Source organism: Blautia sp. Marseille-P3087, assembly GCF_900120195.1.
In the GTDB taxonomy this organism is placed as follows: Bacteria; Bacillota; Clostridia; order Lachnospirales; family Lachnospiraceae; genus Blautia_A.
The window spans coordinates 1-230,686 of the sequence record NZ_LT635539.1; the positions used below are offsets into that span (position 1 = coordinate 1).

189 protein-coding genes, 6 tRNA genes, 2 other RNA genes, 2 pseudogenes and 2 other annotated features (1 of these 201 cut by a window edge) are annotated in these 230,686 nt (G+C 43.2%); of the genes and pseudogenes, 178 read left to right on the top strand and 21 right to left on the bottom strand.

Annotated elements, in window-relative coordinates; all coding sequences use genetic code 11:
• Positions 1–130: 130 nt before the first annotated feature.
• Together BQ7344_RS00050 and BQ7344_RS00055 are read left to right on the top strand one after the other, a co-directional pair.
• Positions 131–201 (top strand) — tRNA-Trp (locus tag BQ7344_RS00050).
• A 251-nt stretch (positions 202–452) separates the two neighbouring features.
• A complete protein-coding gene (locus BQ7344_RS00055; RefSeq protein WP_072520882.1) occupies positions 453–1,898 on the top strand; it encodes an alanine/glycine:cation symporter family protein in 1,446 nt (481 codons plus the stop codon).
• A gap of 337 nt (positions 1,899–2,235) precedes the next feature.
• Here the strand turns inward: BQ7344_RS00055 and BQ7344_RS00060 are convergent, their stop codons facing one another.
• Positions 2,236–3,204, bottom strand: coding sequence for a P1 family peptidase (locus tag BQ7344_RS00060; protein WP_072520883.1), 969 nt, complete (start codon positions 3,202–3,204; stop codon positions 2,236–2,238).
• Positions 3,205–3,411: 207 nt separating this feature from the next.
• Between BQ7344_RS00060 and BQ7344_RS00065 the strand changes: the two genes are divergently transcribed.
• Positions 3,412–4,071 (top strand): trimeric intracellular cation channel family protein, encoded by a 660-nt coding sequence (locus BQ7344_RS00065; protein WP_072520884.1) that lies wholly within the window; start codon positions 3,412–3,414, stop codon positions 4,069–4,071.
• A 99-nt stretch (positions 4,072–4,170) separates the two neighbouring features.
• On the opposite strand, the gene BQ7344_RS00070 is transcribed toward BQ7344_RS00065, so the two are convergent.
• Positions 4,171–5,913, bottom strand: coding sequence for an ammonium transporter (locus BQ7344_RS00070; RefSeq protein WP_072520885.1), 1,743 nt, complete (start codon positions 5,911–5,913; stop codon positions 4,171–4,173).
• Between the two features lie 229 nt (positions 5,914–6,142).
• Positions 6,143–8,254 (bottom strand): glutamine synthetase III family protein, encoded by a 2,112-nt coding sequence (locus BQ7344_RS00075; RefSeq protein ID WP_072520886.1) that lies wholly within the window; start codon positions 8,252–8,254, stop codon positions 6,143–6,145.
• Between the two features lie 290 nt (positions 8,255–8,544).
• On the opposite strand from BQ7344_RS00075, the gene purF reads away from it, so the two are divergent.
• From purF to BQ7344_RS00310, 47 genes are all read left to right on the top strand, one after another.
• On the top strand, positions 8,545–9,954 hold the full coding sequence (gene purF / locus BQ7344_RS00080) for an amidophosphoribosyltransferase (protein ID WP_072520887.1): 1,410 nt from the start codon (positions 8,545–8,547) through the stop codon (positions 9,952–9,954).
• 169 nt (positions 9,955–10,123) lie between these two features.
• The gene (locus BQ7344_RS00085) at positions 10,124–11,761 is read left to right on the top strand and encodes a CTP synthase (protein WP_072520888.1); all 1,638 of its coding nucleotides are present in this window, start codon (positions 10,124–10,126) and stop codon (positions 11,759–11,761) included.
• Positions 11,762–11,777: 16 nt separating this feature from the next.
• Positions 11,778–16,325, top strand: a complete 4,548-nt coding sequence (gene gltB, locus BQ7344_RS00090) for a glutamate synthase large subunit (RefSeq protein WP_072520889.1) — start codon at positions 11,778–11,780, stop codon at positions 16,323–16,325.
• 15 nt (positions 16,326–16,340) lie between these two features.
• On the top strand, positions 16,341–17,825 hold the full coding sequence (locus BQ7344_RS00095; RefSeq protein ID WP_072520890.1) for a glutamate synthase subunit beta: 1,485 nt from the start codon (positions 16,341–16,343) through the stop codon (positions 17,823–17,825).
• Between the two features lie 167 nt (positions 17,826–17,992).
• Positions 17,993–18,796 (top strand): class C sortase, encoded by an 804-nt coding sequence (locus tag BQ7344_RS00100; RefSeq protein ID WP_083585444.1) that lies wholly within the window; start codon positions 17,993–17,995, stop codon positions 18,794–18,796.
• On the top strand, positions 18,783–19,763 hold the full coding sequence (locus BQ7344_RS00105; protein ID WP_072520892.1) for a prealbumin-like fold domain-containing protein: 981 nt from the start codon (positions 18,783–18,785) through the stop codon (positions 19,761–19,763). Before BQ7344_RS00100 ends, BQ7344_RS00105 begins: the two co-directional genes overlap by 14 nt.
• Before the next feature lie 40 nt (positions 19,764–19,803).
• Entirely contained in the window at positions 19,804–21,327 is a 1,524-nt protein-coding gene (locus BQ7344_RS00110; protein WP_072520893.1) for a response regulator transcription factor, read from the top strand.
• A gap of 98 nt (positions 21,328–21,425) precedes the next feature.
• On the top strand, positions 21,426–27,266 hold the full coding sequence (locus BQ7344_RS00115; RefSeq protein WP_072520894.1) for a SpaA isopeptide-forming pilin-related protein: 5,841 nt from the start codon (positions 21,426–21,428) through the stop codon (positions 27,264–27,266).
• Positions 27,267–27,401: 135 nt separating this feature from the next.
• Positions 27,402–29,384, top strand: coding sequence for a SpaH/EbpB family LPXTG-anchored major pilin (locus tag BQ7344_RS00120; protein WP_159431337.1), 1,983 nt, complete (start codon positions 27,402–27,404; stop codon positions 29,382–29,384).
• A gap of 267 nt (positions 29,385–29,651) precedes the next feature.
• A complete protein-coding gene (locus BQ7344_RS00125; RefSeq protein WP_072520896.1) occupies positions 29,652–30,509 on the top strand; it encodes a class C sortase in 858 nt (285 codons plus the stop codon).
• 65 nt (positions 30,510–30,574) lie between these two features.
• The gene (locus tag BQ7344_RS00130) at positions 30,575–31,513 is read left to right on the top strand and encodes an AAA family ATPase (protein WP_072520897.1); all 939 of its coding nucleotides are present in this window, start codon (positions 30,575–30,577) and stop codon (positions 31,511–31,513) included.
• Positions 31,514–31,516: 3 nt separating this feature from the next.
• The gene (locus BQ7344_RS00135) at positions 31,517–32,527 is read left to right on the top strand and encodes a DUF58 domain-containing protein (RefSeq protein ID WP_072520898.1); all 1,011 of its coding nucleotides are present in this window, start codon (positions 31,517–31,519) and stop codon (positions 32,525–32,527) included.
• The gene (locus BQ7344_RS00140; RefSeq protein ID WP_072520899.1) at positions 32,524–34,929 is read left to right on the top strand and encodes a transglutaminase domain-containing protein; all 2,406 of its coding nucleotides are present in this window, start codon (positions 32,524–32,526) and stop codon (positions 34,927–34,929) included. Before BQ7344_RS00135 ends, BQ7344_RS00140 begins: the two co-directional genes overlap by 4 nt.
• Before the next feature lie 122 nt (positions 34,930–35,051).
• On the top strand, positions 35,052–36,359 hold the full coding sequence (gene glnA, locus BQ7344_RS00145; protein WP_072520900.1) for a type I glutamate--ammonia ligase: 1,308 nt from the start codon (positions 35,052–35,054) through the stop codon (positions 36,357–36,359).
• 62 nt (positions 36,360–36,421) lie between these two features.
• Positions 36,422–36,970 (top strand): ANTAR domain-containing response regulator, encoded by a 549-nt coding sequence (locus BQ7344_RS00150; RefSeq protein WP_015543115.1) that lies wholly within the window; start codon positions 36,422–36,424, stop codon positions 36,968–36,970.
• 84 nt (positions 36,971–37,054) lie between these two features.
• On the top strand, positions 37,055–38,386 hold the full coding sequence (aspS, locus tag BQ7344_RS00155) for an aspartate--tRNA(Asn) ligase (RefSeq protein ID WP_072520901.1): 1,332 nt from the start codon (positions 37,055–37,057) through the stop codon (positions 38,384–38,386).
• Between the two features lie 20 nt (positions 38,387–38,406).
• Positions 38,407–38,700: an Asp-tRNA(Asn)/Glu-tRNA(Gln) amidotransferase subunit GatC gene (gatC, locus tag BQ7344_RS00160; protein ID WP_015543113.1), complete on the top strand. Its 294-nt coding sequence runs from the start codon at positions 38,407–38,409 to the stop codon at positions 38,698–38,700.
• Positions 38,701–38,730: 30 nt separating this feature from the next.
• Positions 38,731–40,206, top strand: coding sequence for an Asp-tRNA(Asn)/Glu-tRNA(Gln) amidotransferase subunit GatA (gatA, locus tag BQ7344_RS00165; protein WP_072520902.1), 1,476 nt, complete (start codon positions 38,731–38,733; stop codon positions 40,204–40,206).
• Positions 40,203–41,648 carry an Asp-tRNA(Asn)/Glu-tRNA(Gln) amidotransferase subunit GatB gene (gene gatB / locus BQ7344_RS00170; protein WP_072520903.1) on the top strand — a complete coding sequence of 482 codons (1,446 nt, stop codon included), beginning with the start codon at positions 40,203–40,205 and terminating at the stop codon, positions 41,646–41,648. The genes gatA and gatB overlap by 4 nt, the downstream gene beginning before the upstream one ends.
• A gap of 20 nt (positions 41,649–41,668) precedes the next feature.
• On the top strand, positions 41,669–42,883 hold the full coding sequence (locus BQ7344_RS00175; RefSeq protein WP_072520904.1) for an LL-diaminopimelate aminotransferase: 1,215 nt from the start codon (positions 41,669–41,671) through the stop codon (positions 42,881–42,883).
• A gap of 212 nt (positions 42,884–43,095) precedes the next feature.
• Positions 43,096–44,364 carry a M18 family aminopeptidase gene (locus BQ7344_RS00180; RefSeq protein WP_072520905.1) on the top strand — a complete coding sequence of 423 codons (1,269 nt, stop codon included), beginning with the start codon at positions 43,096–43,098 and terminating at the stop codon, positions 44,362–44,364.
• Between the two features lie 37 nt (positions 44,365–44,401).
• Positions 44,402–45,211: a Cof-type HAD-IIB family hydrolase gene (locus BQ7344_RS00185; RefSeq protein WP_072520906.1), complete on the top strand. Its 810-nt coding sequence runs from the start codon at positions 44,402–44,404 to the stop codon at positions 45,209–45,211.
• Positions 45,212–45,222: 11 nt separating this feature from the next.
• Positions 45,223–46,275 (top strand): tyrosine-protein phosphatase, encoded by a 1,053-nt coding sequence (locus tag BQ7344_RS00190; RefSeq protein ID WP_072520907.1) that lies wholly within the window; start codon positions 45,223–45,225, stop codon positions 46,273–46,275.
• A 177-nt stretch (positions 46,276–46,452) separates the two neighbouring features.
• Entirely contained in the window at positions 46,453–46,950 is a 498-nt protein-coding gene (gene ilvN / locus BQ7344_RS00195) for an acetolactate synthase small subunit (RefSeq protein ID WP_072520908.1), read from the top strand.
• 99 nt (positions 46,951–47,049) lie between these two features.
• Complete coding sequence (gene ilvC / locus BQ7344_RS00200; protein ID WP_015543106.1) at positions 47,050–48,069, top strand: ketol-acid reductoisomerase; 1,020 nt, start codon at positions 47,050–47,052, stop codon at positions 48,067–48,069.
• 216 nt (positions 48,070–48,285) lie between these two features.
• Positions 48,286–48,771 carry a signal peptidase I gene (locus tag BQ7344_RS00205; RefSeq protein ID WP_072520909.1) on the top strand — a complete coding sequence of 162 codons (486 nt, stop codon included), beginning with the start codon at positions 48,286–48,288 and terminating at the stop codon, positions 48,769–48,771.
• Complete coding sequence (locus tag BQ7344_RS00210; RefSeq protein WP_072520910.1) at positions 48,768–49,409, top strand: TasA family protein; 642 nt, start codon at positions 48,768–48,770, stop codon at positions 49,407–49,409. Before BQ7344_RS00205 ends, BQ7344_RS00210 begins: the two co-directional genes overlap by 4 nt.
• Positions 49,410–49,427: 18 nt before the next feature.
• Positions 49,428–49,985, top strand: coding sequence for a hypothetical protein (locus BQ7344_RS00215; RefSeq protein WP_072520911.1), 558 nt, complete (start codon positions 49,428–49,430; stop codon positions 49,983–49,985).
• Complete coding sequence (locus BQ7344_RS00220) at positions 49,939–51,231, top strand: hypothetical protein (protein ID WP_235816007.1); 1,293 nt, start codon at positions 49,939–49,941, stop codon at positions 51,229–51,231. The genes BQ7344_RS00215 and BQ7344_RS00220 overlap by 47 nt, the downstream gene beginning before the upstream one ends.
• Positions 51,228–53,405 carry an isopeptide-forming domain-containing fimbrial protein gene (locus tag BQ7344_RS00225; protein ID WP_072520913.1) on the top strand — a complete coding sequence of 726 codons (2,178 nt, stop codon included), beginning with the start codon at positions 51,228–51,230 and terminating at the stop codon, positions 53,403–53,405. The genes BQ7344_RS00220 and BQ7344_RS00225 overlap by 4 nt, the downstream gene beginning before the upstream one ends.
• 68 nt (positions 53,406–53,473) lie before the next feature.
• Positions 53,474–53,547: transfer RNA gene (locus BQ7344_RS00230), tRNA-Pro, on the top strand.
• 183 nt (positions 53,548–53,730) lie between these two features.
• Positions 53,731–54,360, top strand: coding sequence for a hypothetical protein (locus tag BQ7344_RS00235; protein WP_072520914.1), 630 nt, complete (start codon positions 53,731–53,733; stop codon positions 54,358–54,360).
• Between the two features lie 18 nt (positions 54,361–54,378).
• The gene (locus BQ7344_RS00240) at positions 54,379–55,104 is read left to right on the top strand and encodes a transglutaminase domain-containing protein (protein WP_072520915.1); all 726 of its coding nucleotides are present in this window, start codon (positions 54,379–54,381) and stop codon (positions 55,102–55,104) included.
• Between the two features lie 23 nt (positions 55,105–55,127).
• Positions 55,128–55,931 carry a hypothetical protein gene (locus BQ7344_RS00245; protein WP_072520916.1) on the top strand — a complete coding sequence of 268 codons (804 nt, stop codon included), beginning with the start codon at positions 55,128–55,130 and terminating at the stop codon, positions 55,929–55,931.
• 76 nt (positions 55,932–56,007) lie between these two features.
• Positions 56,008–57,519: an MBOAT family O-acyltransferase gene (locus tag BQ7344_RS00250; protein WP_072520917.1), complete on the top strand. Its 1,512-nt coding sequence runs from the start codon at positions 56,008–56,010 to the stop codon at positions 57,517–57,519.
• Positions 57,506–58,486, top strand: coding sequence for a hypothetical protein (locus BQ7344_RS00255; RefSeq protein ID WP_072520918.1), 981 nt, complete (start codon positions 57,506–57,508; stop codon positions 58,484–58,486). Before BQ7344_RS00250 ends, BQ7344_RS00255 begins: the two co-directional genes overlap by 14 nt.
• Positions 58,487–58,508: 22 nt before the next feature.
• Positions 58,509–60,029 carry an amino acid adenylation domain-containing protein gene (locus BQ7344_RS00260; protein ID WP_072520919.1) on the top strand — a complete coding sequence of 507 codons (1,521 nt, stop codon included), beginning with the start codon at positions 58,509–58,511 and terminating at the stop codon, positions 60,027–60,029.
• Positions 60,029–61,228 (top strand): diaminopimelate decarboxylase family protein, encoded by a 1,200-nt coding sequence (locus tag BQ7344_RS00265; protein WP_083585446.1) that lies wholly within the window; start codon positions 60,029–60,031, stop codon positions 61,226–61,228. The genes BQ7344_RS00260 and BQ7344_RS00265 overlap by 1 nt, the downstream gene beginning before the upstream one ends.
• Before the next feature lie 13 nt (positions 61,229–61,241).
• Positions 61,242–61,466 carry an acyl carrier protein gene (locus BQ7344_RS00270; protein WP_072520920.1) on the top strand — a complete coding sequence of 75 codons (225 nt, stop codon included), beginning with the start codon at positions 61,242–61,244 and terminating at the stop codon, positions 61,464–61,466.
• 150 nt (positions 61,467–61,616) lie between these two features.
• Positions 61,617–61,870: a binding site (T-box leader), on the top strand.
• A 73-nt stretch (positions 61,871–61,943) separates the two neighbouring features.
• Complete coding sequence (locus tag BQ7344_RS00275) at positions 61,944–63,599, top strand: 2-isopropylmalate synthase (protein ID WP_072520921.1); 1,656 nt, start codon at positions 61,944–61,946, stop codon at positions 63,597–63,599.
• A gap of 205 nt (positions 63,600–63,804) precedes the next feature.
• The gene (locus BQ7344_RS00280; protein ID WP_072520922.1) at positions 63,805–64,623 is read left to right on the top strand and encodes an FAD binding domain-containing protein; all 819 of its coding nucleotides are present in this window, start codon (positions 63,805–63,807) and stop codon (positions 64,621–64,623) included.
• The gene (locus BQ7344_RS00285) at positions 64,613–65,080 is read left to right on the top strand and encodes a (2Fe-2S)-binding protein (RefSeq protein ID WP_072520923.1); all 468 of its coding nucleotides are present in this window, start codon (positions 64,613–64,615) and stop codon (positions 65,078–65,080) included. The genes BQ7344_RS00280 and BQ7344_RS00285 overlap by 11 nt, the downstream gene beginning before the upstream one ends.
• Position 65,081: 1 nt before the next feature.
• Positions 65,082–67,379 (top strand): xanthine dehydrogenase family protein molybdopterin-binding subunit, encoded by a 2,298-nt coding sequence (locus BQ7344_RS00290; protein WP_072520924.1) that lies wholly within the window; start codon positions 65,082–65,084, stop codon positions 67,377–67,379.
• 1 nt (position 67,380) lies between these two features.
• Positions 67,381–68,424 (top strand): DUF6077 domain-containing protein, encoded by a 1,044-nt coding sequence (locus tag BQ7344_RS00295; protein ID WP_072520925.1) that lies wholly within the window; start codon positions 67,381–67,383, stop codon positions 68,422–68,424.
• Between the two features lie 16 nt (positions 68,425–68,440).
• Positions 68,441–69,241, top strand: a complete 801-nt coding sequence (locus BQ7344_RS00300) for a hypothetical protein (RefSeq protein ID WP_072520926.1) — start codon at positions 68,441–68,443, stop codon at positions 69,239–69,241.
• An 84-nt stretch (positions 69,242–69,325) separates the two neighbouring features.
• Positions 69,326–69,397 (top strand) — tRNA-Arg (locus BQ7344_RS00305).
• Between the two features lie 54 nt (positions 69,398–69,451).
• Positions 69,452–70,369, top strand: a complete 918-nt coding sequence (locus BQ7344_RS00310; protein WP_235816008.1) for an SH3 domain-containing protein — start codon at positions 69,452–69,454, stop codon at positions 70,367–70,369.
• A 43-nt stretch (positions 70,370–70,412) separates the two neighbouring features.
• On the opposite strand, the gene BQ7344_RS00315 is transcribed toward BQ7344_RS00310, so the two are convergent.
• Positions 70,413–70,967, bottom strand: coding sequence for an N-acetylmuramoyl-L-alanine amidase family protein (locus BQ7344_RS00315; protein WP_072520927.1), 555 nt, complete (start codon positions 70,965–70,967; stop codon positions 70,413–70,415).
• A 134-nt stretch (positions 70,968–71,101) separates the two neighbouring features.
• Here BQ7344_RS00315 and BQ7344_RS00320 point away from each other — a divergent pair.
• The 19 genes and pseudogenes from BQ7344_RS00320 to ybaK form a co-directional block, all read left to right on the top strand.
• Positions 71,102–71,779: pseudogene (locus tag BQ7344_RS00320) on the top strand (pseudouridine synthase); the annotation flags it as partial.
• Positions 71,780–71,867: 88 nt separating this feature from the next.
• Entirely contained in the window at positions 71,868–73,844 is a 1,977-nt protein-coding gene (gene ligA / locus BQ7344_RS00325) for an NAD-dependent DNA ligase LigA (protein ID WP_072520929.1), read from the top strand.
• 29 nt (positions 73,845–73,873) lie between these two features.
• Positions 73,874–74,815 (top strand): homoserine O-acetyltransferase MetA, encoded by a 942-nt coding sequence (metA, locus tag BQ7344_RS00330; RefSeq protein ID WP_072520930.1) that lies wholly within the window; start codon positions 73,874–73,876, stop codon positions 74,813–74,815.
• Positions 74,816–75,308: 493 nt separating this feature from the next.
• The gene (locus BQ7344_RS00335) at positions 75,309–76,241 is read left to right on the top strand and encodes an AEC family transporter (RefSeq protein ID WP_072520931.1); all 933 of its coding nucleotides are present in this window, start codon (positions 75,309–75,311) and stop codon (positions 76,239–76,241) included.
• Between the two features lie 9 nt (positions 76,242–76,250).
• Positions 76,251–77,462 (top strand): PucR family transcriptional regulator, encoded by a 1,212-nt coding sequence (locus BQ7344_RS00340; protein ID WP_072520932.1) that lies wholly within the window; start codon positions 76,251–76,253, stop codon positions 77,460–77,462.
• A 198-nt stretch (positions 77,463–77,660) separates the two neighbouring features.
• Positions 77,661–79,337, top strand: a complete 1,677-nt coding sequence (locus BQ7344_RS00345; protein WP_072520933.1) for an OPT/YSL family transporter — start codon at positions 77,661–77,663, stop codon at positions 79,335–79,337.
• A 21-nt stretch (positions 79,338–79,358) separates the two neighbouring features.
• Positions 79,359–80,441 (top strand): DUF917 domain-containing protein, encoded by a 1,083-nt coding sequence (locus BQ7344_RS00350; protein WP_072520934.1) that lies wholly within the window; start codon positions 79,359–79,361, stop codon positions 80,439–80,441.
• Between the two features lie 17 nt (positions 80,442–80,458).
• Positions 80,459–81,397, top strand: a complete 939-nt coding sequence (locus BQ7344_RS00355; RefSeq protein ID WP_072520935.1) for a DUF1177 domain-containing protein — start codon at positions 80,459–80,461, stop codon at positions 81,395–81,397.
• Positions 81,398–81,409: 12 nt separating this feature from the next.
• Positions 81,410–82,084: an AroM family protein gene (locus tag BQ7344_RS00360; protein WP_072520936.1), complete on the top strand. Its 675-nt coding sequence runs from the start codon at positions 81,410–81,412 to the stop codon at positions 82,082–82,084.
• 117 nt (positions 82,085–82,201) lie between these two features.
• Positions 82,202–83,146: an aminopeptidase gene (locus tag BQ7344_RS00365; RefSeq protein ID WP_072520937.1), complete on the top strand. Its 945-nt coding sequence runs from the start codon at positions 82,202–82,204 to the stop codon at positions 83,144–83,146.
• 28 nt (positions 83,147–83,174) lie between these two features.
• A complete protein-coding gene (locus BQ7344_RS00370) occupies positions 83,175–83,828 on the top strand; it encodes an aspartate/glutamate racemase family protein (protein WP_072520938.1) in 654 nt (217 codons plus the stop codon).
• Positions 83,829–83,880: 52 nt separating this feature from the next.
• Positions 83,881–84,420: a nitroreductase family protein gene (locus tag BQ7344_RS00375; RefSeq protein WP_072520939.1), complete on the top strand. Its 540-nt coding sequence runs from the start codon at positions 83,881–83,883 to the stop codon at positions 84,418–84,420.
• A complete protein-coding gene (locus BQ7344_RS00380; protein ID WP_072520940.1) occupies positions 84,413–84,679 on the top strand; it encodes a DUF6092 family protein in 267 nt (88 codons plus the stop codon). The genes BQ7344_RS00375 and BQ7344_RS00380 overlap by 8 nt, the downstream gene beginning before the upstream one ends.
• A 135-nt stretch (positions 84,680–84,814) precedes the next feature.
• A complete protein-coding gene (locus BQ7344_RS00385) occupies positions 84,815–86,347 on the top strand; it encodes a Na+/H+ antiporter NhaC family protein (RefSeq protein WP_072520941.1) in 1,533 nt (510 codons plus the stop codon).
• The gene (locus tag BQ7344_RS00390; protein WP_072520942.1) at positions 86,340–86,942 is read left to right on the top strand and encodes a C39 family peptidase; all 603 of its coding nucleotides are present in this window, start codon (positions 86,340–86,342) and stop codon (positions 86,940–86,942) included. Before BQ7344_RS00385 ends, BQ7344_RS00390 begins: the two co-directional genes overlap by 8 nt.
• 103 nt (positions 86,943–87,045) lie before the next feature.
• Positions 87,046–87,633 carry a zinc dependent phospholipase C family protein gene (locus BQ7344_RS00395; protein WP_072520943.1) on the top strand — a complete coding sequence of 196 codons (588 nt, stop codon included), beginning with the start codon at positions 87,046–87,048 and terminating at the stop codon, positions 87,631–87,633.
• Positions 87,634–87,840: 207 nt separating this feature from the next.
• Complete coding sequence (locus BQ7344_RS00400; protein ID WP_235816009.1) at positions 87,841–89,865, top strand: C40 family peptidase; 2,025 nt, start codon at positions 87,841–87,843, stop codon at positions 89,863–89,865.
• An 86-nt stretch (positions 89,866–89,951) separates the two neighbouring features.
• Positions 89,952–90,830: a TM7S3/TM198-like domain-containing protein gene (locus tag BQ7344_RS00405; RefSeq protein ID WP_072520945.1), complete on the top strand. Its 879-nt coding sequence runs from the start codon at positions 89,952–89,954 to the stop codon at positions 90,828–90,830.
• A 19-nt stretch (positions 90,831–90,849) separates the two neighbouring features.
• Entirely contained in the window at positions 90,850–91,332 is a 483-nt protein-coding gene (ybaK, locus tag BQ7344_RS00410; RefSeq protein WP_072520946.1) for a Cys-tRNA(Pro) deacylase, read from the top strand.
• 91 nt (positions 91,333–91,423) lie between these two features.
• Here ybaK and BQ7344_RS00415 read toward each other — a convergent pair whose 3' ends face one another.
• Positions 91,424–93,064, bottom strand: coding sequence for an ABC-F family ATP-binding cassette domain-containing protein (locus BQ7344_RS00415; RefSeq protein WP_072520947.1), 1,641 nt, complete (start codon positions 93,062–93,064; stop codon positions 91,424–91,426).
• Between the two features lie 325 nt (positions 93,065–93,389).
• Between BQ7344_RS00415 and nifJ the strand changes: the two genes are divergently transcribed.
• The 18 genes from nifJ (at position 93,390) to yqeC (ending at position 117,070) form a co-directional block, all read left to right on the top strand.
• Complete coding sequence (gene nifJ, locus BQ7344_RS00420) at positions 93,390–96,926, top strand: pyruvate:ferredoxin (flavodoxin) oxidoreductase (RefSeq protein ID WP_072520948.1); 3,537 nt, start codon at positions 93,390–93,392, stop codon at positions 96,924–96,926.
• A gap of 127 nt (positions 96,927–97,053) precedes the next feature.
• Positions 97,054–99,822: a YfhO family protein gene (locus BQ7344_RS00425; protein WP_072520949.1), complete on the top strand. Its 2,769-nt coding sequence runs from the start codon at positions 97,054–97,056 to the stop codon at positions 99,820–99,822.
• The gene (locus tag BQ7344_RS00430) at positions 99,819–100,775 is read left to right on the top strand and encodes a glycosyltransferase family 2 protein (RefSeq protein ID WP_072520950.1); all 957 of its coding nucleotides are present in this window, start codon (positions 99,819–99,821) and stop codon (positions 100,773–100,775) included. The genes BQ7344_RS00425 and BQ7344_RS00430 overlap by 4 nt, the downstream gene beginning before the upstream one ends.
• Before the next feature lie 12 nt (positions 100,776–100,787).
• Positions 100,788–101,207: a GtrA family protein gene (locus tag BQ7344_RS00435; RefSeq protein WP_015543063.1), complete on the top strand. Its 420-nt coding sequence runs from the start codon at positions 100,788–100,790 to the stop codon at positions 101,205–101,207.
• 39 nt (positions 101,208–101,246) lie between these two features.
• Entirely contained in the window at positions 101,247–102,299 is a 1,053-nt protein-coding gene (cobT, locus tag BQ7344_RS00440; protein ID WP_072520951.1) for a nicotinate-nucleotide--dimethylbenzimidazole phosphoribosyltransferase, read from the top strand.
• 2 nt (positions 102,300–102,301) lie between these two features.
• A complete protein-coding gene (locus BQ7344_RS00445; protein ID WP_072520952.1) occupies positions 102,302–102,856 on the top strand; it encodes a bifunctional adenosylcobinamide kinase/adenosylcobinamide-phosphate guanylyltransferase in 555 nt (184 codons plus the stop codon).
• Positions 102,853–103,635: an adenosylcobinamide-GDP ribazoletransferase gene (gene cobS / locus BQ7344_RS00450; protein ID WP_072520953.1), complete on the top strand. Its 783-nt coding sequence runs from the start codon at positions 102,853–102,855 to the stop codon at positions 103,633–103,635. The genes BQ7344_RS00445 and cobS overlap by 4 nt, the downstream gene beginning before the upstream one ends.
• A gap of 10 nt (positions 103,636–103,645) precedes the next feature.
• Positions 103,646–104,026 (top strand): bifunctional adenosylcobinamide kinase/adenosylcobinamide-phosphate guanylyltransferase, encoded by a 381-nt coding sequence (locus BQ7344_RS00455; RefSeq protein WP_072520954.1) that lies wholly within the window; start codon positions 103,646–103,648, stop codon positions 104,024–104,026.
• Positions 104,019–104,612 (top strand): histidine phosphatase family protein, encoded by a 594-nt coding sequence (locus BQ7344_RS00460; protein ID WP_072520955.1) that lies wholly within the window; start codon positions 104,019–104,021, stop codon positions 104,610–104,612. Before BQ7344_RS00455 ends, BQ7344_RS00460 begins: the two co-directional genes overlap by 8 nt.
• 230 nt (positions 104,613–104,842) lie before the next feature.
• The gene (gene ssnA / locus BQ7344_RS00465; RefSeq protein ID WP_072520956.1) at positions 104,843–106,174 is read left to right on the top strand and encodes a putative aminohydrolase SsnA; all 1,332 of its coding nucleotides are present in this window, start codon (positions 104,843–104,845) and stop codon (positions 106,172–106,174) included.
• Positions 106,175–106,226: 52 nt separating this feature from the next.
• The gene (locus BQ7344_RS00470; RefSeq protein ID WP_072520957.1) at positions 106,227–107,981 is read left to right on the top strand and encodes a selenate reductase; all 1,755 of its coding nucleotides are present in this window, start codon (positions 106,227–106,229) and stop codon (positions 107,979–107,981) included.
• A gap of 65 nt (positions 107,982–108,046) precedes the next feature.
• On the top strand, positions 108,047–110,629 hold the full coding sequence (gene xdh, locus BQ7344_RS00475) for a selenium-dependent xanthine dehydrogenase (protein WP_072520958.1): 2,583 nt from the start codon (positions 108,047–108,049) through the stop codon (positions 110,627–110,629).
• Position 110,630: 1 nt separating this feature from the next.
• Positions 110,631–111,122: a 4Fe-4S binding protein gene (locus BQ7344_RS00480; RefSeq protein WP_072520959.1), complete on the top strand. Its 492-nt coding sequence runs from the start codon at positions 110,631–110,633 to the stop codon at positions 111,120–111,122.
• Between the two features lie 80 nt (positions 111,123–111,202).
• Positions 111,203–113,479, top strand: a complete 2,277-nt coding sequence (xdhA, locus tag BQ7344_RS00485) for a xanthine dehydrogenase subunit XdhA (RefSeq protein WP_072520960.1) — start codon at positions 111,203–111,205, stop codon at positions 113,477–113,479.
• 15 nt (positions 113,480–113,494) lie between these two features.
• Positions 113,495–114,397: a xanthine dehydrogenase subunit XdhB gene (gene xdhB / locus BQ7344_RS00490; protein WP_072520961.1), complete on the top strand. Its 903-nt coding sequence runs from the start codon at positions 113,495–113,497 to the stop codon at positions 114,395–114,397.
• The gene (xdhC, locus tag BQ7344_RS00495) at positions 114,394–114,882 is read left to right on the top strand and encodes a xanthine dehydrogenase subunit XdhC (protein WP_072520962.1); all 489 of its coding nucleotides are present in this window, start codon (positions 114,394–114,396) and stop codon (positions 114,880–114,882) included. Before xdhB ends, xdhC begins: the two co-directional genes overlap by 4 nt.
• A gap of 38 nt (positions 114,883–114,920) precedes the next feature.
• A complete protein-coding gene (gene yqeB, locus BQ7344_RS00500) occupies positions 114,921–115,724 on the top strand; it encodes a selenium-dependent molybdenum cofactor biosynthesis protein YqeB (protein ID WP_072520963.1) in 804 nt (267 codons plus the stop codon).
• Positions 115,721–117,070, top strand: a complete 1,350-nt coding sequence (gene yqeC, locus BQ7344_RS15800; RefSeq protein ID WP_083585447.1) for a selenium cofactor biosynthesis protein YqeC — start codon at positions 115,721–115,723, stop codon at positions 117,068–117,070. Before yqeB ends, yqeC begins: the two co-directional genes overlap by 4 nt.
• 155 nt (positions 117,071–117,225) lie before the next feature.
• Here yqeC and BQ7344_RS00515 read toward each other — a convergent pair whose 3' ends face one another.
• Positions 117,226–117,537 carry a BMC domain-containing protein gene (locus BQ7344_RS00515; RefSeq protein WP_072520964.1) on the bottom strand — a complete coding sequence of 104 codons (312 nt, stop codon included), beginning with the start codon at positions 117,535–117,537 and terminating at the stop codon, positions 117,226–117,228.
• Between the two features lie 45 nt (positions 117,538–117,582).
• Positions 117,583–117,882 (bottom strand): BMC domain-containing protein, encoded by a 300-nt coding sequence (locus BQ7344_RS00520; RefSeq protein ID WP_015543048.1) that lies wholly within the window; start codon positions 117,880–117,882, stop codon positions 117,583–117,585.
• Between the two features lie 304 nt (positions 117,883–118,186).
• Between BQ7344_RS00520 and BQ7344_RS00525 the strand changes: the two genes are divergently transcribed.
• Positions 118,187–119,548: an MATE family efflux transporter gene (locus BQ7344_RS00525; protein ID WP_072520965.1), complete on the top strand. Its 1,362-nt coding sequence runs from the start codon at positions 118,187–118,189 to the stop codon at positions 119,546–119,548.
• Positions 119,549–119,622: 74 nt separating this feature from the next.
• On the opposite strand, the gene arcC is transcribed toward BQ7344_RS00525, so the two are convergent.
• Genes arcC through dpaL form a run of 4 tightly spaced genes read right to left on the bottom strand, consistent with a single transcriptional unit; the run spans position 119,623 to position 124,381 of the window.
• Entirely contained in the window at positions 119,623–120,567 is a 945-nt protein-coding gene (arcC, locus tag BQ7344_RS00530; RefSeq protein WP_072520966.1) for a carbamate kinase, read from the bottom strand.
• 23 nt (positions 120,568–120,590) lie between these two features.
• A complete protein-coding gene (ygeW, locus tag BQ7344_RS00535) occupies positions 120,591–121,784 on the bottom strand; it encodes a knotted carbamoyltransferase YgeW (RefSeq protein ID WP_072520967.1) in 1,194 nt (397 codons plus the stop codon).
• A 31-nt stretch (positions 121,785–121,815) separates the two neighbouring features.
• The gene (locus BQ7344_RS00540; RefSeq protein ID WP_072520968.1) at positions 121,816–123,126 is read right to left on the bottom strand and encodes a YgeY family selenium metabolism-linked hydrolase; all 1,311 of its coding nucleotides are present in this window, start codon (positions 123,124–123,126) and stop codon (positions 121,816–121,818) included.
• 25 nt (positions 123,127–123,151) lie between these two features.
• Positions 123,152–124,381: a diaminopropionate ammonia-lyase gene (gene dpaL / locus BQ7344_RS00545; RefSeq protein ID WP_072520969.1), complete on the bottom strand. Its 1,230-nt coding sequence runs from the start codon at positions 124,379–124,381 to the stop codon at positions 123,152–123,154.
• A gap of 234 nt (positions 124,382–124,615) precedes the next feature.
• Here dpaL and BQ7344_RS00550 point away from each other — a divergent pair, with 234 nt between their 5' ends.
• The 6 genes from BQ7344_RS00550 to BQ7344_RS00575 all read left to right on the top strand — a co-directional run bounded on the left by BQ7344_RS00550 (position 124,616) and on the right by BQ7344_RS00575 (position 131,821).
• Positions 124,616–125,860, top strand: a complete 1,245-nt coding sequence (locus tag BQ7344_RS00550) for a DUF1015 domain-containing protein (RefSeq protein WP_072520970.1) — start codon at positions 124,616–124,618, stop codon at positions 125,858–125,860.
• Between the two features lie 24 nt (positions 125,861–125,884).
• Positions 125,885–127,090: an SPFH domain-containing protein gene (locus BQ7344_RS00555; RefSeq protein WP_072520971.1), complete on the top strand. Its 1,206-nt coding sequence runs from the start codon at positions 125,885–125,887 to the stop codon at positions 127,088–127,090.
• Positions 127,091–127,111: 21 nt separating this feature from the next.
• Positions 127,112–128,209, top strand: a complete 1,098-nt coding sequence (locus BQ7344_RS00560; protein ID WP_072520972.1) for a TFIIB-type zinc ribbon-containing protein — start codon at positions 127,112–127,114, stop codon at positions 128,207–128,209.
• The gene (locus BQ7344_RS00565; protein WP_072520973.1) at positions 128,210–129,088 is read left to right on the top strand and encodes a TPM domain-containing protein; all 879 of its coding nucleotides are present in this window, start codon (positions 128,210–128,212) and stop codon (positions 129,086–129,088) included.
• Positions 129,089–129,397: 309 nt separating this feature from the next.
• Entirely contained in the window at positions 129,398–130,798 is a 1,401-nt protein-coding gene (locus BQ7344_RS00570) for a sodium:proton antiporter (protein WP_200793055.1), read from the top strand.
• Between the two features lie 12 nt (positions 130,799–130,810).
• The gene (locus tag BQ7344_RS00575) at positions 130,811–131,821 is read left to right on the top strand and encodes a cytidylate kinase-like family protein (protein WP_072520975.1); all 1,011 of its coding nucleotides are present in this window, start codon (positions 130,811–130,813) and stop codon (positions 131,819–131,821) included.
• Between the two features lie 85 nt (positions 131,822–131,906).
• On the opposite strand, the gene BQ7344_RS00580 is transcribed toward BQ7344_RS00575, so the two are convergent.
• Positions 131,907–132,554, bottom strand: coding sequence for a helix-turn-helix transcriptional regulator (locus BQ7344_RS00580; RefSeq protein WP_072520976.1), 648 nt, complete (start codon positions 132,552–132,554; stop codon positions 131,907–131,909).
• Positions 132,555–132,778: 224 nt separating this feature from the next.
• Between BQ7344_RS00580 and hydA the strand changes: the two genes are divergently transcribed.
• The 3 genes from hydA to BQ7344_RS00595 all read left to right on the top strand — a co-directional run bounded on the left by hydA (position 132,779) and on the right by BQ7344_RS00595 (position 135,795).
• Positions 132,779–134,152 carry a dihydropyrimidinase gene (gene hydA / locus BQ7344_RS00585; RefSeq protein WP_072520977.1) on the top strand — a complete coding sequence of 458 codons (1,374 nt, stop codon included), beginning with the start codon at positions 132,779–132,781 and terminating at the stop codon, positions 134,150–134,152.
• 17 nt (positions 134,153–134,169) lie between these two features.
• The gene (hydE, locus tag BQ7344_RS00590; RefSeq protein WP_072520978.1) at positions 134,170–135,216 is read left to right on the top strand and encodes a [FeFe] hydrogenase H-cluster radical SAM maturase HydE; all 1,047 of its coding nucleotides are present in this window, start codon (positions 134,170–134,172) and stop codon (positions 135,214–135,216) included.
• Positions 135,217–135,333: 117 nt separating this feature from the next.
• Complete coding sequence (locus tag BQ7344_RS00595) at positions 135,334–135,795, top strand: SH3 domain-containing protein (protein ID WP_072520979.1); 462 nt, start codon at positions 135,334–135,336, stop codon at positions 135,793–135,795.
• A gap of 97 nt (positions 135,796–135,892) precedes the next feature.
• On the opposite strand, the gene BQ7344_RS00600 is transcribed toward BQ7344_RS00595, so the two are convergent.
• Entirely contained in the window at positions 135,893–136,372 is a 480-nt protein-coding gene (locus tag BQ7344_RS00600; RefSeq protein WP_072520980.1) for an S-ribosylhomocysteine lyase, read from the bottom strand.
• 175 nt (positions 136,373–136,547) lie between these two features.
• Here BQ7344_RS00600 and BQ7344_RS00605 point away from each other — a divergent pair, with 175 nt between their 5' ends.
• The gene (locus BQ7344_RS00605; RefSeq protein ID WP_072520981.1) at positions 136,548–137,360 is read left to right on the top strand and encodes a peptidylprolyl isomerase; all 813 of its coding nucleotides are present in this window, start codon (positions 136,548–136,550) and stop codon (positions 137,358–137,360) included.
• Positions 137,361–137,471: 111 nt separating this feature from the next.
• Here the strand turns inward: BQ7344_RS00605 and BQ7344_RS00610 are convergent, their stop codons facing one another.
• Positions 137,472–138,035, bottom strand: a complete 564-nt coding sequence (locus tag BQ7344_RS00610) for a tRNA 5-(aminomethyl)-2-thiouridylate-methyltransferase MnmM (RefSeq protein ID WP_072520982.1) — start codon at positions 138,033–138,035, stop codon at positions 137,472–137,474.
• A 171-nt stretch (positions 138,036–138,206) separates the two neighbouring features.
• Between BQ7344_RS00610 and coaBC the strand changes: the two genes are divergently transcribed.
• The 3 genes from coaBC to BQ7344_RS00625 all read left to right on the top strand — a co-directional run bounded on the left by coaBC (position 138,207) and on the right by BQ7344_RS00625 (position 140,961).
• The gene (gene coaBC / locus BQ7344_RS00615; RefSeq protein WP_072520983.1) at positions 138,207–139,412 is read left to right on the top strand and encodes a bifunctional phosphopantothenoylcysteine decarboxylase/phosphopantothenate--cysteine ligase CoaBC; all 1,206 of its coding nucleotides are present in this window, start codon (positions 138,207–138,209) and stop codon (positions 139,410–139,412) included.
• A gap of 95 nt (positions 139,413–139,507) precedes the next feature.
• Positions 139,508–140,146: an ECF transporter S component gene (locus BQ7344_RS00620; RefSeq protein WP_015543031.1), complete on the top strand. Its 639-nt coding sequence runs from the start codon at positions 139,508–139,510 to the stop codon at positions 140,144–140,146.
• A 50-nt stretch (positions 140,147–140,196) separates the two neighbouring features.
• A complete protein-coding gene (locus BQ7344_RS00625) occupies positions 140,197–140,961 on the top strand; it encodes a type III pantothenate kinase (RefSeq protein ID WP_015543030.1) in 765 nt (254 codons plus the stop codon).
• 2 nt (positions 140,962–140,963) lie between these two features.
• Here BQ7344_RS00625 and BQ7344_RS00630 read toward each other — a convergent pair whose 3' ends face one another.
• The gene (locus tag BQ7344_RS00630; RefSeq protein WP_072520984.1) at positions 140,964–141,845 is read right to left on the bottom strand and encodes an RluA family pseudouridine synthase; all 882 of its coding nucleotides are present in this window, start codon (positions 141,843–141,845) and stop codon (positions 140,964–140,966) included.
• Between the two features lie 194 nt (positions 141,846–142,039).
• Between BQ7344_RS00630 and gnpA the strand changes: the two genes are divergently transcribed.
• From gnpA to BQ7344_RS00680, 9 genes are all read left to right on the top strand, one after another.
• Positions 142,040–144,211 carry a 1,3-beta-galactosyl-N-acetylhexosamine phosphorylase gene (gnpA, locus tag BQ7344_RS00635; protein WP_072520985.1) on the top strand — a complete coding sequence of 724 codons (2,172 nt, stop codon included), beginning with the start codon at positions 142,040–142,042 and terminating at the stop codon, positions 144,209–144,211.
• 2 nt (positions 144,212–144,213) lie between these two features.
• Positions 144,214–145,266, top strand: coding sequence for a PIG-L family deacetylase (locus BQ7344_RS15805; protein WP_159431338.1), 1,053 nt, complete (start codon positions 144,214–144,216; stop codon positions 145,264–145,266).
• Positions 145,267–145,338: 72 nt separating this feature from the next.
• Positions 145,339–146,334, top strand: a complete 996-nt coding sequence (locus tag BQ7344_RS00645) for an acyltransferase family protein (RefSeq protein WP_072520986.1) — start codon at positions 145,339–145,341, stop codon at positions 146,332–146,334.
• Between the two features lie 171 nt (positions 146,335–146,505).
• On the top strand, positions 146,506–148,644 hold the full coding sequence (locus BQ7344_RS15810; RefSeq protein WP_083585449.1) for a glycosyltransferase: 2,139 nt from the start codon (positions 146,506–146,508) through the stop codon (positions 148,642–148,644).
• A 137-nt stretch (positions 148,645–148,781) separates the two neighbouring features.
• Positions 148,782–149,906, top strand: a complete 1,125-nt coding sequence (glf, locus tag BQ7344_RS00660; RefSeq protein ID WP_072520987.1) for a UDP-galactopyranose mutase — start codon at positions 148,782–148,784, stop codon at positions 149,904–149,906.
• A gap of 42 nt (positions 149,907–149,948) precedes the next feature.
• Positions 149,949–151,331 carry an InlB B-repeat-containing protein gene (locus BQ7344_RS00665; RefSeq protein ID WP_072520988.1) on the top strand — a complete coding sequence of 461 codons (1,383 nt, stop codon included), beginning with the start codon at positions 149,949–149,951 and terminating at the stop codon, positions 151,329–151,331.
• 26 nt (positions 151,332–151,357) lie between these two features.
• On the top strand, positions 151,358–151,771 hold the full coding sequence (gene tagD / locus BQ7344_RS00670) for a glycerol-3-phosphate cytidylyltransferase (RefSeq protein WP_072520989.1): 414 nt from the start codon (positions 151,358–151,360) through the stop codon (positions 151,769–151,771).
• A 103-nt stretch (positions 151,772–151,874) separates the two neighbouring features.
• Complete coding sequence (locus tag BQ7344_RS00675) at positions 151,875–153,242, top strand: MBOAT family O-acyltransferase (RefSeq protein ID WP_330392791.1); 1,368 nt, start codon at positions 151,875–151,877, stop codon at positions 153,240–153,242.
• Between the two features lie 9 nt (positions 153,243–153,251).
• Positions 153,252–154,319 (top strand): hypothetical protein, encoded by a 1,068-nt coding sequence (locus BQ7344_RS00680; RefSeq protein WP_072520991.1) that lies wholly within the window; start codon positions 153,252–153,254, stop codon positions 154,317–154,319.
• Here BQ7344_RS00680 and BQ7344_RS00685 read toward each other — a convergent pair.
• The gene (locus tag BQ7344_RS00685; RefSeq protein WP_072520992.1) at positions 154,289–155,110 is read right to left on the bottom strand and encodes a polysaccharide deacetylase family protein; all 822 of its coding nucleotides are present in this window, start codon (positions 155,108–155,110) and stop codon (positions 154,289–154,291) included. The genes BQ7344_RS00680 and BQ7344_RS00685 overlap by 31 nt on opposite strands.
• Before the next feature lie 510 nt (positions 155,111–155,620).
• Between BQ7344_RS00685 and eno the strand changes: the two genes are divergently transcribed.
• The 23 genes from eno (at position 155,621) to rnpB (ending at position 178,544) form a co-directional block, all read left to right on the top strand.
• On the top strand, positions 155,621–156,970 hold the full coding sequence (gene eno, locus BQ7344_RS00690) for a phosphopyruvate hydratase (RefSeq protein ID WP_072520993.1): 1,350 nt from the start codon (positions 155,621–155,623) through the stop codon (positions 156,968–156,970).
• A gap of 69 nt (positions 156,971–157,039) precedes the next feature.
• Positions 157,040–157,279, top strand: a complete 240-nt coding sequence (gene secG, locus BQ7344_RS00695; protein WP_072520994.1) for a preprotein translocase subunit SecG — start codon at positions 157,040–157,042, stop codon at positions 157,277–157,279.
• Between the two features lie 70 nt (positions 157,280–157,349).
• The gene (gene rnr / locus BQ7344_RS00700) at positions 157,350–159,398 is read left to right on the top strand and encodes a ribonuclease R (protein WP_083585450.1); all 2,049 of its coding nucleotides are present in this window, start codon (positions 157,350–157,352) and stop codon (positions 159,396–159,398) included.
• 22 nt (positions 159,399–159,420) lie between these two features.
• The gene (smpB, locus tag BQ7344_RS00705) at positions 159,421–159,888 is read left to right on the top strand and encodes an SsrA-binding protein SmpB (RefSeq protein ID WP_072520995.1); all 468 of its coding nucleotides are present in this window, start codon (positions 159,421–159,423) and stop codon (positions 159,886–159,888) included.
• Between the two features lie 118 nt (positions 159,889–160,006).
• On the top strand, positions 160,007–160,963 hold the full coding sequence (locus tag BQ7344_RS00710; RefSeq protein ID WP_072520996.1) for a hypothetical protein: 957 nt from the start codon (positions 160,007–160,009) through the stop codon (positions 160,961–160,963).
• 45 nt (positions 160,964–161,008) lie between these two features.
• On the top strand, positions 161,009–161,704 hold the full coding sequence (gene pyrH, locus BQ7344_RS00715) for a UMP kinase (RefSeq protein ID WP_072520997.1): 696 nt from the start codon (positions 161,009–161,011) through the stop codon (positions 161,702–161,704).
• A 49-nt stretch (positions 161,705–161,753) separates the two neighbouring features.
• Complete coding sequence (frr, locus tag BQ7344_RS00720) at positions 161,754–162,305, top strand: ribosome recycling factor (protein ID WP_072520998.1); 552 nt, start codon at positions 161,754–161,756, stop codon at positions 162,303–162,305.
• An 89-nt stretch (positions 162,306–162,394) separates the two neighbouring features.
• A complete protein-coding gene (locus BQ7344_RS00725; protein ID WP_072520999.1) occupies positions 162,395–163,102 on the top strand; it encodes an isoprenyl transferase in 708 nt (235 codons plus the stop codon).
• A 2-nt stretch (positions 163,103–163,104) separates the two neighbouring features.
• Positions 163,105–163,899 carry a phosphatidate cytidylyltransferase gene (locus tag BQ7344_RS00730; RefSeq protein ID WP_072521000.1) on the top strand — a complete coding sequence of 265 codons (795 nt, stop codon included), beginning with the start codon at positions 163,105–163,107 and terminating at the stop codon, positions 163,897–163,899.
• Positions 163,900–163,919: 20 nt separating this feature from the next.
• Positions 163,920–165,062: a 1-deoxy-D-xylulose-5-phosphate reductoisomerase gene (gene dxr, locus BQ7344_RS00735; protein WP_072521001.1), complete on the top strand. Its 1,143-nt coding sequence runs from the start codon at positions 163,920–163,922 to the stop codon at positions 165,060–165,062.
• A gap of 1 nt (position 165,063) precedes the next feature.
• Complete coding sequence (gene rseP, locus BQ7344_RS00740) at positions 165,064–166,353, top strand: RIP metalloprotease RseP (RefSeq protein WP_072521002.1); 1,290 nt, start codon at positions 165,064–165,066, stop codon at positions 166,351–166,353.
• A gap of 104 nt (positions 166,354–166,457) precedes the next feature.
• Entirely contained in the window at positions 166,458–167,690 is a 1,233-nt protein-coding gene (locus BQ7344_RS00745) for a glycosyltransferase family 2 protein (RefSeq protein ID WP_072521003.1), read from the top strand.
• 33 nt (positions 167,691–167,723) lie between these two features.
• The gene (locus BQ7344_RS00750) at positions 167,724–168,992 is read left to right on the top strand and encodes a peptidoglycan-binding protein (protein WP_072521004.1); all 1,269 of its coding nucleotides are present in this window, start codon (positions 167,724–167,726) and stop codon (positions 168,990–168,992) included.
• 104 nt (positions 168,993–169,096) lie between these two features.
• A tRNA-Leu gene (locus tag BQ7344_RS00755) sits at positions 169,097–169,181 on the top strand.
• Between the two features lie 84 nt (positions 169,182–169,265).
• Positions 169,266–169,350, top strand: a tRNA-Leu gene (locus BQ7344_RS00760).
• Positions 169,351–169,554: 204 nt separating this feature from the next.
• Complete coding sequence (locus tag BQ7344_RS00765; protein WP_072521005.1) at positions 169,555–170,562, top strand: deoxyguanosinetriphosphate triphosphohydrolase; 1,008 nt, start codon at positions 169,555–169,557, stop codon at positions 170,560–170,562.
• Between the two features lie 19 nt (positions 170,563–170,581).
• A complete protein-coding gene (gene dnaG / locus BQ7344_RS00770; protein WP_072521006.1) occupies positions 170,582–172,384 on the top strand; it encodes a DNA primase in 1,803 nt (600 codons plus the stop codon).
• 39 nt (positions 172,385–172,423) lie between these two features.
• Complete coding sequence (rpoD, locus tag BQ7344_RS00775; protein ID WP_015542998.1) at positions 172,424–173,554, top strand: RNA polymerase sigma factor RpoD; 1,131 nt, start codon at positions 172,424–172,426, stop codon at positions 173,552–173,554.
• Positions 173,554–174,270 carry a tRNA (adenine(22)-N(1))-methyltransferase gene (locus BQ7344_RS00780; RefSeq protein WP_083585452.1) on the top strand — a complete coding sequence of 239 codons (717 nt, stop codon included), beginning with the start codon at positions 173,554–173,556 and terminating at the stop codon, positions 174,268–174,270. Before rpoD ends, BQ7344_RS00780 begins: the two co-directional genes overlap by 1 nt.
• Positions 174,260–175,042 carry a Nif3-like dinuclear metal center hexameric protein gene (locus tag BQ7344_RS00785; protein WP_072521007.1) on the top strand — a complete coding sequence of 261 codons (783 nt, stop codon included), beginning with the start codon at positions 174,260–174,262 and terminating at the stop codon, positions 175,040–175,042. The genes BQ7344_RS00780 and BQ7344_RS00785 overlap by 11 nt, the downstream gene beginning before the upstream one ends.
• Before the next feature lie 35 nt (positions 175,043–175,077).
• Entirely contained in the window at positions 175,078–176,745 is a 1,668-nt protein-coding gene (locus BQ7344_RS00790; protein WP_072521008.1) for a nucleoside kinase, read from the top strand.
• A 445-nt stretch (positions 176,746–177,190) separates the two neighbouring features.
• Entirely contained in the window at positions 177,191–178,144 is a 954-nt protein-coding gene (locus BQ7344_RS16365) for an Ig-like domain-containing protein (protein WP_083585453.1), read from the top strand.
• Between the two features lie 49 nt (positions 178,145–178,193).
• Positions 178,194–178,544: RNase P RNA component class A (gene rnpB / locus BQ7344_RS00800), an RNA gene on the top strand.
• 42 nt (positions 178,545–178,586) lie between these two features.
• On the opposite strand, the gene BQ7344_RS00805 is transcribed toward rnpB, so the two are convergent.
• From BQ7344_RS00805 to BQ7344_RS00815, 3 genes are all read right to left on the bottom strand, one after another.
• Positions 178,587–179,024, bottom strand: coding sequence for an aspartate carbamoyltransferase regulatory subunit (locus BQ7344_RS00805; protein ID WP_022214906.1), 438 nt, complete (start codon positions 179,022–179,024; stop codon positions 178,587–178,589).
• The gene (pyrB, locus tag BQ7344_RS00810) at positions 179,024–179,944 is read right to left on the bottom strand and encodes an aspartate carbamoyltransferase (protein ID WP_072521009.1); all 921 of its coding nucleotides are present in this window, start codon (positions 179,942–179,944) and stop codon (positions 179,024–179,026) included. The genes BQ7344_RS00805 and pyrB overlap by 1 nt, the downstream gene beginning before the upstream one ends.
• 75 nt (positions 179,945–180,019) lie before the next feature.
• Positions 180,020–180,415: a putative ABC transporter permease gene (locus BQ7344_RS00815; RefSeq protein ID WP_072521010.1), complete on the bottom strand. Its 396-nt coding sequence runs from the start codon at positions 180,413–180,415 to the stop codon at positions 180,020–180,022.
• Between the two features lie 129 nt (positions 180,416–180,544).
• On the opposite strand from BQ7344_RS00815, the gene BQ7344_RS00820 reads away from it, so the two are divergent.
• The 22 genes from BQ7344_RS00820 (at position 180,545) to BQ7344_RS00925 (ending at position 205,921) form a co-directional block, all read left to right on the top strand.
• Positions 180,545–181,843, top strand: coding sequence for a bifunctional folylpolyglutamate synthase/dihydrofolate synthase (locus tag BQ7344_RS00820; protein ID WP_072521011.1), 1,299 nt, complete (start codon positions 180,545–180,547; stop codon positions 181,841–181,843).
• On the top strand, positions 181,840–182,991 hold the full coding sequence (gene pheA / locus BQ7344_RS00825) for a prephenate dehydratase (protein WP_072521012.1): 1,152 nt from the start codon (positions 181,840–181,842) through the stop codon (positions 182,989–182,991). The genes BQ7344_RS00820 and pheA overlap by 4 nt, the downstream gene beginning before the upstream one ends.
• 1 nt (position 182,992) lies before the next feature.
• A complete protein-coding gene (locus BQ7344_RS00830) occupies positions 182,993–184,309 on the top strand; it encodes an ATP-binding protein (protein ID WP_072521013.1) in 1,317 nt (438 codons plus the stop codon).
• Between the two features lie 23 nt (positions 184,310–184,332).
• Positions 184,333–185,868, top strand: a complete 1,536-nt coding sequence (locus BQ7344_RS00835; protein WP_072521014.1) for a Ppx/GppA phosphatase family protein — start codon at positions 184,333–184,335, stop codon at positions 185,866–185,868.
• 19 nt (positions 185,869–185,887) lie between these two features.
• Positions 185,888–188,038: an RNA degradosome polyphosphate kinase gene (locus BQ7344_RS00840; protein ID WP_072521015.1), complete on the top strand. Its 2,151-nt coding sequence runs from the start codon at positions 185,888–185,890 to the stop codon at positions 188,036–188,038.
• A 22-nt stretch (positions 188,039–188,060) separates the two neighbouring features.
• On the top strand, positions 188,061–189,197 hold the full coding sequence (locus BQ7344_RS00845; protein WP_072521016.1) for a PTS sugar transporter subunit IIC: 1,137 nt from the start codon (positions 188,061–188,063) through the stop codon (positions 189,195–189,197).
• Between the two features lie 104 nt (positions 189,198–189,301).
• Positions 189,302–189,373: transfer RNA gene (locus BQ7344_RS00850), tRNA-Glu, on the top strand.
• A gap of 157 nt (positions 189,374–189,530) precedes the next feature.
• Positions 189,531–191,456: a DNA gyrase/topoisomerase IV subunit B gene (locus BQ7344_RS00855; protein WP_072521017.1), complete on the top strand. Its 1,926-nt coding sequence runs from the start codon at positions 189,531–189,533 to the stop codon at positions 191,454–191,456.
• A 14-nt stretch (positions 191,457–191,470) separates the two neighbouring features.
• Positions 191,471–193,717, top strand: coding sequence for a DNA gyrase/topoisomerase IV subunit A (locus tag BQ7344_RS00860; RefSeq protein WP_072521018.1), 2,247 nt, complete (start codon positions 191,471–191,473; stop codon positions 193,715–193,717).
• A 128-nt stretch (positions 193,718–193,845) separates the two neighbouring features.
• Complete coding sequence (rimP, locus tag BQ7344_RS00865) at positions 193,846–194,310, top strand: ribosome maturation factor RimP (protein ID WP_072521019.1); 465 nt, start codon at positions 193,846–193,848, stop codon at positions 194,308–194,310.
• Positions 194,311–194,356: 46 nt separating this feature from the next.
• Positions 194,357–195,526: a transcription termination factor NusA gene (gene nusA, locus BQ7344_RS00870; protein WP_072521020.1), complete on the top strand. Its 1,170-nt coding sequence runs from the start codon at positions 194,357–194,359 to the stop codon at positions 195,524–195,526.
• 3 nt (positions 195,527–195,529) lie between these two features.
• On the top strand, positions 195,530–195,811 hold the full coding sequence (rnpM, locus tag BQ7344_RS00875) for an RNase P modulator RnpM (RefSeq protein ID WP_072521021.1): 282 nt from the start codon (positions 195,530–195,532) through the stop codon (positions 195,809–195,811).
• Entirely contained in the window at positions 195,795–196,112 is a 318-nt protein-coding gene (locus BQ7344_RS00880; protein ID WP_072521022.1) for a L7Ae/L30e/S12e/Gadd45 family ribosomal protein, read from the top strand. Before rnpM ends, BQ7344_RS00880 begins: the two co-directional genes overlap by 17 nt.
• 138 nt (positions 196,113–196,250) lie before the next feature.
• Positions 196,251–198,938 carry a translation initiation factor IF-2 gene (infB, locus tag BQ7344_RS00885; RefSeq protein ID WP_235816141.1) on the top strand — a complete coding sequence of 896 codons (2,688 nt, stop codon included), beginning with the start codon at positions 196,251–196,253 and terminating at the stop codon, positions 198,936–198,938.
• A gap of 13 nt (positions 198,939–198,951) precedes the next feature.
• Positions 198,952–199,335, top strand: coding sequence for a 30S ribosome-binding factor RbfA (gene rbfA / locus BQ7344_RS00890; protein ID WP_072521023.1), 384 nt, complete (start codon positions 198,952–198,954; stop codon positions 199,333–199,335).
• Between the two features lie 11 nt (positions 199,336–199,346).
• Entirely contained in the window at positions 199,347–200,309 is a 963-nt protein-coding gene (locus BQ7344_RS00895) for a DHH family phosphoesterase (RefSeq protein WP_072521024.1), read from the top strand.
• On the top strand, positions 200,309–201,193 hold the full coding sequence (truB, locus tag BQ7344_RS00900) for a tRNA pseudouridine(55) synthase TruB (RefSeq protein ID WP_072521025.1): 885 nt from the start codon (positions 200,309–200,311) through the stop codon (positions 201,191–201,193). Before BQ7344_RS00895 ends, truB begins: the two co-directional genes overlap by 1 nt.
• Before the next feature lie 19 nt (positions 201,194–201,212).
• Positions 201,213–202,145, top strand: coding sequence for a bifunctional riboflavin kinase/FAD synthetase (locus tag BQ7344_RS00905; RefSeq protein WP_015542978.1), 933 nt, complete (start codon positions 201,213–201,215; stop codon positions 202,143–202,145).
• A gap of 136 nt (positions 202,146–202,281) precedes the next feature.
• A complete protein-coding gene (gene rpsO, locus BQ7344_RS00910) occupies positions 202,282–202,548 on the top strand; it encodes a 30S ribosomal protein S15 (protein WP_015542977.1) in 267 nt (88 codons plus the stop codon).
• A gap of 201 nt (positions 202,549–202,749) precedes the next feature.
• Positions 202,750–204,843, top strand: a complete 2,094-nt coding sequence (locus BQ7344_RS00915; protein ID WP_072521026.1) for a polyribonucleotide nucleotidyltransferase — start codon at positions 202,750–202,752, stop codon at positions 204,841–204,843.
• 2 nt (positions 204,844–204,845) lie between these two features.
• Positions 204,846–205,340, top strand: a complete 495-nt coding sequence (gene nrdG / locus BQ7344_RS00920; protein WP_072521027.1) for an anaerobic ribonucleoside-triphosphate reductase activating protein — start codon at positions 204,846–204,848, stop codon at positions 205,338–205,340.
• Between the two features lie 62 nt (positions 205,341–205,402).
• Entirely contained in the window at positions 205,403–205,921 is a 519-nt protein-coding gene (locus tag BQ7344_RS00925) for a dCTP deaminase/dUTPase family protein (RefSeq protein ID WP_015542974.1), read from the top strand.
• Between the two features lie 60 nt (positions 205,922–205,981).
• Here BQ7344_RS00925 and BQ7344_RS00930 read toward each other — a convergent pair whose 3' ends face one another.
• Complete coding sequence (locus BQ7344_RS00930) at positions 205,982–206,356, bottom strand: DUF1292 domain-containing protein (RefSeq protein WP_072521028.1); 375 nt, start codon at positions 206,354–206,356, stop codon at positions 205,982–205,984.
• Between the two features lie 200 nt (positions 206,357–206,556).
• On the opposite strand from BQ7344_RS00930, the gene BQ7344_RS00935 reads away from it, so the two are divergent.
• The 7 genes from BQ7344_RS00935 (at position 206,557) to BQ7344_RS00965 (ending at position 212,998) form a co-directional block, all read left to right on the top strand.
• On the top strand, positions 206,557–207,318 hold the full coding sequence (locus BQ7344_RS00935; protein WP_072521029.1) for an exodeoxyribonuclease III: 762 nt from the start codon (positions 206,557–206,559) through the stop codon (positions 207,316–207,318).
• A gap of 38 nt (positions 207,319–207,356) precedes the next feature.
• Positions 207,357–209,243 (top strand): Type II secretory pathway, pullulanase PulA and related glycosidase, encoded by a 1,887-nt coding sequence (locus BQ7344_RS00940; protein WP_083585454.1) that lies wholly within the window; start codon positions 207,357–207,359, stop codon positions 209,241–209,243.
• Complete coding sequence (locus tag BQ7344_RS00945) at positions 209,203–209,757, top strand: DUF5662 family protein (protein ID WP_072521030.1); 555 nt, start codon at positions 209,203–209,205, stop codon at positions 209,755–209,757. The genes BQ7344_RS00940 and BQ7344_RS00945 overlap by 41 nt, the downstream gene beginning before the upstream one ends.
• 158 nt (positions 209,758–209,915) lie before the next feature.
• Positions 209,916–210,296, top strand: coding sequence for a GntR family transcriptional regulator (locus tag BQ7344_RS00950; RefSeq protein ID WP_015542969.1), 381 nt, complete (start codon positions 209,916–209,918; stop codon positions 210,294–210,296).
• Positions 210,290–211,141: an ABC transporter ATP-binding protein gene (locus BQ7344_RS00955; RefSeq protein ID WP_072521031.1), complete on the top strand. Its 852-nt coding sequence runs from the start codon at positions 210,290–210,292 to the stop codon at positions 211,139–211,141. The genes BQ7344_RS00950 and BQ7344_RS00955 overlap by 7 nt, the downstream gene beginning before the upstream one ends.
• Entirely contained in the window at positions 211,138–211,785 is a 648-nt protein-coding gene (locus tag BQ7344_RS00960) for an ABC-2 transporter permease (protein WP_072521032.1), read from the top strand. The genes BQ7344_RS00955 and BQ7344_RS00960 overlap by 4 nt, the downstream gene beginning before the upstream one ends.
• A gap of 115 nt (positions 211,786–211,900) precedes the next feature.
• Positions 211,901–212,998: a DUF362 domain-containing protein gene (locus BQ7344_RS00965; protein ID WP_072521033.1), complete on the top strand. Its 1,098-nt coding sequence runs from the start codon at positions 211,901–211,903 to the stop codon at positions 212,996–212,998.
• Between the two features lie 481 nt (positions 212,999–213,479).
• Here BQ7344_RS00965 and BQ7344_RS00970 read toward each other — a convergent pair whose 3' ends face one another.
• Positions 213,480–214,076 carry a cytidylate kinase-like family protein gene (locus BQ7344_RS00970; protein WP_072521034.1) on the bottom strand — a complete coding sequence of 199 codons (597 nt, stop codon included), beginning with the start codon at positions 214,074–214,076 and terminating at the stop codon, positions 213,480–213,482.
• 334 nt (positions 214,077–214,410) lie between these two features.
• On the opposite strand from BQ7344_RS00970, the pseudogene BQ7344_RS16900 reads away from it, so the two are divergent.
• The 16 genes and pseudogenes from BQ7344_RS16900 to BQ7344_RS01045 form a co-directional block, all read left to right on the top strand.
• Positions 214,411–214,512: pseudogene (locus BQ7344_RS16900) on the top strand (ABC transporter permease); the annotation flags it as partial.
• A gap of 264 nt (positions 214,513–214,776) precedes the next feature.
• The gene (locus BQ7344_RS00975) at positions 214,777–215,622 is read left to right on the top strand and encodes a cell wall hydrolase (RefSeq protein ID WP_072521035.1); all 846 of its coding nucleotides are present in this window, start codon (positions 214,777–214,779) and stop codon (positions 215,620–215,622) included.
• 186 nt (positions 215,623–215,808) lie between these two features.
• Entirely contained in the window at positions 215,809–217,299 is a 1,491-nt protein-coding gene (gene thrC, locus BQ7344_RS00980; RefSeq protein ID WP_072521036.1) for a threonine synthase, read from the top strand.
• Positions 217,300–217,419: 120 nt separating this feature from the next.
• A non-coding RNA gene (gene ssrS, locus BQ7344_RS00985) (6S RNA) lies at positions 217,420–217,597 on the top strand.
• A gap of 75 nt (positions 217,598–217,672) precedes the next feature.
• Complete coding sequence (locus BQ7344_RS00990; protein WP_083585455.1) at positions 217,673–218,728, top strand: aldose epimerase family protein; 1,056 nt, start codon at positions 217,673–217,675, stop codon at positions 218,726–218,728.
• A gap of 72 nt (positions 218,729–218,800) precedes the next feature.
• A complete protein-coding gene (locus BQ7344_RS00995; RefSeq protein WP_072521037.1) occupies positions 218,801–219,937 on the top strand; it encodes a SpoIID/LytB domain-containing protein in 1,137 nt (378 codons plus the stop codon).
• Between the two features lie 60 nt (positions 219,938–219,997).
• Positions 219,998–220,900, top strand: coding sequence for a YihY/virulence factor BrkB family protein (locus BQ7344_RS01000; protein ID WP_072521038.1), 903 nt, complete (start codon positions 219,998–220,000; stop codon positions 220,898–220,900).
• A gap of 4 nt (positions 220,901–220,904) precedes the next feature.
• Positions 220,905–221,128: a binding site (T-box leader), on the top strand.
• A 48-nt stretch (positions 221,129–221,176) separates the two neighbouring features.
• Positions 221,177–222,196, top strand: coding sequence for a phenylalanine--tRNA ligase subunit alpha (gene pheS, locus BQ7344_RS01005; protein ID WP_072523307.1), 1,020 nt, complete (start codon positions 221,177–221,179; stop codon positions 222,194–222,196).
• Positions 222,197–222,251: 55 nt separating this feature from the next.
• Complete coding sequence (gene pheT, locus BQ7344_RS01010; RefSeq protein WP_072521039.1) at positions 222,252–224,669, top strand: phenylalanine--tRNA ligase subunit beta; 2,418 nt, start codon at positions 222,252–222,254, stop codon at positions 224,667–224,669.
• Positions 224,669–225,283 carry a histidine phosphatase family protein gene (locus BQ7344_RS01015; protein ID WP_083585456.1) on the top strand — a complete coding sequence of 205 codons (615 nt, stop codon included), beginning with the start codon at positions 224,669–224,671 and terminating at the stop codon, positions 225,281–225,283. Before pheT ends, BQ7344_RS01015 begins: the two co-directional genes overlap by 1 nt.
• A gap of 205 nt (positions 225,284–225,488) precedes the next feature.
• Positions 225,489–227,120 (top strand): MotA/TolQ/ExbB proton channel family protein, encoded by a 1,632-nt coding sequence (locus BQ7344_RS01020; protein ID WP_072521041.1) that lies wholly within the window; start codon positions 225,489–225,491, stop codon positions 227,118–227,120.
• A gap of 12 nt (positions 227,121–227,132) precedes the next feature.
• A complete protein-coding gene (locus tag BQ7344_RS01025) occupies positions 227,133–228,128 on the top strand; it encodes an OmpA family protein (RefSeq protein ID WP_072521042.1) in 996 nt (331 codons plus the stop codon).
• 116 nt (positions 228,129–228,244) lie between these two features.
• Complete coding sequence (rplS, locus tag BQ7344_RS01030) at positions 228,245–228,592, top strand: 50S ribosomal protein L19 (RefSeq protein ID WP_015542902.1); 348 nt, start codon at positions 228,245–228,247, stop codon at positions 228,590–228,592.
• A gap of 130 nt (positions 228,593–228,722) precedes the next feature.
• The gene (gene lepB / locus BQ7344_RS01035) at positions 228,723–229,316 is read left to right on the top strand and encodes a signal peptidase I (RefSeq protein WP_072521043.1); all 594 of its coding nucleotides are present in this window, start codon (positions 228,723–228,725) and stop codon (positions 229,314–229,316) included.
• Between the two features lie 7 nt (positions 229,317–229,323).
• On the top strand, positions 229,324–230,178 hold the full coding sequence (ylqF, locus tag BQ7344_RS01040; protein ID WP_072521044.1) for a ribosome biogenesis GTPase YlqF: 855 nt from the start codon (positions 229,324–229,326) through the stop codon (positions 230,176–230,178).
• Positions 230,178–230,686: the 5' portion of a ribonuclease HII gene (locus BQ7344_RS01045; protein WP_072521045.1), read on the top strand. Its footprint extends 247 nt past the window's final position; the window shows 509 of its 756 coding nt (coding positions 1–509); it begins with the start codon at positions 230,178–230,180; its stop codon lies beyond the right edge, outside the window. The genes ylqF and BQ7344_RS01045 overlap by 1 nt, the downstream gene beginning before the upstream one ends.

The window sequence follows — 230,686 nt, forward strand, 5'->3', positions numbered from 1 at the left end:
ATGGACTGGACATTTGCGAGCAAATGACACCGAATGACGAAGTCATGAGGTGACCGATTTCGAGCGAACGCATGGTCATGATCTGGTTGCAAATGTCAACATGTATGTGGTTTTGAAGATACGATAACGTAGGGGATTGGTCAAATGGTATGATAGGGGTCTCCAAAACCTTTGGTGGGAGTTCGATTCTCTCATCCCCTGTTTTTAGTGAGTCGGGAAGTCTTTTAAATTAAGGCTTTCCGGCTTTTTGTGTTTCATACAAAATATAGAATTCAGGAGCACCGGAGAGGACACCAAATTGACACTTTTTATTGCTTTTTATTGAAATAAAGCGTATTATAGATTTAATGAGTTAACAGCTCTCCACGATAACACGATAAAGTGTGCGTACCATGGGGAGCTTTTTATTTTTTTGACTATCAGATAAAAAGAAAATCAGAAAAGAGGAATGTATGGAAAAATTTTCAGTATTTGTGAATAACGTAGACTCGTTAGTATGGAGCATGGTACTTGTTGTATTATGTCTTGGTGTGGGATTGTATCTTTCAATCAGACTGAGATTCCCACAGATTCGACTGATGAAAGAAATGATTCATCTTTTAATGGATAAAGAAGAAAGTGAAAGCGGAATCACTCCGTTTCAGGCATTTGCGACAACGGTAGGTGCCCGTGTTGGAATGGGAAATATTGCTGGTGTTGCTTCTGCAATTTTTTACGGAGGTCCGGGTTCTGTATTCTGGATGTGGATGATCGCGGCAATCGGAGCGGCTTCTGCATTTGTAGAATCTGCGCTGGGACAGGCTTACAAGGTCAAAAATCCGGATGGAGAATTTTCAGGAGGTCCGGCATATTACATAGAAAAAGGGTTAAAATGCAAACCGTATGCGATCCTTTTTGCAATTGTTGCATTTCTGGGACCTGGATTTCTCATGCCGGGTGTGCAGATTAACTCACTTGTAACAGTTTTTGAAGAAGCATTTTCTGTAAATAAAATTCTTGTCGGTGCTATCTGTTGTGTAATCCTCGGTATTGTTGTTTATGGAAGTATTAAAAGAATCGCACAGATTGCGGAATTACTTGCGCCGGCGATGTGTGCGGTATATATTCTTGCGGCAGTCATTATTCTGGGACTCAATATTACCAAACTTCCGGGAATCCTGAAGATGATCATTCAGTCTGCATTCGGAGTGCATGCATTGCTGGGAGGTATTGTTGGTTCTGCAGTTTCATGGGGCGTCAAACGAGGTATTTATTCCAATGAAGCCGGAATGGGATGTGGTGCGATAGTTTCTGCAGCAGCAGAATGTTCACATCCTGCAAAACAGGGACTGATCCAGTCATTTTCCATTTATGTGGATACATTATTTATCGGAACAGCAACAGCAATGATCGTTCTTTTGACAGGTACATTTGATGTAACTGATGCAGCCGGAAATCTTCTGATCAGTCAGACCGGCGGGCTGGAATCCGGAATCAAATGGACACAGCACGCATTGATAAGTACTTTTGGAACGTGGAGTGGAAAGGCACTTGCCATTATCATTGTTTTGTTTGTATTTACGTCTATGACGGGATATTGTTATCAGGCAGAATCCAATATCCGTTATCTGACAGGTAACAGCAAAAAGGCAGTTGCAATCGCCAGAGCAGTGTTCCTTGCAGCATCTTTCCTTGGGGCAATTGTAAATGCAGATGCTGTATGGGCAATGGGTGATATCGGATACGGACTTATGGCATGGGCAAATATCATTGCAATCGCATTTCTTGCACCAAAAGCGGTAGAAATCCTGCGAGATTACGAAAAACAAAAGAAAAGCGCTAAGAATCCGGTGTTTGATCCGGCAAAATTTGGTATCAAAGATGAGACCGGAGCGTGGAACCGAAAAAAAGATAGTTGACCTTGTGTCAGCTATCTTTTTGGTTATGAATAGATTTAGAAATTCAGATTCTACGGAATCCGCATGTGCAAGAAGTTCTTCTGCACTTTTATAAAAAAGCTCTCCCTCCGGAGTGAGGGTCAGTTTGTTATTATTTCGAAAAAATAGATTGACGCCAAATTCTTCCTCGTTGCGACAGGAGGATGGGAAAAAATAAAAGGAATCTGGGATCGAACACAATACAAAAAGAAAGATCAATAAAACAAACAGACCCTATCTGGAAAAAAGATTTCATTAAATAATTTAATTCCTCAAAAGCAATTTCTATACACACGTACTTAGTAAGTAACCCCAAATTTTATACGAAACTGAGATCTTTATAAGCAGGAAAACCATAAGCTGATTCGCTATTTCTGATTGCACAGAGAATTGCTTCTGCCATCACATCTGCAGCAAGTGTTCCGACCATATCACAGTCAGCAGGTATGTTTCCGACAGAAAGTGCGTAAATACTGTCTCCGTCAGCTGAGGTATGTACAGGACGGATCGAACGTGCATAGCCATTGTGTGTCATGCCGGCAATTTTACAGAGCTGGCTTTTGGTGAAGGCGGCATTGGTGATGATCGCACCGATTGTGGTATTTTCCACAAATTTATTTTCGTGGATGTCATATGACCGGTAAAGAAACTGTGCAGAATCAGCAAAAGATTTCCGGTCATCAGAGAGCATGCCGGCGATGATCTGACCATTGTGATGATCATAAATATCCCCCAGGGCATTGACGGCGACGATAGCGCCGATCTTTAATTCTCCAATCTGTACTGCATAACTTCCGATGCCGGATTTCATGCAGTGTTCCATGCCATTTAATTTGCCAATGGTTGCACCGGTTCCGACACCAAAGCAGCCATCCTGGTAATTATTCTGCCAGGCACCGACACAGGCTTCGTATCCCATGGCTTTATCCGGACGGGTATATGGATCAGCAACAGTCAGATCAAAAATATCTGACTGACATACGAGAGGAACTTTCGCGATGCCGACATCGAGCCCGATTCCTTTTTCTTCCAGAAACTGCATAACACCGCCGGCAGCATCAAGTCCGAAAGCACTTCCACCGCCGAGCAGGACTGCGTGAATCCGATCGGCAGCAGCAAGAGGTTTCAACAGCTCGCTTTCACGGGAAGCCGGTCCGCCTCCACGTACATCGAGTCCTGCGCACATGCCGGTTTCGCTTATAATGACGGTACAGCCTGTTCCGGCCGAGGTGTTTTGGGCATTACCAATGCGGATATTGTCAAAATCTTTTATGGAAATTATTTTCATTGTATGCCTCCTTGAGTTAATTATAATTATACTAACAAAGAACTATTTTAAAGTCAAACAGAATGGAGGAACAAAAAAGTTGCAGCAGAGTGAAAAGAAGGAAAGCGTTTTGCGATATCTGATTGCAAGAACTCTCTCAGACAGTTATAATGAACATCAGGACTTCTAATAAGAAGATAATGATGGGGGAAGTGGAGAGGGAAAATTATGGATTATCAGCAGCTTATTACATTTATCATGGAAATGCTCGGAACAGTGGCGTTTGCAGCGTCCGGAGCTATGGTAGCGGTAGATCGTGCCATGGATATTTTCGGTGTGATCGTGCTCGGAGTTACGACAGCTGTCGGCGGTGGGGCGATACGTGATGTGATTCTTGGAATCGTACCACCTGCAATGTTCAGAAATCCGATTTATACACTGGTGGCAACGATCACATCCTGTGTAGTCTTTCTGATTTTATATTTAAAGAAAGAGCTTTTACAGGGGCACAATCGTGAGACTTATGACAAAGTCATGCTTGTGATGGACTCGATCGGACTTGGGATATTTACGGTAGTAGGTGTAAACACCGGAATTTCACATGGATATGTGGATTATATGTTTCTGCTTGTGTTTCTTGGGACGATTACCGGCGTTGGTGGTGGATTACTGAGAGATATTATGGCAGGAGTACCACCATACATTCTTGTGCGCCATATTTATGCATGTGCATCAATCGTAGGAGCAATCGTCTGTGTGGTTCTGTACCGTCATTTTGGTGCGGTTGCATCTATGGTAGGAGCATCGGCAGTCGTAGTTCTGATCCGGTATCTGGCCGCACATTACCGCTGGAATCTTCCGAAACTTGCACGTGAAGAAGAGAATTGAATATTGTTGCAGACAAAGAAGCAGCCCTTCTCCGAATCGGAGAGGAGCTGCTTTTGTTCATTTTACTTATAGAGGAAATTTTAAGGGTTTACCGGAAGTTTATTCCAGAGGCTGTGTGTCCTGGAGTGCCTCAAATCCTTCTTCACCGGTACGGATCTTGACAACATTTTCGATATCGTATACAAATACTTTACCGTCACCGTACTGACCGGTATGAAGAACTCTCTTGGCAGTTTCGATAACTGTTTTGACCGGTACCAGGCTGACAACGATCTCAATCTTGATCTTAGGCAGCAGGTTCATATCCATCTCAACACCACGGTAGTAGGAGCGGGCACCTTTTTGTACACCACATCCCATAACGTTTGTAATGGTGATACCGGTAACACCGATTTCATTCATTGCATGCATGAAGTCTTCAAGTTTACTCTGACGTGTGATAATAACTACTTTTGTCAGCTTGTGTACGCCTTCTTTTGGAAGTTCCGGAATTGTGTTAACAACTTCAGCCGGAGCTACATTTGCAGAAACATTTGCAGAGGCTGCTTTCTTGGCAACGCCCATAGGAGTAGGAACAGTCATGGTGTCATGTACAACAAATCCGTCATAAGCACTTGTAAGACCATGTTCTTTGGAATCCAGACCTTCGATTTCTTCTTCGGCGGATACACGAAGGCCGATGGTATGTTTGATCGCCTGGAAAATAATTGTCATAGTAACAGCAACCCATGCGATTGTGATGAGCATACCGACGAGCTGTACGCCGAATCCATGGAAACCGCCGCCAACCAGAAGACCTTTCCAGCCTGTGCCAGCTCCGTCAGAGAAAAGACCAACTGCAAGGGTACCAAAAGCACCGTTTAATCCGTGGACACCGACTGCACCAACCGGATCATCTACTTTAAGTACTTTGTCAATAAATTCAATACCGAATACAACTACAAAACCAGAGATAATACCAATGATAGCAGCAGATACTGGAGATACGGTATCACATCCGGCTGTAATAGCAACAAGACCTGCAAGAGATCCGTTCAGAGACATGGAAACATCAGGTTTTTTGTATCTTACCCATGTGATGAGCATAACGGCAACTGTCGCAACAGCAGCAGCAAGGTTGGTAGTTACAAAAATCTTACCTGCACTTACGATAGCATCGCCTTCCATGCTGACAGTAGATGCACCGTTGAATCCGAACCAGCAGAACCAGAGGATGAATACACCTAAAGCACCGATGGTAAGGTTGTGTCCCGGGATGGCTTTTGATTTGCCGCTCTTAGAGTATTTTCCGATACGAGGTCCGAGGATGAGAGCACCGACAAATGCGGCAACACCACCGACCATATGTACTGCACAGGAACCAGCAAAATCATGGAATCCCATCTGGCTGATAAAACCACCACCCCAGATCCAGTGTCCGGATACCGGATAAACGATCAGGCTGATCAGAAAACTGTAGATACAGTAGGATGAGAACTTTGTACGCTCTGCCATAGCTCCGGATACGATCGTAGCGGATGTTGCGCAGAAGACTGTCTGGAAGATCAGGAATGCCCAGAACGGAACACCGTCAGGGAGCATTGCGGAACCATAATTAGCTTCGGTAGCAATGCCACCGATCTTTCCGAAGAATCCGTTTCCGGCTCCGAACATGATTCCGAATCCGACGATCCAGAATGTAGGAGTACCGATACAAAAGTCCATCAGGTTTTTCATAATAATGTTACCGGCGTTTTTGGCTCTGGTAAAACCAGTCTCAACCATTGCAAAACCGGCCTGCATAAAGAAGACAAGTGCGGCACCTAAAAGTACCCATATTGTGTTTACTGCTGAATAATCCATAAAGTTACCTCTCTTTCCCTAAAAAGTTGAATAAGTTAATGGTTACAAAATTGAAAAGGCACGGGAATGATGTTATATCATTCTCCGCGCCTTTACGAATCAAATATATATGTAAAACAGGGGGTGTCGTATCGTGTGATTAATGGATGAGGAAATCGATAATGAATTATGAAGTAGTTCATGTTCATAGTGACATCCCCTGATTTTACCATTGTGAAATTGTTTTTCCTCAGTCAGAGATAGAAAACAGAAGTTTTCCGTATGTTGGATATGGAAGGATGGAATCCGGGATCAGAACTTCGGCTGCATCAGCGGAAGCACGAACCTTTTCCATATCAGAAAGGACAACACTCTGATAAAGTTTAGCACTCTTAAGAAGATCTTTGCCGGCTTCATATTCAGCCATAGCAGTATCTTTTTTCAGGGTTTCGAGATCTTTTGTCATGGTCTCGGAAAGTTCTGTCAGCTGTGTAAGAAGAGAAGCCTCTGCGGATACGGAAATATCCGGAACAACTGATTTCTTAAGTGCTGCGGTCTGTGCAATTTTTTCCATGTATGTAGTAATGCTCGGAAGAAGATCTTTCTGAATGATCTCAGCTAAAGTACCTGCTTCAATGTGAAGCGTTTTCACATAGTTGTCGAGCTTGATCTCGTAACGTGAATGAAGCTCTGCATCGGTGAATATATGATGACTGGTAAGCAGTTTTGCATTTTTTTCATCGATGAGATGCGGCAGTGCATCCGGTGTGGAAACCAGATTATAGAGACCACGTTTTTCTGCTTCTTCAATCCATTCATCTGTGTAGCCGTTTCCGTTGAAGATAACTCGTTTGTGATCAATGATCGTCTTTTTCAGCAGTTCATGAACAGCGGTATCCATATTTTCAGCCGGAACATCTTTCAGTTCCTCATAGAACTGATGAAGTACCTCTGCAACAGCAGTGTTGAGGATGATGTTCGGGTTGGCTACAGAAGAAGAGGAGCCAAGCATACGGAATTCAAACTTATTTCCGGTAAATGCAAACGGTGAAGTACGGTTTCTGTCTGTGTTATCTTTTACGAAGTGAGGAAGTACTTTTGCACCGATATCCATCTGAACAGCACCGTGTCCTGCAAAGAACTCATCGTTTTCGATTGCCTTGAGCACTTCGGTAAGTTCATCACCGAGGAAGATGGATACTACAGCCGGCGGAGCCTCGTTTGCACCGAGACGGTGGTCGTTTCCGGCACTTGCAACAGAAATACGAAGCAGATCAGCGTAGTCATCAACTGCTTTGATAACAGCTACAAGGAATACAAGGAACTGTGTATTTTCGGCAGGTGTTTTGCCAGGATCCAGAAGGTTGACTCCGGTGTCTGTGCTCATGGACCAGTTGTTGTGTTTACCACTGCCGTTGATTCCTTCGAATGGTTTTTCATGAAGCAGGCAGACCATGTTGTGTTTTGCTGCAACTTTTTTCATGATTTCCATGGTCAGCTGGTTGTGATCGACAGCAACGTTTGTTGTATCAAATACAGGAGCAAGCTCATGCTGTGCAGGAGCAACTTCATTATGTTTTGTCTTTGCCGGAATACCGAGCTTCCAGAGCTCTTCGTCCAGATCATGCATGTAAGCTGCAACACGTGGCTTCAGAGTTCCGAAATAATGATCTTCCATTTCCTGTCCTTTAGGAGCCGGAGCACCGACCAGTGTACGTCCGCAGAAGATCAGGTCCTTTCTCTTATTATAAAGATCTTTGTCTACAAGGAAATATTCCTGTTCCGGACCTACGGTTGTGTTGATGTGTTTGACTTCTGTATTGCCAAGAAGACGAAGAATCTTAACAGCTTCTTTATTTAAGGTATCCATGGAACGAAGAAGAGGAGTTTTCTTATCCAGTGCTTCGCCGCTGTAAGAACAGAAAGCTGTCGGGATATAAAGTGTACGGTCTTTAATGAATGCCGGTGAAGTAGGATCCCATGCTGTATAACCTCTTGCTTCGAAGGTGGCGCGAAGACCGCCTGACGGGAAACTGGATGCATCCGGTTCACCTTTTACAAGTTCCTTGCCGGAGAAGTCCATAATAACCTGACCGTCAACAGTAGGAGAAATGAAACTGTCATGTTTCTCTGCTGTAAAGTTGGTCATTGGCTGGAACCAGTGAGTATAATGGGTAGCACCGTGTTCCAGTGCCCATTCTTTCATGGCAACTGCTACAGAGTTGGCAACATCAAGCTCCAGATGTGTACCGTTCTCGATTGTTTTCTTCAGCGCCTTGTACATATCTTTCGGTAATTTCTCACGCATGATCTTGTCGTTAAAAACAAGACTGCCATAAATTTCAGGAATGCTATGTCCCATAGTAAAGTCTCCTTTCGATTTTCGATTCCATTAATCGTTATGATCTTAGTGATAAACAAAAAAGGCGCCTTGGAATCTAATCCAAAGCGCCGTTGCTTATGTGATGTAGTATACACAAAAAAAAACTCTTGTCAACATTTTTTGTGAAAAAAATTTCAAATTTTTTGTTTGGTCAGATGAATTTATTTGTATGGCTTTTTGCAGGGACAAGGGTTGACAAAAGTCGATCTTCTATTATAATTTCAGGTAGATTCACAGGTAAATTTCATAGATAATGGGAGGAAATTCTGATGGCAGGAATTAAGGAAGCCTGTGGTGTATTTGGTATTTATGATCTGGATGGAGGTAATGTTGTTCCATCCATTTATTATGGCCTTACATCACTTCAGCATCGTGGACAGGAGTCTTGCGGACTTGCAGTTTCCAAAACGAACGGAGAGCGCGGTAATGTTCAGTTTCATAAGGATCTCGGACTGGTAAGTGAAGTTCTCCGTGAAGATACCATACGGAATATGGAGGGGGATCTCGGGATCGGACATGTACGTTATTCCACGACCGGTGCATCTGTTGCGGAGAATGCACAGCCGCTGGTTTTGTCTTATATTAAGGGGACACTCGCACTTGCACATAATGGTAACCTGATCAATACCCCTGAATTGAAATGGGAACTGATTCAGAACGGAGCGATTTTCCATACGACGACAGACTCAGAGGTTATTGCATTCCATGTGGCAAGAGAAAGGGTACATTCCAAAACTGTTCAGGAAGCAGTTCTGAAAACCGCCCGCAAGTTAAAGGGAGGCTATGCGCTTGTAATCATGAGCCCGAGAAAACTGATCGGTGTCCGTGATCCGCTTGGATTGAAACCGCTTTGCCTTGGTAAGCGTGACAATACATATGTGCTTGCTTCTGAAAGCTGTGCACTTACTTCTGTAGGTGCTGAATTCGTCAGAGACATTGAACCGGGTGAGATGATCACGATTTCAAAGAACGGAATCGAATCCAACAAAGAACTGAGTACCGGCAAACATGCCCATTGTGTATTTGAATATATTTATTTTGCAAGACTGGACAGTATGATGGATGGGGTAAAGATTTATGATGCACGTATCCGTGGCGGAAAATCCCTTGCAAAATCCTATCCGGTAGATGCGGATCTGGTTACAGGTGTTCCGGAATCCGGTATTCCGGCAGCGAAAGGTTATTCAGAAGAATCAGGAATCCCGTTTGGATTTGCATTTTATAAGAACAGCTATATCGGAAGAACATTTATCAAACCGACACAGAAAGAGCGTGAGTCCAGTGTCCATCTGAAACTGAGTGTACTGGATTCAGCAGTTAAAGGTAAACGTATCGTACTGGTAGACGATTCCATCGTGCGGGGAACTACGATCGCAAATCTGATCCGTATGCTGAAGAAGGCCGGCGCGCTGGAGGTTCATGTAAGGATCAGTTCACCACCGTTCCTGCATCCATGTTATTTCGGAACAGATGTACCGTCCAATGATCAGCTGATCGCAAGCAATCACAGTGCACAGGAAATCTGTGAGATGATCGGGGCAGATTCTCTTGGATATATGCAGAGTGAATATCTTGAGGGAATGGCAGGCAACCTTCCGTTATGTAAAGCCTGCTTCGATGGTAAGTATCCGATGGATGTGGAAGCAGAACTCAACAAAAAAATCGACTGTGGATGTTGATATTTTTACAAAAATACATATTTACAAACGAAAAAAAATAAGGTATAGTAAATTTCATATTTTAGGATCTTATTCTGACAAAGGCGTCAGGAGCGATTGAGGATAGTCCCTTATGCGCTTCTGGCGCCTTTTTTAATTTTAAGATACAGGATAGAGGAGGAAATCGGTAATGGCAGTAAAATATGTTTTTGTAACAGGTGGTGTAGTATCCGGACTTGGTAAAGGTATTACGGCAGCGTCTCTCGGAAGACTTCTGAAAGCGCGCGGATATCAGGTGACTATGCAGAAGTTTGATCCTTATATCAATATTGACCCGGGTACAATGAATCCGATCCAGCATGGAGAAGTTTTTGTTACGGACGATGGTACAGAGACGGACCTGGATCTGGGGCATTATGAAAGATTTATTGATGAAAGCCTCGACAAAAATTCCAATGTAACGACCGGTAAGGTTTACTGGTCTGTATTACAGAAGGAACGTCACGGAGATTTCGGCGGAGGAACCGTGCAGGTTATCCCTCATATTACAAATGAGATTAAGAGCCGTTTCTATCGTGCAAAATCACAGGATGAAGAAAAAATTGCAATTATTGAAGTTGGTGGAACCGTCGGAGATATTGAAAGCCAGCCGTTTCTGGAATCTATCCGTCAGTTTCAGCATGATGTAGGACATGACAATGCAATTTTGGTTCATGTAACACTGATTCCATATCTGAAAGCCTCGGAAGAAATGAAGACCAAACCGACACAGGCGAGTGTTAAAGAACTTCAGGGAATGGGAATACAGCCGGATGTACTGGTATGCAGAAGCGAACATCCGTTGACTGATGAAATCAAAGGAAAGATCGCTTTGTTCTGCAACGTACCGGTCAGCCATGTACTGCAGAATCTGGATGTGGAATATCTGTATGAAGCACCGCTTGCCATGGAACGTGAGAAACTGGCAGATGTAGTACTGGAATCCTTAAGACTTGAAAATCGCAAACCGGACTTAAGTGAGTGGATTCAGATGGTCAATGACCTCAGAAATCCGGAAAGCGTTGTAAATATTGCAATGGTAGGAAAATATACACAGCTTCATGATGCTTATTTAAGTGTGGTAGAAGCTCTGAAACATGGTGGTATTTCCTGTAAAGCAAAGGTTGAGATCACCTGGATTGATTCTGAAGAACTGAATGAGAAAAATCTGGATCAGACACTTCATAAAGTAGACGGTATTCTTGTTCCGGGGGGATTTGGAAACAGAGGAACCGAAGGTATGATTCTTGCAGCACAGTATGCACGTGTACACAAGATTCCATATCTGGGTATCTGCCTCGGCATGCAGATGGCAATTGTGGAATTTGCCCGTCACGTGCTCGGATATGAAGATGCCAACAGTATCGAACTGGATCCGTCAACAAAGCATCCGGTAATTGCATTGATGCCGGATCAGGAGAGCGTGGAAGATCTGGGAGGTACTTTAAGACTCGGAAGCTATCCATGCGTACTTGCAGACAGCTCCAAAGCACTGGAATTGTTTGGAAAGAAAGAAATTCAGGAGCGTCACAGACATCGTTACGAAGTCAACAATGCATATCGTGAAGAATTTGCCACAAAAGGTATGACGATTGCAGGTACTTCTCCTGACGGACACATCGTAGAGATGATCGAGATCAAGGATCATCCGTTTTACGAAGGAACACAGGGACATCCGGAATTCAAATCCAGACCGAACCATGCGCATCCGCTGTTTCGTGGATTTGTAAAGGCAGCAGATGATTATGCAAAACTGAAAAAAAGCCGGCAGGCGAAAAATCAGGAATAAGAAAGGATTAGTGAATATGCAGGAAGTAAGCAGAGAAAATCATGGTCTGTACCGCAGTGAATTTGAACACGACAACTGCGGTATCGGTGCTGTTGTAAATATAAAAGGTAAAAAAACTCATGATACAGTTGCCAATGCTCTCAGGATTGTAGAACGTTTGGAGCATCGTGCCGGTAAAGATGCAGAGGGAAAGACCGGTGATGGTGTTGGTATCCTTCTGCAGATTTCACATAAATTTTTCAAAAAAGCCTGTAAGAAAGAAGGATTTGAGATCGGTGATGAGAGAGAATACGGAATTGCCCAGTTCTTTTTCCCACAACATGAGATCAAACGTGCACAGGCGAAAAAGATGTTTGAGATCATTGTGGAAAAAGAAGGACTGGAACTTCTCGGATGGAGAACCGTGCCGGTAATTCCGGAGGTTCTCGGTCATAAAGCAAGAGAATGTATGCCATACATCATGCAGGCATTTATCAAAAAGCCGGAAGAAGTAGAAAAAGGGCTGCCGTTTGACAGAATGCTGTATATTGCACGCCGCGAGTTTGAACAGAGTAATGATAATACTTATGTTGTGTCTATGAGCAGCCGTACGATCGTATATAAAGGTATGTTTCTTGTAGGACAGCTTCGCACATTCTTTGCAGATCTTCAAAGTCCGGATTATGAATCTGCGATCGCCATGGTACATTCCAGATTCAGTACAAACACCAATCCGAGCTGGGAGAGAGCACATCCGAATCGCTTTATGGTACACAATGGTGAGATTAATACCATCCGTGGAAATGCGGATAAAATGCTTGCACGAGAGGAAAATATGGAATCGCCTTATCTGAAAGGTCAGCTTCATAAAGTGCTTCCGGTAGTAAACCGCAATGGTTCTGACTCTGCAATGCTGGATAATACACTGGAATTTCTGGTTATGAGTGGTATGGAGCTTCCGCTTGCAGTCATGATCACGATTCCGGAACCATGGGCATATAACGATACGATTTCGCAGGAAAAGAGAGACTTTTATCAGTATTATGCAACAATGATGGAACCATGGGATGGGCCTGCGTCCATTCTGTTTTCTGATGGTGATGTGATGGGAGCAGTCCTTGACCGTAATGGTCTGCGTCCGTCCAGATATTATATTACTTCTGATGGTTATATGATCCTTTCTTCTGAAGTTGGTGTCATGCCGGTACCGGAAGACAAGATCGTATTAAAAGAGCGTCTGCATCCGGGCAAAATGCTGCTTGTGGATACCATTCAGGGAAAAGTTATTGATGATGATGAACTGAAAGAAAAATATGCAACCATGCAGCCATATGGTGAGTGGCTGAACAGCAATCTGGTACAGCTTAAAGATATTAAGATCCCGAACATCCGTATGGAAGAATATACAGATGAACAGCGTGCGCGTCTGCAGAAAGCATTCGGCTATACGTATGAACAATATCGTACTTCTATCCGCAACATGGCGCTGAACGGAGCTGAGAGTATCGGTGCAATGGGTGTGGATACACCACTTGCTGTACTGTCTGATCAGGACCGCCCGTTATTTGATTATTTTAAACAGCTTTTTGCACAGGTTACAAACCCGCCAATCGATGCGATCCGTGAAGAAATTGTTACTTCTACCAGTGTATATGTCGGTAAAGACGGAAACCTTCTGGTACAGCAGCCGGAGAACTGTCATGTACTGAAGATCGTTCATCCGATACTGACAAATACCGATATGCTGAAAATCAAGAATATGCAACATGAGGGATTTAAAGTAGCGGTAGTTTCAACTCTTTATTATAAGAGTACAAAACTGGAACGTGCGATTGACCGCCTGTTTGTAGAAGTAGATAAAGCATACCGTGATGGTGCAAATATTCTGGTGCTTTCAGACAGAGGTGTGGATGAAAACCATATGCCGATCCCGTCATTACTTGCAGTATCCGCGGTACATCAGCATCTGGTAAAGACAAAGAAGAGTACATCTCTTGCTATCATACTAGAATCCGGGGAACCAAGAGAAGTACATCATTTTGCAACACTGCTCGGCTATGGCGCAAGTGCTGTTAACCCTTATCTTGCTCTGGAAACCATCCGTGAGCTGATTGACAATCATATGCTGGATAAAGATTATTATGCAGCAGTAGAAGACTATAACCATGCGGTATTAAGCGGTATTGTCAAGATTGCGTCCAAAATGGGTATTTCCACGATCCAGTCTTATCAGGGTTCCCAGATCTTTGAGGCAATCGGTATTTCTCAGGAAGTGATCGACAAATACTTTACAGGAACTGTAAGCCGTGTAGGTGGAATTACACTGGAAGACATTGAAGATAATGTAGAAAAACTGCATTCCGAGGCATTTGATCCGTTAGGCCTTGATACAGACCTTACACTGGACAGTGTCGGCGCACATAAAATGAGAAGTCAGGGAGAGGAACATCGTTACAACCCACAGACGATCCATCTTCTGCAGGAGTCTACGTGGACAGGAAGCTACGATCTTTTCAAACAATATACAGCGCTGGCAGATAAAGAAAGCCATGGTGCACTCAGAGGTCTTCTGGAGTTTAATTATCCGGAAAAGGCAATCCCGATCGAAGAAGTCGAGAGTGTGGATGAAATCGTAAAACGATTCAAGACAGGTGCAATGTCCTATGGATCTATTTCTCAGGAAGCACATGAGACACTTGCAATTGCGATGAATCATCTGCATGGTAAATCCAATACAGGTGAAGGTGGAGAGAGTGCAGAACGTATTGCTTCTGCCGGAAGCAAGAATGACCGCTGTTCCGCAATCAAACAGGTTGCCAGTGGCCGATTTGGTGTAACAAGCCGTTATCTTGTATCGGCAAGAGAAATCCAGATCAAGATGGCGCAGGGCGCAAAACCCGGAGAGGGAGGACATCTTCCTGCAAAGAAGGTATATCCGTGGATTGCCAAAACACGTCATTCCACACCGGGTGTTTCTCTGATCTCACCGCCGCCGCATCATGATATTTATTCCATCGAGGATCTGGCGCAGCTGATCTACGATTTAAAGAATTCAAATGTATATGCAGATATTTCTGTCAAACTGGTTTCAGAGGCTGGCGTCGGTACTGTCGCAGCAGGTGTTGCAAAAGCCGGTGCACAGACAGTCCTGATTTCCGGATATGACGGTGGAACAGGTGCCGCACCGAGAAGTTCTATCCACAATGCAGGACTTCCGTGGGAACTCGGCCTTGCAGAGACACATCAGACACTTCTTATGAACGGACTGCGTAACCGTGTTCGTATTGAGACAGACGGTAAACTGATGAGTGGCCGTGATGTTGCAATTGCAGCACTTCTCGGTGCAGAAGAATTCGGCTTTGCGACAGCTCCGCTTGTAACTATGGGCTGCGTAATGATGCGTGTATGTAATCTGGACACATGTCCGGTAGGGGTTGCAACACAAAATCCGGAGCTTCGTAAACGCTTCCGCGGAAAACCGGAATATGTAGAAAACTTTATGAGATTTATTGCTCAGGAACTGAGAGAATATATGGCACGTCTTGGTGTTCATACAGTAGATGAAATGGTTGGACGTACAGATCTCCTAAAACAGTCTCCGGATGCAGTCGAACCACATAAAGGAAAACTGGATTTAAGTGCGATTTTGAATAATCCATATGCCGGAAATGGTCAGAAAGTGACCTTTGACCCGAAAGCAGTATATAATTTTGAACTGGAGAAGACACTCGATGAAAAAATTCTTCTTAAGAAATGTGCAAAGGCAATCTCAAAAGGAGAACACGTGGAATTAAGTGTGGATGTTACCAATACAGACCGTACTTTCGGTACGATCCTTGGTGCGGAGATCACCAGACAGACCGGAACAGGGCTGCCGGATGATACAGTAGTGATCAACTGCCACGGAGCAGGTGGACAGAGCTTTGGTGCATTTATTCCGAAAGGTCTTACATTGAATCTGACCGGTGACAGCAACGACTACTTCGGAAAAGGACTTTCCGGTGGTAAGCTGATCGTTAGAGTCCCGGAAAAAGCTACATACAAACCAGAAGAAAATATCATCATCGGTAACGTTGCTCTGTATGGTGCAACCAGTGGCTATGCGTTTATCAATGGTGTTGCCGGTGAACGTTTTGCAGTTCGTAACTCCGGTGCCTATGCTGTTGTAGAAGGTGTCGGTGAACATGGATGTGAGTACATGACAGGTGGTCGTGTTGTTGTTCTCGGGAGAACCGGAAAGAACTTTGCAGCAGGTATGAGCGGCGGTATTGCATATGTTCTGGATGTGGAGAACAAGCTGTATAAGAACATCAACAAAGCAATGATCTCTATTGAGAAAGTGGAAAATAAATATGACAAAAAAGAACTTCGTGATCTGATCGAAGCCCATGTTGCGGCTACAGGTTCCGAATTAGGTGCAAAAGTGCTTGCCGACTTTGACTATTATCTGCCTCACTTTAAGAAACTGATTCCAAATGAGTACAAGAAGATGATCACACTCAGTGCAAAACTGGAAGAAAAAGGTCTGACAAGTGAACAGGCGCAGATGGAAGCATTTTATGAAAGCATCGGAGCAAAGCATTAAGGAGGATGAGGAAACATGGGAAAGCCAACAGGATTTTTAGAATATAAAAGAGAGACAGCCAAAGTGCTGCCTCCAAAAGTCCGGATCGCCAACTTCAATGAATTCCGGACTCCGATCAGCAAAGAAAAACAGACCATTCAGGGCGCACGCTGTATGGCATGCGGAGTTCCTTTCTGTCAGTCAGGAATGATGCTTAACGGAATGGCTTCCGGATGTCCGCTGCACAATCTTGTGCCGGAAACAAATGATCTGGTTTATACAGGTAATTGGAAACAGGCATACTTAAGACTTTCCAAGACACACAGTTTTCCGGAGTTTACCTCCAGAGTATGTCCGGCACTCTGTGAAGCAGCCTGTACCTGCAATCTGGACAGCGAACCAGTATCCACAAAAGAAAATGAAAGAGCAATTATTGAGACTGCATGGCAGGAAGGATGGGTAAAACCACAGATTCCGCGTGTGCGTACCGGTAAAACAATTGCTGTTGTCGGAAGCGGACCTTCCGGTCTGGCAGCAGCACAGCAGTTAAACAGACGTGGACACAGCGTTACCGTTTATGAAAGAAGCGACCGCCCGGGCGGACTTCTCCGTTATGGCATTCCGAATATGAAACTGGAGAAATCAGTCGTAGACAGACGAATCCATTTAATGGAAGAAGAGGGTGTTAAGTTTGTATTAAATACAAATGTAGGAAAAGACATTACAGCAGAAGAACTTCTTAAGAAATATGACCGTGTCATCCTTGCATGTGGAGCATCCAATCCAAGAGATATTAAAGCCCCGGGAAGAGAAGCAAAAGGAATTTATTTCGCCGTAGATTTCCTCGGACAGGTAACAAAGACTCTTCTGGATTCGAATTTCGAGAAAGTTCCGTATGAACTGGCAAAAGATAAACATGTGCTGGTCATCGGTGGTGGTGATACCGGTAACGACTGTGTAGGTACAAGTATACGTCTCGGAGCAAAATCTGTGACACAGCTTGAGATGATGCCGAAGCCTCCGGCAGAGCGTGCGGCAAACAATCCATGGCCGGAGTGGCCGCGTATCCTCAAAACAGATTATGGTCAGGAAGAGGCAATTGCTGTATTCGGACATGATCCGCGAGCATATCAGACAACAGTCACAGAATTTATTGCAGATAAAAAAGGAAACGTGTGCAAGGCCAAAACTGTCAAACTGAAACCGCAGAAAGACGAAAAGACCGGAAGAATGATGATGGTACCGGTCGAGGGAACAGAAGAAGTAATTCCGGCAGAGGTAGTGCTGATCGCAGCAGGTTTCCTCGGAAGTCAGAAATATGTTACCGATGCATTTAAAGTAAATATCAACGGCCGTACAAATGTAGAGACAAAACCGGAAGCATATGAAACTTCTGTTCAGAGAGTCTTTACAGCGGGTGATATGCACCGTGGACAGTCTCTGGTTGTGTGGGCAATTCGTGAAGGACGTGAGGCTGCCAGAGCGGTAGATGAATCCCTGATGGGATATACAAATCTCTAATATAGTATTTTTTTTAAAGAGTTATGGCGATATTGTCATGGCTCTTTTTTTACTTTATACATTAATACGAAATCACATAAAATTATTTACATCATTCTTGTTTTTTTTATATTCAATAAAACAGAAAAACTTTTTAAAATATAGAGAGAATGAGGTATAATATCATTATGAAAGAGAAATTCAGAAAAGTTATTTTGATGATTGGGATTCTGATCACAGCAGCGGGCCTGTGTCTGGCAATGTATGCCACAGTAAGCAACTGGTATTGTGAATACAAGGCCGGAAATGAAATTGAAATTTACAGTGAGACTGTCAGAAATACCAGTCAGGATGAGTTGAGACATATCAAAGAAAATGTGATAGAATATAATCGCACACTGGCATCAGAAGAAAGTACTTCATCGATAAGCTATGATGAGATGCTTGCAGCAACAGATGCCATTGGTTATCTGGAGATTCCGAGGCTTCAGCTGATGCTTCCTATATATGAAGGAACAGAGGAAGACGTTCTGGCAAGAGGAGTTGGACACATGGAGCAGACATCTCTTCCAGTGGGTGGGGCTTCTACGCACTGTGTACTTGCCGGACACACAGGACTTCCTACAGCAAAGCTTTTTACACATCTGGATAAAATGAAAGAAGGAGATCTGTTTTATATTCATGAACTGGATGAAATACTGACCTATAAAGTGGACCGGATCAGTGTGGTACTTCCAGATGAAACAGATGCCCTTCAGATAGAAGAAGGAAAAGATTATGTAACACTTCTGACGTGTATCCCCTATGGCGTAAACAGTCACAGGCTTCTGGTCAGGGGAGAACGTACAGAGAATCCGGTGACTGCGGATTCACAGGAGAAGGCAGACAAACCTGTAAGTACAGTCGTTTATGCAGTTTTTGTGGGAATCATTCTGATCGTGTTATATATATGGTTCAAACATAAAAGGAGGAGATCGAATGAAAAAGAATAAGAAATGGACAGTACTGGCACTGATCTGTCTGCTGATGCTGATGCTGATGGTACTGCCGGTAAAGGCAGAAACAACAGGAAGCATTGCAATACAGCTTCATTCAGATGCAGCAGAAGTAGAAATGACGTTGTATAAGGTTGCTGCGTATGCAGATGAAGAATATACAATGACAGAAGAATTTCAGGGTTGTGGCATCACGACGAAACAGCTTTCAGAAGCAAAAAACGTTTCACAGATTACAGAGACACTGGAAAAATATGTGGCAGCACAGAAACTGAAGGGCATACAGAAAACAAAAAAAGCAAATGAAATACTTCTTTATGAAGGACTCTCTCCGGGACTGTATTTTGCAGTACAGACAGCCGGACAGGATAAGGCACTTGCAGAGAGCACGCTGATCCTGCTTCCATCTACAGAAAGCGGAGAAAAAAACTATCATCCTGAGGTTACAGTGAAATGTGTTTCACAGGTGGGTGCAGTGATCCTGAATAAAACAGATCCGGATGGAAACGTTTTGGAAGGCGCCTGCTTCAGGCTGAAGCAAAAGAACGGAGATTCCTGGAAAGAGTTAAATGTTTCACTGACAACAAATAAAAACGGACAACTGCAGGTTTCCGGGCTTCCTTTTGGAAAATATCAGTTTGTTGAGACAAAAGCACCGGATGGATTTGTAAAATCTGACAAGCCAGCTGCATTTGAAATTTCCAAAGCCGGGGAAGTTACAGAAAACGGAGGAAAATATGAAACCCTGTCAGGAACAGTAGAGGAGGTTCAGGTAGTTAACCAGCCGGAAAAAGAAACACCACCAGGATCAGGAAACCCGGGCAGCCATGATTCGGGAAGCAGTACGAAAATGAGCGTAAAAACAGGAGACAATACACCGATCGCATTGTTTGTGTTCCTTCTGGCAGCAGGTGCATGCGCAGGACTGGCAGTAGCTGTTAAAATAAAGAAAGGAAAAAAATAGAGATATCGAATCCGAAAATATTCGGGGGGGGGTAGACTAAATGAGAAGCGTTCTGATTGTTGACGATGAGAGAATCGAACGAGAAGGAATCGCAGCTCTTCTCCAGATGGGAAATTATAATCTTGAAATTCTGGAGGCAGTGAATGGAAAAGAAGCATTAACAATATTGAAAGAAAAAAAACCGGAGATTTTGCTGAGTGATATCCGGATGCCATTTATGGATGGAATTGAGCTTACACGCCAGGCAAAAATTATGAATCCAGATATGGCAGTTGTGATCTTCAGTGGATTCAGTGATTTTAATTATGCTAAAGAAGCAATCCGCAATGGCGTGCTGGAATATATCCTGAAACCGGTAGATCCACAGGAATTTAAAAATGTCATGGATAGTGTCATGTCATATCTGGATAAAAAGAAACAGAACGAAGAAGCAATGCAGAAAAAACAGGAGTTTCTTGGGCAGTATTTTCTGCATAAATTTATCCATAATGGAAAATCTGAAATTATGGATGATGCAATGAAAATTCTGGATGTTTCCTGGTGGAACAGAACCGGAAGAATGTTGCTGCTGAATGGTGAGGATGGCTTTTTTGAGAACTATGACGGCGATTTTGAACAGATGCTGACAGAAGAACTTCCATTTTCATTTCATTATCTGAATTATGACTCGGACAGTTCCATCCTTTGTTTTGAACAGAATGTTAAAGTAGATTTTCAGATTCTTGCGAAACATATATTTGAGTTTGTTGAAAAAAGCTGCGGCAGACAGATTTATATTGCAGTTTCCAGTCAGCTCGAAGGGAAAGAGGCAATTCCACAGGGAATGAAAGAACTGGAAAGTCTCATGGAAAACAGGTATTACCGAGCCGATCAATGGATTTTTATGCCGGATACAAACTGGGAAAACAAAGAGAATTATGAGCTTCCTCTTGAAATGGTCGAAAAAATGGAAGAAGATATCAGGCTTCATGATATTGCACATCTGTGGGAGCATTACAACAAGTTTATGAAATATAAGGAATATGGAGCAGGATTTTCTTATATTTATATGAATTTCGTATGCACTAATCTGATCAAGAGCATGTATACGCAGATGGATTATCCGGTTGAAAAATATTCAAATGTGATTGAAAAAATGTTTCATGTAGAAAATATTCAGGAAGTTGCAGAGGCACTGGAAGAGACGATACATCTTTTTGAGCAAAAACTGTTTTCTGTCAAAAACAGTAACAGGAGTGAAGTTGAAAAAGTAAAAAGCTATATCTATGCACATTATCAGGAAGACATAAATCTTGAATTCCTGAGTGCGGAAGTGTACCTGTCACCGGGCTATATGAGTTATATTTTTAAGAAAGAGACAGGCGAAGGTCTTGCTCAGTTCATCAGGAAATTCAGACTGGAAAAGGCAAAGGAGCTTTTGTGTACAACAAATAAAAAGATTGTACAGGTTTGTGCGGAAACAGGATTTACGAATCCATCGTATTTCTGCAAGAGCTTCCGCGAATACTATGGATGCAGTCCGGATCGTTTTAGAAAAAATGAGATTCAGAGAGAAACCATGTGAAAAAATGAAATAATATTTAAAAAATGCAGTGAGGAAATTATGTGAATATACACATAATTGAAAAAGATGTAAAGCAATATTGAGGGAAGGGTGAGAGGATGAAGAAGCGCAAGTGGCATAAGATAACAGCAGCTCTGGCAACTGTTGCTGTAATACTGTCATCGCCGGGAATTACAGATCTGGTGAAAGGATCGTCAACTGAATTTGTTGATATGGTACCAATATCTGAGGAAACTATTCCGGCAAGTGAAAACGAAGAAAACATCTCAAGAGCGACAGAAGACTTCTCAGATACAACAGAAGACTTCTCAGATACAACAGAAGATTTTTTTGAAACAACAGAGGAACCTGAAGAGAATTTCGGAAGTGAAACAGCCGCCGAGGAAGGTTCGGAAAATAACGAAGCAGACAGTGTAGACTGTATTGAAGATTTTTCCTGTGAAGACACAAGCAATACAGAAAATGTCAGTCCAGATTCTGCTTCCGCTGTGACAGTTCTTCAGAAGGCAGACGAGACAGAAAACACAGAGCTGGCACAGGGAGAGGTACACAAAGCAAAAATTTCTTCAAGCGTTCCAGAGGGACAGGAGGCGGCAAAAGTCAGACTTTATCTGACAGATGCACAGAATGAAACTCCGGTGACAGACCTTAAGATCACTCTTTCAAGTGGAGAGAGTACACAGGAGATCGCAGAGGATCCGGTTCAGCTCCCGGAAGCCCTAAACCAGAATGAACCTCTCACAGTCACACCGGTTACGGAATACCAGCTGGATGAAGATGGCGATTATGTATTTGACGAAGACGGTAATTATCAGATTGCAGCTTATTATCTGGAATATGAAGTACCGTCTGGTGGAAGTACAGCGTTTGAGGCATCTTTCACTTATACAACAGATGCCGAAGAATATGATTTCCAGGCAAAACTCAGAGCCAGAATGTTCCGTGAGCCAGAAGGAACCGGCGAAGAGATTTCACTGAACGAAGAGGAAAGCAGACTTACACTTATCTGGAACAGCCAGGCAGAGCAGGAAACAGAAGATGATGCTCTGGTGGAGATGGAAGAACTGGCAGCTGAGGATGTGGGGGAAGCAGGCGAACAGATCGTTTATTTTGCTGCACCGACGGAATGGACAGGCAAATATCCGGGATATCAGATGAAGGTGTGGATTAAAGTTGGAACTGAAGCGCAGAGCGGAGGCTTTCTACTGAATATGACTGATCTGAACGAAACCTATCATGATATGAAAGTATATTCAGTCACATTTACGCAAGAGCATTTGCCGCATGGCGGCTTAGGATCACTGTATTTTCAGGCTTTTGTTAATGATAGGTGGAATGCAGAGGTTAAAGCAACTGATAATAAATGGTTGGATCAAAGCGCTTTCCTCGGAAAGTTATATGATTCCGAAACCAGAACCTGGGTAGATTACACTCCATTCGATCCGAATAATCACACTTCCTTCGCCGGAAAAACCATGTATTTTGAGAATAATACAGAAGAATCTCTGAATGCAGTTAACGCAGTCTTTTACGAGAAAGATGCAGATGGAAAGCCACAGCAGGTAGGAGACCCTGTTCTGATGACAGGTATTCAGAAGGGTTTCTCAGTAACGATCCCAGCAGCGGCATGTTCGTATGTACAGTTTAAGGATGCATCGGGAAAGATATTAGGTGATACTTACTCAAACTTTTACGGTCAGGGAGCAGACGAAGAGGATGTTGAGAGTTTCCTTTTTGCAGCCGGCTCCATGGACTGTTATAAATATGCCGGAACAGCCGAAGCTTCTACCTGGGGAGTGCTGGGAGAGAGAACCGTTTATTACGATGCGACCCTGTCAAAGATGTCTTATGCAGGAAGCAGTTATAAAAATGGTGGCAAGGGAATTCCATATGATAGTAATTCAAAGGTTTACTACTATGCTACCAAAAGCGATGGTACAACCGTGCATGGTGAAATGAAAGCAGTCGCAGGTACAGACAATAATCTGTGGAGTACCAATCTTCCCGAAGATTACACACAAATCCGTTTTGCAGGATACGACGTAATAGATGAAAATGCACCTGCAAATGCGGATGAAACAGAACTGGTGGACATCCCATGGAATATGAAAAACCCATGTTATTTTGGAGATGACAGCGACGATGTGATCTACAAAGACGGAAACCGCGGCGGATACTGGGGTGAGAAGGGCAGCCTCCGCGATGCAGAGAGCGGCAAGAATACGACGGTTGTCAATGTGCCAGAGGGGACTTTTACCAGGGATTCCAATACTCTGTATGTAGATACTACCCTGTACGATTATTATACAGACTATGAGCTGAACGGACAGAACCGTGATGCATATGATTTAGTAGATATTGCCAGTCACAGAATCTATCAGCCGTTCAGACAGTTTAATCAGGCTTTAAGTACATATTATGAACAAAATAATGTAACCTATCCGCTTTATTGGGGAAACTTCCAGAACTTTCCTGGTTCTCATTATAGTGAGATTGCAGGAACTTTAAATCTATATGGATATTCAGAAAATGAAAAAAACAAGTTTTTTTATGAGAACAACTCAATGTGGGATAGTAACGGACAGAAAATAGAACAGGAAGGACAGAATGCAACACAGGGCTTAAGTGGAGCACAGTTGGCAAGTGGATCGCTGACACTGGCAGGAGGTGCGATCGCTCCATTCTTTAATGAAGATTTTCTGAAAGGCAATAACAGTAAGCATACAGTCCTGGGAAATGTATACCATAATGTTACTTTTCCCTTTATAAAAAAAGCACTGACCAGTTCTGCTGATACCTCAAAGGAAGGAACCGTTGACTACTGGTGCTTTGACAGTGCAGATCAAAGTAATTCAAATAAAAACCTTCGTCTGAAATATGATTCCTCGAATGGATATTTTCTGCAGTCAACGAATTACATTGTAAGGGGGCAGACAGTAGGGAATGGACATCCGGCCACAGTAGTTGGAAATTATTTTCCTTTAAACTCATCATCAGAGAGTGGAAAAGCCTGTAGGCTGAATTATGGATTTGGACAGAAACTTCAGCTTAAATTTCGTCTGACACAGGATGGAACAGTTACAACTACAAGCAATAAAGAAGTTCCGATAGAATTCAACTTTTCAGGTGATGATGATGTATGGGTATTCATAGATGACCAGCTGGTTCTTGATGTGGGCGGTGATCATGATGTTGTATCCGGTCGTATCAATTTCAGAGACAAGAATGCCTGGGTAAGTAAAGTAAAGAATCAGTCAGTCGGCGGATTTAAGAATGATAAAACAACAGATTTTCCGGAATCTTTAAAAAATGATTCGGATTTTTACAAAAAAGAACATACTTTGACCATGTTCTACATGGAGCGTGGACTTTGGGAATCTAATATGAAGGTTACCTTCAACTTTCCGGATGAGAACCAGCTTCAGGTGGAGAAGCAGCTGGACACTACAGATGTAAATGAGCTGTTCAAAGGCTTATTCGAAGGTACAGACCTGTTTGATTTCAAAATTAAGAACCTTGCAACACATTATGGAGAAAAAGCTGCTTCAGCCACAACAACAGCACCGGTGAAGATCAGTGATTTGGCTTACAAGGTTGCTCCGGTACCAGATACCGGTAATATATTTGAAAAAGCTTCAAATGAGGGATTTAAAGATTCCGTTCACTGGTATGCGAAAGAACAGGACGTGGAAAGTACTTGTCGGTCACAGCGATATGGAGAACTGACTTTAAAAGATCCGTTAGATATTTCCAATATGCAGTATCTGAAATTTAAGTTCTATTACGATTACGATGACACACCATCACTGTCAAATATGTATCTGCAATTGGAAGATTCAAGTGGTAATACAGCAGGCTGTCTGGATAAGGAAACTCTTTCCGGACGAACTTATGGTACTGTTTCCGTTGCAAGCAAAAAGTGGATAACTGTAAAACTGGATCTCACAAAATTGTCAGGAATTAAAGGCTTTGGCAACTTGAAAAAAATCCGTTTTGGTTATAACTATCCCAGAGATATTTATCTGAAGAATTTTATATTCCGTCCGACAGCAGAACTGACAGCTTCTACTGGATTTGCGACGAAGCAGTATGATATTGCGGACTATGGTTCAGCCAAATCAGGTAAACTGGAAAATCCAAAAGGTGCGGTGTACACTTCTTCTGCAAAGTCAGGAGCCTATGCAATTGAGGATGATGGAAGCTTTGTATTGCGGGATAAGGAAACCATTACATTTAATGATCAGTTCCGTCGAGGCAGTTATATTTACCTGAAAGAAAAAGTCGATCCAAATCTGTTTGATACGACTTGGACCATGCTTGAGAATGGACAGCCGGTGACGTCCATGGGAACAGGAAGGACTGTAACAAATGGAAGCGTGAGCAGTCTCAATAAGGTGCCAGGGATCTCTGTTAATGCTGTTAATGACGGAAGAACAGAAAATAGAGTTTCAACTGATGCCGAAGGAATGAATCCTCAGGATCATAACAACTATAATGGTACGAAACCGTCAGAGGATACCTTCGTATTCCGTTCTTATGCGAATCCGGATGATACTACGACTTTAACTAAATTGAAGGCAGTCTTTTACAACAAAGTTAAGACAGGTTCACTGACAATCAAGAAAAAAGCTGCATATCCGACAGACCAGTTGGATGATACTTATAAATTTAAACTTACATTTACCAATGTTGGTGGTGCAGGTCTGGAGACAAAGCCGATTGAGGTACCGGAAATATCTCTGGCAGCCAATGAATCCTATACGATCACAGGAATCCCGATAGGAACCTTCTTTACGATCGAAGAGATAACACCGACCGATGGATCCACCCTCGACAGTATTTTGCTGAATAAAGTGCAGCAGGAAGCTGGAACGACAGTGCTTCATGGAGACATCAATGCAGCAAAGCCAGAGGCAGTAGCAGTGTTTAAAAATACGAAAAAACCAAAGGTAAATCTGTCTGTGGAAAAATTCTGGAAAACAGCAGCAGGTGAAACTTATACAGGAAAACTTCCAGATGAGATTTACGTCCAGCTGCAGAGAAGGTCGCCAGATAAAGCTGTATGGGAGGCAGTAAAATATAACAACAGCAGTTATACAGAACTGACATATAACAGTTATACTAGAAAATGGGAAACATCATTTAAGAACCTGGATAAATTTGTGGATTATACAAAGTCACAGTCACCGCAGGATGCATGGCAGTATCGTATCGTTGAGGTAACCTTGACAAAAGATGCAGATGGAAAAGTGACAAAAGTAACACCTGTGGAAAATGGAGGCTGCATCGAGTTCACGGACGCTGGTATGTTTAAGGTTTCTTATGATTATGCTAATACCAATAGTGATTCAGGAATCTCTATTGGGGAAGATAATAATGGTTCTGCAACGATTACCAATACCTATCAGCCACCAAAGACTAATATTCAGATTTTGAAAATAAAGGCAGGAACAGCAGGAGATAATCCGGAAAAACTTGCCGGGGCAGAATTTAAGCTTGAAAAACTGACTGTCGATGGAACTATTGATTCTGCCTTTACAGCACAGACTGTTACAACGGGTAAAGAAAATGAAGAACTTGGAGTTGCAAAATTTGAAAATCTGGAAGATGGAACCTATCAGATCACAGAGACAAAAGCTCCGGAAGGATACAATCCAGAGACAAAAGCTCCGGAAAGATACAATCTTTTGAAATCACCGATTAAGGTTGTGATCAACAGAAGAGAAAACTTCATCACAGTAGATGGCGAGAATTCCATTAGATTTCTCAAGAAGAATACACTTACGATCCAGGTTGCCAATCAGGCAAAATTCCAGCTGCCGGCAACAGGAAGCTGGAGCAGACTGATCCTTGGCTTTACCGGTGCAATCATCGCCGGAACTGCGGTAATCATGTATCTGTTGTTACAAAAGCGGAGAAAGGAGGGCAAAACTTCCTGACCGCTTGAAGAAGCAAACAGATGATTCAAGTATATGATACCAGGGTTGTGGCGTGCAATGCACGAAACAATCCACAGGTATCTTAAAAAGAAAAATGAAAAAGGAAATGAAGAAAGAGAAAGAGAGGAAATGAGTATGAAGAAATTCAAAAAACTCCTTGCCGGTCTCCTTGCCGGTGCAATGATGCTGGGCAGCATGTCAGCAACTGCATTTGCAGCACAGACAACGACAACGACACCTGCGACAATTGATACAACTGATACAACTGGTAAACCTAAGACAGGATCACTGACAATCCATAAGTATGAGTATAATGGTACAGATACTACTCATAATGGTACTGGTTTAAATCCAGATGCTTTGCCAAACGACGGTGAAAAACCTCTTGAAGGTGCAGGATTTACTCTTTATAAAGTAGCGGATGTTAATGATCTGACAAAGTATTACAGTAAAAATCCGACAGATCTTCCAAGTGTAGATTCTTATTTTTCAAATGGAGAGATTGATAGCTCAAAAGTAAAGGCTACAGTGAGCGAAGTAATAACAAATGCTGAAGGAATTGCAGAATTTACAGATCTTCAACTTGGTTTCTATGTAGTAATCGAGACAACAACTCCTGCTAAAGTTACCACTCCGGCAGATCCATTCCTGGTATCTATCCCGATGACAACAGTAGATGGAGCCAGCTGGTTATATGATGTACATGTTTATCCTAAGAATAAGACAACTTATGGTGGCGTGACATTAGAGAAAAAAGGAAATAATACAACAGCCCTGAGTGGTGTAACATTTGTACTTCAGAAACAGAATGGTACTGAATGGACAAATGTCACAAAAAATGAAAAGAACAACTCTGATTTATCACTTGTAACAAACCCAGAAGGTAAGATTAATGTAGACGGTCTTTCACAGGGTACATACAGATTTATCGAGACTGACCGTGGCGGTAATGACGGATATATCATGGATGGTGCTAAAACTTATGAATTTGTTGTAGGTTCAGATGGAAAGATCACTTATGATGGAAAAACAGAAAACAATATCACAATAACTGTAACCAACGAAAAACCTGACATGACCAAACAGGTGAAGGACAGAAAATCAGGTGCTTGGAAACAGGAAACAGATTACAATGTAGGTGATATGGTACCATACCAGATCACAGTAGATGTACCATCCAATATTACTAAATTAAAAGAATTCACACTTACTGATACACCAACAAATCTTGATGACAAAGTTGAGAATGTAAAAGTGACATGTGAGAATGCCGATGTTGCAGCTAACGCATATTCAGTTGCAAAAGAAGGTGATCACGGATTTAAGATCACATTTACTCCAGCAAATATGAATGCTTATGCAGGAAAACAGCTTGTAATCACTTACAATGCAGAACTTCTCAGCACAGCAGTTACAACGACAGTTGGTAACACGAACAGCGCAAAGCTGGAATACTCCAACAAGATTCTTCCGGGACAGGATGGTGATCCATATAACCCGAATAAACCAGAAAATCCAGATACAAAACCAGGAAAAGATTATATCGAGAATACAACAACTGTATATACCTTCGGACTGCAGGTAGTAAAGAAAGCCGAGAAGGCAGATGGTACCCCACTTGGAGGCGTAAAATTTGACCTTTATAAATATGCAGGAACTGAAAGTAATCCTAATCCTACTGAAGCAGAATTAAAAGCAAATGGAACACTCATTGCAAAAAATTTAACAACTGATACAGATGGTACAATTACTAAGAGTGGTCTTGCAAACGGAACTTACTATCTGGTAGAGACAAAGACACACGATGGATACAATCTTCTGAAAGCACCAGTTAAAGTAGAATTGAGTATTGTATATACTACAAGCACTAAAGATGAATATTATAAAGATGAAAACGGTGTGAAAACTCTTGTGAAACATGAAGTTGAGACTACAACATTCACAGAAAAATCAGAAACGTCCACAGGAACTCACACAGAAACTATCATCAATAAAAAAGGCTTTACCCTCCCAATAACTGGTGGTATGGGTACAATCGCTATCACAGCTCTTGGTGTTGCCCTTGCATTCGCAGGTGTTCTGATCATCGGCGCATCCAGAAAGAAAACTGTAAAATAAGAACTGAGGAACGACTAAAGAGCATTTTGACTCGTAACTGTGAGGGTACTGAACAGTTACATGAATTCATTAATTAGCTACCATAAATCCTCTTTTTGAATAAATCCTACAGGACAGACTCGTCACTCTGCCGCAAGGCAGAGTGTGGGTGTGTCTTATTTGCCTTATATGAAGTTGTCTGAAAAACAGCTCAGATTGCTTCATATAAGACAAATGAGAGGCTGGGGCAAAAGCCCCGGCTATTACAAGGGAAAGGAACTACAGGTCATGAAGAAACCAAGGCTGACGACGATTTTCAGTATGATCCTGATCTTTGCGGGAATCTCGCTCGCATTATATCCGACTATCAGCAATATACTCGCACAGAAGCATGCTTCGCAGGCGATCACGGAGTACAATGATGAGATTAAGGGCATGGATGAAGAAAAGATCGATGCGGTAAAGGAAGCCATGCAGCAGTACAATGAACAGCTTGGAAATGCAGTTACTCAGGATGCTATCGGTGAGCAGCAGACAGGCACCAGTCATGTGGATATGCTGGATATCGGAGATGTGATCGGCTATCTGACCGTGCCGGTGATCAATGTAAATCTTCCTATATATAAAGGTACATCACAGGATGTTCTGGCCAAGGGAGTTGGCTACATTCCGGAGACTTCTTTTCCGCTGGGAGGAGAGAGCACACACAGTGTGCTGACAGGGCACAGAGGACTTCCGGATGCCAAGCTTTTTACAGATATGGACAAAGTACAGAAAAAAGATCAGTTTTATATTCATGTGCTGGATGAGGTACTTGCGTATGAAGTTGATCAGATCAAGGTGGTCGATCCAGAGGATACTTCGGATCTGGATATTGTGGAAGGAAAGGATTATGTGACGCTTGTCACCTGCACACCGTATGCTGTCAATACACACCGCCTTCTTGTGAGAGGACACCGTGTACCGTATACAGGAGAGGAGAAGGCAAAAACAGTTTCTCAGGTCCGTCCGGCGGCAATGGCGCAGCGAGTGGTAGATGTATGGCCATGGTTCCTGTTTATGATGGCAGGTGTGGCAGTGACAGAAGGTGTGATCATTTTACTGATCCTCATAAAGAGACACCATGATAAGAAGAAAAAAGGATAACAGCATTCTGGCCCAGGGTTTGCGCGAACCTTGATGATATTGAGAAAGACAGGAGAAAGCGAAAAATGGAAAATAAAAAAACAGAAGAGATCATGAGAGAGGTCCGTAAGGTGATTTTTGGCAAGGATGAATGTATCCGTCAGGTAATGACGGCAATTCTTGCGGGCGGTCATATTCTGATCGAGGATATCCCGGGGGTCGGCAAGACCTCCATGGCACTTGCTTTTGCAAGGGCAATGAACCTGACACAGAACCGTGTTCAGTTTACTCCTGACGTACTGCCGTCGGATATTGTCGGATTTTCCATGTTTATCAAGGAAAAAGAGGCATTTGTCTATCAGCCCGGAGCGGTGATGTGCAACCTGTTTCTTGCAGATGAGATCAACCGAACTTCTGCCAAGACGCAGTCTGCGCTTCTTGAGGTTATGGAGGAAGGAACGGTTACCGTAGATGGTGTGACAAGGAATGTTCCGGATCCGTTTATCGTCATTGCGACAGAAAACCCGATCGGGTCTGCCGGAACGCAGAGACTTCCGGAATCTCAGCTGGACCGTTTTATAGTCTGTATTGAGATGGGCTATCCGGATATTCAGGATGAAGTGCAGATTCTGATGGAGCAGTCCGGCTTTGGGGCAATGAAGGATGTAAAGGCTGTGATCAGTGCGGATGATCTCGCCCGGATGCAGAGAGAAGTCTCGGAGATTTTTGTCCATGAGACGGTCTGTCGATATATCGTGGATCTTGTAAATGCAACGCGCTCACATGAACTGGTGTCTCTGGGACTGAGTACCCGTGGTGCCATAGCAGTGACCAGGATGGCAAAAGCCAGTGCATATATGCAGGACCGTACATTTGTACTGCCGCAGGATGTGGCGGAGGTTTTTCCAGCGGCTGCAGTGCATCGTCTCAAATGCAGTGCGAGGGCGAAGTTAAGTCAGGGAGATCAGAGGCAGATCATCGGGGAGATTCTGAAATCTGTCAGACAGCCGCGACCGGAGAGATAAGGTATGAAAAGTAAGATCATATATATGGTACTGGTGCTGGCTACGTTGTGGGCGGCAGCAGCCGGCAGGGGAGAGTTTGCTTTTTTTTTGCTGGTTTTTGAGCTTCTTTTTGCAGTGTGTATGGCAGCCGGTGTATGGTATGTGGCGGGAAAGCTTAGCGTATCGGCGAAGACGGAAAGTTCTGCAGTCACCAGAGGCGAGCGGGAAAAATTTATTCTTGAGATCGAGAACTCGACGGTTTTTCCGGTCGGAGATATCCAGATCGTGATGGATGTCACAGGCGCAGGCAGGATCATCCGGCACACTGCGGCAGACAGAAAGAGCAGGGATTCGTGGCAGATTTTTCTGGAACCGGTACATTGCGGTTTTTTCAGAGTCGGTGTGACAGAACTCAGAGTATTCGACTATCTTGGACTTTTTTCGGCAAAGATCAGGATTCCTTCTCTTGCCAGGACAATCGCAGTCATCCCCAGAATCCATCCGATGGACGAGGAAACAGTACAGGGATTTTACGGGGAAGAGGAAGACAACGAAAATGCAGCCAGGGCAGATACTGACAGTCAGGAGATTTTTGATACGAGATATTACCATCAGGGAGATATGCTCAAAAATATCCACTGGAAGCTCAGTGCCAAGGAAGATGAACTTCTTGTAAAGGAATTCAGCATGCCTGCCGGTCGGATGGTCAGTGTTTATCTGGATACATCGGGCGGGACGGAAGAAAAAACAACGCCGGATCAGCTGGATGAGTTTCTGGACCTTGCGGCATCTCTGGGAAATGCGCTGGTTGAGAAGGAGCAGTTGTTTGAATATGTCTGGATGGAAAAGGGAACGAAGGAAGCCCTGCATTTCGAGGTGAACGGCAAGGAAGCTTTTTATCAGGCACTGGAGTGTATTCCGGGAATCTGTCAGGGAATATCCGACAATGTTCTGGTGCCGGAGCATGGCGGTGTCAGAATCACGATGGACGGACGGATACAGCGATATTTTCCGGAAGGTGAAGGACGTTTATGAGAAAAAAACAGACACAGAAGGAACAGAACAATATGGAGGTGCTTATCCTGGATTCAGGGTATGTTCCTCAGTCAGAAAAGAAGCAGACAGAGAAAGGTGGAATGTTTCTGTCTTTTCTGGTGCTTTTTGGGGCGGTCGGAGTTCTTGCTGGAAGTCTGGTTTCAGCGTTTTCGATAAGGGATGAGAGATTGTGGCTTCTGATACCGGGAATCTTTCTGTTCAGCCTGTTTTTCAGCTGGTTTTATGCGGACAGAAGGCTGGATTCGAAAAGAATCTATGGCTTTCTTGCAATTGTGATCCTTTACATGGCAGTCTGTTTTGTGCTGCAGAACAGGATCACCGCAGGCTTTTATCAGACAGCTGATTTCGTGATGAGCAGGATCAATCAGGTCTATCATGGAAACATGAGGCTGTATGGAGCATATGAAAGTGGTGATATGGTGATCTTCTGGCTGCCTGTACTTTTTCCGGTGACGGGGCTTCTGGGGGCTGGAATTGTCAGAAGGAGAAACTGGCTTCTGATTCTTTCCATACTGTTTCCGCTGGTCGCGCTGATGATGATCGCCGGAGGCAGACCGGGAAATCTCTGGATGTATTTTCTGGCAATGAGCATTCTGCTTTTGTTTACTGCAGGGCGGAGCCATTTCTGTGGATGGAAAGCGGGGCTTACGGCACTTCTTGCTGCTGTGGTCGTATCTGTCCCGTCATGGTGTATTTCCATGCCATTGGCAGGAGTGGAGATCCCGGCAATTCAAAGAGGCACGACAAGGATACAGAATCGGCTCCTGCAGTCTCTGTGGAGTTTTCTACCGAAGATTTCAGGGGGAAATCTGCAGCTCTCTCTGGAAGGAATCGCCGGAGGGGTGGACAACGGAGAACTCGGAAGGACAGACGGTGTGTTTTTTACCGGGGTGGATGCCCTGAAAGTGACCAGTGTGCAGAGACCTTCGGAGACGGTCTATCTGAGAGGATATATCGGTGAGACTTATACAGGGAACAGTTTTGAGCCGGGAGCGGAGGAAAACTTTCAGAATGCAGCGGCTGTCTGGAAAACAGACGGGGATTCCTCAATCTATATACAGAATCTTCCTTTTTTGAGGACGATGTATTATGAGAAACAGTCGTCAGGAGAGAATACCGGGGAGTCGGATAGTGCAGTGAACCAGATCACAGTAGAGAATCTGAATGCCAACCCAGAGTACACGTATGTTCCATATGATGCTTTTTTGAATGATGTATATCAGATCAGCAACGGGGATGGGGCAGTGTGCGGACAGAGCAGGCAGGATGATATTTTTTCCTGCTACTGGAGAAGCAATGCCAAAGAGATCCTGGAAAGCTATCGTGACGGTAAGGATACTTCCGGTGTGCTGAATGATACGGAAAAATCGTATCGGAATTTTTGCAGTACCTATGATCTTCAGATCCCGGAAAAAGGGCTTGAAAGGCTGAAGAAGGAATGTGCGGAAGCGAAGGAAGAGAATCACTGGGGAGAATCTGAGACGGGTGCAGAGATGCCGGACTGGGCAGTTGCAGATGAGTATGAAGAGATTCGCAAGTATGTGGTAAAAAGACTTCTTCGTGACTGCAGCTATGAGACAGATACGGACAAGCTGAAGGACGGCCAGGATTTTGTGGAGACTTTTCTTTATGACACAAAGGAAGGCTACAGTATGCATTTTGCGGCGGCTGCAACGATGATGTTTCGTATGTTTGGCGTTCCGGCGCGTTATGTGGTGGGATATGTGGCACCACAGGAGCTTTTTTCGGAAAATGCCGACCAGACTTATACTGCCGTTCTGGAGGATGACAATGCGCATACCTGGGTGGAGATCTATCAGCCGTTTCTCGGATGGACTCCGGTGGAAGTGACACCGGGTATGGAAACAGAGTTTGTTGATCAGACAGAAGAGAAAGAGCAGAGTGACCGTGTTCCGGAGGAAGCGAAGACGGAGACGGAAGAGGAAGAAATCAGTGTATCCGGTTTTGCAGTCCGTATTGCCGGCTGGTTCACAGGACACCTTGCAGATATTCTGAAGTTATGCGCTGTACTGTGCTTGCTGATGCTTGTTATTGGAAGCGGAATAAAAATCCGTGCCGCACATAGGGCTCGTTACGGAGCAGGAGAAGATCCGGCAGAGGCAGTGAGGGCGATTTATCGCTATATCTGTCATATTCTGTACAAAAAGGGCATGTCGAAGGACTGCACGGCGGCAGATGGCGGAACGATTCGCTTTATCAGGGATTTCTGTCCTGTATTTACGGAGGAAGATGGCAACAGACTTCAGGAACTGATCCTGAGGGCAAGCTATGGAAATGAACCGGTGACTGAGGAGGAGCGTCTGTGGATGCGTCAGCTCTGCCGGCAGATAAAGCGGTCCGTACGTGGAAAAAAACGTTGACAAAGACCATGTCGGTTGCTATAATACCTGCATGAACAAAGGCGTTCTTTTGGAGGGTAACCTTCCGAAAGTACGCCCTTTTTTTATACTTTTTTAATGATAAATAATAAGGAGAGAATGGCATGGGGAATTATACCAGAGAAGAAATATTACAGATGGTTGAGGAGGAAGACGTAGAGTTTATCCGCCTTCAGTTTACTGATATGTTCGGTGCGATCAAGAATATTGCTGTTACGGCCCGGGAACTTCCGCGTGCATTAAATAACCAGTGTATCATTAACGCGGAACAGATTGCGGGAATGGATCCGGAGAAAGGCTCTGATCTTTATCTTCGTCCGATACCGGACACCTTTGCAATCCTGCCGTGGCGTCCGCAGCAGGGAAAGGTTGCGAGAATGATCTGTGATCTTTACTGTCCGGATGGCACACCATACAAAAACAGTCCGAGATATATTCTGGAGCGTGTGGCAAAAGAGGCAGAGCAGGAGGGATACACCTGCTATATCGATCCGGAATGTGAGTTTTTCTTATTCCATACAGATGATAATGGAATGCCGACAACCGTAACACATGAAAAGGCAGGCTATCTGGATATGAGCCCGCTGGATCTTGGTGAGAATGCAAGACGTGATATGGTACTGACACTGGAAGATATGGGAATGGAAGTAGAATCCTCTCACCATGAGGCAGCACCGGCACAGCATGAGATTGATTTCAGCTATGGTGAGGTGCGTGACATTGCAGACTGTATCATGACTTTCAAGATGGCAGTTCGTATTGTGGCAAAACGTCATGGACTTCATGCCACATTTATGCCGAAGCCAAAGACAGAAGCAAATGGTTCCGGTATGCACATCCAGTTTTCTCTGATCAAAAACGGGGAAAATGTATTTGAATGCGCAGACCGTCCGGGAGAACTCAGTGAAGATGCATATTATTTTATAGGAGGTCTTCTGGCACACAGCAAGGAAATGGCGCTGATCACCAATCCGCTGGTCAACTCCTATAAGCGACTTGTTCCGGGATATGATGCACCGACAGAACTTACATGGACTGAGAATAACCAAAATTCGCTGGTCCGTATTCCGGTAACCAGAGGAGAGGGAATCCGCGTAGAACTCCGAAGCCCTGATGCTTCTGCAAACCCATATGTGGTACTGGCAGTCTGCCTTGCCGCAGGTCTTGACGGAATCAAAAACAAGATCACACCGACAAAATCATCAAATCTTGCGGCACAGGATCAGCAGGCAGAACATCTTCCGGAAACATTAAAGGAAGCAATTGATTATTTTGAGTCCAGTTCATGGGTAAAAGAAGTACTTGGTGAGGAATTTTGCAGGCAGTATGTTGCAGCGAAAAAGAATGAATGGCTGAGATATACCAGACAGGTAACTGACTGGGAAATCGCAGAATATCTGTATCGACTGTAATGAGACTTTACACATACTGTAAGTGAGATGAATAAGACAAGGGGAAGAGGAGAGACACTTTTATGAGCAGTATTGTTATTGCATTACCCAAAATAGAAGATGCCAAAAAAATCCGCAGCGTTCTTGAACGTCACGGATTTACGGTAGCCTCTGTATGCAGTACTGCATCAAGTGCCCTTTCGAATGCCTCGGAACTTGGAAGCGGTGTTCTGATCTGCGGACATCGTCTGCCGGATATGAACTATCTGGATCTGTCTGAGTGTCTGCCGAGAGATTTTGAAATGTTGTTGCTGGCATCTGCGAGGGTGATCTGTGAAGTGCCATCCTCTATTCTTTCAGTGGAGATGCCGATAAAGTCCGGTGATCTGGTCAACACGGTCAGCATGATCCTGATGCAGCAGGATCGCAAGAGACGTAAAGAAAAAAAGAAACCCAAACTTCGTTCGGAGAAAGAACAGAATTATATTTCCAATGCGAAGATGATGCTGATGCAGCGAAATCATTTAAATGAAGAAGATGCATACAGGTATATCCAGAAATCCAGTATGGATTCCGGAACGAATATGGTGGAGACAGCACAGATGCTTCTGATGCTGTTGTATGAAAGTTGATACAGCAATGATGGAAGTAAGGAACGGATTTTTTTGATCCGGACTTCACAATATAAAAAGACGAGATATATGGAGGATGAGGAAATGGAGTTTTTGAACGGTATTTACAAAAAAGAAGTAACCGAATGGGATGAACTGTTAGGTACTTCTCTCTTAAATCAGGAAGTTATTCTGGAAGGAGCCGTTCACAGCATCCGTAATATGGGCGATGTGGCTTTTGTGATCCTGAGAAGAAGAGAGGGACTTTTTCAGACTGTTGTTGAGAATGAAAAAGCAAATCTTTCCGTTCATGATCTGAAAGAAGCGATGACCCTCCGTGTAAAAGGAATTCTGAATGAGGAAGAAAGAGCTCCTCATGGAAGAGAAATCCGTATCCGGGAGGTAGAGATTCTTTCAGCACCGGCAGAACCGATGCCGCTGGCAATTGATAAATGGAAATTAAATACTTCTCTGGAGGCAAAACTGAATTTACGTCCGATCGCACTCCGTAATGTGCAGGAGCGCTCCAAATTCAAGATTCAGGAAGCGTTGACACGTGCTTTCCGTGATTTCCTCTACGAACAGGGATTTACTGAAATCCATACACCGAAGATCGGGGCAAGAGGAGCCGAGGGTGGTGCAAACCTTTTCAAATTCAGCTATTTCCACAAACCGGCTGTCCTTGCACAGAGCCCGCAGTTTTACAAACAGATGATGGTAGGTGTTTTTGATCGCGTGTTTGAGACCGGACCGGTATTCCGTGCCGAGAAACATAATACCAAACGTCATCTGAACGAATATACCAGTCTTGATTTTGAGATGGGATATATTGACGGATTCGAAGATATCATGGGAATGGAAACAGGATTTCTTCAGTATGCGATGGAACTGCTTAGGAAGGACTATGCAAAGGAACTTCAGATCCTTAAGATCGAACTTCCGAAAGTAGATCAGATTCCGGCGGTACGTTTTGACAAGGCAAAAGAACTTGTCTCTGCAAAATATAACCGCAAGATCCGTAACCCGTATGATCTGGAACCGGAAGAAGAAGCACTGATCGGAAGATATTTCAAAGAAGAATATGATGCTGATTTTGTTTTTGTAACACATTATCCGTCAAAGAAACGTCCATTTTATGCAATGGATGATCCGGCAGATGATAAGTTTACATTAAGCTTTGACCTTCTGTTCCACGGACTGGAAGTAACAACCGGAGGCCAGCGTATCCATGATTACAATCAGCTCAAAGCGAAGATTGCTGCCCGTGGTATGGAAGAAGATGGTATGGAGCAGTATCTGGATACTTTCAAACATGGAATGCCGCCACACGGAGGTCTTGGTATCGGACTGGAGCGTCTGACTATGCAGCTTCTTGGTGAGGAGAATGTCCGTGAAGCATGTCTGTTCCCGAGAGATCTGAACAGACTGGAGCCGTAGGATAAGCAGGAGGAACAAAAATGGCAAAGATCATAGATGATGAAACAATAGAAAATGTATGCATTCTTGCGAAACTTTCTTTAAATGAGGAAGCAAAGGAAAAAGCAAAAGAAGACATGCAGAAGATGCTGGATTATGTGGAAAAGCTGGATGAACTGGATACAAAAGGGGTTGAACCGCTTTCGCATATCTTTGGTGATCAGAATGTATTCCGTGAAGATGTGGTAACAAACGGAGACAATAAAGAAGCAATGCTTGCAAATGCACCGAAGGCAAAAGAAGGACAGTATCAGGTACCGAAGACCATCGGATAACAGAAGTGATCCGGATAGAGGAGAAGAATTATGGAACTGGAAACAATGACAGCATTAGAACTGGCTGCAAAGATAAAACAGCGTCAGATCCATGTAGTGGATGGCGTGAAAGCAGTCTTTGACCAGATTGAGAGTAAAGAAGAAACGGTGCATGCTTACCTTGACCTTTATAAAAAAGAAGCATATGCCCGTGCAAAAGAAGTGGAAAAAGGAATTGCAGACGGCACTTATGCAGGTCCGCTTGCCGGTGTTCCGATCGCAATAAAAGATAATATCTGTATCAAAGGAAAGAAAACAACCTGTGCGTCCAGAATCCTTGAGAATTTTGTTCCACAGTACAATGCGGAGGTCATTGACCGTCTGGAAAAAGCAGGAATGATCATTATAGGTAAGACAAATATGGATGAGTTTGCCATGGGAAGTACTACAGAGACTTCAGCTTACGGAGTGACAAGAAACCCGTGGAACACAGAACATGTTCCGGGCGGCTCTTCCGGTGGTTCCTGTGCGGCAGTTGCAGCAGGAGAAACGTTTATGGCACTCGGATCTGATACCGGTGGATCTATCCGTCAGCCGAGCTCTTTTTGTGGTGTGACCGGAATTAAGCCAACTTACGGTACCGTATCCCGTTATGGTCTGGTTGCCTATGCGTCTTCGCTGGATCAGATCGGACCGGTAGGAAAGAATGTGGCAGACTGTGCCGCTCTTCTTGAAGTGATTGCCGGACGTGATCCGAAAGACAGCACTTCACTTGAAAGAAATGATCTGGATTTCAGTAAGAGTCTGGAAGAAAAGAAACTTCTCGGTATGAAATTCGGTGTGCCGAAAGAATTTCTTGCAAAAGGTCTTGACCCGGAAGTGAAGGATTCTTTTATGAATGTGTTGAAGACACTTACCGAACAGGGCGCAATCGTAGAGTTTTTCTCCGTAGAGACTATGGAATATATGATCCCTGCATATTATATCATTGCCAGCGCAGAGGCAAGCTCAAACCTGGAGCGCTTTGACGGTGTGAAATATGGTTATCGTGCAGCTGAGTATGAGGGATTGCACGACATGTATAAGAAAACGAGAACAGAAGCTTTTGGTGAGGAAGTCAAACGTCGTATTATGCTTGGTTCATTTGTATTAAGTTCCGGATATTATGACGCATATTATCTGAAAGCACTGCGTACAAAAGCACTGATCAAAAAAGAGTTTGATCAGGCATTTGAAAAATATGATGTGATCCTTGCACCGGCTGCGCCTTATACAGCACCAAAGATCGGGGAAAGCCTGAAAGATCCGCTTGCCATGTATCTTGGCGATATTTATACCGTTGCAGTCAATCTCTGTGGTCTGCCGGGAATCACGGTTCCATGTGGAATGGACAAAGCTGGAATGCCGATCGGAATTCAGATGATCGGGGACTGTTTTGCAGAGAAGAAAATCCTCCGTGCAGCCGCTGCCTATGAGGCAGTCAGGGGAGCGTTCCCGACTCCGGAGAAAGGAGGCAAAAAGGCATGAAACAGTATGAGACAGTCATTGGCCTTGAAGTCCATGTAGAACTTGCAACAAAAACAAAGATTTTCTGCGGATGCTCTACAGAGTTTGGTGGCGCTCCGAATACACATACCTGTCCGGTCTGCACCGGTATGCCGGGTTCTCTGCCTGTTCTGAACCGTCAGGTAGTAGAATTTGCACTGAAGGCCGGAATTGCGGCAAACTGCCAGATCAATCAGTATTGTAAATTTGACAGAAAGAACTATTTTTATCCGGATAACCCGCAGAACTATCAGATTTCCCAGCTGTATCTGCCAATCTGCCATGACGGATGGGTAGAAATCGAGACTTCTGCAGGAAATAAAAAAGTCCGCATTCACGAAATGCATATGGAAGAAGACGCAGGTAAACTGATTCATGATGAGTGGGAAGATTGTTCACTGGTAGATTATAACCGAAGCGGTGTGCCGCTGATAGAGATCGTTTCCGAACCGGACATGAGAAGTTCAGAAGAGGTTATTGCATACCTTGAAAAACTGCGCTGTATGATGCAGTATCTCGGTGTATCCGACTGCAAATTGCAGGAAGGTTCCATGCGAGCTGACGTCAACCTGTCTGTTCGTGAAGTCGGAAGTGAATCTTTTGGAACAAGAACAGAGATGAAGAACCTGAACTCCTTTAAGGCAATCGCAAGAGCCATCGAGGGAGAAAGAGAACGTCAGATTGAACTGATCGAAGAGGGAAGAACTGTTATCCAGGAAACACGTCGCTGGGATGATAATAAAGAATCTTCCCATGCAATGAGATCAAAAGAAGATGCCAAAGATTACCGTTATTTCCCGGATCCGGATCTTCCACCGATTCATATTTCTGATGCATGGATTCAAAAGATCCGTGAGTCTCAGCCGGAGCTTAGAGAAGAAAAACTGCTTCGTTATCAGTCGGAATATGAATTATCCGCTTATGATGCTGGAATTCTTACAGAGTCCAGACATCTGTCCCTGTTGTTTGAGGAAGTCGCAAAACTCTGTGGTAACCCGAAGAAAGCAGCCAACTGGTTTATGGGCGAAGTTCTCCGTCTTACCAAAGATAAAGGCCTTGATGTGGAAAAAGTTTCTTTTACACCAAAACATCTTTCAGATCTGATTTCCATGGTGGAGAAAAAAGAAGTCAGCGCCCAGAATGCAAAGAAAGTTTTCGAAAGAGTCTTTGAAGAAGACATTAATCCTGTGGCATATATCGAAGAACACGGGCTGAAAATTGTTGAAGACACCGGACTGCTCAATGATACGTTACAGAAGATCATGGACGAGAACCCCGGCCCCCTGGAAGAACTACTCGGCGGCAAAGAAAAAGTTTTCGGATTCTTTGTCGGTAAGATGATGAGGGAACTGAAGGGCAAAGCAAGTCCGGATGCAGTACGCGAGGCTCTTGTAAAAGAAGTAGAGCGAAGAAAGAATCAGTAGACAGATTAGGAGAGAATATTATGGTTACAGTAAATAAAAATTACCTGAAACTTCCGGGAAGCTATCTTTTTTCCACAATTGCCAAAAAAGTAGCAGCTTATCAGGAAGCAAATCCGGATATACAGATCGTACGTCTGGGAATCGGAGATGTCACACAGCCGCTGGCACCGGCGATCATCGAAGCTCTGCATAAATCCGTTGACGAGATGGCTAATGCAGAAACATTTCATGGATATGCACCGGATCTCGGTTATGAATTCTTACGCAGTGCAATTGCAAAAAACGATTACGAAGCACGCGGATGTGACATTCATGCAGATGAAATCTTTGTTTCTGACGGAGCAAAGAGTGATTCCGGTAACATTCAGGAAATCTTTGGTATTGAGAATAAAGTAGCTGTATGTGACCCGGTTTACCCGGTTTATGTTGACACAAATGTTATGGCGGGCCGTACCGGAGCGTATAATACAAAAAGAGAAAACTTTGACGATGTGATCTATATGCCGTGTCTGGAGGAAAACGGATTCCTTCCGGAATTTCCGACAGAGACTCCGGATCTGATCTATCTCTGCTTCCCGAACAATCCGAGTGGTGCGGCAATCACAAAGGACAAGCTTCAGGAATGGGTAGATTATGCAAATAAAAATGGTGCAGTGATCATTTATGATGCGGCATACGAGGCTTATATTACAGAAGAAAATGTTCCGCACAGTATTTATGAATGTGAAGGTGCACGTACCTGTGCGATCGAGCTTAGAAGCTTTTCAAAAAATGCCGGATTTACAGGTGTCCGCCTTGGGTTTACCGTTGTTCCGAAAGATCTTATAAGAGAAGGTGTTGCACTGCATGACCTCTGGGCAAGACGGCATGGAACAAAATTTAACGGTGCACCGTATATTGTACAGCGCGCCGGTGAAGCTGTTTATTCTCCGGAAGGAAAGGCACAGCTGAAAGAGCAGGTTGCATATTATATGAAAAATGCACATACGATCTACAACGGACTGAAAGAGGCAGGATACTCCGTATCAGGTGGCGTGAATGCACCGTACATCTGGCTGAAGACTCCGAACAATATGAGCTCCTGGGATTTCTTTGATTATCTGCTTGAAAATGCACATGTAGTAGGTACACCGGGATCAGGATTTGGTGCTCATGGAGAAGGCTTCTTCCGTCTGACTGCTTTCGGAAGCTATGAAAATACACAGGAAGCCCTCAGAAGAATCAAGGCATTATAAAAATTTGAATAAACAACCATGCCTTTGGGCAGTGTAAAGAGGTGGTTTTTGACAAACTGCCTCTTTTTCGTTGCCATACGAAAAAATATACCGTATAATCGTAGTGAAATATTTTAAGAATATACGTAGTATTCAGCAGGCAGTATCCCGTAACTGTGCGGGAACTGAACAGTTAAGAAAATACCCGATCCGGGACCAAGGAGTTGTTACAGATGTACATAGAAACAACAGAAAAATTACTGGAATTTATAGAGAAAAGTCCGACTGCATTTCAGGCAGTGGATGAAATGAAAAAACGATTTACGGAAGGTGGATTTCAGGTGCTTTCGGAGAGAGAACACTGGAATCTCATACCGGGTGGAAAATATGTAGTGACCAGAAATAATTCTGCACTGATTGCTTTTGCCATACCGGAAGATCCGCCGTTTGCATTTCATATTATGGCAAGCCACAGTGATTCTCCGACATTCAAGATAAAAGAAAATCCGGAAATGAAAGTGGACGGCAGCTATGTAAAACTGAATGTGGAAAAATATGGCGGAATGCTGATGGCACCGTGGTTTGACCGTCCGCTTTCCATAGCCGGCAGAGTCATTGTTAGAGAGAATGGCGGACTTGTAGAAAAGCTGGTAAACATAGAACGCGATCTGGTGATGATCCCGAATCTTGCTATTCATATGAATCGTGAGGCAAACAACGGAACCGCATATAATCCGCAGAAAGATATGCTGCCTCTTTTTGCAGCAGAAAATACAGACAGAACGCTGCTGGAAATGATTGCAGAGCAGATCGGGGCCGACAGATCAGATATTCTCAGCCACGATTTATTTTTGTATAATCGTATGCCGGGTACGATATGGGGCGTAGATCAGGAATTTGTTTCTTCCGCACGGCTGGATGACTTGCAGTGTGCGTTTTCTTCTATGGAGGGACTTCTGCGGGCAGAAACGAGAGAAAATATTGCAGTACATTGTGTGCTGGATAATGAAGAAGTCGGCAGCGGCACGAAACAGGGGGCGGCATCTACTTTTTTGAAGGACACACTTCTTCGTATCAATACAGGGCTTGGCAGAACTTATGAAGAATATCTGATGACTCTTGCCGGAAGTTTTATGGTTTCTGCGGACAATGCACACGCGCTTCATCCGAATTACGCAGACAAAACAGATCCGGTGAATCATCCGGTTCTGAATAAGGGAATTGTCATTAAATATAATGCAAATCAGAAGTATTGTACAGATGCAGTATCTGCTGCAGAGTTTATAGAGCTTTGTGCAAAGGCGGATGTTCCATATCAGACGTTTGTAAACCGGTCTGATATTGCCGGTGGCTCGACACTGGGCAATATTTCCAATACACAGGTTGCAATGAATACAGTAGATATCGGACTTCCGCAGCTTGCCATGCATTCTCCTTATGAGACTGCAGGTGTAAAAGATACAGAATATCTGATCCGGGTGGCAGGGGAACTTTTTGCATAACAGATTGCCATATAGAGTAGAAAAGAAGGACAATACAATGAGTGATAAAAAAGCAGTTTTTTTTGATGCGGATGGAACTATCTGCGATATGGAAAAAGGAGTACCGGACAGTGCAGTAGAATCAATCAAAAAGCTGGTTGCCAACGGACATCAGGCATGGCTCTGTACCGGAAGAAGCCGGGCGTTTGTATCCTGGTATCTGGAACAGATTCCGTTTACAGGAATCATCAGTGCATGTGGTGCGACCATCGAAAAAGACGGAAAAAGACTGTATAATAACGAAAGAACACCGGAGGTAGCAAAGCTTTCTGTTGAGATACTTCGTAAATATGGGCTGATTCCGGTCATGGAAGGTGCCGACTATATGTATTATGATAAGGATGAATATACGACAGATGTGAACTGGTATACTGATCTGATCACAGAATCACTTGGAGAAAAGTGGAGACCGATCTGTGGAAATGAAAACTGTATGCACATCAACAAGATCAGTGCAAAGAAACAAAAAGGATGCAATGCGCAGCAGGCATGCGCAGAACTTTCTCTGTATTATGATATGATCTATCACGAATCTAATAACTTTGTGGGAAATACGATTGAAATGGTTCCGAAGGGATGTAATAAAGCAGTCGGAATTGCAGCAGTCTGCAGGATTTTTCATATCGCATGGGAAGACACGATCGTATTCGGAGACAGTAACAATGATCTGTCCATGTTTGAATATGCAGCAACAAAGGTGGCAATGGGAAATGCTTCACCGAAGATTAAAGAACTGGCCGATTATGTAACGACGGATATGTTCCATTACGGTATTCGTAACGGACTTGAACATTTAGGGCTTATATAGAAGGAGAAAATATGAAATACGGAAAAATAAGAATCGAGGATGGTAATCTCATTTTTTCCAAACATATGATGATGAATTATCTTCCATGTAAAGATATCTTATGGGCTTACAAAAGAAAAGAAGGAGTAGAAGGCGGGGCACAGAAGCAGTTCAGTACCAGTTCGCTGGTCATAATTACACGCCGTAAAAAAAGATACCAGTTTGATCTGACGGACCGTGAGATTCAGGATTGTATTCAGTTATTGAAAGCACTGAATCCGAACATTGTGACAGGATTTCCGAAAGGCGGCAGGATTCCGCTCCAGAGTCTTCCGAATACAAGAGATCTGGGTGCACTGATGACATCAGACGGACGCCATATTCTTCCGCACAGACTTCTTCGAAGCGGAACACTTTATCATATTTCGATTGCAGATCAGGATACTCTGATGAAAGACTATCATCTGACGACTGTGATCGACTTCCGCACAAAATCGGAAGTTCTGGAAAAACCGGATATAGTTATGGAGGGAGTACAATACTGCGATATACCGATTGTGGACGAGGAAACGACCGGCATTACCAGATCCGGAAAACTGGATGAGATTATAAAAAGTTTTAAAGATATTCCGGAAGATTTAGTACTGAACCAGTATGCTTCACTGGTGCATGATTCCTACAGCGTCAGACAGTATGCGCGTTTTCTGGATGTATTGCTTCATCAGGAAGAAGGGGCAGTATTGTGGCACTGCAGCATCGGCAAAGACCGTGCAGGTGTGGGAACGGCGCTTCTCCTATGTACACTTGGGGTTCCGAGAGAGACAATCTATGAAGACTATATGAAAACAAATCTTTATCTTGATGAGGAAATGAATCATATGGTTCGCTATCTGGAGTCAAAGATGATCGTGGACAACCAAACCATGGACAAGATACGTCTGCTTTATCGTGTAAAAGAAGAATACCTTGACTGTGTATTCGAAACCATCGAAAAAGACTATGGTTCAGTTGAACAGTTTATGAAAAAAGCACTGTACATGAATCCGAAAACGATCGAGGCTCTGCGCAAAAAATACCTTGTATAAAAATACAAAAAAGTGTTTTAAAATTGTAATGTATACAAAATTTTGCATTGACAAACGATGTAATGTTGCTATAATGATAAACATGCAGACAATTTTACGATGGAATTGTTTAAAAGATTAAAGTATTGAAAACACTGCTGTAAATGCAGTGAACAGTAACTTGAAAGCAGGTGCGTTATGCAGAAAAGAATTTTGTCCCTGTTAGTAGATAACACTGCCGGTGTATTAAGTCGTATTGCCGGTCTTTTCAGCCGCAGAGGTTATAATATTGACAGTCTGACAGTCGGCGTGACTGCGGATGAACGATATTCCAGAATGACAGTCGTATGCAGTGGAGACACGATGATTCTGGAACAGATTACAAAACAGCTCGCAAAGCTGGTAGATGTAAGAGATATTAAGGTTCTCGAACCGGATAACAGTGTAAGCCGAGAACTGGTACTTGTGAAGGTCGCAGCGCGGCCGGAGCAGAGAGAGGGAATTATTTCCATTGCAAATATTTTCCGTGCCAATGTCATTGATGTCGGTAAGACTTCTTTAGTCATTGAGATGACCGGAAGTAAGAGTAAGCTCGGTGCTTTTATTGACCTTCTCGGTGAATATGAGATACTGGAACTTGCAAGAACAGGTATCACAGGACTTTCACGTGGTGCCAGCGATGTAAAATTTCTGTAGGATGCAGGGCATTTTACATAGTAGTTTATTACGTTTGCTAAGGGGTACAGCCCTTTAACGATAAATATTATTTTACGAATAGCTTAGGAGGAAACAAAGATGGCAAACAGGATTTTTTACCAGGAAGACTGTAATTTAGGATTACTGGATGGTAAGACAATTGCGATTATCGGTTATGGCAGCCAGGGACATGCACATGCGCTGAACTTAAAGGAGTCCGGATGCAATGTCATTGTTGGTCTGTATGAAGGAAGCAAGTCCTGGAAAAAAGCCGAAGAACAGGGCTTTAAAGTATATACAGCAGCAGAGGCTGCAAAACAGGCTGACATCATCATGATCCTGATCAATGATGAAAAACAGGCCAAACTTTACAAAGAAGATATCGAGCCGAACCTTGAAGAAGGCAACATGCTGATGTTTGCTCATGGTTTCAACATTCATTTTGGATGTATCGTTCCACCAAAATATGTCGATGTTACTATGATTGCACCAAAAGCACCTGGACATACAGTAAGAAGCGAATATCAGGCTGGAAAAGGAACTCCTTGTCTGGTAGCTGTAGAGCAGGATTATACAGGAAAAGCACTTGACAAAGCACTTGCTTATGGACTTGCAATTGGTGGAGCAAGAGCTGGTCTTCTTGAAACTACATTCCGTACAGAGACAGAAACAGACCTTTTCGGAGAGCAGGCAGTTCTCTGTGGTGGTGTTGTTGCACTTATGCAGGCTGGTTTCGAAACACTTTGCGAAGCCGGATATGACCCAAGAAATGCATATTTCGAATGTATCCATGAGATGAAATTGATCGTTGACCTGATCTATCAGTCAGGATTCGCAGGAATGAGATATTCCATCTCCAATACTGCTGAGTACGGCGATTATATCACAGGACCGAAGATTGTTACAGCAGAAACAAAGAAAGCTATGAAACAGATCCTTACAGATATCCAGGATGGTACATTTGCAAAAGATTTCCTGCTTGATATGTCTGATGCAGGAAAACAGGTTCACTTCAAAGCAATGAGAAAACTTGCTTCCGAACATCCGTCAGAAAAAGTTGGCGAAGAAATCCGTAAACTGTACAGCTGGAACGGCGAAGACAAGCTCATTAATAACTAAGTAAATTTTCGATTATAACGGCACATCCTTTTGGATGTGTCGTTTTTTGACGTATCATCCTGTCAAAACATGACGAACGAATTTTATTGACTTTTATGCGCTCAGAGCATAAGATTAAACCATCTTAAGACAATCTTAATTTTATCAATCAATGCAGATCTGCAAAAAATCCATTTATTTTTGTATTTTATTCCACGATAAGAAAGCAGGTGATTTATGCGAATTGCGGAAAAAGCCGCAAGAATTTTACTGACTGTGATCGGCTTTTTCGGTCTTGCTGTTTTTTTTCTACCGAAGATTGGTATTTCTGTGGATATTGTTATGTCTGGTTCTATGGAACCGACGCTAAAAACAGGAGGAATTGTTTTTACAGATACAAAAAGAACAGAGCCATCTGTCGGAGATATTGTGACGTTTCAAAATGCGCAGGGAAAAGTCAGTCACAGAGTAGTTGCAAAACAGAAACAGAGTTACATAACAAAAGGTGATGCAAATAATATGGAGGATGTATCACTGCTGGAACCGGAACAGATCATAGGAACGGTGATTCTGACAGTTCCACTTGTAGGTTATGCAGCAGAGCTTTTAAAGGATAAAACAGTGGGAATGCTGTTGCTGCTCATGATCTTTCAGGAACTGGTCTTTCTGGTAATTGAATGGAAAGGAGAGCGCATCGAAAAAAGGCGCAGAAAACAAATATGAAAAAAAATACAGTGAAAATTATGGCACTGGCAGGAATTTTATGTCTGGCATCAGTTGGAGGCGTGTCTGCGTATCTGACGGATTATGAGAAAGTATCCAATGAGTTTACAGTCGGAAAGGTTGATATCGAATTGAAAGAGCCGGAATGGAAACCTGAAGAAAATAGGATAATTGAACCGTCAAAAGTAATTCATAAAGATCCGCAGATTACGAACACAGGAACAAATGATGCATTTGTATATATGGAAGTTTCAATTCCGATGGCGAATGTGGAGGCGGCGGCAGAAAATGGTGAGCGTCTTGGTAAAAAAGTGCAGGAGTTATTTTCCTTTGAAGCAAAAGACAGCTGGATGCAGCTGAATGCGCAGAATATAGAAAACCGGAGGGTATATACATATGCGTACACCAAAATACTGAAACCGCAGGAGACCTCGGAAACTTTATTTGATACTGTAAAGTTTCTGAATCTGATTGAGGGGCAGCTGGACGGACAGACACTTGAAATTCCGGTCAGAGCCTATGCAATACAGACATCTTATACAGGTGGCAGTTCCGATAATCTTCCGGAACAGATTAAAGCAGCCTATGAAAAATATGTAAATCAGAACAGAGAGCAGGATGGAAAAGTAACGGAATAGCAGAAAGCAGGAAACAGTATGACAGGAAGGAAGAAGAGAATCACAGCTCTGGCGGCTGCAATGGGGATTCTGGTGACTGTGCAGGGAATAGCAGCATATCAGAGTGCTTTTGATACAGCAAAAAATATCATACGTGTGGGAAATAATACAACTGAAATCGGAGAAGAATTTCCTTCTCCGACGCCGATTGTACCGGATAAGAATACGGATATCACGAAAAAAATATGGGTAACAAATCGTGAACAGGGTGCGGAGGGAATGAGCGTAGACTGTTTTGTGCGCGTTTCTCTGGAATATTCAAACAGCGATATCGGCAGGGCTGTCACAATGAAAGGACTGAATACGACCGATTGGGTATACAGCGATGATGGATTTTTTTATTACAAAAATGTATTAAAAGAAGGAGAATCGACCAGACCATTGTGTACAGGGTTCATGGTAGAAGCAGGAAAAATTGAAAAAACATACTGGGAGGAATTGAAGGATTTCCAAATTCAGGTCTATGAGGAGTCGGTAGAGGCAAAACCATATGAATCCTATCAGGCAGCATGGGCAGCTTATGAAAAACAGGGTTGAGAAGGCAGGTGGACATGTGAAGAAAAAAAGAAAAATGCTGGTTGGAATTCTTGCTGCGCTGCTTTGCATGGCAACAGGTGTTTATGGCTATTTTTCGGACAGTCTGGAAATCAAAAATCATATCACCATGGGAGATATTCGGATAAATATGACAGAGTTTGCGCGAAAAGGAAACGGAGAAGTGAAATATCGTGATCCGGCATATATATTTCCTGGCGAACGGATTTCAAAGATTCCGCGTATTAAGAACAGGGCTCTTCCATGTTGGATACGGGCGCATATCAGTTACGGAAGCGATAAAGACGATATGGGAATGTTGAGTGACCGTAATATAGAAGGAATTTCAGCAGGGTGGATAAAGCGAGGGGATTACTATTATTATGCGAAGGTTTTGAAAAAACAGGAATCTGTGGATCTTTTTCAGAGTGTATCTGTTCCAGCAGGATGGACAGAAGAGCATAGTGGGCAGAAACTGAATATTACCGTGCAGGCGGATGCGATACAGGCTGCTAATTTCAAACCGGATTTTAACGCCATGTCACCGTGGGGAAATCAGGAAATTCAGGATTGTGTCCATGAAACAAATGGAACAATGATCTGCAAAAAGGGTGAACGAAAACTGTCTGTGGAATTTCAGGGAAAAGCACACAAACTGATTGCAGTCCCGGATGATTTCTTTGCGAATTTGGAAACGGCAATGCCTGGAGATGTTCTGGCAGATACAGTAAAGGTGTCAAATACGACAAAGAAGGATGCGGAGATTTTTTTCAGAATCAGTACAGAGGGAAGATCAAAAGAAAAAATGGATATGCTGAAAAATATCTGCTTTCAGATTTCCATGGGAAAAAATGTACTTTACAGTGGAACACTGGATGCTGCAAAACTTCAAAAGAATCATTCGCTTGGAGTTTTTAAAAGCAAAGCGTCAGGTGAACTTAAATTCTCACTGGAAATTCCGAAAGAATGGGATAATGCATGGGCTTTAAAGAAAACAGATGTTTCGTGGATATTCTCTGTTCAAGATGAAACTTCTGAGATGGATACGACAGAAGAACAAAGCGAAAATGAAGATCAAAGCTTTTCCGGGGATTCTTTTCAGTCATCTGTTAAGGATACTGGCAGCAAACAGAAATCGTCCGTAAAAACAGGTGATCCCATGCCGGTAGAACTTATGCTCTTACTGTTTCTTGCAGCTGGCATCAGTATACCAGTCATAAAAAAATGGAAAGGGGCGAAAAAATCATGAAAAGAAAAATCACGGGTATCTGTCTTATGGTTGGGATGATTTTAAGTTTGTGGTATGGAATGTCGCTGCCTGTAGAATCAGCAGCAGCTTTTTCGGAAACAGAACAGGCTGTGGATCTGAATCAAAGTATGGAAGGTTTGGAAAATGGAGCGGACAGTGAGGAAGATGAGACAGGGGACACAGAGGACACAGCAGAAGACGAAGCAGATGGAGAGAATGACACAGATGAAATTATTATTGATGCTGAGGAATGTGAAGAGAATCTGACAGAAGATATACCGGACGAAGATGCAGCGGCGGAATTCCCGGATATATCGATTGAGACAGCGGATAATGACAATGGAGCAGAGGCAGTGGCAGAGGAGGTGTTTTCGACAGAAGGAGATGAGGCCGGTGAATTTGACGCAGCAGATCCTGAAGCAATGGTTGCAAGAGCAACGAGCAGCGTCCCGGTGAAATGGGTAGCTGCTGATTATCAGATGAGAAGCGAATATGCATTTACTTATGCCTTTCGGGCAAATACCAGCAGTCTTGTTTCTATCAGCAGGTATAATGGAACTTTGAATACTAAAATGCATAACTGGTATGGCGATGAACGTGGATTTACGGAAGAATACTGTAAAACATTTTTGGGATGCGTAATTGATGATCAGGATTATGCAGATCCTATTACTGCCATATATAGTAATGTAGGGGAGTATAATGGGAAAATTGTAGATTTGAAAGTGACAGCAGTGAAATGGGGACCTGTAAATAAAAATCATATAGGAAATGATGGAAGAAATATTATTCCATGTATATTGTTTTACAAAAACAGAATTGCATTTAATACAATTGGAGTGGGAACTGTAAGATTTCGTTTTGAATTTCTGGATCATGCAACACAGAATAAAATTTCTCCAAAAGGACATGTGACATTGAAGGATCTGGATGCAGGACAGGGAATTCGTGTTTATGATGGTTGGGGTGTAAATCGGATTTATCTGCGCAAAGGCTATAATTATCTGAAAAAAACAACGGCTATGATTGCAAATGGCGCCGTTTACAATGAGCTGACAAGTCTGGAAGGAGAAGATATTGATACTGATGATGTGAAAGCATGGTGCCAGCTTGACTTTGACGGATACTTTATGCTGAACTGGAATTCTCAGGAGAGCTGGAACAATGAGACGTATCCGCAGAATGCGTTTTTTCTGACAACAGGGAAAACAGTAGGTACATATGAACCGAACCCCAAACCGGAAAAAAGAGTGGGAAATGACGGTGCTGCTTATAACAGTATGACAAAACATGAATCTACGCGGACAGATCCTCCATATGGCATAAAGGAAGGAAAAAATTATGATTATGTGATTGCGCAGAGGCTGATGCCTGGCTCCTACAGCTCTTTTGTTCTGAAAGATACACTAGATTCCTGTCTGAAATTCAGAAGTGGAAGCGTTACAACTTCAGCAGGAAAAGATGTGACATCCAGATTCAGAATTGAGAATACGAAAAATACGATTACATTTACTGCAAACACATCTTATCTGAAAAGTGAAGAGGCATTTAATGATGTGACATACTATTTTCGGATAAAAGTTACAGCCGGAAGTAATACAGTAATAAGTTCACATAATCATATAAGTCAGAATGGAAGTGCTTATTCGATTGAAAACAAGGCGTCCAGAACAATTGTATCAGATAAAATAAAGGATACGCAGCAGACAAATTCTTCGTGGGTAAAAGGAGAAATTCCGAGAGAAATTCCGGACGGGCAGATTGTGATCACAAAAAGAATCAGAGAGCAGGACATTATATGGGCGCATGGAAATCCTGTTTTTCGATTCTGTGTGACCGGAACAGATGGAAAAGGTATTTCGCATATGTATGAGGATTTTGTGGAGTTTCGTAAGGGTGAATATCCGACAGATAGAGGATATGCGGTGTTGAGCTGTACGTTTTCGACTATTCCGCTGGGAAGGTACACGGTCAGTGAGAAGAAAACTTTACGTTATGTATTTGAAAGTATTACAGCACAGACGGCAAATGTGAGTCTGAATGACCGGACAGGAACAGTAACACTTGACAAAAATAATAAAAAAGCAGCAGTTACATTTGCAAATAAAAAGACAAAATATGACAGGTATAGTCATACAGATGTTATACGCAATAAAATCAGTATCCGGCACTGAAACGGATAGAAGAAAGTATAGAGAAAACGGTTGCAAAACCGCAGGCTGCTTGATATAATAATCCTCACCGGGGTATGGCGTAGCTTGGTAGCGCGCACGGCTGGGGGCCGTGAGGTCGCAGGTTCAAATCCTGTTGCCCCGATTGAGGACAGAATGGAGAAAAGCTTTGAGATACAGTTATGTATTTCGAAGCTTTTTACTATATTAAATTAGCCCTGATGCATTGAATTTATGTAAAAGATATATTATAATGTAACCTGTGATAGGTTGAGTAACGGACATAATTTCAAAATCACAGAATATGAATCGAAAAAGGAGAAGAGACATGAAACGATTAAAAAAAATCATGGCAATGCTGCTACTCATGCTTCTTGTAGCATCACCGGTTGTTTTAGCAGCATCACAGCCGGTTGAGGTGCAGGCAGCAGCTAAAACGGTACTTAAAAACAAATATTATGGTTACGAAAACGGCAAAAGAGTTTGCAATCAGTGGCGTACAATTAAAGTTGGCAACAGAAGTTTCAGATTTTACTTTGACAAAAATGGCAGAGCATATCATGCAGACAGGAACTATGTAGGAACTACCGGAATTGTTGTAAAAAAAATTAACGGCAGATATTACGGCTTTGACTATCAGGGACACATGATGAAGGGGATTCGTTGTGGAATTACTTCTGAAGATGCAATGCCGGGACTGTATTACTTCAATTCAAATGGTGTGTTTAACAGACAAAAAACAACTGTATACAGAAATGCATCAAAAACATACAAGAACGCAAGACAGATTAAAAAATTACTTGGCAAATACAGTAAGATGCATATCAGCAAAGATTCATGTTTTGGAAACGGCTCCGATGTAACTTATATTTATGGCAGCCTTGCACTGAGTGTGTTCCGCCCGGCAGGAAAGGGAGCAAGTGCAGAAGTTGTAGAAGGTATTATGCAGAGAGATTAAGAAAGAGGAGAAAAATAAATGAAAATGAATAAAAAAATTACCGCAATGATTCTCAGTGCTGTGATCGCAGCAGCTCCGGTGGCAGCTCCGGTTATGGAAGTGCAGACAGTTGCAGCAGCTACTACAACCACAAAAACTTTAAAAAATACATGGAGTAAAGATGGCAGATATTATTACGACCAAAATGGCAGAAAAGTTACCGGTGTAAAGAAAATTGGCAGATATACGTATGTTTTTGCAAAAAACGGCAGACTGGTGACAAACAGACCGTATTACAGATACAATTCCAGAATTTATTATAAAATTGCGAGAAATGGACGTGCGACCAGACTGTCAGCTGTCGAGACACTGGCAGCAATTCGTTATCAGAGATGTGGTAACAACCTGAAAAAGGCATTTAACTGGTCTTCTTCTCTGCGTTATGTAGCAAATTACAGAGTCGCAAGAAAAAATGCAATCTACTATGCTCAGTATGGTTTCCAGAGAGGATGTGGTGACTGTTATGTACAGGCTGCTACATTCTATCAGATGGCAAAAGTTGCAGGATATAATGCAAAATATGTGAGCGGTTATGTGGCAAAAGGTAAAGGTAAAGCGCCACATGCATGGGTTGAAATCAAAATCAGAAACAGAACTTATGTATATGATCCAAACTTCCAGAGTGAGTATGGCAAAAAGGGTTACACCGGATATCAGATCAGATACGGACAGAAGGGAACTCTGAAATATTATAAAACAAAATAAGAGACAGCAGGAGAATTAAAATAATGAAGAAAAAAATTGTAACAGTTTTAATGACAGCAATGCTCGGAAGCAGCATTTTATTTGCACAGACAGCTATGGCAGCAGATACCGCAGAACAGACAGAAGACACTGCAAAAGCAGATGAGACTTCTGAAGAAAAAACAGAAGAATTAAAGACCATCGGTGAAAAACCGGAGAAAGAGACAGAAGGCATTCTGGATGTCAAACTCAAAAACCTGACTGGCAAAGTGATTACCGGTTTTACCATTAAGAATGAAAAAGATGAAAAGTATCCGGATAACTTTCTGAAAGAAGACGACAAGTTTGCAGCAGACGAAGAACGCGAACTGTGGTTTGATCTGAATAAAAAAGATGAAACTTCAGATGCAGAAAAGACAGAGGATGCCAAGACAGAAGAAAATGCTGAGAATACAGAGGAAAAAGAAATTCCGAAATATAATATTCAGCTTACTTTTGAAGATGGAACAACATCTGAAATCCATACATTCCCGTTTGGGGATACAGAGGAAGCAGAACTTCATCTGGAAGGAAGCGTAGCATATCTTGTATTTGACAGCGCCAGCCAGAAGAAATCTATTAATACTCTGGAAAACGAAAAAGCTCTGGCACCGACACCTACTGCTGCTCCGGTTGCGCAGCCGGCAACGGAAAGCTACGACAATAGCTATGATTATAATGAAAGCTATGATTATGATAACAGTTATGATTACGATGACAACAGCTATGATGCTGCAGGATCAGATGACAGTGGATCAGATGAGGGTGGTTCCGCTGACGGCTGTCTGGATAATGCAATTTTAAATTAAATGAAAAGAAAAGGGCAGGGCGCTGCATTAAGGAATTAGTGCAGCGCCCTGTTATGATTTGCTCAGGAGAATTATTATGTCGTTAGTATCAAATCTTTTTTTGCTGTTTGTGGCTGCATCTGTACTGGTTTATTACATAGTGCCTCATAAATGGCAGTGGCTGGTACTTCTTGTATTCAGTTACATTTATTATGTAGCGGGTGGTCCGAGATTTGTTGTGTTTATCCTGTTTTCTACGATCGTCACATGGCTTGCTGCACTTATGATCGAAAAAATGGAAGCGCAGGAAAATCATAAGACAGCACGGAATATATTGATTCTTGGCCTGATTTTAAACTTTGGTATGCTTGGGGCAGTTAAGTATACTAATTTTGCAATCGAAAATCTGAATGCGCTGTTTCATATGAATTTAAGGGGTATGGCAATCCTGCTTCCGCTTGGAATATCATTCTATACTTTTCAGTCATCCGGCTATCTTCTGGATGTCTACTGGAAACGATGTGAGGCTGAGAAGCATCCTCTGAAATATGCATTGTTTGTATCTTTCTTCCCGCAGATCCTTCAGGGGCCGATCGGAAGATACAGCCGTCTTGCAAATCAGTTTTATGCACCACATAAATTCGAGGGAAAAAATATTGCCAGAGGGTTTGAGCGTATTTTATGGGGCTTTTTCAAAAAGATGATCCTTGCAGACTGGGCGGCGGTATTTGTAGATGAGATTTTTGCAAATCCGGATCAGTACAGCGGACTTGCACTTATTGGAATTCTTTTGTATACGCTTCAGCTGTACGCAGACTTTTCCGGAGGAATGGATGTTGTTATTGGTATTGCGTCTATGTTTGGAATCGAACTGGATGAAAACTTCAAGCGTCCGTTCTTTGCAGTTTCCGTTACAGATTTCTGGCATCGCTGGCACATCACGCTTGGTACATGGATGAAGGATTATGTTTTTTATCCGGTTACATTGTCACGCTGGATGGGAAGTTTTAGCAAATGGGCTAAAAAAGTCTTCGGCCGAAAGACAGGTCGTACACTTCCAATCTGTCTTGCAAATATTATTGTTTTCTTTGTAGTTGGTGTATGGCATGGCGCAGCATGGAAATATATTATTTATGGTCTGTATAACGGTCTGATCATAGCGTTCAGTGGTCTTATGGCAGGTAATTATCGCAGCTGGAAAAAGAAACTTCATATCAGCGGAAAAGAAACATGGTATTATGTGTTCACGGTGATCAGGACATTTATCCTTACTGTGATCAGTATGTATTTTGACCGTCCGGACGATATGGGAGTTGCACTGCATATGATGAAACTGTCAGTGACCAGATTTAACCCGTCGCAGATTTTACAGATTCCGGCAGGCAAGCAGGGAACCGCATTCACACCATATGCGCTTCTTATCCTTGCGGTAGGATGTGTAATCTTATTTGTAGTCAGTGTACTTCAGGAGAGAGGTATGAAGATCAGGGAATCCCTGGCAAAACTTCCTCTTCCTGTTACAGTTGCAGTATATTTTTGTCTGCTGGTTTCCATCGGATTCTTTGGTTCCACAGCGGTAGCGAGAGGTTTTATTTATGCACAGTTCTAAAAAAATATTAAAAACAGTTCTTGTACTTGTAATATGTGGTATCCTTCTAAAAGGGCTGGATACTGCACTTTATCCATGTACATTTATGAGAAATGATGTTCATGCTGTCGTCAGCGAACAGTTTGATGATATTATTCTGGGCACCTCTCATGGAAAAATGGATATTGATCCTGAAGTGATGGAAGAAATCACCGGAAGAACAGGACATAATTTATGTGTGGGCGGAGAATACGGAATTGATGCGTATTATCTTGCCCGACTGGTTGCTGAGAAACAGAATCCGAAAAGAATTATTTATGAAGTGGATCCGGGATATTTTGTTTCAGAGAAAGAAGAAGGCAACAATTACCTGCTGTTTTATCATGAATTTCCTTTTTCAAAGGCAAAATTGGAATATTTCTGGAACTCAATCGCAAAATGTAATTTCCGTACGATCCTGTTTCCCTGGTATGAATATTCTCTCAGTTATGAAGTGCCAAAAGTGAAGGAAACATTCCTTCAGAAAATAAAAAAGGATTACAGCATTACAGATCTTAAGAGCGATTCACAGAAATATCATGAGAGCGGTTTTATCGAGAGATATCCAGTGGACATTTCTAAACTGAAAAAGACAGATATCAAATTATATGAAGATGGCAAAGTAACTCCGTCCAATATGAAATATCTGAAGAAGCTGATAGATTTCTGTAAAGAGAATGATATTGAATTTGTGGCAGTAACAACACCGGTTCCAATTGCGACACTGAAAGACCACAGCGACAATTACAATGCCGCATGGAAATATTTCGGTAAATTCTTTGAGGAACAGGGTGTGGATTATATCAATTTTAATACACAATATTTTAAAGCATTCACACATAATGCAAAGGCATATACCGATTATGACGGGCATATGAACGGAGATGCTGCAAGAGCATACTCAAAAGTCCTTGCACAGGTACTGAACCAAACAGAGTCGGCAGACTGACTGAAAGAAAGAAGGGAGAAAAATGAAGAAAAACATTCTGGAATATCTGGAGAAGTCGGCACAAAAATATCCGGATAAAACTGCGTTTGCAGATGAAAATACCTCCTGTACTTTTAAGGAACTGGAATGCACAGGCAGAAAGATAGGAACAGCGTTGAGCAGATATATTGCTCCGAGAAATCCGATTCCGGTTTTTATGGAAAAGAGCGTTGAGACAATAGGTGTGTTTATGGGAGCTGTCTATGCAGGCTGTTTTTATGTTTTGATTGATACGAAACAGCCGGCCAGCCGTCTGAATCAGATTCTGGATATTCTGCAAAGTGAAGTCATCATCACATCAGAAAAATATTTAAAGGATCTGGAAAAACTGGGCTTTGAGGGGAAGGTTCTTATGCTTTCGGAGCTTAATGCTGTACAGGAAGATCCGATAGTACTGGAGACCATCAGAAATCAGGCAGTAGATGTAGATCCGCTGTATGGTATTTTTACTTCGGGTTCTACCGGAACTCCTAAAGGTGTTGTTGTGGGACATCGTTCAGTTCTGGACTTTATTGACTGTTTTACGGAGCTGTTTAATATTACAGAAAAGGATGTTATCGGAAATCAGGCGCCGTGGGATTTTGACGTATCTGTGAAGGATATTTATTCCGGGCTGAAGACCGGTGCAACTGTACAGATTATACCGAAACAGTTATTTTCTTTCCCGACTAAACTGATCGATTTTCTGATTGAGAGAGAAGTTACTACATTAGTATGGGCAGTTTCTGCATTGTGCATTATTTCAACTCTGAATGGATTTGAATATAAGGTACCGGAAAAGATAAATAAAATTCTATTTTCAGGTGAAAGCATGCCGGTGAAGCATCTGAATATCTGGAGAAAATATCTTCCAAATACGATGTATGTAAATATTTACGGTCCGACAGAAATTACCTGTAACTGTACATATTACGTTGTGAACAGAGAATTTCAGCCGGGTGATGTCCTTCCAATGGGAAAAGCTTTTCCGAATGAAAAAGTATTCCTTCTGGATGAAGAGAATCACCTTGTGGAAGAAAGAAATCAGAATGGAGAAGTATGTGTAACCGGAAGTGCACTTGCACTTGGATATTACAGAAATCCGGAGCAGACAGCAAAGGCTTTTGTACAGAACCCGCTTAATGACAGATATCTGGAACCAATGTATCGTACCGGCGATCTGGCGTATTATAATAATCTGGGTGAACTATGCTTTGCAACAAGAAAAGATTTTCAGATTAAACACATGGGACATCGGATCGAATTGGGAGAAATAGAGGCATCAATGGATAAAATCCCTGAGATAATAAGAAGCTGCTGTCTGTTTGATCAGGGTAAAAGTAAAATTGTAGCTTTCTATGAAGGAAATGTTGAGCGAAAAGAGATCGTCAGAGCATTAAAGCAGTATTTGCCAGCGTTTATGGTTCCAAATGCATTTCGTCAGGTGGAACAGATGCCGCTTACTAAAAACGGAAAAATCGACCGCAAAGCACTTATGACAGAATATCAGGAGGACAACAGGTAATGTCAGAATACAGATTTATGAACCAACTGATAGAAAAAGAACATATACCGACACCGGCATATGTCTTTGATCTGGATAAAATGAAAGAATTCGCTGAAAAAGTCAAAAGATGTCTGACCGGGAAAGCAGAAATCTGCTATGCGATGAAAGCAAATCCATTTCTGATAAAACCGATGCTGGAGATTGTTTCTTCTCTGGAAGTATGCTCACCGGGAGAATTTCGAATTTGTGAAAGAGCCGGGATTCCAATGGAAAAAATTGTACTTTCAGGCGTATACAAAAATCCGGATGATATAGCTTATATGCTGGATACTTACGGAAACAGGGGAACTTATACAGTGGAGTCACTTCAGCATCTGGAAGTACTGAATGATACTGCAGTCCGCCACGGAATAACCCTGTCGGTTCTGATACGTGTTACAAGTGGAAATCAGTTTGGTATTGATGAAGCGGAAATACGTAAAATAATTTCAGAAAGAGAAAAATATACAGGTATAGAGATTGAGGGAATACAGTTTTATTCCGGAACACAGAAAAGAAATCTGTCTCAGATGCAGGAAGAACTGAAACATCTGGATACTTTTATCAGAGAGTTAGAGGAAATCGGTGGGATGGAGATCAGGACACTTGAATACGGTCCGGGATTCTTTGTACCATATTTTGTGAAAGATAAAAGTATGCGGACAGAAGAACTTCTGGGAGAATTTGTAGAAATTCTTGATGGATTGCAGTTTAAAGGCAGGATCGTTCTTGAAATGGGCAGGTTTCTGGCTGCCTCCTGTGGATATTACATCACATCGATTGTAGATATGAAAGTAAACAAAGAACAGCCATATGTAATACTGGATGGAGGTATCAATCATTTAAATTATTATGGACAGGCAATGGCGATGAAACATCCGTACTGCAGTCAACTGGACTTTGAAGGCCATGAAAAGACCGGGGATGAAGAACAACACTGGAACTTATGTGGTGCACTTTGTACAGTCAGTGATGTGATCGTAAAACAATTTCCACTGCGAAATCCGAAAATTTGTGATATACTGGTTTTTGAAAGAGTAGGTGCATATTCTGTAACAGAAGGAATTTATCTGTTTCTGAGTCGTCCGCTTCCGAAAATCTATTTCTGGACACAGGCAGATGGACTTCATTTAGTGCGGGATGGCATACATACTGATGTTTTAAATTCAGAAAATTAAAGGGAGAACTAAAATGGAAAAATTAATTGAAATTCTGGAAGACATTCAGCCAGACGCAGATTATGAAAACTGTACAACTTTAATCGATGATGGTATTTTGGATTCTTTTGCAATTCTGTCTATCGTAAGTGAATTACAGGATGAATTTGACATCACGATCACTCCGGCAGATATTATTCCGGATAACTTTAATTCAGCAAAAGCACTCTGGGATATGGTGTGCAGATTAAAAGGCTGATATCAGAAAAATGTGGGGACGCTCTGCTTACGGCAGGGCGTTTTTGCGTATTCAGGGCTATGCGGAAGTAAATTCAGGGCTATGCGGAAGTAAATTCCCACTTGACAATCATCCGTTGACATGTTAGTCTTTATGCATCGACAAAATATGCGAAATGCTTTGATGAGGAATAGTACGTGAGGACTGGAGCACAGAGAACTGTCGGGTGGTGCGAGACAGTAGAAGGAATTCATGGAACTCGCCTTTGAGCATCTGTCCGAATTCCATAATGGATAGTAGGCGCAGACGGTATCCACCGTTATATGGAGAGGATATAAGTACTTTTTAGTTCCGTATCCCATGAGTGTATGAACCGTTCATAAATAAGAGTGGTACCGCGAAGATAGTTGTCTTTCGTCTCTTACAGTAGTCTGTAGAGATGAGAGATTTTTTTTTGCTCTGCACAGCAAAACATTCAGCGAAAATGGAGGAATGATCATGAAAAACGTAACAAAATACAAAAGACAGTATTTTATGCCACCAGTAAAATGTATGAAATGGACAGAAAAAGAATATGTAGATAAAGCCCCGATCTGGTGCAGTGTAGACCTGCGTGACGGAAACCAGGCGCTGGTAATCCCGATGAGCCTTGAGCAGAAAGTGGAATTTTTCAAACTGCTTGTTGAGATTGGATTTAAAGAAATCGAAGTTGGTTTCCCGGCTGCATCTGAAACAGAATATACCTTTATCCGTACACTGATCGAGCAGAACCTGATTCCGGACGATGTAACGATCCAGGTACTGACACAGGCCAGAGAGCACATCATCCGTAAGACTTTTGAAGCAGTCAAAGGTGCTCCGAAGGCAATCGTACATGTATACAACTCTACCTCTGTTGCACAGAGAGAACAGGTGTTTAAGAAATCAAAAGAAGAAATCTTAAAGATTGCCGTAGATGGTGCAACACTTCTGAAAGAACTGGCTGATCAGACAGAAGGAAACTTCCAGTTTGAATACAGCCCGGAGAGCTTTACCGGAACAGAGCCGGAATATGCACTGGAAGTGTGCAACGCAGTCCTGGATGTATGGAAACCAACTGCAGACAACAAAGCAATCATCAACCTGCCGGTTACTGTACAGCACTCCATGCCGCATGTATATGCAAGCCAGGTCGAGTATATGTGTGAAAACTTAAAATATCGTGACAATGTGATTGTATCTCTTCATCCGCACAACGACCGTGGATGTGGCGTTGCAGATTCTGAGATGGGACTGCTTGCAGGCGCAGACAGAATCGAAGGAACATTGTTTGGTAATGGAGAACGTACCGGTAATGTAGATATTGTAACACTTGCCATGAACATGTTTTCACAGGGTGTGGATCCTGAACTGGATTTCTCAAATATGCCGCATGTATGCGAAGTTTACGAAGAATGTACCGGAATGAAAGTAGATGAGAGAAGCCCGTACAGTGGTGCGCTTGTATTTGCAGCATTCTCAGGTTCTCATCAGGATGCTATCGCAAAGGGCATGCACTGGAGAGAAGAAAAAGATCCGAGTCGCTGGACGGTTCCGTATCTGCCGATCGACCCGACCGATGTCGGAAGAAACTACGATGCTGATGTTATCCGTATCAACAGCCAGTCTGGTAAAGGTGGAGTCGGATATATTCTTGAGACAAAATACGGTCTGAACCTGCCTCCGAAAATGCGCGAAGCTATGGGATATGCAGCAAAAGCTGTTTCCGATCACAGCCATAAAGAACTTCATCCGGATGAGATCTTCAACCTGTTTAAATCTACATTTGAAAATATTGTGGAACCATACAGTATCAATGAAGTTCATTTCCAGCAGAAAGATGGCGGTATTACAACCCAGGTAACTTCTACCTTCAATGGTCAGACCATCACGACTGAGGCAACTGGAAACGGACGTCTGGATGCAGTCAGCAATGCACTTAGGAAGGCATACGAGATGAAGTTTACACTGGTAACTTATCAGGAACATGCACTTGAAAAGAGCACCAGCTCCAAAGCGATTGCATATGTCGGTATCCAGAAACCGGACGGCACCCTTGCATGGGGCGCAGGAGTGAATCCTGACATTATCAGAGCCTCTATTGACGCCCTTGTAACTGCTATCAACAACCGTTGATCTTTATTGAATATAAAGCCTTTTTTACATCGACAGTGAAAAGACATTGTCAATGTAAAGAAGGCTTTTTTATGCATATTTCACAGAAAACAAACACAAAAAATATAGATATGACTATGGAAATTTAAAAAAAATTCTGCTAAACTTAAATTAAGTATGCCTGTGCATATTCGAAATTGGATGACAGAAAGGAAACGATACACAGATGCTAAAGATTAAAAGCTATGTGAAAGTAAAAAGCGTTGCAGAAGCGTATGAGCTGAATCAGAAAAAAACAGCAATTGTCCTTGGCGGAATGGTGTGGCTGAAGATGGGAAATCGTAATATTTCCACAGCCATTGATCTTTCGGGGCTGGGGCTGGATACGATTCAGGAATTTGACGATGAATTTGTGATCGGCTGTATGACACCACTTCGGGAACTGGAGATAAATGAAAGTCTGAATGAATACACACATGGAGCCATACAGGAAAGCCTGCGACACATTGTCGGAGTGCAGTTTCGCAACTGTGCGACAGTAGGGGGAAGCATTTGGGGACGCTATGGATTTTCTGATGTGCTGACCATGTTTCTGGGTATGGATACATGGGTGGAACTTTACGATGCAGGAAAGATTCCGCTGACAGAATTTGTAAACCGTAAGAAGGACAATGATATTCTGGTCAATATTATTGTAAAAAAACAGCCTCTTCGTGTCTGTTATATGAGCCAGCGTAATACAAAGACGGATTTCCCGGTACTGACATGCGTAGCATCTATGATCGGAGAAGAAGCGCGGACAGTGATTGGTGCAAGACCGGGACATGCTGTTGTAGTTGAAGATAAAGATCATATTCTTAAAAATTTTAAGAATATGACGAAAAAGCAGCGAGAGGAAGCCATCAGGAAGTTTGCAGAATATGCGGCTGCAAATGTCAAAACTTCCGGAAATATGCGTGCCTCCGCAGAATACAGAACACTTCTTGTTGAAGTGTTCACAAGAAGAACATGGGAAACAGTAGGAGGAATGAAAGATGAATATTAGTTTCTGGCTGAATGGCGCTTACCGCCAGGAAGAGATAGAACCTGGGATGCTTCTCATTGATTTCCTGAGAGAAAAAGGCTGCTTCAGTGTAAAGAGAGGATGCGAGACGGCAAACTGTGGACTTTGTACCGTATTACTTGATGAGAGACCGGTACTGTCATGTTCAGTGCTTGCTGCAAGAATTGATGGCAAAAAAGTTGTGACACTGGAAGGAATGCAGAGAGAGGCGCAGGAGTTTGGAAGCTTTCTTGCAAATGAAGGCGCTGAGCAGTGTGGTTTCTGTAATCCGGGATTTATTATGAATGTATTTGCAATGCTGCGTGAACTCAAAGAGCCTACGGAAGAACAGATCAAAGAATATCTTGCAGGCAACTTATGCAGATGTTCAGGATTTGTTTCTCAGACAACGAGCATTTTGAAATTTCTGAAATACAAAAAAGCACAGGAGGAAGCATAAAATGAAATATGTAAATCAGCCTGTACGCAAAACAGACGCAATGGCACTGGTAACTGGAAAACCGGTGTATACTGATGACCTGGCTCCAAAGGACTGCCTGATCGTAAAAATTCTGCGAAGCCCGCATGCAAACGCATGGGTGGAGGATATCAAGACCGGAAATGCAGAAAAGGTTGCAGGAATCGCATGCATTCTTACCTATAAAGATGTTCCACAGAAACGTTTTACACTGGCAGGACAGACAGCACCGGAGATGAGTCCGGATGACCGTCTGATCATCGACCGTCATGTACGTTTTGTCGGAGATGTAGTTGCAATTGTTGCCGGAGAGACCGAGGAAGCGGTAGATAAAGCATTAAAAAGAATCAAAGTACAGTATCGTGTCGAGGCACCGGTTCTTGATATGCATAAAGCAAAAGACAATCCGATTCTGGTTCATCCGGAAGAAAACTGGAAACTAAAAATCCCGCTTGGTGGAAATAATAAACGTAACTTGTGCGCGGAAGCACTGGAAGAGCACGGTGATGTGGATAAAGTCCTGAGCGAGTGTAAATATACTGTAGAGCAGACTTATCACACAAAAGCAAATCAGCAGACTATGATGGAGACTTTCCGTACGGCCTGTTATATGGATCATTTTGGCAGACTGGTTGTACTTTCATCTACACAGATTCCGTTTCATGTACGAAGAATTGTAGGAAGGGCGTTGGACATTCCGGCATCTAAAGTGCGTGTCATCAAACCTAGGATTGGCGGTGGTTTTGGTGCAAAGCAGACATCCGTCAGTGAAATTTACCCGGCAATCGTTACATGGAAAACCGGTCGTCCGTCAAAGATGATCTTTTCACGATATGAATCTATGATCTGTTCTTCACCGCGTCATGAGATGGAAATTACAGTGCGTGCCGGTGCAGATGAAAATGGAATCATTAAAGCAATTGATGTATATACATTATCAAATACGGGGGCATATGGCGAACACAGTTCCACCACAGTTGGCTTAAGTGGACACAAATCTATAGGTCTTTATCGTCACACAGAAGCATATCGTTTTGCGTTTGATGTAGTTTATACGAATGTACAGGCAGCAGGAGCTTATCGTGGATATGGTGCGACGCAGGGAATCTTTGCTGTCGAATCTGCAGTGAATGAGCTGGCACACAAGATGGGCATGGATCCGGTCAGAATCAAAGAGCTGAACATGCCGATCGAGGGCGGCCCACTTCCGGGATATCCGGATGTTCCTTATGCACAGAGCTGTACCATGGATAAATGTATGGCAAGAGCCAAAGAGATGATGGACTGGGATTCAAAATATCCGTTCCGTGATATGGGCAATGGTAAGGTGCGTGGTGTTGGCGTAGCTATGGCAATGCAGGGTTCTTCGATTGCCGGTGTTGATGTTGGTGGCGCAGATATTAAGTTGAATGAAGACGGATCTTATACTCTGGCACTTGGATGTACAGATATGGGAACCGGATGTGACACCATCATGGCGCAGATCGCGGCAGACTGTCTTGAGACACCGATGGAAAACATTGTTGTATTCAGTGTGGATACTGATATTTCACCATATGATTCCGGTTCTTATGCTTCTTCAACCACATATACCACAGGTGTGGCAGTTATGAAGGCCTGCCAGGAGCTTCGAAAAAAGATCTGTGAACTTGGCGCACAGATGATCGAAGTAGATCAGGACAAAGTGGATTTTGACGGATCGTATGTTTTCTGTGATGGAGAAGAAGAAGAGAAACGAGTATCTTTGGAACAGATTGCCTTAAAGGGTACATTTTTCAATAATATTGAGCTTCAGGTAGTAAAACAGCATTCTTCACCGCTGTCTCCGCCGCCGTTTATGGTGGGTATGGCAGAAGTAGAGGTTGATACAGAAACAGGAACTGTGGAGGTATTGGACTATGTGGCCGCCGTAGATTGTGGAACACCAATTAATCCGAATCTTGCCCGTGTGCAGACCGAGGGAGGTATTGCGCAGGGAATCGGAATGGCACTGTTTGAGGAGGTTCAGTATACCGAAAAAGGTAAGGTCCGTAACAATTCTTTGATGCAGTACAAAATTCCGACCAGAGAAGATTTTGGAAACATCCGTGTGGCATTTGAGAGCAGTTATGAAGAGAGTGGTCCGTTTGGTGCAAAATCAATCGGAGAACTTGTTATTGATACTCCATGTCCGGCAATCGCAGAAGCAATCTATAATGCAACAGGCGTCCGGGTGCGTGAACTTCCGATCACACCGGAGAAGGTTGCGATGGGAATCCTCAAAAAGAAATTGGAGAAATAAAATGAGTATTATTCTGAAAGGAATACTTGCATTATTCTGGTTGCTGCTGGTACCGGCGGCAATCGGAATTCTGTTTATGTCAAAAAGAAAAGACATTTGTCCGGAAGCATGCCTGCCGTTTGGATATCTGGTCTTATTTTCATTGATGGAGATATTCACACTTCCATTGACTTTTTTGAAGGCACCCCTTCATATTCTGACAGTATTGTATGGTGGGGTGGCAGTACTTCTGGCAGTAGTGGGAGTTGTATCGGTTGTTGGAAATAAAGAGAAGAGACAAAATGTGATAAGTGTACAAAAAAGGGAAAATAAGATTACGTTTTACCTTGCGTTGGCGCTTCTTCTTATTATATGCCAGATTGTAATGTGTGCGCTTCTGGCACATATGGATGCAGATGACAGTTTCTTTGTGGCAAGTGCAACAACAGATGTTTATACGGACACTATTTTTGAAGTGAACCCTGATACAGGCAGATATTATATGGTATTGCCGGAGAGATATATCCTTTCTCCGTTTCCGGTATTTCTTGCGGTAGTCAGTCAGCTGAGTGCCGGACTGCACCCTGCGATTATGGCGCATGTGGTATTTCCGGCAGTATTTTTGGGTGTAGTTTATATGGTTCAAAGTCTTTTGAGCAGATGCTGGTTTCCGAATGATCGAAAAGCCCGGGATATTTATTTGCTGCTCGTGGCAGTGCTCAGTAGTTTTTCGGCATATTCTGTTTATAATGCAGGTAATTTTCAGATGGTTCGCCTGTGGCAGGGAAAAGCGATTTTGGCAGCAATCCTGATTCCGATGCTGGTGTATCTGTGCCTGACAATAGTTATGAAAGAAAAAGCGGAATATTCATGGGGATTGATGCTGATGGCAAATTTGAGCTGTTGTCTGGTATCTTCTATGGGAATTATACTGGCACCATTGTTGATCGGAAGCTTTGCAGTCGTGAAGTTGATTTATAAAAAAGATTTTACGTGTATTTGGAAGTGTGCATTGTGCTGTATTCCGACATTGGTTTTGGGACTGATCTTTTTATATGTTCTGTAAACAGGAGAAAACTTGAATGAAAGAATTAATCAATCAGATATTGAATTTCTGGAGCAACTACTGGGGGGACAGCCTTTTCTCATATTTGTTGATTCTTGCAGCTGCTTATTTGCTCATTTTTAAAAGAAAAGAAGAAAATGTAAAATATGTGCTCACCTATCTTCTGATCATGCTCTTTTTGTTTTTCTGTCCTCTTACAGCTGCTGTCATTCAGAAATGCATTGGTGCGAGCGTTTACTGGCGAGTGTTATGGCTGATTCCTTCTTCTCCTGTAATTGCACTGGCAATGACAGAATTGATAAAAGACCATCAGAAAAACATGCAGATGCTTTTGGTGGTATTGTGTATAGGAATCGTTGCAGTGAGTGGAAAGGAAGTATATCTGGCTGGAAATTATACACGTGTTCATAATTATCAGCAGGTGCCGGATGAGGTTGCCGGAATTTGCGAGCTCATTCAGGCGGATGCGCAGGGCGAAAAATTTACATTTGCATCAGACGACGATATAAGTTCATATGTGCGTGTATATGATCCGTCTATTTACAATTTGATAGGAAGAAATGCACGTTCGACACAGGGCAGATCAAGGAAGCTTTATTATGAGATTAATTCGCCGGAGCCAGATTACCGAATAATCGCTATAGGCGGAAAAATACAGATGTGTAATTATCTGGCATTAAGAATTACGGCAGATGAGCAAAAAGAAGTGCTGGCTGAGGCAGGATATCAGGAGATTGGAAGCATTGGAAGATATACCATATTCCGTCTGGGAAATCATGTCACAGATTACAGAAATACAAAAATATTAGGCGATTGAGAAAGTTGTTTATAAATAGCAAATTATTCAAAAACTTTACAAATAGTAAAATATATGCTATATTATAAAAAGCTTTAATAGCCTGCACCTGTAGCTCAGTGGATAGAGCAGTGGTTTCCGGTACCATGTGCGGGGGTTCGATTCCCTTCAGGTGTGTTGCACGAGGTACGGGTCTGCCTCGGTGCGTTGTAAGTTAAGGAGGACAAGAACTTGGATAATTTCAGGGAATGGTTGTCAGATAACCTTCGCTATTTTATGCTTGGCGGAGCGATTCTGGTGATCGTAGCTGTGTTGTTCGTTGGTGTTCGCGCCTGTGTCGGAAGTGGGAAGGGAACTTCAGACGGAGAACAAACAACAGCTCAGGACAACGACCAGGGAACTGATCCTTCTTCTCCGGAAGATGATGGGGAGACAAACGACGGGAAGAAAGAAGAAGACACGAATCCCTTGGAGGATGGCAGCGAAGAAATTGCTGCGCTTATGAACAGTTACTACAAAGCTTTAGGGGACAAAGACATTACCGCATTGAGAACTGTTGTCAATAATCTGACACCCTCAGATGAATCAAAGATCACAAATGCCAAAGATTACATCGAAGGATATCAGGTCAGCAATGTTTATACAAAGAAAGGCTTGGATGATAATTCTTTTGTAGTGTATACACGGGGAAGTTTTGTATGCAAAGGAATTGATACACCGGCACCGTCTTTGTGGAGTTCTTATGTAGTAAAAGACAGTGATAATAATTACAAGATACTTGGTGATCTCGAGCAGAACACACAGGTTTCTGGGTATATGGATTCACTGAAGTCAGACGAAGATGTGCAGAAGCTGACTGCAGAAGTGCAGGTAGCATATGAGCAGGCACAGAAAGATGATCCGGCTCTGGCACAGTTTTTGAATGGACTAGGTGAAGAAGTAGATACTTCTTCCGGCACGAGTGCAGACGGCACAACTCTGACAGTTACAGAAGGATGTAATGTCAGGGCAGAAGCAAGCAGCGACAGTGATATCATAGGTGGTCTTGACACTGGTGATCAGGTTGTGAAAGTAGGTCAGGAGGGTGACTGGATTCAGATCGATTACGATGGCGAGACCGGATATGTTTACAGTGGATTGCTTCAGTAAATAAGAAAAGATAAAAGACACAGGAGTTTTTCCTGTGTCTTTTCTAGTTCTTCAGAGAACCATCCGCCTGAAGTTCATATGTTTTTCCGCCCACAGTGACAGTACCGGTCTGCATGATACCGTCCTGATCCATGTAGTAACGCTTTTTGTCTACTTCGATCCAGCCGGTCTGCATGATACCGTCTTGATTGAAATAATATTTTTTATGATCAGTGTCGGTAAGCCATCCGGTGTAAGGCTGTCCGTCAACCAGAAACATCCAGCTGCTTCCGTTGGCAGTCCATGTACCTTTGGCTGCTTCCGTGGAAACATCATTGTCGTCAGAAACGACCGGCGTTTCGGTTGGTTTCTGAGTGGGTTCTGGTGTTGCTGATGGTGTTGACCCGGAAGTCTTTTTTTTATCTGAATTTTGAGTGCTCGTCTTGTCTTTTGAATCCTTTGCTGATGAAGCTTTGTCTGCTTTCGTGGAGGCCACGGATTCTTTTGTAAAATAGTCTGGATCGTAGGATGACTGACGCAGGAAAAATCCGGAAAAAAGACAAAGCAGAATGACTATGATAAGCAGCAGGGGATTTATCTGTCGGTTATTATCTGACATAATTTTCCTCCTTTGTGCAATCACACAATTACATATTATCTTCATCATACATGATGTGGCGAAAAAATACAAGAGGTGTATAAAATATAAAACTGCCGGTTGCGGACGAAATAAAAACACTATATAATAAAACAATGGACAAAAAAAAGAAATCAGAAGATCAGAATACAATAAGGATAAATAAATATCTGAGCAGTGCCGGAGTGTGTTCCAGAAGGGATGCGGATCGTCTGACAGAAGCCGGAAGAGTTACCATGAACGGGAAAAAAATAGGCACAGGAGAGAGGATACCTGTTGATGCGGTGATCTGTCTGGATGGCAAACCAGTGGAGCGGGAAGAAAGGGAGGTACTGCTTCTTTTTTATAAACCACGTGGACTCGTCTGCAGCACGAAGAAACAGCGACAGGAGACAACAGTAACTGAGTATATTGATTATCCGACGCGGATCTATCCGGTGGGAAGGCTCGATAAAGACTCAGAGGGACTTCTTCTGATGACTAATCAGGGTGAGCTTGTCAATCGAATCATGAGGGCAGGCAATTATCACGAAAAGGAATATCAGGTGACTGTGGACCACGAAGTAACGGATGAATTTGTACGTCATATGCAGACAGGTGTGCCGATACTTGGGACTGTTACGCGACCCTGTACGGTACGTAAGACCGGCAAAACAAGTTTTACAATTGTTTTGACGCAGGGACTGAACCGACAGATTCGCAGGATGTGTGAATACCTCGGATATCAGGTACGTACGCTGAAACGAGTGCGGATTATGAATCTTACACTGAATGGGTTGAAATGTGGGGCATATCGTGAAATACAAAGAGATGAGTGGAGTGAGCTTAAAGAGCTGATACGTGATTCATCAAATGAAACAATAACAGAAACAGGAGGCCATCATGGAAACGGCAGAAGTAACCCGAATGAAAGAACTGGTTCAGAAGCTGAACGAGGCGGCAAAGGCATATTACCAGGAAGACAGAGAAATCATGAGCAACAGGGAGTACGACGCGCTGTACGACGAGCTGGAGCAGGCAGAAAAAATAACAGGAATCGTTCTTGCTGACAGCCCGACCGTTCGTGTCGGATATGAGGCAGTGGACGCGCTTCCGAAGGAAACACATGAATCTCCGATGCTTTCTCTGGACAAAACAAAAGACCGGGAAGTTTTGCGGGGGTTTATAGGAAATCACAAAACGCTGCTGTCATGGAAGATGGACGGTTTGACTATTGTTCTTACTTACGAAAACGGAGAACTGCAGAAGGCAGTCACCAGGGGAAATGGTATCGTTGGAGAAGTTATCACCAACAATGCACGTGTTTTTCGAAACATTCCGTTGAAGATCGCATATCAGGGAAGACTGGTGCTTCGTGGAGAGGCAATCATTACTTACTCTGATTTTGAGCGGATCAATAATTCTATTGAGGATGTTGATGCGAAATACAAGAATCCGCGAAATCTCTGCAGTGGTTCTGTGCGCCAGCTTAATAATCAGATCACGGCCGAGAGAAATGTACGTTTTTATGCATTTGCGCTTGTATCTGCGCAGGATGTTGACATGCATAATTCCAGAGAATTTCAGATGGAATGGCTACGGACACAGGGATTTGAAGTGGTGGAGTATCGTGTGGTAACATCTGAGAATCTGGATGAGGTGATGGATTATTTTGCAGAGAAGATCGTAACCAATGATTTTCCGTCGGACGGGCTTGTGGCATTATATGATGACATTTCTTATGGAGAGTCGCTTGGAAGTACGGCGAAGTTTCCGAGAAATGCGTTTGCTTTTAAATGGGCGGATGAAGTGCGGGAGACGACGCTCCGGGAAATCGAATGGAGTCCGTCAAGGACGGGACTGATTAATCCGATTGCAGTTTTTGATCCGGTGGAACTGGAAGGGACGACAGTCAGCCGGGCCAGTGTTCACAACGTCAGTATTGTAAAAGATCTGAAGCTTGGCATTGGTGATACGATTCAGGTTTATAAGGCAAATATGATCATTCCACAGATTGCGGAGAATCTTACACAGAGTGGAAATCTGGAGATTCCGGATACCTGTCCGGTGTGTGGACAGGAGGCAAAGATAATCTGTGAAAATGATGTGGAAGCATTGTACTGCATGAACCCGGATTGTGTAGCGAAGAAAATCAAGGCATTCACATTGTTCGTCAGCAGAGACGCGATGAACATTGACGGCCTTTCAGAAGCTACTCTGGAAAAATTTATTGCTAAAGGTTTTATTCATAATTTCGGAGATATTTTTGAAATTGAGAAATACAGAGACGAGATAGTTACGATGGACGGTTTCGGAGAGAAATCTTTTGATAATCTTATATCCAGCATTGAGAAGGCAAAAGATACTACAATTGCAAAGGTAATATACAGTCTTGGAATCAGCAATATCGGACTGTCGAATGCAAAAATCATCTGTAGGTATTTTGACGATGATCTGGATAAAATCCGTTCGGCAAAAGAGGAAGAAATCAGTGCGATTGACGGCATCGGGCCGGTCATTGCAGGAAGTCTGACGAAGTATTTTGCGAAGCCTGAGAATAATCAGAAGGTCGACCATCTGATGGGATATCTTCATATTGTAAAAGAAGAAAAAGCTGACAATCAGATTTTTGCAGGAAAGAATTTCGTGATCACGGGAAGCCTGGAGCGTTTCAGCAATCGTGGAGAAGCGAAAAATCTGATTGAATCTCTGGGAGGTAAGGTGACTGGTTCTGTGACCGGAAAAACGAATTATCTGATCAACAATGATGTCAATTCGAATTCTTCAAAAAACAAAAAAGCAAGAGAGCTTGGGATTCCGATTCTTTCCGAAGAAGATTTCCTGAAGCTGGCAGAAGAATCAAAACAGATTGAAATATAGAAGCATGGTAATTAAAGGAGGAATGGGAAATGCCGATTAAGATACAGGGCGATCTGCCTGTAAAAGAAATTCTGGAAAGAGAAAATATATTTGTGATGGACGAAGGAAGAGCGGTTCATCAGGACATTCGTCCGATTCAGATCCTGATTCTGAATCTGATGCCGCTGAAAGAAGAGACGGAACTTCAGCTTCTGCGTTCGCTGTCAAATACACCACTGCAGGTGGATGTGACTTTTATGGCGGTTGAGAGTCATCAGGCCAAAAATACTTCTGTCAGCCATCTGAACAAATTTTATCAGACTTTTTCTGATTTGAAAGATCAGAAGTTTGATGGAATGATCGTGACAGGTGCGCCGGTAGAGCAGATGGAATTTGAGGAAGTGGATTACTGGAAAGAGCTGGAAGAAATCATGGACTGGACAGAAAGCCATGTAACTTCAACGATCTTTTTGTGCTGGGCTGCACAGGCAAGCCTTTATCATTTTTATGGACTTCAGAAACAACAGCTTGACCATAAGATGTTCGGCCTTTTCTGGCACAAAGTACTGAACCGTAAGATTCCGCTTGTGAGAGGATTTGACGATGCTTTTCTGGCACCGCATTCCAGACATACCGAAGTGCCTATCGAAGATATCCGTGCGTGCAAAGAAATTACTATTCTTGCAGAATCCGAAGAAGCAGGACTTTTCCTTGCAATGGCGCAGGGTGGACGCCGGATCTTTGTGATGGGGCACCCGGAATACGACCGCATCACACTGGATGGAGAGTACAAGCGAGATATGGGAAAGGGACTTCCAATCGATCTTCCGAAAAATTATTACAAAGATGATGATCCGGAAAATAAACCACTGCTCCTGTGGCGCGCACATGCAAACAATCTGTACACAAACTGGCTGAATTATTACGTATACCAGAGCACACCGTTTGATCTGTACGGAACACCTGATTTTGCAAGTATAAACATGGATTAATGCGGGTTTGTAGAAATTGCCTGAAAAATAGAAACAGAAATGTTTTCGATGTAAGAGCATCGTTAAAAGTTGGGCTGCAGGTGGAGCAGGGTAAATATCCATCTCGACAGATGTCTTAACTGGGTACCAAGGCTGACAACCAGCAGAAAACTATTTTTCAAAAGAAAGTTTTAGAGGAGTGTGGTTAAGCATCACACTCCTTTTTGCACGGTTTTCTTTATTCTTTGCACTTGGATATCAGGAAGGGATCTTATTGCAATAGGAATCTTCTCTGCAATTTATTTGAAACTTCAAATTCCCCACGCAAATTAATTGCGTGAGGAGAAGTAGCAGTTATCCAAGTTCACAGTCACTGATTGCCTGCATTACGATATTTGTTGTAATGAAATCCTACACAGGGTTGAAAAAGAAAAATCAGGCTCGTATAATAACATAAGTAATTGATTCTGTTGATTCTTATTAAAAGGATACTAACGGGTCACAGGAGGATTTTATGAATTATATGATGGCGATTCTGCCTAAAATGGGTGGTTTCCTTTTACTTGTTCTCATAGGCTTTACTGCTTCACGCACAGGTATAATAAAAAAAGAAGCAATGCCCTCTATTTCCGGATTTTTACTTAGGATTGCGCTACCGGCACTGACGATTGGTTTGATCCTTGAAAATCAGACCACCTTTCAGACAATGACTCAATATGGAAAAATGGTCTTATCACAGATTCTTATGTATTTTGTTATGGCTGCAGGAGGAATCCTTGGAAGCCACATTTGTCATCTTAAAGGAACTACAGCCAATGTTCATTGTGGATGTTCTGTAGGTGGCAATTATGGCTTTTTGGTGATTCCTCTGATCATGACACTGTTTGGTGATCAGGGCGGCAATGTATATATTCCTATATGTTCCGTTATTGATACGACTCTGGTCTGGACTCTGGGTGTTACATTATTTACAAATGGAACCGGACTGAAAGAGAATTCCTGGAAAAAGATCATTATGAATCCAATTTTCCTTTCAATCCTACTGGGTTTATGTCTGACTAGTTTTCATATTTCTGTTCCGGACATAATTTTGAGTACCATTGGTTCTGTTGGCAATACCTGCTACAGTTGGGGGCTGGTTTACCTTGGATGCAGTCTTGGATTTATGAAACTTACCAATATTTTTAAATATAAGTCCATACTGGTCCTGCTTTTTACAAAATCATTTGCACTCCCACTGATAATATACTTCATTTCTCGTCATTTTCTTTCAGAAATTGAAAGTATGATTCTTATGCTGATCTGTGCAGCACCAGCAATGACAACTTCCAGTATGATTGCAGAACAATATAATCTGGACGGAGAATATGCCTCTACAGCTGTGGTAACGACAACTCTGCTTTGTATGTTGATCATACCGCTGCTGTTCTGTCTGATATCATTATAGGAGAGAAAAATGGATTTACTTGTTAAAGATATAGTTAAAATTTGGAATAATGGAGACGCTTCGCTTGTTGCAGGAAAAGAAGGTATTTTACGTAAGGTTGAAGTATTTGATATGATGGAGCAGCCAAATATCAAACCGTGGCTCAGAGAACATTTGATTTTGATAACTACTGGATATGTGATACGAAATGATAAAGAGGCTCTTCTTCAGATTATAAGAGATATGAACGATGCGAATGCGTCAGCTCTTGCAATAAAAACACGTTTTTTTGATGATTTTCCTAAGGAAGCTCTTCAGCTGGCAGATGAATTAAAACTTCCGCTGTTCTTTCTCAACAATAATGCGGGATTTACAGAACTTACCTTTCCAATAATGACTGCAATTGTGGAATCCAGAAGCAATGTTGCACTTGATACCCGTTATCAGATCGGACGTCAGAATAAATCTGAACTGGATCGAAAACTGTTTTTTGATATTATTAATGGAAAAGTTACACAGACCGAGGAAGTAGAATATAGAATCGCTTCTCTTCAGTGGCCATCTGAACCATTTCGTGTGATTGCCCTTTCGCTGGAAACATCAGAGAATTCTTTTCTTTTGGAAATAAAGAAGGAATCCCAGATAAAGGGTATATCCCGAGTTCTTAATAATCATCACATCAAAAATGTAGTTATATGCGGTAAAGAAAAATGTTATGCGATCACAACTTCTTCAATAAATGAGTCCATAATCAAGAAAATGACAGAAGATATGATTCAAAAGACATGCGAAATCAATAACTGTATGTGCTCTGCAATCATCAGCGATATAGTAGAAGATTATCTGGCGCTTCCCAATACCTATCAGCAGATAAAAGAGGGATTTTTGGTTCGTAATGTAAGAAAACAGCAATGGTCTCAGGTTTTTTTATCTGATCTTCAATATGATCGTATTATGTTACGCATGTCTGCTGATAAGGAAGCACTGGCATTTATCAAAAAGAAGCTGGGTCCACTGGTAACCTATGACCGTGTACACGGCACAAAACTTCTTGATACTCTTGAAGCATTTATTCATAATAATTGTTCACGTAAACTGGCAGCAGAGGCACTGTTTCTTCATCGAAATACCATGGCACACAGAATCAGCAAGATAGAAGAAATACTACATTGCAGTCTGGAGGATCCAGATATGATGGATAAATTAGAATTTGCTATAAAATTAAAAATGTATATACATTAAAAACAAATGTGCACCATGCACAATATTTAATTAAAAAAAGTGTGTTACCACCAATGCTTTTAGCGAATTAAAGTGATATAATACAAAACAACATATGTGAAGCCGATGTAGGCGTTCCTACATCGGCTAATTTTGTACTCTGGCCTGCTGTCAACCGGATACGAGCACATATATTTTATAGGAAATGGAGGAGATAACATGGCTAGTAACACAAAGAAAGATTACACACAGATGCATATCAAAGCATCAGAACATCCAAAAGCGTATTCACCGTATATTCTTATTCTGAATATTGTGATGAGCGTCCTTGGTGCTATCATCGGTCTTGAATTGATCGTGCGTACGGGTGTCGCACCAAACACATCTATCGTAGGAGCGTTATTTGCAATCATCATTTCACGTCTGCCTATCGCATTTTTAAAGAAATATCAGAGTATTCACTGCCAGAATATGATTCAGACATCAATTTCGGGAGCAACATTCTCAGCAGCAAACTGCTTCCTGCTTCCGATTGGTATTCCGGTTATTATGGGCAGAATGGATCTTATGTATCCTATGCTTGTTGGTGTATTTCTTGCAACCATCATTGATGCAACAATTCTTTATAAGACATTTGACAGCGAAATGTTTCCGGCAGAAGGAGCATGGCCTCCGGGAGTTGCATCTGCAGAATCTATCCTTGCAGTTGTAGAAAAAGGAAAGAAAGCTTTTTTGCTCATTGTAGGTATGGTCATCGGTGTTGGTGGTAAAATGATCGGTATTCCTACGGATCTTCTCGGTGTTTCCTGGTTCGGCGATTTTGCAGCGATGACAGCTCTTGGCGTAGGATCAATTGTGATCGGTATCATTAAGACAAATGGATTTATTATTGATATCTTCGGCCGTAGCTTTCCAATCATTACCAACATCTTCGGTGAAGGTGCTGATCTAATGGCTTCAAACATGTTCAAATACATGCCTCATGGTATTATGATCGGAGCAGGTCTTGTGTCCCTTATCCAATGCGGCCGTATGCTTTTCAAGAAAGGTGACGGAGACAGTGCAGCAGGTAAGTTTACCTCCAGCATGGCAAATATGAAAAAAGCCCTTGGTGGTGGATATGTTGCATATCTGGTAGTAGCAATTTTATTGGCAATAATTACAGGCATCTGGTCAGAAATGGGTGTTGTTCAGCTGATTATTTGGATTATCTTCTCAGCTTTTGCAGCTATTGCTTCTGAACTGATTGTTGGTATTTCAGCAATGTACTCAGGATGGTTTCCGGGATTTGCGACAGCTCTTATTTTCCTGATCGTTGGAATGTTGATCGGATTCCCATCACTTCCACTTGGAATCCTTGTTGCTTATACTTCTGCAACCGGTCCTGCTTTCTCTGATATGGCATATGATCTTAAATGCGGTTACATCCTTCGTGGATTCGGAAAAGATCAGGAACTTGAGCTCGAAGGAAGAAAACAGCAGTATATCAGTGAAATTGTAGGTTTTGTGGTAGCTTTTATACTTGTGGCAATTATGGCAAAACAGTACTTTGCGCAGGGGCTCTTTGCACCGGTTGATGCTACTTTTGCAGCAACGATTGAAGCTGGCGCAGGCGGAGATGTAGCTAAATGGCTGCTTATCTGGGCAATTCCGGGAGCAATCATCCAGTTCCTTGGCGGATCCAGACAGGTTGGTATTCTTTTTGCAACTGGTCTTCTTGTTGGTTCCACTATTAACGGTCTGACAATTCTGATCGCATTGCTTATTCGCTACATTCTTGTTAAAAAGGACAAAGAAAACGAGCAGACCCTCAATATTATGGGTGCCGGTTCACTTGCCGGAGCAGCTCTGTACAGTTTCTTTACGGCTACATTATCACTTGGTAAAAAGAAATAATAACGGGAGATGATTAATAAAATGAAAACTAAAGGAATCCGTCTTACAAAAGATGTCCTTGATGCTGCACTCACCGGAGGAACCATCCTCGGCGGCGGTGGCGGCGGCGATCCGAAAAAAGGCAGAAAATACGCTGAGATTGCAGTTGATTATACCGATCTCAGACTTATTACAATCGATGAACTGGATGAAAATGATGTACTATTGACAGCTTCTCTGGTAGGTGCACCAAATGCGCCAGCCCAGTTCATGACTCCGAAGGATATCGCAAAAACTGTTGAAATCCTTCAGAAAAACTGTGATTTTAATATTGGCGGAATTATTACAAACGAACAGGGCGGAGAAGCAACAGTAAATGGCTGGCTTCAGGCTGCTGTTACAGGACTTCCGGTTGTTGATGCCCCTTGTAACGGACGAGCTCATCCAACAGGTGTAATGGGAAGCATGAATCTTCACAGACTTGCAGATTATACAACAGTACAGGCCTGTGTTGGCGGTAATCCAGATACTGGAAACCATATCGAATGCTTCTTTGAAGGAACGATCGATCATACGTCCAAGATGGTGCGTCTTGCTTCTATTGAAGCAGGTGGACTGGTCGCAGTAGCACGAAATCCGGTAAAAGTGTCTTATGCACGTGAAAACTGTGCCCTTGGTGGTGTAAGTTATGCAATCGATACAGGAAAAGCGTTCTTAAAAGGATTGGAATCTTCTGTTGAGGATGCAGTCAACAGTGTATGTACTTTCCTGAATGGCCGTGTTCTTGCAAGAGGACCTGTACAGAATTTTTCTATCGAGACAACTGGTGGCTTCGATGTAGGTTATGCTGCTGTTGACGGCTGTGAAATGACATTCTGGAATGAATATGCTACTGCCGAAAAAGATGGCGAGCGTCTTGCAACTTTCCCGGATCTAATTATGACGATCAATGCCAAAACAGGAGAGCCTGTTACAACTGCCATGATGGAAGAGGGACTTGATGTTTATGTAATTGCCACAGACAAAAAGAATCTGAAGCTTTCGCCGACCATGTATGCGCCGGAATTGCTGAAAGCAACCGAAGATGTAATTAAAAAAGACTTAATCAGTCATCTGAGTAAATAGTCGGGAGGAATAATAACATGTTAATGAAAGAAATTATTGCTGCTTATGATGTACTTGACAGTTCGTTTGTAACAGGAGAAGAAGTTAAAAAATATCTTCTCGGGATCAAAGCCGATGCCAATGTAGAAGTCTATGAACTGGTAGGTCCTAAGGGAAGCACAGATATGCTTAAAGTGCGTATTCCTGGTAAAAACGGCAAGACAAATGGTGGAGATGCTCCTACAATCGGACTCCTTGGCAGACTTGGCGGAATTGGCGCACGTCCGGAACGTATTGGCTTTGTATCTGACGGTGATGGCGCACTCTGCGCGGTAGCTCTCGCTGCAAAACTGCTTGATATGCAAAACAAAGGAGACTATCTTGATGGTGATGTATTTATTTCCACACATATCTGTCCACACGCTCCGACAGCTCCGCATGATCCGGTTCCTTTCATGGGTTCACCAGTAGAAATGGCACAGGTAAACAAAGAAGAAGTATCTCCTGACCTTGATGCTCTGCTTGTTGTTGATACAACAAAAGGAAACCGCGTTATCAATACAAGAGGTTTTGCAATTTCTCCAACAGTAAAAGAGGGATATGTATTAAGAACTTCTGAAGATCTTCTTGATCTGATGCAGATCACTACAGGACGTCTTCCATATGTATTCCCACTGGCTACCCAGGATATCACACCTTACGGAAATGATGTGCACCACTTAAATAGTATTCTTCAGCCATGTACAGCTACAGATGCACCTGTTGTTGGTGTAGCTATCACAGCAGAGACAATGGTACCTGGATGCGCTACAGGCGCTACTCATGCTACAGACGTAGAGGAAGCTGCAAGATTTATGTTAGAAGTTGCCAAAGCATATGGAAGAAAACAGTGTAGTTTCTATGATGCTGATGAATATGCACGTCTCCAGAAATTATATGGAAGCATGAAACATCTTCAGACTCTCGGAAACGAATAAGGAGGTTTTGGTATGAAAATAGGTGCAATTACCATCGGTCAGGCTCCGCGAACTGATGTAACAGCAGACATTCTAAGAATCTTTGATGATTCACTGGAACTTGTCCAGGCAGGCGGTCTGGATGGACTTACAAAAGAAGAGATTGCTGAGTTTGCTCCCGGCAAGGATGATTATGTCCTTGTCTCCAGATTGACAGATGGGAGTTCTGTGACATTTGCCGAGCGTCATATCCTGCCAAGACTTCAGGATGCTATTAACCACATGGAAGATGAGGGATGCAGTCTTATCATGATGTTCTGTACAGGAAGTTTTCCGGAGACACTTTCAGCCAAGAATATTCCTATGATCTATCCATGTGAGCTGCTCAATCGCCTTGTTCCGCTGATGACTAAGAAATCAAGCATAATCTGCATGACTCCATCACCACTTCAGACAGAACAATGTGAAGAAAAATGGAAAAACTATGTTGATCATGTAACAGCAATTGCGGCTTCACCATATGGCGACTGGGATGCACTCGAAAAGGCAGCTGAAGAGATTAAAGATCTTGATGCGGATCTGATTGTTCTTGACTGTATAGGTTATACACAGGAAATGAAAAAAATGTTTGCAGAAAAAACCGGTAAGAAAGTTGTTCTTCCAAGAACACTTCTGGCCAGAGTTGTCTCTGAATTAACTGACATCTGAATAGACATATAAGTTATATATGTTCAGTATTTTCCGGACATTTCGCAGGTCCATCAAAGTCCGGCGGAATGTCCGTTTTTTACAAAATAAAAAAATTAACGAAAAGAGGAAGCAATAATGGAAAATTTAGTTAAAATAGCAGAGGGAGTTCTTACTTCATGTCTGGCTGTAAAACCTGGCGAGGAAATTCTGGTTATTACAGATGACAGCCGAAAAGAAATCGGTGAAGCAATCTATGAAGCAGCTGGAAATCTTGGATGCGAAAAAATCCTTATGGTTATGAAAGAAAGAGAAGTAAGTGGGCAGGAGCCACCTAAGGTAATTGCTGAAGCCATGAAAGCGGCTGATGTTGTGATTGCTCCGACAGCTCAGTCACTCACTCATACTAATGCCAGAATTGAGGCGGCGAAAGCAGGCACAAGAGTAGCAACAATGCCAGGTATTACCAGCGAAATGTTTTCACAGGGTGCCATGACTGCCGACTACAGTAAAGTAGAAGAATTAACTGCAAAAGTAACAGAAATGCTCACTAAGGCTTCAAAAGCACGGATCGAAAAAGAGGGAAATGTTCTTACAATCAATCTTGATGGCAGAAATGGAGTTCCAAGTCCCGGAGTATACAAGGAGGCCGGAAAATGTGGAAATCTTCCCTCTGGTGAAGCTTACATTGCTCCGCTAGAAGATGGTTCCGATGGCGAGATGATTATTGATGGATCTATGGTCGGTATTGGAAAACTGGCAAGTCCTTTACATATGACAATTTCAGGAGGAAAGCTTCGTTCAGTAAAAGGAGATAAGAGCGAAAATCTTGATATCCTTCTTAAAAACGAGACCAACGGAACACTCTGTGAACTTGGAATCGGAACTAACGAAGCAGCTATACTGAATGGAATCATTCTTGAAGATGAAAAAGTATATGGAACCGTACACATTGCTTTCGGAACCAATACGTCATTTGGTGGTGTAAATAAAGCGGAATGTCATATGGATGGAATTGTCCTGCGTCCGACATTATATCTGGATGATATTAAAGTTATTGAAAATGGTGTTTTTCTTATCTGATTTTTACGATATAAAGGAGAAATTGAAAATGGATAAAAAATTTAAAGTAGGTCTGATTAGAGTCCTTACAACAGAAGATGAAGAAGTGCTTTCCGCACATGGCAAACAGATTATGTCATATTTCCCTGAACTCCAGGTTGAAACTAAATGTATTCCGGACCAGTATGAGGGAATACACAGTCCTGAACTCGGTGAACTGGCTATCCCCAAAATTGTCAAAACAGCTCAATCCTTCACGGATGTTGATATGATTATCGTAAGCTGTGCGGATGATCCGGGCGTTGCGGAGATTCGTAAGGTTCTCCCGAACATTCCTGTTACTGGCGGCGGCGAGACAACTGTAGCACTTGCTCTTAAATATGGCAGCAAGATTGGTGTGCTTGGAATCACAGACTATGCACCTCAGGCATATAGAAGAATGATTCCTGATCAGATGATACTAGGCAGACCTGAAGGTGTACATAGCACACTGGACCTGATGACACCAGAAGGAAAAGAAAGTGTGCTGAAACTTGGCTTGAAGTTAAAAGAACAAGGCGCAGAAGTAATTGCACTTGCCTGCACTGGTCTTGCAACGATTGGTATAGCCAAAGATCTGGAAAACGAAACAGGACTTCCTGTTATTGACCCGGTTATGGCAGAAGGATTGTTCGCTTATTTCGAATATCTCAGAAAAAAATAATAATACACGTTCATAACGATCAGCTATATGCTGTCAGAAAGGTAGCAAAGATATGTTATTAAATGAAGCTATTCTGAGCCGTCACAGCACACGGTCTTTCCGTCCTGATCCTGTAGACAGAGCGTTGCTGTTTACTTTGGCAGATGCGGCTCAACAGGCACCTTCGGCCAGTAATCTGCAGGCCTGGAGATTTCTGTTTATTACAGATCCACAGCTTAAAGAAAAAGTAGATCTTTTTAGTCCGGGGCTTTCTGGCAAACCGCCAGTCATCCTTGTAGTCTGCTCAGATATGGAGAAGGCATCAAGAAAAGGTGGTAAAAATTCTGAAGTGTACGGATGCCTTATGGATGCATCAATGGCTGCTGAGAATCTCATGCTAAAAGCTACTGAATTAGGGCTTGGAACATGTGCAATCAAATCATACAATGATACAGCGGTTCGTAAAATATTGGAACTTCCAGACAGATATCGTATTGAGATGCTTATCTCTATAGGTTATCCAGATGGTACCCCCCGTTGCCCGAAGCGTCCTCCGGTAGAACAGATATGCTATTTTGATCATATTGAGGAAGAGGAGAGAATTGATGAATAATCCTGAATTCGAATTACTAGTATATCTGATCACCAGTGCCAGAGCGCTTCCAGAAGAGCCGGCAAGTTACGGCTCAATCAGACTTATTGAAGCTGCTTCCAGACTGTGTCAGATTATATGCAATAATGACCCTGATAATAAAACATATTGTGAACTTCTTAACTGTATTGAAACTGATAAGGGAAAAGCCCTGACAGAACCGGAACGTTTTTCAGCCATGCTTGAAAAAGCATCTGAAATATTGGTGGACTGTCTGTAAAATAACATAAAAGGGACTGTTGCAAAATAGAAGCCTGTATAATTTAATTTCGGACTTTGAACTTTTTTTGTATACATGATAATTAAGGTAGTGTATAATAGTTTAAACCGTTAAAAAATATCAGGGGGGACTCAAATGGACGGATCAATGTTTATTGGAACATGGTGGTCACTGGTGCCACCGTTGCTGGCAATTGTGTTGGCATTAGTAACTAAAGAAGTATACAGTTCACTTTTTATTGGTGTTGCAATGGGAGCACTGCTTTATACAGGTTTCCATCCGTGGAATGCATTTGTTGCTTTTTTTGATATCATGAAGAACAGCATGAACTTAAATATTCTGATATTTGATGTGCTACTGGGAATGATCATTGTTCTGATGTCGAAATCGGGTGGTTCAGCTGCGTATGGTAAATGGGCCGGAACTAAGATTAAAAGCAAAAAGAGTGCAATGCTGGCAACAACAGGACTTGGTGTGCTGATTTTTGTGGATGATTATTTTAACTGCCTGACAGTTGGCTCTGTTATGCGCCCTGTGACGGACCGATTCAAAGTATCACGTGCAAAACTGGCATATATTATTGATGCGACAGCAGCACCGGTCTGCATTATCGCGCCGATTTCAAGCTGGGCGGCAGCTGTTAACTCTTATGTTCCGGAAGATGCGGGAATCAGCGGATTTCAGCTTTTCCTTCGGACGATACCATATAATCTGTACGCAATTTTGACGCTGCTTATGGTATTTACGATCATCCTGACAGGGCTGGATTTCGGCCTTATGAAGAAACATGAAAAAAATGCGGCAGCCGGTGATCTGTTTACATCAGGTGGAGAAGAATTTGATCAGGTAAAAGAAGAGGAGATTTCTTCAAATGGAAAAGTAATTGATCTGGTGCTTCCGGTATTGGTTCTGATCGGAACTGCAATTGGTGCCATGATCTATACCGGATTTCTTGGCGGAGCTACAGATGTGGTAACTGCTTTTTCCGGATGTGATGCGGAAACAAGTCTTATTTTTGCGACACTGATCACGGTAATGTTTATGCTGGTACTGTATCTTCCGCGCAAAGTTATTACATTTAAGGGATTTATGGACAGTTTTGTGGAAGGTTTCAAGATGATGATCCCGGCGATTGGAATCCTTATTTTTGCATGGTCTCTTAAGGGAATGGGAGATGCTCTTGAAATTGCTTCTTTCGTAGAGAATCTGGTAGGCTCCAATGCTTCCGCAAGTGTGCTGCTTCCGGCAATTTTGTTCCTTGTAGCAATTTTCCTGTCGTTCTCTACAGGTACAAGCTGGGGAACATTTGCCATTCTTGTTCCGATCGCAATCGCGATGTTCCCGGGTGCGGACAACATGCAGATGATGATCATTGCAGTAGCATCTGTACTTTCAGGTGCAGTATGTGGTGACCATGTATCACCGATTTCTGATACGACGGTCATGTCTTCGGCAGGAGCACAGAGTAATCACATTAACCACGTGACTACACAGATGCAGTATGCAGTAGTTGTTGCTGTAGTATCGGCAATCGGTTATGTGATTGCAGGTTTCGTACATATCTGGTGGCTGGTTCTCGGCATCAGTGCTGTCCTGCTTCTTGTGGTACTGTTTGTGATCAAAGTAGTGACTTCAGATGAAAAAGACGGAGTGAAAAAACGTGCATAAAATTGAGGTACCGTATATTGACCAGAGTGTGAAATATCCTACTGGCTGTGAAAGTGTGTCAGCGGTGATGCTCCTTAAGTATCTGGGATATGAGATGACTGTTGATGAATTTATAAAAAACTGTCTGGAATGCAGAGAGATGGAGATGAGAGACGGAAAGCTTTATGGACCGGATCCGAATGAATATTTCTGTGGAAGTCCCTATGATGAAGATTCTTTCGGGATTTATGCAAAAGGACTTTTAAAGGCTCTTGACAGGGCTGCGGGAACGGAATTTTGTTTTAAAGATGAGTCAGGTACACCGATTCAGAAACTTCTGGAAAAATATATTGATCAGGAGATGCCGGTGGTATTCTGGGCATGCATCAACATGCGAAAGGAGATCACGGGACCGGAATGGAAACTGCTGGATTCTGGAGAGACTTTCTGCTGGACTTCGAATGAACACTGTATGTTGCTGGTGGGGTATGATGAAGAAAAGTATTATTTCAATGACCCGTATAATAACAATGGTGTGATCGGTTATGAGAGAGAACTTGTAGAAAAAAGACATGCAGCACAACATAGTATGGCAATTGGAACAGTGCGAATATAAAATCGAAATTTATAAAAACTTTATTTGAAGAATGCTTACAAATCTGCTATAGTATATGATGGTTATGGTAAACTGCCTTTGAATAAAGAAAGAAGTGTTTATTTTGAGAAAAAAGTCACATATATTACTGGCAAGATATCTGGCAGACCAGATGCCTGCCAATGAAAGTCTTCAATCACATAGAAAAGCCTTTTGCCTGGGCAATATCCTTCCGGATATTCAGCCGTCATTTATAACTAAACGGCATGAATATTTTGGAACATTCGATGAGGTGCAGGGAAAAATCCGACGTCTTGTTCAGTCAGGAGAAAGCTATAATGACCGTGTGTTCTGGCGGCGTGCAGGAGAGGTCATGCATTATATTGCAGATTATTTTACATTTCCGCACAATAAGACTTTTGACGGAACACTTCGTCAGCATAATTCCTATGAGAAACACCTGAAAAATGAATTAAAAGCATTTGTTCAGGAGGGAAAGGCAGAAGCGTATGCAGCGCATGTGATTCGCTTTGAGACGTTGAATCAGCTTCTTGAGTACATCAAAGTTCACCATCGCAGATATATGAATTGCAAACGAAGTGTAGAGGAGGATATTCGTTATATTCTCAGCGTCTGTTATCAGGTATTTCAGGGGCTTTTTCAGCTTTGCATGAAAGATCCGATGGCAGAATATGCGACTGCAGTAATGTAAGTAAAATATGAAAAAAATATGAAATACCGTCGGAGACTTTCTCCGGCGGTTGATTTTTGAATACTGGTATGATAAAATTACGGCAGTTATTGTGTGAGTAAGTTAGAATAAGAAAACATATTTTAAAAGGAATAAAGATGTGTTCTTAGACAGAAGGGAGCAATTTTTACCAGAATGAAGAACAAATATCTGACCAAATGTTTATGTATGACAATATTATCTGCAATGGTTCTGACCAGCCCGCTGAGTGTTATGGCGGCAGAGGAAGATGTTACAATGAGCAGCGAAGGAGATGAGTTTGGTGACGGCAGCGAAGTGACTGATCCGGGGACAGATACACCGACACCGGATCCGGGAACAGATACACCAACGCCAGACCCGGGAACAGATACACCGACACCAGATCCGGGAACAGATACACCAACGCCAGACCCGGGAACAGATACACCGACACCAGATCCGGGAACAGATACGCCGACACCAAATCCGGACACACCGACACCGGCTCCGGGATTTGATGATGGAGGTAAAACCACACCGACAGTTGCACCAACAAATAAACCGACAGTTGCACCAACGCAGATACCGGTAGTAGTACAGTCATTGATTGACAGCATCAATGCGCTGGCAAGACAGACTCTGACACTGAATCAGGCTGCAAAGGTACAGGAACTTCGTGCAGCATATAACAAGCTTTCGGCAGAGCAAAAGAGCCTTGTGACTAATTACAGTTTACTTGTTGGCTTTGAGAGCAAGATTACTGAACTTCAGAAGAAGCAGAATACAGATACTCCAGCGTTTACAGATGGAAGTAAAGCAAGCGAGACCGGCAAGACAGGAACACCGGTTTACTATGTTTCAAATCTTCATGCAGGCAAGGGGTTTTATCTGGACAGCCTGAAAGGCAATTATCAGCTTACATTTTCAGATGATTTTGCATCTGTAATGGATGAGATCGAGACAGAATACAAAGAAAAGAATAAGCTTTCCGATGCGAGTGACAGCAGAACGGATGGGCTTACTACTTCTGCAGATTCTCTGCTTGTACGTAACTGGCAGGATATTCTGGCTGTATATGTGTATGAACAGAGCCAGAAGGGTGTAAAAGAATTTGCACTGAATGCATCAAGTAAGGATGAACTTGCAAAGATTTTTGCACAGATGAACCCGATTGTAAGAGATAAAGATAATATCACACACGTGTCTTATGGAAATTATCATATCAACAATTACATCAAGGAGAACAATATTTCTCAGAATGACAGAGGGGTGCTTAAGAAATATGTAGAAACGGACTGCAAGCTTCTCTGCGCGATTGTTACTGATGCAAAAGGCTTTGTACGTCAGAGCGTAGGAGATGATGTATCAGAAGAGAGAGTAAATGTTATTACCGCAGCATATTCCCTGGTGGGTGAAGTGGGGTATTTCTGGGGTGGTAAATCTACAAAGATCGGCGAGGACCCAAGCTGGGGAACGGCTGAGAAAGTTTCTGCTGCAGGTAGTGCCAGCACCGGAACAGTCAGAGCATACGGACTTGACTGCAGTGGATTTGTTACCTGGTCTGTAATTAATGGATATCTGAATCAGGGGATGCAGAGCAGCGTTGGAGACGGTACATCAGATCAGTGGGAAAAGGCAAATGTAGTCAGTGAACAGGATGCACAGCCGGGCGATCTTGTTTTCCAGAAAGGACCGGAGGCAGGCAGCGACAATCATGTCGGTATTATTTGCGGCAAAACGAATGCAGGTGACTGGATTGCCGTACATTGTTCTTCCGGCAAGAACGGAGTTACGGTAGGTGAAGCATACGGAGCAAGTTTTCGTTATATCCGGCAGCCATCCTTTTATCCGACACAGGCGGAGGTGGCACAGATGCAAAGCGAGGGGGCTTCAGCAAGTAATGCAGAGGCAGTCAGTACGGCAGAGACTACAGATTCAGAAGAAACTCTGACTTCAGGAGAGAATGTCGCAGAAGAAATACTGACATCTGATACAGGAGACAGGGACAGCACTGCCGATGCGAGTGAAGAAGTGGAAATCACAATTGTGGATGATGTTGAAGATGAAGCGTTTACTTCAGGCGACGGCGTGACAGTAACTTCTCCTGTGAAAGATGTACTTCAGGAAATTCTGGACCAGAATGCATTTGATTCATCAGACAGTGACAACGAGATTCTTCCGAAGAAAGCAGATACAGATGACAGCGATATAGAAATTGTATTTGAAGATTAAATTCAGCCCGTGCAGGTTCTTTGCAGCCTGTCACGGGTATTTTAACATTTTTGAGAAACTCAATAATCTGCAAAAAGGAGATTGCTATGAACGAGATGTTACAGCAGTTTATGAATATGATTGAGAATACCAGAAGCATACCTACCATGACTGATATTTCCATGATTGGATTTGGCGTGCTGCTCGTATTCGGGGTGATAAATTGCATTCTTGGCTATCGTCTGCTACGATTTTGGATGATGCTGTGTGGATTTATCATTGGAGCCGGAGTAGGATTCGGCGTGGCTTATTCCAGCGGCGTGACTGAGAAATATATGTATGCCGCGATTATGGTGGGAATCGGTATACTACTTGCAGTGATTGCGTTTGTAAGCTATAAGATAGGTATTTTTATTCTGGGAGCCGGTATTGGAATCGGACTTGGAATTTATATTTTTCATCCGACTTCTTCACTGGTGTTCTTTTTCTGCCTGCTTCTGGGAGCCGGACTGGGAGTACTTGCCATGCGGCAGGCGCGGGAAGTGTTGATCGTCGGAACTTCTCTTCTGGGTGGTGCGATGGCAGGTGTTTCGACGGCAAAGCTTGGCGGGCTTTCTGATTTTCCTTATGGTCTGGGGATGAGTGCAGGTTTTGCAATCCTTGGAATGCTGATTCAGTTTGCGACAAATCGCCGCAAAAAAGATGAAGATGATGAGGAGGAAGACAACGAGGAACTTTATGAAAATGCCGAAAACAGCTCTGATTATGTAGATCCAAAAGAATACATTCCACAGAAAAGAAGCAAAAGAAGACCTGCAAGACAGGAAAACAGAAGAACACTGTCCGCAGCAGAAGAGGAGCGTCTGGATGAAGAAATCGTCAGAGAGATGATGGATGATGATGACCGCGAAGGCGAAGAACTCTGGAAAAAGATTTCAAGACGTGAAGAAAACCGCAAAAATAAAGAAAAACATACAATGAGATAAGACGGGAAAGAGGGACAACATGGCAAAAGAAGCAAAGACAAATGCGATGCGTATGCTGGATAGACAAAAAGTGAAATACGAAGCATTTACATATGAATGTGATGAATTTATTGACGGACTTCATAGTGCGGATCTGATCGGTGCACCTTATGATCAGTCGTTTAAGACGCTTGTGATGGAAGGAAAGAGCGGTGGATACTATGTGTTTGTTGTACCGATCGAAAAAGAGGTAGACCGGAAGGCGGCAGCAAAAGCGGTCAGTGAAAAGACAGTAGATATGATTCATGTAAAAGACATTCTCAAGATTACCGGTTATGTCAGAGGGGGCTGCAGTCCACTGGGGATGAAAAAATTATATCCGACTGTATTTGATGCTTCGGCAGAAAATTTTGATGAAATCTATGTCAGTGGTGGAAGAATCGGACTTACGTTGAAAGTAAATCTGGAGTCTCTGCTCAAGGTAACAAATGGAAAACTGGCAGATATTACCATGAAAGATTGAGCATAAACTGAAAAATTAAACAAAATATTATCGATACGCATAAGAAAAGCTCCCGGAGTTTACATATTCCGGGAGCTTTTACGTGCTTGTTTTAGTTATCAGCAGCGTCTTCTTCATTAACCTGGAAAACATGACGCTTTTTCGCCATTTCATCGCTTGCGAGATATTCATCGTAAGTGGTGATCTTGTCGATCAGTCTTCCGTCAGGAAGGATTTCCATGATACGGTTGGCGGTTGTCTGTACGAACTGATGATCGTGAGAGGCAAAAAGGATGACTCCCGGGAATTTGATCAGACCGTTATTCAGAGCAGTGATCGATTCCATGTCCAGATGGTTGGTCGGCTCATCAAGGAGCAGGATGTTTGCTCCGGAGATCATCATCTTGGATAACAGACAACGGACTTTTTCACCACCGGAAAGAACACGGACCTTTTTGATACCGTCTTCGCCCGGAAAGAGCATTCTTCCAAGGAAACCACGTACATAAGTGGCATCTTTGATCTCGGAGTACTGAGTCAGCCAGTCAGTAATGGTCAGATCGTTATCGAATTCCTGCGTATTATCCTTCGGGAAATAAGCCTGGGAGGTTGTGACGCCCCATTTGTAATTTCCTTCATCCGGTTCGAGTTCTCCGATCAGGATACGGAAGAAGGTTGTGATTGCCTGCTCGTTTGCGCCAACAAAAGCAACTTTATCATCATGTCCAAGTGTGAAGCTGATGTTGTCAAGAACTTTTACACCATCGATGGTTTTTGAAAGGTTTTCAACCATAAGTACTTCATTGCCGATCTCGCGGTTCGGACGGAAGTCGATGTATGGGTATTTACGGCTGGATGGACGCATATCATCAAGCTGGATTTTTTCCAGAGCACGTTTACGTGAAGTCGCCTGCTTGGATTTGGAAGCGTTTGCGCTGAATCGGGAAATAAATTCCTGGAGTTCTTTGATTTTTTCTTCCTTTTTCTTGTTGGCTTCTTTCATCTGTTTAATAAGGAGCTGGCTGGATTCGAACCAGAAGTCATAGTTTCCGGCATACAGCTGGATCTTACCATAATCAATATCTGCGGTATGGGTGCAGACTTTGTTCAGGAAGTAACGGTCATGGGATACAACAATGACGGTATTGTCAAAGTTGATCAGGAATTCTTCCAGCCATTCGATCGCCGGGAGATCCAGATGGTTGGTCGGCTCATCGAGGAGCAGAATATCCGGATTCCCGAAAAGTGCCTGGGCCAGAAGAACTTTGACCTTCTGGCTTCCGGTCAGGTCAGCCATCTGAGTGTAGTGGAGTTCGGTTTCGATTCCGAGTCCGTTCAGAAGGGTGGCAGCATCAGATTCTGCTTCCCATCCGTTCATCTCAGCGAATTCACCCTCGAGTTCGCTGGCGCGGATGCCGTCTTCGTCAGAGAAGTCTTCTTTTGCGTAGATGGCTTCTTTTTCTTTCATGATCTCATACAGTCGGGCGTTTCCCATAATAACGGTATCCAGAACATTGTATGAATCGTATTTGAAGTGATCCTGCTGCAGGAAAGAAAGACGCTGACCCGGTGTGATGACGATATCACCGTTGGTCGGCTCAAGCTGTCCGGACAGGATTTTAAGAAATGTAGATTTACCGGCACCGTTTGCTCCGATCAGACCATAGCAGTTGCCTTCGGTAAATTTGATGTTGACATCTTCAAAAAGTGCTTTTTTGCCAACACGCAGTGTAATATTATTTGCTGAAATCATAATGTACCTCTTTTCTTCGTTATGGTTTCGTTCAGTCATTTTGGGTTCGGACCGTTTTGGCCATTCATTCCCATTTTACAGTAAAGTCAGGAATTTGCAAGTCTTAAATCACAAAAACACATGATTAGGAAAGAGAAGGGCCTGAAAGCTCCATAAAACTTGCATGTTGCTAACTTTTTTGTATGTAAATAGATACAGAAAATGTACAATCCTGATTGGACAATCTGAAATGGCTATGCTATAATAACTATTGGACTTTTAGGCCCTTTCACTGGCCTGAAATAAATTATAATTTTCATCATACCTTTAAGGAGGAAAACAAACTATGGCAAGAAAGATGAAAACCATGGATGGTAACCATGCAGCCGCTCATGCTTCTTATGCATATTCAGATGTAGCTGCTATCTACCCGATCACTCCTTCATCTGTTATGGCGGAAGCAACAGATGAGTGGGCAACACAGGGCAGAAAGAACATCTTTGGACAGGAAGTACAGGTTACAGAGATGCAGTCTGAAGCAGGTGCTGCAGGTGCAGTACACGGATCTCTGGCAGCCGGTGCCCTGACAACTACTTACACTGCATCTCAGGGTCTTCTTCTGATGATCCCGAACCTTTACAAAATCGCTGGTGAGCAGCTTCCGGGCGTAATTAATGTATCTGCTCGTGCACTTGCTTCTCACGCACTTTCCATTTTCGGAGATCACTCCGACGTTATGGCCTGTCGTCAGACTGGATGCGCAATGCTCTGCGAATCATCCGTACAGGAAGTTATGGACCTGACACCGGTTGCTCATCTTGCAGCAATCAAAGGTAAAGTTCCGTTCATCAACTTCTTCGATGGTTTCCGTACATCTCACGAGATCCAGAAGATCGAGACATGGGATTACGAAGATCTGAAAGATATGGCAGATATGGAAGCAATTCAGGCATTCCGTGATCATGCTCTGAACCCGAACCATCCATGTCAGAGAGGTTCTGCTCAGAACCCGGATATCTTCTTCCAGGCAAGAGAAGCATGTAACCCGTTCTACGATGCTCTTCCGGCAGTAGTTCAGGAATACATGGACAAAGTAAATGAAAAGATCGGAACAGACTACAAACTGTTCAACTACTACGGAGCAGAAGATGCTGAGCACATCATTATCGCTATGGGTTCCGTAAACGATACAATCGAGGAGACTATCGATTACCTTGCAGCAGCAGGCAAAAAAGTCGGTGTTGTTAAAGTTCGTCTTTACAGACCATTCTGCGCACAGGCACTGATCGATGCTATCCCGGAAACTGTTAAACAGATCAGCGTTCTTGACAGAACAAAAGAGCCAGGAGCACTTGGCGAGCCTCTGTACCTTGACGTTGTTGCTGCATTAAAAGACAGCAAGTTCAAAGACGTTAAGATCTTTACAGGACGTTATGGTCTTGGTTCAAAAGATACTACACCGGCACAGATCGTTGCAGTATATGAGAACACAACAAAAGAAAAATTCACAATCGGTATCGTTGATGATGTTACAAACCTTTCTCTTGAAACAGGTGCTCCGATTGTTACAACACCAGAAGGAACTACAAACTGTAAGTTCTGGGGCCTTGGAGCTGACGGTACTGTAGGTGCTAACAAGAACTCTATCAAGATCATCGGTGACAACACAGACATGTATGCTCAGGCTTACTTCGATTATGACTCCAAGAAATCCGGTGGTGTTACAATGTCTCACCTTCGTTTTGGAAAGAAACCGATCAAATCTACGTACCTGATCCACAAAGCAAACTTTGTTGCATGTCATAATCCGTCTTATGTAAATAAGTATAACATGGTTCAGGAGCTTGTTGATGGCGGTACATTCCTTCTTAACTGTGCATGGGATATGGAAGGTCTTGAAAAACATCTTCCGGGACAGGTTAAAGCATTCATTGCTAACCACAATATCAAATTCTATACCATCGACGGTGTGAAGATCGGTATTGAGACCGGCATGGGACCAACACGTATCAACACAATCCTTCAGTCTGCATTCTTCAAACTTACAGGAATCATTCCGGAAGATCAGGCTATCGAACTGATGAAAGCAGCTGCAAAAGCTACTTACGGACGTAAGGGTGACGATGTTGTTCAGAAGAACTGGGCAGCTATCGATGCAGGTGCAAAACAGGTTGTAGAAGTTAAAGTTCCGGAAAGCTGGAAAGATGCAGAAGATGAAGGTCTCTTCATGGCTCATGCAACTCATGGCGCTCAGGAAGCACAGGACTTCGTAAACAACATCCAGTGCAAGATCAATGCACAGGAAGGTAACACACTTCCTGTATCCGCATTTACAGAATATGTTGATGGTACTACACCGTCCGGAACAGCTGCATACGAAAAACGTGGTATCGCAGTAAATGTACCGGTATGGCAGCCAGAAAACTGTATCCAGTGTAACCGTTGTGCATATGTCTGCCCACACGCAGCAATCCGTCCGGTAGCACTGACAGAAGAAGAAGCAGCAAACGCTCCTGAGGGAATGGCTACACTTCCGATGACAGGTATGAAAGAATACAAATTCACTATGACTGTATCAGCTTATGACTGTACAGGATGTGGTTCCTGTGCTAATGTATGCCCTGGCAAGAAAGGTGCAAAAGCCCTTGCTATGGAAAACATGGAAGCAAATGCAGGACTTCAGAAATTCTTCGATTATGGAAGAGAACTTCCGATCAAAGAAGAAGTTGTTGCTAAATTCAAAGAAACAACTGTTAAGGGAAGCCAGTTCAAACAGCCTCTGCTTGAGTTCTCCGGAGCATGTGCAGGTTGTGGTGAAACACCTTACGCAAAACTGATCACACAGCTGTTCGGTGACAGAATGTACATTGCAAATGCTACAGGATGCTCCTCTATCTGGGGTAACTCTTCACCGTCTACACCATACACAACCAACGCTAAAGGACAGGGTCCTGCATGGGCTAACTCACTGTTCGAAGACAACGCTGAGTTCGGTTATGGTATGCTTCTTGCTCAGAGAGCTATCCGTGATGGCCTCAAAGCAAAAGTTGAAGCTGTTGTAGCAGAAGGCAAAGATGAAGCAGTTAAAGAAGCTGGTCAGGAATGGCTGGATACATTCTCCGTTGGTGCAACAAACGGTGCAGCAACAGACAAACTGATCGCTGCTCTGGAAGCATGCGGATGCGATGCTGCTAAAGAAATCCTTGCTCAGAAAGATTATCTGTCCAAGAAATCCCAGTGGATCTTCGGTGGTGACGGATGGGCTTACGATATCGGATTCGGTGGTGTTGACCATGTTCTCGCAAGCGGACGTGACATCAACGTTATGGTATTCGATACAGAGGTTTATTCCAACACAGGCGGACAGTCCTCTAAATCTACACCTACAGGTGCAATCGCTCAGTTCGCTGCCGGCGGTAAAGAGACTAAGAAGAAAGATATGGCTTCCATCGCAATGAGCTATGGCTATGTATACGTAGCACAGATCTCTATGGGTGCTGACTTCAACCAGACTGTTAAAGCAATCGCTGAAGCAGAAGCTTATCCGGGACCGTCTCTGATCATTGCATATGCTCCATGTATCAACCATGGTATCAAGAAGGGTATGGCAAAAGCTCAGACAGAAGAAGAACTGGCAGTTAAGTGCGGATACTGGCACAACTTCCGCTTCAACCCGGCAGCAGACAAGAAGTTTGCTCTGGATTCCAAGACACCGGATATGGAGAACTACATGGACTTCCTGAACGGCGAAGTTCGTTACAACTCCTTACAGCGTCAGAATCCTGAAAAAGCTGCAAGACTGTTTGCTAAAAATGAATCTGAAGCAAAAGCTAGATATGCATATCTGAATAAACTGGTAGCAATGTACGGCGAAGAAGAATAATTCTTACTGCGTGCAGTGACGGAATAATTCAGAGATATAGCCGCGGTACTTTTGTACCGCGGCTTTTTGCATTATATATGACATAAAATTTATAAGAGAAAATATGAACATACAAAATAGAAAAAATATGAAAAACAAAAGAAGTAACAGAAGTACAAACGGCAAAAATACGGAATTTTATATTGTATATACAGTGGTATTTCTATTGATTGCGCTTTTTCTCTATCTGAGATTTTATCTGAATGGAAAGTCTCTTGTGTGGAGTCATGACGGAGTGCCGCAGCATCTGAATTCCCTGTCATACTATGGAAGATATCTCAGAGGAATTTTATATACGATATTTGTAGAACATCGTTTTTCGATACCAATGTGGGATCTTCATATTGGCTATGGTTCGGATATTCTGACGACACTGCACTATTATGTCATTGGAGATCCGCTGACGTTACTGTCAGTATTTTGTCCATCTTCCAAAACAGAGATTTTATATGAATTCCTGATTTTTCTCAGAATCTATCTGGCCGGAATTGCGTTCAGCAGATACTGTTTTTATCACAAAAACAGCAGACAGGCGACTTTTATGGGTTGCATGATATATATCTTTGCAGGCTGGACAATTTATGCTGCCATGAAACATCCATATTTTTCAAACCCGATGATCTATCTGCCGTTGATTCTTATGGGAATTGACAAGATATACAAAAAAGAAAGACCATATCTGTTTATCTGGTCGGTGGCGGTAGCCGGATTATCAAGCTTTTACTTTTTCTACATGTTGGGTATTTTTATGGTTTTGTATGCTATATTCCGGTATTTCGAACAGTTTGGAGTCCATTCTCTGAAAAATGTCGGAAAATGGCTGAGTGTTTTTGCGATATACTCGGTAATCGCGGTTTTGATCGCGGCAGTCATATTGCTTCCGGTGATTCTTCCGGTATTTGGAACAGATCGCTTTAAAGCGGAAAACTATGTACCTTTGTTTTATGATAAAGTATATTATCAGAAATATCTGAGCTGTCTGATTGGCGAGAACATGATCCAGTGGGGTGTTGCCGGATTTTCGGCAGTTTCGATGACCGGAAGCTTTGTATTGTTTGCAAAGAAAAAAAAATACAAAACGTTAAAAGCAGGTTTTATTCTGATAAACCTTTTTTTACTGTTCCCATTTGCGGGACATGTACTTAACGGATTCTCGTATGTCTCCAATCGATGGATATGGGCATATGGCATGCTCATGGCATACATTTTTGTGAAGATGTACCCGGAATTATTTAAGCTTTCATTAAAAGAAAAACGTACGATTTTTGTTTTTCTCATAGGATATTGTGTACTGGCGCTTTTGCCGGATGCAGCAAGAACACAGAGAAATCTGGTAGCAGTTCTTTTGCTGGTGCTGGCGACATTTACTGTATTATCATTTGGTGCAGTATTTACAAAAAGAAAAAATCTGATGTTGATGACAGGTGGCTTCCTGATTGCAGGAATTCTTTTTAATATGTATTATCAGTATTCTTACGAAAAAGACTATCTTTCAGAGTTTTCAGATCAGGGAGAAGCTTTGGACAAACTGGAAACAGGAACGGATCTGGCAGTACTGAAAACTGGGGATGAATCAATTTACCGCTATGACCAGATGGGAACACACAGTTATGAAAATTCTTCCATGCAGACAGGTACAAACAGTACTTCTTACTATTTCAGCGTAGCAAGTGGAGATATCACGAACTTTTTTAATGAGGTCGACCTGAATACACCATGGGATTATCATTACGAGAATCTGGACAGCAGAACGATTCTGGATCGTCTTGCAGCAGTAAAATATTTTGTAGTAAAAGCCGGCGAAGAAGAGTATTTGCCGTATGGGTATGATACACTTGCAGCAGAAGCGGAAAAAAAGGATAGATTATATCGCGCATATGAATGCAAAAATGCACTTCCAATAGGATATACTTATGATTCCTATATTCCAGAAAAAAAATATGCGAAAATGTCGACTGTTGAAAAGCAGCAGGCTCTGTTGCAGGGAGTGGTACTGGCAGACAGCGCAGTACCGGAAACGACACCGGAATTTAATGACAGAGAAGTGTCGTATAAACTGGTGACAGGTTCAGGCTGCAAAGAAAAAGATGGGAAACTGATCATTACAAAGGAAAATGCACAGGCAAAACTGGTTTTCGACGGGCTGGATGAATGTGAAACATATCTCATTACAGAAGGCGTTGACTATGAGGCGCTTTCTCCACGTGAGCTGATCAGTGATAAGAAATGGAATAAAATGACGCTCTACGAGCAGAAAAAAGTTCAATACGAAAACAGTAAGTGGAGATACTGGAAAGAAAGTCAGAAGGCATATATTGATGTTACAGGACAATTCCTTGACAAGACGATCAGTATTTTTACAGACAAATATAATGCATACAGTGGTCGATCAGATTTCCTCTGCAATACCGGTTACAGTGAAAAGGGGAAAAAATCCATTACGCTCACTTTTGAAAATACAGGTGTATACTCATATAAAGATATGAAAGTTGTATGCCAGCCGATGAAAAATATAGAGAGTCAGACCAGCAGACTGGGCACGGAAAGCCTGAAAGATGTCAAGATAAAGAATCATGAACTTACAGGCAGTATTTCTGTATCGAAGGATAAAGTCCTTGTGATTTCACTGCCTTACAGCAAAGGCTTTCAGGCATATGTAGATGGTCAGAAAACAGAGTTAAAACAGGCAAACACCATGTACATGGCACTGGAACTCACGAAGGGGGATCATGAGATCCGTATTACATACTATACTCCATATCTGAAGACAGGGCTTGTCTTGACGTGTGTGGGGATATTGTGCTACATTTGTGTGGTGTTAGTTTGCAAAAAGAGAAGAGGAAATAAAGAAACATGAGTAGATTATCTGTCGTACTTCCGGCTTATAATGAGGAACTGATGGTTGGAAAAACATGCAGGGTTCTTCATGAGGTTCTGGCAGAAGCCGGGATTTCGTATGAGCTGGTTCTTGTGGATGATGGATCTAAAGATCATACATGGGAAGAAATACTAAAAGCAGGGGGAAAGGATTCGAATATTCTGGGGGTGCATTTTTCACGTAACTTTGGTAAAGAGGCAGCTGTTTTTGCCGGAATGGCACAGGCGACCGGAGAAGTGGTGGCTGTTATGGACTGTGATCTGCAGCATCCGGCAGAAACTTTGATTGAGATGTACCGGAAATGGGAAGAAGGCTATGAAGTCATTGAAGGCATCAAGAAAAGCCGCGGAAATGAAAGCTTTCTTCATAAAAAGTGCGCAGGATTTTTTTATGGGATTATGTCCAAAGCAACAAAAGTAGACATGCAAAATACCTCTGATTTTAAAATGATGGATCGCAAGGTGGTAAACAGTATTCTTTCTCTGCCGGAAAGAAATATGTTTTTTCGTGCAACTTCGTCATGGGTAGGATACAAGACGGCATATGTGGAATTTGAAGTGCATGAACGGGAAGCAGGTGAATCAAAGTGGTCTGCCTGGTCGCTGATCAAATATGCATTTACCAATATTGTTGCATTTACGACTGCTCCACTTCAGTTTGTGTCGTTTGGCGGAGGTATTTGTTTTGTATGTTCGCTTGTCATGATTATTTATTCACTGATACAATATTTTCGGGGACATGCAATTGAAGGCTATACAACGACAATTTTGCTGCTACTTCTGATCGGAAGCGCAATCATGCTGAGCCTCGGAGTGATCGGCTATTATCTTGCAAAAATTTATGAAGAAGTCAAACGTCGTCCGAGATATATTGTATCTCAGATCATCCATGGGAATAAAGATGTGACAGGTTCTGTCAGAGATGATGCGTAAGAGGAGAAAATAATGAAAAAACTTATCAATCTGATTCTGCGATTCTATGAAAATGATGTGATCAGATACATTTTTTTCGGAGGCTGTACGACACTGGTAAATCTGGTATGTTTCTATGTACTTCGTAAATGCAATCTTGGATTAAATATTGCAAACATCATTTCTATTATTGCAGCGATTATATTTGCATATGTAGTAAATTCAAAGTTTGTATTTCTGGATAAATGTGAGACATTGAGGGACCATGTACAGCCTTTCTGTAAATTTGTCAGTGCAAGACTGCTGACTATGGTGATTGAAGTCGGAGGAGTCTGGCTTCTGGTAGCCCAAATGGGATTCAGTGATATGATTGGAAAATTTGTGACTCAGTTTATAGTACTGGCATTGAATTACATATTCAGCAAATTTTTTGTATTTACTACAGGTAAATAAATACTACAGGATACACAGAGATAACAGGGAGATGGAAAAATGACACTGGAAGAAACTCTTGCTCAAATAAAACCATTAGACGAAAGAGCGATGGAGACTGCGGCGAAACGCTGGGACAGCATTGCAAAACCTCTGCATTCACTCGGCAAAATGGAAAAAATGGTTATTCAGATTGCAGGAATCACCGGAAATCCGGATATGCATATAAACAAAAGGGCACTGGTTCCGATGTGCGCAGATAATGGCGTGGTAGAGGAAGGCGTTACCCAGACAGGACAGGAAGTGACGGCAATCGTCGCAGAAAATTTCCTTTCCGGCGATACCTCTGCATGCGTGATGTGCAGACAGTGCGGAACCAAAGTTATTCCGGTTGACATCGGTATGGCAGTGGACACAAAGGTTGCGACAGATCTGAAAGTTGCATGTGGGACTGCAAATATGACCAAAGGTCCGGCAATGACAAGAGAACAGGCTGTACAGGCACTGGAGGCAGGTATCGAAATGGTACGTCGTCTGAAAGAAGATGGTTATGGACTTCTGGCAACGGGAGAAATGGGAATCGGTAATACTACGACCAGCAGTGCGGTGGCATCTGTACTTCTGAACCGTCCGGTTGAAGAAATGACAGGACGTGGTGCCGGGCTTTCCGGAGACGGACTGAATCGTAAGATTCATGCAATCAAAAAAGCAATTGAGATTAATCAGCCGAATCAGGAAGATGCGATTGATGTACTGGCAAAAGTCGGGGGATTTGATATTGCCGGTATGGCTGGAATGTTCCTTGGCGGTGCGGCATTTGGTGTCCCGGTCGTGATCGATGGATTTATTTCCTGTGTGGCAGCACTGATCGCGCAGCGTATCTGTCCGCAGATGGGAGATTATATGATCGCGTCTCATGTTTCGAAAGAACCGGCAGCGCATCTGCTTCTCGAAGCACTTGGCAAAGAGGCAGTACTTCATGGAGAAATGTGTCTGGGAGAGGGAAGCGGAGCCGTGGCACTGTTCCCGTTCCTTGATATGGGAGTTGCCGTCTATGAATCGATGAGTACATTTGAGGATATCCATGTGGACCAGTATGAGGAGCTTGTATAAAAATGATGATACTTGTAACTGGCGGCAGTGGCAGTGGAAAATCTGCCTTCGCGGAAGACTGTATTGTTGCTTTTGGAAATGCCAGGCGCATTTATATAGCAACTATGTACCCGTTTGACGAAGAGAGCAGGAAGCGTGTGAAACGTCATCAGGCTATGCGTCAGGGCAAAGGATTTGATACACTGGAGTGTTACACCGGTCTTTCCCGGGCTTCGGTTCCGAAAGGAACTACGGTCCTTTTGGAATGTATGTCTAATCTTGTTGCAAATGAGATGTTTCAGGAAAATGGTGCACACGAAAATACAGTGAAAGCAGTAGTTGATGGTGTGGAGTTTCTGCAAAAACAGACCGAAAATCTTGTGATCGTAACAAATGAGATCTTTTCAGAAGCGGCAGAATACCAGGGTGATACAAAACTTTATCAGGAATATTTAGGAATGATCAATCAGAAGCTGTCAGATATGGCGGATGAAGTGGTGGAAGTCGTTTACGGAATTCCGGTTTACCAAAAAAAATATAAGGCTTCTGATGTGGACAGGAGGTCAGAAATCCGATGAAAAGTCTCTGGAACAGTTTTAAAATTGCATTTTCCATGTTTTCAAAGATTCCGATGCCTCAGGCAGAGTGGACAGAAGAAAATATGAAATATATGCTTTGCTTTTTTCCGTTCATCGGAACGGCGATAGGTATTGTACTTCTGGCGGCAGAATGGATCTGCAGATATCTGGGGTTCGGAAATTCATTTACGGCAATGGTGCTGGTTCTTGTGCCGGTGATCCTTACAGGTGGAATTCATATTGACGGACTTCTGGATACTTCGGATGCCTTAAGTTCCTGGCGTGACAGGGAAAAACGTCTGGAGATTCTCAAAGATTCACATGCGGGTGCATTTGCAGTTATTACGGCATGTGTATATTTTTTTGTATTATTTGGGACAATGATGCAGATCACAGAAGTAGACGACCGGCCGGCAATGTACCTTCTTGCATGTGGCTATATGGTTTCAAGATGTCTTTCAGGACTTGGTGTGATCACGTTACCAAAGGCGAATGCAAGTGGTACGGTCGCAGAGTTTTCGCGTAAGGCAGAAGATAAAAAAGTGCGAAATACACTGGTGATATATCTTGTGATCCTGGCGACAGTGATGATCTGGATCCAGCCGGTATGGGGCGCTTTCATGTTTGTGACAGCCCTGCTTGTATTTACGTTTTACAGACATAAAGCAATGAAATATTTCGGCGGCACGACCGGCGATCTTTCGGGTTATTTCCTTTGCCTCTGCGAGGCATGGATGCCTTTGGTACTGGCGGTCGTTATGGTGATTTATAAAGTGTGAGGATTAAAATATGAAGATGATCATAGGGGGAGCGTTTCAGGGAAAAACACTTCTGGCAAACAAAATATACCCGGAGATTGTCTGGGTAAACGGTGCGGATGCTGACTGGGAGATGATTGCATCTGCACAGGGAATCCTTTGCTTTCACGAATTTATCCGAAAAGAGATGCAAACCGGAAATGATGTCAGCGAACTTGCAGAACGACTGATTCGGGTCAATCCGCAGGTAGTTCTTGTATCAGATGAAGTGGGATATGGCGTTGTACCTATTGATGCATTTGATAGGGCATATCGTGAAGCAGTTGGCAGAGTATGTACGAAACTTGCCGCATACAGCACGCAGGTGACGAGAGTTGTATGTGGAATAGGGACGGTGATCAAAGATGCTTAAGATCTGGTTGATCCGTCATGGCATGACGGAGGGAAACCGCCATCAGCGTTATATTGGTGTGACTGATGAACCTTTGTGTGAGGAAGGCAGGAAACTGCTCAGAAAGTTTACATATCCAAAGCCGCAGGCGGTATTTGTAAGTCCACTTAAGAGATGCCTTGAGACAGCGGCAATTCTGTTTGATGATCCGAAGGTACGGATCATTGATCAGCTTGCAGAATGTAATTTCGGAGAATTTGAAAATAAAAATTACAAAGAACTTTCCGGTGATCCGAGATATCAGGCATGGATAGACAGCAATGGAATTCTGGCTTTCCCGGGAGGCGAAAGCAAAGAGGAGTGTGCAGTGCGAAATCTGGAAGGTTTTCAGAGAGCGGTTACTGCATGCATACGGGAAGCAATTACAGAGGCAGCACTGGTCGTGCATGGGGGTACGATCATGAATATCATGGAAAAATATGCACTTCCTAAAAAAGAATTTTATGAGTGGCATATCGGGAATGGATGCGGTTATCTTGTGGAACTTGATCCTGTCCTTTGGAAAAAAGACAGGAGAAATCTGAAGCTTCTGGGAGAGCAAAAATAGCTTTTCAGAAGGAAAAAAATATGATATAGTAAAAACAGCGACGGAGCGGACAGGGCTCCGTCGCTGTTTTTATATTGAATGCACAAATTTTTTTTGAACACCAAACTAATCTTGCGAATATAGTTGAAATAAGATAGAAAATATGTTACATTATATAGTACAAAATACCGAAAACTTATGGAAGATTTCATCACAGATTGGAAAAATTTCACAAGGCAGGGAGGGCGCATATGCGGATTATTGGAAACGGAAGAATGATCACACGGGACGAATCCAACGCTTTTTATGAAAATGGAGCAGTAGCAATGGATGGGAACACCATAACCATGGTGGGGACAACAGAAGAAGTAAAAAACACATATCCGGATGCGGAATTTATAGATGCACATGGCGGAGTTATTATGCCGGCTTTTATCAATGTACATGAACATATTTACAGTGCATTTGCGAGAGGATTAAATGTCAACGGATACAGCCCGAAAGGCTTTCTTGATATTCTGGATGGGATGTGGTGGAACATCGACCGTCATCTGACGCTGGAGCAGACGAAGCTTTCTGCGTATGCGACATACATTGATTCTATAAAGAATGGTGTGACAACGGTATTTGACCATCATGCAAGTTTTGGACATATCGAAGGCTCACTGTATATGATCGAAGAAGCGGCAAAAGATCTTGGAGTCCGCACCTGTCTCTGCTATGAAATCTCTGACAGAGACGGAATGGAAAAATCACGGGAATCTGTGATGGAGAATGTAAACTTCATCCGGCATGCGAGTGAAGATGACAGTGATATGCTGGCTGCCATGATGGGAATGCATGCATCTTTTACAATCTCTGATGAGACGATGGCTCTCTGTAATGAGCTGAAACCGGAAGGTGTCGGTTATCACATCCATGTAGCAGAGGGGATTTATGATCTGCATCAGTGCCTGAAAGAGCACAGCAAACGTATTGTTGACCGCCTTTATGACTGGAATATTCTTGGTCCGAAGACTCTTCTCGGACACTGTATTTATATCAATGAACATGAGATGGATCTGATCAAAGAGACAGATACAATGGTAGTGCACAATCCGGAATCGAATATGGGGAATGCCTGTGGATGTCCTCCGACGATGGAACTGGTACACAAGGGCATTCTGACGGGCCTTGGTACAGACGGATATACCCATGATATGATGGAGTCCTGGAAAGTGGCAAACATTCTGCATAAACACCATCTCTGTGATCCGACAGCAGCATGGAGTGAAATTCCGCAGATGTTGTTTGAGGGAAATGCAAAGATTGCGAATCGTTATTTTAAGAAACCTCTTGGTATTCTGAAAGTGGGAGCCGCTGCCGATGTGATCGTGATCGATTATGATCCGCTGACACCGATGGATGCATCCAATTGCAACAGTCATCTCCTGTTTGGGGTAAATGGAAGTATGGTACAGACAACCGTATGTAACGGAGAAATTCTGATGAAAGACCGTGAATTGCTGGTATGTGATGAGAAAAAGATTATGGCAGACTGCCGTCAGGCGGCAGGGGAACTTTCAGAGGATATCAACGGATAATTAATTTCCTGACGGATGGGGAAGCGGTTCAGGAATTCAGGGAGGATACAATATGAGTGATATTATGAAAAGCATTCCATTCGGACAGCTGACGGAATGGATCTTGAATGAATATAAAAAAACAGGTCAGGTGTTTGGTATTCAGAAAGCTTATGTGGCTGATCAGTCAAAAACAATCGAAATATTCGGAAGAAAACTTGAAAATCCGGTGGGACCGGCAGCGGGTCCACATACACAGCTTGCACAGAATCTTGTGGCTGCATATGTCGCAGGTGCCAGATTCTTTGAATTAAAGACCGTGCAGAAAATGGATGGACCGGAGCTTTCAGCATGCATTCCAAAGCCGTGTATCGTGGCGGAAGATGAAGCATACAACTGCGAATGGTCAACAGAACTTTATGTACCGCAGGCAATGGCTGAGTATATTAAAGGCTGGATACTTATTCATGTGATCGCAAAAGAATTCGGACTTGGAAATCCGGACGGATTCCAGTTCAACATGTCCTGTGGCTACAACCTTGAGGGCATCAAAGACAAAAAGATTGATGATTTTATTGAAGGGCTGAAAGATGCCGGAGATACAGCCATCTTTAAAGAGTGTAAACAGTGGTTATGGGAGCATATCAGTCTTTTTGAACATGTGACAAAAGAAGATATCGAGGCGATCCCTGCAGAAATCTGCAATTCGATCACACTTTCCACAATGCACGGATGTCCGCCACAGGAAATTGAAAATATTGTGACATATCTTCTGAAAGAGAAACATATCAACACTTACGTAAAATGCAATCCGACACTTCTTGGCTATGAATTTGTAAGAAAAGCAATGGATGATCTTGGTTATGATTATATGGCATTTACAGATTTCCACTTCAAAGATGATCTGCAGTATGAAGATGCGGTGCCGATGCTGAAACGTCTGATGGAAACTGCTGCACAGGAAGGACTTTCTTTCGGGGTGAAACTGACCAATACATTTCCGGTTGATATTAAGCGCCAGGAACTTCCGGGAGAAGAAATGTATATGTCCGGCAAGGCGTTGTTTCCGCTTTCTATTTCAGTTGCGGCTCGTCTGGCGGAATCTTTTGACGGAAAACTTCCAATGTCTTTCTCGGGAGGGGCGGATCAGAAAAACATTGATCAGATCGTGGGTTGCGGCATCTGGCCGGTTACAGTGGCGACGGTACTTCTGAAACCGGGCGGGTACAAATGGCTGACGCGTATTGCCGAGAAAGCAGATACCTGTGAAATCGAAAAAGACGGGAAGGTTCAGGTAGAAGAACTGAAAAAACTTGCCACGGATTCACTTACAGATGCACATTATCAAAAAACAGTCAAAAAAGCGGCAGGTAAACAAACTGAAGAAAAATCACCTCTTCTTGACTGCCTGAAGAAAAAAGATGCACCGAAAGTAAAAGAATTTACCAGACATAAACGTGTCTGTGGAAACTGTGCAGACGTATGTCCAAACCGTGCAAATGTGCTGATCGAAGTGCCGGAGATGGAACTTTTGCAGATTCTTCACATAGATTATATGTGCAACGAATGTGGAAACTGTCGTTCCTTCTGTCAGTATGCAGGTGCACCGTATAAAGACAAATTTACATTGTTTGCAACGGAAGAAGACATGAAAGACAGTACAAATAACGGATTTACTGTACTTGATGCCGGAACAAAAGAGGTACTGGTACGTATCGGAGACAGACTGGAGAAAGTCAAGGCCGACCAGCCGGCAGAAATTCTTAATGAGGATCTCGGCAAACTGATGTGTACTGTGATTGACGATTATACATATCTGCTTATGTGATATCAGGAAAATGCATACTGCAAAAATCCGCAGATATCATATAAGTAGTGAAAAGGAGAGCCGCTATGGTAACATTTAAGGTGAACGGCAGGACTGTTCAGACTGAAAAAAATCAAAAACTGCTACGATTTCTGCGGGATGAACTTCATCTGACTTCAGTGAAGGATGGATGTAGTGAAGGGGCATGTGGAGCCTGTACCGTGATCATTGACGGAAAGACCTGCAAGGCATGTGTTCCGGATACGGATTCACTGGATGGCAGGGAAGTGATCACGGTGGAAGGTCTGACGGAATGGGAAGAACAGGTTTATACTTATGCATACGGAAAGGCGGGGGCTGTACAGTGTGGCTTCTGCATCCCGGGAATGGTGATGTGTACAAAGGCGCTTCTGGATGTAAATAAAACACCTTCCGATGATGAAATCAGATATGCCCTGCGAAATAACTACTGCCGCTGTACCGGTTATGTAAAGATCATGGATGCGGTTCGGCTTGCAGCAAAGATTCTGGATGCAGGAGTACTTCCGGATGACGGAGACCAGAACTGGGCAATCGGAAACCGTGTGTCGAGGATCGACGTAGAGGAAAAAGTGCTTGGAACAGGCAGATACCCGGATGATTTTTATCTTGATGGAATGCTTTATGGAACGGCACTTCGAAGTCAGTATGCACGTGCCAGAGTACTTTCAATCGATACGTCCAAAGCCAGAGCACTTGAGGGTGTAGAAGCAGTTGTGACTGCCGGGGATATACCGGGAGAAAACAAGATTGGCCATCTGAAACATGATCAGTATACCCTGATACCTGTCGGAGGACTTACACATTATCTGGGAGATGCGATCGCGCTGGTTGCCGCGAAGGACAGGGAAACAGCGGAAAAAGCAAAGAAACTGATAAAAGTAGAATACGAAGTACTGCCACCTGTACACACGATTGAAGAGGCAGCTGCACCGGACGCACACAAGGTGTTTGACGAAGAGGAAAACAATATCTGCGCGCATAAACATATCAGCCGTGGAAACGCAGAAGAAGCAATTCAGAATTCCAAATATGTGATCTCGCATCACTTTGAGACACCGTGGACGGAACATGCTTTTCTGGAACCGGAATGCGCGGTTGCATTTTATGATGAGGATGGGGATGTATTTATTTATTCGACAGACCAGTCGGCACACCAGACACTGCATGAATGTTCCCTTGTACTTGGAACAGATAAAGTAAAAGTGCAGAATGCACTGGTCGGAGGCGGATTCGGTGGAAAAGAAGATATGACGGTTCAGCATCTGGCAGCACTTCTTACTTATGTGACAAAAAAACCGGTCAAAGTAAAACTGACCAGGGCAGAGTCCCTTCTGGTGCATCCGAAACGTCATCCGTTCTATATGGATATGACAATGGGATGTGATGAACATGGAAATATTATGGGAGTAAAAGCTACTGTAGTTTCTGATACCGGAGCATATGCGTCTCTTGGCGGACCGGTGCTCGAACGTGCCTGCACGCATGCGGCAGGACCATATCATTATGAGAATTTCGAAATTGAAGGGACTGCCTATTATACAAATAATCCGCCGGCGGGTGCTTTTCGTGGATTTGGTGTCACCCAGACCTGTTTTGCAACAGAAACACTTCTGAATATGATGGCAGATAGAGTGGGAATCACACCGTGGGAAATTCGTTACCGTAATGCGATACGTCCGGGAGAAGTGCTTCCGAACGGTCAGATCGTAGATGAGTCTACCGGTCTTATTGAGACACTGGAGGCGGTTCGGGAGGATTATGAGACTGCTCTGGCAGAGGGCAAACCGGTCGGAATCGGCTGTGCAATGAAAAATGCGGGTGTCGGTGTCGGCATCCCGGATACCGGACGTGTGAAGCTGATCGTGGAAGACGATGAGAAGCTGCATATCTATTCCGGAGCATCCTGTATCGGACAAGGACTCGGTACCGTTCTTGTACAGATGGTTGTGACCAATACAGATCTGAAACATGAGGATATTGTATACGAAAGAAGCAACACCTGGATTGCACCGGATTCCGGTACGACGTCCGGCTCGAGACAGACACTGATCACCGGAGAAGCATGCCGGAGAGCCTGTGAGAAGCTGATGGAAGACAGAAAAACAGGAAAAAGTCTGAAAGATATGAGGGGAATCGTTTATTACGGAGAATATCTGGCAAAGACGGATCCACTTGGTGCTAATGTGCCGAATCCGGTCTCTCATGTGGCATATGGATATGCAACACAGATGTGTATACTGAATAAAAAGACCGGTAAGATGGAATACATTGTCGCGGCACATGATGTCGGCAAGGCAGTCAATCCGTTGTCCTGCGAAGGGCAGATTGAAGGCGGTGTTGTAATGTCGATGGGATATGCACTCAGAGAAAAATATCCGATTGACGAAAACTGCAGGCCGATTCAGAAATATGGTTCACTTGGATTGTTCCGCGCTCATGAAGTTCCGAAGATCAAAGCAATTGTTGTAGATAAACCGGGATTAAATGTAGCGTGCGGTGCAATCGGTATCGGAGAAATCACGTCGATTCCTACAGCACCGGCGATTGCAGACGCATATTTCCGCTATGACGGAATACGGAGATACAGTCTGCCGCTTACAGATACACCATACGAAAGGAAGTGGTGATATGGCTGTGAAAAAAAGATTTCCGTACCGTGCAGCCCTTGTGGCGTGTAATGGTGGGTGTCGGACGGCAAAAGACGGACAGGGATGCGCTGATGGCTGTATCGGCTGTGGCGCCTGCATACAGGAATGTAAATTCGGGGCGATTTTTCTAAATGAATATGGCGTGGCAGAAGTGGATGAAGAGAAATGTATTGCCTGCGGGAAATGCGCAAAGGTCTGTCCGCAGGAGATTATTCACATTCATGAATGTGCAAACTATATTGTTGTAAAATGCTCAAATAAGAGCAAAGGAGCAGCGGCAAAGAAACAGTGTGAAGTAAGTTGTATCGGCTGCGGTATCTGCGAAAAGACCTGTACGGCAGGAGCCATTCGGGTTACAGAGAATCATGCCGTGATCAATGAAGAACTGTGTTTAAGCTGTGGGATGTGCGCAGTGAAATGTCCACGGCATGTAATTTATGATCTGCGCGGAATATATACAGAAATAAAATGACAGAAGTATTTTAACAGGTAGGTTCTTTTTTCTATTCAAAAGATTTTATTGAGAAAATTTTATGAAGAAGGTGAGTAATCATGATTGGAAAAAGTGTTCCGCGTGTAGACGCATATGAGAAAGTCACCGGAAGAGCAAAATTTACAGAAGATCTACTTCCGAAAAAATGTCTGGTGGCGAAAGTGCTGCATGCAACAATTGGAAATGGAATCGTAAAATCTATTGATACAAGTGAGGCCGAGATCATGGAAGGGGTGGTGAAGGTTGTGACGTTCCATGATGTCCCGGATCATTGCTATCCGACACCGGGACATCCATGGTCTGTGGAACTGGCACATCAGGATGTGGCAGACAGGAATCTGCTGACCGGTCGCGTGCGCTATTATGGAGATGATATTGCAGCGGTTGTTGCAGAGGATGAAATTATTGCATCCAGAGCGTTGAAAAAGATCAAAGTAGAATATGAGGAATATCCGGTGGAAATTCATCCGCGAAAATCCATGTATGGCAGCAAACCACCGATTCATTTCGATAAAAAAGATAATGTACTTGCCCGTTCCAATTACTTTATCGGAGATGTTGATAAGGGTATGGAAGAAGCTGAAACGGTGGTAAAAGGCACATATAAGACTCCAATTGTACAACACTGTCATATCGAAAACCCGATCTCGTATGCTTATATGGAAAAAGGACGGATCGTAGTGGTGACTTCCACTCAGATTCCGCATATTGTACGCCGTGTCATTGGTCAGGCACTGGGAATTCCGTGGGGCAATGTCCGTGTGATTAAGCCGTATATCGGAGGCGGATTCGGAAATAAACAGGATGTTTTATATGAGCCTTTAAACGCTTTTCTGACAACACAGGTAGGCGGCAGACCGGTCAAACTGGATATCAGCAGGGAAGAAACTTTCTGCAATACAAGAACCCGTCATTCCATCGAATTTGATCTTGCAGCAGGTGTGGATAAAGAAGGAAAACTTGTTGCAAAGGATATGCATTCTTATTCCAATCAGGGTGCTTATGCATCGCATGGCCATGCAATCGCAGCGAATGGTCTTACTTCGTGGAGACTGCAATATGCCTGTCCGAATATCCGCGGAGAGGCTTATACGATCTATACCAACACACCGGTAGGCGGTGCAATGCGAGGTTACGGCATTCCGCAGGTATGCTTCGCAATAGAGTGCTTTATGGATGATGTGGCAGAGGCAATCCACATGGATCCACTGGAATTCCGCAGGAAAAACTTAATTGAAGGATATTATGAAGACCGTTATCTGAAACCGATCGCTGCAAATACGAACGGTATTTTTGAATGTTTGAAAAAGGGTGCAGAATATATCCATTGGGATGAAAAAAGAAAAAAATATGCAAAGCAGACAGGAGCGGTACGCAGAGGGGTAGGTATGGCTCTGTTTTCGTATAAAACCGGCGTATGGCCGATTTCACTGGAAATCGCAGGGGCACGTCTTTCACTGAATCAGGATGGCAGTGTGCAGCTTCAGCTTGGTGCAACGGAGATCGGACAGGGAGCGGATACGGTATTTTCACAGATGGTTGCAGAAACACTTCATACAGATATGGCTCATGTACACATCCAGACTGTGCAGGATACGGACGTATCCCCGTTTGATACGGGAGCCTATGCTTCCAGACAGTCTTTTGTAACCGGAACCGCAGTGAAACACTGTGCAGAAATTTTAAGAGACAAGATTCTGGCTTATGCAAAGACTTTACTGCCTGAGGTAGATACCAGAGAACTAAGTCTTCGTGACAACTGGATCTGGGCAGGCGAAGAGCAGGCAATTTCACTTGCTGCACTGGCAGAAGAGAGTTACTACAGTCTGACAAATTCATCTGTTCTGACAGCTGAAGTATCTGAGCAGGTAAAGAAAAACACAATTGCAACCGGTTGTTGCTTTGCTGAAGTTGAAGTCGACATAAAGCTTGGAAAGATAAAAATTCTTCATATCATCAATGTACATGACAGCGGGAAACTTCTGAATCCACAGCTTGCCGAAATGCAGGTACATGGTGGTATGTCGATGGGTATGGGCTATGGTATCAGTGAGCAGCTGATTCTTGACGAAAAGACAGGAAGACCTTTAAATGGTAATCTTCTGGACTATAAACTGATGACGATGCTGGATACGCCGGACATCAAAGCCGATTTTGTGGAAATGGATGATCCGATGGGTCCATATGGAAACAAAGCTCTTGGAGAACCGCCGGCAATTCCGAGTGCACCGGCGATTCGTAACGCAGTGCTTCATGCAACCGGTGTTGCATTTAATGAAAATCCGCTGACACCACAGCGTCTGATCGACGGATTCAAAAAAGCAGGACTTATCTGAGAGGGGGCGCAGATTATGTATGATATTGAGAAATACTATAATGCAAAAACCGTATCAGAGGCAGTCTCGCTTCTGAAAGAACACCCGGATGCCAGAATTATATCAGGTGGCAGTGACGTCCTGATCAAGATCCGTGAGGGCAGAATGGCAGGTACTTCTCTGGTATCCATCCGGGATGTTGAGGAAATTAAAGGTATTACAAGGAACGAGGACGGCGATATTCTGATTGGCGCAGGAACTGTATTTTCACATATTACAGCGGATCCGATCATACAGAAATACATTCCGGTTCTGGGAGAAGCAGTTGACCAGGTTGGCGGTCCGCAGATTCGAAATATAGGTACGATTGGTGGAAATATCTGTAATGGAGCGGTCAGTGCGGACAGTGTACCAACGGTTTTTTCCTACAATTCACTTCTGCATATTGCAAATGAAGACGGAGGCAGGATTGCACCGGTACGGGAATTTTATCTGGGACCGGGACGCGTGGACCTGCATCCGGGCGAGGTACTTACCCATGTGGTGATCCCCAAAAAAGAATATGCAGGATATCACGGACACTATATTAAATATTCGATGCGAAATGCAATGGATATTGCAACGTTGAGCTGCAGTGTGGTCAGCAAAATTGACACAGCAAAAAACATTCTGGAAGATGTACGCATTACCTTTGGCGTGGCAGCACCGGTTCCGTACAGATGTGTGGAGACGGAAGAAAAGCTGAAAGGCAGGACTTTGGATGAGGGTCTTTATCAGGAACTGGAAGAAAGCGTTCGAGGTGAAATTCATCCGAGAGATTCCTGGAGAGCTTCGAGAGATTTCCGCCTTCAGATTGGCGGAGAAATTGCAAAAAGAGCGCTGATTCGTACAGCAGAGCTTGCCGGAGAGGATACCTGTAAGGGAGGTGAAGAAGCATGAAAAAAGAAAAAATACTTGTTCAGTGCGTGGTAAATGGAGAAGAAGTGGCAGAGTATGTTGATCCGAGAGAATCTCTTTTGGATATGCTTCGTAATCACCTCGGGCTGACCTCTGTAAAGAGAGGCTGTGAAGTCGGAGAGTGTGGCGCCTGTACCGTGATCATCGATGGTGAAACCATTGATTCCTGTATTTATCTGGCGGTCTGGGCGGAGGGCAAAAACATCCGCACACTGGAAGGCCTGGAAAAAAACGGTGAGCTGACACGGATTCAGGAAGCTTTTATTGAAGAGGGGGCGGTGCAGTGCGGATTCTGTACACCAGGTTTTATTATGTCGGCAACGGTTCTTCTGGAGCAGGGAAAAGAACTGACCAGAGAAGAAATCAAGAAAAAAATGTCCGGAAATCTCTGCCGCTGCACTGGATATCAGAATATTGTTAATGCAGTGGAAAAAGTTATGCGTGAAAATACGGAAAAAGCAGAGTAAAAATATTGAAAATGACAGCAAGAGAGGAATAGCTTACGATGGAACAAAAAACAACACTGATCGTACGTGGGGGTGGAGATCTTGCGAGCGGTGTGATCCACAGACTTTATAAATGCGGATATCAGGTGCTGGTGCTGGAATGCGAAAGACCAAGTGCGATACGGAGAAAGGTATCTTTTGGTGAAGCAGTTTATGATGGCACTTCTTATGTAGAAGAGGTGACGGGACGTCTGATCACAAATATAAAAGAATGCCCAAAAGTATGGGCAGCAGGAGAAATTCCAATTCTTATAGACGAAGCCGGTGAATCGGTAAAAAGTTTAAAACCGGCAGCAGTGATCGATGCGATTCTTGCAAAAAAGAATCTGGGAACAACCAGAGATATGGCATCTCTGACAATTGCACTTGGACCTGGATTTACAGCACAGAAGGACGTTGATTATGTTGTAGAAACGCAGCGCGGACATAACCTCGGAAGAGTGATAGAGAAAGGCACGGCAGTACCGAATACTGGAATTCCGGGGATTATTGCCGGATATGGAAAAGAGCGTGTGATCCACTCACCGGCTGCCGGTATGGTACACAATTATTCAGAAATCGGTGATATTGTGGAAAAAGACCAGATCATTGCCATGGTGGATGAAACACCGGTATATGCATCACTGACCGGTGTACTGAGGGGTATCATCCGGGATGGATTTGTGGTGCCGGAAGGAATGAAGATCGCGGATATTGATCCACGTAAAGAACAGAAGAAAAATTGTGACACGATTTCAGATAAAGCGCGCTGCATTGCCGGAAGTGTAGTTGAGATTTTACTGTCAGAAGGAGTACTGCCGTGATACGGACGGACTCCATCCTGAAAGCACTGGATATAGATACAGACAGATATCCGGTGCTTTCGGTCGTTGGTGGAGGAGGGAAGACAAGCCTGATTTTCCGGATAATGGAAGAGCTGACGGCCGTGGGCAAAAAGGTGCTTATAACCACAACTACACACATGGCATATGAGCCGGATCGGCCGTTTGCTGAAGATGGAGATATGATAAGTATAAAGCAGAATCTGGAAGAATGCGGATATACGATTGTTGCTTCATTGGACAGAGAAAAACGTAAGATCGGTGCACTGTCAGAAGAAAAGCTGAAAGAAATTAAAGTTTTGGCGGATGTGATGCTGATCGAAGCAGATGGTGCAAAAAGATATCCGTTGAAAGTACCGGCAAGCTGGGAACCTGTTATCTGGGGACAGACAGATCTGGTGATTGCGGTGGCCGGACTTGATGCGGTTGGTGAACCAATATGTAAAGTCTGCCACAGATCGAATCGTGTTGCTGATTTTCTTGGAAAAGAGACAGAAGAGAAGCTTACAGAAGAAGATATTGTAAGGATTGTGTTATCCACAGAAGCTCTCCGAAAATGCGTGGATGGACGAGAATACCGTGTACTGCTGAATAAAGCAGATATCCCGGGGAAATCTCAGGTAGCAGAGAGTATTGCTGACAGGCTGGAAGAACAGGGTATCCATGCAGCCTGGGGAAGCCTGAGAGAGAAAGAATATCATATCTGCGGTAAGTCTGAAACAGAGCGTAAGAGAGCAGCTCAGATGCCATCTAAGAGAGTTAAATTGGCACTTATTATGTTGGCAGCTGGAAACAGCCGACGCTTCGGTTCTAATAAACTGATGTATGAGGTTGACGGAGTGCCCATGTATCAGCGTACTTTAAGACTGCTTCAGAAAGCAGCAGAAAGAATACCGGACAGCCGGATCGTGGTGGTAACACAGCCGCAGTATTCGGAGATTATAGATGTAGTAAAAGAGACTGGCGCAGAAGTTCTGTTTAATCCAAAGCCGGAAAGAGGAATTGCCTCATCTATGCAGATCGGACTGGAAATCGCAAAAGATGCGGATGCATGTTTCTTTACGGTATCCGATCAGCCATGGCTTACGGCGGAAACAATCATTGCACTTTATGACGCGTTTCAGAGCGAAAACAAGGGAATGGCATGCACCCGACATGGTGAAAAAACAGGAAATCCATGTATTTTTTCTAAGAAATATTATAGAAAACTGATGGAAATTACCGGTGATAAAGGAGGCAAACAGATCATAAAAAGATATCCTGAAGATGTGACATATCTTAAAATAAGCGATGAGAGGGAACAGCAGGATGTAGATGTACCGTTGTGATCTCGTTTGACAGGAATGCTGCGACAGTGGGTTAGTGGTGCAGAATAAAAGATGACCATGCAAAAAAAGGAATAGAGTATGTTCCAAGAATTCTGGATACATACTTTATTCCTTTTTAAATAATCGTGTATCATAATTAAAAAATATCAGTAGTATTATTTCTTTGTATTAGTTTTCTTCATAAATCCGTGTTTCTGTGCGTCTTCTTCAGCAAGACGAACTGTTTCTTCAGAAGGATTGGAAATCACTGCCGCGAAGCAGACATCACACGGAGGGTTTTCTTTGACTGCCTGTACGGCTGCAGTAACTGCAGAAACATCACCTGTCACAAAAACTGTTTCATGTCCGCCACATTTGCCGTTTCGTGTAAGAAAAGACACATCGGCTGTTTTCAGCATCTGGTCGGTTACGATGATAGAGTTGCTGCTTCCGACCACTTCTACTAATCCAAATGCTCCATATCTCATTGTATAATCCTCGCTTTAAGTATGTATTCGTATTTTGATTCGGTATTACTTGTTTGCAGTCATGTACATAGCCGGTTCTGTGTCGTGTGCCGGGGATGCGATCACTGTATGAGAAACTACTTTTGCAATTGGCTCTGCGGTGCGGATGGCAGCTTCCATAGCTGCTGTTACATCAGAAACGGAACCACGCATTTTAACACATGCACCTGCACCAAGACGGTTACGTTCGATGTTTTGGATTCTTACATTTGCTGCTTTGGAAGCAGCGTCAAGTGCTACGAAGCAGGCAGCAAAACTGTCAAGTTCAAAAATCCCCACTGCCATACCATTATAATTTTCAGCCATAATACCTCCATCTATTCACTCTGGAATATAAAAATCATTCTAAACTAAATCTATTATATCGTTTTTGGATGTGAAAAACAAGAGATAATTATGTATTTTTGTGGATTTTAAATCATTTAAAATGTGGTTTTATGACAAAAAGAAATGAAAAAACAGTGGGATTATGTTGAAAACCAGGAGGGAAAGGAGAGATTTTAATGAGCACAGAAGAATAACTGGATACAAAAAGAGGAGCGTGCTATAATATACAGAATAAAATGAAATGTGATATATGGTAACATAACAAAGAGGGTGAGACTAAAAAATGAAAGTCCATCAGACGGATTTTTCGAAAGGAAATGTTTACCGAAACATTATTGAAGTATCGCTTCCGATGACATTGGCGCAGCTTTTAAATCTGCTGTACAACATTGTTGACCGTATGTATATAGGAAGGATTCCGGGAGCCGGTGCAACGGCACTGACCGGCGTGGGAATTTGCTTTCCGGTGATCACGATGATTACGGCATTTACATATCTGTTTGGAAATGGCGGCAGTCCGCTCTGTGCAATGGAACTGGGGCGTGGAAATCATGAAGAGGCGGAAAAATTAATGGGAAATACGTTTTCTATGCTTTTGATCTCTAGTATGATTCTGATGGCGGTAAGCTATTTATTTTATAAGCCAATCTTGTATGCATTTGGCGCAAGTGATGTGACATTTTCGTATGCGGGTGATTATATAAAGATTTATCTGATTGGAACGCCGTTTGTCATGATTTCGCTGGGACTGAATCCGTTTATTAACTGTCAGGGATTCGGAAATATGGGAATGATGACCGTACTGATCGGTGCAATTTTGAATATCATTCTGGACCCGTTATTTATATTCGGAATGCATATGGGTGTGAAAGGAGCTGCACTTGCAACGATTCTTTCGCAGATATGTTCCGGAATCTGGGTATTAAGATTTCTGACAGGAAAGAGAGTGACGCTTCGGCTGAACCGGGCGACTATGAAAGTTGAATGGAAGCGTGTAAAAGATATCATGGCGCTTGGAGTTTCCGGATTTATGATGCAGTTTACAAATGGACTGGTACAGATTTTCTGTAATTCAACGCTCCATATGTATGGCGGAGATATTTATGTAGGTGTTATGACGGTATTGAATTCCGTGCGTGATATTGCGACGATGATGGTACATGGTCTGACAAATGGTGCATCACCGGTTATGAGTTTTAATTACGGAGAAAAAGCTTTTGGAAAGGTAAAACAGGCAATCAAATTTGTAACGGTCGTATGTTTTACTTATGCATTGTTTGTGTGGGGAATCATAAAGATTGCACCGGGATTTTTTATCAGATTGTTTAACAGTGATCCGGTACTTCTGGAAAAAGGAGTACCTGCGCTGCACATTTATTTCTTTGGATTTTGTTTTATGGCATTGCAGTTTACCGGGCAGGCTGTATTTGTAGCACTTGGAAAGGCAAAAAGAGCAACATTTTTTTCGATTTTCCGAAAGGTGATCATTGTGGTGCCTTTGACAATATTGTTGCCGAAGGTTAATGGATTTGGTGTAGATGGTGTGTTCTGGGCAGAACCAATCTCAAATCTGGTTGGCGGATGCGCCTGCTTTTTTACCATGCTTTTGACGATTTTGCCGGAATTGAGAGAAGAGAAAAAGTAAGAGAATGTGTATTATAAAAGGAGTATAACCCGATCAGATGAACGGAATTATACTCCTTTTGTCATTTGCATATATTACATATGGATACGGGTCCCTGTTTTGCCGAGGATTCCGTCTTTTGCTTTTTCGAGAAGCGTGATCATGGCAGTGCGTTCAGCATCGGATGCTGCAAAGTCCATAGCTGCCTGTACTTTAGGAAGCATGGAGCCGGGAGCAAACTGTCCCTCATCCACATATTTCTGTGCTTCTGCGACAGTCATTTCGTCCAGCCATTTCTCGTTTTCTTTGCCGAAGTTGACAGCAACTTTTTCGACAGCGGTAAGGATGATCAGCATATCTGCATCCAGCTCTTTTGCAAGCAGACAGCTGGCAAAATCCTTATCAATTACGGCAGAAGCACCTTTCAGGTGATCACCCTGCAGCGTGACAGGGATTCCGCCACCGCCGCAGCAGATGACGATTTTGTTTGCATCTACAAGGCTGTTGATGGCATCCTGTTCAACAATCTCGACTGGCTTTGGAGATGCGACAACACGGCGGTAGCCGCGGCCGGCATCTTCTTTCATGATATAGCCGTATGCTGTTTCTGCATGTTCAGCCTGTTCTTTTGTCATAAAATGCCCAATTGGTTTGCTGGGATTCTGAAAAGCAGGGTCATTTGCATCTACACGTACCTGTGTCACAACGGTAACGACCGGAGTGCGCATGAATCCACGTTTGCGGAGTTCTTCGCGAAGTGCATTCTGCAGATCATAGCCGATGTATGCCTGACTCATAGCAACACAGACGGAGAGAGGTGTATTCGGCTGATTTTTATCTTCTCTGGAAAGCGCTGCCATTGCATTGTTGATCATGCCGACCTGCGGACCGTTGCCATGTACGACAACGACCTGATGACCTTCTTCTATCAGATCGCACAGAGCGCGGGCGGTAGTTTTGACCGCCTGCATCTGCTCCGGAAGTGTATTGCCCAGTGCATTTCCCCCAAGGGCGATAACGATTCGTTTTCTTTTATACATTGTAAAAACCCTTATCAAAAAGATTATTCGAAAATTCTAGGTGCAGCTTTTACTTCCAGCTTTTTCAGGATATCCTGTGGATTTTCGAATTTAGCCAGAAGGATCATAGCTGCGATGATGTATGGTTTGAAGCTTGCTTCTTTGTAAAGCGGGATTCTGTAACGGTCAAATACGGATCCGTCAACTTCACCTGTCTCACAGCTTACACCTGTGATGTCTGCCGGCAGGCAGTGGAGATACAGAGCTTTACCGTCTTTTGTTGTCTTCATAAGTTCTTCTGTGCATGCCCAGTCTTTATGCTCTGCGTTCTGAGCAAGAAGTTCTTTTTCGAGTTTGTCGATTCCGTCGAAATCACCTTCAGCGTACAGATTTGTACGTTTTTCCATAGCTGCGAATGGAGCCCAGCTCTTTGGATATACGATATCAGCATCTTTGAATGCTTCTTCCATACTGTTTGTCTTTGTGAAGGAACCGCCGGTAGTAGCAGCGTTTTTCTTTGCGATTTCTTCAACTTCCGGCATTACGTCATATCCTTCCGGATGAGCAAGAACAACGTCCATACCGAAACGTGTCATCAGACCGATCACACCCTGCGGAACGGAGAGTGGTTTACCGTAGGATGGGGAGTAAGCCCATGTCATGGCAAGTTTTTTGCCTTTGAGGTTCTCAACACCGCCGAATTCATGAATGATGTGAAGCATATCTGCCATACACTGTGTCGGATGGTCAACGTCGCACTGAAGGTTTACGAGAGTCGGTCTCTGTTCAAGGATTCCGTCGTTGTTTCCTTCGGTTACTGCATCCATAAATTCTTTCTGGTATGTGTGGCCTTTGCCGATGTACATGTCATCACGGATACCGATTACATCAGCCATGAAGGATACCATATTTGCTGTTTCACGTACGGTTTCGCCATGTGCGATCTGGGATTTTTTCTCATCAAGATCCTGCACTTCCAGACCAAGAAGGTTACATGCAGAAGCGAAAGAAAAACGTGTACGTGTGGAGTTATCACGGAAAATAGAAATTCCGAGACCGCTTTCGAATACTTTTGTGGAGATGTTGTGTTCTCTCATGAAACGGAGAGCATCAGCAACGGTGAAGACCGCTTCCAGTTCGTCGTCTGTTTTGTCCCAGGTCCAGAAGAAGTCGTTGTTGTACATTTCTTTGAAGTTGAGTTTGTTGAGCTTGTCGATGTAATCCTGTAAAGTTTTCATGTTTTCTCCTTTTTGTGTAGATGGTTGAGTTTTATTTGCAGTAAGAAGTTGGCAGTGCTGCGTATACAGCGGCGCATCTTACGAGGTCTACTTTCCATGTTTTTTCGTTCGGTGCATGTGCCTGTGCTTCAGCACCAGGTCCGAATCCGATGCATGGGATTCCGTTACGTCCCATGATGGATACGCCGTTAGTGGAGAAGGTCCATTTGTCGGTCAGCGGGCGTGCTTTTCTCATTGCTTCTGTTTCAGCGTTTCCGAGACGTGTTTCTCCGTAAAGGTGTTTGTAAGCGTCTTCGAATGCTTTTGTTACTTTGTGGTCTTTCGGAATTGCCCATGTCGGGAAGTAGCATTCAATCTCATATTTGCATCCTGTGTAGGACGGGCGGTCGTAGTTATACATGGAAACAACTACATCATCACCGTATTTCTTAACGCTTGGAAGTGCGCGAATCTCATCCAGGCAGCTTTCCCATGTCTCACCGAATGTCATTCGACGGTCAAGTGATACTGCGCAGGAGTCGGCAACAGCACAGCGGCTTGGAGAGGTATAGAAAATCTGGGATACTGTTACTGTACCGCGTCCGAGAAAACGTGCCTCTTCCCAGTCTGGATTGTATTTCGGGTTGAGCATTTTTACGAGACCCTTGATTTCCGTCTCGTCTGCATCATCGTTTTCGTTGAGGGAACGTACGTCCTGAAGGATGTCGGCCATTTTGTAGATGGCATTGTCACCACGCTCCGGTGCGGAACCATGGCAAGAAACACCTTTGACATCAACACGGATCTCCATACGTCCACGCTGTCCTCTGTAGATACCGCCATCTGTCGGTTCTGTGGAAACAACGAATTCAGGACGGATTTTGTCCTCATTGATGATGTACTGCCAGCAGAGACCATCGCAGTCTTCTTCCTGAACAGTTCCGACAACCATGATCTTGTATCCCTCCGGGATCAGATTCATGTCTTTCATGATCTTTGCACCGTATACAGCAGATACGAGACCACCGCACTGGTCAGACACGCCACGGCCGCCGATTTCTTCGTCTGTTTCATATCCTTCGTATGGATCAAAGTTCCAGTTTTCGATGTTACCGATACCAACGGTATCAATATGTGCATCGAATGCAAGAATCTTGTCACCATTACCCATATAGCCGATAACGTTACCCTGTGGATCGATGGTAACTTCATCGAAGTTCAGCTTTTTCATTTCTGCTTCGATGGTTTCGATATGTTTTCTCTCATCGCAGCTTTCACCCGGGTTTTTGACGATGGCTCTTAAGAATCTGGTCATATCATCCTGATAGTTCTGAGCCGCTTCTTTGATTTTTTCGTAATCCATTTTAGTTCCTCCCATATATAGTTGCTTATTTGCTTAAAGATTTATCGATTCCATAAAGTCCGTCCCAGACGATCTCACGATAACGTACCGGGTCGGTGTCGCCTTCTGTGGAGATAACGAGTACGTTTGAGCTTTCGTCAAGTTTCAGTGCTTCTTTCAGGTCTTTGGCATCTTCATCATGAAGCGCAGTGTAGCACAGACCAAGCGGAACAGAACCGGATTCGCCGGAAACAATGTGTGGATCACTACCGAGCGGGTTTGCATAGATTCTGGTTGCTTTGGCACTCATCCAGTCCGGGCAGGAGGCAAATACGGAAACATGGTTTCGAAGAATATCCCATCCGATCGTATTGGCTTCACCACATGCGAGACCGGCCATGATGGTTTCAAGATCACCACCGACATTTACGAGTTCGCCGGATTCTTTCATGGCGGAACGATACAGGCAGTCAGCAGCGCTTGCTTCGCAGACAACCATAACCGGTGGATTTTCTTTGTATTTGTGAGCAAAATATCCGACAACAGCTCCGGCGAGGGAACCAACACCGGCCTGTACAAATACATGTGTCGGACGGTCAATACCGGCTTCTTTTAACTGCTGGTCAGCTTCCATGACCATGGTTCCGTATCCCTGCATGATCCAGGAAGGAATTTCTTCGTAGCCTTCCCATGCGGTATCCTGAACCATGACACCGTGTTCGGTCTTTGCGGCTTCAGCAGCGGCCATTCTTACGCAGTCATCATAATTGACTTCTTCAATTGTAACAGTAGCACCTTCTTTGGCTATGTTGTCAAAACGCGTTTTGGTAGTGCCCTTCGGCATACGTACAACGGCTTTCTGTCCGAGACGGTTGGCTGCCCATGCAACACCGCGTCCGTGATTTCCGTCAGTTGCGGTAAAGAAAGTAGCCTGTCCGAATTCTTTTCTCAATGCTTCAGAAGAAAGGACTGCATATGGAAGTTCACTGATGTCTTTACCGACTTCTTTGGCTATGTAACGTCCCATTGCGTAGGAACCACCGAGAACCTTGAATGCGTTCAGTCCGAAACGGTAGGACTCATCTTTGCAATGGATACTTTTTACACCAAGATAGGATGCCAGAGCGGCGAGATCCTGAAGCGGAGTAACGGTGTATTGTGGGAAACTTTTGTGAAATTCATTGGCTTTTTTCACGTTTTCTTCAGACATTAATTCGAGATGTTTATCGTCTGACTTTGCAACGTGGTTGACGGTCCATTTTAAACCTTCTGTCATGAGAAAAAACCTCCTTAAAAAAATTCTTTTGAACTCATAATTTTTCTTTTCTAGCTGATTCTATCATATCATAAATATATGATTTTGCAATAGAAATCAAAAAAATTTTTAGGTTTTAACAAAAAAAGTTAGCACACCAGAAAAAAGTTGCATTTATTGAAAAGAGAGAGAGGATATGGTACAATATTTTTTAGATTGCTACACAACAGAAGAGACAAAAAGGAGATTAGAAATATGGCTGTTTTTCAGGCTTTTCGAGCATTGCGGCCGATACCGGAAAAGGCTTCTTCCGTAGCGGCACTTCCGTATGATGTTGTAACCCGCGAAGAAGCAAAGATGATCGGGGACAAGAATTCGGATTCATTTTTGCATGTAGACCGCCCGGAGATGGATCTGCCGGATGAGACCGACCTGTATGATGCAAAGGTCTATGACAAGGCAAGAGAAAATCTTCAGAATATGGAAAGAAATGGTATCCTTAAGCAGGATGAGACACCGTGCTACTATATTTATGAACTGACAAGAAACGGCAGGACACAGACGGGACTGGTTGGCTGCTGTTCTATCGATGACTATATGAATGGCGTTGTAAAGAAGCATGAACTTACAAGAGAAGATAAGGAGCAGGATCGTATCCGCCATGTAGATACCTGTGATGCAAATACCGGTCCGATCTTTCTGGCATGCAGATATCCGCAGGAACTTCTTGACCTGATGGAAGAATGGAAAGCATCACATGATGCAGTCTACGATTTTACGGCTGATGACGGGATCGGACACCGGGCATGGGTGATTGACGGTGAGAAAGAAAAGGCAACGATCGCACAGCAGTTTGGAGAGATTCCTTCCATATACATTGCAGACGGTCATCACAGAGCTGCTTCAGCAGTAAAAGTCGGACTGAAAAGACGTGCGGAGCATCCGGATTATGATGGAACCGAGGAATTCAATTATTTCCTTTCTGTAGTATTTCCGTACGATCAGCTCACGATTCTTGCATATAATCGAGTGGTAAAGGATCTTCATGGTATGGATGAACATGCGTTTATCGCCAGTCTGAAATTTAATTTTGAACTGATGATCATGCCGGGATTTCCGTGCAAACCGGTTGAAAAGCACTGCATGGGTATGTATGTGGGCGGAAACTGGTATCATCTGAAAGCGTGGGATGATGTCTATGCGAAGAAGGACATTGTAGGACAGCTTGATGTCTCGATCCTTCAGGAAAAAATCCTTTCACCGATTCTCGGAATTGGAGACCCTCGCACGGATCAGCGTATCCGTTTCGTAGGAGGCAGCCACAAATTGAGCGAACTAGCACAGATTGCGGATTCGACGGGAGGCGTGGCGTTTGCCATGTTCCCGACTGCGATGGAGGATCTGATGCAGATTGCAGACGAAAGTAAACTGATGCCGCCGAAGTCGACCTGGTTTGAACCGAAACTTCGAAGCGGATTGTTTATTCATAAACTTTCATAACCAATAATAAGGAGGTATTTACGTATGGGACTGATCAAAGCAGCAGCAGGGGCAGCAGGTGGTGTACTGGCTGACCAGTGGAAAGAATATTTTTACTGTGAAGCCATGCCGGCGGATGTTCTGATCACAAAGGCACACAAAAAAGTATCCGGAAGATCATCCAACAAACACGGCTCAGAGAATATTATTTCAAATGGTTCTGTAATTGCAGTCAATGACGGACAGTGTATGCTGATCGTAGAGCAGGGTAAGGTTGTAGATGTATGTGCAGAGCCGGGAGAATACAAATATGATATGTCTACAGAGCCGTCCGTTTTCTGCGGAGATCTGGGAGAGGGGATTCGCAATGTGTTCCAGCAGATCGGCAAACGTTTCACATTCGGAGGAGAGGCCCCGAAGGATCAGAGAGTATACTTTGTCAATACCAAAGAACTTGTAGGAAATAAATACGGCACACCGAATCCGGTGCCTTTCCGTGTAGTAGATGCAAACATCGGACTGGATATCGACATTTCCATCAAATGCTTTGGTGAATACAGCTATCGTATTGCAAACCCGATTCTTTTTTATACCAATGTATGTGGCAATGTGGAAGAAGACTACGAGAGAGAGGAAATCGACGGCCAGTTAAAGAGTGAACTTATGACTGCCCTGCAGCCGGCATTTGCCAGAATTTCCGAGCAGGGAATCCGTTACAGTGCACTTCCGGGACATACACAGGAACTTTCTGATGCACTGAATCAGGTACTTTCCGAAAAATGGAACAATTTACGTGGAATCCGCATTGTTTCACTTGGCGTATCCAGCGTAAAGGCTTCAGAAGAAGATGAAGCAATGATCAAAGAACTTCAGAGAAATGCTGCATTCCGTAATCCGACAATGGCAGCGGCACACATGGTCGGTGCACAGGCAAGTGCGATGCAGGCGGCAGCTTCCAATCAGAATGCCGGACCAGCAATGGCATTTGCAGGACTGAATATGGCAGCAAATGCAGGTGGAGTGAATGCACAGAATTTATTTGCGATGGGAACACAACAGACGCAGCCGATGCAGCCGGTGCAGCCGCAGACTCAGGCAGCAGGAGGATGGACCTGCAGCTGTGGAGCAGTCAATACCGGAAAATTCTGCCAGGAGTGTGGCCAGCCGCGCCCGGCGGGACCGTGGACCTGCAGCTGTGGAGCAACAAACACCGGTAAATTCTGTCAGGAATGCGGAAAACCGAGACCATAAGTATTGTGGAAGGAATAATGTATGGATACAGTAAATTACAAATGTCCAAATTGTTCTGCTGGCCTTGCGTTTGACAGTAAATCTCAGAAAATGAAATGTGAATACTGTGGAAACGCATATTCACTGGAAGAATTGGAACAGCTTGCAGAGCAGCAGGATACAGTTAAAGAAGATACGACGACTCACTGGGAGGGATTTGAGCCGGAACAGTGGCAGTCAGATGAAAAATCAAACATGGCGGTGTGGAGCTGTCCGTCCTGCGGAGCTGAGGTGCTTGCGGAAAAGACAACAGGTGCAACTATTTGTCCGTACTGTGATAATCCGATGATCATGCCGGAGCAATTTGCAGATACCTATCGTCCTGATTATGTGATCCCGTTTAAAAAATCCAAAAAAGAAGCAATAGAGGCGCTTAAGAAGCACTACGAAAAGAAACCGCTTCTGCCCAGGGTGTTCAAAAATGAAAATCATATTGAGGAGATAAAGGCGGTTTATGTACCGTTCTGGCTGTTTGATCTGGATACGGCAGGAAGATTCCAGTATGATGCGACCAGAAGCAGAGTATGGGATGATGATGATTATACATATACAGAGACCAGCCATTATCGCGTAGTACGTGCCGGTAAAATGAAGTTTCAAAAAATTCCGGTTGATGGTTCAAAAGTAATCGATGACACGATGATGGAGGCAATAGAGCCTTATGATTATGCTGATCTCAAGGAATTTAATCTGTCCTATCTTTCAGGATATATGGCGGATAAATATGATCAGGAGCCGGATGATCTGACTGCAAGAGTTTATGAGCGGATGGAGCAGAGTGTGCGGGAAGGCTTCCGGGATTCTGTTGAATGCTATGAAACAGTAACCACCAAGAAAGAAAAGATTACTGTAACAAATAAAGGACAGGTAAAATACGGCCTGTTTCCGGTATGGTTCCTTAATACAAAATGGAATGGACAGACATATTCCTTTGCAATGAATGGTCAGACCGGACATCTGATAGGGGATCTTCCTGTCGGAAAAACGCTGGCAGTCAAGTACTGGTTTAAGCATCATATTCCACTGACTCTTATAATGGCGGCAATTGTTACAGTGTTGCGTCTGAAAGGGGTGATCTGAGTGAAAAAAACAAAATTGTTATTAAGTGGTTTATTGCTCAGTATCAGTCTGGGAATGATTTTGCCTGCGGTTTCCTTTGCAGCCACAGATACGTCTGCCACTTCATCGACAGATGAAAATGACGCAGATGAGACAACAGATGGTGGAGAATTTACATGGGTATATGATGCGTATGGTCTTTTAAGTGATGAACAGTATACAGAACTTGAGGACGAGCTTGCTGAAATATATGATGAGTACAAATATGATGTGGTGCTGGCTATTTCTCCTGATATAGGAGAGGAGCATGATTACAGGAAGTATGTAGCGACATTTATGCAGACGAATGAAATCGGATATGGCGATACTCATGAGGGAATGTGTATTTTTCATCAGCCGGATGCAAGAAATATTACGATCGTATTCCGTGGGGAAACGCAGGATGATTTCACAGAAAGCATTCAGGAAGAAATGCTGGATAAGTGTAAGGAAAGGCTGAAAGCAGATGATCCGTTTGGCGGCTATCAGTCATTGATCAGGGATTTGAAAAGCGGGCTTTCGAGAATCTCTGAGGGCAAAAAAATACGCCCGATGGATATAGATGACGGTACAGTGTCCTCTCGCTTTTTTACAGATCTGCTCATGGCTTTTGTAATTATGGCGATTCCGACAGCACTCATGACATGGCATCAGGTACGTAAAATGAAAACAAAAGTGCAGCAGTCCAACGCCGACCAGTACACGGCAGATGGCGGACTGGAGCTTACTGAAAAAAGGGATATTTTCCTTTATACAACCATGACAAAAACAGAAAAACCAAAGAATGATGATAATGACAGTGATTCCGGAAGTTTTTCCAGTGGCGGAGAGAGTTTTTCAGGCTCCAGCAGTGACTATTAAACGAGTATACAAAAACGGTTCAGTCTCCGGTGGATTCCGGAAACTGAGCCGCTTTTTTGTATACAGTGAATTTGCATCAAAACTGCACAATATGGTACATAAATACTTTGAAGAAGTACAGCAATGTACTGATAAAAATACAATATATAGGAAAAATGCACAAAACTGCTCAATAAAACGCATGATTTGTTGAATGAAAGTGCAATTGTAATTTGCAATGGTTATGATATAATTTCCACTGGTTGAAAACTAAACGTGGGGGTGACATCTTTGAAAAAAACAGTAACATTTTTTGGAATGCTTCTGACCATGCTTTTGATGTGTCCGACAGGTGTCTGGGCCGCAGGCGGCAACGAGACAACCACTCAGGTGCCGGTATGGCTTTGTATTCCGTTTGCAGGACTTCTGCTCTGTATTGCAGTGATGCCGCTGATCAAAGCAGAATGGTGGGAGGCACATCAGCCACATGTCGTTCTTATGTGGATACTTCTGATGGTAATTCCTTTTGTAGTTGTTTATGGTGCAGGGATGGCAACGGAAACGGTTCTCGAATGCATTGTAAATGATTATCTTACTTTTATTGTTCTTTTGTTTGGACTTTTTTGCGTTTCCGGTAACATTACGATGGAGGGAGATTTCGCCGGCTCGCCGCGCGTCAATGCGTGTCTGCTTGCTTTCGGAACACTTTTGTCAAGCTGCATCGGAACGACCGGAGCAAGTATGTTGATGGTTCGTCCTGTCATCAAGATGAATTCATGGAGAAAAAGAAAAAGCCATATCATGGTATTCTTCATCTTTATGGTTTCCAATATGGGAGGATGTCTGACACCAATCGGAGATCCGCCGCTTCTGATGGGCTTTATGCGTGGCGTTCCGTTTTTCTGGAGTCTGCATCTGTTCCCGGTACTTCTGTTTAATATGGTGATCCTGCTGTTTGTATTCTATCATGTAGACAAACTTGCATATCGCAAAGATATTGCACAGGGACGTAAACCGGATATCAGCAAGCCGGGTACAGAATTTCATATTGATGGATTACATAACATTATTTTCCTCGTAATGATCGTGGCAGCGGTTATTTTAAGTGGTGTTCTTCCGGGGCTTTCTGCATTCCAGAATGCTTCTGGTGAGGTGATGGGAATTCATATTTTCGGAGAAGTGACACTGACTTTCCCGGCACTGATTGAGATCGTCATGATCCTGCTTGCAGCATTTTTGTCCTTTAAAACAACGGATAAGAGCATTCGCAGAAGAAACCATTTTACATGGGGTGCAATCAAAGAAGTCGCCGTATTGTTTATTGGTATTTTTGTTACGATGCAGCCGGCACTGATGCTGTTGAAATCACTTGGTCCGCATCTTGGTCTGTCAAGACCGCTGGAAATGTTCTGGGCGACGGGTGCGCTGTCCAGTTTCCTGGATAATACACCAACCTATCTGGTATTCCTTACAACTGCAGGTACACTTGGATTTATGAATGGTGTGACAACAAGTCTAGGAACCGTACCGGTCAAACTTTTGTCCGCTATTTCCTGCGGTGCTGTATTTATGGGAGCCAATACATATATCGGTAATGCGCCGAACTTTATGGTAAAATCAATCTCTGACGAAAACGGTGTTAAAATGCCGTCCTTCTTCGGATACATATTATGGTCACTTGTATTTCTTGTTCCGGTATTTATACTGGATATGCTTGTGTTCTTTATGTAAGGGGGGAGAATTATGTCAGAAAATATCAATCAGGAAATATATACAGAACTTGCCAACCGGATTTATGATCTGGATGGAGAGGTTTATCGTGTACTGGGATCGTCTCTGGGACGTACCTTTACCGGAAATCGTGACACAACGATCCGTACGTTGAGCATGCTGATGTACACAAAACCGGATGGACATCTTCTTCGAAGCGAACTGGCACTGATCAGTAACATGGCGAGAACTATCAAGGATGATGCCGAGAGAAGTCGCCTGATGACAGAATATGATGAGATCCTGAAGGCAATTGAGAAACTTCCGGATATGTTCGGAAAGACAGATATCATCGATGCAGAGCGTGTGGCATTGAACCTTGCTGCAAGACGTGAGAAGATTTCAGAGGATGACCACCTTGTGATCTGTATCAGCCGTACTCAGGGAAGTGCCGGAAATGATATCGGATTCGAACTGGCGGATAATCTCAGAATCAATTACTATGATGTTGAAATCTTTGATCAGGTTCTGAAACGTCTGGAAGCAGAAAAAGATGCCGTACAGGACAAAGAGAATTTTACAGAGTTCAACAAATATGGAAAGAAAACACACGAAAGTCTTCGCACGAAACTGAAAGAGCTGAACCGATATCACGGACTTTCAAAGCAGGATGCAGTTTTCTTCAATATGAGTGATCTGATCTGCGACCTTGCACGGACAGAAGACTGTCTGATCATGGGACGCTGTGCAGATGCAATCCTGAAAAATAACCATATTCCGCATATCAGTATTTTTATCAGTGCACCATTCCAGGTTCGCACACAGCATGTCATGGATGTGCGGAACATGGATATGAAAGAAGCCGTCCGTTTCCTCAAGAAAATGGATAAACAGCATAAGAAATACTATGAATTTTATACTGGTGAGAAATGGGGTAAACCAGAGAATTATGACCTCTGCATCAACAGTGCAAACTATGGAATCAAAGAGACGATTGATGTGATCAAACGTCTTTTGAATCAGCAGACCGTGCAGCGCAATTAAATAAAGCGAAAAGAAAATCCGCAGGATGTTGTCCTAAGAATGACAGCAGACTGCGGATTTTTTATGGGAAATATAAAAATATAAATTATTTATTTACATCAATGTAACTGTACAGAGTATATTTTGATATACCAAAATAACTTGCAACTTTGTCGCCGGATTTTGTGATCAGGAATGCACCGGAATCATTCAGAAACTGAATGGCAGTTACTTTGTCCTCTTTATTCATGAGGGCAACCGGTTTTCCGACCAGGGCAACGGATTCCTCAATCAGGTGATCCAGAAGATCATTGACGCTGTGAGTGATTTCCTTTGGCTTTTCCTCTTTGTTTACAGGAGTGATCAGAGAGTGCAGTGCACTTTCAATCATAGTAAGTTTGGTAATATCGTAGTTGATTCCAAATACATAGTGAAGACTGCCGTCATCGTCACGAATATAGGAAGTACTGCATTTCAGAATCTTACCATCAGAAGTCTTCATCAGATATCCGGGATGATCCTGAATTTCATCCGTCGGATCACTGCCTTTTTTGTTGTTATGGCGGATGACATCAAATACAGCATTGGAAGGACCATCGCCGATCCCTCTGCCGGTAACATGACCATTTTCGATATATACAATAGAATGTTCCGGATCGTTTGTCTTAAGATCGTGGATCACGATTTCACAATCAGGACCAAATTGAGAAGCGAGATCACTTGCAATCTGCTTTAATACAGTCAGACGTCCCATTATTATTCCTCCTCCATGTTATAGTGTTAATATTAATATAACATATATTTTTTTTAAGATAAAGATTTTTCCAGAGAAAAATTAAGGAGCCCTTAAAAAAATTGTTTTAAATTGACCGGAATGCATAGACAGTAGTTGATAGTAGCATGGAAGAATGTTATATTTATATATCATATAGAATGATTTTTTTCGCAGTAAAACAATCATATTTCGGGGGTGGATTTATGAGATATTTATTAAAGAACGGAACTGTTGTTTCAGGAGAAAAATCAGAGCAGATGGATATACTGATAGAAGGGGAAAAGATTGCAGCAGTCGGACATAATCTGCAGGCTGAAGACGCAAAAGTGATTGACGCAGAGGGAAAACTTCTGTTTCCGGGATTTATTGACGGTCATACACATTTTGATCTGGAAGTTGCGTCAACTGTGACGGCAGATGATTTTGAGACCGGTACAAAAGCAGCAATCCTCGGCGGAACGACGCTGGTCATCGATTATGCTTCGCAGGACAAGGGTGGTCATACGCTCAAAGAAGGCCTTAAAAAATGGCATCAGAAGGCAGATAACAAATGTTCCTGTGACTATTCTTTCCACATGTCGATCGTAGAGTGGAACGAAAAGACGGAAGCGGAAGTTCAGGATATGATCGATCAGGGAATTACCAGCTTCAAGCTGTATATGACTTATCCGGCGATGATCGTTAATGATTGTGATATGTACAAAATTCTCAAAAAACTTGGCGAATGCGGTTGTTTTGCCGGTGTACACTGTGAAAATGCCGGAGTGATCGATGCTCTGATTGAAGAGGCAAAAAAAGCAGGTAGACTTGGACCGGAAAATCATCCGCTTGTCCGTCCGGACGATATGGAAGCAGAGGCAGTTCACCGCCTTCTGGTGATTGCAAAAGAAGCCAAAGCACCGGTCATGGTCGTGCATCTGACAAATAAAAAAGCACTGGAAGAAGTACGCAGGGCAAGAAAAGCAGGACAGACTGTTTATGCAGAGACCTGCCCACAGTATCTGCTGCTTGAAGACAGTGTTTATTCAAAACCGGATTTTCAGGGTGCTGTTTATGTATGTGCGCCTCCAATCCGCAAAAAAGAAGATCAGGAGTGCCTGTGGAAGGCTCTTGCAGAGGAAGAACTTCAGACCATAGCGACAGATCAGTGCAGCTTTACACTGGCACAGAAGGCACTTGGAAAAGATGATTTTACAAAGATACCGGGAGGTCTTCCGGGTGTGCAGACGCGGGGAACACTTATTTATACATATGGTGTGCGTGAGGGCAGAATCACGCAGGAACAGATGTGTAAATTCCTGTCAGAAAATCCTGCAAAACTGTATGGCATTTATCCACAAAAAGGTGTGATTGCACCGGGAAGTGACGCGGATATCGTATTGATTGATCCAGAGAAAGAAAGCGTGATTTCGGCTGCAACACATGCGTATAATACTGATAACAATCCATTCGAGGGATTTGAACTGAAATGCGGTATTGACAAGGTTTTCCTTCGTGGAAATCTTGCAGTTGATGATGGCAAACTGGTTCAGGAAAAACTGGGAAAATACATTTTCAGAGGTAAAAAACAAATCTGACCGAATGGGGATAGAATATGAAAAATTTAATAGATAAACTGCACCAGAAGAATTTCTTAAGTGCAGAGGAGTTTCACCGGCTTCTTGCAAATCGTTCACAGGAAGATGAGGAGTATGCGAGAAATCTTGCAAATCAGGTACGACAGCAGGTGTATGGAAATAAAATCTATGTACGTGGACTGATCGAGTTTACAAACTACTGCAAAAATGACTGTTTTTACTGTGGCATTCGGAGAAGTAACAGGGAGGCACAGAGATATCGCCTGACAGAAGAAGACATTTTGACATGCTGTGCCGAAGGATATGAACTCGGTTTTCGGACGTTTGTTCTTCAGGGAGGAGAAGATCCGTTTTTTACCGATGAAAAGATAGTGCACATGATTCATGAAATCAAGAAAAAATATCCGGACTGCGCACTGACACTTTCCATTGGTGAAAAATCCGAAGAAAGCTATCGTGCCTTTCGCGAGGCAGGCGCTGACCGTTATCTCCTGAGGCATGAAACTGCGGATACACGTCACTACAGCAGACTTCATCCATATGAGATGTCGTGTGAACACCGCAAAAACTGTCTGCGTACATTGAAGAAACTGGGATTTCAGACCGGTGCCGGATTTATGGTCGGCTCACCACTTCAGACGATTGATGATCTGGTGGCGGATTTCCTGTTTCTGAAAGAACTGGATCCGGAGATGGTGGGAATCGGGCCGTTTATCCCGCACAAAGATACTCCGTTTGCCGAGGAGCGAGGAGGAACGCTGGAGGATACATTGTTTTATCTGGCGCTTCTGCGTCTGATGCTTCCACATGTATTGCTGCCGGCGACAACGGCGCTTGGAACAATTCATCCAGAAGGACGTGAAATGGGGGTACTTTCAGGGGCAAATGTCGTAATGCCGAACCTTTCTCCGATTTCTGTCCGAAAAAAATACATGCTCTACGATGGCAAAATTTGTACAGGAGATGAATCAGCACAGTGCAGAAGCTGTCTGTCGGGGCGGATGAAACAAATTGGCTGTGAAATCGTTACAGACAGAGGCGATTATAGGAAAAGTGAAGAATAGGTGTTACTGTCCACAGGCAGGAGATGAGCATCACAATAAAAAAGGCTTGCATAATGCCCCGAAGTTGGGGTATAGTGTCTATATGCGTTGTTATGCTATAAAGGAGGAAATATTTTTATGAAGAAATCCAGATTACTGATCCTGCTTGCAGCTCTGGCAGTGGCAGCGTCCGGATGCGGATACAGCACCGGAGGAGAGGATTCCACTGTGACTGTGATCGAAGCAACTCCGACTCCAACTGCAACTCCTACACCGGAAGCTACACCGACTCCGGAAGCTACACCGACTCCGGCCCAGGAAATGTCACAGACAGCAGCAGGTGTAAATATCATAAAACAAAATGCTACATATTATGCGATTGAAGGTGTAAATGTTCGTTCGGACTGCAGTACAGATGCCGAGATCATTACCGGTACGACGGTGGGACAGGCACTGACCAGTACAGGTGTCAGCGAAGACGGACAGTGGGTTGAAGTAACTATCAATAACCAGACCGGTTATGTAAGTGCCAAGTATGTTTCCAAAGAAGCACCGGCAGGTACCGCCGCGACAGACACGACTGCGCAGGCTGTACAGTAAATAAGACTATATATGCACAAAGAAACACCGGACTTTATGTAAGCCCGGTGTTTTTGTTCGTTGTCTGAAAGTACATTCAGGTAATGGTCTGGTCAGTTTATTCCGGATAAGTAAGGCGGTCCGGCTGAATGTCATAGAGGACATTTTTGAGATACTTGTCGGCAAGATATTTTGCCATGCCAAGATTCATATCGAGATAGTTACCGCAGTCTTTTGCGGATGCCCCCGGAATCTCTCCCTCGAAATCACGGATAAATTCAAACATTTCAATCATCAGAGGTACGATATCTTTGGACTCATAATCTCCTGCGAGAAGCAGATAGTTGCCGGTACGGCAGCCCATCGGTCCCCAGTAGATGATCTTTGGTCCAAATTCTGCATGGTTACGGAGAAAAGTAGCTGCGAGATGTTCCATGGCATGCAGTTCAGCAGTATTCATGACTGGTTCTTCATTCGGGGAGGTCATACGGATATCAAAAGTGGTGATTACTTCCTCTCCGAGATAATCCTTACGGGAAACATAAATGCCCGGCTGCAGTTTGATATGGTCAATCGTAAAACTTGCGATTTTTTTCATTAAAAATTCATTCCTTTCATATATGATTTAGATGTATATTATGTATGACATTGCTGTATCTATTGTAACAGAGCGGCGCGCTTGATACAAGCAGTGGTTTTGACCGGAATTGACTTTATTTTCGCATAATGTTACACTGTGGATATTGTAAGAAAAAGAAAAGGAGGATCAGATCATGAAATCCAGAGTTCTTGCAGTGCTTTTTGCGGCAATGCTGACAGCGGGTACACTTGCCGGATGTGGCAGCAAAGCAGCAGAAAACACAGAGACCAAAACAGAAGACACAAAAGAAGAAACTGCCAATGATACAGAAGAAAACGTGAGTGATACGGAAGATTCAGAAGAGGAAGATGCTTCTGAAGCAGATACAACAGTGACATTGGAAGATTCGGAGGAAGGAGATGCAGAAGAAGAGGCAGGAGATTCTGTGTTTTCAGATGCTTCCGAAGATGAAAATGCAATTGTGGAAATTGATACAAGTAAAGAACTGACAGGAATCCATCATGCAGATATCAATATCCGTGACTATGGAGAGATTCAGGTAGAGCTTGATGCAGATACAGCACCAGTTACGGTTACAAATTTTGTAAAACTGGTACAGGATGATTTCTATGACGGACTTACTTTCTGGCGCATCATGGATGGATTTATGATGCAGGGCGGAGATCCGAAGGGAAATGGAACAGGCGGTTCCGGTGAGACGATCAAAGGTGAATTTTCCAGTAATGGTGTAGACAATGACATTTCTCATACGCGGGGAACGATCTCTATGGCGAGATCTACCGATCCGGACAGTGCAAGCTCCCAGTTCTTTATTGTACAGTCAGACAGCACTTTTCTGGATGGAGATTATGCAGCATTTGGACATGTTACAGAAGGAATGGACATTGTAGATAAGATCTGTAAGGAAGCAAAGCCTACAGATGATAATGGTTCGATCAAGGCAGATGAGCAGCCGGTGATCGAGAGCATTCGAATGACAGACTGATTTCAGAGTAAGAAAGGCCGATATATCAAATTAAGGTATACCGGTCTTTTTTATACCCAAATATGCAAGAGAAGCTGCCAGTGTCAGGTCCTCTGTATGTGCGCCCTGTTACTACTGACGTATGATCAGCACAGGGATGGGCGGATTGTTCGGACGGTTATAATAGTCGCTTCGTATTACCAGATACTTGTGCGAATCCAGGTTTTTCAGCCAGGAGAGGACAGCATCGCGTTCCTCAAACCCGGAATCGCCTCCGCTGTAGATGCAAAGAGAGATGAGACCGCCTTTTTTCAGAAGGGAAAGACTCCTGGTGAGTGCTTCGATGCTGGAAGAAGCCTGGGTGGCTTTTGTGTGATCGCCACCGGGAAGATAGCCAAGATTAAACACAATACAGCTGACAGATTCGGGCTGTACATAGTGATCCATGTTTGTATGAGATTCCAGAAGCAGTGTGTAATTTTGGGGAGCATCTGCATCCAGAAGTCGCTGACGTGTATGAGCGAGTGCCTGTTCCTGGATATCAAAGGCATATACATGACCTGTTTCCTTACATAATGAACTAAGAAGAATGGTATCGTTGCCGTTTCCCATTGTGGCATCAATGCAGATGTCTCCGGGCTGCACCTGTTCTGTGATAAAGCGGGCACACCATTGCGTGATCTGAACTGCTTTCATAAAGACCTCCGTAAAACTGTATTCTTCTGGATACTATAGTACAGATTTTCTATTTCTTCAATAAAATGCTGTATAAAAAATCGAACACTGGAAAAATACGTTGCAATTACAGACAGGACTGTTATAATGAAACAGATGTAAAAAGCGTGAACGTCAAAGGAGGAGAAGACTATGTTACAGGGGAAGACCGTTCTTCTGGGAGTGACCGGAAGTATTGCGGCATATAAGATTGCATATCTTGCCAGCGCACTGAAGAAACTTCATGCACAGGTTCATGTACTGATGACAAAAAATGCCACAAACTTTATCAATCCGATCACATTTGAATCTCTGACAGGAAACAAATGTCTGGTAGATACCTTTGACCGGAATTTTCAGTTTCAGGTGGAGCATGTATCAATTGCAAAGCAGGCGGATGTGGTGATGATCGCACCGGCGAGCGCAAATGTGATCGGCAAGCTTGCACATGGAATTGCAGATGACATGCTGACAACTACGATCATGGCATGTAAATGTAAAAAAATCATTTCACCAGCCATGAACACCAATATGTACGAAAATCCGATTGTTCAGGACAATCTGGCAATTCTGCAGCATTATGGCTATGAAGTGATCGAACCTGCGAGCGGTTATCTTGCATGTGGAGATACGGGAGCCGGTAAGATGCCGGAGCCGGAAATGCTTCTTGAATATATCCTTCGGGAGATCGCGAAGGAAAAAGATCTGTCAGGGCGTAAAGTTCTGGTAACCGCAGGTCCGACACAGGAAGCCATCGATCCGGTACGCTATATTACGAATCATTCATCGGGAAAGATGGGATATGCCCTGGCAAAAGCAGCAATGCTCCGTGGAGCACAGGTGACTCTGGTCAGTGGTCCGTGTGCCATCGAACCGCCGCCGTTTGTAAAGCTTGTTCCGATAGTAACGGCTAAAGAGATGTTTGATGCAGTGACCTCTGTAAGCTTTGAGCAGGACATTATTATTAAAGCGGCCGCAGTTGCAGATTATCGTCCTGCGAAGGTGTTTGATGATAAGGTCAAGAAGCAGGAAGGCCAGATGAGCATTGAACTGGAAAAAACGGATGATATCCTTCAGTATCTGGGGGACAACCGTGTTCCGGGACAGTTTTTATGTGGATTTTCGATGGAAACACAAAATATGCTTGGTAATTCCAGAGCCAAACTTGGCAAGAAACATCTGGATATGGTGGCAGCCAACAATCTTAAAGTGGCAGGAGCCGGATTCCAGGGAGATACCAATGTGCTGACTCTGATTACACAGGATGAGGACGTATCACTCCAGCTTATGAGCAAGGAGGATGCAGCCAATATCATTCTGGATAAAATCCTTTCGATCATGAAAGAAAGGAAACAGTAACCCGTTCACCAGGAAGCGGGTAAATAAAATTCATATGCCCGCAATTCTGCACCGTATTGTATCCCGCGTAAGGGAACGATAACAAGGAGGAAAACATGAAAACAAAGAAATTTAACACATCACAGCTCACCATTCTGGGACTTATGTCCGGCATCCTTTTTCTGATGGCCTACACACCGCTTGGTTATCTCAATGTAGGACCGCTGGCAGTCACCTTTAATGTGATTCCGGTTGCAATCTGTGCCATTGTCCTTGGACCGACAGGAGGCGCTGTTGCAGGTGCCGTATTTGGACTGACCAGCTATATGCAGGCTATGGGAATCGGTGGAGTAAGTGCTCTCGGCTCAGCTCTTTTTCAGATCAGCCCGGTACTGACTGCTATTCAGTGCTTTGTACCGCGTATTCTGGATGGTATCTGCCTCGGATTAATTTACAGAGTCGTACACAAAAAAGCGAACACCTATGTATCCTGCGCAGTTACAGGATTCTTTTCCGCTTTTCTGAATACCCTGTTTTTTATGAGTGCACTTGTTATGATGTTTGGAAATACAGAACTGATCCAGAATCTTATGGGTGGAAGAAATATCATCGTAGGATGCTGCGTGATGGTTGGGTTCAATGCAATCAGTGAGATGATTTCTTCTACGATCATCACTGCTGCAGTAGGAACTGCTCTTTCAAAAGCACATCTGATTCCGGCAGCCCAGATTGCAAAACCAGATACTGCTGCATAAAAAGTATATAGATCCACAGGTGTGGACATACAGGATTGGAATGAAAAACTATGATTTTAGCTATTGATATCGGAAATACCAACATTGTTGTTGGCTGCATTGACAAAGAAAAAATATATTTGACAGAGCGTATTTCTACGATACGTACCAAGACCGAACTGGAGTATGCAATCGATATCAAGACGATTCTTGATATTCATCATATCAATCGTGCAGATATTGAAGGAGCAATCATTTCTTCCGTTGTTCCGCAGATCACATTCGCCGCGCGTCTTGCGGTACAGAAGATTCTTAAGAAAGATGCGATGATCGTAGGTCCGGGAGTGAAGACCGGGCTGAATATCCTTCTGGATAATCCGGGAGAGATGGGAGCTGACCGCGTGGCTGATGCAGTGGCAGCTCTTGCACAGTATCCTGTTCCGCTTGTGATCGTAGATATGGGGACAGCAACAACAATTTCTGTAGTGGACGATAAGAAGCATTACATCGGGGGAATGATCCTTCCGGGGGTACAGATCTCGCTGGATGCACTGACAAGCAGAGCATCGCAGTTAAGTGGAATCAGTATTGAAGAACCAAAGAAGATTATCGGCAAGAATACAGTGGATTGTATGAAGAGTGGAATTCTCTATGGAAATGCAGCTGCGGTAGACGGTATCATTGATCGGATCGAGGAAGAACTGGGACAGAAAGTTACAGTGATCGCGACAGGAGGAATGTCCAGAAAAATCGTCCCGCACTGTAAACGCGAGATGATCCTGGACGGAGATCTTCTCCTGAAGGGACTTCAGATCATATACGACAAAAACAAATAAAATCAAAAGGCATTGCACATATCTTCAGAAACCGGTGCAAGCAGGCACATAGGCTTATCAGTGACCGGATGTCGGAATTCCAGCTGAAGAGAGTGGAGAGGCTGACGTTTGAAGCAATCATATACCGGATGGTACAGATAATCCGCAGGAAGCGGATGGCCGATGTATCCCATATGCACCCGAATTTGATGGGTGCGCCCGGTTTCAAGATGAATTTCCAGAAGAGAATGTTCGTTTTTGACTTCCAGTCGTTCATAGTGAGTGACAGCAGGTTCTCCGCGAAGAAAGTCTACATGCCGTTCAATAACTGAATCATCCACCCGACTGATCGGTGCAAAAATTGTACCGTTTGGCGGGGTGATACCTTCAACGACCGCCAGATAAGTTCGTCTTATCTGGCGGTTTCTCATTTGTGTGGAGAGTACGGCGGCACTGAAGGCATTTTTGGCAAGAATCAGGGCCCCGGAGGTGTCGCGGTCGAGGCGGTTGATACATCGGAAAGGACTGTGCTCATCCTTTGCATCAAGATAAGCGGCAACACCGTTTGCCAGAGTATTCGTGTAGTTGCCGATGGAAGGATGTACCGGCATATCGGCAGGTTTGTTTATGACCAGGATATCTTCGTCTTCATAAAGAATGGAAAGCGGCATCGAAACAGGGACGATTCCGTCGGAATCAACAGTTTCCAGAAGACGGACCCGGAAATGATCTCCGGCCAGAAGCTGTTCTCTGCCGCCGATCCGCTGACCGTTCCTTGTAAGAGCTTCTTTGTCAGCTTTCATAGAAGAGAGGATGTGTCTGGAAAATCCCTTCTTCCGAAGAAAGTCCAATACGGTCGTACCATGTTCATTTTCTGTGATTTGATAATGAAAAATTCGATTCATAATTCACCCCCGGATATCAATTTGTTTTATCAGAAGACTAGCACAGGTGAGGAATTCTGTCAAATGGATGATTGTGCAAAAATGATAAAGAAAAGTGCAAGAAACGGGATTGCATTTCGTGCGTAAACAAAGTATTCTATAAGTATTGAAAATAAGTAAAAATACCAAAAGGCTTAGATGGGGAGGATATAAAAATGGCAGCAGAAAAAGGACGTGTGACAATACCGACAGACCTTGATGTGATTAAGGAAACACTGGATATTATGGGGGAATGGGGCGCAGATGCAATCCGTGACTGTGATGGAACCGAGTTTCCGCAGGAACTGAAAGATACCGGCGCAAAGATCTATGCAACCTATTATACAACACGTAAAGACAATGCATGGGCGAAGGCACATCCGGAAGAAATCCAGCAGATGTATATTATGACTTCTTTTCATACAGCGGTGGAGGAAAAACTTGAAATTCATCTGATGGATCATCTGTACCCGGACATGCTCGCAGTCAATACTAGAGATGATATTTACAGATGGTGGGAAGTGATTGACCGTACGACAGGTGAGACCGTGGAAAATAAAGACTGGTCTTACGATGCAGAGAGCGGAAATGTCGTGATCCATCCGGCGAAGAAATTCCACGAGTATACGGTAAGCTTTCTTGCATACATCATGTGGGACCCGGTACATATGTACAATGCAGTGGTAAATGAATGGAAGGATGTAGAGCCGCAGATCACTTTTGATGTACGCCAGCCTGCGACAAGAGCACATTCTCTGGAACGTCTCCGTCGTTATCTGGAAAGCCATGAATATGTTGATGTGGTACGTTTTACCACATTTTTCCATCAGTTTACATTGATTTTTGATGAGATGGCAAGGGAAAAATATGTAGACTGGTTCGGTTATTCAGCTTCTGTAAGTCCGTATATCCTGGAACAGTTTGAAAAAGAAGTGGGGTATAAATTCCGCCCGGAATATATCATCGATCAGGGCTATATGAATAATACTTACCGTATTCCGTCAAAAGAATTTAAAGATTTTCAGGCTTTCCAGCGTCGTGAAGTAGCTGCACTTGCAAAAGAAATGGTAGATATTGTGCATGAATACGGAAGAGAAGCCATGATGTTCATGGGGGATCACTGGATCGGTATGGAACCATTTATGGATGAGTTTGCATCCATCGGACTAGATGCAGTTGTCGGAAGCGTTGGAAACGGTGCAACACTGCGCCTTTTCAGTGATATTAAACATGTGAAATACACAGAAGGAAGATTTTTGCCATATTTCTTCCCGGATACCTTCCATGAGGGTGGAGATCCGGTAAAAGAGGCAAAAATCAACTGGGTGACTGCAAGACGTGCGATCCTTAGAAGTCCGATCCAGAGAATCGGTTACGGCGGATATCTGAAACTGGCAATCCAGTTCCCGGACTTTGTAGAATACATCAAGTCCGTGTGCCAGGAATTCCGTACATTATATGATAATATTCAGGGAACAACACCTTATTGTGTGAAAAAAGTAGCAGTTCTGAACTGCTGGGGAAAGATGCGTTCCTGGGGAAACCATATGGTACACCATGCAATCTACTACAAACAGAATTATTCTTATTTCGGAATCATTGAAGCGTTGAGCGGTGCACCGTTTGATGTATCTTTTATCAGCTTTGATGACATCCGTGAAAATCCGGAGCTTCTGAAACAGTTTGATGTCGTTCTGAATGTTGGAGATGCAGATACCGCACAGAGCGGTGGTGAAAACTGGATCGATGAGACGGTTATCACTGCAGTCAAAGAGTTTGTATACAACGGCGGCGGATTTATCGGTGTCGGAGAGCCGGCGGCACATCAGTGGCAGGGACATTTCTTCCAGCTTGATGATGTACTTGGTGTCGAAGAAGAAAACGGTTTCAACCTCAATAAAGACAAATACAACTGGGAAGAACACAAGGATCATTTTATCCTTGCAGACTGTGATGGAGAAGTAGACTTCGGAGAAGGTAAGAAAAATATTTATGCACTTGACAGAACCGAAATCCTGATCCAGAAAGACAATGAAGTACAGATGGCAGTCAGAAGCTTCGGAAAAGGCCGTGGTGTATATATCAGCGGACTTCCGTACAGCTTCAAAAACAGCCGTGTCCTGTACCGGGCAGTGCTCTGGTCAGCATCCGCAGAAGAAGAACTGCACTGCTGGTATTCAACCAATTACAATGTGGAAGTTCACGCATATGTAAAGAATGGTAAATATTGTGTTGTGAATAACACTTATGAGCCACAGGATACGACCGTATACAGAGGTGACGGCAGCAGTTTTGACCTGCATATGGAAGCAAATGAGATTAAGTGGTATGAGATCCAGGAGGGATGAGGGTGAAAAAGATATTTAAGAAGGGTATATTTGCTATTGGTCTGCTTTTCATAGCTATGACCATGCTGACTGTTCCGGCAGGGGCGGCTACAGCGAAGTCAGCGCAGAATGGCTGGGTTCATGTCGGCAGAAATTATAAATACAAGCTGAACGGAAGATATGTGAAAAACAGAATCCAGAGGATTGGAAACAGTTATTACTATTTTGACCGGCAGGGCAATCGCCAGACCGGACTTCAGAAGTATCAGAATTTCCAGTATTATTTTCTGAAAAACGGAAAAATGGTCCGGAATCATTATATAACAATATCCGGGCAGAAATATTACGTGTTCAGAAATGGTAAAATCAGAAAAAACTGCTGGTATAATGGCAAATATTATAACAGTAAGGGGAAACTTGTACGTAATGCAGTGACGTACAATGCTTCCACCAGGGGAAGAATCAACAAAAGAATCCTGGATGAGCAGAGACTTGCGAATTGTTCCAATCTGATGATCGTTGCGCATCCGGATGATGAGACACTGTGGGGCGGTGCTCATTTAAGCGACGGAGGCTGGTTTGTTGTCTGTCTGACAAACGGATATAATGAGGTAAGAGAGGCTGAATTTCAGAGAGCAATGAAAGCCTGGAGATGTAAGGGGATCATATTGAGATATCCGGATGTGCGAGGAGGAAAGCGTTCCGACTGGAAAGACTTCAGAAAAAATATTGCAAAAGACATTGATACGGTCTTACAGTACAAACGCTGGAGGACAGTAGTCACTCATAATCCGGATGGTGAATATGGACATATTCACCACAAACTGACAAACAAGATTGTTACAGAATGCTATTACAAAAACAGTTATAACAGCAATTTCTATTACTTTGGAAAATTCTACTGGAATAATGCACTGAACCAGAAGAAAGGTTCGCTGCGCCAGATTTCCGGACAAAAGGCAAAGCGGAAACAGCAGATCGCCCGGCGGGTATATGTATCACAAAAAATAGCAGTGGATATGTATGAACATATGATACCATATGAGAACTGGGTAAGAGCTGAAAACTGGAATTAATGTGGACGGCATCTGACTGTCATCCGAAAGGATGACAGCAGGTGCCGTTTTGAGGGACAGGAGAAGATACTTATGAAAAATAGAATTAAGTTTTTAGATATTGCAAAGGGAATTGCAATTTTAGCAATTATTGCAGGTCATACAGGACCAGATTGGGTTAAACAATTTGTTTTTACGTTTCATGTACCAGTTTTCTTTATTATAAGCGGTTATTTTCTTAAAGAAGGGAATGATGTGGTATTTGTAAAAAAGAAATTAAAACAATTGTTAACACCGTACGTATTTGGGTGCTGTGGTATTGTGTTGGGAAATATTATAAAGGGAATGGTGTATAAACAGAGTATAGATCAACTGTTACATATTGCAAAGACATGGATTTTGGCATCATTATATGGAAGCGGAACGATTGAATATTCAGGTCTGTTTTATGCAAGAAGAATTGGAGCACTATGGTTTTTGCCAGCACTATTCTTTGCAATGATTATTGTCCAGTATTCTATTAAGAAACCATATGGCTATTTATATATTATAATATGTTCCTATGTGGGATATAAAACGACAAATATGTTTTGGCTCCCACTGAGTATTCAGGCAGGAATGTTTGCATCAATTTTTGTATACATAGGATATATGGCAAAAAAACAGGCGATTTTCAGTAAAGATATATCATGGGCTACAGTTGGGGGGGCATTCAGCATCTGGATAATATGTATTTTTTATGGCGGAAAATTCTATCTGGTGAGAAACTACTGTGGAAATGGTATGTTGGATATTTTGGGAGGAATAACAGGAAGTTATGTGATTTTTTTAACATGCAGATTTGTTGAACAGCATATGGAAAAAATGGCAGTAATGTTAACTTTTTTTGGATGCAATTCACTAGTTGCCCTTTGTATCCATACGTTTGATCTGGATGTGATTTCATGGGAATCAATTATTTTATTTGGAAAACAAACTCTAAGGATTTCTGAAAATAGAGTATTATATATTTTGTTAGCATGTCGACTCATAATATATTCAGTTATAATTGCAGGTGCGAATAAAATTGCTTTATATAAAAGAAAGTAAAATGCATTTATGGTTAGTATAAACACATGGAACAAAGGAGTAAGTGGGAGAGGATAATATTGCTTCAATTTTTTTGTAGGATAATATTGCTTCAATTTTTTTTTGTTTAAAAAACTTGATTTATATGATAAGATAGAAATAGCGTACAAATTCAAATAATGGAGGAAGGAAATGGAAGTCAAAGTATCAGTGATTATTCCGGTTTATAATGTTGAGAAATATCTTCGAGAATGTATAGACAGTATTTTAAATCAGACACTTCATGAATTGGAATTGATTTGCGTAGATGATGGTTCTACAGATGGATCACTAGAAATATTGCAGACATATGAAAAGAAAGACAACAGAGTAACTGTACTTACACAGCATAATCAGGGGGCTGGAGCAGCCAGAAATAAAGGACTGCAGATTGCAAAGGGAGAATATCTTTCATTTCTTGATGCAGATGATTTTTTTGCACCGGGTATGCTTGAAGAAGCGTATAGAAAATGTAAATCAGTTAGTGCTGATGTTTGTGTATATCAGGTTTTACGGTATGATGATACCACCAAGAAAACCTGGTTTGATAAAGGATCATTTCGAAAAGAATTTGCACCGAATAAAGAGGTGTTTTCATATAAGGATATGCCGGATCACATTTTGGATTCTTTTCAGAACTGGGCATGGAATAAGCTCATCAGTCATGAACTGGTTAAAAAATATGATCTTAAATTTCAGGAAATATTCCGGACAAATGACTTACTTTTTGTAGCATCATGTATGATCCTGGCAGAGAGAATTACACTTCTTGAAAAGAAACTGGTATATTATCGTGTTGGAATGAAAAATAATTGCCAGGCCACAAATTATAAATTCCCATTGGATTTTTTGCATGCTTTTTATGCAGTGAGAGAATTTCTCGAAAAAAATAATGTATATGTGCAGGTTGAAAAGAGTTTTGTAAATAAAGCTGTATCGGGCTGTGTGTACAATTTAGATTCAATACGTGACAGTCACGCGAGAAAAGTATTATATGATGAACTGAAAAAAGAAGGATTTGACAGGTTAGGAATTAGCGGAAAAGATAAAGAATACTTCTATGATGAGAAAATTTATAAAAAATATCAGGAGATTTGTATGAATAGTTTTGAAAATTATGAAATTTTAAATGGATCTGAGCCGAAAAAAAGAAAATATTTACAGGAAAAATTTCTTGTAAAAACAGAAAAACCAAAGGTTTCTATTATTGTTCCAATATATAACGTGGAAGATTACCTTGTTGAATGTATGGAAAGTGTTGTACGTCAGACACTGGAAGATATTGAAATTATTTGTATCAATGATGGCTCAACAGATCACTCTTTGGAAATTTTGCAGAAATATGCAGAAATGGATTCTCGTATTATTGTTGTTGATAAAAAGAATGAGGGATACGGCATTGGCATGAACATAGGGCTGGATCGTGCTACTGGTGAGTATGTCGGAATAGTAGAACCAGATGATTACGTGCCGCTGAATATGTATGAGGATCTTTATCTGAAAGCGAAAGAGTACGAACTTGATTTTGTTAAAGCAGATTTTTATCGGTTTAAAACCGCAGAAAATGGAAATATGGAATGCGTATATAATCATCTTACTATGCTTAAAGAAAAATATAATGTGGTATTTGATCCGAGTAATGAACCGGAAGCGTTAAGATATGTGATGAATACGTGGAGCGGTATTTATAGAAATGAATTCCTTCGAAAATATAATATACGTCATCACGAAACACCGGGAGCATCTTTTCAGGATAATGGTTTCTGGATTCAGACTTTCTGTTTTGCGAAAAGGGCTATGATTTTGGACAAACCATATTATATGAATCGCCGTGATAATCCGAATTCGTCAGTAAACAGTCCGGAAAAAGTATATTGCATGAATGAGGAATACAAATATATTAAAGCGATTCTCAGTAAAGATCCTGAATTATGGGATAGATTTAAAGGATATTATTCTTTGAAAAAATTCCAGAATTATATTTTTACTCTTAATCGAATTAATGTCAGATTCAAGAAACAGTATGTTGAAGATATTCATAAGGAGCTTACAGAAGCTGAAAAAATTGGCGAGCTTGACAGGGAGATTTTTCCAGATGCAGACAGAGAGCGATTGGATTTACTTCTTGCTGATCCGGAACTCTTTTATGTGTCATACTGTTCAAATACAAATGCTAAAATGAAAAAGCGCGTAGAAGAACTGGAAAATTCAACCACATGGAAAGTTGGACGTGTGATTACATGCATTCCAAGAAAAATAAAAAAGACTGTAAAGAAAAGCGGAAAGAAATGATGATATAAAAAACAGACACATCAGTTGGCTGAAAAAAATTAATCATTTAAGTAATGACCTGAATAAGATGAAACAGGAAATTCAGAAACAGGAATGACAGGTGTTAGTATTGGAAATTTTGCAGGAGGATTGGTTTTATGAACAATCATTATGATTATCTGGTAGTTGGTGCAGGACTGTATGGTTCGGTATTTGCACATGAAGCAAAAAAGGCAGGCAAATCTGTTCTGGTGATCGACAAACGACCGAACATTGCCGGAAATGTTTTTACAGAAGATATAGAGGGAATTCATGTGCACAAGTATGGCGCACATATTTTCCATACAAATAATAAAAAAGTCTGGAACTATATTACTCAGTTTGCAGAGTTTAACCGCTTTACAAACAGTCCGGTAGCGAATTATCATGGAGAACTCTATTCACTCCCGTTCAATATGTACACATTTAATAAAATGTGGGGTGTTGTGACACCGGAAGAGGCAGAAGCCAAAATTGAAGAGCAGAAGAGAGAAGCAGGAATCACTGAACCGAAGAACCTGGAAGAACAGGCAATTTCTCTTGTGGGAAAGGATATCTTTGAGAAACTGATCAAAGGTTATACGGAGAAGCAGTGGGGACGTGACTGTAAAGACCTTCCGGCATTTATTATCAAACGTCTTCCGGTAAGACTGACTTTTGATAATAACTACTTTAATGCACTTTATCAGGGAATCCCGGTAGGTGGATATACACAGATGGTTGCCAACATGCTGGATGGTGTGGAAGTGCGTCTTGAAGAAGATTATCTGGAGAAAAAAGCAGAGTATGATGCACTTGCGGATAAAGTAATCTATACAGGTCCGATCGATGCATATTTTGGATATTCCATGGGATATCTGGAATATCGTTCTGTACGTTTTGAGACAGAACTTCTGGACAAACCGAATTTCCAGGGAAATGCGGCAGTCAATTATACGGACAGAGAGACACCATGGACAAGGATCATTGAACATAAATGGTTTGAGTTTGGCAGGGATGCAGAAGGCAATGATCTGCCGAAGACTGTGATCAGCCGTGAGTACAGTTCCGAATGGAAACCGGGAGATGAACCATATTATCCTGTGAATGATGAAAAGAACGGTGCACTCTATGAGAAATACAAAGAGCTTGCACAGGCGGAAAAACATGTGGTATTTGGCGGAAGACTGGGTGAATACAAATATTATGATATGGATGCGGTGATTGCATCTGCACTTGATATGTGTGAGAAGGAACTGGCATAAATATAAAACCAGCCGCATGCCAGAAATGAAAGAGGAGAGTTTATGAAAAAAATTGCAACAAAATGGAAATGCTTTGGACTGCTGTTGACGCTGGCTTTTGTACTCTGCCTTTCTGGCGGATTACGGGAAGTATCAGCCGACAGTACAACGTGCAGAGTGATTTTTGCGAACTCTAAAGGAAACTATTCCAGTGGAAGTTATCGCAAATGGACAAGAAGTGTAAAAACCGGAACTACTGTTGAACTTCCGAAGGTAACCAGAAAGGGTTATGAAGCCAGATGGGTTACAGAGATCAATGGAAAACAGCGCAGGTATTTACCGGGACAGTCCGTTACGATCAGACAGAATACAAAATTTTGTCTGAACCTGTATAAATTATATACAGTAAGTTTTTATACTGCAAATGGAAAGAAAGAATACAAAAATCTCAGACAGACAGTTGTAGCGGGTGGAAGAATAAAAATGCCGGTTGGATCTTCGAATACCACATATCAGTTCCAGGGCTGGTCAACAAAAGCAGGCGGAACGGTACAATATAAAAGTGGAGCAAGTGTCAGAGTACGGGGTAATATAAAAGTTTATTCTGTGCTGAAGAAACTATCCGGAACTATTTTATGCAAAAACAATGGGACAGTATGGAAAACAGTTTCCGTGTCAGGAACAGAGAAGTTTCCGGAAGTAGCTATGATAAATGGTGATATGTGCCTGGGATGGTCAATGACGAAAGGCAAATCAACACTTTCTGCATCGGATTTCAAAGCAGGGGATAAAATTCCGACAGGAAACAAAATCTATTATATGGTTGTATATAAAAGTACGATGGACAAGGCTCCTTCATCACTGACGACGGCCTCATCTTATGACAGAATTTATTTTGTTGGTGATTCCAGAATGGTGGATACGAAAAGGGCACTGGGTGGATCTGTTCCATCGAACGTACAGTTTGTTGCAAAAGGCCAGCAGGGGCTGAGCTGGTTTAAAAGTACCGGGTACAGAGAATTACTTCAGGCAGTCTCAAAGAGACCCAGAACAACACGCAAGGCAGTAGTGGTGAATCTGGGAGTAAATGACCTGAGTAATGTGGATGCCTATATTACCTATATGAGTGCTGTTGCGAAAAATTTAAAGCGTTATAATTGTAAGATGTATTATCTGTCAGTAAATCCGGTTAATACAGCTATGATTCAGAGGGTAGGAGCAAGCTATCGGACTCAGGCACAGGTGACTCTGTTCAATGCAAAAATTTATCGCAACCTGTGTTACGGAAGAAATAAAACATTTACGTACATCAATACCTGTACAAATCTTCAGACAAAAGGCTGGATCAGCAACCGGTATAATGCAGGAATTCATGATGGTCTGCATTATTCTAATGCGACATACCTGAAAATTTTTGATTATTGTATGAGGGTACTGAACAGGTAATACTTAGACAAACGAGGTAATCTAAAATGAAACGAGTGATCACTTATGGTACTTTTGATCTGCTCCACTATGGACATATCAATCTGCTGCGGAGAGCCAGACAGCTTGGAGACTATCTGATCGTCGGACTTTCCACAGATGAGTTCAATTGGAATGAAAAACAGAAAAAATGTTATTTCTCTTATGAGAAACGCAAACAGCTTCTTGAGGCAATTCGCTATGTCGATCTCGTTATTCCGGAAGAAAACTGGGAGCAGAAGCGTACTGATGTAAAGGAATACCATGTGGATACGTTTGTAATGGGAGATGACTGGAAGGGAAAATTTGATTTCCTGAAAGAAGAAGGATGTGAAGTCGTGTATCTTCCGAGAACTCCGGAAATTTCCAGCTCACAGATCAAAGAAGATCTTCATACGAAAGAGAATAAAGATGCTGTTTAATTCTTACATTTTTATATTTATATTTCTGCCGCTGACATTTTGTGGATATTACGGGCTGCACCGACTGGGCAGCCCGGTTTTGGCTAAAACAGAACTGATACTGATGTCTTTATGGTTTTATGGATATTTTAATCCGAGTTATCTGTGGATCATGTGCAGCAGTATTCTTGTAAATTACATTCTGTCGCAGTTTCTACAGAAACAATGGAAGATTTCAGGGAAAAAACTTCAGATATTGAAAAATGGTCTGTTATGTATTGGACTGTTCTTTAATCTGGGGCTTATTTTTTATTTCAAATATTATGATTTCTTTGTTGAAAATATGAATAAAGTCTTTTTGTCTGATTTTAACCTGCGTCATGTGGTACTTCCTCTTGGAATCAGCTTTTTTACATTTCAGCAGGTATCTTACATGGTGGATTCATGGCGGGGAGAAACGAAGGAATATAATTTTGTGGACTATGCGTTGTTTGTGACCTTTTTTCCACAGTTGATCGCAGGCCCGATCGTGCTTCACAACGAAATCCTGCCACAGTTTGAAGATAAGAAAAACTGGAAGATTCAATGGGATAATCTGGCGCACGGACTTTATATATTTGCAGCCGGTTTAGTTAAAAAGGTGGTTATTGCAGACACTTTGAGTAAAGCTGTTGCATGGGGATATGGAAATCTCGGACGAAACCTTACTTCTGCAGAGGCCATCATCACTATGCTTGCCTATACATTCCAGATTTATTTTGATTTCAGTGGATATTGTGATATGGCAACAGGTCTTGGTTATTTGTTTAATATTCGGATCCCGATGAATTTTAATTCGCCGTACAAAGCGACTTCAGTTGTGGATTTCTGGAAGCGCTGGCATCTGACATTGACCAGATTTCTTCGTACTTATGTGTATTTCCCGTTAGGCGGGAGCCGCAAGGGTGAAAAGCGGACATATCTTAACATTCTGGTGGTATTTCTTGTAAGCGGGCTCTGGCATGGGGCAAACTGGACATTTATTTTCTGGGGATTTTTACATGGAATCGGAAATGCACTTACCCGTATGTTTCAAAAACAGTGGGAACATCTGCACACAGTAATTCAATGGGGATTTACATTTTTATTTGTGAATCTTACCTGGATTTTTTTTCGGGCGGATTCAATCTCACAGGCGTGGCAGTTTGTCAAACGCATATTTGGACTGAAAAGCTTTAGTGTAAGAACAGGACTTCTGAACACGTTCGGACTGAAAGAACTGCAGTTTGTATACCGTCATGTACCGGTAGTAAACAGATTGATTGCTTCAATACGTGGATTTGACATGCTGATTCTGCTTGGCGCCTCTCTGATTTTGTGCGTTGCGTTCAAAAATAATCAGGAGGCAGAGTTTAAACCGGACAGGAAAAGGGCATTTTGCACCATATTCTGTCTGCTCTGGGGAATCTTTTCGTTGTCCGGGGTTTCAGAATTTCTTTATTTCAATTTTTAAGGAGGCATTATGGAAAGTCGCAGATTTGCAAAAACAGTTCTGGCAGGGACTTTGATACTTCTGGTCACAGCCGGCGGGCTGACCGCAGTGATCGACCCGTTTTTTCATTTCCATAAGCCGCTTAAAAATCTTGAATACCCGTTAAACAGGGGAAGTGAGCGTTATCTGAATGACGGAATCATACGACATTTTGATTATGATGCTGCAATTACGGGTACGTCTATGATGCAGAATTTCAAGACTTCACAGTTTGATGAGTTATTTGGAACAAAATCAATCAAGGTAACATTGACGGGTGAAAATTACTGGTCAGTTGATCAGGAAATACGCAAGATTTTTGATGTAAAATCTGATGTAAAATGTATTTTTCGATGTCTGGATTATCATATGGTGTTTAGATATAAGACGGACTACAACTATGAGGGTGTACCGATATATCTTTATGACGATAACCTGTTCAATGATGTACAGTATATCTTTAATAAAGACATTTTCCTGTATAATACACTGGGAGTGATCAAATATAATCTGGAAGGAAAGAAAACTACGGACATGGACACGTACAGCGAGTGGTCTTCTGTTTATCCTTCCGGCAGAGAGTATGTACTTCGTGATTACAGAATGCCAGAGGAAAAGACTGCGGTTCAGAAGGAATTTTCGGAGAGGGATGCGCAGATTGTGCGCAAAAATGTGGAAGAAAATGTTCTGGATATGGTAAGGGCACATCCGGAGACGACTTTTTACTTTTATACTCCGCCTTACAGCATTGTCTGGTGGTATACGCAGCAGTGTTACGGGAACGTTCTGCGCTACTTTGAGGCGGAAAAACTGCAGGCGGAGATGCTTCTTGAGTATGATAATGTGAAGTTGTATTCCTTTGCAGATATGTTTGATCTGACACAGGATCTTGATAACTACAAAGATGACAAGCATTACAATGCAGAAATCAGTGATAAGATCATAGACTGGATTTATGATGGAACCGGTCTTATTACAAAAGAAAATTATGAGGAACGGATCAGCAAAATGGAAGAGTTTTATTTGAATCAGGTATCAGAGAGTTCTTTTAGTGAATGAAACTGATAGCCCATATCTTCCCATTTTGTAAGTAATTCGTCAAGAATCTGTCCGTTGGTAGCTGAAGTATTATGGAGAAGTACGATGGCACCGGGATGGACACGGCTCAGCAGTTTTTGAAAGGCTTCGTCTTTTGAAGGCTGCTGATTTTGTATCCAGTCAACATAGGCAAGACTCCAGAAAAAAGTGGAATATCCGAGGTCTTTTGCCATCTTAAGATTAGAAGTACTGTAGATGCCTTGTGGCGGGCGGTAAAATTTTGTCATTTTTTCACCGGTGACAGACTCATACAATTCTTCTACATCATCAAGCTGTTTCTGAAAAGCGTCGAGGGAGGAAATTCCGGACATATCGGGATGCGTCATGGTATGGTTTCCTACGATATGTCCCTCCGAAACGATTCGTTTGATAAGTTCCGGATTATCTGAAATAAAATTTCCGACGACAAAAAATACAGCTGGTGCCTGGTGTTTTTTCAGTGCATCAAGTATAAGAGGTGTATTTCCGTTTTCATAGCCGCAGTCGAAGGTGAGATAGATCTTTTTTGCGTCTGTATCTTCCGCGTAATAAGCATTGTAGGGACGAAGTTCTTCGATGGAAGCATTTCCGACAGGCCGCTCACCTTCAGTCTGAAAACTGAGCCCCCAGCTGGCAGATTCGGAACTGGCAGAAGCAGGTGTGCAATCACGGAGAGCTGCATGCAGCTTTCCGAGCTGAGCCCCCAGAATAAACATGCCGCAGAAAAGGAAGAAAAGCTTTAGTATAAAAAGGGAACGCTGGATAGATTTCATGGTACCTCACAGAAACTCTTTTTAAAAATATATGCAGAAATGCAAAAAAAAATAGAGCCATCAGATTTTTATTTTCTGGTGGCTCTTTTAAAATTCATTGTCCAATGGATTTTACCTCCTGTATTTGTTTAAAACATCTGGAATTAAAAATTTACGTTCTTGGTGGTCCGTACCTCTCTTTCATAAAATATAAAGGAAATTCATTTCGTTTCTGGTGGTCTGTACCTCGCTTTCCTGAATTATGGGAAATCACTTACGTTTTCGGTGGTTTCACTCTCCTTTTATTTATTTTGTAGTCCCTTTTGTTTTATGAACTAACTATAGCAGACAAAAGGAAATATGTCAAGAAGAAAATAGATAAAATTTAAAATAATTATATATAATCCGTTAAAATAAAAATAAACGAAAAATAGACTGAAAATAGTGACGCAAACATTTGCATAGAAACAGATGGGCAGGGAAAAATAATATGGAAAAACACTATCAAACAAATCTAAAGGAGGTAAAAACATGTTTCGATATCTTCCGGTACGAAGAATTTTTGCAAGACAGGTTCTGGACTCCAGAGGAAATCCGACTGTGGAGGTGGAAGCTACGGTGGGAGAAGGAATTGTAGGAACGGAAGGGTATACAGCAATCGCCAGTGTACCGTCCGGTGCATCTACAGGAAAGTTTGAAGCCGTGGAATTACGTGACGGTAAAAAAGGATATTATACAGGTTTAAGTGTTGAAAATGCAGTGGAAAATGTCAATACCAAACTGGCAGAGGCAATTGTGGGAGAAAATGCACTGGATCAGAAAAAAATCGATGAAATTTTGATTCATGTAGATGGTACAGACAACAAAAACAGTGTCGGAGCCAATGCTACACTTGGTGTTTCTATGGCGGTGGCAAGAGCAGCGGCGATGGCACTGAGGATTCCGCTTTATCAGTATCTGGGAGGATGTCATGCAGGCAGACTTCCGGTGCCTATGATGAATATTCTGAACGGGGGAAGGCATGCTGACAACACGGTTGACCTTCAGGAGTTTATGATCATGCCGGTTGGCGCGCCGGATTTTCGTGAGGGAATCCGGATGTGTGTGGAAATTTATCAGTTTCTTCGAATCCTTCTGAAAGAACGAAATCTTTCTACGGCTGTCGGAGATGAAGGCGGTTTTGCACCGGATCTTAAAGATGCCCGTGCTGTTCTGGAACTTATGACAGATGCAATACAGAAAGCAGGATACAAACCGGGAGAAGACGTGCAGATTGCGATTGATGCAGCGGCAAGTGAACTGTACGATGAGGAAAAAGGATGTTATTATTTCCCGGGAGAGAGCAGACAGAAAGGTAAAGAAATCCTTCGCGATACAAAAGAGATGATAGCATATTATGAGGACCTTCTGGATGAATTTCCGATCATTTCCATCGAAGACGGTCTGCAGGAAGATGACTGGGAGGGATGGAAACAAATGACAGAAACACTCGGCGGGCGTGTGCAGCTTGTCGGAGATGATCTGTTTGTGACAAATATTAAGAGACTCAAATGTGGAATCCGGCTTCAGACAGCGAATGCCATTTTGATCAAGATGAATCAGATCGGAACTTTAAGTGAAGCGATGGATGCAGTCGAAATGGCCCAAAAAGCCGGATATCGGGCTGTTGTGTCACATCGTTCCGGTGAAACTGAGGATTCGTTTATCGCAGATCTGGCGGTTGCAGTCGGTGCAGGGCAGATCAAAACGGGGGCGCCATGCCGTTCTGACCGTACTTCGAAATACAATCAGCTTCTTCGAATCTGTGACACACTGGAAAATACAGCAGTTTACGAAAATCCATTTGTGGGTGAAAATGAGAATTATCAAAAGGAGAATTAATTAAAATAGTTGAAATCAGAATGTCGTTATGTTACAATATCTTCTAGTTGATTAGGAGGTGTAACTGAAATGCAGATTTTGAGAACTATTCTTACTGTAATTTTTGCCATAGATTGTATTGCTCTTACTGTTGTCGTTCTTATGCAGGAAGGTAAGCAGCAGGGACTTGGCGGCGCGATTTCCGGTGCAGCAGATTCCTATTGGGGAAAGAACAAAGGTCGTTCTATGGAGGGTGGTCTTGTTAGAGCTACCACGATTATGACAGTGTTATTTTTTGTACTGGCAGCAGTTTTGAATATGAATTTTTAAGAATTGTCAGAAGAAAACACTCTTGTATGATCACAAGAGTGCTTTTTTTTCTCAAAACAAAGGAGTTTAAGTGAGCAGAAAGAGAGTTCAGGAAAAGAAGAAGTTTTCCGGAAAAAAGAAATTTGTAAAGGGCAGGGCTGTAAAACAAAAGGCTGTAAAACCAAAAAAAAGAGAGATCCGCGAATGGGAGAAGCAGGGTCTGATCCGTGAGGGAATCTTTATCGGAAATCAGAAGGGCTTTGGATTTGTAGAAGTTGAGGGTGAAGAAGAGGATATTTTTATTCCTGCAAATGCGACAGGGACAGCCATGCATCAGGATCATGTGCGGGTACTGCTCGGGAAAGAACCAAAGAAAGGTAAAAGGCAGGAAGGAACAGTTATCCGTATTCTGGAACGCGCGAATCAGGAAGTGGTCGGAACATTTCAGCGGGAACGCGATTATGGTTTTATTCTCTGTGATAACCAGAAATTTTCAAAGGATGTTTATATTTCAGCCAAAAACAGCAAGGGAGTCCGGGATGGTGACAAGGTAGTTGCAGAGATCATAGATTATGGAGATGCCTCGCATAAGCCGGAAGGTCGTATTACAGAAAATCTCGGTAGCATCAATGCACCTGGGACAGATATTCTGGCTATTGTCAAAAGCTACAAGATTCCGTCGGAATTTCCGGTGAAGGTAATAAATCAGGCACTGCGTGTGCCGGATCATGTGCAGGAGGCTGACCGTGATGGTCGTCTGGATCTTACAGAACTTCGTACGGTAACGATTGATGGAGAAGATGCAAAGGATCTGGATGATGCGGTGTCTTTGACAAAAGAAAACGGAATTTATCATCTGGGGGTTCATATCGCAGATGTCAGCAATTATGTACAGGGTGGGAGTGCGCTGGATAAAGAAGCACTGAAACGTGGGACAAGTGTCTATCTTGCAGACCGTGTGGTACCGATGCTGCCGGAACGGCTTTCAAATGGTATTTGTTCGCTGAATCAGGGAGAAGACCGTCTGACACTCAGCTGCCTGATGGATATTGATGAGACAGGCTGTGTAGTGAATCATCAGATTGCAGAAACAATTATACGCGTAGACCGCCGCATGAGTTATAATCAGGTACGAGAGATCCTTGAAGACGGTGATACAGAAATCAGTCGGGAGTGTCGGGAATTGGTGCCGATGTTTTTCCTGATGAAAGAGCTTTCTGCGCTTCTGAGAGGCAGGAGACATAACCGTGGGTCTATCGATTTTGATTTTCCGGAGAGCAAGATCATACTGAACGGTGCCGGAAGAGCCATCGATGTACAGCCATATGAACATAACGTTGCAACTGATATCATAGAAGATTTCATGTTGATGGCGAATGAGACTGTTGCAAAAGAGTATTGCAAGGGCGAATATCCTTTTGTATACCGTACCCATGAAAATCCGGATCCGGAAAGAGTTGAGTCGCTTCTGACACTTCTTCGACATCAGGGAATTCAGGTACAAAAAGCAGGAGAAGAAATTTCACCGAAAGAGATTCAGGAAATACTGGAGAAGATACAGGGAATTCCGAATGAGGCAATGCTCAGCCGTCTGATACTCCGTACAATGAAACAGGCAAAATATACGACAGAGTGCAGCGGGCATTTCGGACTGGCCGCAAAATATTACTGTCATTTTACATCTCCGATCCGCAGATATCCGGATTTACAGATTCACCGTATCATCCGTGATAATATAAGGGGACGACTTAAGAGAGAAGGAAAGACAGAACATTACCGCGAGATTCTGGAAAGTGTAGCAGAGCAGTCAAGCATCTGTGAACGGCGGGCACAGGAAGCAGAGCGTGAATCCGACCGTCTCAAAAAAGCAGAGTACATGTCCTATCATCTGGGAGAAGAATTCGATGGGATTATTTCCGGAGTGACTGCATACGGGCTTTATGTGGAACTGCATAATACAGTCGAAGGACTTGTGCATATCAGCACATTATCCGATGATTACTATACATTTGATGAAGAAAATTATGAACTGAGCGGAGAACTCACAAAGAAGATATACCATCTGGGACAAAAAGTACGGGTTCGCGTGGCAGATGCGGATGCACTCAGCAGGACAGTGGATTTTACAATTGTTGAATGATTGAACAGGGGAGGTGTGGCTCATGGCAAAAAAAGCAGGGATGAAGCTGGTCGCCAACAACAAAAAAGCATTTCATGATTATTTTATTGAAGATACTTACGAAGCAGGAATTGCACTTGCAGGTACAGAAGTAAAATCACTTCGTGCCGGAAAATGCAGTATCAAAGAATCTTTTATCCGCGTAGAAAAGGGTGAGGTATATATATATGGTATGCATATCAGCCCATACGAAAAAGGAAATATTTTTAATAAAGATCCGATGCGCATAAGAAAACTGCTCCTTCACAGACATGAGATCAACAAGATCGAAGGCAGCCTTCAGGAAAAAGGACTGACACTTGTACCGCTGAAAGTCTATTTCAAAAACAGTCTCGTCAAGCTTGAGATAGGTGTGGCGAGAGGCAAAAAACTCTACGACAAGCGACAGGATATTGCGAAAAAAGACCAGCGGAGAGAAGCGGAAAGAGAGTTTAAAGTAAAGAATCTGTAACTCTAAAAAATGTGTGAATTGATGTACATTTGGTTGACAAGATTCTGATACTCTGTATAATTGTATTAAAAGATGATGTTATATAACTATTCCATATTCAGAATAGGAGGAATTATATATGTTTAAGAAAAAATATCTTGCAGTTGCCGGCTTGATGGCTCTTGCAGTCGTGATTTCCGGCTGTGGAAAGAAGAATTCAGGAGATTCCGTAGTACAGGCTACCCCTACACCGACACAGGAGACAGCTGTTACAGCTACCCCTACACCGGAGCTGATAAATATGGAAGAAACCACTGAGAAGAATATAATGGGAGAGAAAACTTCCACCGCGTCAAAGGTTACGATTGTTAATAAGACCGGATCAGAAGTGGCTGCTATTTATATCCGTGAAACCCCTTCAGATGATTCTGAGGACGATGAATGGGGCGATGATCTTGTAAATGGTATGTTTACACTTAAGAACGGTGAAAATGCAGTTTACTATTATGAGAAGGGAACCTCTTCTGCGACATACGATATCCGTATTACGTATTCTGACGAAGAAAAGAATGAGTGCTTTTTCCGTAAACTTCCACTGAAAACTATGAAGCAGATCACACTTCGCATGGACGGAAGCGGCGATGACGCAATCCCATATGCAACTTATATGACGGCAAGCAGCACAAAAGAAGTTTCTACATTAAATGATGTTAAGAAGCGCCTGGGATTGTCGACAGATGATTCTGAAGATGATTCTTCTGTGACACCGACACCGACAGATTCGGACAATTCCGATTCTAACAGTTCTTCGGATTCTGACAGTAATAATGCAAGTCCGACAAGTACACCATCTGCAGATAATAACTCGGGTTCAGATAGTGACAATACAGATCCGACGAACTCCACGATTCAGACCGCAGAAGGATATATCGGCATGTCTATCGATGATCTGGAAAGCGCTGTTGGCTCTGCCCAGTCGTCAGAATATGATGAAGATGATACGACAGGAACAACTGGATATTATTACTATCCAGATTTTACAGTATCTACTTCAGTAGATGAGGCTGGAAATGAAATTGTAACAGGTATATGGTAAAGAATTCTGATTTTACCGGAACCGGATAACAGAAAGGATAAATTTATGAAAAGAATTTTACTCAAATTAAGTGGGGAAGCTCTTGCCGGAGCTGCAAAGAGAGGATTTGATGAGGAAACAGTCATTGCTGTTGCAAAGCAGATCCGTACGATTTCAGAGGAGGGTACACAGGTAGGTATCGTAATCGGCGGTGGCAACTTCTGGAGAGGTCGTACCAGTGAAACAATCAACCGCAACAAAGCAGATCAGATCGGAATGCTTGCTACGGTTATGAACTGTATTTATGTTTCTGATATCTGCAGATATCTCGGCCTTAAGACAGAAATTTTTACGCCATTTGTATGCGGCGCTTTTACCAGTCTTTATTCTAAAGATGCTGTAGAAGAAGCTTTTGCAGAAGGTAAGATTCTCTTTTTTGCAGGCGGTACAGGACATCCGTATTTTTCTACAGATACAGCAACTGTACTCCGTGCAGTTGAAATTGAGGCTGAAGCAATCCTCCTTGCAAAAGCAGTAGATGGAATTTATGACAGCGATCCGAAGCTTAACCCGAATGCAGTGAAGTATGATGAAATCTCTATCGAAGAAGTTGTAGACAAGAAACTGGCTGCAATGGATCTGACAGCATCCATTATGTGTCTGGAGCAGAAGATGCCGATGTTGGTGTTTGGGCTGGAGGAAAAAGACAGCATCGTAAATGCTGTACATGGCAAATTTACAGGTACAAAAGTAACTGTATAAATTTAATAAAGAGAAGGTAATAAAAATTATAAGAGGGAGATTTTGACAAATGGATGAAAGAGTTCAGAAATATGAGCAGAAAATGACAAAGACATTAAATGGCTTTGAGGAGGAGCTTACAACAATCCGTGCAGGTCGTGCGAATCCGCATATCCTTGATAAAATTACAGTAGATTATTATGGAAGCCCGACACCGCTTCAGCAGGTAGCAAATATTACTGTTCCGGAAGCTCGTATGATTCAGATTCAGCCTTGGGAATCAAGTCTGATCAAGAGCATCGAAAAAGCAATTCTTACATCAGATCTCGGCCTGAATCCGAGCAATGACGGAAAGCTTATCCGTCTGGTTCTGCCGGAGCTTACTGAAGAACGCCGTAAAGAACTTGTAAAGGACGTTAAGAAAAAAGGTGAGGCAGCTAAGGTTGCAGTAAGAAACATTCGCCGTGATGCAAACGATGCATTCAAAAAACTGACTAAACAGGATGTATCCGAAGATGAAGTAAAAGACCTGGAAGATTCTGTACAGAAGCTTACAGATAAGTTCATCAAAAAGATTGACGCAGCAGTAGATACAAAAGCGAAAGAAATTCTGACTGTATAATCACACAGACAGAAAGAGGAGGGAGAGCCGCATTAAGGCTCTCTTTCTGTTGAAATACAGGAATCTTGTCGAAAATAAAAGGAGAACTTATGAAAGTACCGAATCATATTGCGATTATTCTTGACGGCAATGGCAGATGGGCGAAAGCCAAGGGGATGCCGAGAGGATATGGACATATTAAAGGGTGTGCGAACCTTGAAAATATCTGCGATGACATCAAAGATCTCGGAGTAAAATATCTGACAGTCTATGCCTTTTCTACAGAAAACTGGAAGCGTTCCAGAGAAGAAGTTGAGGGACTGATGAAACTGTTCCGCAGCTATCTTAAGAAATGTATGAAGAGTGCGGAGAAAAATCATATGCGTGTAAAGATCATAGGAGATCCTTCTGCATTTGCACCGGACATTCAGGAAAAAATCCGTGAGCTGGAAGAATTTTCAAAAGATTATGATGAATTGTACTTTCAGATTGCCTTAAACTATGGCAGCAGGGATGAAATCGTTCGCGGAGTCCGCAAATTGGCACAGGATGTTGCTGACGGCAAATGTACTCCGTCAGAGATTGATGAATCTTTACTGGAAAATTACCTTGATACAGCCGGAGTTCCAGACCCGGATCTGCTGATCCGTACAAGTGGAGAACAGAGATTATCCAACTTCCTGATGTGGCAGCTTGCATATACAGAATTCTATTTTACAGATGTGCCGTGGCCGGATTTTCACAAAGAAGATCTGATTAAGGCAATCGAAAAATACAATAGCAGGGATCGCCGCTTTGGGGGTGTGAAGGAGGAATAATTATGTTTAAAACAAGACTCATAAGTGGAATTTTGCTTGTGATCGCAGCATTGCTTACGATCATAAGTGGCGGTTATGTGCTCTTTTTTACATTGTTATGTATTTCCCTGATCGGAATGCAGGAGCTTTATAAGGCAATGGGCATACATGAGGATCGTACCGGATTATTGGAAATCGTCGGATATCTGGGTGCTGTTCTTTATTATATCAGCCTGCTCCTTGGCTTTGAAAGCTATGGACTGATGGCAGTGCTGGTTTCTCTGATCCTGGTGATGTTTGTTTATGTATTTACATATCCGAAATATCATGCAAATCAGGTAATGGCAGCGTTTTTTGGTGTGGTTTATGTGGCAGTGATGCTGTCATTCATTCTTATGACAAGAAATCTTCCGGATGGCAAATTTATTGTCTGGCTGATTTTTCTCTGCTCATGGGGATGCGATACCTGCGCGTATTGTGTGGGCATGCTGATCGGTAAGCATAAGATGGCACCGGTGCTCAGTCCGAAGAAGTCAGTAGAAGGCGGTGTCGGCGGAGTTGTCGGGGCTGCACTTTTGGGTGTGATCTATGCTGCTGCGACACAGGGGCCAATGGTGGAATATGCAGTAATCTGTGGGATTGGTGCATTGATTTCCATGGTTGGAGATCTGGCGGCATCCGCAATCAAGAGAAATCAGGGAATCAAGGACTATGGTAAACTGATACCGGGACATGGTGGTATTCTGGATCGTTTTGACAGTGTGATCTTTACTGCGCCGGTTATTTATTATCTTGCCAAAATTATTCTTGGTATCTGATATTGCCAAAGGAGAAAAACATGAAGAAAATTGCAATTTTAGGATCTACAGGTTCGATCGGAACACAGACGCTGGATGTGGTCCGTGCTAATGGAGATATTGAAGTGCTGGGCATCAGCGCCGGAAGAAATATTCAGAAACTGGAAGAACAGGTTCGGGAGTTTTCTCCTCGTCTCGTTGCTGTATGGGATGAAAATGCAGCAAGAGATCTTGCAGATAAGATTAAAGATACAGACACCAAAGTTGTTTCAGGAATGGATGGACTTCTGGAACTGGCGGCTATGCCGGAAACAGAAATTCTTGTTACAGCAATCGTGGGAATGCTTGGAATCCGCCCGACGATTGAAGCTATCCGTGCAGGCAAGGATATAGCACTTGCAAATAAAGAGACGCTTGTGACCGCGGGACATCTGATCATGCCGATGGCAAAAGAATACGGGGTACGGATTCTGCCGGTAGACAGTGAACACAGCGCGATTTTTCAGTCTCTGAATGGAGAACATCGATCAGAAGTACATAAACTTCTGATCACCGCATCGGGAGGTCCTTTCCGTGGGAAAAAGCGTAAAGACCTCGAAGCAGTTACGCTTGCGGATACTCTGAAACATCCAAACTGGGTGATGGGACAGAAGATTACCGTAGATTCTGCGACACTTGTCAATAAAGGTCTGGAAGTTATGGAAGCGAGATGGCTGTTTGATGTAGATCTTGATCATATTCAGGTAGTTGTCCAGCCACAGAGTGTAATTCACTCCATGGTAGAATTTAAGGATGGTGGAATTATTGCACAGCTTGGAACTCCGGATATGCGTCTGCCGATACAGTATGCACTGTATTATCCACACAGAAGATATCTCGGAGGAGACCGCCTGGATTTTGCTGCACTTAAACAGATTACATTTGAAGAACCGGATATGGAGACGTTTCTGGGATTGCCGATGGCAATTCAGGCATCAAGAGCAGGTGGTTCAATGCCAACTGTTTTCAATGCGGCAAATGAGCTGGCAGTACGTAAATTCCTTCATCAGGAAATTGGATTTCTTGATATTTATGATATTATCGCACAGTCGATGGAACGACATAACGTAGTCGAGAATCCAGATCTTGAAGAAATCCTTGCAGTAGAAAGTGACACTTATCAATGGATCGAAAGCAGGTGGTGATTTGAAGATACTGATTGCTGTAATTATTTTCAGTGCAATCATTCTTTTCCATGAATTTGGACATTTTTTGTTTGCAAAATTAAATGGAATCGGGGTTACAGAATTTTCTCTGGGAATGGGACCGAGACTCTTCAGTTTCCAGAAGGGGGAGACTCGTTATTCTCTGAAACTACTCCCAATCGGCGGTTCGTGCGCGATGGTTGGTGAGGACACGGATGAAGAAGAACTCCCGGGTTCTTTTAATGCGGCATCGGTAGGGGGAAGAATCTCTGTTGTTGCGGCGGGTCCGGTGTTTAACTTTATTCTGGCTTTTGTGCTGGCAGTGATTATTGTGGGATTTGTCGGTTATGATCCGTCGGAGGTTGTTGAGGTAGAGAAAGGATCACCTGTAGCGGAAGCGGGTCTTGAAAAGGGTGATGTAATTACAGAATATGATGGTTATCATGTGGATCTGGCGAAAGACCTGTATGTCTATATGTATCTGAATAATCTTGAAGAAGGTGACACCGTCACCATGAAGGTGAAACGTGACGGAGAGACAAGGACAATCACCTATACACCGGATGTTTCTGTACGATATCTTCTTGGGTTCAACCGTTCAGATGCATCTTCTATGACTGTGGAATCTCTGATTGACGGGATGCCGCTTCAGGAAGCGGGATTGCAGGCAGGAGATACGATCACGGCAATCAACGGTACGGAGATTGCAGACGGAGAAGCATATGATGCATATCTGGAAGAGCATCCGCTGTCCGATGAGCCGGTAGAAATCACTTATGAACGTGACGGGCTGGACTACACAGCAACCATTACACCGAGAGAGTATCGTACCCCGCAACTGGGATTTTCTTATAATTTAGGATATACAAAGACATCTGGTCTGCAGGTGTTGAAATACGGCGCACTGGAAATCAAATACATGGTCAGAACGACTCTTTTAAGCCTGAAAGAGCTTGTGACAGGGCAGCTTGGATTTCAGAACTTAAGCGGTCCGGTAGGAGTAGTGGATGCTATCGGAACGACATATGAACAAAGCAAGAGCGAGGGCGCTTTGATGCTCTGGATGAATATGCTGAATATGGCAGTGCTTCTTTCCGCAAACCTTGGTGTAATGAATCTGCTTCCACTCCCGGCACTGGATGGCGGTCGTCTGGTGTTTTTGATTATTGAAGCAATTCGGAGAAAACCAGTCAACCGTGAAATCGAGGGAAGGATTCATTTTGCAGGTTTGATGCTTCTGATGGCATTGATGGTAGTTGTTATGTATAATGACATACTGAAAATTTTTTAAAAATTGAATAAACTGGTTAAAAAAGAGTGTGAATATTGCGGAATAGTTTCACACTCTTTTTCGAAATAGTAAACAAAAGACAGGATATTGTGAGAAGGACAGTGGTGAAGTTGGATAAAAAATTAAGTATTATTATACCTTGTTACAATGTGGAAAAATATATCGCAGAGTGTCTGGAATCTGTTTGTAATGCCAGGGACGCCGAAGTAGAAGTGATATGTGTGAACGATGGTTCTACGGATGGTACGTTGAGTATAATTGAACAGTGGAAACAAAAAGATGACAGGATTATTATTATTAATCAGGAGAATAAAGGAGTTTCGGCAGCCAGAAATCAGGGGTTGAATCTTGCAAAGGGAGAGTTTATCTATTTTCTGGACGGTGATGATAAAGTAGCAGATGTTGCAATTCTGAAAAAGTGCTGTGAACAAATGCAAAGAGATAATCTGGAAATATTGATAGGAGCAGCCAGAAGTTTTTATGAATTTCCTGAACTGCAAAACAAATTTCCTGAATTTGAAAAACGTTATCGCATAGAACATGAATATCCGCCGGTAATGAAAGGGACTGAATTGATGGCGGAGATGCGGCGCAACGGGGAATGGACAGTATCTCAGTCGATGAGGATATATAGAAGAGATTTTCTTCAGGTTAATAATATTCATTATACTGAGGGAAAAATATATGAAGATAATTATGTTTCATTTCTGGGTATGTATCTGGCAGAGCGGACAACTGCGGTAAAAGAAATTTTATATGAAAGAAGAGTTCGGGAAAACTCAATCATGACACAGAAAGTAACGCATAGAAATGTAGAGAGTTACCTTGTGAATTTTATTCAGGATCTTTATCTGATTGCAGAGTACAGAGATGTGACAAAACCAAATATGGGTATGGATTTTCCGCTGGATATTGCCCGCCGGGAAATAAAAAGAACATACAGGCTGTTGGATGAAGAGGAAAAAAGAAAATTTGAAGAATGTCTGACAGAAGAACAGAAGTTTTATTTTGATGTACTTATTCGCAGGGAAATTGAAGTTGTGTATATGCTGGATGCCAAAAGCAGACTTCTGGAGCGTACGGTTAAAGAAAACAAAGAGATGCAGAAGAAACAGGAAAGCAGGATTCGGAAGTTAGAGGAACAGGTTGCAAAGCTGGAAGAAGATAAGAAACAAGAGCACGAAAGAAACGAAAAACATCAAAAAGATCTCAAAAAAGCGAATAAAAAACTCAAAGAATTAAAAGCATCCAATTCATGGAAGATTGGACGTGCGATAACATGGCCGGTAAGAAAACTGAAAGCTATTTTAAGAAAGTTTTCCAATGGTAATGCATAAACTATCCTGAGAGACATTTGTCAGGAGAAATAAATGGATTTTTATAGAAAAGTTCGGGCGCAGCAGGATCAGGTGGATGATGGAACGCTGAAAGTCAGTGTATTTACAGAAGACGGTACGCGTCCGGTGGAAGATGCGCTGGTGCGAATATCTTACACGGGAGAGAGTGGACAGACGGTGGAGGAAGTACGGACAGATTCATCAGGGCAGACACCTGTACTGGATCTGAAAACACCTCCGCTTGAGTACAGTATGGAGCCGGTGGAAGAACAGCCATATGCGGAATATACCATACAGGTAGAAGCGGAAGGATTCGAAAATACGGAGATTGCCGGTACGCAGGTGCTTCCGGGAGTGCAGGCACAGCAGGCGGTAAAAATGGCATTTCGTGCGGAAGCATCGTTTGAGCGTCTGGTGATCGGTCCCCATACTCTGTTTGCAGAATATCCGCCAAAGATTGAAGAATCGGAAGTCAAACCGGTGGATGAGAGCGGCGAAATTGTTTTAAGCAGGGTAGTGATACCGGAATATATTGTGGTACATGACGGTTCGGTAAATGATACGACAGCACCGAACTATTATGAACGGTATCGGGATTATATAAAAAATGTTGCAAGCAGCGAGATCTATGCGACCTGGCCGGATGATACGATCCGTGCAAATATCCTTGCAATCATGTCTTTTACATTGAACCGTGTTTATACGGAATGGTACCGGAATAAGGGCAAAGATTTTACGATCACATCCTCCACAGCGTATGATCACAAGTGGATCCGGGGAAGAAATGTATTTGACAGTATTTCCCGAATTACGGATGAACTTTTTGAAAATTATCTCTCCAGGCCGGATGTGCGCCAGCCGATTCTTACACAGTACTGTGACGGGCATCGGGTACAGTGCAGAAATCGTGGCTGGATGACACAGTGGGGCAGCAAGTCACTGGGAGATCAGGGCTATTCACCGATTGAGATCCTCAGATATTTTTATGGAAATGACATGTATATCAATGTAGCAGAAGAAATTTCAGGTATTCCATCCTCATGGCCGGGATATGATCTGAATATCGGTGCGACAGGAGAAAAAGTGCTCCAGATTCAGGAACAGCTTAATGTGATCGCAGACGCTTATCCGGCAATTCCGAAAGTAAATGCGGATGGGATTTACGGGGAACAGACCAGCGCGTCCGTGCGTAAATTCCAGAATGTGTTCGGGCTTCCGGAAACGGGAATCACGGATTATCCGACATGGTATAAGATACAGGAAATCTATGTTGCGGTCAGCAGAATTGCGGAATTGAACTAAAAATACAAAAAAATAAAAAAATTTATAAAAAAGTGTTGACTTTATGTCATATCTCTGGTATTCTATCACTTGTCGCGAGGAAACAATCCTGCGAAACAGAATATGCGGAAGTGTCGGAACTGGCAGACGAGCAAGACTAAGGATCTTGTGAGCATTGCGCTCGTGTGGGTTCAAGTCCCATCTTCCGCATAATACAAAAAAGACGTTGACATTGTTCAGAACTTTTTGTATAATATCTGTTGTCGCGAATAAGTTATCCGTGAAATGCGATATGCGGAAGTGTCGGAACTGGCAGACGAGCAAGACTAAGGATCTTGTGAGCATTGCGCTCGTGTGGGTTCAAGTCCCATCTTCCGCATAAGAAGCCCTTGATTTTCAAGGGCTTTTTCTTTTGGCAAAACAGACGCCGGAGACTCTTTTTTGACGCGAAATCAGTTATTCAGATGTCGAAATATTTAATCTGAATGATTTTTTTGAAAAAAAGAGGAATTTGAGACTTTGTGCAGAATATAATTAATAAGAGGTATTTTGTCAGTCTATGGAGCCTGTGGAGGACATGCCTATGAATATTCGAGAAAACATGGAACAGAGAGAACTTGAGCTTCTCAGTCCCTATGCTGCACATAGCGGCCATTCACGGGGCAGGGAGCGGATAGAGGAAGAGTGTGATGTACGTACGGTTTATCAGAGAGACCGTGACCGGATATTGCATTGCAAGGCATTCCGGCGGATGAAAGATAAGACGCAGGTTTTTCTTGCACCGCAGGGAGATCATTACAGAAACCGCCTGACGCATACGCTGGAAGTTTCTCAGATTGCGCGTACGATTGCGAAGGCATTGCGATTGAACGAAGATCTGGTTGAGGCAATTGCGCTCGGACATGATCTGGGACATACACCTTTCGGACATGCAGGTGAACGGGCGCTGGATGAAATCCATCCGGGTGGTTTTACACATTATCAGCAGAGTATCAGGGTAGTCCAGATCCTCGAAAAAAGCGGTGAAGGTCTGAATCTTACATGGGAAGTAAGAGAAGGAATCCTGAATCACAGGATCAGTGGCTCACCGACAACTCTGGAAGGTCAGGTTGTGCGTTTTTCTGACAAACTTGCATATATTCATCATGATATGGATGATGCACAGCGGGCAGGCGTTATCACGGAAGATGATATACCGGTCACGCTCCGGATGCTTCTGGGATACACGACGCGTGAGAGACTGAATACCTTTGTTCATGATATTATCGAAAACAGTCTTGAAAAAGATCATATAGAGATGTCTTCGGAGATTTATGAGGCACTTATGGATCTTCGTGGAATCATGTTTCAGAATGTATATACACATCCTGGAGCAAAAGAAGAAGAATTAAAAGCAATCAAAATGCTGAAAAAGCTTTATGTATATTATACAGAAAATCCGGAAGAGATGTCTGAGGAATACCGCCTTCTGATGAAGAGGGGAGAATCGAAAGCGCAGGTTGTGTGTGATTATCTGTCAGGTATGACGGACCAGTATTCCATGGCGAAATTCCGGAAGATCTTCATACCAAAGTCCTGGGAGGTCTATTAAATGGCAGAGGAGGATGAGTATGCGTTATTCGGACGATATCATTGAAGAAGTGCGACAGAAAAATGATATTGTAGATGTAGTATCGCAATACGTCAGATTAACAAGAAGGGGCAGTACATATTTTGGACTCTGTCCGTTTCATAATGAAAAGACTCCTTCGTTTTCTGTGACACCGGGCAAACAGATGTATTACTGTTTCGGATGTGGCGCAGGAGGAAATGTATACAATTTTATTATGGAATACGAGAATTATACATTCGGTGAAGCACTGAAACATCTGGCAGACAGAGCCGGAGTAGAGCTTCCGAAGATCGAGTATTCCAGAGAAGTCAGAGAGAAAGCAGAGCAAAGAGCGGAACTGCTTGAAATCAATAAGCAGGCTGCACAGTATTACTATTATCAGCTCCGTACCGAGGGCGGAAAGATCGGATATCAGTATCTTTCCGGTAGAGGGCTGAGCGAAGAAACAATGCGTAAGTTTGGACTTGGTTATTCTGATAAGTTTGGCGGCGGACTTTACAAATTCCTGAAATCAAAGGGATACAGTGATGAGAGGCTTCGGGAATCCGGACTTTTTAATGTTGATGAACGCCATGGAATGTACGACAAGTTTTGGAATCGTGTGATTTTTCCAATTATGGATGTGAACAACCGTGTGATCGGTTTTGGCGGACGAGTGATGGGTGACGGCAAACCGAAATACCTGAACTCACCGGAAACCAAAATCTTTGATAAGAGCCGAAATCTTTACGGACTGAATATTGCAAGGACAACGAGGAAAAAGTATCTGATCCTCTGCGAAGGCTACATGGATGTGATCTCCATGCATCAGGCAGGATTTACGAATGCGGTAGCATCGCTCGGAACAGCGTTGACCTCCGGTCATGCCAGTCTTCTGAAACGTTATACACAGGAAGTTCTTCTTCTGTATGACAGTGATGAGGCGGGAATCCGGGCGGCTCTTCGAGGAATTCCGATCCTTCGGGATGCCGGAGTCAACTCGAGAGTCGTGAATCTGAAACCATACAAAGACCCGGATGAATTTATCAAAAACATGGGAGCAGAAGCTTTCGAAGAACGCCTCAGACAGGCATCTGACAGTTTTATGTTCCGTGTGAGTATTGCAGAATCGGAATTTCCGATGGATGAGCCGCAGGGGCAGAATCGTTTCTTTGAACGGTGTGCAGAGCTGTTGCTCGAATTAAAAGATGAACTGGAACGTAACCTCTATATTGAGGCAATCGTTAAGAAATACAGGGGACAGTATGGTGTCAGTGTCGAGGATTTAAGAAAAAGGGTCAATACACTGGCGCTGAAGGGAACTCCGGCGGAAAACAGAACACAGCCAAAGACCAGTGGCGGACAGAATAAAAAGAAAAAAGAATCCGCTTCGGATCAGGCACAGAAACTGATGCTGACATGGCTGGTTACTTATCCGGGAATTTTCGATAAAGTGGCACAGTATCTGAATGCAGAGGATTTTATCGTTCCGCTGTATAAGGAAGTGGCACAGATGCTGTTTCGTCAGAGAGAGGAAGAGGGTCAGGTCAATCCTGCCAAGCTTCTGAACAGCTTTACGGACAGTGAAGAGCAGCGGGAAGTCGCATCGCTTTTTAATGCGACGATCCATCTGGAGACACAGCAGGAACAGGATCGGGCTTTTGCAGATACGCTTCTTCGTATCAAGGCAGAAAGCCTTGCAGAAAAAAACCGTAATCTGGATCCGACAGATATGGTGGGATTGCAGCAGATCCTCAAAGAGAAAAAAGAATTGGAAGAACTTGGACGAAAACGTCAGGAACTGCATATTTCTTTTGAATAAGGTTAAAATATAAACACTATATGGAGGGAATGAGCACCTATGGAAATGAATATGGGCAAATTCAGCGAGAAACTGGTAGAACTTCTGGAGCTTGCAAAAAAGAAGAAAAATGTACTGGAATATCAGGAAATCAGCGATTTCTTTAAAGACCAGCCGCTGGAAGTTGAGCAGATGGAAAAGGTTCTGGATTTTCTGGAAGCCAGTGGAGTGGATGTGCTTCGTATTTCAGGAAATGATGAAGAACTGATACTTGATGTGGACGACGATGCCGACATCGAAAAGATGGATGACGAAGAAGAAATCGAACTTGACAAAATCGATCTTTCTGTTCCGGAAGGTGTCAGCATTGAAGATCCGGTTCGTATGTATTTGAAAGAGATCGGTAAGGTCAGCCTTCTTACGGCAGACGAAGAAATTGAGCTTGCAAAACGTATGGAACAGGGTGATGAGGAGGCAAAGAAACGTCTGGCAGAGGCCAACCTCCGTCTGGTAGTCAGCATTGCCAAAAGATACGTAGGACGTGGTATGCTGTTCCTGGATCTGATTCAGGAAGGTAATCTTGGCCTGATTAAAGCCGTTGAGAAATTTGATTATCGTAAAGGTTACAAATTCAGTACCTACGCAACATGGTGGATCCGTCAGGCAATCACAAGAGCAATCGCCGATCAGGCGAGAACCATCCGTATTCCGGTTCATATGGTAGAGACGATCAACAAACTGATTCGTGTTTCCCGTCAGTTACTGCAGGAACTCGGACGTGAACCTACTCCGGAAGAAATCGCAGAAGAAATGAAGATGCCGGTAGAGCGTGTGCGTGAGATTCTCAAGATCTCTCAGGAACCGGTATCTCTGGAAACGCCTATCGGCGAAGAGGAAGACAGCCATCTTGGGGATTTCATTCAGGATGATAATGTACCGGTACCGGCAGATGCAGCTGCATTTACACTTCTGAAAGAGCAGCTGATAGAGGTACTGGGTACACTGACAGAGAGAGAACAGAAAGTACTGCGCCTTCGTTTTGGACTGGACGACGGACGTGCACGTACCCTGGAAGAAGTTGGAAAAGAATTTAACGTTACCAGAGAGCGTATCCGTCAGATCGAGGCGAAAGCACTCCGTAAACTCCGCCATCCGAGCCGCAGCCGTAAACTTAAGGATTATCTGGATTGATGGCAGGCAAGGTGCAGCTGTCAGAGCGGCTGACAGCAATCGCGGAAATGGTAACAGAAGGAAACCGGCTGGTTGATGTGGGATGTGATCATGGATATCTGCCGGTGTACCTGATGCTTCAGCATAAGATTCCTAGAGCAATTGCCACAGATGTGGGCAAAGGTCCTCTGGCAAGAGCGCAGGAACACATCGCACAGTATCATATGGAAGCATACATAGAAACGAGATTGTGCAACGGTTTGTCCGAAATCCGGCCAGGTGAGGGAGACACCCTTGTGATCGCGGGAATGGGCGGACCACTGATGGAGCGAATCTTAAGTGAAGGCAGACATGCACTGCCGGGATTTCAGGAGCTGATTCTGCAGCCGCAGTCGGATATTCCCCACTTCAGACGTTTTGTTATGCAGAACGGTTATCAGATCGTTCAGGAAGAGATGATTCTCGAAGACGGCAAGTTTTATCCAATCATGAAAGTGGTTCAGCATGAAGGAGAACAGCCTGCTGTATGGAGTCGAGAAGAGGAAATGTTTGGACGCCTGCTTCTTGAGAGAAAACATCCGGTACTTAAATTATATCTGGAGCGTGAACTCCGCATTCGAAGTGAGATTTCGGCACAGCTGGAGTCGGCTTCCGGTGATGCAGCGAAGAAGCGCAGAATGGAAGTAGAGGAGGAAAAGCAGTTGATTCTGACTGCCTTAAAACGATATGAAAGTTAAAGAACTGACCGGCTGGCTGGATGGCAGATATCCGTCATCCGCAGCAGAGCACTGGGATAATGTAGGACTTCTGGTCGGAGATGATGAAGAAGAGGTCAGTCATGTATTTCTGGCGCTTGACCTTACTGAGTCGACACTTGCGCAGGCAATAGATGCCGGAGCGGATATGATCATTACTCATCATCCGATGATCTTTGAAGGACAGAAAAAAATTAATAATCATACATTTACAGGACGCAGGATTCTTTCTCTTATAAAGCATAATATTCAGTATTATGCAATGCATACTAACTATGACATACTTGGAATGGCTGAGCTGAGTGCAGATTATCTGCAGCTGACAGACAGAGAAGTTCTTTCCGTTACCGCGGAGACGCAGGATGGTCAGGAGGGATTTGGCCGTGTAGGAGAGCTGCCCCGCAAGATGTCATTAAAAGAATGCGGAGAATTTGTTAAAAATGCATTGTCTTTAAATGATGTAAAGATTTACGGAGATCCGGATACACAGATCGAAAAGGCTGCCATCTGTACCGGAAGCGGCAAGAGTATGATTTCGGATGTTCTTGCAAAGGGTGCGCAGGTTTATGTCACAGGAGACATTGATCATCATACAGGAATTGATGCGGTAGCACAGGGACTGACTATCGTAGATGCCGGTCATTACGGTACAGAATATATTTTTATGAAAGCGATGGAGAACGTTCTGAAAGAACAGTATCCGAATCTTCAGATCACATGTGCAAAGGTGCAGAGTCCGTATATGATATTATAATAAATAAAAGATGCCGTGAACAGGAGGTCTGTTTTATGGATAAAAAGATGTTTAAGGTCGTGATCGCCGGAGAGACAAGGATGTATCCGGAAGGAACCACGTACAGAGAAATTGTTGACGAGATCAGTATACACACGGAAACTCCGGTCATCCTCGTGATGGTAAACGGAAAACTTCGTGAACTTCAGAAGAGACTGAAATCGGACTGTACACTGGAATTTGTGACAACGAAAGACCATATCGGTTTTGAAACTTATAAGCGAAGCGTGTGTCTCGTGCTCCTGCGTGCAATCTATGACGTGGCAGGCAGGGAAAACGTTGATAAAGTAATGATCCACTATTCTGTGGGAAATGGTTACTATTTTACAATGGAAGGAAAAGCAGCTCTTGATCAGGATTTTCTTGATAAAGTAAAGGTACAGATGCACAAACTGGCGGACGAATGTACTCCGATCGGGAAACGTTCTGTCAATACAGATGAGGCAGTAGCACTTTTTCATAGGCATCGGATGTATGATAAGGAAAAATTGTTCCGGTTCCGCCGTGTCTCAAAGGTAAACATCTACAATATCGGTTACTATGATGATTATTTTTATGGCTATATGGCAGACCATGCAGGATATGTACAGTATTTTGACCTGAAACTGTATGATGAGGGATTTGTTCTGGAACTTCCGGAGCGGAAGAACCCGTCCGTGATCCCACCGTTCCAACCGCAGGATAAAATTTTCCATGTGCAGAAGGAATCGCAGGAATGGGCAGAAAAGATGGATATTTCGTATGTCGGCGATCTGAATGACCGAATTACGAAAGAAGGAATCAGCAATATTCTGCTTGTACAGGAAGCTTTACAGGAAGCGAAAATTTCTGATATCGCACAGCGGATCGTATCAGAAGGAAATAAGAAGTTTATCATGATCGCAGGTCCGTCTTCATCAGGAAAGACCTCGTTTTCGCACAGACTTTCCATTCAGCTTACTGCACATGGCATGAAACCGCACCCTATCGGTGTGGACAATTATTTTAAAAACCGTGAAGACACTCCGTTTGATGAATTCGGTGAAAAAAATTATGAATGTCTCGAAGCAATCGATGTGGAGCAGTTCAATAAAGACATGCTGGCGCTTCTTAATGGAGAGCGTGTGGAACTCCCGGTATTTAATTTTAAGACAGGACTGAGAGAGTACAAAGGTGATTTCCTGCAGCTTGGCAAAGATGATGTACTGGTGATCGAGGGAATTCACGGACTGAATGATAAACTCAGTTATGCACTGCCGGCAGAAAGTAAATTCAAAATTTATATCAGCGCACTGACGCAGTTAAATATTGATGAGCATAATCGTATTCCGACAACGGACGGCCGTCTGATCCGCAGAATTGTACGTGATGCACGTACGAGAGGCACTTCAGCAAAGGAGACGATCGCAAGATGGCCTTCTGTCAGAAGAGGAGAAGAGGCAAATATTTTTCCGTATCAGGAAGAGGCAGATGTGATGTTTAACTCAGCGCTTGTATATGAACTTGCCTGCCTGAAAGTATATGCCGAACCGCTTCTGTTTGGAATTGATAAGAGCGAGCCGGAATATCTGGAAGCGAAGCGTCTGTTGAAATTTTTGGATTATTTTATCTCCGTTCCAAGCGAAGATATTCCTCATAATTCTCTGTTGCGAGAATTTGTAGGCGGAAGCTGCTTTGATGTATAATAAGTTGATTTTTTTAGGAAGGGGCTGTCGCTTTAACGAATAAAATTTCGTGAAGCGGCAGCTTCATTTATGCCGTTTTGGGGATTGTTTATTAGATTTCTTCTGATATTTTCTAAAAATGACGTACTTTAATAAGACATCTTTGAGACTTGGAAAATGTGTTTTTAAAAGGTTAAAACTCAGGCACTTTTCATCGGAATAAGTGTGTCCCTGTCTTACCTGTTTGGATTCTGTTATGCATTATGATTCCGGAGAATATTTCTTCCAGAAAACTGAATATTCAGATATGGGAGATGAAAGACGGTGAGAAGGTTGCAGAGCTGTCGGATGATAATAATTCAGCTGAAATAACAGTAGGCCTTACAGATCTTGCGGTTTCTGAAAATCTTTATACGACTCAGAAGGAGAGCTGCTTGAAGAAAATATCTATCAGGCAGGTGAAGCATTGGAACTGCCTCAGGCTCCACAGGGTGATGGTAAATTCGCCGGATGGTTCTGTGACGGGAAAGAAGCAGAAGACGACCAGATTCTTAATGATGATAAGGAGTTTTATGCTGTTTTCCGGCAGGATATCAAAGATGCCCGGATCAGTGATATTCCGGCAAGCTGTTATAACGGAACGGAAATAAAACCAACATTTACTGTGAAATATCAGGATGAGCTGCTTACGGAAAATGCAGATTACACGGTATCATGGAAGAATAATGTTAATATCGGAACAGCAACAGCAGTGATTACCGGCATTGGAAAATTCTTTGGAACAAAAGAGATTTCCTATGTGATCGAAGCTCACAGGTGGAATGGGCCTATGAAGACAGTCAAAGAGCCTACGGCGCTGGTATATGGAAGGGCAGAACGAAAATGTACAGTCTGCGGCAAGACAGAATCAAAGCAGCTTGCAAAACTGAGTCCGAAAATGAAGGTAAATGTATCCAGTATCGTTCTGAAAACGGGACAGAGCACAACAAAGGTAAAAGTTACCGGGCTTGCAAAAGGGGACAGAATTGCGTCATGGACATCCGGCAATAATAAAATCGTGACAGTAAATTCTTCAGGAAAGATTCGGGCAGGTAAGAAAACCGGAAATGCTAAGATTTCTGTTAAGCTTCAAAGTGGACTGCAAAAACAGATCGCTGTAAAGGTTCAGAAGACACCGGTAAAGACAACAAAAATACAGGGAATCCAAAAGAAAATAAGGCTTCGGAAGAAGAAATCCTGTACGCTGGTTCCACAGATTCTGCCAATTACATCAGTGGAGAAGATAACCTTTACCTCATCAAACAAAAAAGTGGCAACTGTCACCTCTAAGGGAAAGGTTACAGCGAAGAAGAAAGGAACTGCAGTTATAACTGTAAAATCCGGAAAGATTAAAGTAAAATGCAAAATTACCGTGCGTTGAAATTAAATCTTTACTTTAATGGTATATTTGTGTTAGAATAGCATTTGCGCAAGCAGGCCAGGTGATCGCGGCTGTACAGACGAAAGGGTACAGACGAGGAAAGTCCGGGCTTCACAGGGCAGGATGCCGGATAACGTCCGGTGGAGGTGACTCCCAGACCAGTGCAACAGAAATAAACCGCCTTCTTCGTGAAGGTAAGGGTGGAAAGGCAGTGTAAGAGACTACCGCCGTTGTGGTAACAGAACGGGCACATGTAAACTCCATTCGAAGCAAGACCGAAACGAAAGCGATACGGCTGCCCGTCGTGCTTTCAGGTAGGTCGCTTGAGCCATCTGGCAACGGATGGCCTAGACAGATGATCACTCAACGACATAACCCGGCTTATCGGCCTGCTTGCAACAAAAAAGAAACGTCATTACGACGTTTCTTTTTTGTTATGTAATTATTTATTACGTTTGCCTCTGTATTTCTCTTCGCAGTATTTGCAGCGGTATACTTCTTTTTCAGGATCAGCAAGGATGAATACATGATCCAGCCCCTGCTCGATTGAAGTGATACAGCGAGGGTTTTTACATTTGATAACGTTTGTTATCTGTTTTGGAAGTTTCAGGATCCTTTTTTCGACGATCTTTTCATCTTTGATGATGTTTACGGTAATGTTGTGATCGATGAAACCGAGGATGTCCAGATCAAGGTTTTCAATCGGGCATTCTACTTTGATGATATCTTTGACACCCATCTTGTTGCTCTTTGCATTTTTGATGATTGCAACTGTGCAGTCAAGTTTGTCGAGTTTCAGGTCATGATAGATTGTCATGGCTTTGCCGGCCTTGATATGGTCAAGTACAAAACCTTCGTGAAGTGCTCCAACGTTTAACATTATACTTCCACCTCCAGTAATCTGAGAATCAGTGCCATACGAACATAGACACCATACTGTGCCTGCTTGAAATATGCGGCACGCGGATCATCATCGACTTCAACGGCAATTTCATTTACTCGCGGAAGCGGATGAAGAATGTACATGTCCTTCGGAGCAAGTTCCATTTTCTGTTTGTCCAGTATGTAGAAGTCTTTCATGCGTACGTAATCCTCTTCGTTGAAGAAACGTTCTTTCTGTACACGTGTCATGTAGAGAATATCGAGTTTCGGAAGTGCATCTTCCAGACGCTCTACTTCTTCGAATTCCACATTGTGTTTCTCAAGGATATCTTCGCGGATATAGCTTGGTACGCGAAGTTCTTCCGGTGAGATCAGGACAAATTTAACATTTGAATAACGAAGTACCAGAGCTTCGATCAGAGAATGAACGGTACGTCCGAATTTCAGGTCACCACACAGACCGATAGTAAGGTCATCAAGCCTTCCTTTAAGGGAACGAATAGTAAGAAGATCGGTAAGCGTCTGAGTAGGATGCTGATGACCACCATCACCGGCGTTGATAACAGGAATAGAAGATGCCATAGAAGCGACCAGCGGAGCACCTTCTTTCGGGTGACGCATAGCACAGATATCTGCATAACAGGAAACAACACGAATTGTATCGGCAACGCTTTCGCCTTTGGAAGCAGAGCTGGAACCGGCTGATGAGAAACCTAAAACTTTGCCGCCGAGGTTCATCATAGCAGCTTCAAAACTTAATCGTGTACGTGTACTTGGTTCATAAAAACAGGTGGCAAGTCGCTTATCGTCGCAGACATGCGCGTATTTGGATGGATTTTTTTCGATGTCGCTGGCCAGTGTCAGAAGATCGTCGAGTTCTTCTTTCGTGAGATCCAACGGGCTCATTAAATGTCTCATGTAATACCTCCCTTGTTGGTGCGGAAAATTGTAAAATTCTCTCTTGCACAATCATATACTAGTGGAATCATTTTTTCAAGATACTTTCGTCAGGATTTTTTCAAAAATAAGTCCGGCGGCAAACCATAGCGGAGCATAGTCAAGACGGATAATTCCACGATACTGAAAAGCTGCACCGCTGTAGTCCCATGGACACATTTCAAACTCTTTCAGAATACTTCCACTGACAAATTCCACAAGATAAAAACCGAACATATAAAGCAGTCCCCGGCAGAAAAAAGGAAACGTGTAAATTCTGGCATACAGAGGGGCGATAACCGCTGCGCAGCCGTAGATGGGAAACATCAGAAGAGAAGTTTTGCCGTTCATGGTGCGCTGACCGGCGAGCAGAGAATGCAGTCCGGTCCAGAGTATTTCAAGACACCATCCGGCAGATCCGCAGAGGAAAAAATTCGAGAGATTCTGATTCATGGCAGACCCTCCTGATCATGTAAAATTGTTGTAAAACTTTGATTCTAGTATGTCCCGGTCTTGAAAAAAAGATACGTAAATGCTATATTAACTAGTAATAAACAATTATCAGTATTAGGAGTACACAAAATGGATTATCAGCAAAGCAGAGCGTATGTAAAAGACGCGGATCAGTACGCGGGAGGCGCTCTGGATCTTACAAATATAAAAGAACTGATGAACCGGCTTGGGAATCCCCAGGATCGGTTAAAATACGTACACGTGGCAGGAACCAACGGCAAGGGTTCGGTGATCGCTTATCTGTATACCACTCTTTCAGATGCAGGATATCGTGTCGGAAGATATATTTCTCCTTCGGTATATTCTTACAGGGAGAAGATGGAAGTGGATGGCAGGGCAGTCAGCCGGGAAGCGTTTGCCGGATATATCACAAGGGTTGCTGCAGCAATTGAAGAAATGACAGAAGAAGGTCTTGCACATCCCACCCCATTTGAAATAGAAACGGCGGTGGCATTTTTATTTTTTGCAGAAGAAAAATGTGATCTTGTCATTCTGGAAGTCGGAATGGGCGGTGATCTGGATGCGACAAATATTATTAAAAACACAGTGCTCGCAGTTCTTGTTCCGATCAGTATGGATCATCAGGCATTTCTTGGAAATACACTTGCAGAGATCGCACAGAAAAAAGCCGGTATCATCAAACCGGGCTGCAGTGTTGTAACGGTCGGACAGCAGCCGGAGACGATGGAAGTTATCCGGGAGGTATGCCGGGAAAAAGGTGCAGATCTGACCGAGACAGATTTAAGTTCTGTAAAAGCGGTTAAGGAAGACTTTGCCGGACAGACACTGGAGTACCAGGGAGAAACATATGAGCTTTCACTGGCAGGATCCTATCAGACAGAGAATGCAGCGCTTGCACTGGACGCACTGGAAGTTTTGAATCATAAAGGCTATCTGACAACTGTTGAACAGCGGAAAAAAGGACTTGAAGAAACAAAATGGAACGGACGCCTGACGATCATCAACAGAGAGCCTTTGTTTATTGTGGATGGGGCACACAATCCGGCAGCAGCAGATATGCTTGAAGATTCAGTGCGCAAATATTTTAAAGGACGGAAGATGTACTTTATCATGGGAGTTTTCCGTGACAAAGATTATTCTTATATTATCAGGAAGTTATGTCCTTATGCAGAACAGATTGTTACGATTGAGACACCGCATAACCCACGGGCACTGCCGGCGCAGGAACTGGCAGAAGCCGTGCGGGAGTGCAATCCACATGTACAGGCAGCAGAGAATATACAGGATGCGGTAAATAAGGTGTTTGCCATGGCTGAGCGAGAGGATCTCATTCTTTCCTTTGGATCGCTTTCTTTTATCGGAGAGATCACAACAATTGTCAAAAACCGGGAGGAAAAGCACTTATGACAGATTTACAGGAATGCCGTAAAGAAATAGATATCATTGATAAGGAAATCTTACGGCTTTTTGAAAAAAGAATGAAAGTCTGCGAGAAGGTTGCAGAATACAAGATACATACAGGCAAGAAGGTACTGGATCCTAAAAGGGAACAGGATAAGATCACGGTTCTTAAGGATTCTGCACACGGTGAATTTAATGAACTTGGTGCACAGGAACTGTTTCAGCAGATCATGGCGATCAGCCGCAAACGTCAGTATCAGCTTCTGACAAAAAATGGTGTCGAAAATGACCTCAAAGACTACAAGATGGTCGATGCACTGCCGCTGACCGGAGTCAATGTAGTATTTCAGGGTGTGGAGGGCGCATACAGCTATGCCGCCATGCGTGCATATTTTTCTGATGCGATCAACAGCTACCATGTAAAGACATTCCGCGATGCGATGGAAGAAGTGGCTTCCGGTAAGGCAGATTATGCAGTACTTCCGATTGAAAATTCGACGGAGGGAATCGTGACAGATATCTACGATCTGCTTACAGAATATCAGCTCTATATTGTCGGAGAGCAGGGTATGAAAGTAGAACATGTGCTGCTCGGTATTCCGGGAACATCTCTTGAAGAGATCAAAACCGTTTATTCTCATCCGCAGGCACTTGCGCAGTGCAAAAAATATCTGGAAAGTCACCCGGACTGGAAAGCTGTCAAGACCGAAAATACAGCAGGTGCAGCAAAGAAGATCCATGAAGAACTGGACAGAACACAGGCAGCGATTGCAAGCCGTGCAGCAGGAGCGCTTTACGGACTTTCTGTTATGGCGGAAAACATCTGCTATAATGAGGAAAATGTCACCAGATTTATTATTGTAAGTGCACATCCGATTTACGAAAAGAGCGCAGCCAAAATCAGCGTAAGCTTCGAGCTGCCTCATGAGAGCGGAACACTTTATCATATGCTGTCACATTTTATTTATAACGGACTGAGCATGACAAAGATCGAATCTCGCCCGATCACCGGAAAGAAATGGGAATACAGATTTTTTGTAGATTTTGAAGGTAATCTGGAAGAACCGGCAGTCAAAAATGCACTGCGCGGTCTTGAAGCAGAGGCAAATCGAATGAGAGTACTTGGAAATTACGGACAGCAGGAGGAAGAATAAAATGACACGTGTAAAAGAATGTGTGCTCTATCGTGGATTTGAGCATGGAGATATACTGGACAAAATGACAGCGCTTATGGATGCAAGTGAAAAATCAGCAGTCAATGCAAGCGAGATGGAAGAAGAATTTTATGAATGCGTCAACGGTCTGATCGAAATTGCAGGTTCTTATGGATTTACGGGAAATCTGTGGCACGATTATCTTACACTTCTTCTGGTAAATCATGAAAATGCATTCAGTACTGCGAGCGAGATCAGAGGTACAATCGAAGGCAGTATCAATCAGCTTGCACTTCATGATTTTGCGATTTTTAAAGAACTCTATGACTTTGATCTGACAGTGCTGGACAAACTGTTCCATACATCCTGCTGTGGAATCCTCTGTAATTATGAAGCACCGCAGGATACCGGCAAAATGTTTAACAAACGTATCCGTGACCGTATCTGTGAGATGAGCAAAACACTGGCAGTTGCCAAAGATACTGAAGAATTTATGGCAGACATGGTCCAGTTTTACAAAGACTTCGGTGTAGGAAAACTCGGACTTCACAAAGCATTCCGCATTGACCATGATGAGAACGGCAGAGCAGTGATCGTACCGGTGACCAGGATCGCGCATGTACGTCTGGATGATCTGGTCGGCTATGAGATACCAAAACAGAAACTCATCGAAAATACAGAGGCATTTGTACGTGGAAGAAAGGCAAATAACTGTCTGCTGTTCGGTGATGCAGGAACAGGTAAATCTTCCAGCATCAAAGGTATTCTGAATCAGTATTATGATGAGGGACTGCGAATCATTGAAGTATATAAGCATCAGTTTGTAGATCTGAATCAGGTTATTGCCCAGATCAAAGACCGCAATTACAAATTTATTATCTACATGGATGATCTTTCTTTCGAAGAATTTGAGATTGAATATAAATATCTGAAAGCCGTGATCGAGGGCGGACTGGAACGCAAACCGGAGAATATTCTGATCTATGCGACAAGCAACCGCCGCCATCTCGTAAGAGAGCGTGCAGGGGATAAGCTGGAAGTAGGCGCAGATGACGATATCCATTCCTCCGATACCGTGCAGGAAAAGCTTTCACTGGTATATCGTTTTGGCGTTCGTATTTACTTTGGTGCGCCGGATCGCAAAGAGTTCCACATGATTGTCAAAACACTTGCGAAACGTAACGGAATCTCAATGCCGGAAGATCAGCTTCTTCTGGAAGCCGGCAAATGGGAAATTTCCCATGGCGGTCTGACAGGACGTACGGCGCAGCAGTTTATTGATCATCTTCTTGGAAAAGAGGAGACACAGGAAGCATAATAATTGGGAAGGAGCGGGAGTGTATGGCAATGACAACTTTTGCGGCAATCGACATAGGTTCTTATGAGATCAGTATGAAGATCTTTGAATTTTCGAAGAAGATCGGATTTCAGGAACTGAATGATGTCAGATATCGTCTGGAAATCGGTAAGGGGGCTTATTCCAGCGGCAGGCTGGAACCGGAAACAGTAGATACGATTTGCGTGATCTTAAAAGATTTCTCCGGCATGATGAAAGAATTTGGGGTAACAGATTATCGTGCATGTGCGACAAGTGCTTTTCGTGAGATTGTAAATCCGGTAATCGTGCAGGAACAGATCTTTCAGCGGACAGGGATACGAGTCGAGATTTTAAGCAATGCCGAGCAGCATTTTCTGGGATACAAATCTATTGCTGCGATTGAATCCGGATTCAAAAAGATCATTCAGAAAGGAACGGCGATCCTTGATGTTGGTGGTGGTAATCTTCAGGTGTCTCTGTTTGACAAGGATGCGCTGGTAACGACACAGAGTTTCAAGATGGGAAGCATGCGTATTCGTGAGCGGTTGAAAGAACTGGAAAAAACGACAACGCATTACGACCAGCTGATCAAGGAATTTATCCGTAATGATCTGACAGCCTTTCAGAGACTGTATCTGAAAGACCGGGATATCAAAAATGTGATCCTGATGGGTGATTTTCTGACAGATACGATCTTTCAGGAAGAACTCGAAGATCATATTATCACCAGCGAAGAATTTACAAAGAGTTACGAAAAGACGATTTACAAGACCGAGCATGCTCTGGCAGAGGAGATGGACATTGATCCGGAATATGCGTCACTTGTAATCCCGACAATGGTCATCTGCAAGAGCTTTCTGGAAATCTTTCAGGCGGAGTCTGTCTGGGTTCCGGGTGTTTCACTTCTGGATGGAATTGCTTATGACTACGGCGAAAAGAAAAAATTCATCAAAAGCGTCCATAATTTCGAAAATGATATTCTGGTGGCATCGCGAAATATTGCAAAGCGTTATTCTACCGGCAAAGACCATATCAAAGGTACGACGGATATCGCGCTGACTATTTTTGACAGCATGAAAAAAATTCATGGAATGGGAGCAAGAGAACGGCTGCTTCTGCAGATTGCGGTTCAGCTACATGACTGTGGCAAGTATATCAGTATGGCAGATGTGGCTGAGTGTTCCTACCGGATCATTATGGCGACGGAAATTATCGGCCTTTCTACCGAAGAACGAAAGATCATTGCAAGTGCAGTGAGATACAATACAACAGAGTTTGTATATTGCGGAAATTATGACAGAGGACCGGGCATTGACAGGCAGCAGTATCTGCTTGTAGCAAAACTGACGGCAATCCTTCGGCTTGCCAATGCCATGGACCGCAGCCATTATCAGAAGGTTGAGGCACTGAGAGTGGTGCTGAAAGACCGTGAATTGCAGATGATCATTGATTCAAGCAGAGATATTTCTCTGGAACTTGGACTGCTTCGTGATAAGGTACAGTTCTTTGAAGAAGTTTTTGGCATTCGTCTGGTATTAAAGCGCAAACGCAGAGTGTGAGCGGCTGAGGAGGGAAAATATGGATTTTAGTAAATATGAAAAACCGGAATACTATGTAAACAGAGAATTAAGCTGGCTGAAATTCGATGAACGTGTTTTAAGTGAGGCAAGGGACAAAAATCTGCCATTATTTGAGAGACTGAAATTTTTGAGCATCACATCCTCAAACCTGGATGAGTTTTTTATGGTCCGTGTGGCATCTCTGAAAGATCAGGTGCATGCCGGCTATAAGAAAAAAGATATTGCCGGAATGTCTTCCGAGGAGCAGTTAAAGGAAATCAGCACACAGACCCATGAGCTGGTACGTGTACAGTACAGTACGTTCAACCGTTCTGTGCTTCCGGCACTGGAAAAGGTCGGCCTTCATCTGGTGGCAGAACACGAAAATCTGAATGATAAACAGGCAGAATTTGTAGACCGTTATTTTGAAGATAACGTTTATCCGGTACTGACACCGATGGCAATGGATTCTTCCAGACCATTTCCGCTGATCCGTAATAAGACACTGAATATCGGTGCACTGATTGCAAAGAAAAACAATAAAAAGCATACAAAAGAACTGGAATTTGCAACTGTTCAGGTGCCGTCCGTCCTTCCGAGAATCGTCGAGATCCCTTCTGTAAAGAAAGGTGAGAGAACGGTAATTCTTCTCGAAGAGATTATCGAGAGAAACATCGGCAAACTTTTCCTGAGCAATGATGTGGTCTGCGCACATCCGTACAGAATCATGCGAAATGCAGATCTTACGATTGATGAGGATGAGGCAGAAGATCTTCTGGTAGAAATCCAGAAACAGCTCAAGAAACGCCAGTGGGGCGAGGTGATTCGTCTTGAAGCAGAAGAAAAGATGGATAAACGTCTGCTGGACATTCTGAAAAAAGAATTCGAGATCAAAGATGCAGATATTTATAATATTCCGGGACCTCTGGATCTGACTATGCTGATGAAAGTTTACGGTCTGGACGGATTTGATGAGTACAAGAGCCCGAAATATACACCGGCACCGGTTCCGCAGTTCCAGAATGACAAAGATATCTTTGAAGTGATTCGTGAAGGCGATGTATTCCTGCATCATCCATATATGAGTTTTGATCCGGTTGTGGATTTTGTCCGTCAGGCGGCGAAGGATCCAGGCGTACTTGCAATCAAGCAGACTTTGTATCGTGTCAGCGGTCATTCCCCGATAATTGCGGCACTCGCACAGGCTGCCGAAAATGGCAAACAGGTTTCCGTGCTGGTTGAACTGAAAGCACGATTCGACGAGGAAAATAACATTGTCTGGGCGAAAATGCTTGAAAAAGCAGGCTGCCATGTTATCTACGGTCTGGTAGGACTGAAGACACACAGCAAAATCACACTTGTGGTAAGAAGGGAAGAGACAGGCATCCGCAGATATGTACATCTGGCAACCGGTAACTATAATGATTCCACTGCAAAATTGTATACAGACTGTGGTATTTTTACCTGCGATGAACGTTTCGGTGAGGATGCAACTGCAGTCTTTAATATGCTTTCCGGATATTCTGAACCGAAGAAATGGAACCGCCTGATCGTAGCCCCGATTTGGATGAAGGACCGTTTCGTTCAGATGATCGAAAGAGAGGCCGAGCATGCAAAACAGGGAAAACCGGCAGAAATCACTGCAAAGATGAATTCACTTTGCGATCCTGCAATCATTGCAGCACTTTATTATGCATCTTCCTGTGGTGTGCAGATCAATCTGCTTGTCCGTGGAATCTGCTGCCTGAGAACTGGTATTCCGGGAATCAGTGAAAACATCCAGGTGCGATCAATCGTCGGAGAATTTCTGGAGCACAGTCGTATTTTCTATTTCAAAAATGATGGCATTGATGAAATCTATATGGGAAGTGCGGACTGGATGCCGCGAAATCTGGATCGAAGAGTGGAAATTGTCTTTCCGGTAGAGGACGAAAATATCAAAAAGGAAATTCTGCATGTGCTGGATCTTGAATTCCGCGACAATGTCAAAGCACATATTTTACAGCCGGACGGCACATACGAAAAACAGGATAAACGTGGCAAAACGCTTGTAAATTCCCAGATGGAATTCTGCAAAGAAGCACAGCAGAAAGCCAAAAAGCAGAAAAGAGAAGAAAAGAAGCATACTCGCGTCTTTATTCCGGCTGAACCGGTAGCTGATCCGGAGTAATTAAAACGAGAGGAAAGAGAAAATGAATAACGAAAAAGAAAGCTTTCTGAAAAGAAAGAACGTGATCATATCCTTCAAAAGATATGGCATTGATGCGATGGGGTCCATGGCACTTGGACTTTTTGCATCACTTTTGATCGGTACGATCATTAATACGATTGGGCAAAACGTCTGCCCGGGAAGTTTCGTATCAGAGAAACTGCTGGAAATCGGTGGTTATGCAACGAGTGTGACAGGTGCAGCTATGGCGCTTGCAATCGGATATGCCTTACAGGCACCGCCGCTTGTCATGTATTCTCTTTGTGCGGTCGGTGCGGCCTGCAATGCAATAGGCGGTTCAGGCGGACCACTGGCGGGATTTTTTGTCGCAGTGATCACCTGTGAGATCGGCAAATTGGTTTCCAAAGAGACGAAAATCGATATTATTGTAACTCCGGCAGTAACGGTTATTGTCGGTGTAGTACTGGCGATGCTGCTTGCACCAGTGTGCAAAAATATCTGTAATGCGCTTGGTGCATTTATCGGATGGGCAACTGACCTGCGTCCGTTCTGGATGGGCATGATCATTTCAGTAGTGGTAGGAATCGTACTGACACTGCCGATCAGTTCAGCGGCAATCTGTGCGGCTGTAGGCATCAGCGGCGGAGCCGTGCTTGCCGGACTTACAGACGGAAGTGTGACAGTGGAGATCTGGAATGGCCTTGCGCTGGCAGGTGGTGCGGCAACCGCAGGATGCTGTGCGCATATGCTTGGTTTTGCAATCTTGAGCTTTCCGGATAATGGAATCGGCGGTTTTGTGGCGCAGGGACTTGGAACTTCCATGCTTCAGGTACCGAACCTTATGAAAAAGCCGGTTCTCTGGCTCCCTCCTGTGATCACATCTGCAATTACAGGACCGATTGCTACCTGTGTGTTCCATATGAGAAATAACGGACCTGCAATCTCATCAGGAATGGGAACTTCCGGCCTGGTTGGACCAATCGGTGTTGTAACCGGATGGGCACAGATGCCGGAGGGATATCAGACAGGAGCATTTGAGTGGGCAGGCATGATCCTGATCTGTTTTGTGCTGCCGCTTGTGATCACCTGGGTGATCGGTAAGATTTTCCGTGCAAAAGGAATCATCAAGCCGGGAGATCTGAAGATTGATCTGGGCTGAAAATTGTCATAAAAATTGCTTTTTTAAAATTTTTTAAAAAAATTGAAAAAAAGGCTTGCATTTTCCGACTCGCTGATATATACTAAGCAAGTCGGTTGACGCAAGGCCAGTTGGTCAAGGGGTTAAGACGTCGCCCTCTCACGGCGAAAACACGGGTTCGATTCCCGTACTGGCTGCTATAAATATTTTACAGATAATCAGGATCGAGGTCCTGATTATTTTTTTGCCCTGAAATCGATTAAGATTAATATTTGACTTTTTCGGGGAAAATCATGTATGATAAAGAACAAATGTTTGAATGAGTAAAGTAAGAAAAGAAAGGAAAATAGACCGATGGCGAAAAAGGAAACCTACGATGCTGGGAGCATATCTGTTCTGGAAGGACTGGAAGCGGTACGCAAACGTCCGGGCATGTATATTGGAAGTGTATCCCGGAAGGGACTGAATCATCTGATCTACGAGATCGTGGATAATGCAGTAGATGAACATCTGGCAGGATACTGCAGCCTGATCAATGTAGTTCTGGAGAAGGACGGTTCCTGTACTGTAACAGACAACGGACGTGGAATTCCGGTAGATATGCACGAAAAGGGAATGTCTGCGGAGCGACTGGTGTTTACGACGCTTCATGCAGGCGGCAAATTCGATAATTCTGCTTATAAGACAAGTGGTGGACTTCATGGTGTAGGTTCTTCGGTAGTAAATGCACTTTCTACTTATCTGGATATTAAAGTAAGTCGTGATGGCTATGTACATCATGACCATTATGAACGGGGAGTTCCGACTCTTGAACTTGAAAACGGTCTCCTTCCAAAACTTGGCCGGACAAAAGAAACCGGAACCTGTATCAACTTTCTTCCGGATCCGGAGATTTTTGAGAAGACACGTTTTTCTGCGACAGATGTCAAGAGCCGTCTTCATGAGACCGCTTATCTGAATCCGGAACTGACGATCGTATTTGAGGATCTCAGAGGAACAGAACCGGTAAAAGAAGAATATCATGAACCGGAGGGCATCGTTGGCTATATCCGTGACATGAACCACAATACGGAATCACTTCATGAGCCTGTTTATCTGAAAGGCGAGGCAGATGGCATTCAGGTGGAAGTGGCATTTCAGTATACCAATGAGTTCCGTGAAAACGTACTGGGATTCTGCAACAATATCTACAACGCAGAGGGCGGTACACATCTGACCGGATTTAAGACAACGTTTACGACCGTTATGAATACCTATGCCAGAGAGATTGGTGTCCTCAAGGACAAAGATCCGAATTTTACAGGCGCTGATATCCGTAACGGAATGACTGCAGTTGTTTCTATCAAACATCCTGCACCTCGTTTTGAAGGCCAGACAAAGACAAAGCTGGATAATCAGGATGCAGCCAAAGCAACAGGTAAAGTGCTGGGCGAACAGCTGGTGCTTTATTTCGACCGTAATCTGGAAACATTGAAAACCATTCTGTCCTGTGCGGAAAAGGCTGCAAAGATTCGCAAGACGGAAGAACGTGCAAAGACCAACCTTCTTACAAAACAGAAATATTCCTTTGATTCCAATGGTAAACTTGCCAATTGTGAAAAAAAAGACCCGGCACAGTGTGAGATTTTTATTGTCGAGGGTGATTCTGCGGGCGGCTCAGCAAAGACAGCGCGTAACCGTAACTATCAGGCAATCCTCCCGATCCGTGGCAAGATCCTGAATGTAGAAAAAGCGACAATTGATAAAGTGCTTGCGAATGCTGAGATCAAAACCATGATCAATGCATTTGGCTGTGGCTTTTCCGAAGGGTACGGCAATGACTTTGACATCAGTAAGCTTCGTTATGACAAAATTGTGATCATGGCTGATGCCGATGTGGATGGTGCGCATATCTCTACCCTGCTCCTGACACTGTTTTATCGTTTTATGCCGGAACTGATTTATGAGGGACATGTGTATATTGCGATGCCGCCTCTTTATAAGGCCATGCCGAAAAAAGGTCCGGAAGAATACCTCTATGATGATAAAGCTCTGGAAAAATACCGTAAGATTCACAAACCGGGCAGTTTTACACTACAGCGCTACAAAGGTCTTGGAGAAATGGATGCAGAACAGCTCTGGGAGACAACTCTGAATCCTGAGACAAGAAGAATGAAACGTGTTGAGATCGAAGATGCACGTCTTGCTTCCAGCGTAACGGAAGTTCTGATGGGCAGTGAAGTACCTCCGCGTAAAGCATTTATCTATGAACATGCGGCAGATGCGGAACTTGATGTATAAGGTGGGAGAATGATATGGAAACAAAACAGGAAAATGTAATTCGTACCGATTATTCGGAAATTATGCAGAAATCCTATATTGATTATGCGATGAGTGTCATTATTTCACGTGCACTTCCGGATGTGAGAGATGGTCTGAAACCGGTTCAGAGAAGAACACTTTATGATATGTATGAACTGGGGATCCGTTATGACCGCCCATATCGTAAATGCGCCCGTATTGTCGGTGACACCATGGGTAAATATCATCCGCATGGTGACAGTTCCATTTATGATGCGCTGGTTGTGATGGCGCAGGATTTCAAGAAGGGCAGGACGCTGGTAGACGGACATGGAAACTTTGGTTCTATCGAAGGTGACGGAGCAGCGGCCATGCGATATACCGAAGCGCGTCTGGAAAAGCTCACGCAGGAAGTTTTTCTGAGTGATCTCGATAAAAACGTAGTGGATTTTGTGCCGAACTTTGATGAGACGGAGAAAGAACCATCCGTGCTTCCGGTTCGTATTCCGAATATTCTTGTCAATGGTGCAGATGGTATCGCGGTTGGTATGGCGACCAGTATTCCGCCGCACAACCTCGGTGAGGTGATCGATGCGGTCAAGGCTTATATGAAAGATAATACCATCAGCGTAAGAGGTTTGATGCGTTATATCAAAGGACCTGATTTTCCGACTGGCGGTATTGTAGTAAATAAAGATGATCTGCGTAAGATTTACGAGACAGGAAGCGGCAAGATCCGTCTGAGAGGCAAAGTCGAAGTTGAGAAACTCAAAGGCGGCAAAAAGCAGCTCGTCATTACCGAGATTCCGTATACCATGCTCGGAGCAAACATCGGCAAGTTCCTCAATGACGTGGCATCTCTTGTCGAGACAAAGAAGACGACCGACATTGTAGATATTTCAAACCAGTCTTCCAAAGAAGGCATCCGTATCGTGCTTGAACTGAAAAAAGATACCGATGTGGAAAACCTGACCAATATGCTGTACAAGAAGACTCGTCTGGAAGATACTTTCGGTGTTAATATGCTGGCAGTTGCAGATGGACGTCCGGAAACACTAAGCCTGAAACAGATCATCGAGTATCATGTGGATTTCGTCTTTGAGATCACCACAAGAAAATATCATACACTTCTGGACAAAGAACTGGAAAAACAGGAAGTGCAGGAAGGACTGATCAAAGCCTGTGATGTTATTGACCTGATCATTGAGATCCTTCGCGGAAGCAAGAACCGTGAGCAGGTAAAGAAATGTCTGGTCGAAGGAATTACAGAGGGCATCAGGTTTAAATCAAAAGCAAGTGAAAAGGCGGCTGCGAAACTTTTGTTTACAGAAAGACAGGCAAATGCGATTCTGGATATGCGTCTGTATAAACTGATTGGTCTGGAAATCGAAGCGCTGCAGGCAGAATACCAGGAGACGATGAAAAATATCGCACTTTATAAAGATATTCTGGAAAACTATGATTCCATGGCGGCAGTGATCATCAAAGACATGGATGAGATCAAGAAAGAATATGGAAGAAAACGCCGTACGGCAGTCGAGAATGCAGAGGAAGCCGTTTACGAAGAAAAGAAGATGGAAGAGATGGAAGTCTGCTTCCTGATGGATCGCTTCGGCTATATGAAACTGATCGACCAAAATGCGTACGAACGAAATAAAGAAGCAATTCACAACGAAAGCAAATATGTCTTCAGCTGTATGAATACAGATAAGATCTGTATCTTTACAGACAAAGGCAAGATGCATACGATCAAGGCGGCAGATATTCCACTGGTACGCTTCAGAGACAAAGGTACTCCGGCAGATAACTTAAGCAATTACAACAGTGCAGAAGAACGGATGCTGTATGTGGCACCGGTCGGACAGATCCGCACAGACCGCCTGCTGTTTGTGACAAAGTTATCTATGTGCAAACTGGTAGAGGGCGCTGAGTTTGATGTGGCGAAACGTACGATCGCATCGACGAAACTTGCAGAAGATGATGAACTGATCTTTATAGGCGGTTCGGCGGAAATGGAGCAGATCGTATTACAGAGTCATGGTGGATGCTTCCTGCGTTTTTTGAAACAGGAGATTTCCATTATGAAAAAGACGGCCATTGGTGTGCGTGGAATGAAACTTGCCGGCGATGACTATCTGGAACATGCATATCTTCTGGCGGGACATCAGGAATATACGATCACTTATCATGACAAAGAATATTCCCTGAACAAAGTGCGTCTGGCAAAACGTGATACAAAGGGTGTAAAGCCCAGAATATAAAAAACTCCTTGCTTTTCATCAGTGATGGTGATATGATAGGGATAACATGATAACGGATAAACAAGAGAGTGGGCTTCGGTCCACTCTTTTTGCGAGATAATCCGGATGTGCGAAAGGCAGGTGTAAAAATGAGCAGACGGGATGAATATGAACAGAAAGCAGAAGCTTTGCTTTTACCGATCGTAGAGCGAGAGGGATTCGAGCTTGTAGATGTAGAATACGTAAAAGAAGCAGGTAACTGGTATCTTCGCGGATACATTGACAAACCGGGCGGAATCACGGTCAATGACTGTGAGGCAGTCAGCAGGGCATTCAGCGACAAACTGGATGAAAACGATTTTATTGAAGACAGTTATATTATGGAAATCAGTTCGCCGGGTCTTGACAGACCACTGAAAAAAGAAAAGGATTTTGCCAGAAGCATGGGCAGACTGGTAGAAGTCCGGACATATCGTCCAATCGACAAACAGAAAGAATTCTGTGGTGTTCTGGATGCATATGATGAAAACAGTGTTACGATCAATGAGGACGGTGTCTTACGCACATTTGAAAAGAAGGACATTGCCCTGATCCGACTGGCAATTGAATTTTAGGTACGATTCAGATATGCTTTGATAAAATGAGGAGGAAATAAAAAAAATGAACAAAGAGTTAATGGAAGCGCTGGATATCCTGGAAAAAGAAAAAAATATCAGCAAGGATACATTACTGGGAGCTATCGAGCAGTCCCTGATCCAGGCTTGCAAGAACCATTTCGGTAAAGCAGATAATGTGCATGTGACAATTAATCCGGAAACCTGCGATTTCAGCGTTTATGCAGAGCGTGAGGTTAAGGAATTCGTAGAAGATCCTGCAATGGAGATTTCACTGGTAGAAGCACAGAAGCTTAATACCAATGCAGAAATTGGTGATATCATTAAAGTAGAGATCCATTCCAAAGAGTTTGGACGTATCGCAACACAGAATGCAAAGAATGTTATCCTTCAGAAAATCCGTGAAGAAGAACGTAAAGTTCTTTATGATCAGTATTTCGGAATGGAAAAAGAAGTTGTTACCGGTATCGTACAGCGTGTGATGGGCAAGAACGTCAGCGTAAACCTCGGTAAGGCAGACGGTGTCCTCAGTGAAAACGAGCAGGTAAAAGGTGAAGAATTCAAACCAACCGAGAGAATCAAGGTTTATATCCTTGAAGTTAAGGATACACCGAAGGGACCACGTATTCTTCTTTCCAGAACTCATCCGGGACTGGTAAAACGTCTCTTCGAATCTGAAGTTGCAGAAGTGAAAGACGGAACTGTTGAGATCAAGAGCATTGCCAGAGAAGCAGGCTCCCGTACAAAGATCGCTGTATGGAGCAATGATCCGGATGTAGATCCGGTTGGTGCATGTGTTGGTATGAACGGTGCCAGAGTAAACTCCATCGTAGAGGAACTCCGCGGTGAAAAGATTGATATCATCAACTGGGATGAAAACCCGGCAATCCTGATCGAGAATGCACTGAGCCCGGCGAAAGTAATCGCTGTTATGGCAGATCCGGACGAAAAGACAGCACTGGTAGTCGTTCCGGATTATCAGCTTTCTCTTGCAATCGGTAAAGAGGGACAGAATGCACGTCTGGCAGCCCGCCTGACAGGATTCAAGATTGATATCAAGAGCGAGACACAGGCAAGAGAATCCGGTGAGCTCTATGATTATGATGATGAAGATGAGTACTATGATGAGGACGAGTACAGCGAAGAAGATACAGAAGAAACTGCTGAAGATACAGAAGCAGAAGAAGCTGTTTCCGAAGAGCTGACAGAAGAATAATCTATGGCTACAAAAAATAAAACACCTCTGCGTCAGTGTACCGGATGCAGAGAAATGAAAAGCAAAAAAGAAATGATCCGAGTACTGAAGACCCCGGAAAATGAGATCGTGCTGGATGCGACCGGAAGAAAGAACGGCAGAGGTGCCTATGTCTGTCTGTCACAGGAGTGTCTGGAAAAAGCAGTCAAAAGCCGTGGGATCGAGCGCTCATTGAAGATGGCGGTACCGGCTGAGGTCTACGAAGACCTGAAAAAGGAGTTAGCTAATATTGAAAAACAACAATAAAGTGTTATCACTGGTTGGTCTTGCAACAAAAGCGGGCAAGATTGCCAGCGGTGAATTTTCTACAGAAAAATCTGTAAAGACCGGCAAAGGATTTCTGGTTCTGGTAGCGGCTGACGCATCAGAAAACACCAGAAAGAAATTCAGTAATATGTGTGAATTTTATGAAGTTCCGATTTACTTCATCGCAAATAAAGAAGAACTCGGAAAATTCTGCGGAAAAGAATTTCGTGCCAGTCTGGCGGTACAGGATGAAAACTTTGCGAAAGCAATGATGAAAGAACTTGCGAAAACCGAAAAGTAAGAATGAAAACTGGTTTTGATTCATTGACGTAAAGGAGGAACCAATGTGCCGAAGATCAAAGAGCAAGAACATGTCAGAATAAAAGAAAAATCAACACAAGAGGGAAAGGAGCAGATTACCAAGGTGGCAGATGAAAAGATGGTAACAACGAAGGCGGAAGCAGAAAAGACAGAGGCTCCCAAAAAGAAAAAAAATATTATTCGCGTATATCACGCACAGAATGCCAGTGACGGAGGCAAAAACAGACCGAAACGTCCGGCATCAGATAAAAAACCGGCTGCAAGACCGCAGCAGAGAACACAGGCAGCAAAACCGGCTGAGACAGTAGCTAAGAAACCGGCAGCAGAAACTACTGCACCGAAGAAACCGCAGAGTACTCCGGTACAGGAAACACCGACAGCTAAGAAACCGGCTGAGAAACCGGCAGCAGAAGCAGCTCAGACTCAGGCAAGACCGCAGAGAAGCGAGCAGGGTGGCTATAATAACAACAGAAACCAGAACCGCCCGAACAGAGATAATCGTGAGAATCGTGGAGATAACCGCGGTGATAACAGAGGAAACCGTGATTTCCGAAACAATGGAGACAAAAGACCATCTGACCGTGGACCGCAGGGCAACCGTAACGGTGGTGGCCGTCCGCAGAGACAGGGAGAAGGCCGTCCGCAGAGACAGGGAGAAGGCCGTCCGGCACGTCAGGGTGAAGGCAATGGCCGTCCAATGAGAGGTAATGGCCGTCCGCAGCAGGGTGGTCAGGGAAGACCAGGACAGGGCGGAAACGGAAGACCGGACAACAGAGGTGAAGGACGCTTTGGCGGAAATAACCGTGGCGGACAGAGAGCCGGCGGCGGAAGAAGAGATAATGATGCCGTATTCACACCGGAACTGACAAAAACATCCAAGGACAGCAAGAGAGAGCGTGACAGAGAGAATAAGAACAAAAAGAAAGATTTTGAGAAAAATTCCGGTGCAGGTCACAACAGACCGAATCAGGGCGGAAGAAGAAATCTTTCCAGAATTCCGAAAGCTCTTCAGAAACCTGCTCCTCAGCCAAAACAGGAAGAGAAGAAACCAGAAGTAAAAGAGATCACTCTTCCGGAGAAAATGACAATCCGCGAGCTTGCAGAAGCAATGAAGATGCAGCCGTCTGTAATTGTTAAGAAGCTCTTTATGGAAGGCATCATGGTAACTGTAAACCATGAGATCGATTTCGAAAAAGCACAGGAAATCGCACTTGACTACGATATCATTGCAGAACCGGAAGAAAAAGTAGATGTGATCGAAGAACTCCTGAAAGAAGAAGAGGAAGACGAATCCACAATGGTTTCCAGACCGCCGGTTGTCTGCGTTATGGGTCACGTTGACCATGGTAAGACATCCCTTCTGGATGCAATTCGTAATACACATGTAACAAGAGGCGAGGCAGGTGGAATCACACAGCACATCGGTGCCTCTGTTGTTGAAATCAACGGACAGAAGATCACTTTCCTTGATACACCGGGACATGAAGCATTCACAGCAATGCGTATGCGTGGTGCAAACTCTACTGATATTGCGGTACTCGTTGTTGCGGCTGATGATGGTGTCATGCCACAGACTGTTGAGGCTATCAGCCATGCAAAAGCAGCAGGTGTAGAAATCATTGTTGCAATCAACAAGATTGATAAACCAAGTGCAAACATTGAAAGAGTAAAACAGGAACTTTCTGAATATGAACTGATTCCGGAAGACTGGGGCGGAAGCACCATCTTCGTACCGGTATCTGCACATACAGGAGAAGGAATTGATACACTGCTTGAGATGATCCTTCTTTCAGCAGAAGTACTTGAACTGAAAGCGAACCCGAACCGTGCAGCCAGAGGTCTTGTTATCGAGGCTCAGCTTGACAAAGGTAAAGGTCCTGTTGCAACGATCCTTGTACAGAAGGGTACTCTTCATGTAGGTGACTTTATTGCAGCAGGCGCATGTAGCGGTAAGGTACGTGCAATGATGGATGACAGAGGAAGACGTGTCAAAGAAGCAGGACCGTCCACACCGGTTGAGATTCTTGGTCTTGGTGATGTGCCGAATGCAGGTGAGATCCTGATGGCATTCCCGAGTGACAAAGAAGCGAAAAACTTTGCGGCAGCATTTGTTACCGAGAATAAGAAACACCTCCTTGAAGAAACAAAAGGCAAACTTTCCCTTGATAATCTCTTTGATCAGATTCAGGCAAGTGATCTGAAAGAACTGCCGATCATCGTCAAAGCAGATGTACAGGGTTCTGTAGAAGCCGTGAAACAGAGTCTGATCAAACTTTCTAATGAAGAGGTTGTTGTTCGTGTGATCCACGGCGGTGTAGGCGCAGTTAATGAATCCGACGTATCTCTGGCAGCAACTTCCAATGCGATCATCATCGGATTTAACGTTCGTCCGGATGCGATGGCAAAACAGCTTGCAGATCAGGAAGGCGTAGATCTTCGTCTTTACAAAGTTATTTATCAGGCAATCGAAGATGTGGAAGCAGCAATGAAAGGTATGCTTGATCCGGTATTTGAAGAAAAAGTTATCGGTCATGCAGAAGTACGTCAGCTCTTCAAGGCATCCGGTGTCGGTACGATCGCAGGAAGCTATGTTCTGGATGGTATTTTCCAGAGAAACTGCAAAGTACGTATTACAAGAGAAGGCGAGCTGGTATTTGAAGGTGAGCTTGCATCTCTGAAACGATTTAAAGATGACGTTAAAGAAGTAAAAGCAGGATACGAATGTGGTCTTGTATTTGACGGATTCAACGATGTCAAAGAAGAAGATAAAGTAGAAGCGTATATCATGGTAGAAGTGCCAAGATAGGAGTAGATCATAAATGAGAAAAAACAGCATTAAGAATACAAGGATCAATGGGGAGGTTCAGAAGGAACTCAGTTCCATCATCCACGGAGAAATCAAAGATCCGCGGATTCACCCGATGACCTCTGTCATGGCTGTGGAAGTGGCTCCGGATTTGAAGACCTGCAAGGCATATATCAGTGTGCTGGGCAATCAGGAAGCAAAGGAAGCTACGATCAGGGGACTGAACAGTGCGGAAGGATATATCCGCCGTCAGCTTGCCAGAAACCTGAACCTTCGTAATACACCGGAGATTCGTTTTATTCTGGACGAATCAATCGAATACGGTGTAAATATGTCAAAATTAATTGACGATGTTGCAAAAAGAGATGCTTCTTTGGGAAAATCTGAGGAAGAATAAGAGGAATGACCATGAAAAATATAGCAGAAGTACTGGAAAGTGTAAAAACTGTCGGGATTGGCGGACATATCCGTCCGGATGGCGACTGTGTCGGTTCCTGTATGGCACTGTATCTGTATATCAGAACATATTTTCCGGACATTGATGTGACCGTTTATCTTGATCATCCGAAGCCGATCTTCGGACATATTGAATGTATCGATGAAATAAAAACAGAGGCAGATGACAGCATATTTGACCTCTTTATTACCTGTGATGTCAGTGCCAGAGACCGTCTGGCACTTGCAGGTACTCTTTTTGAAAAAGCAAAGAAGACTGTCTGCATCGATCATCATGTGAGCAATCCGGGATTTGCGGATATCAACCATGTTCAGGGAGATATCAGTTCCTGTTGTGAGGTGCTGTACGGAATCCTCGATTCTGGGAAGGTGACACTTCCGATCGCAACCGCAATCTATACAGGAATGGTGCACGACACCGGTGTATTCCAGTATTCATCTACTTCACCGGAGACCATGCGCATTGCCGGTGAGCTGATGAAGACCGGAATTCCGTTCAGCAGGATCATTGATGAATCTTTCTATCAGAAAACATATCTTCAGAATCAGGTTATGGGACGTGTGCTTGCAGAAAGTATCCTTCTCCAGAACGGTACATGCATTATTGGCTATCTGCGAAGAAGAGATATGGATTTCTACGGTGTTGAGGGCAGTGATCTGGATGGTATCGTAAGTCAGCTCCGCCTTACAAAAGGAGTAGAAGTTGCAATCTTTATTTATGAGACAGAGACACAGACATTCAAAGTTTCTCTTCGCTCGAATGGCAAAGTGGACGTAAGTAAAGTTGCTGTTTTCTTTGGCGGCGGCGGACATACAAGGGCAGCAGGATGTGATCTGCATGGCTCTATGTACGATGTGATCAATAATATCACAGCAGAAATTGAACGTCAGCTTACAGAGGAGGACAACGCATAATGGATGGCGTACTGAATATCCGCAAAGAAAAGGGTTTTACTTCCTTTGATGTCGTTGCGAAGCTGCGCGGAATCCTCCATATGAAAAAAATCGGACATACAGGGACACTGGATCCGGAAGCAGAAGGTGTGCTTCCGGTAGTCCTTGGAAAAGCAACCAAACTCGTAGATCTTCTGACTGATAAGCAGAAGACATATGAGGCGCTCATGCATCTGGGGCTGGAGACTGACACACAGGATATGACAGGAACCGTTCTCTGTGAGAAAACTGTTGAAGTGTCAGAAGAGGAAGTCGAGGCTGTGATTCGGGAATTTGTCGGAGAATACCAGCAGATTCCGCCGATGTACTCTGCTCTGAAAGTAGATGGCAAAAAGCTCTATGAGCTTGCACGAGAAGGAAAAACCGTGGAGCGTAAGGCAAGGACGGTTCATTTCTATGAAATTGATATAAAAGAAATAAACCTTCCGTATGTTCGTTTTTCTGTTACGTGCAGTAAGGGAACTTACATTCGTACGCTCTGCCATGATATCGGGCAGAAGCTTGGATGCGGTGGCTGTATGGAAGAACTGATCCGTACCAGATCAGGGAATTTCACATGGGAAGACAGCATGACACTTGCAGAAGTAGAAGATGCAGTCAAAGATGGTACGATTGAAGACCGGGTGATCCGTATCGGGCAGGTACTGAAAGATTATCCGGAAATTTTTTGTACACGTGAAGGTGACCGCCTTCTTGAAAACGGAAATGCCCTTACGGAATATTTTGTAAAAGGCAGCCACAAAGAAGGATGGGTTCGGATGTGTGACAGTCAGGGCGAATTTAAAGGGATTTATCAGTGGGATGAGGCAAAAAACCGCTATCAGCCCCAGAAGATGTTTTTGTAGGCAGGAGTAACAGCATAATATGGAATACGTAAGACTGAGCGGGCAGTTTCCGAAGCTTACCAAAAGTGCAGTGACACTTGGCAAATTTGATGGTATCCACCGTGGACACAGGAAACTGATCCGGACAATTCTGGAGCGCAAAAAAGAATATGGAGAACTTGCCGTAGTGATGGCGTTTGTTTCTGACAGGCAGATGATTTTTACTTCCGAAGAACGGCGGACATATCTCGCAAAAATGGGAGTCGATGTTCTTCTGGAGTGTCCGCTGAATGATGAAATCAAGCATATGAAGGCCGAAAATTTTATTCGTCAGATTTTAAAAGGTGATCTGCAGGCAGAATGCGTAGTTGTCGGTGAGGATTTCCGCTTTGGATATGAACGGAAGGGGACACCGGAATTACTGCAGAAATTCGGCGAAAAATATGAATACGAGACGGTTGTCATTTCAAAAGAGATGGAGGGAAGCCGTAAGATCAGCAGTACTTATATCCGTGAAGAATTAAAAAAGGGCAACATGGAAAAGATACGGGATCTTCTCGGAAGACCTTTTTGCGTGTCAGGAAGAATTGAACATGGCCGGGGGCTGGGACACAGGGATTTCTTTCCTACTGCCAATATCATTCCGCCAAAATCGAAGCTGATGCCGCCAAATGGAGTGTATGTCACTATGTCTCATTTTGAAGACGGAGATTATCCGGGAATCACCAATGTCGGATACAAACCGACGGTCGGAGAAAGTTTTCTTGGTGTGGAGACGAATCTGTTTGACTGTGATCTGGATCTTTATGGAAGAGAATGTACCGTTGATTTTTATAAATTTACCCGCCCGGAGCAGAAGTTTACTTCATTTGAAGCGCTCAAGGCGCAGATTCGGAAAGATATTCAGTCCGGAAAAGAATATTTTCAGAATGAGAATAGTTCGCAAAAAACTTTACGCTTTGAATCAAAATAATTATTTACACGTCATTTGTTTTATGCTATACTAGTCGAGGTGTAAATCAGCCCATATTCAGAGATTGGAATCTCCAACCGTTTCTTAATATGTGGCGGTTCATTAATTATCAAATTATTTTAAGGAGGAAATCAGAATGATTTCAAAAGAAAAAAAACAGGCAATCATGAAAGAATATGCAAGATGTGAAGGCGACACAGGTTCACCGGAAGTACAGGTTGCAGTTCTTACAGCAAGAATTCAGGAACTGACAGAGCATTTACAGACACATCACAAAGATCATCACTCCAGACGCGGTCTGCTGAAGATGGTTGGACAGAGACGTGGACTTCTGGCATACCTGAAGAAAACAGACATCGAAAGATACCGTGCACTGATTGAAAAATTAGGTTTAAGAAAATAATTAGTATGCGGACGGGGCGGATAACCATCCGCCCCATTTTTGCATATAAAAACATCTGAACCTGTCAGACACAAAATTCCAAAAAACAATAACAGAAGTTATTTCCGAGACTACTGAAAAGCTCATTGCGGCCAATGGTTTTTTCAGTTGTTTCGGGCTTCTGTTTACAATGTCAAACACAGATTTTAAAGGAGAAAAAGTATGTACAAAAGTTATTCTATGGAATTAGCCGGCAGAACGCTGACTGTAGATATCGGTCGTGTTGCAAAGCAAGCAAACGGTGCAGCGCTGATGCATTACGGTGACACTACTGTACTTTCCACAGCAACAGCATCCAAAGAGCCGAGAGAAGGAATTGATTTCTTCCCTCTGAGCGTTGAATACGAAGAAAAAATGTATGCAGTAGGCAAAATTCCGGGTGGATTCAATAAGAGAGAAGGAAAGGCAAGCGAGCATGCAATCCTGACTTCCCGTGTTATCGACCGTCCGATGCGTCCGCTGTTCCCAAAAGATTACAGAAACGATGTTACTCTGGTAAACATGGTTATGTCTGTAGATCCGGAATGCAATCCGGAAATCCCGGCTATGCTTGGTTCTTCCATTGCAACCTGTATTTCAGATATTCCGTTTGATGGTCCGTGTGCAACCACACAGGTAGGTCTGATCGATGGCGAGTTCATCATCAACCCGTCACTTGCTCAGAAAGAACTTTCTGATCTTCAGCTTACTGTTGCTTCTACCAGAGAAAAAGTTATCATGATCGAAGCCGGTGCAAATGAAGTTCCGGAAGACACCATGATCGAAGCAATTTACAAAGCACATGATGTAAACCAGGAGATCATCCGCTTTATCGATAAGATCGTTGCAGAATGCGGCAAAGAAAAACATCTTTACGCTTCCTGCGCAGTTCCGGAAGAATTGTTCGAGGCAATCAAAAAGATCGTACCTTCCGAAGAAATGGAAGAAGCTGTATTCACAGACGATAAACAGACAAGAGAAGAAAATATCCGCGAGATCACAGCAAGACTTCAGGATGCATTTGCAGACAATGAAGAATGGCTGGCAGTTCTCGGCGAGGCTGTATACCAGTACCAGAAGAAGACTGTACGTAAGATGATTCTCAAAGATCACAAACGTCCGGACGGTCGCCAGATCACACAGATTCGTCCTCTGGCAGCAGAAGTAGACATTATTCCGAGAGTACACGGTTCTGCAATGTTCACACGTGGACAGACACAGATCTGTACAATGACAACTCTGGCTCCGCTTTCCGAAGCACAGAGAATCGACGGACTGGATGAATTCGAAACATCCAAGAGATATATGCACCACTACAACTTCCCGTCCTACTCTGTAGGTGAGACCAAACCGTCCAGAGGACCGGGACGTCGTGAGATCGGACATGGAGCACTGGCTGAGCGAGCTCTCGTACCGGTACTTCCGTCAGCAGAGGAATTCCCGTACGCAATCCGTACAGTATCTGAGACATTCGAATCCAACGGTTCTACTTCTCAGGCAAGTATCTGTGCATCTACCATGTCTCTTATGGCAGCAGGTGTACCGATCCGTAAACCGGTTGCAGGTATTTCCTGTGGTCTGGTAACAGGTGCTACAGATGATGATTACATCGTTCTGACAGATATCCAGGGTCTGGAAGACTTCTTCGGAGATATGGACTTTAAGGTTGCAGGTACACATGACGGTATCACTGCAATTCAGATGGATATCAAGATCCATGGCCTGACAAGACAGATTGTAGAAGAAGCAATCCGCAGAACAAAAGAAGCAAGAGAGTACATCCTCACAGAGGTTATGGAAAAATGTATCGCAGAGCCTCGTGATCATGTAAACAAATATGCACCGAAGATCGTCCAGATCCAGATCGATCCTCAGAAGATCGGTGATGTAGTAGGTCAGAGAGGAAAGACCATCAACGCGATCATCGAGCGTACAGGTGTACAGATTGACATTACAGATGAAGGAGCAGTATCTATCTGCGGTGTTGACCAGCACGGTATGGATGAAGCAAAGAAAATGATCAAGACGATCGCAACAGATTTCGAAGCAGGACAGATTTTTGAAGGTACTGTTGTAAGCATCAAAGAATTTGGTGCATTCGTTGAGTTTGCTCCTGGCAAAGAAGGTATGGTTCATATCTCCAAGATCAGCGATCACAGAATCAACCGTGTAGAAGATGTTCTGACTCTTGGTGACAAGGTAAAAGTGATCTGCCTTGGTAAAGACAAGATGGGAAGAATGAGTTTCAGTATTAAGGACGTACCGGAAGAAGCATAAATATGAGATATCATAATATAACCAAAGATGATATGCTGAACGGAGACGGGCTTCGGGTTGTTCTGTGGGTTGCCGGTTGCAATCACTGCTGCCGGGATTGCCAGAACCCGATCACCTGGGATCCAAACGGCGGACTTGCATTTACAGAAGCAGAGGAAGCCGAAATATTTACAGAGCTGGATAAAGATTATATCAGTGGGATCACCTTCTCAGGAGGTGATCCACTGCATCCATCGAACATTTCAGCAGTTACTGCTTTTGCGAAAAAAATCCGTGAAAGATATCCGGACAAGACAATCTGGCTGTATACCGGCTCTACATGGGAAGAAATTCAGAATGAAGCAGTCGTACAGTATCTGGATGTCTGTGTAGATGGAGAGTTTCAGGCTGACAAAGCAGATACCTCTCTTCGATGGAAAGGCTCTTCCAATCAGCGTGTCATTAATGTTCCCGCGACACTTCGCGAGGGAAAAATTGTTTTACATTGTGCAAATTAAGCAAGTTTAATTTGCAGATCAAAAGCAAAATACCTGTTATATAAAGAGGCACAGGAGGAAGCATGAGACGAATCGCAAAATTTCATAAAGTAAGTCCTGCACAGTTTGCAAAGGACTGGAAAGATACTTTTCCGACAGCAGATGAGAAAGAAATTTTATCTGTTTACGAAAACATCCGTCTTCCATTAAGGGCAACCGCCGGAAGTGCCGGATATGATTTTTTTGCCCCTGTTGATATTACACTGGCCCCGGGAGAGACTGCAAAGATCCCGACTGGTATCCGCGTGGAAATGGAACAGGACTGGGTACTGAAATGTTACCCGAGAAGCGGACTTGGATTCAAATTCCGTCTCCAGTTAAATAATACAGTGGGAATCATTGACAGTGATTATTTCTATTCGGATAATGAAGGTCATATTTTCTCAAAGATCACAAATGACAGCAACGAAGATAAAACTGTCAGCATTGCAGCCGGTACAGGCTTTATGCAGGGAATCTTTGTAGAGTATGGAATCACGGTAGATGATGAAGCAACCGGAGTCCGCAATGGTGGATTCGGAAGCACCACAGAAAAGAAATAAGACGTAATTAAAATGGAGGTTTCAGCCGATAATGGCGGAAACCTCCGTTTTCTTTAAAAATTATTCGAGCGGTGCACCGGCAGCTTCTGCTTTACGTGCATTGTCCAGCACGATATCAAAAGCTTCGGCAGCTTTTGCATATTCGTCATCGGATTCGATGTTTGCAAGGATCGGATCACCTTTCTCGGTACGGGAGAATTTGTAAAGATAAACTTCTCCGTCCTGATTCTGTCCGTTTTCGTCAAGTGGAAGCAGGGCAATATATTCCTGGGCATCTACCGGGAAGACAGTCAGAATTGCGCATTCGATCTCTGTGTCATCGTCCAGAGTCAGGGTGATGGTATTATGGCTTTCGGTGGAAGAATTGCTGCCGCAGTCCAGTCCGCAGGAAGCACAGTCGCTTGGCGTACAGCCATTTTTCAGTTCGTCACTCATTTGATTTTCCTCACTTTGTTTTCATTATCAGTCTATTTTAACAGATAACAGAAGCGAATACAACGGGAAAGCAAAAATGCCGGAGAAAAGACAGAGAAAATGCGTGAGAAGAAAATAAAAAAATGTGTTTAAACTGTATCGTGAATCATGTATAATGGAAATATCAGACATTTGATCGATTTGAAGGAGTAAATGAGACAATGAAATTGATTTCATGGAATGTAAATGGAATCAGAGCCTGTATTACAAAGGGTTTTGAGGATAGATTTAAGGAGCTGGATGCAGATATTTTCTGTCTGCAGGAGACGAAATGCCAGCAGGGACAGGTTGAGTTGGAGCTTCCGGGGTATCACCAGTACTGGAATTATGCGAACCGCAGAGGGTATTCCGGCACAGCCGTATTTACAAAGAAAGAGCCATTGTCGGTAGTAAATGGAATCGGGATAGAAGCGCACGACAAAGAAGGCCGTGTGATCACACTTGAATTTGAAGAATTTTATTTTGTTACGGTATATACACCGAATTCCCAGAGTGAACTGCGCCGCCTGGAATACAGAATGGAATGGGAACGGGATTTTCTGGCCTATCTTCTGAAATTGCAGGAAAAGAAGCCTGTGATCTGCTGTGGTGATATGAATGTGGCGCATCAGGAAATCGATCTGAAGAATCCGAAGACCAACCGCAAAAATGCAGGTTTTACCGATGAAGAACGAGCATGCTTTTCACGTATGCTGGAAAGCGGATTTGTTGATACTTTCCGCTATTTCTATCCAGATAAAGAAGGAATCTATTCCTGGTGGTCTTATCGCTTTAAGGCACGTGAAAAGAATGCAGGATGGAGAATCGATTATTTTATTGTATCTCCGTCGTTGAAAGACAGACTTCAGGATGCATCGATCCATACAGAAATTATGGGCTCAGATCATTGTCCGGTAGAACTGGATATTGATTTTGAGAAATAATGGATCTGAGCGAAATAAAGTGACAAGGAGAACCGGGAATGGAAAAAAAGAACAGAATCTGTGCGTATAAGGGAGATCCGGTAGTCCCCGGTGTAAACAAAAAGAAAAACGGCATTAATTTTGCAGTGGAGGTTCCAGGTGATACAGAAGCTTCACTGGTATTATATCGAAAGGGGGCTGCGGAACCGGAAACAGAGTTTCCTTTTACAGAGGAGTATCGCACCGGCAGGATGTGTGCGATGCTGGTAACCGGGTTGAGACCGGAACGATATGAATACAATTTCCGCATAGATGGAAAAATCGTACAGGATCCTTTTGCTTGCGTAATCCGTGGGCGCGAGAAATTTGGTGCACCGTTATCGAAAGATGAACATGAGGTTCGCTGTGCATTTCTTTCAGAAAAAGAATATGACTGGGAGGGGGACACCGCACCGGAGATTCCGTACAGTGAAATGATTCTTTACAAAATACATGTACGTGGATATACCAGACAGGCGAAGCTTGCACTTCGAAAAAGAGGTACTTTTGCAGGACTTACTGAGATGATTCCGTACTGGAAAGAGCTTGGGATCAATGCGGTAGAACTGATGCCGGCATATGAATTTCAGGAATGTGTACAGGCAGATTATGCTGTGAATCTGGCAGTTCGTAAGAAATCCGATGACAGAATAAATTACTGGGGATATACCAGGGGATTTTATTTTGCACCGAAAGAATCTTACTGTGCTACGAAGGAACCGGACAGAGAGTTTCGCGATATGATCCGGGCATTGCACAAAGCAGGGATCGAGTGCATTATGGAAATGTATTTCCCTAAGGGAACACCCTCCTTACAGATGATACGCTCACTGTGGTTCTGGAAACTTTATTATCATGTAGACGGCTTTCATCTGCTGGGAGATGGGGTGCAGCAGGATGTGATCGAGCGTGACCCAATCCTTTATGGAACAAAAAAGCTGTTTTCAAATGTTTCAGGGGAAGCAGATGCAGAAAATATGCTTGCAGAATATAATGCCGGATTTATGCTGGATATGAGACGTTTCCTTAAGAGTGATGAAGGAATGATCTCCGGCGCAGAGTTCCATGTGCGAAGAAATACCGGGAATTTTGGTACAGTAAATTATATGGCGGCGCAGGATGGTTTTACGCTGTATGATACTGTTTCTTATAATTATCGCCACAATGAAGCCAATGGCGAGGATAACCGGGATGGCAGTGAATTTAATTATTCATGGAACTGCGGAGTAGAAGGCGGTACGCGAAAGACGGCGGTACGCAGGATGAGAGAACAGCAGATGCGTAATGCGTTTCTGATGCTGCTGCTCAGTCAGGGTACACCAATGATCTATGGCGGAGATGAATTTGCAAATTCACAGGCTGGCAACAACAATGTATGGTGTCAGGACAATCCGACCGGATGGACCGACTGGAAAAATGCCAGAAGACATACCGGACTATCTTCTTTTGTGAAGGAGGCAATCGCTTTTCGCAAAAATCATCCGATTCTCCATATGCCGAAGGAAATGCGTGGTGTAGATTATATGGCAAAAGGTTTCCCGGATGTTTCTGTGCACGGAGAGCGCGCATGGTTTTTAAACCGCGATAATACGAGCCGCCTCCTTGGTATCATGTACTGCGGTGCCTATGCACAGAAGGACGATGGCACAGAAGATGATTTCCTTTATATAGGGATGAATTTTCACTGGGAAAAACGTAATATTGCACTCCCGAATCTTCCGGAGGGAATGAACTGGAAAAAGATAGCAGACACATCCGAGATGGGAGAACCGTGGTTCCGTGAACAGGAGGAACCATACAAAAAATCTGTCAAGATCAATCCACGAACTATCGTGGTGCTGACAGCAAGGCAGGAGGAATCAGAACATGCATCCGTGGCTCCACTTCAAAACGATAACGAGGCATAAACTACTTGTAATGAAATATTGTTTTCGTATAGGGTTATATAAGCAGGGACTGCTTCACGATCTTTCAAAGTATTCTCCGACAGAATTTCTCGTGGGATGCAGATACTATCAGGGAACGAGAAGTCCGAATAATGCAGAGCGAGAAGACATAGGTGTATCTACTTCGTGGCTGCATCACAAGGGGCGCAATAAACATCATTTTGAACACTGGGTAGATTATTCCATTGATGGCGAGCATGTGATCATGGGTGCACAGATGCCGCGAAAATACGTAGCAGAGATGGTAGTCGACCGTATCAGTGCATCCAGAAATTATCTGGGAGATGCTTATGATGACAGCCAGCCGCTGGATTATTTCCTGAAAAGTAAAGAAGAGCTCTGGTTTATCCATCCGCAGACAAAGAAAGAACTTGAGGCACTTCTTCGTATTCTGAATGATCATGGAGAGGAAAAATTACTTCATTATATCAAATACAGATACCTCAGGGGTGAGACCAGAAAAATTAAATATTAAAAAGCAATTGCTTCAAAGCAGGATAAAGCCTTTTTCTATCGAAGAGCAGATAGAGAGAGGCTTTTTGTAATCTTATATTAAAATAAGATTATAAACAGTATATAACAGTTGACAACAGTACTGCACTGTTATATACTGTTTATCAAGGAGGGATGGATATGAACCTGATCATCAATCATACTTCCATGGAACCAATTTATGAGCAGATTATTGCACAGATCAAGGCTGGAATAATCAATGGAACGCTTGTTTCGGGAGAAGCACTTCCGTCAGTGCGGGCACTGTCCAGAGATTTAAAGATCAGTGCACTTACGGTAAAAAAAGCATATGACAGTCTGGAGTCGGAAGGAATGGTGGTAACCGTCCATGGAAAAGGCAGTTTTATTGCAGCGACGAATCAGGAACTTCTGATGGAAGAGCGGCGAAGGGAACTGGAAAAAGAACTGGAGGCAGCAGTGCGCAAAGCGCGGATCGGAGGACTGACCGCACAGGAAATCTGCGAAACATTTCAGATTATAATGGAGGATGGGGAATGTTAATACAGTTGGATCATGTGAAGAAAGAATATGGGGATTTTACACTTGAACTGGATATGCAGATACCGGAAAACAGAGTGACTGGTCTGATCGGTGCAAATGGAGCCGGTAAAAGTACGACATTTAAACTGATGCTGGGATTAATCCGGCCGGACGCAGGAGACGTGAAAGTGTTTGGGAAAAAAGCGGGAGAGCTGAGTGCAGAAGACAGACAAAAGATTGGAACTGTTTTTTCGGACAGCGGTTTTTCAGAATACCTGACAGTGCAGCAGGTGGGCAGAATTATGCAGGAATTTTACCCGGACTTTGAGCCGGAACAGTTTTACAGACGGTGTGAGTACTTTCATATTCCACAGAAGAAAAAAATAAAAGAGTTTTCTACCGGAATGAAGGCCAAATTGAAAATTCTGCTGGCAGTCAGCCACGACAGTCATCTTTTGATTCTTGATGAGCCAACGGCAGGTCTGGATGTGATTGCAAGAGAAGAGATTCTGGATATTCTGCGGGGTTACATGGAAGTGCCGGGACGTTCGATCGTGATCAGTTCTCACATTTCCGGAGATCTTGAACATTTTTGTGATGATCTGTACATGATTGATAAGGGGAAAATAGTACTGCATGAAGATACAGACCGCATTATGGAAGAATATGGATTGCTCAAAATGTCGGAGCAGGAATTCACCGGACTTGATAAAGAATATCTTCTTCGTGTCAAAAAAGAATCTTTTGGTTATAGCTGTCTGACAGATCAGAGAACCTATTATCTGGAAAATTATCCGATGATTGTCAATGAAAAAGGAAATATAGATGAAGTAATCGCTATGCTTGTGAAGGGGGAAAGGGTATGAGAGGATTATTGCGGAAAGATCTGGAACTGGCAAGATTAAACATCAAAATATGGGGAGCCCTGTTTTTTATAGGAGTGATATATCTGTTCAGTGGCAAAAGCATGGATGGTGGCAGCTTTTTTACTGCATATATGGTGTTTGTGAGCATTGGACTGTCTGCCGGAACAATTTCTTATGATACATCAGATCACGGGATGCAATTTCTTTTGACACTGCCTGTGACACGCAGAGAATACGTGAAGGAAAAATATCTGTTCTGTATCGGCCTGACTGCAGTGCTTGGAGTAATCTCTTTGTTGATCAGTATGCTGGTCTATAGGAAGGTTAATATGGAATTACTGGTAAGTGCGGGCGCTGTTTTTTACTGCGCAATATTGTGTCTGGCATTGATGCTGCCGTTGAGACTGAAATACGGAGACAGAGGAAGAATTCTTATGGGAGGTCTTGCTGTTGCTGTTTTTGCAGTCATTGCTTTGTGTAATGAAATATTGCAGAAGTTTCATATAAACGGAAATGTGGAGGATTTTTCCTTCGCCCGGAATGGAGTGGTGATCGCAGTTGGGATGGTGATTGTATGCGTTGGCTGCCTGGGGATTTCTGTGAAAAGCAGCGAACATATTATGGAGAAGATGGAAGAATTTTAATTATGTCATTTATAATTCAATTTAGTCAAAATATATAAAAATGACTAAATTACAATTGTTGATGACGAAATTGAATTGCAAAGGAACCAGTTCAAAAAAACAGGAGAATCATTTCATGAATAAAAATCAGATTTTTATAAAGAGTGGGACAGAATACAAAAAGATGACAAAGGAATTGCTTACAGCAAGTAATCTTGCAGAACTGATCGGCGACCGGTATAAAATGGTCGGGATCAAACCGAATCTGGTGTCGCCATCCGATCCGTCCGAGGGTGGCACCACACATCCGGAAATCGTAGCCGGGATTCTGGAATATCTGAAAGAAAACGGATTTCAGAATATGATGATTCTGGAGGGATCCTGGGTGGGAGACCGTACGGCAGATGCCTTTGAAGTCTGCGGATATCGCAGTCTCTGTGAGAATTATGATGTAAAATTTTATGACACTCAGAAAGATAAGAGTTATGTGAAAAACTGCAGCGGACTGGAACTGAAAATCTGCGAAAGCGTGAAAAAAGTCGATTTTCTTATCAATGTGCCGGTCATGAAAGGACATTGTCAGACAAAAATCACCTGTGCACTGAAAAACATGAAAGGTCTGATTCCAAATACAGAAAAAAGACATTTCCATGCAATGGGACTGCACAAGCCGATTGCACATCTGAATACAGGAATCCATCAGGATTTCATTGTAGTTGATAACATCTGCGGAGATCTGGATTTTGAAGACGGAGGCAATCCGGTTGTGATGAATCGCATCTGGACTGCGATGGATCCGGTACTGGTTGATGCCTGTGTCTGCAAACAGTTACATTATGAAGTAGAAGAAGTGCCATATGTAAAAATGGCAGCAGAACTTGGTGTAGGCTGCGCTGATATTTCAAAAGCAGACATCCAGATTCTTGGAGAAGCAACAGAACATCACATTGCAGAACGACGAAAAGTAGTCGATGTGGCAGATGCAGTAGAAGAAGTAGAATCCTGCAGCGCCTGCTACGGCTACCTGATTCCGGCACTTGATATGCTGAAACAAGAAGGCCTCTTCGAAAAACTCCACGAAAAAATATGTATCGGACAGGGCTACCGTGGAAAGACAGGCGAACTCGGTGTCGGCCATTGCACCCGAAACTTCCGATGTCACGTAGAAGGCTGCCCGCCAACCGAAACTCAGATCTACGAATATTTGAAGGCGTATATTGAGCAACATTCCTAAAGAATAAAAATCAGAATCTAGTTCTATTACAGAATGGACTCAATCTACTATTTATGTTCAGAGAAGCCTGTAAGATATTCGCTATTCAGCAACAGGAATTTCCCTTTCCGTCTGAATGCTCTCTTAAACTATTGAATTCACTTACAACAGGAAACCTCACTCCTCCCAATTCCAAAGTTTAAGAGCCGGAAGCCATATTAATTTAATTATTTGAACTCACAGAAAGAACCCTGAGCAGGGAGTCTCGCAGACATCTGCAGAAGTCGTGCAATTTCTTAGATATGTTCTGGCTGTATTATCCCCTGAAATCGTACTGTTCGAGCAAAATGCGAGTTTACGATTTCAGGGGATGCCTTTTACAGACAGGTCATATCTTAGAAATTACCGACGACGAAGCCGTCTGCGAACTCCCTGCTACAGGGTTCCTTCGTAAAATCAATTACCAATCAATATCCTTCCAGCTCGTTACCTGCAATCTCATCTACTTCTTCATTGCAGCTTCCTTCAGAATCTTCACAACCTCCTCCAGACTGAACTTACTGCTGTCAATACAGAGATCATACTGCCCCATATCCAGCCACTTCTGATCCGTGAAAAACTCAAAATACGCACGACGTTCCTTGTCCATTCTCTTAACAAGTTTCCTTGCACTCTTTTCCTCACGATCCAGTCGTTTCATAACTGTCTGTACACGGTCTTCAAATGGTGCATAGATAAACACTTTCAGAGCATGGTCAGTGAGAATGTTGTTTGCACACCTGCCAACGATCACACAGTCTTCCTGATCGCTTAAAGAAAGAATGATTTCCCTTTGGATGCCAAACAGAACATCATTCATGGGGATCGGATAACGGTCAACACCGATCTGCAGCTCACTGTCAATAGGGAATCCCCATGGACTTGGCCGCTTTTCATCCACTTCTGCCAACTGACTGAGCGGAACCTGCTTTTTACTGCTTGCCAGCTCGATCAGTTCCCGGTCATAAAATCCGATTCCCATTTCTTCGGCAAGAGCCTTTCCGATTATCCGTCCATTACTTCCATACATACGATTGATTGTGATAATACGTTTACTCATATAGCTGCCTCCTCTCAAAGAATCAAACTTTTATATGCTTTTATCATAGTATAATTTTTGGAAAAATTCAATAAAAAAACAAAATAAAATGATAATAATTTATTATATTTGCAATAAAACTGACGAATTAAAATAAGTTTTAAGGTATCTTTAAGGTTAATTCATTTGCCTTTCACAGTTCTCTCAAGAAGTAAACACATCTTTTCGTTAAAGTAATACAAGGAAGTTTTTGTTGAAAGCGGAGATCACGTTTCGGCAGGAACTGTACTTGCAACCGTGGATTCATCATCTGTACTTGAAGCAGTGGAAGATGTTCAGAGCGAACTGACGGAGCTCTGTTATATTTTCAGCTGTGATCGGTATATGTTTCGGCTTGTATCCGGCCTGGAAAGCAGCGGCAAAAAAGCCGATCGAGGCCCTTCGCTATACCGGTTAAAACAGTATCCAAGTTGCTGTGAACGGAGTGAACAGTAGCGATTGTCGGATTTGAGAGACAACCGTCGAACGAAAATGATTGACCATACAGAGGCATGAAAGTTATAATGATCCTGTCAGGGAAAACAGTACTGGAAAAAATTACTTGACATATCTACGCATATTAAATATAATTTTCTTATGCATTACAGAAATGTTACAAAAAGTTAAAAACACGAAACAGTAACGAAAAAAGTAATGACAAAGATGCAAGGAATGTTTGAGTATGAGAAAAACAGGATTAACAAAACAGCATAACAGAAAGGATAAAGACGGCAAAGTACAGAATTCTTCCCTTCATGGATTTGTATCACTGAGCGTCTGTGCGCTTACAGTACTGACTGTGACCGGCGGATGTAAGCTTATCGGAAGCGGAAGACAGAATCAGGTTTATGCTGCATCTGAGCAGAAAAGCAGCACATATACGGTCTATACGGATGATTCTCTGCCAACCGGAATTGCAGGTGTGGTTTCAGGAGTAAATGCAACACCGTCAGCCGGTATGACCGTCAAGCGTATCGGTATTTCCTGTGATGATGTGATTGTTGGTCAGCGTGTCAGCAAAGTTACCAGCAGTGCGGTGGAGATGAATGTCAGCGACTTGATGACGACCACAGTAGATAACTTTGATGCGCAGGTGATTTCTCATTCTTCTTCTGCGAAGATGATGTCGGATGAGGATTATGAGAATCTTCTACAGATCGTAGAGGCAGAAGCAGGCACAGAGGACATTAAAGGTCGTGTTCTGGTAGCAAATGTCATCATGAACCGTATCAAATATCCGGAGTTTCCGAATAATGCGACAGATGTCATCTGGCAGTATATAGATGGTGTGGCACAGTTTTCACCGGTAGCTGATGGACGTATTTCTGAAGTAGTCCCTACCAACGAAACAAAAGAGGCTGTTAAGCAGGCACTGGAAGGTGTGGATTATTCAGAGGGTGCGCTGTTCTTTATCCAGAAATCAGCAGCAGCCAAGAATAACATTCAGTGGTTTGATAAGAACCTTAAAAAGCTGTTTAAACATGGTGTGCATGAATTTTATACATATCCTGAGGCAGTTCAGCAGTAAAATACATAAAAAAAACACAGTGGGTTCCGGGGATACTAAGTGTTTCACCGGAATCTTTTTTGTTTGACAGGAATTATAAAAAATACTTTTTGGGAATGTTCTGTAATTTGCTATGGAATTTTACACGGCAACGTGGTATACTGTGACCAAAAATGAAACAAACTCGAAGAAAGGCAGGAAGGATACATGCAGGTATTATACAAGAGCACAAGAGGCAAAGGCGAAACAGTAACTGCTTCCATGGCAATTTTAAAAGGACTTTCTGAAGATGGAGGTCTGTTTGTACCCACTGAGATTCCGAAACTGGATGTGCCGGCAGAAAAGCTTGCACAGATGACATATCAGGAAACTGCATATGAAGTTATGAGCCGTTTCCTTACAGACTTTACAGAAGAAGAGCTGAAAAACTGTATTGCAAGTGCATACGATGAGAAGTTTGATACTTCTGAGATCGCACCGCTTCATGAGGCTAATGGTGCATATTATCTGGAACTGTTTCATGGTGCGACGATTGCATTTAAAGATATGGCACTTTCTATCCTGCCGCATCTTATGACAACTGCTGCAAAGAAAAATGCAGTCAAAAATGAAATCGTAATCCTTACTGCAACATCCGGCGATACCGGAAAGGCGGCACTTGCAGGTTTTGCGGATGTTCCGGGAACCAGAATCATCGTATTCTATCCGAAACACGGTGTCAGCCCGATTCAGGAAAAGCAGATGGTAACGCAGAAGGGTGACAACACTTATGTAGTTGGAATTACCGGAAACTTTGACGATGCGCAGACAGCAGTCAAGAAGATGTTCAACGACCGTGAGCTTGCAGCAGAACTTGATGGTGCCGGATTCCAGTTTTCCTCTGCAAACTCCATCAATATCGGAAGACTGGTTCCACAGATTGTTTATTATGTATATGCTTACTCCAGACTGGTCGGACAGGGCAAAGTAAAAGCAGGAGACAAGATCAATGTTGTAGTTCCGACAGGTAACTTCGGAAATATTCTTGCTGCTTACTATGCAAAACAGATGGGACTTCCAATCAATAAACTGGTTTGCGCATCCAATGAGAATAAAGTCCTTTTTGATTTCTTCCGTACAGGAACTTATGACAGAAAGAGAGACTTTATCCTTACAACTTCTCCGTCCATGGATATTCTGATTTCCAGCAATCTGGAACGTCTGATCTATCGTCTGACAGGCGAAGATGCACAGAAGTGTGCAGAACTGATGCAGTCATTAAGTGAAGGCGGAGAATATACAATCACTGATGAAATGAAAAAAGGTCTTGCAGATTTCTATGGAAATTACTGCAGCGAAGAAGAAACAAAAGAGACCATCCATAATGTTTACAAAAACAGTGATTATGTGATCGATCCTCATACAGCTGTTGCGGCAGGCGTTTATAAGAAATATCTGAAGGATACAGACGATCATACTGTAACGGTGATTGCATCTACAGCAAGTCCGTACAAATTCACAAGAAGCGTAATGGATGCTGTTGCAGATAAAGAAGAAGACAAAGATGATTTTGCACTGGCAGATCAGCTTTCTGCCATTTCCGGTGTCAAAGTGCCGAAAGCAGTAGAAGAAATCCGTACAGCACCGGTACTGCATGATATTGTAGTAGATGCACCGGATATGCCGGATACTGTCAAAAAAGTTCTCGGCATTCACTGATTTAACAAACACAGAAAAGAATGTTGCTGTGAACAGTAACAAAAGAATCTTTTACAGAAACTTTTTCCAGTATTATGTGTTGAAAAATCACATATAATAGAGTACAATAAAAAAAGAAAATAACTTCTGGAATGTGCGAGACCCCTTTTTTATTTGAACCTACATTGACAAATAGGGACTCCTACATTGTTGAAGTGATGTCAGACCTCTCGTTGTGGTAGGCAGATCTTCAGTTGCGGACACCCATCCTGGCTTAGGCTAGGCGTCAAATGGAAGGGAACGGCATTCCGGATCTTAAAGAAAGAAATGAGTCATAGAGATATGGCTCTTTTTTTGAAGAAGTATTATGTATAGTCAGGTTTGGGAGGAAATTATGGTAACAAAACGAACATTTGGAAAATTATCATCAGGAGAAGAAATTCAGATTTTCCATCTGGAAAATAAAGCCGGTGCTTATGCAGAAATTTCACAGTTTGGTGCAATTCTGGTAAAGCTTTGTGTACCGGACAGAGAAGGTAAACTTACAGATGTAGTTCTGGGGTATGATGATCTTGCAGGCTATGAGGTTAACGGATGCTTCTTTGGCGCGACGATCGGAAGAAGCGGAAACCGTATTGCTGATTCCAGATTTGTGCTGGACGGACAGGAAATCACCCTTACACCGAATGAGGGCAAAAACAATCTGCACAGTGGACCGAATGGTTTTGAGAAAAAAATCTGGAATGCGGCAGAGATTTCCGAGGACAAAAATGCAGTGACATTTTCGAGAATCAGTCCGGATGGAGAGAATGGATTCCCGGGAGAATTTCAGGTTTCTGTTACATATGAAATGACAGAAAATAATGAGCTTCGGATCGTATACGGAGGTGTCTGTGACAGGACAACAGTTGCCAATATGACCAATCATTCTTATTTCAACTTGGCAGGAGAAGGCAGTGGCAAGGCAATGGATCAGTACCTGACGATTCATGCAGAAGCTTATACACCTGTTGGAGAAGGATCTATTCCACTTGGAGAGAATGCACCGGTTGAAGGTACCCCGATGGATTTCCGCACACCACATCAGATTGGCGATGAGATTGAAGCCGACTTCGAGCAGTTAAAGATTACAGGCGGTTATGATCATAACTATGTGACCGATTATTATAACAAAGCCAGTGTCCGTGAGATTGCCCGTGCATGGTCCGAAAAGACCGGTATAGAGATGAGTGTACTGAGTGACTGCCCATGCGTGCAGTTCTATGCAGCCAACTTTGTAGAAAACGAGCATGGTAAGAACGGACATGTCTACAATCAGAGAGAAGCGTTCTGCCTGGAAACACAGGTAGAGCCGAATGCAGTCAATGTAGAAGCGTTCCATTCCCCGGTTCTGGATGCTGGTGAGCGATATTATTCCGAGACCATTTACTGTTTCTCCGTCAGAAAATAAATAAAAGTTATTTTTCCGGCTTTCTTCATATAATGCAGTATGAAGAAGGTCGGATTTTTTATTGGAATAAGTATGATTTTTTATAGTGCTGCAGTGACAAAATGTGTGGCAGAAATTTATGCAGAAGTGCCGGATCCGGTAATTCGTGTGCTGATATCGGATAGTGATTTTCAGTCATATTATCACCCGATGGTGACGGTCGCTTATAACGGCAGGGAAATACGATATGAAGCAGAAGAACTTCAAAAGCAAAAAACAACCATACGTATTCCGGCGCAAAAAGAAGGCATCTGTATTCAATCATTGAAGCGCCAGGATGGTGCACCGGTATATCATGGGAGTATGGAGCTAATACCGGATGAGCAGGGAATTCTACTGGTAAATGAACTGTGTCTGGAAGAATATCTGAAAGGGGTTGTACCAAGTGAAATGCCGTCATCGTATTCGCTTGAAGCACTGAAAGCACAGGCGGTATGTGCAAGAACCTATGCATGGAAACAGATACAGGAGGGCAGACTGACAGAGTATGATGCGGATGTGGATGACAGCGTGAGCTTTCAGGTGTATGGAAATGTTCGGCCACAGGATTCCACGACACATGCCGTCGAAGAAACAAAGGGGCAGATCATATGTCAGAATGGAGAAGCCATCGATGCATATTATTTTTCGACTTCGGCAGGTGTGACCAGCACGGATGAAATCTGGGGTGCTGCAAAGGCTGCTTCTTATCTGAAAAGTGTTCCCTGTAAATTTGATGAACGGGAACCGTGGAGCCGCTGGTCCGTTGAAATTCCGTGGGAAAATATAGAAAAGCGGGCAGAAGCATATCAGGATAAAAAGGATGCTTTGACAGCAATTACAGTGAATGCAAGAAATGAAAGCGGAGCAGTAACCGATCTTACGGTGAGTATGAAAGAAGACTCTTTTGAATTAAAAAATGAATATGAAATCCGGCAGTTCTTTTCTCCGGAGGGCTGCACGATTACAGAAAAGGATGGCACAGAGACTGAAGGAGGAAAATTGTTGCCGAGTGCATATTTTGAACTGGAAATGAAAAAAGGTGAATCTGTGAAGATTACAGGCGGCGGTTACGGGCATGGTGTGGGAATGAGCCAGACGGCGGCAAATGTGATGGCAGAAGAGGGTTACGATTACAGGATAATTCTGGATTATTTTTTCAAAAATATTACAATTGAAAATCTGGGATGACAGAAATATGATTTCATGGTAAAATGTACAACAAACATATTTGACCCTGGGAGAAAAAATATGGAAAAAAAATCAGAAAAAGGCACGATAGCGCTGATCCTTGGCTTTATAAAGCGTATGCAGGAGGATCATATCGGTGCATATGCTGCGCAGGCGGCATATTTCCTGATCATGTCGTTTATTCCTTTTGTGCTGGTGCTCACCGCACTTGTACAGTATACACCGCTTACTTACCGGATGCTCAGACAGGTGATCATCGGGTTTGTACCGGATAATTTACAGGATTTTGTACTCAAGATCATTGCAGAAGTGTTCACGAAGAGTGCAGCAGTCGTACCGATTTCCGGTCTGTTCGCACTGTGGTCTTCCGGCAAGGGCATGCAGTCCCTGATTGCGGGACTGAACGTGATCTATCACGTAAAAGAAACTCGAAACTGGCTGACGAACCGGTTGTATTCGATGTTATATATGTTTTTGTTTATTATTGCGATTATTACCAGTCTTCTGCTTCTGGTTATGGGTAACCGGATACATGCGGAACTGGTTGTTCACATGCCATTACTCGGGAAGGTAGTAGGGAGAATTTTGAGTGCCAAGACATTTCTTGTTTTTGTTGTACTCTTTCTTGTTTTTCTTGTATTGTACAGATACCTGCCAAACAGAAAAGCATCCCTGAAGAGTCAGGTGCCGGGGGCATTTATCATTGCTGTGGCATGGTCAATGTTTTCCTATTTCTTTTCATTGTATTTTACATTTTTTCCGAATTTCAGTAATATGTACGGAAGTCTGTCTGCACTGATCATGGTTATGCTGTGGCTTTATGTATGCATGAATCTCTTGCTTTACGGGGCAGAATTAAATGCATATTTTGAAAAACAGTTCCGCCAGGCACAGTATACTGTATGGCAGCAGATAAAAAAACTGCTTGACAGATTTTTGGCGCTGTGGCATCATAAAGACTGATAAGCGAAAAGCTGTGAAGGCGTTTCAGGAAATTGTTTTCTTACAGAGAGAGGGAGTCATCGGCTGTAAGCTCCTTTAAGTTCAGACAGTTTCTTAATTTCCCGCCGGAGCCTCGTTTCTGAACTTTCAGTAGGAAGCGACGTGGGTGCGCGTTAAGCATAACTCAAGTGCCTGTGGATAATTCCATGGGAAGCAGGGTGGTACCGCGGTTATAATTCCGTCCCTTTTTAGGGACGGATTTTTTTATGTTAAAAAAAGGAGAGTAAAACCATGGATATGAAGGAAAGACTTCAGGAATTAGCTGAAGCAGCCAGAAAACGGATCGAGGAATCAGATCGTCCGGAAAGGCTGAATGAAGTAAAAGTTGCTTACCTTGGCAAAAAGGGTGAGCTGACTGCAATCTTAAAGAGTATGAAAGATGTTGCTCCGGAAGATCGTCCGAAAGTAGGTCAGATGGTAAATGAGACCCGTGTGAAGATCGAAGAACATCTGGAAGCAACCAGAAAGAAACTGGAAGAAGCACTTCGTGAAGAAAAAATGAAAGCAGAAGTGATCGACGTTACACTTCCGGCAAAGAAAGCAATGATCGGTCATCGTCATCCAAACAGCATTGCACTCGAAGAAGTAGAGCGTATTTTCATCGGAATGGGCTACGAAGTAGTAGAGGGTCCGGAAGTGGAATATGCAGATTATAACTTTACAAAACTGAACATTCCGGAAGATCATCCGGCAAGAGATGAGCAGGATACATTCTTTATCAATGATTCTATCCTTCTTCGTTCCCAGACTTCCCCGGTACAGGCGCGTACCATGGAAAAAGGCAAACTGCCGATTCGTATGATCGCACCGGGACGTGTATTCCGTTCTGACGAAGTAGATGCAACACATTCTCCGTCCTTCCATCAGATCGAAGGTCTTGTCATCGACAAGAATATTACATTTGCAGATCTTAAAGGAACTCTGCAGGAGTTTGCACAGGAACTGTTCGGACCGGAGACAAAGACAAAATTCAGACCACATCATTTCCCGTTTACAGAGCCGAGTGCAGAGGTTGATGTTTCCTGCTTTAAATGCGGCGGAAAAGGCTGCCGTTTCTGTAAAGGTTCCGGCTGGATCGAAATCCTCGGCTGCGGTACCGTTCACCCGAACGTGCTCAGAATGTGTGGAATCGATCCTGATGAATATACCGGATTTGCATTTGGCGTAGGTCTGGAACGTATCGCGCTCCTGAAATATGAAATCGATGACATGCGTCTTCTCTATGAGAATGATGTCAGATTTTTAAAACAATTCTAGTTCAATTCAACAGAATTAATTTAAATGAACTTTATTCGAAAGGTGGATATAAAACATGAATACATCAATGTCCTGGATTAAAATGTATGTGCCGGATCTGGATGTAACAGCCCAGGAATACACAGATGCCATGACACTGTCAGGAACAAAAGTGGAAGGCTTCGAAAAACTGGATGCAGATCTGGACAAGATCGTGATCGGACAGATTGAAAAAATAGAAAAACATCCTGATGCAGATAAACTGATCATCTGTCAGGTGAATATCGGAACAGAGACTGTTCAGATCGTAACAGGTGCTCCGAACGTCAAAGAAGGAGATAAAGTACCGGTTGTTCTGGACGGCGGTCGTGTTGCCGGCGGTCATGACGGTAAAATGACTTCTGGCGGGATCAAAATCAAAAAGGGAAAACTCAGAGGCGTAGAATCCTGCGGTATGATGTGCTCTATCGAAGAACTGGGAAGCTCAAGAGAAATGTATCCGGAAGCACCGGAATACGGCATTTACATTTTCCCGGAAGATGCAGTAGTTGGAGAAAGTGCAATTAAAGCACTTGGTCTTGATGATGTTGTTATCGAATATGAGATCACATCCAACCGTGTAGACTGCTATGGAGTACTTGGAATTGCAAGAGAAGCAGCTGCTACTTTTGATAAGAAATTCATTCCTCCTGTAGTCAAAGAAACAGGAAACGATGAAAATGCATCTGACTATATCAAAGTTACCGTAGAGGATCCGGAACTTTGCCCGAGATATACAGCAAGAGTTGTAAAAAATGTCAAGATCGGCCCGTCACCGAAATGGATGCAGAGATGCCTTGCTTCCAACGGCATCCGTCCGATCAACAATCTTGTAGACATTACAAACTATGTTATGGAAGAATACGGTCAGCCGATGCACGCATATGATCTGGATACCATCGAAGGCAGAGAAATTATTGTGCGTCGTGCGAAAACCGGAGAGAAATTCGTAACACTGGATGGTCAGGAACGTGAGATGGACGACCAGGTTCTGATGATCTGCGATGGCAGAAAGGCTGTCGGTATCGCAGGTATTATGGGTGGAGAAAATTCCATGATCACAGACAATGTGCATACGGTACTTTTTGAGGCAGCATGCTTTAATGGTACGAACATCCGTCTTTCTTCAAAGCGAATCGGACTTCGTACTGATGCATCCGGTAAATTCGAAAAAGGTCTTGACCCGAACAATGCCAAAGCAGCAATCGACCGTGCCTGCCAGCTTATGGAAGAACTGGGAGCAGGTGAAGTTGTAGGCGGATGTGTAGATATCTGTAATGAGACGAGAGAACCTTCCAGAGTACCGTTTGAGCCGGAGCGCATCAATGCACTTCTCGGAACAGACCTTACAAAAGAAGAAATGCTTGCATACCTTGCAAAAGTTGAACTGACACTGGATCCGGAGACAAACGAGATCGTAGCGCCTACTTTCCGTCAGGATATCCATTGCATGGCAGACGTAGCAGAGGAAGTTGCAAGATTCTTCGGATATGACAAGATTCCGACCACACTTCCAAACGGAGAAGCTACTACAGGTAAACTTCCGTTCAAACTCCGCATCGAGAATGTGGCAAGAGATATCGCAGAATACTGTGGATTCTCCGAAGGAATGACTTATTCTTTCGAAAGCCCGAAGGTATTTGATAAACTTCGCATTCCGCAGGATAGTGATCTTCGTAAAGTTATTACGATCAGTAATCCGCTTGGTGAAGATTACAGTATCATGCGTACGACCACACTGCATGGTATGCTGTCTTCTCTGGCAACCAACTACAACAGAAGAAACAAAGGTGTTCGTCTGTACGAGATCGGTAAAGTTTATCTGCCGAAGGCACTTCCGCTGACTGAGCTTCCGGATGAAAGGACACACTTTACTCTTGGTATGTACGGAGCTGGTGATTTCTTTGACATGAAGGGTGTTGTAGAAGAATTCTTTGAAAAATCCGGCATGAAGAAGAAAGTTCACTATACACCGGACAGCAATAAGACATATCTGCATCCGGGCAGACAGGCCAACATCAGCTATGAAGGCAAAGTAGTCGGCTATCTCGGTGAGGTACATCCGATCGTTGCAGATAATTATGGAATCGGAGAAAGAACATATGTCGCAGTGATTGATATTCAGGATATCCTTGAATTCTGTGGATTCAACCACAAATTCAACGGAATTGCCAAATATCCGGCAGTTACCCGTGACTTAAGTATGGTTGTTCCGAAACATGTGCTTGCTGGCCAGATCGAAGACGTTCTGGAGCAGAGAGGCGGAAAGATTCTTGAATCTTATCAGCTCTTTGATATCTATGAAGGTGCACAGATCAAAGCCGGATACAAATCCATGGCTTATTCTGTTGTATTCCGTGATCATGACAAGACTCTGGAAGAGGCTGAGATCACAGCCGCAATGAAAAAAATCCTGAATGGTCTGACAGACCTTGGAATCGAGCTGAGAAGCTGATGAAACTTTATGTTGTACGGCACGGGGAAACCGTGTGGAACGAACTCCACAAAGTGCAGGGAACGGCGGATATCCCACTTGCAGAGAAGGGAATCGAGCTTGCAGAGAAAACGGGTGAAGCATTAAAAGAAGTCCCGTTTGATCTCTGCATCACAAGCCCTCTTGTGAGAGCGCGAAGGACGGCAGAGCTGATTCTCAAAAAGCAGCCACATAAGGTGCCGGTCATCGAGGACATAAGAATTCAGGAGATCAATTTTGGTGAACTGGAAGGTGTTGTCTGCTTTACAGATGATCATGTGTTTTTGAATGAGCAGATGGAGAAGTTTTTTAATGATCCATGGAAATTTGAACGTCCGAAGAACGGAGAAAATATTTCAGATATTCTTGCACGGACAAAAGAATTCTGGGAAGAGGTAACCGGTAATCCGGATTATCAGGACAAAACGATTCTGATCGCATCACACGGCTGTGCAGTGCGCGCGCTTTTACAGAACATTTATCAGGATCCGCAAGACTTCTGGCATGGACATGTTCCGCCGAACTGTGGTGTGAATATCGTTGAAGTAAAAGATGGTGAGGCTGTGCTTTTGGAAGAAGATAAAGTATATGCATAATGAGACAGGCGGTTCGAAAAGAATCGCCTGTTTTTTCATGTAATTGCCGGAAATATGAAAAATTTGTGAGAAACGGGTAAAGTCAGGAAAACAGCTTGTTCGTAAAATTGTGATATGATATGATAGAAAAGGCAGAAAATAGTATGAAATCAATGCTTTTTTGCAAAAAAACAAGAATAAATTAAATACTACAGGGAGGTTAGCTATGAGGAAAAAAATCATGAATGTCGTGTTGTTTCTGGCTGTGCTTGCAGCTGCTCTCGGAATGACATTGTACGTAGGCAACAGTGCGGCAAGTGTGCTGATCTACAACTTTATTTTTCTCGGTATCATTGCAGTTGTCTATATCGTGGGGCTGTTGGGCGGAATGTTTCGAATGAATAAGCTTTCGCTTGCATTGAAGGATGCGGCGGACGAGCTGGAGGATGCCTTTAAAATGCCGGGAAGAGTAGCACCGGATAAAGTGGCATCACTGAACGGGATTTTTCACCACTCCTATCTGGATAGCAAGATGAAGGCATTTACAGACAGTATTGCGAAGAGTCAGGAAGGAATCGTGGACATCGAAGAATTTCTGAATGAGGATGACCTCGATATGCATGTGCATAAGCGACTTCTGGAAATGGCGCCGGATCTTTTTACCAGTATTGGTATCCTGGGTACCTTCGTAGGTCTGGTATGGGGACTTAAGGATTTCCAGCCGTCGGATTATGAGGCAATGACAAGTTCTGTCTCTTCTCTGGTCGATGGTATCAAGGTTGCATTCCTGACATCTATTTACGGTATTGCATTTTCCATCGTTTATACTTCAGGAATGAAGAGCGAATATTCATCTATGACAGAAAATCTTCAGCTGTTTCTTGATCGCTTTCATACATATGTCATGCCAAGCGCAGAGAGTGAGTCAATGAACCTTCTGGTTGCAAGCCAGAAGAATCAGACAGCGGCCATGAATCAGATGGCAGAGCAGTTTTCAGTAAAAATGGCGGACAGTTTTGAAAAGGTTATTACACCAACTTTCAAAAAAATGAATGATTCTCTGGATACACTGGTTGATTCCGTGACCAGATGCCAGGAAGATGCGGTAAAAGAGATTCTGGATGCATTCCTGAAAGAAATGAATGCGTCATTTGAAACACAGTTTGCAGATTTCGGGAAAGCACTTACTCAGCTGAAAGATGCACAGACGGACAATGTAAACTATACGACAAACCTCTATCAGGCTATGAGCAAGCAGCTCAGTGATGCTTATGTAGAGCATGAGACTACAATGAAAAAGATGCTTGAAGAGTCCATAAGTATTCAGAAAGAATACATTTCTGTGGCTGACCGTATTGTACGGGATAATCAGACAATCCAGAAACAGCAGCAGGCAGATTACCAGCATCTTGCGGATTATCTTAAGGAAGCAGAGACCTCTTCTGCAAAATTCTGGGTTGCATGTAACCAGACCATGCAGAAATATGTCGAGGCTGCAGCGCAGGGAATGGAACGTATTTCCGCAGCGAGCAAAGGTAATGCGGATGTGGCAAAAGCAAATCGTGAAGTTGTTGAGGCGTTTGAACAGAAACTTCAGGATTTTGCACAGTATCAGAAACTGTCCTGTAGGACTATGGAACAGGTTCGTCGTCTGCTTGCAGATATCTCGGCGACAGGAAGCGGAAATAATGTTCAGCTCAGTGGTGGACAGATCGCACAGAGAGAAACGCTGGAACAGCTTCAGGAAACAATTCAGGAGCAGGGCGAACAGCAGCAGGAACTTCTGGAAGAGATTTCCAGAAATATCCGTGAACTTTCCAAAGGTGTACAGAAAGGTAAATTCGGTTTATTCAGATAAAAGGAGAAGCAGATGCGCAAAAAGAAAAAATCAGAAGGAAATGGATTTAATGTCTGGCGTTCTTATTCTGATATGATGGCAGGTGTGCTCCTGCTCTTTGTGCTGATCATGTGTGTGACGCTTTTTCAGGCACAGAAAAGCTATAACGAAAGTCTGCAGGAGCGTGATGAAAAGATTGCGATGCAGGAGCAGTACACGCAGGAACTTCTGGATAAACAGAATGCCATTGATGAAAAGAATGAGACGCTGCAGAATCAGGATGAACAGTTAAAGAGTCAGGATGAGCAGCTTGCCGAGCAGCAGAAACAGCTGGAGGCTCTCGCTGCAAAACTGAAAGAACAGGAATCGACACTGAATGCACAGCAGACAGCACTTGACGAGAAGACAGCACAGCTGAAAGATCAGCAGGCGCAGATCGATCAGATTATCGGTGTAAAGGCTGATGTTATTGAGGCACTGAAAAATGAATTTTCCAAAAATAATATAAATGTTGACATTGATGCACAGACCGGTGCGCTGACTCTGGAAGCGAGTGTAATGTTTGATTATGATCAGGCCGAGCTGACCGATTCCGGTAAACAGGCACTGGAACAGATACTTCCAATCTACTGTAAAGTACTTCTGCAGGATGATTACAAAGATTACCTTGCAGAGATCATTATCGATGGATATACAGATACAGACGGAGATTACAGTTACAATCTGCAGCTGTCTCAGCAGAGATCACTGGCAGTGGCACAGTATCTGATTGATATTCAGGGTAATTTCCTGAATGACGAGCAGTCACAGGAGCTCGAGAAGTACCTGACAGTCAACGGACATTCCATGGCAAATCCGGTGCTGGATGCAGACGGAAATGTAGATAAAGATGCATCCAGACGAGTAGAAGTCAAATTCCGTCTGAAAGACGAAGAAATGATTGACGAACTGAATCAGCTTCTTGCAGGTACAGCCAGCCAGTCAGATACCGCGGATCAGACAGATGCGGAAAATACAGAAAACAATTAAAAACTTCTTGCATTAGCAGGGAGAGTATAGTATAATCAACAATGTTGTAAAAAAGATGGTCCTCTGTTACAGTCGTATGTATTAAGAACATCCAGATAAGAATAGGAGAGAATAAAATGAACGACATTATCAAAAACATCGAAGCTGCTCAGTTAAAAGCAGAAGTACCGGAGTTTCGTGTAGGTGACACAGTAAGAGTACACGCTCTGATCAAAGAAGGAAACCGTGAGAGAATTCAGATCTTTGAAGGAACTGTTCTTAAGAGACAGGGTGGAAGCACCAGAGAAACTTTCACAGTAAGAAAGAGCTCCAATGGTGTAGGCGTTGAGAAAACATGGCCGCTTCATTCCCCACACGTTGTTAAAGTAGAAGTTATCCGTCATGGTAAAGTTCGCCGTGCTAAGCTGAACTACCTGAGAGATCGTGTAGGTAAAGCTGCTAAAGTTAAAGAACGCGTTAGATAAGAAAATTTCAAAGGTTTCAGAAGCAGGGACAATAACGACAGCTATTGTCCCTCTTTTTGCATTGCATATTGAAGAGGTGTCGGTGGCACGTCCACTGATTATACTGTGATTCCATTATGGGAGAATGAATATGGATATAAAAAACTGGAAACAAAGTCCCAAAATTCAGGAAGCAAAAGAAAAACTGGAAGATGAAAAAGTACGCGGCTTTATGCGCTGGGTGTTTGAAATCGTTGTTACACTGGTACTGGCTGCGATGGTTGGTATTATGCTGTTTCAGACAGTGACGATGCAGGAAAGTTCGATGGAACCGACGATTGCGGTTGGTGACCGTTTTTTTATAAACCGTGTGGTATATAAATTCTCTTCCCCAAAAAGAGGAGATCTGATCGTGTTTCGAACGAATGCCAGTGATGATGCAGCACTGCATATCCGGCGTGTGATCGGACTTCCGGGAGAGACAATCCAGATTTCGGGTGGACGGATCCTGATAGATGGGGAAGCATATAAAGAGGGCAAAGATTTTCCTATGATCAGCAATCCGGGGCTTGCGTCCAGTTCCATTACGTTGGAATCCGGTGAATATTTTGTCCTTGGAGATAATCGGAACAACAGTGAAGACAGCCGGTATGCAGATATCGGTATGGTAAAGAAACGTTATATCGCAGGCAAAATCTGGTTTACGTGTGCGCCCTTTGAAAAACTGGGATTTACGAAAGGTTAGGTAATATATGAACGTACAGTGGTATCCGGGTCATATGACCAAAGCAAAGAGACAGATGCAGGAAGACCTGAAGCTGATAGACCTGATTATAGAGCTGGTAGATGCCAGAGTGCCGCTTTCCAGCAGAAATCCGGACATTGATCAGCTCGGACAGAACAAATCACGTCTGATTCTTCTGAATAAGGCGGATCTTGCAGATGAGAGACAGAATGAGGCATGGAAAGAGTATTTTCAGAGTAAAGGTTTTCATGTAGTAAAAGTGGATTCCAGAAATGGAGCTGGCATGAAGACCATACAGAATGTGATTCAGGAAGCATGCAAAGAGAAAATCGAACGCGACCGCAGAAGAGGAATCAAAAATCGACCGATTCGTGCCATGGTTGCGGGAATCCCAAATGTGGGAAAATCTACTTTCATTAATACTTTTGCAGGTAAAGCCTGTGCAAAGACCGGCAACAGACCGGGTGTTACAAAGGGAAAACAGTGGATCCGTCTGAACAAAAATGTAGAACTTCTGGATACACCGGGAATTCTCTGGCCTAAATTTGAGGATCAGGAAGTTGGAATCCGTCTGGCATTTGTGGGTTCGATCAAAGATGATATTTTGAATATGGAAGAACTGGCATTAAAGCTCATCGACTATCTGAAAGCACGTTATACAGGTCTTCTTGAGAAACGCTATGGAATCTCCGAGGCAGGAAATGCCGTAGAAATCCTTGGTGGCATCGCGAAAGCACGCGGTTGCCTCAAAAAAGGGGAAGAACTGGATTATACAAAGGCATCCGGACTTCTGTTTGACGATTTCCGGGGAGGAAAAATTGGGCGCATCACTCTGGAGTGGGCAGAGCAGGAGAAAAACTGATGAAGAAGATCGGTGAAATAAAAGATGAATTTGCAGCGGCGGGAGAAGCCGACTGGCAGAGCATGTGTGATTGCTACCATGAAGATCCCAGAAGTGGTGTACAGAAACTGATCTTGCAGTACGAAAAGAAAATAAAGGCACTGGAAGCAGAGAAACTCCGTATGGAACAGATGATGCAGTATGAGCGCAAATACGAACATCTGGGTTATCTCTGTGGAATAGATGAGGTCGGCAGAGGGCCGTTGGCTGGCCCGGTAGTAGCATGCGCGGTAATTCTTCCGGCGGATCATCAGATTCTGTACCTGAATGATTCAAAGAAGCTGACAGCACATAAAAGAGAAGAACTTTATGATGTGATTCTAAGTGAAGCAGTGGCGGTTGGTATCGGGATGGTCGGACCGGCGAAGATTGATGAGGTCAATATTTTGCAGGCAACCTATGAAGCCATGCGTCAGGCAATAAGCAAGCTGAAGGTTACTCCGCAGCTTCTGCTGAATGATGCGGTTAC

What these genes read in the sequence shown, in the direction of transcription:
- BQ7344_RS00625 (WP_015543030.1), top strand. Translation starts at nt 140,197, where the DNA reads ATGATTTTAGCTATTGATATCGGAAATACCAACATTGTTGTTGGCTGC.
- BQ7344_RS00780 (WP_083585452.1), top strand. Translation starts at nt 173,554, where the DNA reads ATGGCAGGCAAGGTGCAGCTGTCAGAGCGGCTGACAGCAATCGCGGAA.
- gnpA (WP_072520985.1), top strand. Translation starts at nt 142,040, where the DNA reads ATGGCAGCAGAAAAAGGACGTGTGACAATACCGACAGACCTTGATGTG.
- pheT (WP_072521039.1), top strand. Translation starts at nt 222,252, where the DNA reads ATGAATACATCAATGTCCTGGATTAAAATGTATGTGCCGGATCTGGAT.
- BQ7344_RS00290 (WP_072520924.1), top strand. Translation starts at nt 65,082, where the DNA reads ATGAAATATGTAAATCAGCCTGTACGCAAAACAGACGCAATGGCACTG.
- cobS (WP_072520953.1), top strand. Translation starts at nt 102,853, where the DNA reads ATGAAAAGTCTCTGGAACAGTTTTAAAATTGCATTTTCCATGTTTTCA.
- BQ7344_RS00730 (WP_072521000.1), top strand. Translation starts at nt 163,105, where the DNA reads ATGTTTAAAACAAGACTCATAAGTGGAATTTTGCTTGTGATCGCAGCA.
- BQ7344_RS00930 (WP_072521028.1), bottom strand. Translation starts at nt 206,356, where the DNA reads ATGAGTGACGAACTGAAAAATGGCTGTACGCCAAGCGACTGTGCTTCC.
- BQ7344_RS00455 (WP_072520954.1), top strand. Translation starts at nt 103,646, where the DNA reads ATGAAGATGATCATAGGGGGAGCGTTTCAGGGAAAAACACTTCTGGCA.
- ssnA (WP_072520956.1), top strand. Translation starts at nt 104,843, where the DNA reads ATGCGGATTATTGGAAACGGAAGAATGATCACACGGGACGAATCCAAC.
- BQ7344_RS00405 (WP_072520945.1), top strand. Translation starts at nt 89,952, where the DNA reads ATGAACGAGATGTTACAGCAGTTTATGAATATGATTGAGAATACCAGA.
- BQ7344_RS00820 (WP_072521011.1), top strand. Translation starts at nt 180,545, where the DNA reads ATGGATTATCAGCAAAGCAGAGCGTATGTAAAAGACGCGGATCAGTAC.
- BQ7344_RS01025 (WP_072521042.1), top strand. Translation starts at nt 227,133, where the DNA reads ATGCGCAAAAAGAAAAAATCAGAAGGAAATGGATTTAATGTCTGGCGT.
- BQ7344_RS00645 (WP_072520986.1), top strand. Translation starts at nt 145,339, where the DNA reads ATGAAAAATAGAATTAAGTTTTTAGATATTGCAAAGGGAATTGCAATT.
- BQ7344_RS00055 (WP_072520882.1), top strand. Translation starts at nt 453, where the DNA reads ATGGAAAAATTTTCAGTATTTGTGAATAACGTAGACTCGTTAGTATGG.
- BQ7344_RS00430 (WP_072520950.1), top strand. Translation starts at nt 99,819, where the DNA reads ATGAGTAGATTATCTGTCGTACTTCCGGCTTATAATGAGGAACTGATG.
- dpaL (WP_072520969.1), bottom strand. Translation starts at nt 124,381, where the DNA reads ATGACAGAAGGTTTAAAATGGACCGTCAACCACGTTGCAAAGTCAGAC.
- secG (WP_072520994.1), top strand. Translation starts at nt 157,040, where the DNA reads ATGCAGATTTTGAGAACTATTCTTACTGTAATTTTTGCCATAGATTGT.
- BQ7344_RS00365 (WP_072520937.1), top strand. Translation starts at nt 82,202, where the DNA reads ATGGAAAATTTAGTTAAAATAGCAGAGGGAGTTCTTACTTCATGTCTG.
- BQ7344_RS00250 (WP_072520917.1), top strand. Translation starts at nt 56,008, where the DNA reads ATGTCGTTAGTATCAAATCTTTTTTTGCTGTTTGTGGCTGCATCTGTA.
- coaBC (WP_072520983.1), top strand. Translation starts at nt 138,207, where the DNA reads ATGTTACAGGGGAAGACCGTTCTTCTGGGAGTGACCGGAAGTATTGCG.
- thrC (WP_072521036.1), top strand. Translation starts at nt 215,809, where the DNA reads ATGCAGGTATTATACAAGAGCACAAGAGGCAAAGGCGAAACAGTAACT.
- rimP (WP_072521019.1), top strand. Translation starts at nt 193,846, where the DNA reads ATGAGCAGACGGGATGAATATGAACAGAAAGCAGAAGCTTTGCTTTTA.
- BQ7344_RS00915 (WP_072521026.1), top strand. Translation starts at nt 202,750, where the DNA reads ATGTACAAAAGTTATTCTATGGAATTAGCCGGCAGAACGCTGACTGTA.
- BQ7344_RS00595 (WP_072520979.1), top strand. Translation starts at nt 135,334, where the DNA reads ATGAAGAAATCCAGATTACTGATCCTGCTTGCAGCTCTGGCAGTGGCA.
- BQ7344_RS00150 (WP_015543115.1), top strand. Translation starts at nt 36,422, where the DNA reads ATGAGCAGTATTGTTATTGCATTACCCAAAATAGAAGATGCCAAAAAA.
- BQ7344_RS00100 (WP_083585444.1), top strand. Translation starts at nt 17,993, where the DNA reads ATGAAAGAGAAATTCAGAAAAGTTATTTTGATGATTGGGATTCTGATC.
- nrdG (WP_072521027.1), top strand. Translation starts at nt 204,846, where the DNA reads ATGAGATATCATAATATAACCAAAGATGATATGCTGAACGGAGACGGG.
- BQ7344_RS00285 (WP_072520923.1), top strand. Translation starts at nt 64,613, where the DNA reads ATGAATATTAGTTTCTGGCTGAATGGCGCTTACCGCCAGGAAGAGATA.
- BQ7344_RS00470 (WP_072520957.1), top strand. Translation starts at nt 106,227, where the DNA reads ATGAGTGATATTATGAAAAGCATTCCATTCGGACAGCTGACGGAATGG.
- gltB (WP_072520889.1), top strand. Translation starts at nt 11,778, where the DNA reads ATGCAGGAAGTAAGCAGAGAAAATCATGGTCTGTACCGCAGTGAATTT.
- BQ7344_RS00360 (WP_072520936.1), top strand. Translation starts at nt 81,410, where the DNA reads ATGAAAATAGGTGCAATTACCATCGGTCAGGCTCCGCGAACTGATGTA.
- BQ7344_RS00975 (WP_072521035.1), top strand. Translation starts at nt 214,777, where the DNA reads ATGAGAAAAACAGGATTAACAAAACAGCATAACAGAAAGGATAAAGAC.
- BQ7344_RS00180 (WP_072520905.1), top strand. Translation starts at nt 43,096, where the DNA reads ATGTACATAGAAACAACAGAAAAATTACTGGAATTTATAGAGAAAAGT.
- BQ7344_RS00785 (WP_072521007.1), top strand. Translation starts at nt 174,260, where the DNA reads ATGAAAGTTAAAGAACTGACCGGCTGGCTGGATGGCAGATATCCGTCA.
- BQ7344_RS00120 (WP_159431337.1), top strand. Translation starts at nt 27,402, where the DNA reads ATGAAGAAATTCAAAAAACTCCTTGCCGGTCTCCTTGCCGGTGCAATG.
- ybaK (WP_072520946.1), top strand. Translation starts at nt 90,850, where the DNA reads ATGGCAAAAGAAGCAAAGACAAATGCGATGCGTATGCTGGATAGACAA.
- BQ7344_RS00435 (WP_015543063.1), top strand. Translation starts at nt 100,788, where the DNA reads ATGAAAAAACTTATCAATCTGATTCTGCGATTCTATGAAAATGATGTG.
- BQ7344_RS00275 (WP_072520921.1), top strand. Translation starts at nt 61,944, where the DNA reads ATGAAAAACGTAACAAAATACAAAAGACAGTATTTTATGCCACCAGTA.
- ilvN (WP_072520908.1), top strand. Translation starts at nt 46,453, where the DNA reads ATGCAGAAAAGAATTTTGTCCCTGTTAGTAGATAACACTGCCGGTGTA.
- BQ7344_RS00515 (WP_072520964.1), bottom strand. Translation starts at nt 117,537, where the DNA reads ATGAGATATGGAGCATTTGGATTAGTAGAAGTGGTCGGAAGCAGCAAC.
- BQ7344_RS00990 (WP_083585455.1), top strand. Translation starts at nt 217,673, where the DNA reads ATGGTAACAAAACGAACATTTGGAAAATTATCATCAGGAGAAGAAATT.
- hydE (WP_072520978.1), top strand. Translation starts at nt 134,170, where the DNA reads ATGAAAAATTTAATAGATAAACTGCACCAGAAGAATTTCTTAAGTGCA.
- arcC (WP_072520966.1), bottom strand. Translation starts at nt 120,567, where the DNA reads ATGTATAAAAGAAAACGAATCGTTATCGCCCTTGGGGGAAATGCACTG.
- BQ7344_RS00175 (WP_072520904.1), top strand. Translation starts at nt 41,669, where the DNA reads ATGGTTACAGTAAATAAAAATTACCTGAAACTTCCGGGAAGCTATCTT.
- BQ7344_RS00555 (WP_072520971.1), top strand. Translation starts at nt 125,885, where the DNA reads ATGGGACTGATCAAAGCAGCAGCAGGGGCAGCAGGTGGTGTACTGGCT.
- BQ7344_RS00070 (WP_072520885.1), bottom strand. Translation starts at nt 5,913, where the DNA reads ATGGATTATTCAGCAGTAAACACAATATGGGTACTTTTAGGTGCCGCA.
- BQ7344_RS00750 (WP_072521004.1), top strand. Translation starts at nt 167,724, where the DNA reads ATGGATTTTTATAGAAAAGTTCGGGCGCAGCAGGATCAGGTGGATGAT.
- pheA (WP_072521012.1), top strand. Translation starts at nt 181,840, where the DNA reads ATGACAGATTTACAGGAATGCCGTAAAGAAATAGATATCATTGATAAG.
- BQ7344_RS00955 (WP_072521031.1), top strand. Translation starts at nt 210,290, where the DNA reads ATGTTAATACAGTTGGATCATGTGAAGAAAGAATATGGGGATTTTACA.
- BQ7344_RS01020 (WP_072521041.1), top strand. Translation starts at nt 225,489, where the DNA reads ATGAGGAAAAAAATCATGAATGTCGTGTTGTTTCTGGCTGTGCTTGCA.
- BQ7344_RS00680 (WP_072520991.1), top strand. Translation starts at nt 153,252, where the DNA reads ATGGAAAGTCGCAGATTTGCAAAAACAGTTCTGGCAGGGACTTTGATA.
- BQ7344_RS00130 (WP_072520897.1), top strand. Translation starts at nt 30,575, where the DNA reads ATGGAAAATAAAAAAACAGAAGAGATCATGAGAGAGGTCCGTAAGGTG.
- pheS (WP_072523307.1), top strand. Translation starts at nt 221,177, where the DNA reads ATGAAGGAAAGACTTCAGGAATTAGCTGAAGCAGCCAGAAAACGGATC.
- BQ7344_RS00345 (WP_072520933.1), top strand. Translation starts at nt 77,661, where the DNA reads ATGGCTAGTAACACAAAGAAAGATTACACACAGATGCATATCAAAGCA.
- hydA (WP_072520977.1), top strand. Translation starts at nt 132,779, where the DNA reads ATGAGATATTTATTAAAGAACGGAACTGTTGTTTCAGGAGAAAAATCA.
- BQ7344_RS00245 (WP_072520916.1), top strand. Translation starts at nt 55,128, where the DNA reads ATGAAGAAAAAAATTGTAACAGTTTTAATGACAGCAATGCTCGGAAGC.
- rplS (WP_015542902.1), top strand. Translation starts at nt 228,245, where the DNA reads ATGAACGACATTATCAAAAACATCGAAGCTGCTCAGTTAAAAGCAGAA.
- BQ7344_RS00480 (WP_072520959.1), top strand. Translation starts at nt 110,631, where the DNA reads ATGGCTGTGAAAAAAAGATTTCCGTACCGTGCAGCCCTTGTGGCGTGT.
- ligA (WP_072520929.1), top strand. Translation starts at nt 71,868, where the DNA reads ATGGAAACGGCAGAAGTAACCCGAATGAAAGAACTGGTTCAGAAGCTG.
- BQ7344_RS00805 (WP_022214906.1), bottom strand. Translation starts at nt 179,024, where the DNA reads ATGTTAAACGTTGGAGCACTTCACGAAGGTTTTGTACTTGACCATATC.
- BQ7344_RS00905 (WP_015542978.1), top strand. Translation starts at nt 201,213, where the DNA reads ATGGAATACGTAAGACTGAGCGGGCAGTTTCCGAAGCTTACCAAAAGT.
- BQ7344_RS00605 (WP_072520981.1), top strand. Translation starts at nt 136,548, where the DNA reads ATGAAATCCAGAGTTCTTGCAGTGCTTTTTGCGGCAATGCTGACAGCG.
- rnpM (WP_072521021.1), top strand. Translation starts at nt 195,530, where the DNA reads ATGGCTACAAAAAATAAAACACCTCTGCGTCAGTGTACCGGATGCAGA.
- BQ7344_RS00895 (WP_072521024.1), top strand. Translation starts at nt 199,347, where the DNA reads ATGAAAAATATAGCAGAAGTACTGGAAAGTGTAAAAACTGTCGGGATT.
- pyrB (WP_072521009.1), bottom strand. Translation starts at nt 179,944, where the DNA reads ATGAGACATTTAATGAGCCCGTTGGATCTCACGAAAGAAGAACTCGAC.
- BQ7344_RS00355 (WP_072520935.1), top strand. Translation starts at nt 80,459, where the DNA reads ATGTTAATGAAAGAAATTATTGCTGCTTATGATGTACTTGACAGTTCG.
- xdh (WP_072520958.1), top strand. Translation starts at nt 108,047, where the DNA reads ATGGTAACATTTAAGGTGAACGGCAGGACTGTTCAGACTGAAAAAAAT.
- BQ7344_RS00675 (WP_330392791.1), top strand. Translation starts at nt 151,875, where the DNA reads ATGTCTTTATGGTTTTATGGATATTTTAATCCGAGTTATCTGTGGATC.
- eno (WP_072520993.1), top strand. Translation starts at nt 155,621, where the DNA reads ATGTTTCGATATCTTCCGGTACGAAGAATTTTTGCAAGACAGGTTCTG.
- BQ7344_RS00765 (WP_072521005.1), top strand. Translation starts at nt 169,555, where the DNA reads ATGAATATTCGAGAAAACATGGAACAGAGAGAACTTGAGCTTCTCAGT.
- BQ7344_RS00525 (WP_072520965.1), top strand. Translation starts at nt 118,187, where the DNA reads ATGAAAGTCCATCAGACGGATTTTTCGAAAGGAAATGTTTACCGAAAC.
- rpoD (WP_015542998.1), top strand. Translation starts at nt 172,424, where the DNA reads ATGGAAATGAATATGGGCAAATTCAGCGAGAAACTGGTAGAACTTCTG.
- BQ7344_RS00940 (WP_083585454.1), top strand. Translation starts at nt 207,357, where the DNA reads ATGGAAAAAAAGAACAGAATCTGTGCGTATAAGGGAGATCCGGTAGTC.
- dxr (WP_072521001.1), top strand. Translation starts at nt 163,920, where the DNA reads ATGAAGAAAATTGCAATTTTAGGATCTACAGGTTCGATCGGAACACAG.
- BQ7344_RS00255 (WP_072520918.1), top strand. Translation starts at nt 57,506, where the DNA reads ATGCACAGTTCTAAAAAAATATTAAAAACAGTTCTTGTACTTGTAATA.
- BQ7344_RS00370 (WP_072520938.1), top strand. Translation starts at nt 83,175, where the DNA reads ATGGATAAAAAATTTAAAGTAGGTCTGATTAGAGTCCTTACAACAGAA.
- rpsO (WP_015542977.1), top strand. Translation starts at nt 202,282, where the DNA reads ATGATTTCAAAAGAAAAAAAACAGGCAATCATGAAAGAATATGCAAGA.
- tagD (WP_072520989.1), top strand. Translation starts at nt 151,358, where the DNA reads ATGAAACGAGTGATCACTTATGGTACTTTTGATCTGCTCCACTATGGA.
- BQ7344_RS00840 (WP_072521015.1), top strand. Translation starts at nt 185,888, where the DNA reads ATGGATTTTAGTAAATATGAAAAACCGGAATACTATGTAAACAGAGAA.
- BQ7344_RS00835 (WP_072521014.1), top strand. Translation starts at nt 184,333, where the DNA reads ATGGCAATGACAACTTTTGCGGCAATCGACATAGGTTCTTATGAGATC.
- BQ7344_RS00240 (WP_072520915.1), top strand. Translation starts at nt 54,379, where the DNA reads ATGAAAATGAATAAAAAAATTACCGCAATGATTCTCAGTGCTGTGATC.
- gatB (WP_072520903.1), top strand. Translation starts at nt 40,203, where the DNA reads ATGAAACAGTATGAGACAGTCATTGGCCTTGAAGTCCATGTAGAACTT.
- BQ7344_RS00950 (WP_015542969.1), top strand. Translation starts at nt 209,916, where the DNA reads ATGAACCTGATCATCAATCATACTTCCATGGAACCAATTTATGAGCAG.
- lepB (WP_072521043.1), top strand. Translation starts at nt 228,723, where the DNA reads ATGGATATAAAAAACTGGAAACAAAGTCCCAAAATTCAGGAAGCAAAA.
- BQ7344_RS00300 (WP_072520926.1), top strand. Translation starts at nt 68,441, where the DNA reads ATGAAAGAATTAATCAATCAGATATTGAATTTCTGGAGCAACTACTGG.
- BQ7344_RS00580 (WP_072520976.1), bottom strand. Translation starts at nt 132,554, where the DNA reads ATGGGACGTCTGACTGTATTAAAGCAGATTGCAAGTGATCTCGCTTCT.
- pyrH (WP_072520997.1), top strand. Translation starts at nt 161,009, where the DNA reads ATGAAAAGAATTTTACTCAAATTAAGTGGGGAAGCTCTTGCCGGAGCT.
- BQ7344_RS00210 (WP_072520910.1), top strand. Translation starts at nt 48,768, where the DNA reads ATGAAAAAAAATACAGTGAAAATTATGGCACTGGCAGGAATTTTATGT.
- BQ7344_RS00790 (WP_072521008.1), top strand. Translation starts at nt 175,078, where the DNA reads ATGGATAAAAAGATGTTTAAGGTCGTGATCGCCGGAGAGACAAGGATG.
- BQ7344_RS00725 (WP_072520999.1), top strand. Translation starts at nt 162,395, where the DNA reads ATGAAAGTACCGAATCATATTGCGATTATTCTTGACGGCAATGGCAGA.
- BQ7344_RS00575 (WP_072520975.1), top strand. Translation starts at nt 130,811, where the DNA reads ATGTCAGAAAATATCAATCAGGAAATATATACAGAACTTGCCAACCGG.
- BQ7344_RS00350 (WP_072520934.1), top strand. Translation starts at nt 79,359, where the DNA reads ATGAAAACTAAAGGAATCCGTCTTACAAAAGATGTCCTTGATGCTGCA.
- glf (WP_072520987.1), top strand. Translation starts at nt 148,782, where the DNA reads ATGAACAATCATTATGATTATCTGGTAGTTGGTGCAGGACTGTATGGT.
- BQ7344_RS00520 (WP_015543048.1), bottom strand. Translation starts at nt 117,882, where the DNA reads ATGGCTGAAAATTATAATGGTATGGCAGTGGGGATTTTTGAACTTGAC.
- BQ7344_RS00260 (WP_072520919.1), top strand. Translation starts at nt 58,509, where the DNA reads ATGAAGAAAAACATTCTGGAATATCTGGAGAAGTCGGCACAAAAATAT.
- xdhA (WP_072520960.1), top strand. Translation starts at nt 111,203, where the DNA reads ATGATTGGAAAAAGTGTTCCGCGTGTAGACGCATATGAGAAAGTCACC.
- metA (WP_072520930.1), top strand. Translation starts at nt 73,874, where the DNA reads ATGCCGATTAAGATACAGGGCGATCTGCCTGTAAAAGAAATTCTGGAA.
- cobT (WP_072520951.1), top strand. Translation starts at nt 101,247, where the DNA reads ATGACACTGGAAGAAACTCTTGCTCAAATAAAACCATTAGACGAAAGA.
- BQ7344_RS00270 (WP_072520920.1), top strand. Translation starts at nt 61,242, where the DNA reads ATGGAAAAATTAATTGAAATTCTGGAAGACATTCAGCCAGACGCAGAT.
- BQ7344_RS00665 (WP_072520988.1), top strand. Translation starts at nt 149,949, where the DNA reads ATGAAAAAAATTGCAACAAAATGGAAATGCTTTGGACTGCTGTTGACG.
- BQ7344_RS00445 (WP_072520952.1), top strand. Translation starts at nt 102,302, where the DNA reads ATGATGATACTTGTAACTGGCGGCAGTGGCAGTGGAAAATCTGCCTTC.
- BQ7344_RS00960 (WP_072521032.1), top strand. Translation starts at nt 211,138, where the DNA reads ATGAGAGGATTATTGCGGAAAGATCTGGAACTGGCAAGATTAAACATC.
- BQ7344_RS00415 (WP_072520947.1), bottom strand. Translation starts at nt 93,064, where the DNA reads ATGATTTCAGCAAATAATATTACACTGCGTGTTGGCAAAAAAGCACTT.
- purF (WP_072520887.1), top strand. Translation starts at nt 8,545, where the DNA reads ATGGCAGGAATTAAGGAAGCCTGTGGTGTATTTGGTATTTATGATCTG.
- BQ7344_RS00185 (WP_072520906.1), top strand. Translation starts at nt 44,402, where the DNA reads ATGAGTGATAAAAAAGCAGTTTTTTTTGATGCGGATGGAACTATCTGC.
- BQ7344_RS00280 (WP_072520922.1), top strand. Translation starts at nt 63,805, where the DNA reads ATGCTAAAGATTAAAAGCTATGTGAAAGTAAAAAGCGTTGCAGAAGCG.
- gatC (WP_015543113.1), top strand. Translation starts at nt 38,407, where the DNA reads ATGGCAAAGATCATAGATGATGAAACAATAGAAAATGTATGCATTCTT.
- BQ7344_RS00125 (WP_072520896.1), top strand. Translation starts at nt 29,652, where the DNA reads ATGAAGAAACCAAGGCTGACGACGATTTTCAGTATGATCCTGATCTTT.
- BQ7344_RS00190 (WP_072520907.1), top strand. Translation starts at nt 45,223, where the DNA reads ATGAAATACGGAAAAATAAGAATCGAGGATGGTAATCTCATTTTTTCC.
- BQ7344_RS00375 (WP_072520939.1), top strand. Translation starts at nt 83,881, where the DNA reads ATGTTATTAAATGAAGCTATTCTGAGCCGTCACAGCACACGGTCTTTC.
- BQ7344_RS00140 (WP_072520899.1), top strand. Translation starts at nt 32,524, where the DNA reads ATGAGAAAAAAACAGACACAGAAGGAACAGAACAATATGGAGGTGCTT.
- BQ7344_RS00235 (WP_072520914.1), top strand. Translation starts at nt 53,731, where the DNA reads ATGAAACGATTAAAAAAAATCATGGCAATGCTGCTACTCATGCTTCTT.
- BQ7344_RS00425 (WP_072520949.1), top strand. Translation starts at nt 97,054, where the DNA reads ATGAAAAACAAAAGAAGTAACAGAAGTACAAACGGCAAAAATACGGAA.
- yqeB (WP_072520963.1), top strand. Translation starts at nt 114,921, where the DNA reads ATGGAACAAAAAACAACACTGATCGTACGTGGGGGTGGAGATCTTGCG.
- BQ7344_RS01015 (WP_083585456.1), top strand. Translation starts at nt 224,669, where the DNA reads ATGAAACTTTATGTTGTACGGCACGGGGAAACCGTGTGGAACGAACTC.
- BQ7344_RS00460 (WP_072520955.1), top strand. Translation starts at nt 104,019, where the DNA reads ATGCTTAAGATCTGGTTGATCCGTCATGGCATGACGGAGGGAAACCGC.
- BQ7344_RS00710 (WP_072520996.1), top strand. Translation starts at nt 160,007, where the DNA reads ATGTTTAAGAAAAAATATCTTGCAGTTGCCGGCTTGATGGCTCTTGCA.
- gatA (WP_072520902.1), top strand. Translation starts at nt 38,731, where the DNA reads ATGGAACTGGAAACAATGACAGCATTAGAACTGGCTGCAAAGATAAAA.
- BQ7344_RS00115 (WP_072520894.1), top strand. Translation starts at nt 21,426, where the DNA reads ATGAAGAAGCGCAAGTGGCATAAGATAACAGCAGCTCTGGCAACTGTT.
- ylqF (WP_072521044.1), top strand. Translation starts at nt 229,324, where the DNA reads ATGAACGTACAGTGGTATCCGGGTCATATGACCAAAGCAAAGAGACAG.
- glnA (WP_072520900.1), top strand. Translation starts at nt 35,052, where the DNA reads ATGGGGAATTATACCAGAGAAGAAATATTACAGATGGTTGAGGAGGAA.
- rbfA (WP_072521023.1), top strand. Translation starts at nt 198,952, where the DNA reads ATGAGAAAAAACAGCATTAAGAATACAAGGATCAATGGGGAGGTTCAG.
- BQ7344_RS00075 (WP_072520886.1), bottom strand. Translation starts at nt 8,254, where the DNA reads ATGGGACATAGCATTCCTGAAATTTATGGCAGTCTTGTTTTTAACGAC.
- BQ7344_RS00855 (WP_072521017.1), top strand. Translation starts at nt 189,531, where the DNA reads ATGGCGAAAAAGGAAACCTACGATGCTGGGAGCATATCTGTTCTGGAA.
- BQ7344_RS00560 (WP_072520972.1), top strand. Translation starts at nt 127,112, where the DNA reads ATGGATACAGTAAATTACAAATGTCCAAATTGTTCTGCTGGCCTTGCG.
- BQ7344_RS00400 (WP_235816009.1), top strand. Translation starts at nt 87,841, where the DNA reads ATGACAATATTATCTGCAATGGTTCTGACCAGCCCGCTGAGTGTTATG.
- BQ7344_RS00335 (WP_072520931.1), top strand. Translation starts at nt 75,309, where the DNA reads ATGAATTATATGATGGCGATTCTGCCTAAAATGGGTGGTTTCCTTTTA.
- BQ7344_RS00135 (WP_072520898.1), top strand. Translation starts at nt 31,517, where the DNA reads ATGAAAAGTAAGATCATATATATGGTACTGGTGCTGGCTACGTTGTGG.
- BQ7344_RS00600 (WP_072520980.1), bottom strand. Translation starts at nt 136,372, where the DNA reads ATGAAAAAAATCGCAAGTTTTACGATTGACCATATCAAACTGCAGCCG.
- BQ7344_RS00965 (WP_072521033.1), top strand. Translation starts at nt 211,901, where the DNA reads ATGAATAAAAATCAGATTTTTATAAAGAGTGGGACAGAATACAAAAAG.
- BQ7344_RS00925 (WP_015542974.1), top strand. Translation starts at nt 205,403, where the DNA reads ATGAGACGAATCGCAAAATTTCATAAAGTAAGTCCTGCACAGTTTGCA.
- BQ7344_RS00205 (WP_072520909.1), top strand. Translation starts at nt 48,286, where the DNA reads ATGCGAATTGCGGAAAAAGCCGCAAGAATTTTACTGACTGTGATCGGC.
- BQ7344_RS00995 (WP_072521037.1), top strand. Translation starts at nt 218,801, where the DNA reads ATGATTTTTTATAGTGCTGCAGTGACAAAATGTGTGGCAGAAATTTAT.
- frr (WP_072520998.1), top strand. Translation starts at nt 161,754, where the DNA reads ATGGATGAAAGAGTTCAGAAATATGAGCAGAAAATGACAAAGACATTA.
- BQ7344_RS00815 (WP_072521010.1), bottom strand. Translation starts at nt 180,415, where the DNA reads ATGAATCAGAATCTCTCGAATTTTTTCCTCTGCGGATCTGCCGGATGG.
- BQ7344_RS00225 (WP_072520913.1), top strand. Translation starts at nt 51,228, where the DNA reads ATGAAAAGAAAAATCACGGGTATCTGTCTTATGGTTGGGATGATTTTA.
- BQ7344_RS01000 (WP_072521038.1), top strand. Translation starts at nt 219,998, where the DNA reads ATGGAAAAAAAATCAGAAAAAGGCACGATAGCGCTGATCCTTGGCTTT.
- BQ7344_RS00830 (WP_072521013.1), top strand. Translation starts at nt 182,993, where the DNA reads ATGACACGTGTAAAAGAATGTGTGCTCTATCGTGGATTTGAGCATGGA.
- nifJ (WP_072520948.1), top strand. Translation starts at nt 93,390, where the DNA reads ATGGCAAGAAAGATGAAAACCATGGATGGTAACCATGCAGCCGCTCAT.
- BQ7344_RS00220 (WP_235816007.1), top strand. Translation starts at nt 49,939, where the DNA reads ATGAATCCTATCAGGCAGCATGGGCAGCTTATGAAAAACAGGGTTGAG.
- infB (WP_235816141.1), top strand. Translation starts at nt 196,251, where the DNA reads ATGGTAACAACGAAGGCGGAAGCAGAAAAGACAGAGGCTCCCAAAAAG.
- BQ7344_RS00570 (WP_200793055.1), top strand. Translation starts at nt 129,398, where the DNA reads ATGCTTTTGATGTGTCCGACAGGTGTCTGGGCCGCAGGCGGCAACGAG.
- BQ7344_RS00095 (WP_072520890.1), top strand. Translation starts at nt 16,341, where the DNA reads ATGGGAAAGCCAACAGGATTTTTAGAATATAAAAGAGAGACAGCCAAA.
- BQ7344_RS00380 (WP_072520940.1), top strand. Translation starts at nt 84,413, where the DNA reads ATGAATAATCCTGAATTCGAATTACTAGTATATCTGATCACCAGTGCC.
- ygeW (WP_072520967.1), bottom strand. Translation starts at nt 121,784, where the DNA reads ATGAAAACTTTACAGGATTACATCGACAAGCTCAACAAACTCAACTTC.
- BQ7344_RS15810 (WP_083585449.1), top strand. Translation starts at nt 146,506, where the DNA reads ATGGAAGTCAAAGTATCAGTGATTATTCCGGTTTATAATGTTGAGAAA.
- BQ7344_RS00265 (WP_083585446.1), top strand. Translation starts at nt 60,029, where the DNA reads ATGTCAGAATACAGATTTATGAACCAACTGATAGAAAAAGAACATATA.
- xdhB (WP_072520961.1), top strand. Translation starts at nt 113,495, where the DNA reads ATGTATGATATTGAGAAATACTATAATGCAAAAACCGTATCAGAGGCA.
- aspS (WP_072520901.1), top strand. Translation starts at nt 37,055, where the DNA reads ATGGAGTTTTTGAACGGTATTTACAAAAAAGAAGTAACCGAATGGGAT.
- BQ7344_RS00685 (WP_072520992.1), bottom strand. Translation starts at nt 155,110, where the DNA reads ATGAAATCTATCCAGCGTTCCCTTTTTATACTAAAGCTTTTCTTCCTT.
- BQ7344_RS00340 (WP_072520932.1), top strand. Translation starts at nt 76,251, where the DNA reads ATGGATTTACTTGTTAAAGATATAGTTAAAATTTGGAATAATGGAGAC.
- BQ7344_RS00315 (WP_072520927.1), bottom strand. Translation starts at nt 70,967, where the DNA reads ATGTCAGATAATAACCGACAGATAAATCCCCTGCTGCTTATCATAGTC.
- BQ7344_RS00105 (WP_072520892.1), top strand. Translation starts at nt 18,783, where the DNA reads ATGAAAAAGAATAAGAAATGGACAGTACTGGCACTGATCTGTCTGCTG.
- BQ7344_RS00060 (WP_072520883.1), bottom strand. Translation starts at nt 3,204, where the DNA reads ATGAAAATAATTTCCATAAAAGATTTTGACAATATCCGCATTGGTAAT.
- BQ7344_RS00970 (WP_072521034.1), bottom strand. Translation starts at nt 214,076, where the DNA reads ATGAGTAAACGTATTATCACAATCAATCGTATGTATGGAAGTAATGGA.
- xdhC (WP_072520962.1), top strand. Translation starts at nt 114,394, where the DNA reads ATGAAAAAAGAAAAAATACTTGTTCAGTGCGTGGTAAATGGAGAAGAA.
- BQ7344_RS00630 (WP_072520984.1), bottom strand. Translation starts at nt 141,845, where the DNA reads ATGAATCGAATTTTTCATTATCAAATCACAGAAAATGAACATGGTACG.
- BQ7344_RS00550 (WP_072520970.1), top strand. Translation starts at nt 124,616, where the DNA reads ATGGCTGTTTTTCAGGCTTTTCGAGCATTGCGGCCGATACCGGAAAAG.
- BQ7344_RS00110 (WP_072520893.1), top strand. Translation starts at nt 19,804, where the DNA reads ATGAGAAGCGTTCTGATTGTTGACGATGAGAGAATCGAACGAGAAGGA.
- smpB (WP_072520995.1), top strand. Translation starts at nt 159,421, where the DNA reads ATGGCAAAAAAAGCAGGGATGAAGCTGGTCGCCAACAACAAAAAAGCA.
- BQ7344_RS00860 (WP_072521018.1), top strand. Translation starts at nt 191,471, where the DNA reads ATGGAAACAAAACAGGAAAATGTAATTCGTACCGATTATTCGGAAATT.
- truB (WP_072521025.1), top strand. Translation starts at nt 200,309, where the DNA reads ATGGATGGCGTACTGAATATCCGCAAAGAAAAGGGTTTTACTTCCTTT.
- BQ7344_RS00945 (WP_072521030.1), top strand. Translation starts at nt 209,203, where the DNA reads ATGCATCCGTGGCTCCACTTCAAAACGATAACGAGGCATAAACTACTT.
- BQ7344_RS00540 (WP_072520968.1), bottom strand. Translation starts at nt 123,126, where the DNA reads ATGGATTACGAAAAAATCAAAGAAGCGGCTCAGAACTATCAGGATGAT.
- BQ7344_RS00620 (WP_015543031.1), top strand. Translation starts at nt 139,508, where the DNA reads ATGAAAACAAAGAAATTTAACACATCACAGCTCACCATTCTGGGACTT.
- BQ7344_RS00295 (WP_072520925.1), top strand. Translation starts at nt 67,381, where the DNA reads ATGAGTATTATTCTGAAAGGAATACTTGCATTATTCTGGTTGCTGCTG.
- ilvC (WP_015543106.1), top strand. Translation starts at nt 47,050, where the DNA reads ATGGCAAACAGGATTTTTTACCAGGAAGACTGTAATTTAGGATTACTG.
- nusA (WP_072521020.1), top strand. Translation starts at nt 194,357, where the DNA reads ATGAACAAAGAGTTAATGGAAGCGCTGGATATCCTGGAAAAAGAAAAA.
- BQ7344_RS00215 (WP_072520911.1), top strand. Translation starts at nt 49,428, where the DNA reads ATGACAGGAAGGAAGAAGAGAATCACAGCTCTGGCGGCTGCAATGGGG.
- BQ7344_RS00065 (WP_072520884.1), top strand. Translation starts at nt 3,412, where the DNA reads ATGGATTATCAGCAGCTTATTACATTTATCATGGAAATGCTCGGAACA.
- BQ7344_RS00610 (WP_072520982.1), bottom strand. Translation starts at nt 138,035, where the DNA reads ATGAAAGCAGTTCAGATCACGCAATGGTGTGCCCGCTTTATCACAGAA.
- BQ7344_RS00085 (WP_072520888.1), top strand. Translation starts at nt 10,124, where the DNA reads ATGGCAGTAAAATATGTTTTTGTAACAGGTGGTGTAGTATCCGGACTT.
- BQ7344_RS00845 (WP_072521016.1), top strand. Translation starts at nt 188,061, where the DNA reads ATGAATAACGAAAAAGAAAGCTTTCTGAAAAGAAAGAACGTGATCATA.
- BQ7344_RS00935 (WP_072521029.1), top strand. Translation starts at nt 206,557, where the DNA reads ATGAAATTGATTTCATGGAATGTAAATGGAATCAGAGCCTGTATTACA.
- BQ7344_RS00385 (WP_072520941.1), top strand. Translation starts at nt 84,815, where the DNA reads ATGGACGGATCAATGTTTATTGGAACATGGTGGTCACTGGTGCCACCG.
- dnaG (WP_072521006.1), top strand. Translation starts at nt 170,582, where the DNA reads ATGCGTTATTCGGACGATATCATTGAAGAAGTGCGACAGAAAAATGAT.